The 230,686-nt window shown below is 36.6% G+C and carries 205 protein-coding genes and 7 pseudogenes (2 of these 212 cut by a window edge); 115 read left to right on the top strand and 97 right to left on the bottom strand.

The window, feature by feature from the left end:
- On the top strand, positions 1-1,452 hold the 3' portion of the coding sequence (locus A8L44_RS07175; protein WP_066103639.1) for an FAD-dependent oxidoreductase. The gene continues 216 nt to the left of window position 1, outside the view; the window shows 1,452 of its 1,668 coding nt (coding positions 217-1,668); its start codon lies beyond the left edge, outside the window; it ends in the stop codon at positions 1,450-1,452.
- Positions 1,453-1,467: 15 nt separating this feature from the next.
- Here the strand turns inward: A8L44_RS07175 and A8L44_RS07180 are convergent, their stop codons facing one another.
- Entirely contained in the window at positions 1,468-1,842 is a 375-nt protein-coding gene (locus A8L44_RS07180) for a hypothetical protein (RefSeq protein ID WP_066103642.1), read from the bottom strand.
- Between the two features lie 274 nt (positions 1,843-2,116).
- Between A8L44_RS07180 and A8L44_RS07185 the strand changes: the two are divergent.
- A pseudogene (locus A8L44_RS07185) lies at positions 2,117-2,993 on the top strand (GNAT family N-acetyltransferase).
- Between the two features lie 126 nt (positions 2,994-3,119).
- Here A8L44_RS07185 and A8L44_RS07190 read toward each other — a convergent pair.
- A complete protein-coding gene (locus A8L44_RS07190; protein WP_066103644.1) occupies positions 3,120-3,356 on the bottom strand; it encodes a hypothetical protein in 237 nt (78 codons plus the stop codon).
- 205 nt (positions 3,357-3,561) lie between these two features.
- Complete coding sequence (locus A8L44_RS07195; RefSeq protein WP_066103647.1) at positions 3,562-4,056, bottom strand: hypothetical protein; 495 nt, start codon at positions 4,054-4,056, stop codon at positions 3,562-3,564.
- 101 nt (positions 4,057-4,157) lie between these two features.
- Here A8L44_RS07195 and A8L44_RS07200 point away from each other — a divergent pair, with 101 nt between their 5' ends.
- The 4 genes from A8L44_RS07200 to A8L44_RS07215 all read left to right on the top strand — a co-directional run bounded on the left by A8L44_RS07200 (position 4,158) and on the right by A8L44_RS07215 (position 9,777).
- Positions 4,158-5,195 carry a threonine synthase gene (locus A8L44_RS07200; RefSeq protein ID WP_066103649.1) on the top strand — a complete coding sequence of 346 codons (1,038 nt, stop codon included), beginning with the start codon at positions 4,158-4,160 and terminating at the stop codon, positions 5,193-5,195.
- 23 nt (positions 5,196-5,218) lie between these two features.
- Positions 5,219-7,093, top strand: coding sequence for a squalene--hopene cyclase (gene shc / locus A8L44_RS07205; protein ID WP_066103651.1), 1,875 nt, complete (start codon positions 5,219-5,221; stop codon positions 7,091-7,093).
- Positions 7,094-7,186: 93 nt separating this feature from the next.
- Positions 7,187-8,002: a pyrroline-5-carboxylate reductase gene (proC, locus tag A8L44_RS07210; protein WP_066103653.1), complete on the top strand. Its 816-nt coding sequence runs from the start codon at positions 7,187-7,189 to the stop codon at positions 8,000-8,002.
- Positions 8,003-8,226: 224 nt separating this feature from the next.
- Positions 8,227-9,777 (top strand): hypothetical protein, encoded by a 1,551-nt coding sequence (locus tag A8L44_RS07215; RefSeq protein ID WP_066103655.1) that lies wholly within the window; start codon positions 8,227-8,229, stop codon positions 9,775-9,777.
- Positions 9,778-9,813: 36 nt separating this feature from the next.
- On the opposite strand, the gene A8L44_RS07220 is transcribed toward A8L44_RS07215, so the two are convergent.
- Together A8L44_RS07220 and A8L44_RS07225 are read right to left on the bottom strand one after the other, a co-directional pair.
- Positions 9,814-10,506 carry an LrgB family protein gene (locus tag A8L44_RS07220; RefSeq protein ID WP_066103657.1) on the bottom strand — a complete coding sequence of 231 codons (693 nt, stop codon included), beginning with the start codon at positions 10,504-10,506 and terminating at the stop codon, positions 9,814-9,816.
- Complete coding sequence (locus tag A8L44_RS07225; protein ID WP_066103659.1) at positions 10,491-10,880, bottom strand: CidA/LrgA family protein; 390 nt, start codon at positions 10,878-10,880, stop codon at positions 10,491-10,493. The genes A8L44_RS07220 and A8L44_RS07225 overlap by 16 nt, the downstream gene beginning before the upstream one ends.
- A gap of 798 nt (positions 10,881-11,678) precedes the next feature.
- Here A8L44_RS07225 and A8L44_RS07230 point away from each other — a divergent pair.
- From A8L44_RS07230 to A8L44_RS07280, 11 genes are all read left to right on the top strand, one after another.
- The gene (locus tag A8L44_RS07230; protein WP_066103662.1) at positions 11,679-13,088 is read left to right on the top strand and encodes an MFS transporter; all 1,410 of its coding nucleotides are present in this window, start codon (positions 11,679-11,681) and stop codon (positions 13,086-13,088) included.
- Between the two features lie 284 nt (positions 13,089-13,372).
- On the top strand, positions 13,373-14,233 hold the full coding sequence (locus A8L44_RS07235) for an SDR family oxidoreductase (RefSeq protein WP_066103664.1): 861 nt from the start codon (positions 13,373-13,375) through the stop codon (positions 14,231-14,233).
- Positions 14,234-14,321: 88 nt separating this feature from the next.
- Positions 14,322-14,966 carry a bifunctional 2-keto-4-hydroxyglutarate aldolase/2-keto-3-deoxy-6-phosphogluconate aldolase gene (locus tag A8L44_RS07240; RefSeq protein WP_066103666.1) on the top strand — a complete coding sequence of 215 codons (645 nt, stop codon included), beginning with the start codon at positions 14,322-14,324 and terminating at the stop codon, positions 14,964-14,966.
- A 33-nt stretch (positions 14,967-14,999) separates the two neighbouring features.
- Positions 15,000-16,418, top strand: a complete 1,419-nt coding sequence (gene uxaC / locus A8L44_RS07245) for a glucuronate isomerase (protein ID WP_066103668.1) — start codon at positions 15,000-15,002, stop codon at positions 16,416-16,418.
- A 20-nt stretch (positions 16,419-16,438) separates the two neighbouring features.
- Positions 16,439-17,485 carry a mannonate dehydratase gene (gene uxuA, locus A8L44_RS07250; RefSeq protein ID WP_066103670.1) on the top strand — a complete coding sequence of 349 codons (1,047 nt, stop codon included), beginning with the start codon at positions 16,439-16,441 and terminating at the stop codon, positions 17,483-17,485.
- A gap of 76 nt (positions 17,486-17,561) precedes the next feature.
- Entirely contained in the window at positions 17,562-18,404 is an 843-nt protein-coding gene (locus tag A8L44_RS07255; protein WP_066103672.1) for an HAD family hydrolase, read from the top strand.
- Between the two features lie 18 nt (positions 18,405-18,422).
- The gene (locus A8L44_RS07260) at positions 18,423-20,171 is read left to right on the top strand and encodes a glycoside hydrolase family 3 protein (protein ID WP_225983567.1); all 1,749 of its coding nucleotides are present in this window, start codon (positions 18,423-18,425) and stop codon (positions 20,169-20,171) included.
- 350 nt (positions 20,172-20,521) lie between these two features.
- On the top strand, positions 20,522-20,902 hold the full coding sequence (locus tag A8L44_RS07265) for a helix-turn-helix transcriptional regulator (RefSeq protein WP_066103674.1): 381 nt from the start codon (positions 20,522-20,524) through the stop codon (positions 20,900-20,902).
- A gap of 376 nt (positions 20,903-21,278) precedes the next feature.
- Positions 21,279-21,734, top strand: coding sequence for a HutP family protein (locus A8L44_RS07270; protein WP_066103676.1), 456 nt, complete (start codon positions 21,279-21,281; stop codon positions 21,732-21,734).
- A gap of 537 nt (positions 21,735-22,271) precedes the next feature.
- A complete protein-coding gene (locus A8L44_RS07275; RefSeq protein ID WP_066103678.1) occupies positions 22,272-23,249 on the top strand; it encodes an NAD(P)H-dependent flavin oxidoreductase in 978 nt (325 codons plus the stop codon).
- A 55-nt stretch (positions 23,250-23,304) separates the two neighbouring features.
- A complete protein-coding gene (locus A8L44_RS07280) occupies positions 23,305-24,459 on the top strand; it encodes a thiolase family protein (RefSeq protein ID WP_066103680.1) in 1,155 nt (384 codons plus the stop codon).
- 74 nt (positions 24,460-24,533) lie between these two features.
- On the opposite strand, the gene A8L44_RS07285 is transcribed toward A8L44_RS07280, so the two are convergent.
- The 3 genes from A8L44_RS07285 to A8L44_RS07295 all read right to left on the bottom strand — a co-directional run bounded on the left by A8L44_RS07285 (position 24,534) and on the right by A8L44_RS07295 (position 27,683).
- A complete protein-coding gene (locus tag A8L44_RS07285) occupies positions 24,534-25,583 on the bottom strand; it encodes an aldo/keto reductase (protein WP_066103682.1) in 1,050 nt (349 codons plus the stop codon).
- A 215-nt stretch (positions 25,584-25,798) separates the two neighbouring features.
- Positions 25,799-26,704 carry a sulfurtransferase gene (locus A8L44_RS07290; RefSeq protein WP_066103684.1) on the bottom strand — a complete coding sequence of 302 codons (906 nt, stop codon included), beginning with the start codon at positions 26,702-26,704 and terminating at the stop codon, positions 25,799-25,801.
- Positions 26,705-27,260: 556 nt separating this feature from the next.
- Complete coding sequence (locus tag A8L44_RS07295; protein WP_066103686.1) at positions 27,261-27,683, bottom strand: hypothetical protein; 423 nt, start codon at positions 27,681-27,683, stop codon at positions 27,261-27,263.
- Between the two features lie 384 nt (positions 27,684-28,067).
- Between A8L44_RS07295 and A8L44_RS07300 the strand changes: the two genes are divergently transcribed.
- The 4 genes and pseudogenes from A8L44_RS07300 to A8L44_RS18460 all read left to right on the top strand — a co-directional run.
- A complete protein-coding gene (locus tag A8L44_RS07300; protein ID WP_066103687.1) occupies positions 28,068-28,514 on the top strand; it encodes a DUF6376 family protein in 447 nt (148 codons plus the stop codon).
- 207 nt (positions 28,515-28,721) lie between these two features.
- Entirely contained in the window at positions 28,722-29,141 is a 420-nt protein-coding gene (locus tag A8L44_RS18895; protein ID WP_066103690.1) for a hypothetical protein, read from the top strand.
- A 311-nt stretch (positions 29,142-29,452) separates the two neighbouring features.
- Positions 29,453-29,941 carry a prolyl-tRNA synthetase associated domain-containing protein gene (locus tag A8L44_RS07310; RefSeq protein ID WP_066103692.1) on the top strand — a complete coding sequence of 163 codons (489 nt, stop codon included), beginning with the start codon at positions 29,453-29,455 and terminating at the stop codon, positions 29,939-29,941.
- A gap of 407 nt (positions 29,942-30,348) precedes the next feature.
- Positions 30,349-30,446, top strand: a pseudogene (locus tag A8L44_RS18460) (Arm DNA-binding domain-containing protein); the annotation flags it as partial.
- A 234-nt stretch (positions 30,447-30,680) separates the two neighbouring features.
- On the opposite strand, the gene A8L44_RS07315 reads toward A8L44_RS18460, so the two are convergent.
- Positions 30,681-30,929 carry a spore coat protein gene (locus tag A8L44_RS07315; protein WP_066103694.1) on the bottom strand — a complete coding sequence of 83 codons (249 nt, stop codon included), beginning with the start codon at positions 30,927-30,929 and terminating at the stop codon, positions 30,681-30,683.
- A 14-nt stretch (positions 30,930-30,943) separates the two neighbouring features.
- Positions 30,944-31,126 carry a hypothetical protein gene (locus A8L44_RS07320; RefSeq protein WP_066103696.1) on the bottom strand — a complete coding sequence of 61 codons (183 nt, stop codon included), beginning with the start codon at positions 31,124-31,126 and terminating at the stop codon, positions 30,944-30,946.
- A 255-nt stretch (positions 31,127-31,381) separates the two neighbouring features.
- On the opposite strand from A8L44_RS07320, the gene htpG reads away from it, so the two are divergent.
- From htpG to A8L44_RS07405, 18 genes are all read left to right on the top strand, one after another.
- Positions 31,382-33,262: a molecular chaperone HtpG gene (gene htpG, locus A8L44_RS07325; RefSeq protein WP_066103698.1), complete on the top strand. Its 1,881-nt coding sequence runs from the start codon at positions 31,382-31,384 to the stop codon at positions 33,260-33,262.
- A gap of 525 nt (positions 33,263-33,787) precedes the next feature.
- Entirely contained in the window at positions 33,788-35,143 is a 1,356-nt protein-coding gene (locus A8L44_RS18685; protein WP_139063811.1) for a hypothetical protein, read from the top strand.
- Entirely contained in the window at positions 35,080-36,486 is a 1,407-nt protein-coding gene (locus A8L44_RS18690) for a glycoside hydrolase family 38 C-terminal domain-containing protein (protein WP_139063812.1), read from the top strand. Before A8L44_RS18685 ends, A8L44_RS18690 begins: the two co-directional genes overlap by 64 nt.
- An 11-nt stretch (positions 36,487-36,497) precedes the next feature.
- On the top strand, positions 36,498-37,814 hold the full coding sequence (locus tag A8L44_RS07335) for a glycoside hydrolase family 125 protein (protein ID WP_066103700.1): 1,317 nt from the start codon (positions 36,498-36,500) through the stop codon (positions 37,812-37,814).
- A gap of 39 nt (positions 37,815-37,853) precedes the next feature.
- Entirely contained in the window at positions 37,854-38,483 is a 630-nt protein-coding gene (locus A8L44_RS07340) for a YesL family protein (protein WP_066103702.1), read from the top strand.
- 26 nt (positions 38,484-38,509) lie between these two features.
- Positions 38,510-40,390 carry a family 20 glycosylhydrolase gene (locus tag A8L44_RS07345; RefSeq protein WP_066103704.1) on the top strand — a complete coding sequence of 627 codons (1,881 nt, stop codon included), beginning with the start codon at positions 38,510-38,512 and terminating at the stop codon, positions 40,388-40,390.
- Between the two features lie 17 nt (positions 40,391-40,407).
- Positions 40,408-43,515: an alpha-mannosidase gene (locus A8L44_RS07350; protein ID WP_066103706.1), complete on the top strand. Its 3,108-nt coding sequence runs from the start codon at positions 40,408-40,410 to the stop codon at positions 43,513-43,515.
- Between the two features lie 452 nt (positions 43,516-43,967).
- Positions 43,968-44,897, top strand: coding sequence for an ABC transporter permease (locus tag A8L44_RS07355; RefSeq protein WP_066103708.1), 930 nt, complete (start codon positions 43,968-43,970; stop codon positions 44,895-44,897).
- 96 nt (positions 44,898-44,993) lie between these two features.
- Positions 44,994-45,926 carry a carbohydrate ABC transporter permease gene (locus A8L44_RS07360; RefSeq protein WP_066104310.1) on the top strand — a complete coding sequence of 311 codons (933 nt, stop codon included), beginning with the start codon at positions 44,994-44,996 and terminating at the stop codon, positions 45,924-45,926.
- Positions 45,927-45,946: 20 nt separating this feature from the next.
- Positions 45,947-47,398, top strand: a complete 1,452-nt coding sequence (locus tag A8L44_RS07365; RefSeq protein WP_066103711.1) for an ABC transporter substrate-binding protein — start codon at positions 45,947-45,949, stop codon at positions 47,396-47,398.
- Between the two features lie 134 nt (positions 47,399-47,532).
- The gene (locus tag A8L44_RS07370; protein ID WP_066103714.1) at positions 47,533-49,323 is read left to right on the top strand and encodes a sensor histidine kinase; all 1,791 of its coding nucleotides are present in this window, start codon (positions 47,533-47,535) and stop codon (positions 49,321-49,323) included.
- Positions 49,316-50,818, top strand: coding sequence for a response regulator transcription factor (locus A8L44_RS07375; RefSeq protein WP_066103716.1), 1,503 nt, complete (start codon positions 49,316-49,318; stop codon positions 50,816-50,818). The genes A8L44_RS07370 and A8L44_RS07375 overlap by 8 nt, the downstream gene beginning before the upstream one ends.
- 505 nt (positions 50,819-51,323) lie before the next feature.
- Positions 51,324-54,443, top strand: coding sequence for an alpha-mannosidase (locus A8L44_RS07380; RefSeq protein ID WP_066103717.1), 3,120 nt, complete (start codon positions 51,324-51,326; stop codon positions 54,441-54,443).
- A 106-nt stretch (positions 54,444-54,549) separates the two neighbouring features.
- A complete protein-coding gene (locus tag A8L44_RS07385) occupies positions 54,550-56,829 on the top strand; it encodes a glycoside hydrolase family 3 N-terminal domain-containing protein (protein WP_066104311.1) in 2,280 nt (759 codons plus the stop codon).
- A 382-nt stretch (positions 56,830-57,211) separates the two neighbouring features.
- Positions 57,212-58,285, top strand: coding sequence for a Wadjet anti-phage system protein JetD domain-containing protein (locus A8L44_RS07390; RefSeq protein ID WP_066103719.1), 1,074 nt, complete (start codon positions 57,212-57,214; stop codon positions 58,283-58,285).
- Entirely contained in the window at positions 58,276-59,787 is a 1,512-nt protein-coding gene (locus A8L44_RS07395; RefSeq protein WP_254654697.1) for a hypothetical protein, read from the top strand. Before A8L44_RS07390 ends, A8L44_RS07395 begins: the two co-directional genes overlap by 10 nt.
- The gene (locus A8L44_RS07400) at positions 59,788-60,534 is read left to right on the top strand and encodes a DUF6063 family protein (RefSeq protein ID WP_066103721.1); all 747 of its coding nucleotides are present in this window, start codon (positions 59,788-59,790) and stop codon (positions 60,532-60,534) included. It begins immediately after the preceding gene.
- Positions 60,512-64,972, top strand: coding sequence for a hypothetical protein (locus tag A8L44_RS07405; protein ID WP_066103723.1), 4,461 nt, complete (start codon positions 60,512-60,514; stop codon positions 64,970-64,972). Before A8L44_RS07400 ends, A8L44_RS07405 begins: the two co-directional genes overlap by 23 nt.
- A gap of 57 nt (positions 64,973-65,029) precedes the next feature.
- Here the strand turns inward: A8L44_RS07405 and A8L44_RS07410 are convergent, their stop codons facing one another.
- Positions 65,030-65,329, bottom strand: coding sequence for a TIGR04104 family putative zinc finger protein (locus tag A8L44_RS07410; RefSeq protein WP_066103725.1), 300 nt, complete (start codon positions 65,327-65,329; stop codon positions 65,030-65,032).
- Between the two features lie 275 nt (positions 65,330-65,604).
- Here A8L44_RS07410 and A8L44_RS07415 point away from each other — a divergent pair, with 275 nt between their 5' ends.
- From A8L44_RS07415 to A8L44_RS07475, 13 genes are all read left to right on the top strand, one after another.
- The gene (locus tag A8L44_RS07415) at positions 65,605-65,982 is read left to right on the top strand and encodes a PH domain-containing protein (protein WP_066103727.1); all 378 of its coding nucleotides are present in this window, start codon (positions 65,605-65,607) and stop codon (positions 65,980-65,982) included.
- A gap of 483 nt (positions 65,983-66,465) precedes the next feature.
- Entirely contained in the window at positions 66,466-67,377 is a 912-nt protein-coding gene (locus tag A8L44_RS07420) for a dihydrodipicolinate synthase family protein (RefSeq protein WP_066103729.1), read from the top strand.
- A 4-nt stretch (positions 67,378-67,381) separates the two neighbouring features.
- Positions 67,382-68,026, top strand: a complete 645-nt coding sequence (locus A8L44_RS07425) for a GDSL-type esterase/lipase family protein (protein WP_066103730.1) — start codon at positions 67,382-67,384, stop codon at positions 68,024-68,026.
- Between the two features lie 24 nt (positions 68,027-68,050).
- On the top strand, positions 68,051-69,445 hold the full coding sequence (locus tag A8L44_RS07430) for an ABC transporter substrate-binding protein (protein ID WP_077248018.1): 1,395 nt from the start codon (positions 68,051-68,053) through the stop codon (positions 69,443-69,445).
- Positions 69,446-69,521: 76 nt separating this feature from the next.
- The gene (locus A8L44_RS07435; RefSeq protein ID WP_139063813.1) at positions 69,522-70,397 is read left to right on the top strand and encodes a carbohydrate ABC transporter permease; all 876 of its coding nucleotides are present in this window, start codon (positions 69,522-69,524) and stop codon (positions 70,395-70,397) included.
- A gap of 11 nt (positions 70,398-70,408) precedes the next feature.
- On the top strand, positions 70,409-71,254 hold the full coding sequence (locus A8L44_RS07440) for a carbohydrate ABC transporter permease (protein WP_066103734.1): 846 nt from the start codon (positions 70,409-70,411) through the stop codon (positions 71,252-71,254).
- Between the two features lie 27 nt (positions 71,255-71,281).
- A complete protein-coding gene (locus tag A8L44_RS07445; protein WP_066103735.1) occupies positions 71,282-71,971 on the top strand; it encodes an N-acetylmannosamine-6-phosphate 2-epimerase in 690 nt (229 codons plus the stop codon).
- Between the two features lie 91 nt (positions 71,972-72,062).
- Positions 72,063-72,944 carry an ROK family protein gene (locus A8L44_RS07450; protein ID WP_066104319.1) on the top strand — a complete coding sequence of 294 codons (882 nt, stop codon included), beginning with the start codon at positions 72,063-72,065 and terminating at the stop codon, positions 72,942-72,944.
- Positions 72,945-72,963: 19 nt separating this feature from the next.
- A complete protein-coding gene (locus tag A8L44_RS07455; protein WP_066103736.1) occupies positions 72,964-73,818 on the top strand; it encodes a MurR/RpiR family transcriptional regulator in 855 nt (284 codons plus the stop codon).
- A gap of 114 nt (positions 73,819-73,932) precedes the next feature.
- Positions 73,933-74,655 carry a glucosamine-6-phosphate deaminase gene (gene nagB, locus A8L44_RS07460; RefSeq protein ID WP_066103737.1) on the top strand — a complete coding sequence of 241 codons (723 nt, stop codon included), beginning with the start codon at positions 73,933-73,935 and terminating at the stop codon, positions 74,653-74,655.
- A gap of 547 nt (positions 74,656-75,202) precedes the next feature.
- Complete coding sequence (locus A8L44_RS07465; protein WP_066103742.1) at positions 75,203-76,348, top strand: cyclically-permuted mutarotase family protein; 1,146 nt, start codon at positions 75,203-75,205, stop codon at positions 76,346-76,348.
- Between the two features lie 346 nt (positions 76,349-76,694).
- Positions 76,695-76,979, top strand: a complete 285-nt coding sequence (locus tag A8L44_RS07470) for a hypothetical protein (RefSeq protein WP_066103743.1) — start codon at positions 76,695-76,697, stop codon at positions 76,977-76,979.
- A 184-nt stretch (positions 76,980-77,163) separates the two neighbouring features.
- Positions 77,164-77,991, top strand: a complete 828-nt coding sequence (locus A8L44_RS07475) for a hypothetical protein (protein WP_066103745.1) — start codon at positions 77,164-77,166, stop codon at positions 77,989-77,991.
- A 306-nt stretch (positions 77,992-78,297) separates the two neighbouring features.
- Here the strand turns inward: A8L44_RS07475 and A8L44_RS07480 are convergent, their stop codons facing one another.
- The 4 genes from A8L44_RS07480 to A8L44_RS07495 are packed head-to-tail and all read right to left on the bottom strand — an operon-like array spanning position 78,298 to position 83,198.
- A complete protein-coding gene (locus tag A8L44_RS07480; protein ID WP_066103746.1) occupies positions 78,298-79,302 on the bottom strand; it encodes an SDR family oxidoreductase in 1,005 nt (334 codons plus the stop codon).
- Entirely contained in the window at positions 79,299-80,234 is a 936-nt protein-coding gene (locus A8L44_RS07485; protein ID WP_066103747.1) for a bile acid:sodium symporter family protein, read from the bottom strand. Before A8L44_RS07485 ends, A8L44_RS07480 begins: the two co-directional genes overlap by 4 nt.
- Position 80,235: 1 nt before the next feature.
- Positions 80,236-81,984 carry a thiamine pyrophosphate-binding protein gene (locus A8L44_RS07490; RefSeq protein ID WP_066103749.1) on the bottom strand — a complete coding sequence of 583 codons (1,749 nt, stop codon included), beginning with the start codon at positions 81,982-81,984 and terminating at the stop codon, positions 80,236-80,238.
- A gap of 11 nt (positions 81,985-81,995) precedes the next feature.
- Positions 81,996-83,198 (bottom strand): iron-containing alcohol dehydrogenase, encoded by a 1,203-nt coding sequence (locus A8L44_RS07495; protein ID WP_441294133.1) that lies wholly within the window; start codon positions 83,196-83,198, stop codon positions 81,996-81,998.
- Positions 83,199-83,783: 585 nt separating this feature from the next.
- Between A8L44_RS07495 and A8L44_RS07500 the strand changes: the two genes are divergently transcribed.
- A complete protein-coding gene (locus A8L44_RS07500) occupies positions 83,784-84,656 on the top strand; it encodes a glycoside hydrolase family 73 protein (protein WP_066103753.1) in 873 nt (290 codons plus the stop codon).
- Between the two features lie 178 nt (positions 84,657-84,834).
- Positions 84,835-85,623, top strand: coding sequence for a class I SAM-dependent methyltransferase (locus tag A8L44_RS07505; RefSeq protein WP_066103754.1), 789 nt, complete (start codon positions 84,835-84,837; stop codon positions 85,621-85,623).
- Positions 85,624-85,778: 155 nt separating this feature from the next.
- On the opposite strand, the gene A8L44_RS07510 is transcribed toward A8L44_RS07505, so the two are convergent.
- The 3 genes from A8L44_RS07510 to ilvD all read right to left on the bottom strand — a co-directional run bounded on the left by A8L44_RS07510 (position 85,779) and on the right by ilvD (position 89,989).
- Entirely contained in the window at positions 85,779-86,993 is a 1,215-nt protein-coding gene (locus A8L44_RS07510; protein ID WP_066103756.1) for an MFS transporter, read from the bottom strand.
- Positions 86,990-88,033 (bottom strand): ArsR/SmtB family transcription factor, encoded by a 1,044-nt coding sequence (locus A8L44_RS07515; RefSeq protein ID WP_066103758.1) that lies wholly within the window; start codon positions 88,031-88,033, stop codon positions 86,990-86,992. The genes A8L44_RS07510 and A8L44_RS07515 overlap by 4 nt, the downstream gene beginning before the upstream one ends.
- Positions 88,034-88,309: 276 nt before the next feature.
- A complete protein-coding gene (gene ilvD / locus A8L44_RS07520) occupies positions 88,310-89,989 on the bottom strand; it encodes a dihydroxy-acid dehydratase (protein ID WP_175354255.1) in 1,680 nt (559 codons plus the stop codon).
- 210 nt (positions 89,990-90,199) lie between these two features.
- Between ilvD and A8L44_RS07525 the strand changes: the two genes are divergently transcribed.
- Positions 90,200-91,390, top strand: coding sequence for a mechanosensitive ion channel family protein (locus A8L44_RS07525; protein WP_254654698.1), 1,191 nt, complete (start codon positions 90,200-90,202; stop codon positions 91,388-91,390).
- A 106-nt stretch (positions 91,391-91,496) separates the two neighbouring features.
- Here A8L44_RS07525 and A8L44_RS07530 read toward each other — a convergent pair whose 3' ends face one another.
- Positions 91,497-92,630: a DUF2515 family protein gene (locus tag A8L44_RS07530; RefSeq protein WP_066103759.1), complete on the bottom strand. Its 1,134-nt coding sequence runs from the start codon at positions 92,628-92,630 to the stop codon at positions 91,497-91,499.
- Between the two features lie 250 nt (positions 92,631-92,880).
- On the opposite strand from A8L44_RS07530, the gene A8L44_RS07535 reads away from it, so the two are divergent.
- The 15 genes and pseudogenes from A8L44_RS07535 to A8L44_RS07600 all read left to right on the top strand — a co-directional run bounded on the left by A8L44_RS07535 (position 92,881) and on the right by A8L44_RS07600 (position 107,903).
- Entirely contained in the window at positions 92,881-94,215 is a 1,335-nt protein-coding gene (locus A8L44_RS07535) for a hypothetical protein (protein ID WP_066103760.1), read from the top strand.
- Between the two features lie 599 nt (positions 94,216-94,814).
- Positions 94,815-95,399, top strand: a complete 585-nt coding sequence (locus tag A8L44_RS07540; protein WP_066103763.1) for a TerD family protein — start codon at positions 94,815-94,817, stop codon at positions 95,397-95,399.
- A gap of 33 nt (positions 95,400-95,432) precedes the next feature.
- Complete coding sequence (locus tag A8L44_RS07545; protein WP_066103765.1) at positions 95,433-96,014, top strand: TerD family protein; 582 nt, start codon at positions 95,433-95,435, stop codon at positions 96,012-96,014.
- Between the two features lie 54 nt (positions 96,015-96,068).
- On the top strand, positions 96,069-96,647 hold the full coding sequence (locus A8L44_RS07550; RefSeq protein WP_066103766.1) for a TerD family protein: 579 nt from the start codon (positions 96,069-96,071) through the stop codon (positions 96,645-96,647).
- Between the two features lie 128 nt (positions 96,648-96,775).
- Complete coding sequence (locus A8L44_RS07555; protein ID WP_373925477.1) at positions 96,776-97,507, top strand: TerC family protein; 732 nt, start codon at positions 96,776-96,778, stop codon at positions 97,505-97,507.
- Positions 97,508-97,585: 78 nt separating this feature from the next.
- Entirely contained in the window at positions 97,586-98,794 is a 1,209-nt protein-coding gene (locus tag A8L44_RS07560; protein ID WP_066103770.1) for an HpcH/HpaI aldolase/citrate lyase family protein, read from the top strand.
- 1 nt (position 98,795) lies between these two features.
- Entirely contained in the window at positions 98,796-100,184 is a 1,389-nt protein-coding gene (locus A8L44_RS07565) for a phosphoribosyltransferase family protein (RefSeq protein ID WP_066103772.1), read from the top strand.
- A gap of 112 nt (positions 100,185-100,296) precedes the next feature.
- On the top strand, positions 100,297-101,406 hold the full coding sequence (locus tag A8L44_RS07570; RefSeq protein ID WP_066103774.1) for a cysteine protease StiP family protein: 1,110 nt from the start codon (positions 100,297-100,299) through the stop codon (positions 101,404-101,406).
- A 16-nt stretch (positions 101,407-101,422) separates the two neighbouring features.
- A complete protein-coding gene (locus A8L44_RS07575) occupies positions 101,423-102,211 on the top strand; it encodes an HAD family hydrolase (RefSeq protein ID WP_302621339.1) in 789 nt (262 codons plus the stop codon).
- Positions 102,212-102,523: 312 nt separating this feature from the next.
- Entirely contained in the window at positions 102,524-104,149 is a 1,626-nt protein-coding gene (locus A8L44_RS07580; RefSeq protein WP_066103779.1) for a YceG family protein, read from the top strand.
- A gap of 54 nt (positions 104,150-104,203) precedes the next feature.
- Positions 104,204-105,286, top strand: coding sequence for a toxic anion resistance protein (locus tag A8L44_RS07585; protein WP_066103781.1), 1,083 nt, complete (start codon positions 104,204-104,206; stop codon positions 105,284-105,286).
- A gap of 197 nt (positions 105,287-105,483) precedes the next feature.
- Positions 105,484-106,113, top strand: a pseudogene (locus A8L44_RS07590) (TerD family protein); the annotation flags it as partial.
- 50 nt (positions 106,114-106,163) lie between these two features.
- Positions 106,164-106,830: pseudogene (locus A8L44_RS07595) on the top strand (vWA domain-containing protein).
- Positions 106,831-107,199: 369 nt separating this feature from the next.
- Complete coding sequence (locus A8L44_RS18900) at positions 107,200-107,358, top strand: hypothetical protein (protein WP_175354256.1); 159 nt, start codon at positions 107,200-107,202, stop codon at positions 107,356-107,358.
- A gap of 95 nt (positions 107,359-107,453) precedes the next feature.
- On the top strand, positions 107,454-107,903 hold the full coding sequence (locus A8L44_RS07600) for an OsmC family protein (protein ID WP_066103785.1): 450 nt from the start codon (positions 107,454-107,456) through the stop codon (positions 107,901-107,903).
- Positions 107,904-107,991: 88 nt separating this feature from the next.
- On the opposite strand, the gene mbcS is transcribed toward A8L44_RS07600, so the two are convergent.
- Positions 107,992-109,572: an acyl-CoA synthetase MbcS gene (gene mbcS / locus A8L44_RS07605; RefSeq protein ID WP_066103787.1), complete on the bottom strand. Its 1,581-nt coding sequence runs from the start codon at positions 109,570-109,572 to the stop codon at positions 107,992-107,994.
- A 451-nt stretch (positions 109,573-110,023) separates the two neighbouring features.
- On the opposite strand from mbcS, the gene A8L44_RS07610 reads away from it, so the two are divergent.
- The 13 genes from A8L44_RS07610 to A8L44_RS07670 all read left to right on the top strand — a co-directional run bounded on the left by A8L44_RS07610 (position 110,024) and on the right by A8L44_RS07670 (position 124,212).
- Entirely contained in the window at positions 110,024-111,532 is a 1,509-nt protein-coding gene (locus tag A8L44_RS07610; protein ID WP_066103789.1) for a class I adenylate-forming enzyme family protein, read from the top strand.
- A 366-nt stretch (positions 111,533-111,898) separates the two neighbouring features.
- The gene (locus tag A8L44_RS07615) at positions 111,899-113,971 is read left to right on the top strand and encodes a helix-turn-helix domain-containing protein (RefSeq protein WP_066103791.1); all 2,073 of its coding nucleotides are present in this window, start codon (positions 111,899-111,901) and stop codon (positions 113,969-113,971) included.
- Between the two features lie 274 nt (positions 113,972-114,245).
- Positions 114,246-115,436 (top strand): acyl-CoA dehydrogenase family protein, encoded by a 1,191-nt coding sequence (locus tag A8L44_RS07620; RefSeq protein WP_066103793.1) that lies wholly within the window; start codon positions 114,246-114,248, stop codon positions 115,434-115,436.
- Positions 115,437-115,457: 21 nt separating this feature from the next.
- Positions 115,458-116,594 (top strand): acyl-CoA dehydrogenase family protein, encoded by a 1,137-nt coding sequence (locus A8L44_RS07625; RefSeq protein WP_066103795.1) that lies wholly within the window; start codon positions 115,458-115,460, stop codon positions 116,592-116,594.
- Between the two features lie 48 nt (positions 116,595-116,642).
- On the top strand, positions 116,643-118,112 hold the full coding sequence (locus A8L44_RS07630) for an aldehyde dehydrogenase family protein (protein ID WP_066103797.1): 1,470 nt from the start codon (positions 116,643-116,645) through the stop codon (positions 118,110-118,112).
- A gap of 71 nt (positions 118,113-118,183) precedes the next feature.
- Entirely contained in the window at positions 118,184-119,929 is a 1,746-nt protein-coding gene (locus tag A8L44_RS07635) for a class I adenylate-forming enzyme family protein (protein WP_066103798.1), read from the top strand.
- A 286-nt stretch (positions 119,930-120,215) separates the two neighbouring features.
- On the top strand, positions 120,216-120,656 hold the full coding sequence (locus tag A8L44_RS07640) for a MaoC family dehydratase N-terminal domain-containing protein (RefSeq protein ID WP_066103800.1): 441 nt from the start codon (positions 120,216-120,218) through the stop codon (positions 120,654-120,656).
- 20 nt (positions 120,657-120,676) lie between these two features.
- Positions 120,677-121,096: a MaoC/PaaZ C-terminal domain-containing protein gene (locus A8L44_RS07645; RefSeq protein WP_066103802.1), complete on the top strand. Its 420-nt coding sequence runs from the start codon at positions 120,677-120,679 to the stop codon at positions 121,094-121,096.
- Positions 121,097-121,122: 26 nt separating this feature from the next.
- A complete protein-coding gene (locus A8L44_RS07650) occupies positions 121,123-122,283 on the top strand; it encodes a thiolase C-terminal domain-containing protein (protein WP_066103804.1) in 1,161 nt (386 codons plus the stop codon).
- Positions 122,284-122,295: 12 nt separating this feature from the next.
- On the top strand, positions 122,296-122,712 hold the full coding sequence (locus A8L44_RS07655; protein ID WP_066103806.1) for a Zn-ribbon domain-containing OB-fold protein: 417 nt from the start codon (positions 122,296-122,298) through the stop codon (positions 122,710-122,712).
- 318 nt (positions 122,713-123,030) lie between these two features.
- Entirely contained in the window at positions 123,031-123,477 is a 447-nt protein-coding gene (locus A8L44_RS07660) for a YaiI/YqxD family protein (protein ID WP_066103808.1), read from the top strand.
- A 35-nt stretch (positions 123,478-123,512) separates the two neighbouring features.
- Positions 123,513-123,704 carry a hypothetical protein gene (locus tag A8L44_RS07665; protein WP_066103809.1) on the top strand — a complete coding sequence of 64 codons (192 nt, stop codon included), beginning with the start codon at positions 123,513-123,515 and terminating at the stop codon, positions 123,702-123,704.
- A 67-nt stretch (positions 123,705-123,771) separates the two neighbouring features.
- Positions 123,772-124,212, top strand: a complete 441-nt coding sequence (locus tag A8L44_RS07670) for a hypothetical protein (RefSeq protein ID WP_066103811.1) — start codon at positions 123,772-123,774, stop codon at positions 124,210-124,212.
- Positions 124,213-125,202: 990 nt separating this feature from the next.
- On the opposite strand, the gene A8L44_RS07675 is transcribed toward A8L44_RS07670, so the two are convergent.
- Positions 125,203-125,733, bottom strand: coding sequence for a hypothetical protein (locus A8L44_RS07675; RefSeq protein ID WP_066103813.1), 531 nt, complete (start codon positions 125,731-125,733; stop codon positions 125,203-125,205).
- A gap of 351 nt (positions 125,734-126,084) precedes the next feature.
- On the bottom strand, positions 126,085-126,249 hold the full coding sequence (locus tag A8L44_RS18905; RefSeq protein ID WP_175354257.1) for a hypothetical protein: 165 nt from the start codon (positions 126,247-126,249) through the stop codon (positions 126,085-126,087).
- 250 nt (positions 126,250-126,499) lie between these two features.
- On the opposite strand from A8L44_RS18905, the gene A8L44_RS07680 reads away from it, so the two are divergent.
- The 3 genes from A8L44_RS07680 (at position 126,500) to A8L44_RS07690 (ending at position 127,793) form a co-directional block, all read left to right on the top strand.
- Positions 126,500-126,886: a hypothetical protein gene (locus A8L44_RS07680; RefSeq protein ID WP_066103814.1), complete on the top strand. Its 387-nt coding sequence runs from the start codon at positions 126,500-126,502 to the stop codon at positions 126,884-126,886.
- A 116-nt stretch (positions 126,887-127,002) separates the two neighbouring features.
- Positions 127,003-127,251 carry a hypothetical protein gene (locus A8L44_RS07685; protein WP_066103816.1) on the top strand — a complete coding sequence of 83 codons (249 nt, stop codon included), beginning with the start codon at positions 127,003-127,005 and terminating at the stop codon, positions 127,249-127,251.
- A 359-nt stretch (positions 127,252-127,610) separates the two neighbouring features.
- A complete protein-coding gene (locus tag A8L44_RS07690) occupies positions 127,611-127,793 on the top strand; it encodes a hypothetical protein (RefSeq protein ID WP_066103818.1) in 183 nt (60 codons plus the stop codon).
- Between the two features lie 223 nt (positions 127,794-128,016).
- Here A8L44_RS07690 and A8L44_RS07695 read toward each other — a convergent pair whose 3' ends face one another.
- The 5 genes from A8L44_RS07695 to A8L44_RS07715 form a co-directional block, all read right to left on the bottom strand.
- Positions 128,017-129,825 (bottom strand): nuclease domain-containing protein, encoded by a 1,809-nt coding sequence (locus A8L44_RS07695; RefSeq protein ID WP_066103820.1) that lies wholly within the window; start codon positions 129,823-129,825, stop codon positions 128,017-128,019.
- Entirely contained in the window at positions 129,809-131,767 is a 1,959-nt protein-coding gene (locus A8L44_RS18465) for an McrB family protein (RefSeq protein ID WP_077248020.1), read from the bottom strand. Before A8L44_RS18465 ends, A8L44_RS07695 begins: the two co-directional genes overlap by 17 nt.
- Positions 131,745-132,710 carry a hypothetical protein gene (locus A8L44_RS07705; RefSeq protein ID WP_139063815.1) on the bottom strand — a complete coding sequence of 322 codons (966 nt, stop codon included), beginning with the start codon at positions 132,708-132,710 and terminating at the stop codon, positions 131,745-131,747. Before A8L44_RS07705 ends, A8L44_RS18465 begins: the two co-directional genes overlap by 23 nt.
- Before the next feature lie 587 nt (positions 132,711-133,297).
- The gene (locus A8L44_RS19335; RefSeq protein ID WP_257469042.1) at positions 133,298-133,426 is read right to left on the bottom strand and encodes a hypothetical protein; all 129 of its coding nucleotides are present in this window, start codon (positions 133,424-133,426) and stop codon (positions 133,298-133,300) included.
- A 223-nt stretch (positions 133,427-133,649) separates the two neighbouring features.
- Entirely contained in the window at positions 133,650-133,952 is a 303-nt protein-coding gene (locus A8L44_RS07715) for a MerR family transcriptional regulator (protein ID WP_066103826.1), read from the bottom strand.
- Between the two features lie 226 nt (positions 133,953-134,178).
- On the opposite strand from A8L44_RS07715, the gene A8L44_RS07720 reads away from it, so the two are divergent.
- The 4 genes from A8L44_RS07720 (at position 134,179) to A8L44_RS07735 (ending at position 137,701) form a co-directional block, all read left to right on the top strand.
- Positions 134,179-134,508, top strand: coding sequence for a MerR family transcriptional regulator (locus A8L44_RS07720; RefSeq protein ID WP_066103828.1), 330 nt, complete (start codon positions 134,179-134,181; stop codon positions 134,506-134,508).
- Positions 134,509-134,654: 146 nt separating this feature from the next.
- Complete coding sequence (locus A8L44_RS07725; RefSeq protein WP_066103830.1) at positions 134,655-135,929, top strand: ammonium transporter; 1,275 nt, start codon at positions 134,655-134,657, stop codon at positions 135,927-135,929.
- 58 nt (positions 135,930-135,987) lie between these two features.
- Entirely contained in the window at positions 135,988-136,980 is a 993-nt protein-coding gene (locus tag A8L44_RS07730; protein WP_066103833.1) for a DUF294 nucleotidyltransferase-like domain-containing protein, read from the top strand.
- Positions 136,967-137,701, top strand: a complete 735-nt coding sequence (locus A8L44_RS07735) for an exonuclease domain-containing protein (RefSeq protein WP_066103835.1) — start codon at positions 136,967-136,969, stop codon at positions 137,699-137,701. Before A8L44_RS07730 ends, A8L44_RS07735 begins: the two co-directional genes overlap by 14 nt.
- A gap of 113 nt (positions 137,702-137,814) precedes the next feature.
- On the opposite strand, the gene A8L44_RS07740 is transcribed toward A8L44_RS07735, so the two are convergent.
- From A8L44_RS07740 to A8L44_RS07750, 3 genes are all read right to left on the bottom strand, one after another.
- The gene (locus A8L44_RS07740; RefSeq protein ID WP_066103838.1) at positions 137,815-138,039 is read right to left on the bottom strand and encodes an NINE protein; all 225 of its coding nucleotides are present in this window, start codon (positions 138,037-138,039) and stop codon (positions 137,815-137,817) included.
- Positions 138,040-138,305: 266 nt separating this feature from the next.
- The gene (locus A8L44_RS07745; protein WP_066103840.1) at positions 138,306-138,497 is read right to left on the bottom strand and encodes a YkvA family protein; all 192 of its coding nucleotides are present in this window, start codon (positions 138,495-138,497) and stop codon (positions 138,306-138,308) included.
- A gap of 21 nt (positions 138,498-138,518) precedes the next feature.
- Positions 138,519-139,175, bottom strand: coding sequence for a hypothetical protein (locus A8L44_RS07750; protein WP_066103842.1), 657 nt, complete (start codon positions 139,173-139,175; stop codon positions 138,519-138,521).
- Positions 139,176-139,329: 154 nt separating this feature from the next.
- On the opposite strand from A8L44_RS07750, the gene A8L44_RS07755 reads away from it, so the two are divergent.
- Both A8L44_RS07755 and A8L44_RS07760 read left to right on the top strand, forming a co-directional pair.
- On the top strand, positions 139,330-139,812 hold the full coding sequence (locus tag A8L44_RS07755) for a glutathione peroxidase (RefSeq protein ID WP_066103844.1): 483 nt from the start codon (positions 139,330-139,332) through the stop codon (positions 139,810-139,812).
- Between the two features lie 6 nt (positions 139,813-139,818).
- The gene (locus A8L44_RS07760) at positions 139,819-140,250 is read left to right on the top strand and encodes a MarR family winged helix-turn-helix transcriptional regulator (RefSeq protein WP_066103845.1); all 432 of its coding nucleotides are present in this window, start codon (positions 139,819-139,821) and stop codon (positions 140,248-140,250) included.
- 46 nt (positions 140,251-140,296) lie between these two features.
- Here the strand turns inward: A8L44_RS07760 and A8L44_RS07765 are convergent, their stop codons facing one another.
- Positions 140,297-141,256 (bottom strand): YsnF/AvaK domain-containing protein, encoded by a 960-nt coding sequence (locus A8L44_RS07765; protein WP_066103848.1) that lies wholly within the window; start codon positions 141,254-141,256, stop codon positions 140,297-140,299.
- Between the two features lie 303 nt (positions 141,257-141,559).
- On the opposite strand from A8L44_RS07765, the gene A8L44_RS07770 reads away from it, so the two are divergent.
- The gene (locus A8L44_RS07770) at positions 141,560-141,763 is read left to right on the top strand and encodes a hypothetical protein (RefSeq protein WP_066103850.1); all 204 of its coding nucleotides are present in this window, start codon (positions 141,560-141,562) and stop codon (positions 141,761-141,763) included.
- 69 nt (positions 141,764-141,832) lie between these two features.
- On the opposite strand, the gene A8L44_RS07775 is transcribed toward A8L44_RS07770, so the two are convergent.
- The 11 genes and pseudogenes from A8L44_RS07775 to A8L44_RS07825 form a co-directional block, all read right to left on the bottom strand.
- Positions 141,833-142,807 (bottom strand): Gfo/Idh/MocA family protein, encoded by a 975-nt coding sequence (locus tag A8L44_RS07775; RefSeq protein ID WP_066103852.1) that lies wholly within the window; start codon positions 142,805-142,807, stop codon positions 141,833-141,835.
- A gap of 176 nt (positions 142,808-142,983) precedes the next feature.
- On the bottom strand, positions 142,984-145,050 hold the full coding sequence (locus tag A8L44_RS07780) for a thioredoxin domain-containing protein (protein WP_066103853.1): 2,067 nt from the start codon (positions 145,048-145,050) through the stop codon (positions 142,984-142,986).
- A 268-nt stretch (positions 145,051-145,318) separates the two neighbouring features.
- Complete coding sequence (locus A8L44_RS07785) at positions 145,319-146,578, bottom strand: exo-beta-N-acetylmuramidase NamZ family protein (RefSeq protein ID WP_066103855.1); 1,260 nt, start codon at positions 146,576-146,578, stop codon at positions 145,319-145,321.
- Between the two features lie 22 nt (positions 146,579-146,600).
- Positions 146,601-148,685, bottom strand: a complete 2,085-nt coding sequence (locus tag A8L44_RS07790; protein ID WP_254654704.1) for a glycoside hydrolase family 3 protein — start codon at positions 148,683-148,685, stop codon at positions 146,601-146,603.
- A 14-nt stretch (positions 148,686-148,699) separates the two neighbouring features.
- Positions 148,700-150,352 carry a serine hydrolase domain-containing protein gene (locus A8L44_RS07795; protein ID WP_066103857.1) on the bottom strand — a complete coding sequence of 551 codons (1,653 nt, stop codon included), beginning with the start codon at positions 150,350-150,352 and terminating at the stop codon, positions 148,700-148,702.
- A 448-nt stretch (positions 150,353-150,800) separates the two neighbouring features.
- The gene (locus tag A8L44_RS07800; protein ID WP_066103859.1) at positions 150,801-151,562 is read right to left on the bottom strand and encodes a sporulation protein; all 762 of its coding nucleotides are present in this window, start codon (positions 151,560-151,562) and stop codon (positions 150,801-150,803) included.
- Positions 151,563-151,738: 176 nt separating this feature from the next.
- The gene (locus A8L44_RS07805; RefSeq protein ID WP_066103861.1) at positions 151,739-153,133 is read right to left on the bottom strand and encodes a sensor histidine kinase; all 1,395 of its coding nucleotides are present in this window, start codon (positions 153,131-153,133) and stop codon (positions 151,739-151,741) included.
- Positions 153,134-153,544: 411 nt separating this feature from the next.
- Positions 153,545-153,787, bottom strand: a complete 243-nt coding sequence (locus tag A8L44_RS07810) for a hypothetical protein (protein ID WP_066103863.1) — start codon at positions 153,785-153,787, stop codon at positions 153,545-153,547.
- A 203-nt stretch (positions 153,788-153,990) separates the two neighbouring features.
- The gene (locus tag A8L44_RS07815; protein WP_066103865.1) at positions 153,991-154,722 is read right to left on the bottom strand and encodes an ABC transporter permease; all 732 of its coding nucleotides are present in this window, start codon (positions 154,720-154,722) and stop codon (positions 153,991-153,993) included.
- Positions 154,719-155,454: pseudogene (locus tag A8L44_RS07820) on the bottom strand (ABC transporter ATP-binding protein). The gene A8L44_RS07815 and the pseudogene A8L44_RS07820 overlap by 4 nt, the downstream one beginning before the upstream one ends.
- The gene (locus A8L44_RS07825; protein WP_066103866.1) at positions 155,454-155,885 is read right to left on the bottom strand and encodes a helix-turn-helix domain-containing protein; all 432 of its coding nucleotides are present in this window, start codon (positions 155,883-155,885) and stop codon (positions 155,454-155,456) included. The pseudogene A8L44_RS07820 and the gene A8L44_RS07825 overlap by 1 nt, the downstream one beginning before the upstream one ends.
- A gap of 229 nt (positions 155,886-156,114) precedes the next feature.
- Here A8L44_RS07825 and A8L44_RS07830 point away from each other — a divergent pair, with 229 nt between their 5' ends.
- Complete coding sequence (locus tag A8L44_RS07830; RefSeq protein WP_066103868.1) at positions 156,115-156,600, top strand: hypothetical protein; 486 nt, start codon at positions 156,115-156,117, stop codon at positions 156,598-156,600.
- 428 nt (positions 156,601-157,028) lie between these two features.
- Positions 157,029-157,778: pseudogene (locus tag A8L44_RS07835) on the top strand (SDR family NAD(P)-dependent oxidoreductase).
- 130 nt (positions 157,779-157,908) lie between these two features.
- Here the strand turns inward: A8L44_RS07835 and A8L44_RS07840 are convergent.
- Entirely contained in the window at positions 157,909-158,670 is a 762-nt protein-coding gene (locus tag A8L44_RS07840; RefSeq protein ID WP_066103869.1) for an ion channel, read from the bottom strand.
- Between the two features lie 499 nt (positions 158,671-159,169).
- On the opposite strand from A8L44_RS07840, the gene A8L44_RS07845 reads away from it, so the two are divergent.
- The gene (locus A8L44_RS07845) at positions 159,170-159,994 is read left to right on the top strand and encodes an STAS domain-containing protein (RefSeq protein ID WP_066103872.1); all 825 of its coding nucleotides are present in this window, start codon (positions 159,170-159,172) and stop codon (positions 159,992-159,994) included.
- An 80-nt stretch (positions 159,995-160,074) separates the two neighbouring features.
- Here the strand turns inward: A8L44_RS07845 and yutH are convergent, their stop codons facing one another.
- Entirely contained in the window at positions 160,075-161,103 is a 1,029-nt protein-coding gene (yutH, locus tag A8L44_RS07850) for a spore coat putative kinase YutH (protein WP_175354258.1), read from the bottom strand.
- A 109-nt stretch (positions 161,104-161,212) separates the two neighbouring features.
- On the opposite strand from yutH, the gene A8L44_RS07855 reads away from it, so the two are divergent.
- A complete protein-coding gene (locus tag A8L44_RS07855) occupies positions 161,213-161,710 on the top strand; it encodes a phosphatidylglycerophosphatase A family protein (RefSeq protein WP_066103874.1) in 498 nt (165 codons plus the stop codon).
- A gap of 200 nt (positions 161,711-161,910) precedes the next feature.
- Here the strand turns inward: A8L44_RS07855 and A8L44_RS18910 are convergent, their stop codons facing one another.
- Positions 161,911-162,072, bottom strand: a complete 162-nt coding sequence (locus A8L44_RS18910) for a hypothetical protein (protein ID WP_175354259.1) — start codon at positions 162,070-162,072, stop codon at positions 161,911-161,913.
- Positions 162,073-162,422: 350 nt separating this feature from the next.
- On the opposite strand from A8L44_RS18910, the gene A8L44_RS07860 reads away from it, so the two are divergent.
- Positions 162,423-164,189 (top strand): glycoside hydrolase family 3 protein, encoded by a 1,767-nt coding sequence (locus tag A8L44_RS07860; RefSeq protein WP_066103876.1) that lies wholly within the window; start codon positions 162,423-162,425, stop codon positions 164,187-164,189.
- Positions 164,190-164,227: 38 nt separating this feature from the next.
- Here A8L44_RS07860 and A8L44_RS07865 read toward each other — a convergent pair whose 3' ends face one another.
- From A8L44_RS07865 to A8L44_RS07920, 13 genes are all read right to left on the bottom strand, one after another.
- Entirely contained in the window at positions 164,228-165,892 is a 1,665-nt protein-coding gene (locus A8L44_RS07865) for an FAD-binding dehydrogenase (RefSeq protein ID WP_066103878.1), read from the bottom strand.
- Between the two features lie 179 nt (positions 165,893-166,071).
- Complete coding sequence (locus A8L44_RS07870; protein ID WP_066103880.1) at positions 166,072-166,479, bottom strand: hypothetical protein; 408 nt, start codon at positions 166,477-166,479, stop codon at positions 166,072-166,074.
- A 612-nt stretch (positions 166,480-167,091) separates the two neighbouring features.
- Complete coding sequence (locus A8L44_RS07875; RefSeq protein ID WP_066103882.1) at positions 167,092-167,706, bottom strand: PH domain-containing protein; 615 nt, start codon at positions 167,704-167,706, stop codon at positions 167,092-167,094.
- 109 nt (positions 167,707-167,815) lie between these two features.
- Positions 167,816-167,950, bottom strand: a complete 135-nt coding sequence (locus A8L44_RS19180) for a DUF6254 family protein (RefSeq protein ID WP_219847586.1) — start codon at positions 167,948-167,950, stop codon at positions 167,816-167,818.
- 70 nt (positions 167,951-168,020) lie between these two features.
- Positions 168,021-168,167, bottom strand: a complete 147-nt coding sequence (locus A8L44_RS18915) for a hypothetical protein (protein WP_175354260.1) — start codon at positions 168,165-168,167, stop codon at positions 168,021-168,023.
- A gap of 237 nt (positions 168,168-168,404) precedes the next feature.
- Positions 168,405-169,844: a sodium/pantothenate symporter gene (gene panF / locus A8L44_RS07880; RefSeq protein ID WP_066103886.1), complete on the bottom strand. Its 1,440-nt coding sequence runs from the start codon at positions 169,842-169,844 to the stop codon at positions 168,405-168,407.
- Positions 169,841-170,113: a YhdT family protein gene (locus A8L44_RS07885; protein WP_066103888.1), complete on the bottom strand. Its 273-nt coding sequence runs from the start codon at positions 170,111-170,113 to the stop codon at positions 169,841-169,843. Before A8L44_RS07885 ends, panF begins: the two co-directional genes overlap by 4 nt.
- Positions 170,114-170,323: 210 nt before the next feature.
- A complete protein-coding gene (locus A8L44_RS07895; RefSeq protein WP_066103891.1) occupies positions 170,324-170,575 on the bottom strand; it encodes a GlsB/YeaQ/YmgE family stress response membrane protein in 252 nt (83 codons plus the stop codon).
- 181 nt (positions 170,576-170,756) lie between these two features.
- The gene (locus A8L44_RS07900) at positions 170,757-171,758 is read right to left on the bottom strand and encodes a MupG family TIM beta-alpha barrel fold protein (RefSeq protein WP_066103892.1); all 1,002 of its coding nucleotides are present in this window, start codon (positions 171,756-171,758) and stop codon (positions 170,757-170,759) included.
- On the bottom strand, positions 171,755-173,119 hold the full coding sequence (locus A8L44_RS07905) for a PTS transporter subunit EIIC (protein WP_066103894.1): 1,365 nt from the start codon (positions 173,117-173,119) through the stop codon (positions 171,755-171,757). Before A8L44_RS07905 ends, A8L44_RS07900 begins: the two co-directional genes overlap by 4 nt.
- Positions 173,120-173,141: 22 nt before the next feature.
- The gene (locus A8L44_RS07910; protein ID WP_066103896.1) at positions 173,142-174,002 is read right to left on the bottom strand and encodes a MurR/RpiR family transcriptional regulator; all 861 of its coding nucleotides are present in this window, start codon (positions 174,000-174,002) and stop codon (positions 173,142-173,144) included.
- A gap of 25 nt (positions 174,003-174,027) precedes the next feature.
- On the bottom strand, positions 174,028-174,939 hold the full coding sequence (gene murQ / locus A8L44_RS07915) for an N-acetylmuramic acid 6-phosphate etherase (RefSeq protein ID WP_066103898.1): 912 nt from the start codon (positions 174,937-174,939) through the stop codon (positions 174,028-174,030).
- 188 nt (positions 174,940-175,127) lie between these two features.
- The gene (locus A8L44_RS07920; RefSeq protein WP_066103900.1) at positions 175,128-175,988 is read right to left on the bottom strand and encodes a Cof-type HAD-IIB family hydrolase; all 861 of its coding nucleotides are present in this window, start codon (positions 175,986-175,988) and stop codon (positions 175,128-175,130) included.
- Between the two features lie 577 nt (positions 175,989-176,565).
- On the opposite strand from A8L44_RS07920, the gene A8L44_RS07925 reads away from it, so the two are divergent.
- Entirely contained in the window at positions 176,566-177,558 is a 993-nt protein-coding gene (locus tag A8L44_RS07925) for an aldo/keto reductase (protein ID WP_066103902.1), read from the top strand.
- 158 nt (positions 177,559-177,716) lie between these two features.
- On the opposite strand, the gene A8L44_RS07930 is transcribed toward A8L44_RS07925, so the two are convergent.
- The 7 genes and pseudogenes from A8L44_RS07930 to A8L44_RS07960 form a co-directional block, all read right to left on the bottom strand.
- Positions 177,717-178,625, bottom strand: coding sequence for a sugar ABC transporter permease (locus A8L44_RS07930; RefSeq protein WP_066103904.1), 909 nt, complete (start codon positions 178,623-178,625; stop codon positions 177,717-177,719).
- Complete coding sequence (locus A8L44_RS07935; RefSeq protein WP_368072423.1) at positions 178,622-179,743, bottom strand: carbohydrate ABC transporter permease; 1,122 nt, start codon at positions 179,741-179,743, stop codon at positions 178,622-178,624. Before A8L44_RS07935 ends, A8L44_RS07930 begins: the two co-directional genes overlap by 4 nt.
- 265 nt (positions 179,744-180,008) lie before the next feature.
- The gene (locus A8L44_RS07940; RefSeq protein WP_077248024.1) at positions 180,009-181,322 is read right to left on the bottom strand and encodes a sugar ABC transporter substrate-binding protein; all 1,314 of its coding nucleotides are present in this window, start codon (positions 181,320-181,322) and stop codon (positions 180,009-180,011) included.
- 229 nt (positions 181,323-181,551) lie between these two features.
- Positions 181,552-182,043, bottom strand: a pseudogene (locus tag A8L44_RS19550) (alpha-amylase family glycosyl hydrolase).
- A gap of 39 nt (positions 182,044-182,082) precedes the next feature.
- A complete protein-coding gene (locus tag A8L44_RS07950; RefSeq protein WP_139063816.1) occupies positions 182,083-182,361 on the bottom strand; it encodes a hypothetical protein in 279 nt (92 codons plus the stop codon).
- Positions 182,362-182,664: 303 nt separating this feature from the next.
- Complete coding sequence (locus A8L44_RS07955; protein WP_066103913.1) at positions 182,665-183,165, bottom strand: hypothetical protein; 501 nt, start codon at positions 183,163-183,165, stop codon at positions 182,665-182,667.
- A gap of 131 nt (positions 183,166-183,296) precedes the next feature.
- On the bottom strand, positions 183,297-183,848 hold the full coding sequence (locus A8L44_RS07960) for a site-specific integrase (RefSeq protein WP_066104338.1): 552 nt from the start codon (positions 183,846-183,848) through the stop codon (positions 183,297-183,299).
- Between the two features lie 406 nt (positions 183,849-184,254).
- Between A8L44_RS07960 and A8L44_RS07965 the strand changes: the two genes are divergently transcribed.
- Together A8L44_RS07965 and A8L44_RS07970 are read left to right on the top strand one after the other, a co-directional pair.
- The gene (locus tag A8L44_RS07965; RefSeq protein ID WP_066103914.1) at positions 184,255-184,602 is read left to right on the top strand and encodes a PadR family transcriptional regulator; all 348 of its coding nucleotides are present in this window, start codon (positions 184,255-184,257) and stop codon (positions 184,600-184,602) included.
- Positions 184,589-185,611 carry an HAAS signaling domain-containing protein gene (locus A8L44_RS07970; protein WP_066103916.1) on the top strand — a complete coding sequence of 341 codons (1,023 nt, stop codon included), beginning with the start codon at positions 184,589-184,591 and terminating at the stop codon, positions 185,609-185,611. The genes A8L44_RS07965 and A8L44_RS07970 overlap by 14 nt, the downstream gene beginning before the upstream one ends.
- Positions 185,612-185,659: 48 nt before the next feature.
- Here the strand turns inward: A8L44_RS07970 and A8L44_RS07975 are convergent, their stop codons facing one another.
- The 4 genes from A8L44_RS07975 to A8L44_RS07990 all read right to left on the bottom strand — a co-directional run bounded on the left by A8L44_RS07975 (position 185,660) and on the right by A8L44_RS07990 (position 188,328).
- Positions 185,660-186,157: a metallophosphoesterase family protein gene (locus A8L44_RS07975; RefSeq protein WP_066103917.1), complete on the bottom strand. Its 498-nt coding sequence runs from the start codon at positions 186,155-186,157 to the stop codon at positions 185,660-185,662.
- Positions 186,154-186,714 carry a YcxB family protein gene (locus tag A8L44_RS07980; protein WP_066103920.1) on the bottom strand — a complete coding sequence of 187 codons (561 nt, stop codon included), beginning with the start codon at positions 186,712-186,714 and terminating at the stop codon, positions 186,154-186,156. Before A8L44_RS07980 ends, A8L44_RS07975 begins: the two co-directional genes overlap by 4 nt.
- 81 nt (positions 186,715-186,795) lie before the next feature.
- Complete coding sequence (locus A8L44_RS07985) at positions 186,796-187,245, bottom strand: staygreen family protein (protein ID WP_066103923.1); 450 nt, start codon at positions 187,243-187,245, stop codon at positions 186,796-186,798.
- A 165-nt stretch (positions 187,246-187,410) separates the two neighbouring features.
- Positions 187,411-188,328: a nucleoside hydrolase gene (locus A8L44_RS07990; protein ID WP_066103924.1), complete on the bottom strand. Its 918-nt coding sequence runs from the start codon at positions 188,326-188,328 to the stop codon at positions 187,411-187,413.
- A gap of 453 nt (positions 188,329-188,781) precedes the next feature.
- Between A8L44_RS07990 and A8L44_RS07995 the strand changes: the two genes are divergently transcribed.
- Positions 188,782-189,201: a hypothetical protein gene (locus A8L44_RS07995; protein WP_066103926.1), complete on the top strand. Its 420-nt coding sequence runs from the start codon at positions 188,782-188,784 to the stop codon at positions 189,199-189,201.
- Positions 189,202-189,419: 218 nt separating this feature from the next.
- On the opposite strand, the gene A8L44_RS08000 is transcribed toward A8L44_RS07995, so the two are convergent.
- The 4 genes from A8L44_RS08000 to A8L44_RS08015 all read right to left on the bottom strand — a co-directional run bounded on the left by A8L44_RS08000 (position 189,420) and on the right by A8L44_RS08015 (position 195,467).
- Positions 189,420-190,175 carry a hypothetical protein gene (locus A8L44_RS08000; protein ID WP_066103928.1) on the bottom strand — a complete coding sequence of 252 codons (756 nt, stop codon included), beginning with the start codon at positions 190,173-190,175 and terminating at the stop codon, positions 189,420-189,422.
- A gap of 147 nt (positions 190,176-190,322) precedes the next feature.
- Entirely contained in the window at positions 190,323-192,758 is a 2,436-nt protein-coding gene (gene parC, locus A8L44_RS08005; RefSeq protein WP_066103930.1) for a DNA topoisomerase IV subunit A, read from the bottom strand.
- On the bottom strand, positions 192,752-194,719 hold the full coding sequence (gene parE, locus A8L44_RS08010; RefSeq protein WP_373925479.1) for a DNA topoisomerase IV subunit B: 1,968 nt from the start codon (positions 194,717-194,719) through the stop codon (positions 192,752-192,754). Before parE ends, parC begins: the two co-directional genes overlap by 7 nt.
- A gap of 337 nt (positions 194,720-195,056) precedes the next feature.
- Positions 195,057-195,467, bottom strand: a complete 411-nt coding sequence (locus A8L44_RS08015) for a CoA-binding protein (protein WP_066103933.1) — start codon at positions 195,465-195,467, stop codon at positions 195,057-195,059.
- A 171-nt stretch (positions 195,468-195,638) separates the two neighbouring features.
- Between A8L44_RS08015 and plsY the strand changes: the two genes are divergently transcribed.
- The 3 genes from plsY to A8L44_RS08030 all read left to right on the top strand — a co-directional run bounded on the left by plsY (position 195,639) and on the right by A8L44_RS08030 (position 198,320).
- Complete coding sequence (plsY, locus tag A8L44_RS08020) at positions 195,639-196,247, top strand: glycerol-3-phosphate 1-O-acyltransferase PlsY (protein ID WP_066103936.1); 609 nt, start codon at positions 195,639-195,641, stop codon at positions 196,245-196,247.
- Between the two features lie 308 nt (positions 196,248-196,555).
- Entirely contained in the window at positions 196,556-197,695 is a 1,140-nt protein-coding gene (locus A8L44_RS08025; protein WP_066103938.1) for a CapA family protein, read from the top strand.
- A gap of 334 nt (positions 197,696-198,029) precedes the next feature.
- Positions 198,030-198,320: a HesB/YadR/YfhF family protein gene (locus A8L44_RS08030; protein WP_066103940.1), complete on the top strand. Its 291-nt coding sequence runs from the start codon at positions 198,030-198,032 to the stop codon at positions 198,318-198,320.
- Positions 198,321-198,366: 46 nt separating this feature from the next.
- On the opposite strand, the gene A8L44_RS08035 is transcribed toward A8L44_RS08030, so the two are convergent.
- The 7 genes from A8L44_RS08035 to A8L44_RS08060 form a co-directional block, all read right to left on the bottom strand.
- Positions 198,367-198,786, bottom strand: a complete 420-nt coding sequence (locus A8L44_RS08035; protein WP_066103942.1) for an acyl-CoA thioesterase — start codon at positions 198,784-198,786, stop codon at positions 198,367-198,369.
- A 35-nt stretch (positions 198,787-198,821) separates the two neighbouring features.
- Positions 198,822-201,128 (bottom strand): AAA family ATPase, encoded by a 2,307-nt coding sequence (locus A8L44_RS08040; protein WP_066103944.1) that lies wholly within the window; start codon positions 201,126-201,128, stop codon positions 198,822-198,824.
- Positions 201,129-201,475: 347 nt separating this feature from the next.
- Positions 201,476-201,619: an acid-soluble spore protein N gene (locus tag A8L44_RS08045; protein WP_066103946.1), complete on the bottom strand. Its 144-nt coding sequence runs from the start codon at positions 201,617-201,619 to the stop codon at positions 201,476-201,478.
- A gap of 68 nt (positions 201,620-201,687) precedes the next feature.
- Positions 201,688-201,819, bottom strand: coding sequence for an FbpB family small basic protein (locus A8L44_RS18470; RefSeq protein WP_077248025.1), 132 nt, complete (start codon positions 201,817-201,819; stop codon positions 201,688-201,690).
- A 126-nt stretch (positions 201,820-201,945) separates the two neighbouring features.
- Positions 201,946-202,440: a TlpA family protein disulfide reductase gene (locus A8L44_RS08050; protein WP_066103947.1), complete on the bottom strand. Its 495-nt coding sequence runs from the start codon at positions 202,438-202,440 to the stop codon at positions 201,946-201,948.
- A 159-nt stretch (positions 202,441-202,599) separates the two neighbouring features.
- Positions 202,600-205,329, bottom strand: coding sequence for an aconitate hydratase AcnA (gene acnA, locus A8L44_RS08055; protein ID WP_066103949.1), 2,730 nt, complete (start codon positions 205,327-205,329; stop codon positions 202,600-202,602).
- A gap of 229 nt (positions 205,330-205,558) precedes the next feature.
- Positions 205,559-205,834, bottom strand: a complete 276-nt coding sequence (locus A8L44_RS08060) for a hypothetical protein (RefSeq protein WP_066103951.1) — start codon at positions 205,832-205,834, stop codon at positions 205,559-205,561.
- 146 nt (positions 205,835-205,980) lie between these two features.
- Here A8L44_RS08060 and A8L44_RS08065 point away from each other — a divergent pair, with 146 nt between their 5' ends.
- Both A8L44_RS08065 and A8L44_RS08070 read left to right on the top strand, forming a co-directional pair.
- Entirely contained in the window at positions 205,981-206,121 is a 141-nt protein-coding gene (locus tag A8L44_RS08065) for a small acid-soluble spore protein P (RefSeq protein ID WP_077248027.1), read from the top strand.
- 420 nt (positions 206,122-206,541) lie between these two features.
- Positions 206,542-207,153 carry a hypothetical protein gene (locus A8L44_RS08070; RefSeq protein ID WP_066103954.1) on the top strand — a complete coding sequence of 204 codons (612 nt, stop codon included), beginning with the start codon at positions 206,542-206,544 and terminating at the stop codon, positions 207,151-207,153.
- Between the two features lie 76 nt (positions 207,154-207,229).
- Here the strand turns inward: A8L44_RS08070 and A8L44_RS08075 are convergent, their stop codons facing one another.
- A complete protein-coding gene (locus tag A8L44_RS08075; protein ID WP_066103956.1) occupies positions 207,230-207,730 on the bottom strand; it encodes an NUDIX domain-containing protein in 501 nt (166 codons plus the stop codon).
- A gap of 241 nt (positions 207,731-207,971) precedes the next feature.
- Between A8L44_RS08075 and A8L44_RS08080 the strand changes: the two genes are divergently transcribed.
- The gene (locus tag A8L44_RS08080) at positions 207,972-208,541 is read left to right on the top strand and encodes an HD domain-containing protein (protein ID WP_066103958.1); all 570 of its coding nucleotides are present in this window, start codon (positions 207,972-207,974) and stop codon (positions 208,539-208,541) included.
- Between the two features lie 100 nt (positions 208,542-208,641).
- Here A8L44_RS08080 and A8L44_RS08085 read toward each other — a convergent pair whose 3' ends face one another.
- Positions 208,642-209,073 carry a DUF2621 domain-containing protein gene (locus A8L44_RS08085; RefSeq protein ID WP_066103960.1) on the bottom strand — a complete coding sequence of 144 codons (432 nt, stop codon included), beginning with the start codon at positions 209,071-209,073 and terminating at the stop codon, positions 208,642-208,644.
- 468 nt (positions 209,074-209,541) lie between these two features.
- Between A8L44_RS08085 and A8L44_RS19340 the strand changes: the two genes are divergently transcribed.
- From A8L44_RS19340 to A8L44_RS08095, 3 genes are all read left to right on the top strand, one after another.
- Positions 209,542-209,670 (top strand): hypothetical protein, encoded by a 129-nt coding sequence (locus A8L44_RS19340; RefSeq protein WP_257469051.1) that lies wholly within the window; start codon positions 209,542-209,544, stop codon positions 209,668-209,670.
- 302 nt (positions 209,671-209,972) lie between these two features.
- The gene (locus tag A8L44_RS08090) at positions 209,973-210,815 is read left to right on the top strand and encodes a manganese catalase family protein (protein WP_066103961.1); all 843 of its coding nucleotides are present in this window, start codon (positions 209,973-209,975) and stop codon (positions 210,813-210,815) included.
- Positions 210,816-211,287: 472 nt separating this feature from the next.
- Entirely contained in the window at positions 211,288-213,900 is a 2,613-nt protein-coding gene (locus tag A8L44_RS08095) for a calcium-translocating P-type ATPase, PMCA-type (protein WP_192796843.1), read from the top strand.
- A gap of 349 nt (positions 213,901-214,249) precedes the next feature.
- Here the strand turns inward: A8L44_RS08095 and rsgA are convergent, their stop codons facing one another.
- The 7 genes from rsgA to A8L44_RS08130 form a co-directional block, all read right to left on the bottom strand.
- Positions 214,250-215,332: a ribosome small subunit-dependent GTPase A gene (gene rsgA / locus A8L44_RS08100; RefSeq protein WP_066103963.1), complete on the bottom strand. Its 1,083-nt coding sequence runs from the start codon at positions 215,330-215,332 to the stop codon at positions 214,250-214,252.
- A gap of 272 nt (positions 215,333-215,604) precedes the next feature.
- Positions 215,605-215,841 carry a DUF3953 domain-containing protein gene (locus A8L44_RS08105; RefSeq protein ID WP_066103964.1) on the bottom strand — a complete coding sequence of 79 codons (237 nt, stop codon included), beginning with the start codon at positions 215,839-215,841 and terminating at the stop codon, positions 215,605-215,607.
- Positions 215,842-216,009: 168 nt separating this feature from the next.
- Positions 216,010-216,546, bottom strand: a complete 537-nt coding sequence (locus tag A8L44_RS08110) for an ATP-binding protein (protein ID WP_066103966.1) — start codon at positions 216,544-216,546, stop codon at positions 216,010-216,012.
- Between the two features lie 100 nt (positions 216,547-216,646).
- The gene (locus tag A8L44_RS08115; protein WP_066103969.1) at positions 216,647-217,174 is read right to left on the bottom strand and encodes a hypothetical protein; all 528 of its coding nucleotides are present in this window, start codon (positions 217,172-217,174) and stop codon (positions 216,647-216,649) included.
- A gap of 360 nt (positions 217,175-217,534) precedes the next feature.
- Positions 217,535-218,032: a CcdC family protein gene (locus A8L44_RS08120; RefSeq protein WP_066103974.1), complete on the bottom strand. Its 498-nt coding sequence runs from the start codon at positions 218,030-218,032 to the stop codon at positions 217,535-217,537.
- Positions 218,033-218,086: 54 nt separating this feature from the next.
- The gene (locus A8L44_RS08125) at positions 218,087-218,446 is read right to left on the bottom strand and encodes a response regulator (RefSeq protein ID WP_066103977.1); all 360 of its coding nucleotides are present in this window, start codon (positions 218,444-218,446) and stop codon (positions 218,087-218,089) included.
- Between the two features lie 61 nt (positions 218,447-218,507).
- On the bottom strand, positions 218,508-219,215 hold the full coding sequence (locus tag A8L44_RS08130) for a cytochrome c biogenesis CcdA family protein (RefSeq protein ID WP_066103982.1): 708 nt from the start codon (positions 219,213-219,215) through the stop codon (positions 218,508-218,510).
- Between the two features lie 232 nt (positions 219,216-219,447).
- On the opposite strand from A8L44_RS08130, the gene A8L44_RS18475 reads away from it, so the two are divergent.
- Positions 219,448-219,624 carry an aspartyl-phosphate phosphatase Spo0E family protein gene (locus A8L44_RS18475; protein WP_077248028.1) on the top strand — a complete coding sequence of 59 codons (177 nt, stop codon included), beginning with the start codon at positions 219,448-219,450 and terminating at the stop codon, positions 219,622-219,624.
- 175 nt (positions 219,625-219,799) lie between these two features.
- Here the strand turns inward: A8L44_RS18475 and A8L44_RS08135 are convergent, their stop codons facing one another.
- Together A8L44_RS08135 and A8L44_RS08140 are read right to left on the bottom strand one after the other, a co-directional pair.
- The gene (locus A8L44_RS08135) at positions 219,800-221,593 is read right to left on the bottom strand and encodes an ABC transporter ATP-binding protein (RefSeq protein ID WP_066103984.1); all 1,794 of its coding nucleotides are present in this window, start codon (positions 221,591-221,593) and stop codon (positions 219,800-219,802) included.
- 3 nt (positions 221,594-221,596) lie between these two features.
- Complete coding sequence (locus tag A8L44_RS08140) at positions 221,597-223,342, bottom strand: ABC transporter ATP-binding protein (RefSeq protein ID WP_066103987.1); 1,746 nt, start codon at positions 223,340-223,342, stop codon at positions 221,597-221,599.
- A gap of 222 nt (positions 223,343-223,564) precedes the next feature.
- On the opposite strand from A8L44_RS08140, the gene A8L44_RS08145 reads away from it, so the two are divergent.
- The 3 genes from A8L44_RS08145 to A8L44_RS08150 all read left to right on the top strand — a co-directional run bounded on the left by A8L44_RS08145 (position 223,565) and on the right by A8L44_RS08150 (position 225,374).
- The gene (locus A8L44_RS08145; protein WP_066103990.1) at positions 223,565-224,410 is read left to right on the top strand and encodes an SPFH domain-containing protein; all 846 of its coding nucleotides are present in this window, start codon (positions 223,565-223,567) and stop codon (positions 224,408-224,410) included.
- A gap of 9 nt (positions 224,411-224,419) precedes the next feature.
- Positions 224,420-224,590 carry a ribbon-helix-helix domain-containing protein gene (locus A8L44_RS18695; protein WP_139063817.1) on the top strand — a complete coding sequence of 57 codons (171 nt, stop codon included), beginning with the start codon at positions 224,420-224,422 and terminating at the stop codon, positions 224,588-224,590.
- Positions 224,591-224,822: 232 nt separating this feature from the next.
- A complete protein-coding gene (locus tag A8L44_RS08150; protein WP_254654700.1) occupies positions 224,823-225,374 on the top strand; it encodes a hypothetical protein in 552 nt (183 codons plus the stop codon).
- A gap of 361 nt (positions 225,375-225,735) precedes the next feature.
- Here A8L44_RS08150 and A8L44_RS08155 read toward each other — a convergent pair whose 3' ends face one another.
- The 6 genes from A8L44_RS08155 to tkt form a co-directional block, all read right to left on the bottom strand.
- Positions 225,736-225,951 carry a YneF family protein gene (locus A8L44_RS08155; protein WP_066103996.1) on the bottom strand — a complete coding sequence of 72 codons (216 nt, stop codon included), beginning with the start codon at positions 225,949-225,951 and terminating at the stop codon, positions 225,736-225,738.
- A gap of 167 nt (positions 225,952-226,118) precedes the next feature.
- On the bottom strand, positions 226,119-226,562 hold the full coding sequence (gene sirA / locus A8L44_RS08160) for a sporulation inhibitor of replication protein SirA (RefSeq protein WP_066103999.1): 444 nt from the start codon (positions 226,560-226,562) through the stop codon (positions 226,119-226,121).
- A 656-nt stretch (positions 226,563-227,218) separates the two neighbouring features.
- Positions 227,219-228,703, bottom strand: a complete 1,485-nt coding sequence (locus A8L44_RS08165; RefSeq protein WP_066104003.1) for a DUF4153 domain-containing protein — start codon at positions 228,701-228,703, stop codon at positions 227,219-227,221.
- Positions 228,704-228,784: 81 nt separating this feature from the next.
- Positions 228,785-229,426: a hypothetical protein gene (locus A8L44_RS08170; protein ID WP_066104006.1), complete on the bottom strand. Its 642-nt coding sequence runs from the start codon at positions 229,424-229,426 to the stop codon at positions 228,785-228,787.
- Complete coding sequence (locus A8L44_RS08175) at positions 229,423-229,755, bottom strand: PadR family transcriptional regulator (protein ID WP_066104010.1); 333 nt, start codon at positions 229,753-229,755, stop codon at positions 229,423-229,425. The genes A8L44_RS08170 and A8L44_RS08175 overlap by 4 nt, the downstream gene beginning before the upstream one ends.
- 120 nt (positions 229,756-229,875) lie before the next feature.
- Positions 229,876-230,686: the final stretch of a transketolase gene (tkt, locus tag A8L44_RS08180; RefSeq protein ID WP_066104013.1), read on the bottom strand. 1,196 nt of this gene lie beyond the right edge of the window; the window shows 811 of its 2,007 coding nt (coding positions 1,197-2,007); its start codon lies beyond the right edge, outside the window — the gene reads right to left on this strand; the stop codon is at positions 229,876-229,878.

Here is a 230,686-nt window from a genome sequence, read left to right on the forward strand (position 1 = left end):
GATTTTGGTGTTAAATTTACCAAAACAGATGTTACGGATGTTGACCTATCCGGAGAAGTTAAAATAATCAAAACGATCAATGGCGAGTATCAGGCAAGATCTGTAATCATTGCAGCAGGTGCAGGTCCTCGTAAACTTGGATTCCCTGGAGAAGCAGAATTCACGGGCCGTGGTGTTGCCTACTGTTCAACATGCGATGGTGAATTCTTCGAAGGATTAGAAGTGTTTGTCATTGGAGCAGGATTTGCCGCAGCTGAAGAAGCGATGTATTTAACCCGTTTTGCCAGCAAGGTTACCATTATTGCTCGTGAACCTGAGTTTACTTGTGCTCCTTCTATCGCAGATAAGGTTTTTGCCAACGAACATATAGAAGTTAAATTTAATACGGAATTGCTTGAGGTTTCAGGGGTGGAGATGGTTCAGCATGCCCGATTTATTAATAATGTAACGAAGGAAGAATGGGAATACACAGCGAAAGAAGAAGATGGCGCATTCGGTGTATTTGTTTTCGTGGGATATCAGCCTAAGACAGAGATCTTTAAAGGTCATGTAGAAATGGATGAACGTGGTTACATTATTACAGATGAAGAAATGAGAACAAATATTAAAGGTGTATATGCTGTTGGAGATCTTCGTCCAAAATCTTTACGTCAAGTTATTACAGCTGTTGCCGATGGGGCGATTGCCGGAACAGACGTACAGAAATATGTTGCTGAAGAAAAAGAGCGTCTTGGCATTGTAGATGAGCCAAAAGAAGAAAAACCGGCAGAGAAAAAAGAATCTGCACCAAAAGAAACAGCTAAAAGTGGTAAGAGCAGCTTACTAAGCGATGCCATCAAAGGACAACTAAAAGGTATTTTTGCCAAAATGGAGAATGATGTAACATTAGTAAGTATTGTGGATGAAAGTATGCCTAAATCTGTAGAATTACGTGATTTCTTGATCGATGTTGCTGAACTTGGCGATAAACTTCATCTGGAAGTTTATCCAAAAGGCGAAAATACTGAAATGGAAACGAAAATCAATGCTGATAAATTCCCGGTTGTTTCGTTGCTTGATCATAAAGGGAATTACAGTGGCGTGAAGTTCCATGGTGTACCGGGAGGACATGAGCTTAATTCCTTTATCTTGGCCATTTATAACCTGGCAGGTCCTGGACAAGCGTTAGATTCCTCAATCAAGCAGTCTATTCAGGCAATCGATAAAAAAGCAAATATTAAGATTATGGTATCTTTATCATGCCACTACTGCCCTGATGTTGTTGTCGGTGCTCAAAGAATTGCAATTGAAAACCCAAATGTCGAAGCAGAAATGATTGATATCAGCAACTTCCAAGATATTAAAAAGAAATATAAAGTAATGAGTGTTCCAGCCATGATTATTAATGATGAACAAGTAGTCTTTGGAGCTAAAAAAATTAATGAAATTGTAGAAGTGTTACAGCAAGCTTAAACAATTAACCCAGCCTTACATCAAGGCTGGGTTTTTGTTTTTCCAGGTTTTTATGATCAAGGTAACAGATGCAATGACTGAAATTGAAAAGATGATTATGCCGGTAATCTCATACAAATGCATGAATAAAAGGAAGGCAACTATTTGAGTGACAGCAATGATTATTCCATAAATTGCGTTCTGTTTTTGATTCTTTTTTATGGCAATGAAGAGCTGGAGTGTAATGAAATTACTCACAACCATAATGGTAATTGCCAACGTATAATCCATTGTGGTAATGTTTGACCCTTTTTCAAACGCGAAAATCGAATAAATCGAAATGGGAAGGGCACAAAGATTTATGCCTAATAAAATTAATACCCATAATATACGATACAAATTTTTTTGCATATATTAGACTCCTTCTTATATTCTATTTTACATTTTGTGCAATATAGAAATGATTATACCCGACTATAAATACTTCAGTTTATATTATTTGAATTCTTAAATAAATAACTAAATAAATGACGCGCAACTTGTAAATCATGGTAAAATCTCCTTGGTGCTTACAAAATTCGAGAACTTTTATCAGTTTATCCATACGAATTTTGGAAAAGGAGATTACAACTTGATAACAATTGAAAAAGCAATCTTATGTGACGCTGAAAAATTAACAGAACTAATGAAGAAAACGTTTGATGAAGAAGCAAAAAGATGGCTTATAGATCAAGAAATAGTGGATTACAATATCCAGCCCCCTGGCTATACTTCAGTTGAAATGACAAAATATATGATCGAAGAATTAGCCTATTACAAAATCATCTTTCACGAGGCTATAGTTGGTGGAGTAATCGTTACGATTACCGGTAAGTCATATGGAAGAATAGATCGTATATACGTTGATCCAGATTTTCAGAATCTCAAAATCGGTTCCAGAGTAATGGAATTAATAGAGGAGAAATTTCCAAGCGTAAGACAATGGGACCTTGAGACATCCAGCAGACAGCTTAATAATCACCATTTTTACGAGAAATTTGAATAAAAGGATCTTTAAGTCGGAAGATGAGTATTGCTACATAAAAAGGAAAGAGAGTTCGACAAAATCTGAAAAATTGGTAGAAAATCATGATATTTCAAATAAGCAATATGAAAATTGCGATATGGCAAATACAGAATGTTACCAAGTTAGCTTAGAAGAGAGTTCTTTTAGTAATAGTAACTTGAGAAGTACTCATTTCAGTAACTGTAATCTTAGTCAGTCAAAATTCCGAAACATAAATTTAAAACACTCCTATTTTGCAGATTTAAACCTATCCTTTTCTAAAATGAGATTAGTTACCCTTGCAGGAATCGAATTTATGGACACAAATCTTGGAGATGACAAAAATCCGATATCCTTTGAAAGATGTGACCTCCAGGAATCAAAGATTAGGAATTGTGACCTAAGTAATCTGGAAATCACGGAAAGTAAGATAACAGGAATGAAAATCAATGGTATTTCAGTGGAAAAATTGTTCGAAGTGTATAACCGAGAGTTGAAAAAGGAAAGTTTCGAATAGGTATATGATCAATTGTTTGAACAAGAATCACATGATCATATAAGGGGAAATTATTTAAATCAAGTAAGGTTAAAACTTAAATAATCACAAAGAAAAAAGAACGAAGATGGTGCGACTATTCACCATTCATCCGTTCTTTTTTGCGTTCTCTTCAAGTTTACTGATTCTTTGTTCGAGTTCTTCTATCCCTAATAGTTTGGATTGTCCATCCAGAAAAATATTGCATATTGACGTTAATAGGAAGCCACCGCCCAAACCAACAAGACACCCTACACCTGGAGACCCAATGGATAGTCCAATTCCAAGGCCAGTTAACAGACTGCCTGGAATAAGGTATTCAGTTAGTGAATGCTGTTTAGCCAACAAATCTCCTCCAATCTTTTTCGAAAGTTTATGTATTCTGGTTAATATTATAACAACTTTAATTTGCAGAATATATACATATTCTTGAAATTAACCTTATTTAACCATTTAGTATCTATAAACTTATTATTCAGCAGGAAACAGTTTTAAAAAAACGCCATGAGGATAGTGGTGAGGTTTCTCGAATAAGTAAAAAGGAGGTGGTTTACATGCTAATACAGCTAAGGTCATAAATTGTCAGATCATAAAATGGACCTTTACTGTCTTCTGATGAGATAACAATACCTTTGTAGCCGTTAGAGGTGAGCATTTCGCGAAGCAAGCTGCCTATTTTAAATTCGGTATCTCTAATAAATAATTTAATGTTTGTTCTGTTATTAACTCCAGATAAATTACGAATTTTATCGAATTGTTTATGGTATATATATGCACTTATCGTTTCGTAAGGTTGTACGAATTCATTGGTAAATGAATCATATAATTTAGCATAGTCCTCATCTTCAATAAATAAGAAGTGTTCCGTATTGACGCGAAACTCTATGATGTTTGGTCCAAACTTTTTAGCCCAATGTTTACGTGTCGTGGCATAAATAGCATCACCATGCTTTTTTCCATGACTGAAAGAGGTCCGTAGTGTAAGGCCTTTATCGAGAATTTTTTCATAATTGGTAGTAGAGGTGCCATGAAATACATCAATCATCTAATCGCCTCCATATTTTTATTAATACCATCATCATAAATGAAAAACGCAAACTTTTCCATCTTAATATGTTGATTAACTGATTAACGAGAGGAGCAGGAATGAGTGAAATTCAATTTATTTGTGTAGATTGCCAGGAGCTATTCATGGAGGAAACGGATAAAAATTGTTGTACATGCGGCGGTCTGTTAATAATCAAAACAAGTAAAAGCATTTTTAAGGATAATTGGATTGTTGGTGAGAACCAGACGATGTGGAAGTACTATCTAGTAGTATCAGTACAAGCAAACAAACGTGCATGGGAGAAGGTATCACTAGGTGAGGGGAATACCGTGCTCGATAAATTGGACTCGGACAATCAGCACATCTACTTAAAATTAGAAAACACTTTACCAAGCCGATCTTATATAGATAGATGCTCAGCATTATTAGTGACTAAGTTACTAGAGAAAAAGATACAAAACATCCTTATAACGGAAGCCACTTGTATGAGTCTTTCTGTTGCTAAATATGCAAAACATGCTCAAATTGCCTGTGAGTTAGCTTTACCTGAAAATACAGCCTGTCAGCTGGTGGATGCACACAGAAATGAAGGAGTCAGAGTAAGCGATTTTGTTTCTGATCAAGAATCTGCTGCAAATAATTTTATTTTACCCGACTTTCACCCCTATATGATTGAGGGAGCAAAAACATATGCATATGAGATATGGGAGCAGTTGGGACACCGTCATCCTGATATCGTTACGTTCTCGGTTGAAACCAGTATGTTAGCAGTAGGTACTTATTATGGATTTAAGGATCTTTTAGAACATCATTTAATAGGAAAACTCCCCAGATTTATCATTGTCGACATTCAATCAACTTCTCTGCCTGTAAAAAGTAAAGCGGTATCTATCCCTCAACCCCTATATAAAGAATTGATAAAAATGATTAAAGAGACAGATGGACACTTACAGACCATTACGAAAACTGAAATCATTCAAGCCAGTAAAGCGCTTTTTATGAGAGGTTATCAGATAGATGAACAAAGTGCAGCAGCCTACGCAGGATGCATGAGATATTATCGAGACTTTTCAATCAAAAATGAATCGATTGTGATACCCCTTAGTAATTTTAGCGAGATAGGAAAATCCAAATAGTTTTTTGGGGTGATAAGATAGTTATGACAAAATCTAACGTTGAGAAGTATATAGCCTCCAAGCTAGAAAGGCTGGAAAAAACACAAAATCAATCAGGTTCATGGACATTCAACTTTGAAGGATCTTCATTAACGGATTGTTTTATGATCTTACTTATACGGACCTTAGGAATAGATGAAGAAGAATTAATGCATCAACTAGTGAAACGGCTGCTGCGCACTCAAAATGATAATGGGTCTTGGAGTATCTATCCGGATGAGAAGGATGGTAATTTATCTGCCACCGTTCAATCTTATACAGCCCTGCTTGTGTCAGGCAAATTTACTCGGATGGATGAGGAGATGAAGCGAGCTGAACAATTTATAATTAAGCATGGTGGAGTATCAAAATCTCACTTTATGACTAAAATGATGCTCGCAGTCAATGGAATGTATAATTATCCAAGCTTTTTTAAATTTCCGATGAGTTATTTTATGCTCCCGCCCCATGTACCTTTTAACATGTATCAATGCAGTAACTATGCTAGAGTGCATTTAACTCCTATGACCATCTGCATTAATAAACGATTTATGTATGAACACAAGGGGATAGATAAGAGTTTCCTTGATGGACAAGAAGGTGGATGGTTTAGAGAGGAACGTTTTTTTCAGACAGAACAATTGATTAATCAACTAAAGATCCTCAATTTTTCTCCATCCTCTTGGCAAAAAGCAGGCTATCAATCTGCAGAAAAGCTAATGATTGACCGGATTGAGAAGAATGGGACACTGTATAGTTATAGTTCGGCTACCTGTTATATGATTTATGCTTTACTTGCCTTAGGGTATAAACGAAACTCAGCGATTATTCTTAAGGCGGTGGAAGGAATGAAGAGCTATTTAACGGATACACCTTATGGCCTTCATTTGCAAAATTCACCCTCCCTGGTGTGGGATACAGCTTTATTAAGCTATTCCTTACAAGAAGCGGGGGTTAAGGCAACCCATCCTGTTATCGATCGAGCAAATGCGTATTTGCTGAAAAAACAACAAAGCACGAGAGGGGATTGGACAGTACATGCTCCAGATGTGATTCCTGGGGGATGGGGATTTTCTGACAGCAATCATTATATACCGGATAATGATGATACAAGTGCGGTTTTACGAGCATTAACAAAGCAAAGTAAATTGAACCAACAAGCAAATCTTGCTTGGAAAAAAGGTTTCTCGTATTTGAAGGGCATGCAAAATAAGGATGGAGGATGGGGAGCCTTTGAAAAAGATGCCTATAATTCTTTATTTGCTTATCTACCAATCGAAAATGCAAAGGATGCCATCATTGACGATTCTACCGCAGACCTGACAGGTCGTGTTTTAGAATTCATGGGTAATTATGCTGGATTAACACATGACCATTCCTTTATTAAAAGAGCAGCTGCCTGGCTTCTGAAAGAACAATTATCAGATGGTAGCTGGTATGGAAAATGGGGTGTTTGTTATATTTATGGAACGTGGGCAGCGGTGACTGGACTATGTGCAATCGGAATCAAGCCTGAGCACCCTTCTATCCAAAAAGCAATCAGATGGCTGGAGTCTATCCAGCTGAAAGATGGAGGATGGGGAGAATCCTGTATGAGTGCAGATAAAGAACGTTATATCCCATTGTCCTACAGTACTCCATCCCAGACAGCCTGGGCATTGGATGCTCTCTTAGCAGTTAAGCGGGCAACTTCACCAACCATTCAGAAAGGGGTTAACTTTTTAATAAATGAAGAGTTATACCATCCTAATGCAAACAGGTATCCAACAGGTCTCGGTTTACGGGGTGGTTTTTATATCATTTATGAAAGCTATAATTATATTTTTCCTCTGTTAGCACTGGGTCATTATGAAAAGAAACTGATTACTGACCATACATAGCTACATGGGAATGAGCGCGCTAATCCTAATTTTCTATTTTTTACTTGTTTTATGTTAGAATAGTGGCAAATGAGGAAGAATAGGTGTTGAAACATGAATAAAAGAATAGGTTTTATTGGCTGTGGAAATATGGGAAAAGCGATGGTTGGTTCTTTGATTAACAGTAATCAAAAACTCGCTGATCAATTGTTGGTATCTGTGCGCTCAGAAGAATCAAAAGTTGCTATTTCGGAAAAGTGGCCGATTCATACAACTCTGGATAATAAAGAAGTTGTCCTAAATTCAGATATAATCTTTTTAGCAGTTAATCCAAACCAATATGAAGAAGTTATTAAAGAAATAAGAGAATATGTTACTGATAAGAAGATTCTTATTTCGATTGCTGCCGGAGTTAAAATAAAGCAAATGGATGACTGGATTGGAGCAGAATCAAAATTTATATTGTCTATGCCTAATACTCCTGTCCTGGTGAATGCAGGGATGACGGCTATTTGTCCAAATGACCATGTCACAGGAGAAGAGTTAGAGGAAATCTGCCAGTTATTTAGTGTGTTTGGAGAATATGAAATTCTTAAAGAAGATGATTTCGAAGCGTTTATTGCTTTATGCGGTTCTTCTCCAGCCTATATTTTCGTATTAATTGAAGCAATGGCAGATGCAGCTGTGAAATTAGGGATAGATCGAAAAAAAGCCTATCGAATGGCTGAACAAACCATTATGGGATCGGCAAAACTCGCTTTGGAAACAGGGATTCATCCAGCAGAACTGAAGGATCAAGTTTGCTCCCCAGGTGGTGCAACAATTGCTGCCATCACAGAACTGGAGGCACAAGGATTCAGAAATTCTGTCATTAAAGCGATGGAGGTTTGTGCTGAACAATCAAAGAAAATGAATGATGAAGTTTACTAGAAACGAAAATAATGCAGCATCCATTTTACCTTTTAGGGATATGGATGCTGTTTTTTATGCAGTGATTATTCATGGTGTAGTTAAACCATTCTTTGTCCCGCTTTTTATGAATTACACTCCTATCAATCCGTATTAAATTGAAAAAGATTTACACTCACATGTATATTAACAACTATTTCCATGTTAAAATATTTCTATCCGTTAAGGCCGGGAGAGTGAGTACTATGGATGGAACTTTATTATCTAACAGTATCTATTCGTTGAAAGGAACCGATTTACGAATCATTTATAGTTTATTAACGAATTTAAATCTAAAAGAACTAATCCCATTTAATTTTAACAAAATCATTTCTAGGAAACATAATACTGATTATGTAAACTGCCTTCTTGAAAAAACCGATGAATATTTTCATCTCTCAGATGAGGCATTGCAGGTCAGTTTGTTTCAGGAAATGAATAAAACACTTGAACTAGAAGGTGTTTATTATAGTGAAGCTTTCCATGTGGATAATCAATGTGAAGAAATTGTTGAAAAAGTATATCAAATATATATAAATCAGGAAAAATCATTCCTTCAAAACACGGAACAAATTGAGTTTACAAGGATCCATCACATTATTCACTATCAGCTCAGACAGCTATTTTATGAGGTGGAATATCGCTTTCAAAATCTTTCAGTTGAGGATCAGCAGGATTTTTTAAACACTATATATGAATTTATAATTCAGCTCTCAGAGGATGAAAAATGGATCCTTCTTCAACAATTGCCTGCAAATTATTTGTCAATTGAGGTTTTTAAAGAAATAGAATTATCCACTTTACTTATTCAGGTATCAAATATCAGTCTTCCTTCATTTTTTGATATGTTTACAAAGCTTTTAATGAACTACAATGAAAAGCTTCCAATGAATATCCCATTAATCAATCAAGAAAATATTTCCCCTACGACAAAATTATTAACTTCTCCATATTTTATTACACCCTATGTCCTTGGAGGCAGAGTCCTTCAAATAAACTATCAGCATCATGCCATAAAAAAAAGGCTAATGCCTTTTATCCTAATGCAGATAACTTTAGCGTATTTATGCGATGAAAATTCTGTGTCCAGTCCAGTTTTATTCCTGAATGAATGGAAAAGAAGGGTAGAGGAATACCGTCAATTGGAGTATCATTCTGATTTATTAGAAATGAAACATATCGAAATGAGTTCATCTGTCCATAAATCCCGGCAGCGGATAAACGAATTTGCAAATCAAAAAAAACATATTCAGGAACGATTGAATATCGAAATGTACAAGCTTAAATCAACACTCCTTTTTATGGATATAAATGAGTTGAAGATAAATCAAAGTTTTGAAAAACATCGTACTGAGTACATTCACATCCAAAAAAAATTAAACCAATTAGCTGCATCCAAAAGCAATGAAATATTGGAAACCAGTTTAATCAAACAATTTACTAATAAATTGCTGAATATGTCAGTGACACTTGATCAGCTTGGTAAAGAGAAAAAAGTGGATGAGCTTCTTGAGAGCTTAGTCCGAGATATTTTAGATTCGGATAGTGACTTTAAACGGGCTGATCGAATTGGGATTAAACAAATACAGAAGGAATTAACGGATATTGATTTCATGATTGAAACGGAGAATAAGATTAAAAGTAAATATGAAAAGGAGCTTATCAAACTGAATCAACAATTACAGGAATGCAGCGATAAGGTGAAACAAATTGAGAACGAAAATTACGGGATTAAAGAGGTAGCGCAAAGTATATGAAAAGTCCGTTTCAGCAAAAACGGACTTTTTTTACCCCTAGTTAATAAAGAGGTTCATGATAATTGGTCCTATAATGGAACCAAAAACAGCGCTTAATGTCATGGAGATAGAACTCATGGAAAAGGTTAATTCACCGAATTCAAATGCCTTTGAGGTACCAATTGCATGGGATGCGCTGCCCAAAGCAATCCCTTTACTAACGGGATTTGTTATGTGGAATAGATTTAAAATAAGCGGCCCTAAAATAGCTCCGGTTAGACCTGCTATCATGACAAAAATAGCTGTTAATGCTGGAACCCCGCCTAATTCCTCGGAGATCTGTACAGCAACCGGTGTAGTTAATGATTTTGGCAGTATGGAAACGGCAGTCTCTTCGGCTACACCAGCCAGCTTACTAAATAGAAGTCCGCTAACCATTCCTGCCAATACGCCAAGAAAGACACCTCCTAAAATGACGAATATATGATCTTTCAACATTCTCCATTGTTTATAAAGCGGAAAAGCAAGTGCAACTACTGCAGGACCAAGTAATTGATTAATCCACTCTCCGCCAATCATGTATGTATCATAAGAAATATTAAAAACTGAAAGGATGCAAACAATTAAAATGGTTGTTGTTAAGATCGGCAAAAGAAATGGATTGGAAAATCGGATATAGAGTTTATTCAATAAAAGAAATATGATGACAGTTATAATAATAATCGAAATGGCAATCAGTAATTTCCCCATTTATTTTGATCCTTTCGTTTGTTCACTGAATTTTCGAGAATCTGACTGGTTCCTCCGGATATCAGCAGGGTAAAGATTGTACTAATAAATACGACAAACATAATGATGAAACCTTTAGAGGAGAATAGCTCGGGATACTTTATAACACCGATACAGATTGGAACAAATAACAAAGGCAAGAAAGCAATTAAAAAACCAGCTCCACGATTAATATATTCAACTGGAATTACTTTGAATTTTAAGCAAACTAACAGTAATAATAACCCGATGATACTTGCAGGGATGGGAATGCTAAACAGCTCTTGTATGAATACGCCGATATAATAAAAAAGAAAAAGAACAACGATTTGCGAGCATATGACTAAATGTTTCATGAACGTATTGGCTACTATAGAGTGAAAGTAACCTTCACCTCCAAATTTAAATGATAATTTGATATTACGCTTCCCGTCTGACAAGTCAAATAATTTGCACTTTATGGAAATTACACTGGTACTTCAGCTAGTACTCCTTAATAGCTTTTTGAATCCTGTTAGATGAGGACAAATCAGAGGCTTTGTTGCTCGCTTTTCCAAAAACATTCTATATTGATTTCTCATTAGATTAAGCGGTGATAAGAGGATGATTATATGCATATGAGGAGAGAAGTAATAAGACCCTTTATAAGCTAGAAAAACGTAAGTCATTATCTGTTCAGCTTTGTACCGTTTAAAGTTTTGATTATGAAAACGGAAACAGAAAAATTAGTGAGGATTCTTGTTTGGTTTATTTTACCTCATAAAAAATTAAAAAAAGGTCTTTTAATCTTATCATGCGCATGCTAGTATACTAGTGTAAATGAACGAAACATAGTTTGAACCAAGAAGAAGTTTCAAACATTTATTTTACTCTTGTTTGTGAAATAATGAGCAATAGTAATTATAATTTATTTTTACACGAAATATTAATGATCAGTTTTAGAACAATTTTACCTCCTGCATTTTATTTTACTTTTCTTTGTGAAATAATGAGCAAAATGAAATGTAAATAAAATTTGGGAGTAAGTATATACTACCAGTTAAGAAGCCTTTACTGTTTACAAAAGATTGATGGAAGTATGGAGTGTAAGTGTTTGAACCTGCTTGGCGGTATTTTCGTCATTTATAACTATTATAGTATTTGGAGGTAATTAAATGAGTGCAGAAGCTTTGAAAAAACAAGGCTCACCAAAAGAAAACCCTACTCCTAATGTTCGTCCTTTCGGCATGAGGGACAAAATTGGATATCTATTAGGTGACTTTGGAAACGATTTCTTTTTCTTATTGGTAAGTGCTTACTTAATGGTATTCTATACCGATATTTTTGGCATCAATGCAGCGACAGTTGGTGCGCTCTTCATGGCTGCTCGTTTATGGGACGCAGTAGCAGACGTAACTTGGGGACGTTTTATTGACACTAGAAAACCAACTAAAAATGGTAAATTTAGACCATGGGTACTAAGAATGTCATTCCCATTAGTTTTCTCAGGGGTTTTAATGTTCGTTACGATTCCTGGTATGGGTGATGGTTTCTACTTGGCATGGGCGTTCGTAACATATATCGTTTGGGGTACTTTGTACAGTACAGTTAATATTCCTTACGGGTCTATGGCATCTGTTATGACAGATAATCCAGTTGAACGTACTTCTTTATCTACTTACAGAACAGCTGGTATGATGCTTGCGAGCTTGATCATCAATGCAGTCGGACCAATGATTGTCTTTGTTGATAACAAAATCGATGCAAATCGTATGTTCATGGCTGCTTGTATTTTTGGTGTGTTGGCAATTTCTTGTTACATCGGTTGCTACAAATTAACAACTGAACGTATCGTTCCTGAAACAAATGATGCAGAAAAAATGGATCTTCGTAAAACGCTTAAAGCGATCGGTCAAAACAAACCACTTATTTGGATTTTAACTGCATCTTTATTATTCATGACAAACAGCATGCTTATGGGAGCAGTAAACGTATACCTATTTAAAGATTATTTCACTAGCACTGCAGCGTTAAGTCTTGTTGGTGTTATGACTACAGTTACAGCATTTATAGCAATGCCGTTGGTTAAACCATTAGTTGCTCGTTTCGGTAAAAAAGAAATTGCTTCTATTGGTATGGGATTTGCGGCTATCATTTACTTCGTACTATTCATGCTGAAAGATATTGATGCAATGACATTTGTATGGATTGCAGCACTTGGTATGTTTGGTACAGCATTCTTAAACGTTGTTATTTGGGCGTTTGTAACGGATGTTATTGATTATCATGAGTTCTTAACTGGTTTACGTGAAGATGCAACGATTTATTCAGTTTACTCCTTCGCTCGTAAAGTAGGTCAAGCCGTTGCTGGTGGTCTTGGCGGTTTCTTGATCGCTGCAGTTGGTTACAATGCAGCACTTGAAACACAAACAGAAGGTACGTTAAATGGAATTCATGCACTTGGTACATTAGCACCAGCGTTGTTCTATGCAGTTATTTTCTTAATCCTAATGTTCTTGTACCCATTAAACAAGAAACGTACAGAGCAACTTGCAATTGATATTGCTGAAAGACGTAAAAAATAATTAGTAAAGAGATAGCTCTTAAATGGGCTATCTTTTTTTGTTATTGGGGAATTTGTAAAAAGAAGAAAAGGATGTAAAAGGAAGAGTATTTAATGAATTACGTACATACTTTGAATCTGGTAGAGCATGATAAGTAATGGGCATTTAATGTATGAGTTATGTTCAAATTTAGAAAAATAAATTATTGATATAACTCGTCAAGTATGCTAGTATACAAGCATGCAATAACACGTATACATAGTGTTTATGAAAATTTCAATGCAAATATATGGAGGTATGACGAAATGACTACTTTACCTTTTAAAGTTGATTTAACAGATAAAGTTGCGGTTGTTACAGGCGGCGCTGGAATCCTTTGCGGAGCATTTGTTGATGCTTTGGCTGCATGTGGAGCGAAAGTTGCCATTCTTGACCGCGCTTTAGAAAATGCTGAAAAGAAAGCTGAAGAAGTTCGCCAAAAAGGCGGAATTGCGATTGGTGTTGAAGCAAACGTATTAGATAAAGAAAGCCTAAAAGCTGCACACGCAGTTGTAAAAGAAAAATTAGGACTTTGCGATATCTTAATCAACGGTGCTGGTGGTAACCATCCACTTGGAACTACTACTAAAGAATATTTATTCCCAGAAGATTTGAATGGTCAATTGAAAGATACAATCACTTTCTTCGATTTAGATCCAGAAGGAGTTCAATTCGTATTCAACTTGAATTTCTTAGGTACTTTATTACCTTCTCAAGAATTTGCAAGTGATATGGTAAATCGTAAAGGTGCAACAATCATCAATGTATCTTCTATGAATGCATACACACCATTAACAAAAATTCCTGCTTACAGCGGTGCGAAAGCTGCAGTAAGTAACTTTACACAATGGTTAGCGGTTCACATGTCTAAAGTTGGAATCCGTGTTAATGCAATTGCTCCAGGATTCTTCGTTACAGCACAAAATGAAAAATTGTTGAAAAACGAAGATGGCTCTTACACTGAGCGTTCTGAGAAAATCCTTCGCAATACGCCGATGGATCGTTTTGGTGAAGCGGAAGAGCTTGTTGGAACAATGTTATACCTTGCAAGCCATGAAGCATCCAGCTTTGTTAATGGCGTAATCATCCCAGTTGATGGTGCGTTCTCTGCATATTCTGGTGTTTAATTAGGGCTAAAAAATTGAAAACAAATAGCGATTAATCTATCGCTATTTGTTTTGTTGATATCGACTCGAAAACTGGAGTGTGAATGTTATGTTACCAAAATTTGAAGTATTAAATGAAATGCGCAAAGGCTATGTTGTAGCAGTTGTTCGCGGTAAGACAAAAGAAGAAGCTGTTGAAATTGCTAAACAAGCATATGCAGGCGGTATTCGTTCTTTAGAAATTACATTTACAACACCTGATGCAGGTGACGTTATTGCTGAACTTGCAAGCATGAATGATGACAACATGATCATTGGTGCTGGAACAGTATTAGATGAAGCTACAGCTCGTCTTGCTATTATGAAGGGTGCACGCTATATCGTGAGTCCACACTTTGATAAAAACATTTCATTAATGTGTAATCGTTATTGTGTTCCTTACTTACCAGGTTGCGGATCCGTAACTGAAGTAATGGAGGCTGTTACATACGGTTCTGATGTTATCAAAATGTTCCCTGGAAGCCTTCTTGGCAAATCCTTCATTAAGGATGTACACGGACCACTTCCACATGTTCAAATGATGCCTTCAGGCGGTGTTAGCAAGGATAACTTGGCTGACTGGATCGAAGTTGGTGCATTTGCAGTAGGTATCGGAAGTGCCTTAACGAAGAATGTGAAAGATGGAGATTACAGCTCTGTCCAAGCAGTTGCAAGAGAGTTTATGGACCATTTAGCAACACTTCAAAATAAATAATCAAGACCTGCTACATAAAGGAGGGTAAAGCGGATGAGTTCATTTATACATGAAAACTTTATATTGCAAAATGAAACAGCTGTGAAGTTGTATCATGAATACGCTAAGAATATGCCTATTTATGATTACCACTGCCATTTATCCCCAAAGGATATTGCAGAGAATCGTAAATTTAAAAATATAACTGAACTATGGCTCGAAGGTGACCATTATAAATGGAGAGCAATGAGAGCACATGGGATTCCTGAAAAGTATGTTACTGGTGATGCCGATCCGAAGGAGAAGTTTGAGGCTTGGGCTAAAACTGTTCCATATACAGTTGGAAACGCTTTGTATCACTGGACTCATATTGAGTTAAAAAACTACTTCGGTATTGAAGAATTATTAAACGAACAAACATGGGAAAGCATTTGGAACCGTTGTAATGAATTGTTGCAGCAAGATGATTTTTCTGTTCGCGAACTCATCAAACGCTCAAATGTAAAAGTAATTGGCACGACAGATGATCCGACGGATGATCTTATGTATCATGCGCAAATCGCTGAATTGCCTGATTTCCCAGTGAAGGTTCTTCCTTCATTCCGACCTGACAAAGGATTGGAAATCAATAAAGCTACATTCGTTCCATTCGTGGAGACTCTTGAAAAGGTTGCTGACAAATCATTAGCAACTTATGCGGATTATATTGCGGCTCTATTGGATCGAGTTCAATATTTCCACGAAAAAGGCTGCAGAATTTCTGACCATGGCCTATCAGAGGTTCCATTTGCTGAATTCGATGAAAGCGAATTAGATGGAATTTATCAATCTGGCCGTAGCGGTAAAGCTGTAAGCCTAGAGGATGAAAATAAATTCAAGACAGCCATCATGATTGCTCTTGCAAAGGCCTACACAGAAAGAGGCTGGGCAATGCAGCTTCACTTTGGTGCAATCCGCAATAACAACACAAAAATGTTCAAAAGATTAGGACCTGATGCAGGCTTTGACTCCATCAGTGATCAAGGCGAAGTAGCCGCACCATTAAATGCGCTGCTAGACGCGTTAGAAATCAGGGATTCCCTGCCTAGAACAATTGTGTATAATTTGAATCCTGTTTATAACGAACTGATTGGTACAACGATTCAAAACTTCCAAACAAACGAAGAAGGAATCGCGGGTAAAATCCAATTTGGTTCTGGTTGGTGGTTCAATGACACTAAACCAGGCATGATTCGCCAAATGACAGCTTTAGCTGATCAAGGATTATTAAGTCACTTTGTAGGGATGCTGACAGATTCACGTAGCTTTATCTCTTATAGCAGACATGAATACTTCCGCCGCATTCTATGTAACTTAATAGGTACTTGGGTAGAATCTGGCGAAATTCCAAATGATCCGGCATTGCTGCAAAACTTAATTGAAAACATCTGCTTTAATAACGCTAAGAACTATTTTAATATAGATCTTCAATAATTTTTAGGAGGAAACTTACTATGGAAATGTCATTCCGTTGGTATGGAAAAACTGATAGTATTCCTTTGGAATACATCCGTCAAATTCCAGGTATGAAAGGAATTGTAACAGCTATTTATGATATCCCGGTTGGTGAAGCTTGGCCGATGGATAAAATCGAAGAATTGAAAAAGACTGTAGAAGATGCTGGTATGCACATCTCTGTTATCGAGAGCGTACCGGTTCATGAAGATATCAAAATTGGTTTGCCAACTCGTGACAAATATATCGAGAACTACAAAACGACTTTACGTAACCTTGGTAAAGCTGGTATCCCAGTTGTGTGCTACAACTTCATGCCAATCTTTGACTGGACACGTACAGATTTAGAATACCGTCTTCCAGATGGTTCTACAGCTCTTATCTTCGAAGAAGAAGTAGCTAAGAAAATGGATCCACTAACAGGTGAACTTTCTTTACCAGGTTGGGATTCCAGCTATAAAAAAGAAGACCTGCAACAATTATTTGATCACTACAAAAATGTTGATCATGAAAAACTTTGGGAAAACCTTGAGTATTTCATTAAAGAAATTATTCCAGTTGCAGAAGAAGCTGGCGTAAAAATGGCAATCCACCCAGATGATCCGCCATTTGATATCTTTGGATTACCACGTATCATCACAAACAAAGAAAACCTAGAAAGATTCGTTAACCTATATGACAGCCCATATAACGGTTTAACAATGTGCAGCGGTTCACTTGGTTCTCACCCAAATAACGATTTCCCAGAAATGCTTCGTTACTTTGGTAAGAAAGACCGCGTAAACTTTGTACATGCCCGCAACGTTAAATTAACAGGCGGAATGTCATTCGAAGAAAGTGCTCACCCATCTGAGTATGGTTCTGTTGATATGTATGAAGTGATTAAAGCAATGAAAGACTTCAACTATGAAGGACCAATCCGTCCTGACCACGGTCGTATGATCTGGGGCGAAACTGGTAAGCCTGGTTACGGTTTATATGATCGTGCATTAGGTGCTACTTACCTAATTGGATTATGGGAAGCAGTAAATAAAAATAATCGCTAATGATTAAAATAAGTCGATGCGAATCTTCCAAGTAAGAATTCGTATCGGCTTATTCATATAGAAGGAGAGTATAGAAATGAAGGACAACATCAAAGAATTTGTTAAAACAAAAGACTTTTTAGTATGCGTTGATTCCGATGGTTGCGCAATGGATACGATGGGTGTAAAACACGAAGAAGCATTTGGACCGCGTGCAGTAGATGTATGGGAGCTTCATCACATTAAAGATCGTTTCCTAAAAGTATGGAATGATATCAACCTTTACACAAGAACAAGAGGAATCAACCGCTTTAAAGGGGTTGTCGCTACTTTCGAAGCTTTAGAAAAAGAAGGCATTGAAATGCCTGATATCACTTCTTTCAAAAAATGGGCTGAAACAACGAATGAACTTTCCAATCCATCACTTGAAAGAGCGATTGCTGAAACAAATGATGAGCAATTAAAGAAAGCTTTAGAGTGGAGCCATGCGGTTAATCGTACGATTGAGGAAGAACTGGCTGGAAATGATAAACCTGTTGAAGGTGCTAAAGAAGGCTTAGCAGCTGCTAATAATGTAGCAGATGTAGCGATTGTATCATCAGCAAATGGTGCAGCTGTACTTGATGAATGGACAAGACATGAACTAAACGTACATGTTGATGTCATGCTTGGACAAGAAGCTGGTACTAAAGCTTACTGCATAGAGCAATTAAAAAAATTCGGTTATGAAAACACTCGTGTATTGATGATCGGTGATGCTCCTGGAGATTTATCTGCTGCTGAGGTAAATGACGTTCTTTATTACCCAATTCTTGTTGGTAAAGAGAAATTCTCTTGGGATCGTTTTCAAAACGAAGCTTTGGCTAAATTCTTAGACGGCAGCTTTGCAGGAGAATACCAAGAACAATTGATTAAGGAATTCAACGATAACTTAAAATAAGGTTTGGAGGAAGTCCAGATGATTCAAAAAATTGCTAAAAACATCCCAATGCCAAAGGTTGATCTAAAAGCAAAGCCATATAATCTATCTGATGAAGATATTAAATGGGTTAAAGATACAATCGCTGGAATGACTACAGAAGAGAAGATCGGTCAGTTATTTATTAACCTATTCTTCTTTGGTGATGATAAATTCAGCGGTAATACATTCACAAACAAAGAACTGCTTGAAAAATACCATATCGGCGGGGCTCGTTATATGGGGGCTACATCCGATAAAGTACAAGCACTTATCAACGAACTTCAAAAGGATTCCAAAATTCCATTACTAGTAGCAGCGAACTGTGATGCAGGCGGTAATGGTGCGGTAAACGATGGTACATATGTGGCCTCAGCTGCTATGTGTGAAGCTTCTGGTGATGAACAATTATCCTTTGATGCCGGTTATGTAAGTGGTCGTGAAGCGCATGCGGTTGGTGTTAACTGGAACTTCGACCCATGTGTGGATATCCTAAAAAACTGGAGAAATACAATCGTAAATACTCGTGCTTACGGTACAACTGCTGAACCGGTTATCAAGCACACAAATTCATACATTAAAGGGTTAACAGAAAGTAATGTTGGTGTTTGCATTAAGCACTGGCCTGGTGATGGAACAGAAGAACGCGACCAGCATTTAGTCATGGGCGTAAATGAATTATCTGTAGACGAATGGGAAAAATCCTTCGGTGAAGTATACCGTAATCATATTGAGAACGGTGTACACTCTATTATGGCCGGTCATATTGCTTTGCCAGAATATCAAAAAGCATTAGTACCTGAATTAGAAGACCGTGATATCTTGCCAGCTACGTTAGCGCCAGAATTAATTAATGGTCTCCTAAAAGGCAAATTAGGCTTCAACGGTCTAGTCTTGACTGATGCATCTCATATGCTTGGTATGACAGCAGCGATGAGACGTGAAGAATATGTACCGCAATCCATTGCAGCAGGCTGTGATATGTTCTTGTTCTTCAACGATATTGATGAAGACTACAACTTCATGTTAAATGGTTACAAAAATGGAATCATTACAGAAGAACGACTTCAAGATGCATTAGAAAGAATCCTGGGCTTTAAAGCGACACTAGGCTTGCACAAAGCGCAAAAAGACGGTTCCATCTTCCGCAATGAAGAAGACTTAAAAGTAATTGGCTGTGAAGATCATATCGAGCGTGCTAAACAAGCTGCAGATAAAGGAATTACGCTTGTTAAAAATACATTGGATCAATTGCCAATTCGCCCAGAAACACATAAACGTATTCGTCTGTATTTCTTAGAAGGAGAAAAAGGCGGCATTTATGAAGGCGATGACAAAACTCTTAACTATATTGTGAAAGAGCTTGAAAGCAGAGGCTTTGAAGTAACCGTTAACGAAGGTGACACTCGTGTTAAAGGCCCAACATTAAAATATCGTGAAGAAGTAGATGCAGCTCTTGTATTTGCCAATGTCATCGGTTATGGTGCAGAAAACAACTACCGTATCAGATGGAAAACGGCTATGGCAAACGAGATCCCTTGGTATGTACATGAAGTTCCAACCGTATTCGTATCATTGAACTTCACAACACACTTAACTGATGTGCCAATGGTAAAATGCTATATTAATGCATACAAAGATACTGAAATCACAATTAAAGCGGTTATTGACAAGATCATGGGTGAATCAGAATTCCATGGTACACCAAATGAAAACGTTTGGTGTAATAAGTGGGATACAAGACTGTAATATACGGTCATTGATATATTGAAATTATATTCAGTCCACGAAAAACATGCGGATCTACATGCTTTAAGCATGCGGGTCCGCTTTTTTAATGGTTCATTCTAACTTTAAGATAATAAACTTCAATGAATTAACACTAAAAGTATAATAACTCCGGTAACATTTAAAATTACTTTTTATGAGAGAAAATAACATATGTTTTTATTAATAAGAACTAAACAAACTATGTTCCAAATCTTCATAGTTTTTTTCTAAAAACCCAGCCACCAAGAAAAAATCACAAAACCCACCAAGAAAGAAAAAATTTGATAATATAAGATTAAAAGTGATGTCTAATGTAAGAGGTGAGGGGAATGAACAGAGGATTCTTATTAAAACAAAAAGCATTTTTAAAGCTTTATCTACTGGAGATTGCTTCTCATCCAAGGGACTATGGTTCCATGGTGTTAAATGATTTAAGAGAAAAATTTAAACCATTTGGCTATTCGCCAACCCATACGGAAATTTATAAAACCTATAAAGAATTGTATAAAGCCGGATTCGTAAAAAAAAGAACCGAAATACTCGGCGATCCGCAAGAAAATGTTCAAGAAGTTTTTATTTATTATTTAACGGATAAAGGGAAAGAAGAATTAGAAATTTACCGAAAGTTAATGAAAAAAGAGCTGGAACGTTCAATCGGCATACTGCAGGTTGCTTTAGAGGATCATTTTGGTCCAGTTAAGAAAATATAAGGGTCAGGATTCTAAATAAATAGCAAAATAAAATTAGGTTTCAACAGGCAGACTGATTTGCATAGCAAGTCGGTCTGTTTTGCATGTATAGAATGAATTACACCTTAAGTTTACGTATTTATGATTTAAAGGGATGCAAATGAAAATTTGAAAAAAGATCCCTCCTATTAAAAAAACATAAATAAATCGATTCGAATTAAAATACATATATAGTAATGGGATAAAGATGTTCAATTTAGTTAGCTCCCAAGAATTCGTTTGTTTATAAGTATAAAAAGCACTAATAAACGAAATATTAAGTTGTGATTATTAAAATGGTTTAAGGACAATTTATTCTCACTTGGCAATTGCTTTATTTACTGAGGGGGTGCTAAAGATGATCATACAGGATCACGATTTCACGATGGGCAAGTTAACTTCTTTATTGGTACTCTTACATAACAATGAAGCGGGAGAAATGATAAAGAAGCAGTTAAACATGGAAAATTGCCGGTATACTGTGGGAAGTATAGGATCTATCGACTTGAATAAAGTCATCTCTGTCATTGAAGCAAGTGCAAAAACAAAGGGAATTATAAATTCGGAATCCTACAATGAACGAAATACGTTATATCATACCATTTTAGAGGCAGTACAAGGAGTCGGCAGAGGGACCATTCAAGTAGGTGACTTACTTAAAAAAGTTGATTTAACCTATGGCATAGTAAGAGGTAAAAATAAAAAAATAAGCACGGGCAATGAATGGATTGGTGTTTGCATTTATGGACGGTCTGATTCAGAGGAAAAAGGGATTGAACAGGAAACATTAGGCCTTGGTTTTAATCATTTATAGTCAGCGCTATCTGTCACCCTATTCAGAAGACTTCACCAGGAATAATTTTTCCTAGTGAAGTCTTCTTTTTATATTTTTTATGAATAACATGTTTGATCAAGGCAGGACCATGTGTATGGATGGTTAAAAAAACAGAAACACAATCATTTTATCGGTAATTTAAAGGGAATATCTAACTGTTGTTGAAAAAGTATTATATGCAGTGATTTTAAGTAGCTAATGAATAAAGATTCTAATTGAAAAAATTACACATTAAGTTAAATGGATGGAGGGGATTTTTACTTATCTAATTTGAAATAGAGTGTATCTTGTTTAGGGAATTGAATCTGGGCTTTTTATGTAATTGATCATAAATTAAGGTGTACTTTCACCATCCTATACACCATCCAAACTAGACCGCCAATATAAAGATTTTAGTAAAACTCTACATAATCTTTTCTCAAAAATCAAATAGACAACAGGATTCTATTTATTCCAAAACAGAAATTTGTAGTTGTAAAATCAAAAAATGATAAAAAAATTGGAGGTGGAGAACAAATGAGAAAAGAAAGTGTCAAAGAATTAGCGGAGCAATCCGTTTTGCCGATTATTGTTTCACCAATGTTTATTATTTCTACTCCTGAAATGGTACTTGCAAGCTGTAATGCCGGGGTTATTGGTACTTTTCCAACTTTAAATGCACGAACTGAGGAACAATTGGAGGCATGGTTTCAAGAAATAAAGGATGGACATGTAAGATTACAGAAAGAACATAGAAACAAAAAAATAGCACCCTGGGGAGTAAACTTAATTGTTCATTCTACTAATCATCGTTATGAAAGTGATTTAGCGTTAATAAAGAAATACCAACCACCTATCGTAATTACGTCACTTGGAAAACCGGTAAATGAAGTTAAAATCGTCCATGAATATGGCGGGCTGGTTTTTTCTGATGTTATAAGCATTAAGCATGCAAAAAAAGCAGCTGAGGCCGGAGTAGATGGATTAATTCTTGTTTGCAATGGCGCGGGTGGTCATGGAGGAACGTTGAATCCGTTTGCCTTTATAGCTGAAGTTAAACAATTTTGGAATGGAATTATTATTTTGGCAGGTTGTATATCAAACGGACAAGAAATTCTTGCAGCAAAAGTGCTTGGTGCTGATTTTGTTTATATGGGAACTCGGTTTATCGCTTCTTTGGAAGCGGTTACTAAAGAAGGGTATAAAGAAATGTTAATTGAATCGAATGCCAGCGATATTATTTATACGAATACCTTTAGTGGTGTGAATGCAAATTACCTCACACCAAGTATCAAAAAAGCTGGTTTGGATCCAGCTAACCTACCGGGGAAAAGCGAAATGAATGTGGTTCGTCAACAAAATGAAGCAAAAGCCTGGAAGGATATTTGGTCTGCAGGCCAAGGAGTAGGGTCGATTAAAGATATTCAACCAATAGAGTCTATTATTAAAACTTTGCAGCAGGAATATGAGAAAGCATTAGACATATTACCTTCAACAGCAGCTACTAAGTTATGAATCTAAAAAAAAAGTTATTTGATTTTCAAGGTGAATTTTAAAGGAGGAACCTCTAATGAGAGAAGCGGTTATTGTGGAAGCAGTCAGGACTCCAGTCGGGAAAAGAAAGGGAGTATTTAGTTCAGTTCGTCCGGATGATTTACTTGCAGGAGTTTTACGTAAACTTACCGAGAAAGCTGGTATTTCAAGTGGTCTGGTTGAAGATGTTATTATTGGTTGTGTTTCTCAGGTTGAAGAACAAGCCATAAACATTGCAAGATCAGCTGTACTGATGGCCGATTTCCCAATCCATGTACCTGCCACAACGATTGATCGTCAATGCGGCTCAAGTCAACAGGCGGTTCATTTTGCTGCACAGGCTATTTTAAGCGGTGATATGGATATTGTAATTGCAGGTGGAGTTGAAAGTATGACTCGAGTGCCAATGGGGTCAAATAGGTTACATGCAAAACCAAGTGAAGAACTGTCTTCGCGTTATGAATTAATTAACCAGGGGTTATCTGCAGAGAGAATTGCTGAAAAATGGGGATTTAGCCGAAATCAGCTAGATGAATTTTCAATTAGAAGTCATCAAAAGGCTATCCGGGCACAGGAGGAAGGACGTTTTGAACGAGAAATCATGCCAATAGAAGTAGTTAATGATGACGGGACTAAAACTATAGTCACTCAGGATGAGGGACCGCGTCGTGAATCCTCAATGGAGAAACTGGCCAAACTACCAACCGTCTTCAAAGAAAACGGAGTCATTCATGCGGGTAACGCGAGTCAAATGAGTGATGGTGCTGCAGCGCTTCTTATTATGTCAAAAGAGAAAGCGACCCAATTGGGATTAAAGCCGCGCTTTAAAATTATCTCCAGAACAGTAATAGGCTCTGACCCAACCTTAATGCTTACAGGTCCGATTGAGGCTACTAAAATGGTATTAAAAAAGAGCGGTTTAACCATTAATGATATGGATTTATATGAGGTAAATGAAGCATTCGCACCTGTTCCTTTATGCTGGATGGAGGAGTTTGGAGCTGACCCAGAAAAATTAAATGTTAATGGAGGAGCTATTGCACTTGGTCATCCATTAGGAGCTAGTGGCGCTCGCGTCATGATTACATTAATGCATGAATTAGAACGGATAGAGGGTAGGTATGGTTTACAGGCCATTTGTGAGGGAGCAGGAATGGCGAATGCTACTATTATTGAAAGAATAATAGAATAAAACATTGATTATTTGGAACAAAAGAAGGCATAAATCAGATTTATGCCTTCTACTCAATTCACTAATTTTTATTTTTAATGTTTTATCTGTATTAATCTAAGATTGTTAACCACATGGTTCGGATGTTTCATTCCCACCATTACTGAGCTAATGTTTTGCTCTCCCAAAATGGAGAGTAAATAATCGTCTGGAGTACATTCTCTATCAATTAATTTACCTAAGTTAAATGGAGCGCTGGTCACTGTAGTTAACCCAAATTCCTTCGCGGCATCTAAAACAGTATGAAATTTTTGATTTACTTGTTGATTTCGTCTTGTTTTGGCATAGTGAGTGATTTTGTTATAGGGGAATTGTAGAAATTTGAAATGATGATTTACTCCAACAACTTTTACTAAAGTTTGCATAACTTTCTCCAATGATACATACCCTTTCTCTTTAGGATTACATAATAATCCAACCCAGGATGCAAACCCGTAATAACGAATATTTCCCCTGGATACTTGTTCCTCATAAAATAAAAAAAGTGATTCAAGCTGATGATAAAAAGCTTCTTCTCCTAAAACCACCATTGAGAGTTCGGGATTATGTATATAATGGATGTCAATGGTATTTATTCTGAGATGCTTCTTACTTTGTTCGATTGCGAACTGATAATAGGAAGGAGCCAAAACGTGTCGCTGATTTCCTACGATATGTAAATCGGCTTCTTCAACTATTGCTGCATCTAGGAGTATTTTCTGTAAATAATCTTTAGGTACAAGCCCTGCATCATTATCTCCTGGGATAATTCCGGCTTTTGTAGAAATCACTATTTCCTCGCGATTTATTGTTCCATTATCAATTAAACGAGATAAAACTAAGCCGATGTCACGTTCTGATCTCATTCCTCGATAGTTAATTGCTGTATCTACAAAATTGATACCATTTTTCAATCCATATTCAATCGAAGTTCGATAAAGTCTAGAGTCTGTTTCATCCATACTGCCTAAATGTGTGCCAATGGCGATTGGAGAGACTGAAAAACAAGAAAGTTCTCTTTTTATAACTCCATGCCTATCTAAATATGCAGAAGTAGCTTTTGAAGTTGCAGAACCATTATTCATTAGAATCTCATCTTTATTCAACTTCCCAACCCCATCCTCAGAATATCTTTCTGCGTACTTATTTCTTTATCTTTGAGTAAGAATCCTTCCTAACATTTCAATTTAACCGATAATCCAGCTGAATTCTTATATAATTCAGCCGATTCACTCAATAATTCACCGATACTCCCCAACCTTGTAATAAATAATAGAAGACCCCCAAACCGAATGATTTGAGGATCTTCTCTAATTATCAATTAATCTATCATTTTACTTCCAGTGACTAATGGTAGGTCAGGCTTGGAGGCCCATTCATTCATGGAGCCATCATACACCGCGACATTTTGCACACCTAATTTTTCTAGTATTAAAGCATTCCAGGTAGCAGCGATTCCGCCACCGCAATAGGTGATTACTTTTTTATTGGAATCAAATACACCGATATCCGCAAAGTTATCCTTCAATTCTTCATCAGAAAGAACATTTTTTGTTGTTGAATCAGTATGGCATCCGAAGAATACATTGGCACTGCCGGGTATATGGCCTTTTCTCAGATAACTGTTAGTTTCACCGCGAAAATCCTCTGGAGAGAGACTGTTGATTAGAATAACCGAATCATCATCTATAGATTTTAAAACCTCATCCATTGTAACTAATAAATGATCTCTTCTATAGCTTGTAAACGAAGCTTTTGGATAGGATGTCTGATCAGTAGTAACAGGACGACCTTCTTCAATCCATTTTGGCAAACCTCCATCCAAAATAGCAATATTGTCTAAGCCCTCATATTTAAGCTGCCATCTTAAACGAGATGCCCAATATGGAGCAAAAAATGGAGCCCCAACAACCGCTCCTCGGTCATAGATTACAGTGTAAGTATCCTGATCGCCGATTCCTAATTCTGAAACCTTTTCTATGAAATAATCTCTATCAGGAACAGTGAATGGTAAATCAGAAGCGGAATCAGATAGTTCATTTATTAAATCTGCATACACCGCCCCAGGTATATGTTCATGTTCATATGATTCCTTACCTGATGAGAGTGTGATACTGCCATTTTCTAAGGGTTTCATAAGAGTAGTTACGTCTATTAATCTTAATTTAGGGTCATCAAGTCGGCTTGATAACCATTCTGTAGAAACAATAATAGGAATTGTTTGCATGTATATTTCCTCCTATATAAGTTATTCTGTTAAATATATAATAATTTCTATGTAAATACTATGAATTAGCTTTTTATCTAACATCAGTGACAATTTAATTTAGATCCCAATAACTATCAGGAAAGTCTATAATTATTTGACACTGTTTATGAAAAATTGATATTTGATGCCTTTCTAAAACATTGATACGTAACATACTTATCTCAACGGGAGATTGTCTCATAAGCTGTCAAACAGGGAGTCTTTCCTTCATTTATCTTTCGTAAAAGTATCATTAAAGAAATACATATAAAATGCATTACGTTACAAATACTAGTCCGATAAATAGAATTCTGTACCTGAAAGTTTTTAGGTTTGATTAAGTAGTTTGATAATAAGCGATTCTAGGGTTCATTCGTTGTTTGGATAATCTTATATTGAGATGGTATGTATACTTCGAGAGAAAATATCCATCCACCGCAAGTGATTTACTTATAGTATCGGTGGACAGATAGTTGACTTTTTACCGTCATATTAAGAGATTCGTGGTATTTACATATGTCTAGATAATTAATAATTAGCAACTATAAGCTAATATACTAGATGTAGGGAAAGAGGCAAAAGTAAAAGTAGGAAAAATGATTCCTGTAGTATTACCAAACGGACTTGCTGATAGGACCCACATTAATACATAACGACCATTATTTAAAAGCATAATTGTCCAGCGTCTATCACAGCCCACCCCAAAAGTTGTTCCAGTTCCTGAACCAACCCATGTACCTGATGTTAGAACCTCTTGGCCTTTTGACGGGTTTTGTAGAAGATATTGATACATATTAATCGTATTCTGTGAAGGTGGGGGTGTGCCCCCAGTTGGTGAACCACCTGTGCCGGGCATTCCAGTATTGGTATTCGGCCATCCTGTTGATGTTCCAGGCCATCCTGGAATAGGAAACGGAAGATTGGGAAGCCCGGGGATTTGTCGATCATAATATTCCATTAATATACACTCCTAATTCAATTTTTTATAGGCTAACGACAGTATATTATTTGGTTTGATTAAGGGTGTGGGCAATAATTCTTTAACATTAAATATACAATCATGGAATAGATTGTTTTGTTATAGTTGAATGTTTGCTTTTGATTGGATCGAGAATAAATGGAGTAATCGGTTAGTGTGTTAAACTAGAAGATATCAGTAGGTTTGTTATTATTCTTAAAAGAGCTTTTGTTAAAGATAAATGTTGTTTTTACATTGAGTAGAGTGATTCTTCCATAAATTAATAAATTGGATGACTGATAATGGTATGAAATATACTTGGCGAGTATGAGTCGATTAGGATATATATTTTGTTTATACTGAGGAATGGATGGAGGAAAAAGAATGAAAAAATTATTATCAATGCTTATTTTACCAATGACTATTTTTCTGACGAGTTGTTCGACAATAGAGGAAGTGTCAAATTCTTTAAATTATGTTACGGAGGCTACGGATTACATCGATGAAGTAAATCAATTTGCAAATGAATTACCAACTGTAGCAGAAGCAGCAATAAACGATTTAAATTCAAAAATTCAATTAGAAGAGTTATTAACAGAAATGCAAAATGAATTAGAAGAATTCAATATACTTGAAGCACCGGCTATGTTAGAGGATATCCATAATCAAGTGGTAGAGCATAATATGGAACTAGCAAGTGGTATTGAGTTGTATTTAGAAAATATAGAGGCAGGCACATTAAGTTCAGAATTACTTTCGGAAATTGGTTTATTGGAGGAAATCGCTGTTTATAATGATCTGTTAAGCCAAATTAAGAAATTAAGCGAATAAAATAATATTCTACTGAGGCGCTACAGGATTTAAAATCCTGTAGCCAGTTTTTTATTGTACTACTATCAGTCCGTTGATCCAGGAAGGATTTATGTTTTTTTGTTAAACCTCTTATGGAGATAAAGGGGCACGTTAATGAAAAAGGGTATAGATGATGGATTATCGAATATTTATATTAAATACTAATCTTTCTTAGGGGTGCTATGTTTGAGCAAACAAGATAAAATAGGGGAAATATCGATTATTTTAAAGAGGAAAATAGTAACGGCCGTTGTTAGTAGTTTAATATTTTCCCTTATCTTTTCAATACCAGCGGGTTTTGAAGGGGATTTATTTTATAATTTATATTATATGAATTTTATGATTGTTATTACCTACGGGGTTATGACATCCATATTTAGTGACTGGTTTAGCAGGAAGCTTTCAAAAAAAGGGGTAATTCGTGAAATTGCTTCCTTTTTATTTCATGTTGTTTTCGGATCAATGTTACAAGTTTTTGGTCTTATTTCTGCCATCTCATTCTTTATTGTTGACCGTTTATTAATAAGGGTGAAGATCGGGTGGATGTCAGTTTTTATTGCATTATTAATTGTAGTACTAGCTTTTCTATTTCTGATTAATCGGTAGCTAAAATAAGCGAAGCAAACTTAATGGTTATAGATTCTAATTATTTACTAGTAGCGTAGCTTTGATAAAATTAAAGGAACTGCGATCTGTACTGAAACCCCAGTTAGAGTCCAATCTAACTTCTTGGGTTCACATCAGATCGCAGTTTCTTTTGTTATGGTCTATTGGTTAGCTTAGTGATCATTATTTAAAATGATTAATAAGATTTTTCAAGATTGATTTATCGAAGGCAAATACTTCGGGATTTTTATGATAAAATATTTTAATATAATAACAATATTCAGAACTGTAATGATGGAGGCCTATTCTTTATGGAACAATATCAAATTGTATATAATACCTTAACTAAAATGAATATTCCATTTGAAGTAGTTGAACACCCTCCTGCTTGGACAACAGCTGAAGCAGACAAATATATTGATGGGAAAGAAGGGGTGCGCACTAAAACGCTCTTTCTTACCAACAAAAAAAAGAATGCGTTTTATTTAGTTATAATGGATGGAGCAAAGCGTCTTGATATGGATCATCTTGCTACTATTCTCAATGAAAAACGGATAAGCTTTGGTTCTTCCGAACGGTTAATGGAAAAAATGGGGTTATCTCCTGGTTTTGTTTCTATTTTTGGATTGCTAAACAATGATGAACACGACATAAAAGTCTATTTAGATAAAGAGATGCTCTCAGAAAGATTAATAACGTTCCACCCTAATGACAACACTAAAACTCTATTTATGTCTACAGAAGATATGTATAAATTTATAACTACAATCGGGTATGAGTACACGATAGTTGAACTTTAATAAAACCAACCAAATTTAGTGAATGATTAAACTTAAATAATCGAGTGTGTTTTAAATGCAAAAGCACTAAATAAAAAATTAACATAAATTTGGACTAGTAGGTTGAAGTCAAAAATGTAATCATGCGGTTTAGACGGTAGAGATAGTGAAGTTGGATCAATTAGAAGATATCGATTTAGTTTGAAATTGGACAGTACAGTCCATACGCCGATACAATAATATTTAGGCGGAGGAATATATGGAAGCGGTTAGGAAGGGAATGGACAACCCTCAATCCTGCATATGAAGCTATAGAGAAAGATAACTTTCACAGTACAAACTATGCTTCTATTTCATAAATCCATACTAATATCAACCCTACCTCCATCAACAAAAATGGAGGTTTTTTTATTGACAGTTAATAAGTTGGTAAAGTATGGTCGTTTGGATAGATGCCGGTGCTGACACACTTACTGGCAAGAGGAAACAGATTTATCGAAGTGGTTTTAAAACAAAACGTGAAGCGCTTAATTAAAAAGGCGAAGGTTCCATGCCACTTCATAATCTTAGGCATATTCATGCAAAGATTCTTATTAGGAGGCGAATCGGTTTATGGAATATTAATTTTACTAAAAATAGAAAAAAGGCTCAAACCCTTGATACCATTAGGTTTAAGCCTTCTTGTAAAGTGTGATCCCGACTGGGTTCGAACCAGCGACCCCCACCCTATCAAGAAGAGGGTTAAATAAAGACCTGTCTGTTATCCCTGCGATAATTCATTCTTGACGGTCATGATTTCATCTTCGGTTGCAGGCTGTGCTGGTTTATAATAGCCTCTTTGCTTAGCCAGTAAATAGACTTGATATTGTCTTTGTTCATCTTGATTTCTCATATCTTGAACCTTTTGTCTTAATTCCTGATTTTCTGTCTGTGCAATAATAGACGCATAACCTGTAAGACTACTGTTTAACCCTGATAAATAATCATTAATCATTTCTTTTTCCTGCATGACAAATCCTCCTTTTATAAAAATTTCATTAGGTCTTCTTTATGATTTCTTGCGTCTTGAGCATCTTTTTGTAGCTGTTGTATGATTTCTGGGTCTGTACATTGCTGTGCATAATAATCAAGCTTAGTGGCTAGGGTGCCATGCGAGCCGATCATATGACGCAGGTTCTGAAGTTCTAATTCATTTAAGTTTGGCATATTATCACTCCTCAATAAAAATACACTCCTACTATCTGCTAAAACCACATAAAATATGCATTTCTAAAAGGTTGTTGATCTTATCAGTGAATCACTTCACTTTACTTTTACACGAACAAGTTATCCTACATATATTGACACCATATTAAAATTGTGAATAATTAAAAATAGATAGCAATTAGCACTCGTTATCAATGAGTGCTAATTGCCGAATGATTTTTCTTTACAGAACACGATGGAGGGGAAAAGACGAAAATGGAAAAACAGCAATTTAAAGCAGAATCCAAACGATTATTGGAAATGATGATTAACTCAATTTATTCTCAGCGCGAGGTGTTTTTGCGTGAACTTATTTCAAATGCCAGTGATGCGATTGATAAACTTTACTACAAGGCATTAACAGATGAGTCCTTAACATTTAATAAAGAAAGTTATTACATAAAAGTAAGTGCAGACAAAGAAAATAGAACCTTATCCATCTTGGATACTGGTATTGGGATGACCAAAGAAGAACTTGAAAATAACCTTGGTACGATAGCTAGAAGTGGATCTTTAGCTTTTAAAAGTGAAAATGAATCAAAAGATGGCCATGATATTATCGGACAATTCGGCGTTGGTTTTTATGCAGCGTTTATGGTAGCTGATAAAGTGACAGTAATCAGTAAAGCGCTTGATTCTGATACCGCGTATAAATGGGAATCAGAAGGTACGGAAGGATATACGATTGTTCCATGCGAAAAGGAAACAATCGGTACTGAAATCATTCTTACGATTAAAGAAAATTCAGAGGAAGAAGATTTCGATCAATATTTAGATGAATATAAATTAAAATCCATTATCAAGAAATATTCCGATTTCATTCGCTATCCAATCAAAATGGATACCGTAGAGAAGCACCTAATTGAGGGCAGCGAAGATGAATATGAAAATATTATTGAGGAACAAACCATCAATAGTATGGTTCCGATTTGGAAAAAGAATAAAAGTGAATTAACGGATGAAGATTATGAAAGCTTCTATCATGAAAAGCATTACGGCTTTGATAAGCCGCTTAAACACTTGCATATCAATGTAGACGGAACAATCCGTTATAATGCAATTCTTTACATCCCTGAGAATATTCCTTTCGATTATTACTCCAAGGAGTTTGAAAAAGGGCTGGAGCTGTATTCAAACGGTGTTCTGATCATGGAGAAATGTGCTGATTTACTTCCTGACCATTTCAGCTTTGTGAAAGGGATGGTCGATTCAGAGGATCTATCACTGAATATTTCAAGGGAAATGCTGCAGCATGACCGACAATTAAAGCTTATTGCAAAAAATATTTCGAAAAAAATTAAGAGTGAGCTTCAATCATTATTAAAAAATAACCGTGAGAAATACGATTCATTCTACAAATCCTTCGGCCGTCAAATTAAATTTGGCGTGTATAGTGATTTTGGAGCAAATAAAGAAGCTTTACAGGATCTGCTAATGTTCTACTCTTCCAAAGAGAAGAAATTGGTGACTCTTGATGAGTATGTGTCGAGAATGCCAGAGGATCAAAAATACATTTATTATGCAACCGGTGATTCCTATGAAAGAATAGAAAAGCTTCCTCAAACAGAGCTTGTTCTAGATGAAGGGTATGAAATCCTGTACTTCACTGAAGATATTGATGAGTTCGCCGTTAAAATGATCATGAACTATAAAGAGAAAGAATTTAAATCTGTCTCCAGCGGAGATCTTGGTATTGATCGCAATTCTTCAGACAAGCAAACAGATGAACAAGAAGAAGAAAATACTGAGATATTCAATTATATGAAGGAATTACTTACAAACAAAGTGAAGGATGTCCGGGCTTCCAAACGTTTAAAAACACACCCTGTTTGTTTATCCGCTGATGGAGAAATCACGATTGAAATGGAAAAAATCTTGAATGCTATGCCTGATAATCAAAATGTGAAGGCAGATAAAGTATTGGAAATCAACACAAATCATGAAGTCTTCCAATCTTTAAAAGCAGCTTATGAACAGGATAAATCCAAGCTGGATTTATATACTGAGCTATTGTATAACCAGGCCTTATTAATAGAAGGACTGCCAATCAATGACCCAGTTGAGTTTACAAATAATATTTGTAAAGTAATGGTTTAATCATAACCTTAAAGCATCAGTCTACCCTAGGAGATGGGTAGACTGATGCTTTTATATATATAGCATCTTTTCCAGCTCTATTATATATAGGATATTAGAATAAATTTTTGTTCGTATAAGCACATTGTAGATGTGATGATACAGAAGGACAAGTAGAGGAAGGAGCGTATACAGCAGTTAAGATAACCATCGTATAAATATTCTCTGTACCATTCATTATAGAAGATTAGGCCTTTGCATTTTGGGTGATTTCCATCATTTTCATAATTGTAATTTTCTTTATACAGGAAGGTATGAATAATGCATTTTAATAATCCAAAGAAATTGTATCTAAAAGATAAAGTTAAACTACATAACAAATTCACTGGACTAATTTAATATCTACTGTAATAACTTTATGACTTTCCTCTATTCTATTGCTAGAAGAACTTGGTTTTTTTATTGTAGATATTGAAGGAATCTATTTACAAAAAAATGACAGCGCTTTCTTGTTGAGTGTAAATCACCAAAGGAGGAAAAGTCTTTATGAATAAGACTGCCCATATAATTTCTCATTCTCACTGGGACAGAGAGTGGTATTTACCTTTTGAAAAACATCGTTTTTACTTTATCAAACTCATGAATAGTATCATTGAGCAATTTAAGAAGGATGGTAATACATTTAAATCGTTTCATCTTGACGGCCAGACAATCCTTTTAGAGGACTATTTTGCAGTCCACCCTGAAAATTTTGAAATCGTAAAACAATTGATTGAAGATAAAAAACTTTATATTGGTCCTTGGTACGTGTTGCAGGATGCTTTCTTAACCAGTTCTGAAGCTAATATCAGGAACTTACAGATTGGTTTGTATGATACGGAAGTCTATGGCCATGCTTCAAAAATTGGCTATTTTCCGGATACATTTGGGATTTATGGACAGGCACCTCAAATTCTGAAACAGGCGGGCATTGATACAGCAGCATTTGGGCGTGGTGTTAAGCCTACTGGCTTTAATAATACAGTATCGGATACACCAAACTTTGAATCCCCTTATTCCGAGATTGTTTGGAAATCGCCAGACGGTTCTAGTGTTTTAGGTATTCTTTTTGCGAATTGGTATTCGAATGGGAATGAAATTCCAGTTGATGAGGAAGAAGCAAAGGTATTTTGGGATAAAAAAATCCAGGATGCAGAGAAATATGCCTCGACAAATCAATTATTATTCATGAACGGCTGCGACCATCAGCCATTGCAAAAAACAATACCGCAAGCAATTGAAACAGCCGGTGCACTATATCCAGATTATACATTTAAACACTCCAGCTTTGCTGAATATATACAAGCATTAAAAGTCTCACTTCCCAATAACCTGCAAATCATTGAAGGTGAGCTTCGTAACCAGCGAACAGATGGCTGGTCTACCCTTGTCAACACGGCATCAAGACGTATTTATTTAAAGCAATGGAATACGAGGTGTCAAATATTGCTGGAAAAAGTCGTGGAACCACTTGCAGCTATTAACCTTTTGGCCGGAGGGGATTACCCGAGAGAATATATCCGTTTTATGTGGAAAACACTGATGAAGAATCACCCACATGATAGCATTTGTGGCTGCAGTGTAGATGAAGTCCATCGTGAAATGGTCACACGTTTTGAAACAGTTTCGCAGATGGGAGATGTATTTGTTAAGGAACTTGCTGCTGAGATTGCTGAAAGAATTGATACATCTGAAACACCGGATGGCGGGATCCCACTCCTTGTAATTAATACAACCGGTTGGGAGAAAAATGAAGTAGTCATAAAAGAAATCGATCTGGATAAAATATTTTTTCTCAAATGGATTTTAAAGAAATACCAAATTATCTTAAGGAAAGAGAATTACCTTATTATAAACTCGTAGATAATCAAGGAAAGGCAATAGATTATTACCTTGAAAAACCTGTTATTGAATTTGGATATGATTTACCAGACGATCAATTTCGACAGCCGTTTTTTGCTAAACGGGCTAAGCTATCATTCTTCGCTGCAGGAATTCCTTCATTTGGCTATAAAACGTTCTACCTTTTACCAGAAAAGGTTCCAGCACATCTAGCTGAAACAAGAGAAACTGAGAATGATAGATTTGAAATGGAAAATGAGTATGTTCATTTACATTTTCATGGAGATGGAAGCTTTGATTTAATGAATAAACTAACGGAAGAAGTATTTCATCATCTTGGTATATATGAAGACACTGGTGATATTGGAAACGAATATATGTTTAAGGAAACAGAGGGGCATGCCTCCATCAATACAAAGGGGATAGCAGCCGAATTTTCATGGTTGGAACAAAGTAAACTCAAAACTGTACTCCAGTATACTCATACGTTATCAATTCCAGCATGTGCGGATGAGCGATTAGCCTTAGAAAGGAACCAATTAGTTTGGCATAAAGAACGGGAGGCAGGTAGATCTGATGAAATGACAACAATTACTTTACGAACTGTTGTCACACTGGCAAAAGGAATGAAAGGTCCGGTTTTTACGCTGACCATTGATAATCAAGCAACAGACCATCGTCTCCGTGTGCTTTTCCCAACTGGTTTAAAGACAGAAACTCACAAAGCAGATAGTATATTTGAAATTGTTACTCGTCCCAATAAACCAGAAAAAGAATGGGATAATCCTAGCTTTTGTCACCATCAGCAGCGATTTAGCAGTATAGCAGATGAGCAAATGGGCTTAACCGTGGCAACCCATGGTCTTCAAGAATATGAAATCCTGCCAGAAGACGGTACGATCGCAATTACTGTTCTCCGTTCGGTAGCTGAGCTCGGAGACTGGGGATATTTTTCGACACCTGAAGCACAATGCTTAGGAATCCAGACAGCAGAGTGGCAAGTACTGTCACATGAAAAAGATGTGATTAAATCACAAGCTTTTGTTGATGCTTACCAATTTAAAGTACCTCTTGTTATTGTTCAACCAACTATACATAAAGGTACAAGGCCACCAATACATCAATTTGTACAATCTGAAGACAAGGGACTAGCATGGTCCTCTATGAAAGTAGCGGAAGATCGTGATGATATCATGATTCGCTGGTTTAATCCTGGTGAAAAGAATGCGATACTAAAAGCATCTATCAAAGATTATCAATCGTACAAGAGTAATATCTTGGAAGATTCAACAACTTTGACAGAAAATCAATATGAAGCAGGAAATGCAGAAATCATTACACTTGGATTTAAAAGAAAAGGATAGGGTGTGAATTGATGATAACTATTCCTAAATCAATGCAGAGACTTATCAAACATGTAAATGACTTTTTTCCGGAAGACGCAAAATTACAAAGAATGTTTGAGCAATGTTTTGTTAATACGTTTACAACGACTTTAAAAAAACAGGAAGATGGCAAAACCTTCGTAATTACCGGTGATATTCCGGCAATGTGGCTCCGCGATTCAGCTGCACAAGTAAGGCCCTATTTACTGGCAGCAGAAGAAGATGAAGAATTAGCGGATTTAATCGAAGGAGTAATTCGCCAACAGTTTTCTTTTATACTTCATGATCCGTATGCTAATGCTTTTAATGAAAGTGCCAACGGCAAAGGTTATCAAACCGACATAACAACGATGACCCCACATATTTGGGAACGAAAATATGAAATTGATTCTTTGTGCTATCCAATCCAACTGGCTTACCTATTTTGGAAGTCTACAGGACGTACTGCGTTTTTACAAGAATCGTTCCAGGATGTTATGAAAACAATTCTTCATGTATGGAGAACGGAGCAGGATCATGAAAATCATTCACCATACCGGTTTGAACGTGCAGAAGTTCGTCAGTCCGACACATTAATACGTCATGGAAAAGGAGGACATGTTGTACCGACCGGAATGACATGGAGTGCCTTCCGTCCAAGTGATGACGCTTGTACATACGGGTATTTAGTGCCCTCTAATATGTTTGCAGTGGTAGTACTTGAATATGCAGCTGAAATCAGCAATCAAGTATTGAACCTACCAATATTAAGCAAAGAATGTCTGAATCTTCGCAATGAAATAAAACAAGGAATCGAAACTTTTGCCAAGTTCTCTCACCCAATTAACGGTGACATGTATGTATATGAAACGGATGGTGAGGGCAGGGTCAATTTAATGGATGATGCGAATGTTCCAAGCCTGCTGGCTGCTCCTTATTTAGGATACATGCCATATGAAGATCAAGTATATGCGAATACACGCCAATTTATATTAAGTAGGGATAATCCATATTATTATGAAGGGAAATTTGCAAATGGAATCGGAAGTCCACATACACCTGATCATTATATCTGGCATATTGCACTTGCAATTCAAGGAATGACGACAACGGTTGAAGGCGAAAAACAAATGATACTAGACTATTTTAAAACAACTGATGGCGGAACGGCGTATATGCATGAGGGCTTTAACGCCGATTGCCCAGAAGAATTTACAAGAGATTGGTTTGCTTGGGCTAACACAATGTTTAGTGAATTTGTATTAAGTTTAACGGGGAAAGCGGTAAAAGGAAGCCCGCTTTATCACCAATTGATTAAAAATCAATAAGTATCTTGAAGGAGAATTTTCATTTGAGGGGATGAAGCAATGAAAAAAGTGCCATGGATCATTGGTGTTTGTGAGTGGATTTGGAGAGTGATTTTAGTCAATTGGTGTTGGTTTGCGTTTACTATCCTTGGATTAGGCATATTCGGATTTTTCCCTGCGTCGGTGGCTTTATTTACGATATTAAGAAAATGGATTAGAAACGAAACGGATGTACCTGTTTTAAAAACATTTAAGCAGATTTATTTTCAAGAATGGAGAAGAAGTAATGTAAATGGCTTGATTTTCTATGGCATCGGACTTTTCCTGTTTATTGATATTCGAATAGTTGACCAAGTGATGACAGGCTTTTTGGCTAGTTTTCTTTCTATCTTCTTATACATTCTTGTATGCGTGTTATTTTTAGCGATTGGGTACTTTTTTGCAATCTATGCTCATTATGAACTACCAAATAGGGATTACATTAAACAGTCATTTCTGTTTGTAGCGACCAGCTTGCCTTCTACTATACTCATTTTGATTGGCCTTATCCTGATTGGCTATATGATTAATGAGTATCCAGGTCTTATTCTATTTGTGTCTGCAGTTGCGCCTGCCTTTTGGATGATGAGAATCTGTCTTAGCCGATTTACAGCTTTAGATAGTCAAGTAAGTAGCAATAAAGGTTACTAAAAACAATCTTTAAGGAGGAGTTTATTTTGAAATTGCATATTAAGGGAGATGTAAATTCAGTACAAAATGGTATAGAGATTCTGTCTAAGCATCTAAATATAGAGCTTTCCACGGAAGGGCATCCCATTCAGGTGAAAAATGAAAGTGGACAGCTTAGGGTTGCTAATCAAAACGGTAGCGGGGAAATTAGCTATGATCAGCCGGTACATTTTTTTCGTGCTTTAGGTTTGTGGATTGAGAATTATCAGAAAAACCATGAATTTGATATATCAGAAGACCCGAATTTTGAAATGAGTGGTGTAATGCTTGATGCCTCAAGGAATGCCGTCCCAACAGTTACTGAATTGGAAAAGCTGCTGCAAAAAATGGCAATTATGGGACTTAACACATTGATGCTTTACACAGAGGACACTTATGAAGTTAAGGAGCATCCTTATTTTGGTTATATGCGAGGACGATACACAATTGAAGAGCTAAAAGCATGTGATAATTATGCCAATAAACTTGGAATTGAAATGATTCCATGTATCCAAACATTAGGGCATTTACGGGAAGCGCTGAAGTGGAACTATGCTTCTGAATTTAGAGATACCGATGATATCCTATTGGTGGATGAGCCGAAGACCTATGAATTTTTGGAGAACTGTATTAAAGCCGTTTCTGAAGCTTTCCATACGAAACGTATTCATATTGGAATGGATGAAACTTTCCAGTTAGGACTTGGAAGGTATTTGGAAAACCACGGTTATGTGAATCATATTGAAATTATGAACCGCCACATACAAAAGGTTGTAGCAATTACCGAAAAGTATGGCTATAAACCAATGATATGGAGTGATATGTATTTCCCTCTATTCTCCAAGGATAGTAAATACCATGATGAAAAAGGTCATATTAGCGAAGAAATTTTAGGTGGAATTCCGGATGTAGACCTTGTCTATTGGAATTATTATCGTAAAGAGCAGGAGGTATATGAAGAATATATCCAACATCATAAAGATCTAGGTCGCCTACCAATTTTCGCTGGCGGTGCATGGACATGGAATGGAATTGCACCGAATTACGGAAAAGCAATTGCTACTACTGAAGCAGCTATGGCCGCATGTAAAAAAGAAGGAGTTAAGGAAGTCTTTGTTACACTCTGGGGTGATAATGGAGCAGAGACACCTTTCTCAACGGCTTATCCGATCCTTCAATTATTTGCTGAACATACCTATCACCAAGTAGTAACGAATGAACAAGTCGGCGACCGCTTTGCATTTTGCTGTCAAGGACACTTTGAAGATTTTATGATTTTGAAACACTTGGATGAAACGCCAGGAGTCATGGAGAATAATATGAACACATCCATGACTTCGAAGATATTATTGTATCAAGATATTTTAATCGGTCTCTATGATGAGAATGTTCGAGGTTTAGGGCTTGGCGAACATTATAATAAGCTAGTTTATGAGATTGAAAAGGCTAAACTTCATAATCCTGATTGGGAGCATTTATTCGACTTTTATGGGCAGCTGGCTAGAGTGTTGAGTGTGAAGGCGGAAATAGGCCTTCAGTTAAAGGAGCTTTATGACAAAAAGGATGTTGAACAGATCCGTTCATTCTTACCTAAACTCGATTGGATTCAAACTAACGTGGACCTGCTCCGTCAAAAACATCGTGATATTTGGTTTACAGCCTATAAACCATTCGGTTGGGAAGTTATTGATATCCGCTATGGGGGGGTTATTACAAGAATTGACACCATAAAATATCGTCTCAATGAGTGGCTTGATGGAAGAATTGATCAAATTAATGAATTAGATGAAAAACGACTGCTTCACGATGGACCTTGGGAGATTGTAGATGGATTAGTAGGTGGGAATATATATCATCGAATTGTCACTGCTGGTAATTTTTCAATCTAAAACATAGGAGTGAAAACATGTTTTTAACCGAAAGAAAGTTTGAAGCACGTATTCAAGAACTAGGGGAGTATCGTTACCGTGACTGCTATGATATTCCTCAATTTAACACCTGCAGTGACAATGGTAGGATTGGTGCCTTTCCACCATTGGAATACGATGAACATCATCAAATGAGGTTAGGCAACTATTGGAAGGGACGAGATCGTTACATGTGGATACATGCTAATGTCGATAGCCACCTCCCATATAATAATAAACAAATTGTCGGACTATTTTCTTTTGGGAAAACAGGAGGAGGAAATAACTCTGGTTTTGAGTCCTTATTATTTATTAATGGAAAGCCCGTACAAGGAGTAGATTCCAATCATGAAGAAGTTCTTTTCGACCAAGAGACGTCGCAAGGATCCATACGATTAGATTTTCGATTATGGTCCGGCTTTGAAGGCGGAGGCCCTCCTGTTGAAAATGAATTTAAACTCCAAACCGCGAAGATTGGCTGGCTGGATACTCGTATTGATGATTTATACTATACCCTTTTAGCTTCTTATGAGGTATTAAAAGAAAGCATGGAAGCAGATTCTCATTATTCGTTTTTAAAGAAAATGATTCAGGACGCTTTATTCCGAATTAATTGGACTGATCCAGGAAGCATTGAATTCTATGAATCATGTTATGAAGCGGAGACCGATATAAAAGAAACGCTTAGATCAGTTGATAAAAATTCAGATATTACGATACATGCAGTCGGCCATACACATATCGACGTTGCCTGGCTTTGGCGGTTAAGAAATACGAGGGAGAAAGCAGCCCGATCCTTTTCAACGGTACTAAATCTAATGAATCGGTTTCCAGAATATCACTTCTTGCAAACACAACCGCAGCTCTATGATTATATTAAAGCTGACTATCCTGAAATATACGAGCAAATAAAAGAGAGAATTGCAGAAGGTCATTGGGAAGCAGGAGGAGCGATGTGGCTGGAAGCCGACTGTAATATCCCTAGTGGTGAGTCGCTTGTCCGTCAAATTCTTTATGGGAAGAATTTTTTTAAGGAAGAGTTCGGCATCGATTGTGACTATCTCTGGTTACCGGATGTGTTTGGCTATAGCTGGGCGTTGCCGCAGATATTAAAAAAATCTGGGATCAAAACGATGATGACCACTAAGATTAGTTGGAATCAGTATAACCGTATGCCGCATGATACATTTTTTTGGAAGGGGATTGATGGGTCAGAGATATTAACTCATTTTATCACTACACCTGAACCTTGGAACGAGCCGGACTCGTGGTTCTATACATATAACGGCTACATTACAGCGAAAACAGTAAAAGGGATTTGGGAAGCTTATCGCGATAAGGATTTATCCAAGGATCTTCTACTATCATACGGGTACGGTGACGGTGGGGGTGGCGTTAATCGCCATATGCTTGAAATGCGCCGCAGATTCGATCAGCTGCCGGGAATGCCGAATGTGAAAACATCCGGGGCAGGAGAATTTTTTGAAAAACTGCACGAAAATGTAGAAAAGTCCGATGGTTATATTCATAAATGGGACGGCGAACTATACCTTGAATATCACCGTGGAACTTATACTAGCCAGGCATTTATGAAAAAGATGAATCGCCGACTGGAGCTCTTATACCGAAGGGCAGAATTCCTATCCTCTTGGCTATCTGAAAAGGGAGAATGGCTAGGAATTGACCGTCTTAAGGATGGTTGGAAGATTATACTAAGAAATCAATTTCATGATATAATCCCTGGTTCCTCGATACATGAAGTATATGAAGATGCGAGGGAAGAATACGCTGAAGCACTACAGATTGTTCAACAAGTGGAAGCAAACATTATTAGTAAGAACGTTGAAGAGAAAGGACATTCTGCGATTTTATTTAATTCTACTCATTGTAAGGATAAAAGGAATGTATTCGTGTCTCAATTCGCACAATTTAACGCTGGGGTTTGGATAGATAGAGAAGGACATGAGTTAAACCATCAAAAGAGTGAGAATGGGTGGTTAATTGAAGTGAAAAACCTACCTTCTTTTGGTGTAGCTGTCTTAAATTTTGAGCCAGATGAAATAATTCCAGCAGCTTCTAATTTTATTTATCATAATAGAAAATTAGAAACGGCATTCTACCAAGTTGAATGGAATGAGTATGGTCAGATGATCAAAATTTACGATAAAGAAACAAATCGTAATATTTTAGCAGATGGTCAAAATGGAAATGTGTTGCAAATCTTTGAAGATAAGCCTCTTGCACACGATGCTTGGGATATTGATCTATTCTATCAAGAAAAAATGGAAGAAATTCGTGATATTAGTACATTTAAAGTGGAGGAAAATGGTGAGCTTTTCTTTAGCCTTCTTGTTACTTGGAAGTATCATCATTCGTCCATTACTCAACGAATCAGATTTTATCATAATGATCGACGGATTGATTTTATAACTGATGTTGATTGGCATGAAAAAAGGAAGTTGCTCAAAGCATCGTTCTCTGTTGATATTCGGTCTACAGAAGCTACTTATGATATTCAATATGGTAATGTAAAGCGTCCTACGCATTGGAATACCAGTTGGGATATGGCAAGGTTTGAAACTGTCGGTCATCAGTGGGCCGACCTATCAGAACCAGATTTTGGAGTCAGTTTGCTAAATGATTCAAAATACGGGTATGACATCAAGGAGAACGTGATGCGTTTAACTTTATTAAAATCGGCAATTCATCCAGATCCTCAAGCTGATCAGGGGCAACATTCCTTTACTTATTCTCTTTATCCGCATATAGGAGATTGGAGAATAGCGAAAACAGTGGAAAAAGCTTGGGATTTAAATGCACCGGTTTTATCTACAGAAGGAAAATGGACGAGAGAGGAATCTTTCTTAGAAACTGATTCGGACCATATTTGGATAGATGCTATTAAGCCTGCTCACGATGGAAAAGGGATTATCGTTCGGATTCATGAATATGAGGGGCGCAGGGGTACGGTATCATTGAATTTCCACACAGATAACTCATCATGGATTGAGACGAATTTAATGGAAGAACCTATCGGTACAGAATCATCTGCACCGATTAAGATGGAAATTTGGCCTTATGAAATAAAAACAATCAGAATAACATAATCAGAAAAATGAACGGTTTGATCATTCTTTCCGTTCATTTTTGTATTTATAAAGCCAATTCGCTTTTACTATTTGGCTTAAGCAACTACATCAATAACTTCAAGTTTTAGGTAAACTTACATTGTTTAAAAATTTATTAAATTACGTAAAAGTTGTTTAGTAAAAAAAAAAAAGTAAAATAGCATGAAAATTACTATCTTAAAATTATGCCTCGTTAACCTAGTTGTAGGTTAAGCCTTAAAAATTACTGGAAGATATTGTTTTATGTCTTTTAGTGATTTATCTTTTAATCGATTTTGTTATTCTTTGTGGTTATATAAAAAGTACTAAAAATATTTTGTTTCTAAGTTTTTTCCAGTTAATCCTAAATTAGTCAACTATAAATTAAGCTCTATTCCCTATAAAATATAGTTATGAAAGTGCTTACATAGTTTGAAGGGAGGTAAAAACACTTGAAAAGATTTGCACGTGATCTATATAAAAATCGAGTCTGGCTTCTAATGGTCCTGCCTGGAACCATTTGGTTATTGGTATTCTCCTATTTACCTATGTTTGGACAAGTATTAGCTTTTAAGAAATTTCGAATCCATCCAGACGGTTTTTTTGCAAGCGTTATCAATAGTGAATGGGTAGGTTGGGATAACTTTAAATATTTGTTCAGTACAAATGATGCATGGATTATAACAAGAAATACTCTCTTATATAATATTATCTTTATTGTTGTTGGGCTTATTGCTGCTGTGGGAATAGCCATTTTGCTTAATGAGCTAGTGAATAAAAAGCAATCAAAAATTTATCAAACTTCTATCCTTTTCCCACATTTTATTTCCTGGGTTATTGGCAGCTATTTTGTTTTTACTTTCTTAAGTACTGATCATGGCCTAATGAATCATGTACTCAGTTGGTTCAATATTGATCCCATTTCATGGTATAGCGAGTCAAAATATTGGCCATTTATTCTAGTATTTATGAGCTTGTGGAAAGGTATAGGTTACGGCAGTATCGTATATTTAGCATCTATAGTTGGAATTGACCGAACATATTACGAGGCAGCAATGATTGATGGTGCTTCAAAATGGAAGCAAATAAAACATGTTACTTTACCAATGCTTAAGCCATTAATGATTATTTTAACCATTATGAATATCGGAAAGATCTTTAACTCGGACTTCGGATTGTTCTATCAGGTACCAAGAGATTCCGGAGCATTGTATTCGGTTACAAATGTTATTGATACATTCGTATACCGAGGTCTTATGAATCTTGGGGATATCGGTATGAGTACAGCAGCCGGTCTTTATCAGTCCGTTGTAGGTTTTACCCTTGTCATGATTACGAATTACATAGTCAGAAAAATTGATGAGGAAAGTGCATTGTTTTAAAGTTTTTTTCTTCGGAAAGGAGGGAGAGTCGCTCAAGCGGCTAACTTTATGGCTAAACTAGAGCAAGATCCAGCACCGGTTGTCGTTTCACAATCGATGGGAGAGCTAAGAGGGGATAAGAAAAGGAAAAAGTATCGAGACCCCCAGCAAATCTCCCCTGTCGTAAACATAATTATCAGTGTGTTTCTGGCAATATTAGCATTCATGTGTGTATTTCCATTTATCTATGTCATCATAATTTCTTTTACAAGCGAAGAAAGTATTGTAAGAAATGGATTTCAGCTATTTCCAAAAGAGTGGAGTACTGATGCATATCTTTATTTATGGAGTATGAAGGAACGATTATTCCGTTCTTATGGCGTTACCATTCTTGTTACTATCCTCGGGACCATTATAAGTGTGTTAATGATTACCTTTTATGCTTACGCTATTTCAAGACCGCAATTTAAATATCGGAAATTCTTTACTTTCCTAGCCTTTTTCACAATGCTTTTCAGCGGCGGTCTAGTACCGACTTATATAATTGTTACTCAATTTTTAGGATTGAAAAATACAATTTGGGCATTAATTTTACCGCTTGCATTGAATGCTTTCTATATCATCATAATGAGGACATTTTTCCTGAAATCAGTTTCCGAATCAATATTAGAATCAGCGCGAATTGATGGAGCTAGTGAATGGAGGATTTTTTTCCAAATCATCTTTCCACTGTCATTACCGGGTATTGCCACAATTGCATTGTTTAGCACATTAGGTTATTGGAATGACTGGTTTACGGCTTTGTTGTATATAGATAATCCGAATTTAGTGCCGTTACAAGCATTACTAATGAAAATAGAAGCAAACCTTGAATTTATGAGGCAAAATTTAGATGTTGGCTCAATACAACAAAGTTTATTTGATACGATTCCACAAGAGTCAGCTAAAATGGCAATGGTTGTTATCGCCACGTTACCAATAGCAGTTTCATACCCGTTCTTCCAAAAGTACTTCATCAGCGGACTAACTATTGGCGGCGTTAAAGAATAATATAGAAAGAGGAGAGAGGTATGAAGAAAAAATTTGTGATTCTATTAGCACTAGTTCTATCGATTGGAACAATCCTATCTGCATGCACCAGCAAAGAAAGCTCAAATGAGGAAAACGGCGGAAAAGATGGAGACCCATACGAAATTAAATGGTACACCATCGGAACACCTCAAAAGGATACGGATAAAGTATTCGATGAGGTAAATAAGTACCTAAAGGAGAAAATAAATGCCACTGTGAAAATGACTCAAATTGATTGGGGTGATTGGGCTCAAAAATCGCAAGTTATGATCAATTCAGGTGAACAATTTGACATCATTTTTACAAACGGAACCGATTATGTTCAAAATTCCCAAAAGGGTGCATTTATGGCTCTTGATGATATGTTGAATAATGAAGGAAAAGAGATGAAAGAGGTTATTGATCCTCAGTTTTTAGAAGGTATCAAGATTGATGGTAAAATTTACGGTATTCCTGCTAATAAAGAGGTAGCAAGACAAACGGTTTATACGTTTAATAAACGACTTGTAGACCAATACAACTTCGATATTTCTAAAGTGGGTTCTTTAGAAGATTTAGAGCCAATGCTGAAAACTATTAAGGAAAAAGAATCTGGTGTTACACCAATGGCTACATTTAAAGCATTTTTACGCTATGACTATGTCTTTAATGGTGAAATGCCCTTTGCATTCCCATTTGAAGGGGAAACAGATCAAGTGATTAATCCATTTGATACAGATGAAGCTATGAATATGTTTAAAACGATGCATAAATATTATAAAGCTGGCTATCTAAAAGAAGATGCTGCTACAAGTAAAGACACATGGCCAATGGATGTGGAAAATTGGTTTGTACGTATGGGTGGATCACAGCCATATGCTGATTTACTTTGGTCCCGTTCAGCTAAATACGAGGTTGTGTCTGCACCTGCTGAACCGCCAACCATTGTAAATGACTCTGTTTCTGGTTCAATTCAGGCCATTTCGGCTACATCTAAAAATCCTAAAAAAGCAATGGAATTCCTAAATTTGCTTAATACAGATTCCTATCTTCGTAACCTCGTAGATAAAGGAATTGAGGGCACCCACTATAAGAAAAACGAAGATGGAACAATAGAAGATCTTCCTGCACGTATCGACAGCTATAATATGCCATCCTATTCTTTAGGAAACCATTTCATCCTAGACCTATACAAAGAAGATCCTAAGGATAAATGGGAGAAATTCGAAGAATTTAATGCTTCTGCCGTTAAATCACCAACCCTTGGTTTCAATTTTAATAGTGATCCAGTTCGCTCAGAGCTTGCTTCGATAACGAATATTTCGAAGGAGTTTTATCCGGCGCTTGGAACAGGTTCAGTGGATCCGGAAGAATATCTGCCTAAATTCAATAAAAAATTGAAAGAGGCTGGAATCGATAAAGTATTAAAAGAAATTCAAAAGCAATATGATGAATGGAAAAGCAAACAATAATAAACATAAAAATCAAGCTGGTGCATTCCAGCTTGATTTTATTTACCATACTCCTTTTTAACCTAATAACCTAAATATTGCTATTCGATGTTATAATTAACATATATACAATTTGTATACTAAAGGATTCTAATATGAAATTTAAAGAACGCTTTACGCAAAATGTATTTAATAGACTGTTTTTGATATCCTCTATCACTATTGTTGTAACCGTTATCATTTTATTTGTTACGGTTTCAAATTATTATTCCGATATTATTATTCAAAAGGAAGTTAATATTAATACACGGACATTAGAAAGAGTAGAAGATTATTTTTCATCCAAGGATGCAGATATTAATAGAGCTATAAGAGATCTTTATATAAATGGAGAAATGATCAATGATATAACTTTCGCTCTCAACAATGGTTATGGAAAATACTTGGAGTACCATTTAGATAGATTTTCGAAAAGTAAATCTTTTACTCCTAATAATATTGATATCTATTTTAATGGTTATTTTAGTCAGGATAGTGATTTAAATGCCATTAGTTTACGTTCATATGAGAATCAATCTATTGAATATTTATTAATCAATAATAATGTCCGCTGGAATAAAAGCGTAATTGACCTTGGTACAAATGCAGATCCTTCTCTTTCTCAGGGAATACCTAACTTAAACAGGGATGGTTTGCTAAAAGAACGAAAGTTAAGAAACACAATAACAAAAAGAATCATACTGAATAACCCAGTAACACTGAAAAAAATTGGTGAAATATCATTTTACTACTCAACAGAATGGTTAGACAAAATGTTAAGAAAGCAAGAAGGAGCACCAGTATCTTTCTTTCTTATTGATAGAAATGGAGAAATTGCTTATTCGGTTAATAAAGGTATCCCGATTGATATGATTAGGGAAGTGAAACGAGAAACAAATGAGACGAAAATAGAGTGGAAGCAAGAAAATTATCACATAAACACGATTGCTAATATGGGGGAATTTACTTACATAAGTGTTATTCCCGATAAAGGATGGCAAAAGCTGACGATCATTAGAGGGACTATGTGGGTTGTTATTTGCTTTCTTATTTTAGCTGCTATTTTAATAACTTTTTCTTTTACCAGGAATTATTCCCGTCGAATTCAAAACATCGTAAAGATAGTTCGTAAGGTAGAAAATGGTGATTTGAATGCACGAATTCCGATATCAAAGCAAGAAGATGAATTATCGAAGATATCTATCAATATCAATTCGATGTTAACAGAGCTAAATAAGTATATTGAACAATCCTACCTGTTGAATATGAAGCAGCAGCAAGCCGAATTAAAAGCCCTTCAGGCACAAATAGATCCGCATTTTCTATTTAACACACTTGAGGCCATCCGAATGGTTGCAGTTGTGGAGGGTTCTAAAACATCCAGTAAAATGATTTTTCATTTATCTAAGCTTTTTCGTTATACTTTGGAATCTAAAGATACCGTACCGCTTTACACTGAAATCAGATATGTTAATCAATACTTGAAATTGATGCAATTTAAATATCCAGATAAATTAACTGTGGATATAAATATTCCAAATGAAGTGGAACAAACCATGGTACAAAAATTAATATTACAGCCAATAATTGAAAATTATTTTGCTCATGGTTTCAAAAAAAATCAATTTAATAATGAATTATTAATCCTTGCGCACCAAGTAGGTGAAAAAATAGATATCATCGTGAAAGATAATGGCAAAGGAATGTCTGAAGATAAATTAGACATCATTGTTCAACATATTAATCATGAAGAAGGTGATGGTGTGAAATCAATCGGATTAAGAAATATTCATCAACGTCTAAAGCTTAAATATGGAGACCAGTTTGGAATTTCCTTGACCAGCATCAAAGACCAAGGTACAACGGTTAAGTTGTCTATTCCTGTGCAGGAGACCAAACATGTATAAGATACTATTAGCAGATGATGAACCGATTATCACAAAAGGACTAAAGGCCATTATAGATTGGGAGGATTATGGATTTGAAATTACCTATACTGCCGAAAGCGGGGAGGATGCTCTTGCTTATTTAATTCATCATCCAATTGACATTCTTATCACAGACATTTTAATGGGCGAAATGTCTGGCTTGGATTTAGTTGAGGAAGTGAATAAAATAAAGCCTGAGATTAAGAGTATTGTTTTAACAGGTTATCAAGAGTTTGAGTATATTAAACAAGGATTATTGTTAGGCATTGAGAATTATTTGCTAAAACCAGTAGATGAAGAAGAATTATTAACAACTATCCAAAATACAGGCCGAAAGTTAAATTCGATCGTAAACACCAGGCAGCATGATGAGACAACTCTGTTGGATAATACGTTATGGAACTATTTAACTGGTGAAATAGATCAGCACGATTTTCATGAAAGGTTGTTATTATACAGTATTGAGTTTAATGAAAAGCTTTATAATGTTTCTATATTAAATATTGAGAATTACCAAGATGGAGAGATACTAAACAAAGTTCGTAGCTTTATTGAGGAAAATTATTCAGCACTTTGTCTCTTTAGCCCTTTCCAGGAAATCGTAATCATCTATGGAGGTTATGATGAAGAGGATATATTGAGACAAAATCAAAATCTAGTCGAACATTTACATAAAGAACAGTTAGGGGCCGGACTATTTTATTTATCTATGGGAAAGGTAGTCAATACGCTTGATGGATTTGAGGACAGTTTTGCGAATGCAAGGGAAAATAGTTTGCTGCAGTTAAATTTCGAACCCAATGTTCTTATTTCCAATAAAAATGCAATGGATCGGCAGGAAGAAATAAAGAGACAAAAAGAAATTAAAGAAAATATCGTGAAAAAACTAATGAATGGGGAAGACGTATTCTTATTGGAGATTGATCATTTCTTTGAAAATTTGACACAGCAGTCAAATTTAATCTCTCCTCAAGTAGTGAAAAAATATACATTTGATTTAATCTGCTATATCCACTATTCCATACAGCACGATGATTTTTCTCAATATACTGCAGCTGTTGAAAGGATTGTCTATAGTACTGAAATCAGTCATATGACAACCATCCTAAAAGAGTACTGTCATGATTTACTCCAAGCCATTCATCAACATACTCATAGTCGAAGTCCGATTGTGCAAAATGTGCTTCAGTATATTCATTCACATTATCATGAAGGTCTGTCATTAAAAACACTTGGACAGCAGTTTCATATAAACGCCATTTATTTAGGCCAATTATTCCAAAAAGAAGTTGGCTTGGTGTTTTCTGAATACCTGAATCGATATCGCTTAGAAAAAGCCAAGGAATTATTAAAAACAACTCATTATCGCGCTGGAGAAATCGGCAAAAAAGTAGGATATTCTGATACAACCTACTTTTACAAACAATTTAAGAAAAATATAGGGACAACACCTAGTGAATGGAGAAAGATTTGAATAATCTGGAGGATGGGAATTGAAGATAAATAGTCTAGGCTACTTACATATCTCATAATTTTACAGTAAAAACGTATCAATTTGATACGTTTTTTTATAGCATCTTCTATTTGAGTATTCTTTATTTTATCCAATGAATCTATATTTTCCCCAATAGGAAGGGTCATTAATTATTGCTAAAATTATAAAAGCGCTTACATATTTATACCTGTACATCCTATTTAGAAAGATGAAGATTAAGATAATTGTTTGGATAAATGTCCATGAACTCTCATAGCCTGATTTATCGACAGGATAAATTTAGATGCACGATAAGGAGAATTTATTTAGAAAAGTTTCTGATAAGAGATAAAGCATACAATTAGGAGAACACATAGGTTTTTTAGAATGACTGATTTATGTAATTTGAGTTGTTGCTGCCTGATGGAAAAGTATGATACTGACCTATCATCTGCCATACTAATTGTCTATTAATTTGTTCAATAGGTACCTGGAGGGATATGTAATGGAAAGAATAAAACGATTCATTCGTTATCTAGCAGATCACCAACTTCTAGAGGCTATACCAATTTCCGATTGGAGTACGAAACGTGCGATATATGAGGAACCTATTAAGTATGTATTAGAATCTGAAAGTCCCACTTTAGTTAATAATGGTGATTGGTTAATCAATTCAGGTACAACTATGTTTCTTGAAAAAGATGTATACATACCAGAAAAATGGAGAAATCAGCAATTTGGATTAAATTTTCTAGTTGGGGCAAAGGGACGACCAACTCATCATGAGGGTCTGGTTTCGATCGATGGTTTGCCCTATCAAGGGATTGATCGAAACAGATATTATGTGCCATTTAATGATAAGGCAAGGGGAAAAGAAAAAATTAATATCAAAATAGAATTATTTAATCCCGTTCCTCAGGCAGTAGATGAATTAAATCATCAAAATGAACCCGCGGAATATGACCCGCCTTCTCTTTACCTGATAAATGGGTGCTTGGAGTTGCCAAATCCAGCAATAAAGAGTCTGCTAACAACTGTTACATGTTACTTTGAGACTGCAAAACTGCTCCCAGAAGATGATTTAATAAGAGGAAAAATCTTCGAAGCTCTAAATGAAGTTCAGTATCAAGTTCATTTTGAAAAACCTGAATCTTTACGTGATAGTTTACGGATAAAAGAAATAGAAGAAAAACTAATTAAACATCTGGCAGATTTACCTGGTAGCATACCGGGACAGATGTTAATGGTCGGTCAATCCCATATTGATTTAGCCTGGTTATGGCCGATGAAGGAAGCTGTCCGAAAGTGCAGTCGTACTTTTTCGACGATGAGTACTTTACTAGATGAAAATCCGAACTTTACCTATGCTCAAAGTCAACCTCAAGCATACGCATTTGTAAAAGAGTATTATCCTGACATCTATCAGAGAGTTAAAAAGCATATTTCTGATGGCCGCTGGGAAATTGTCGGTGGTATGTGGGTAGAGCCTGATTTAAATATACCTTCTGGCGAATCATTGGTGCGTCAACTCTTATATGGAATGAAGTTCTATCAAGATGAATTCGGTCAGCAGCCAAGAATCGAGTGGCTTCCAGATACATTTGGTTATTGTGCCTCTCTACCTCAATTGTTAAAGAAAGCAGGATTAGAGTACTTTATGACAACCAAAATGAACTGGAATGATACTAATCCATTCCCATATGATTTATTTCATTGGGAGGGCATTGATGGAACAAGAATTCTTTCCTATTTAAATCATGGTCTGAATGAATATACCCATCCAAAAGAAATTGATAATCACTGGAGGAGCTATAAACAAAAGCAAGTTTATCCAAAACAAATGCTTCTCTATGGTCACGGGGATGGAGGTGGGGGTGTTACACAAGAAATGATTGATTATATAAACCGCTCTACCTCCCTTCCCGGACTTCCAGCAGTGGTGAATAGTACAGCACACGAATTCTTTGATGGTATTCAACAAGAAGATCCCAATTTGCCAACATGGGTTGGAGATATGTATTTAGAGCTTCACCGAGGGACATACACTACACATGCCCGGAATAAGAAATGGAATCGTAAGGCTGAGGTTCTTTTTCGAGAAGCAGAATTTTGGAGTACTATGGCAGCTTACTTTGCAAACGTTGGTACTGCTCCGTCATTGGAAAAAGAGTGGAAATTACTTCTTCTTAACCAATTTCACGATATTATTCCGGGTTCATCGATTCCTGAAGTTTATGAAAAGTCAGCAACTGATTACGAGGAAATTTTTACTGCCGGTGAGCATGTTAAAAATAATGTTCTTGTACTATTAGAAAAGCAAATAAATACGCTGGGTGAAGGAACCCCATTCCTTCTATTTAACAGTTTGTCATGGGCGAGGTCAGAAACGGTAAGAATTATCGGGGGATCTGAACTGGCAGGTAAGAAAGCGCTTAAAAATGATGGTGACGTTTTGCCGTCAGACATCCGCCAACTGAAAAATGGCCAACTGGAATTATCTATTTATGTATCTGACATTCCTCAACTTGGCTACAAGACTATCTGGTTAATGGATTATGATAATCCTAGTATAAAAGATAATGAGAAAGTAGGTAGCCGATGGGAAACTGAATATTATGTAGTGGAATGGAATGAAAAAGGGGAAATGCTCCGCTTGTATGACAAAAAGGCACAGCGTGAGGTTTTAGCACCTGATGCACTAGCCAATCAATTTCAGTTGTTTCATGACCGGCCAATCGTGTGGGATGCCTGGGATATTGACCCAAAATTTAATGACCAGCCTGCTGATTCAATAGTTTTGCTAGATAAAGATATTCAAAAAGGCAAGACACAGGATTCCATTCGTTTTAAATGGCAGTTGTCAAATTCCATTATTGAACAAGAGATGATTCTTTACCATCATAGTAGTCGAATTGATTTTCATACAAAATTGAACTGGCAGGAGCATCACAAATTATTAAAAGTAGCCTTTCCTGTTGATATCCTTTGTCAGAAAGCCACATTTGAAATTCCATTTGGATCAGTGGAGAGAGCAAATCATACGAATACAAGTTGGGAGAGGGCACAATTTGAAGTGTGCGGACATCGTTTTGCGGATCTTTCTGAAGCGGGTTATGGTGTCAGCCTGCTCAATGACTGCAAGTATGGATATGACGTAAAACATAATACCCTTCGTCTATCTTTACTTCGAGCTTCTAAATGGCCAGATCCAACAGCTGACTTAGGTAATCACGAATTTATCTACTCGCTGCTTCCGCATGAAGGGGATTGGAGAGAAGCGGAAGTAGTTAAGAGAGGTTATGAATTGAATCACCCTATCGTTTGTGTAAACGCCTCCTCTCATAATGGGAATCTTCCAAACTCACATTCTTTTATCGATATGAAGAGCAAACATGCTATTCTCGATACATTGAAACCCTCTGATGATGGTAAGGGGATCATTTTAAGAATGTACGAATCAAGCGGCGGCAGGGAAGAAGTACAAGTAACATTTGGAAAGTCGGTTTTTTCTGCTGATGAAACGAACCTATTGGAGGAAAAACAAGACGCTGTTCAGGTTCAAAAAAATAAATTATCCTCCTATCTTAAGCCGTTTGAAGTAAAAACGATTTTAGTCTCATTCTAATCACTTAGATGTTCATCTCGAATCGCCTGCGAAATATCTTAAGCAGTATAGCATATATAAATCAAAGCAATGAGGGTAGAGGAGGTGGTATAAGGTGGATAATGCGATGGATTCAGCAAACGAAACAGATAGGATATCAATATGGATAGAATCATTACTTTCAAAAATGACCCTGAAGGAAAAGGTAGGTCAGGTAAACCAAAAGATGTATGGTTGGGAAGCCTACCGAAAAACAGAATCAGGGTACGAATTAACAGAAAAGTTTATAGACCACGTGCGATTTGGGGATGGAATCGGAGTTATTTACGGTCTGTTTCGATCCGATCCATGGTCAGGCATTCATTATGAAAATGGAATTCCCAAAAGTGAAAGTGCTGAAGTTGCGAATATGATACAGCAATATATTAAAGAAAACACACGACTAGGTATTCCGGTTCTGCTGGCAGAGGAGTGCTCACATGGTCATCAAGGGCTCGACAGTATGATTACTCCTGTTAATTTAGGTGTAGGAGCGACATGGAATCCGGATCTACACGAAGATTTAATGGCGGCTGTAGCGGAGGAAGTTCGGGCAAAAGGGGCTCATATGGCGCTTGTATCAACACTCGATATTTTGCGGGATCCCAGATGGGGACGTTCAGAAGAATGCTTCAGTGAAGATCCGTACTTAGCTTCAAGGTTAACAGAAGCAGTGGTTAAAGGGATGCAGGGAGATAATGGTGAAACTATTCAAGCTGGAAAACTTGTGGCGGTATTAAAACACTTTGCAGCTCAGGGCAATGGAACAGGTGGCCATAATGCTGCACCTGCGTCTATAGGTGAACGAGAATTAAGGGAGATCCATCTGCCTCCAATGATTGCGGCTATACACTCCGGGGCACTTGCTTGTATGGCCGCATATAATGAAATTGATGGGATTCCATGCCATGCAAATGGCTATCTACTCAATGAAATCCTACGAGAGGAATTTGGCTTTAACGGTGCTGTTATGGCAGATGGCTGCGCTCTAGACAATTTGGTCAACTTGACACAAAGCAGAGAAAAGGCGGCTGCGCTGGCTCTTGAAAGCGGAATAGATATAAGCCTTTGGGATAATGTATATACCACCTTAGAAAAGGTTATTGAAGATGGTCTTGTTAGTGAAGAACAACTTAATAAAGCCGTTAGAAGAGTTCTGACACTGAAATTTAAAATGGGATTATTCGAAAATCCTTATGTTGAAACCAAGTGGGCTGGAATTACTGCACAAAAAGAGGAAATCAATTTAGAATCAGCAAGGCAGTCGATTGTTTTATTAAAAAATGAGGGAATTCTCCCGCTAAAGAACAACTTAAAAAAAATAGCGGTAATTGGGCCCAATGCCAATTCAATCTACAATCAATTGGGTGATTACACTCCGTTCCAACAAGAAGATAATGTTATTACAGTTCTTAAGGGAATCGAAAAGCTTGCAGGGGAGACAGAAGTTGTATATGAAAAAGGATGTGGCATTCGTTCACGGTCTGCGGAAGGAATCGAAAAAGCCGTCAGTCTTGCTGAAAGCTCGGATGTAGCTATTGTGGTTCTAGGTGGGTCGAGCGCAAGGGACTTTAAGGCACAGTTCGATTTAAATGGCGCAGTCGTTAATATAACAGGAGAAGAGGAAATGGATTGCGGCGAAAATGTAGACGTAGCTAGTTTAGAGTTAGGCGGTCATCAATTGCAATTATTGCAGCGAATCATGAAGACAGGTACGCCAACCATTACGATTTTGATACAGGGCCGCCCACATGCGATCCCTTGGATTGCTGCAAACGCCCCAGCGATTTTAAGCGCATGGTACCCAGGGCAAATGGGTGGACAGGCAGTTGCAGAAATATTGTTTGGACACGTTAATCCAAGCGGTAGATTGCCTGTTTCCATCCCGAGATCTTCTATGCAAATTCCTGTATTTTATAATCACAAGTATGGGAATTACAAAAAAGACTATTTTGATATGGCAGGCAGCAGTCTATTCCTATTTGGATTTGGGCTATCTTATACGACCTTTACTTATGAAAATCTACAATGCTCGGAACAGGCTATTTCAGTAGATAAACTTTCAGCTGGACAAACATTTAATCTTTCATTAGATGTTACCAATAGTGGGAGCAATGATGGATATGATGTTATTCAGCTATATTTAAAGGGAAAAGAATCCAGCATTACAAGAAGAGTACGGGAATTAAAAGGATTTAAAAAGGTATGGATAAAAGCTGGAGAAACAAAAGAAGTAAATTTTGTTATTGGAATAGAGGAATTACAAATTTACGGAAACCTAAGGCAGTATACCCTAGAGCCGGGAAATTTTGATTTAGTAGTTGGCAATCCTGTTGAATCCATAAAAGTATCGCTTAAAATCGGCTGATGATTTTTTAATTATTTTTGGCAGTTTATTTAGAGATTAAGAGGAAGCCTTTTCTATTAAAACATTTTAAAGAGGTTAGCGCCTATTTAGGTAATGTGTTTATTAGTTCTTCTTTTGAATGAAAAAATACCTATTTTATTACAAGTAGATAGAAATGATTGTAAACAAAACAGGAGGTGTGCAGCCTCCTGTTTTGTTTTTTGAAATGTAGTATAAATGACAAAAAATACTTTATTACTATCATGTTAGCAATCTTTTTTTCCTATTTATAAGCCGAAAAGCAGAAAATCTTGTGTATAATAATACGTATCGACAAAATTCTCCAAGAGAAAATAGGTTATTTTTTGATATAATCCTATAAGTAAGTTGAAGCAAGAAGAAGGTGGCAGTTATTAATAAGGTTGAAGTGAGAGTTAGACAGTTTATAGAAGATATACAGCATCCTCAGCAAAAGAAAAAATTAAATGTAAATGTCTTGGAGAGCCAATTAAGAATACATATAGAAGACTATTTTGATATGGATGGGTATACGTTATTTCATGATGTTATCGAAAGACTCGTTGAAGAGAACATTCTTATACCGATACTAAATAAACAAACAAATGGCCGGCATCCAGCCTTGCCATTATTTTATTGGGTTAATATCAAAAAAGAAATCACTAAATGGAATCGTCTTGAGATGCTCAAGCTGAATGATCGATTTGATTTTTCTTATTATGAAAACCATCCGGAATGGCAAACGGAAGATGAATGGTTCAGGGTGAGAAACCTTTATACGTTTTTAAAATCAAGTCAGGATAGACAAATTGTTTCGCTGGAAGAGCGGAGCCTTGAACTTTTCGGGCATGAAAAATTTCTGACTGACTCTGATCTATTCCCTGAGGGAAAGGGGTTTCTACAAAGAATTGGCGTTTCGATGGAAGAATTGAAATGTATGAAATTTGGAGAACCGTTTGTTTTTTGGTTGAAGCCAGGTGTTCAGATAGCCGACATTAAACGTGTATTAATAGTTGAGAATCTATCATTCTTCCATACTTGCGTTCAATTGCTGGAAGAAGAAATATTAGATTACGAACCGGAACTGATTATTTATGGTGAAGGTAAAAAGATTGAAAGGAGCTTCTCCTTCTTCTTTAAACTATTCCCGAAGGATTCCTCCTATTTATTTTATTATGTAGGTGACTTAGATGCAGAGGGCTACAGCATTTGTATGAGATTGATAGATAAATATCAAGAATGCACCATTCAGCCTGCTTTAAAAATCTACCGCAAAATGCTTGACTGCATGGTTCAGGCAAATTCGGAGACAGGACAGGTACGTAATGAAATACACAGGGAACGATTCTTTTCCTGGTTCACGGAAGAGGAGCAAAACAGCTTGAATGAATTATGGGCTGCCAAAACCCGAATTCCGCAGGAGGTTTTAACGATTGAAACGTGGAGGAGATGGATGTGAACGAATCGTGGGAAGGCTTTTCTCAAAGGATGAAACGATTGAATCCTTTGTTCGAATTGGGAAAAGGAATGGAAATCGGTGAACTCAAGCCTTATATACAGACTATATTAATGCAAGTTCTACTGACCATGTTTTATCGTGAATTAAATGATGATGATGGCCGTAGAAAAACCGACATTTTACATATGGTTGAGGACAGCATTAAACAAATGAAGCTGACGGCTGATGAAAAGCAAATAGAAAGAATTACGAATGGTCTCTTATTTCAGGGGAAGGAAGAATACAGCAAGCCATTTGAATCCTTATATTTTGATGAAACGAGACAGGTATGGGATACTCAAACCTTTCGTTATGTGATGATGGATGAACTGTATACAAACCTGGAGATGGGTGGATCCATCGTTTATAAATTAACCGATGTTGCACAAGAAATGATTTTTATGAGTCGTGAAATGGCGGAAGAATTCTCAATTACGATTGAACAGCTATACAGTATGCAGCTGATTAAAAATGGGAACTTCAAAAAAGCGACACGCAATTTAGATCACCTCATTTCGAGAGTGAATCGTTTAATGACAAAGGAATATTCCTTTCAAAAAGAGATGATGAACAACCCGAAAATTCTTCTCCTGGAGCAAGAACACCAAAGAGAGGAAAACAGGTGGGAGATTGAAGAACAATTTGAGGAGGAGAAAAATCATTTTCGTACGATCTCGTCTATGATTGAAAAAGCGAAACGTACGGAAGAAAATGGATTGGTTCAAAAGGAATTAATTCTTCTCCATGAAAAAATTGAACATACCAGACAGCTACATGACCGGTTTGCAAAGCTGGTTATTCAAAATATTTCATATGAGATGAAATTAAAAGCAGAAAATCCTTCACTATTTTGGGAAAACAGCCTTGTTTCATTCCGGGAGCATATTTATGAAAACTGGTTAATGAAAGAGGGGATTAAGGATTTCAATTTGATTGATCAAATTATTGGACCGCTGTTTTCACCCAAAAATGAATTTATTCTCCCATTGGACTGGATTTGGATGGAACAGGAATCGGCGCATACTCTCCAAATAGAAGATACGAATCAAGATGAGGATGAAGAAGAAGAATTAATCAAGCGAGTAACAGATTGGTCCTCTGTTATTAAAGCATGGAAATATGTATTTGAGTATTTACAGCAATATGGAGAATTTTCATTAGCGGATTTAGCAGATATGCCTATGGAAGTACAGGATCAATGGTTTGAAGAAAGCGAAACGATTGATTTATGGATGTTGTTTGATAAGAAACCTCTCCAAATCATGTCTCCGACAAGGAAATTGGAAACATTGACGGATGAACGTGAAATCCTCCTTCATCGATTAATGAATGAATATCCACAATTTTTATCATTGGAAGGGCGTCATATTTATACGGAGTTTGATCATCGATCAGATCCGATTTATTGGTATAGGACCAAAATGACACCATTTAAAATTTGTGTCCGGGAGGAACTCGAATAAATGAATAATGAGATTATAAAAAAAGCTTCGCATGTGTACTTTACTTTACTAAAAGAAAAAGTAATTGATGAAACGAGCGAACACTTTCAAACCTACTATGAGCCGGAAGTCAGACAAACTGTCCTATTACTGGCAGATGAATCCGGAACCTATATTATAGAATCGCCTAAGCGTATCCATTTAGTAGTACAGCCGGCAGGGTCGGTCTTTGCAACTAATTTTACCCATATGAAGGAAAAGCATAAACAAATAGAAAATAAGAAGTATTTTAATTTAATGAGTGTCATCCTAATGGCTTTTTTGGCTATGGTGGATAAGAATCAGGCAGCCAGAATTCGGACAAAGCGTGAAGGGATAACCTATTATGCATTGGAACGCCAGGTTAATGAGCTGATTACGAACTGGAATCGAATGTTAAAGGAGGACCCTTCCTTTGGCGAGGAACAAGCCATTGATATGCCGGATATCGTGACTACTTGGGTTCATATGGTCATAGAAACGGATGATTTCGGTACAAAGAAAGGGAACAGGCGCACACGTATCGGATTGATTATGAGTGCTATGAGACTGCTCGAAACTGAAGGGCTGATTGTCATTTTGGACAAAGATGATATACCAAAAGCTGTGCCGAAAATGGAGTTATTTGAACGGATTGAATTCCTATACCATGATTATGACCGTTATGAACAAATGAAGGAACTTATGAGAACGGAGGAACAGGAGCATGCCGAAAATCCATCGCATTAGAATCGTCGGACTGAAATATGACGGGATGCAAAAGCAATATAAGGACACAACCTTTGATTTTCACAATGAACAAACATCAACAAACGGATTAATCGCGATGATGAATGGTGGCGGCAAAGGGGTATTCCTGCAATCCATCTTTCAGGTACTCAAACCGGGTACAGCATGGGGCAAACAAAATAATCGTTTTTACCAGCAATTTTTCTTTAATAAAAAGGAACAATTTGCACCGTATACTTTCCACATATTAATCGAGTGGGAACTGGATGGTTCCGACGGGCGGCATTTAGTGACCGGTGGTATGTTCTCTGCTGAGCAAAAGAAACTGTTGGATGAGGATCTCAATGAAGAAACAGGTTCAGATGAGCGTGAAGCCAAGATTGTTCCGAATATCACTTTTTATGCCAGAGAATTTGATCGTAAAGAGGATGTAGCATTAGAGCATATTCCTCTATACGAGAACGGACAGGTTGCTGATCCGGAAGAATTAAAGGATTATTTTAAATGGAATGGATTCGATGTATATCGAGACATAAAAAAACACTACCGCATTCTTGATACATATGGCATTAATCGGAAAGATTGGGACATTATGAAAGAGATTAATAGGGATGAAGGCGGAGTTGGTAAATATTTCGAAGGGGCAGAGGATGATCATTCCCTTTTTCAAAAGAGAATTATCCCGACAGTCAGCCAGGTATTAAATAAAGCTGAAGCGCAAAAAAATGACCTAATCGAAATCTTTAAAAGCCAGGCCAGTATCGCAAAGGATTTGCCGGTTTTACTTAAAAGAGAACAAGCCCACAAGGAATTTTTAGAGGATATTGTTCCTTTTGAAGATCATGTCAGAATCGGTGTAGAGCATGAAGAAATAGTACAAGCAAGTACGAAGGAAGGTCAGCAGCTCCTCGGTGCCTTGGAGCATGTCATTAAGCAAGAAAAAGAAGAGTTGATCACACTAGAAACAGAGATTGAACAATTAACAAAGCAACTGTCTGTCCTACGCTTTGAAAAAGATAATTTGGAGTATGCCAAGGCCCATCAGGATGTACGTAAATGGGAAGAGCAGCTTCAGAAAAACAAAGAGAAACATGAACAGCTGAAGGAAGTTGTCGCTGAAAAACAAGCAATAAGGGACGAATTCACTTTCTCCTTGTTATTAAAGGAATGGAGTGAATTTGAAAATACGATTCTTAATCTGACTGACCAAATGAGTAAACTTGAACAAAACAGTGGATTAGAACAAGTGAATCAACGAATGGAAGAAATTAAAGCAGAGGTTACAGAGGAATGGGAAAAGGCGAATCTAGATATTGCCCAATCTAATAACCAGTACCATGCTTACAAAAAGTATCTGACTAAACGGATTAAAGAATCAAGTAGTCATGATAAACAAAAGACGATTGAAATTGCTAAATTAAGCGCAGAAATTCTTTCCATTCAGGATGAGCTTCAATCTTTTGAAACGAAATCAAAGGAAATGTCCACCCAATTTGGTGACCGTGTCACATATGATTTATCTGGATTAATCAGTCATTTTAAACAAAACCTAATCCAGCTTCAGGAAGAGTTAAAACAACTGCAGGATAAGGATCAACAAACACAGGAGTTTCAAAATGAACTGTCAGGTTCCTTAGGAACATTACGTGAATCACTGAAACATCTGAACACCAAACGAGATAATTGGAAAGAGGCTTACCAAAAGCAGGATTTAAAAGAATCCTCTATTTTAGAACGGATGAAACTTGTTTTGGATGATGTCTCACCATCCTTGACCCATGCTCTATTATCCAAATACGCTGCCGGAATTGAAGGTCAATTAACGCAGAACCAGGAAGAGAGTGAACAGGTTAAAAAAGAACTGTGGGAGAGTCAGCTAGACCATTATTTGAACGACGAGAATTTTTGGATTGCTAATCAGGATCTGAAAGAGTTTAAAGAGTGGATTGATGAAAAAACAGGAATAGATGTGTTCTATGGGACACAGTACCTGCAATCATTGGATGAAGATGAACGTCTTCATCATCTGGAGTCCTATCCTCTTTTACCGTTTGGGTTAGTCGTCAGCCGGACTCAATGGGAAAAGATTAATCATCATCTTTTACAGGGAAGGCTATTTAAAAGCCCGGTACCTGTTTATTTGAGAGAAGAGATGAATGGTAATCCGGTATCTTCTTTTGTTGTTTTGCACGGTGAAGAACATGGACTAATCACAAACCGTAATGAATTTATGAAATGGAAGGTATCGATTTCCAAGAAGATTGAAGAGAAGAAAGATGTTTTAGACGAGCTTGGAAAATCAGAACGTTCTCTTCGCCGTTTATATAATGAATTAAACAGAATGACAGATACAGATCTTTGTGTGGATATTGCCAAATTCATTGAACAGGAAGAAAAGGAAATATCTAAGGTTGATACGGAATTAAAACGAACTGTTCAAATCCTCGATAAAGAAAAAGAATTACATGCTCAATTACGTGAACAAATCAATCAAAAGCTGGTCAGAATCGAGGAATGCGGTAAACATGTAGATGCATTGGAAGCATTTATTCTGGAAAAAGAAAAATATGACGAACATAAACAATTACTTGATGCTAAAGAAACGCATAAAGCTACTCTTATTGCACAGCAGGCTGAGATTGCCAAGGACTTAGATGAGCTGAATGATAGGAGTGCACAATGGAATCAAACCTATTTGGAATGGAAATTGGCTGTCGACCAGAGTATTAAGGAAATCGCGCAATTTGTTAATTCAGCTTCATTTCCACCTGCAGAAAAAATGGAGGGTAACGATGAAGTACCAAGCTTATCACTGCATATATTAGATAAGATCATGGGGCAATTGAATGAATTAAAACTCTTGCAGCGCTCCAAGGAAGAACAGGCACAGGAATTACTTACATTAAAAGCACAGAAAGAAGCTGAAATGTCTCAGAAGTCTAAATTGGAGAAGAAGCTATCAAAGCAACATGAAGACTGGAGAGAAAGGCCTGTACCTGATGAACCTATCAGTATATTAGAGGGTTTGCAGCAAACTGCTCAAAAAGAAGCAAAAGAAGCAGATAAAGAGGAGCGTAAGCAGGATAAGGAAGTAACCGTTGCGGAAACCTCTCTTAACCTGGCAAATGAACAAGCGAAAAAAGCACAGAAAAAGCTAAGCAAGCATGAGCAAGAGCCGGAAAAATGGGAAGATCAGGATCTGGATGTTAAAGAGGTCGAAATTAAAGACCGGACTAAATTAACCAAAAAACAATTGGATCAGACTGAGAAGAAGCTGAAAGAGACAAACGAAAGTATTAATGGATATGAGGGAGACCAATTAACATTATCCGTAATCCTTAAGGAAAATCCAGTGCCTTATACAGATGAAGTCGTGGAGAGAATTAAAAATCAGGGGAAATCATGTATATTAGCCTGGTGTGAAGCCCACCAAAACTTCATTGAAGAAAAACAGGTTAAACATGCCAAGCTTGAACAATCGCTTCGTAAGCTAAAGCTGACCATTGAGGATAAAGATTGGGAGCTCCGTTTTAAAAATGAAGTTTTGACCTCATTAGATCATATGGATACGCGCCATTACGCGCATATTGAAACCATTATTTCGAATATGAAACGATTTTCAAGAAGCGGTTTGGAGCAATTGGACCGTGATAAAGAACGAGCTGAAAAGGCGCAGGATTTCTGGGCAAGCCGTGCGAGTATGAAGGTTATGAGTATGTCCGATGCTATACGTTCCATGATTGCGAAAATGAAAATCAAAAATGAGCGTGGAACATTCCCGCTGGTTCAATTAAAGGAAGATCTATTGCCTAAAAATGCGGAAGAAGTGGAACCACTTTTAAAGCAGCATTTCGTTATGGCAATTGATAAAATCACGAAGCAATTCGAGACAATTGATGATCACAATAAGGCTCTAGAGGTTGAAATCAGACAATTAATCAGTGATGAACAAATACTGTTTGTATCTCTTCGCAATCGTTTCCCTGAGCTGCTTGTTTATAATATGCGTACAGATAACGCATTCATGTATGGACGGCCTCAGAAGGAACATTACTCAACCTGGAAAACTATTAACCAAGGTTCTAAGACGAAGTCAGACGGAAGCGGCGGCCAAAAATTATCTGCCCGGATGGTTATGATGATGATGCTCCTATCCGTTAAGAGTGAAGCAGATAACAGCTGGGTATCATTAGTATGTGATAATCCATTTGGCCAGGCGGCATCAGCACACGTTCTTGATCCAATTTTTGCAGTGGCAGAAAAACTGAAATTCCAGTTAATCGTTGTTACACCGCCTGAATTAGTGAAAACAGAGATCAGCCAACGCTTTGACTCTTATTACAAACTTGATTTTGTCCGTGAAAATGGTAAAGAGATTGTGACAGATACAGTGGTACCTGCCTATCGAATTTATCAGGAAGAGGAAGTTTTACAATAGAATTGAAAGTTAAATAGAAGACAAGGAGACTGCCGAAATTCTAAGCAGTCTCCTTTTTTACCATAACGGCTCTTCTTTATCAGTCAATTGTAAAAAAAGAGGCAATGATAATAAAACGACAAGCATTAACACTAATTCGATGATTATGACAAAAGTTAACGATAAATTAAACAGTACCGTAATAGGAATTGTTATCAGCGGAAATAATACAACAATAGATGTGATTTTTCGTGAATACGTGCTTTGGAACTGGTTAGCTCCACAATCATTACATTTCATATTTTTGCGGAATGACGCTAATTTTTTAAACGAATCATTCCATGACCATTTGCTGCCGCAGTTTTGACAAGTTGGCACTGAAATTCCTCCTTTATTAAAGATCCTTAATTCTCTAATTGACATTTGAAAATGGAGTATTGGGATGTAAATAAAAATGGAACTACATCTACCAAGCATCCCTATTAGGAAATTCATATCCTCACAATAAATGCAGAACCTCGATCTGTTCTGTCGAACACTTGTACAAATATAATTATATAAGAACTATGAGGATTTCGACTTAAATCCATTTTATATAAAATCATTTGTAAGGTATACTTTAAGTAATCAGAATGATAAAGGAGGATACATAGATGGGAATTTTAGATGGGTTAATGGGCAATTCTTCGACTGTAAGTAAGGATGAAGTATCTAAATCTCTAAAAGAAGTATTGTTTCCAGGTGAAGAAGTTCAACAAGCGTACAAGTTAATCAGGGATATGATTGTATTTACTGGAAACAGACTTATTCTTGTAGACGTACAGGGAATGACAGGAAAAAAAGTCGAGTATCACTCCATTCCTTACAAAAGTGTTACTCACTTCAGTACGGAAACAGCAGGAACATTCGATTTAGATGCTGAGCTTAAAATTTGGTTATCTGGAGCAGATGTGCCAATAACTAAGACATTTAAAAAAGGCAATAGCATTGAAGATGTTCAAAAATTGCTTGCGTATTATGTTTGTGGGTAAATTGAACAAATGGATAGAGGGAAGGGGAGTGTATTACAACGCTCCTCTTTTTTTATTTTATCCGTATATCATGGATTAATGATGATTTCATTTGCCAAATTTCCGGGAGATCAGTGGAGTACAGGCTGGTCTCTTATTTATTCTCTGATTTCATGATTCAACAATCCATTTAGTTCCAATGATTATTCGCTGTTAAAGATTTAAATGACTTTATTTTTTGTTCCAAAGATATAATTCTTGATGATAAAAAAATAAAACTAGAATCTCAAATTTTGATACAGAAAAAAATTTCAGATAGATTCGTAATTATAAAGAAAATTTTCTCCAAAAAAATAGCAAATAAAGAAAAATATTTACATATATTTATAACGATGTTATATTTATCCTTGTAAACGTTACCAAAATAAAAGTAAAGGCGAATAGAATTACTTGGAAAATATAAAAACAAGTTTTATTTAAAGTCTATATAGGTGGTGGTCAGAATTGAAATTAGAAAAGTATAAAGGAATATTTCCAGCTTTCTATGCTTGTTATGATGATTTAGGAGAAATATCTGAGAGCAGAACAAAAGATCTATGTAATTATCTATACAATAAAGGCGTTAAAGGGCTTTACGTTGGTGGAAGTTCAGGAGAATGCATCTACCAGAACCTTGAAGAAAGAAAAGCGACATTAAAATATGTTTCAGACAATGTAAAAGGAAAACTCACTTTAATCGCACATGTCGGTGCACCATCGACTAGGGAAAGTGTGATTTTAGCAAAATATGCTGAGGAATTAGGTTATGATGCCTTATCATCCATTCCCCCAATTTACTTTAATTTTTCTGAAAGTTCAGTATACAAATATTGGACAGAGATTATCGATTCAACTGATCTGCCATTTATTATTTACAACATCCCTCAAACAACCGGATATAATCTTTCAATAAATCTATTTAAGAAATTATTGGAGAATAAGAAGGTTATAGGGGTTAAAAATTCTTCAATGCCAGTTATGGATATTGAAAGATTCAAGACAGCAGCTGGTGAAGATTTTATTGTTTTTAATGGACCTGATGAACAATATGTTTCTGGGAGATTAATTGGTGCAGATAGTGGAATAGGCGGAACGTATGGAGCTATGCCTGAACTTTTTTTATTGGCAGAAGAATTTGTATCAACAGGGAATTTTACTAATGCAAGAAAAATTCAAAGTGATATAAATGACATTATTATCGCGTTGTGCTCCTTAAATGGCTCTATGTATTCGACTATTAAAGAAGTCTTAAAATTAAGAGGAGTTAACATAGGAAATGTAAGAGGCCCGTTAGAGCCAGTAACAGGTGAGGATTTAAATAAAATCGAAGATATTAAAGTGTTAATCGACAAAGCGATATTAAAGTATAGAGGATAATCATATGAAAAGAAGAGTCGTATGCTTTGGGGACTCTAATACTTGGGGATTTAATGCTAAAACTTCGGAAAGGTATCCGGAAGATATTAGATGGACTAGCCTATTAGCAGAACTACTAGGTGGTGAGTTTCAAGTAATTGAAGAAGGATTATCAGGTAGAACGAGTGTCTTAGACGATCCATTGTTTGAAGGATTGAATGGGTATACCTATATCCATCCTTGCTTGATGAGTCATATGCCTCTAGAGCTTGTCATTATTATGCTTGGAACAAATGATACGAAGGAAAGGTTTCATTTAACTTCTTATAATATCGCACAAGGGATTGTAAGACTTTCTCTTAAGGCAAAAAATACTCCCGCAGGTTTAGACGGAACATGTCCAAAAGTACTAGTCATTGTACCTCCGCCTATTGATAAAAGGTATATAAATACTGAAGTCAATAAATCAATGGGAAGAGAATGTGACATGAAATCAGAAGATCTATCAAAGCATTTAATAGAATTATTAGAGCTTCAAGGTACAGAATTTCTAGATACAAAGGGATTAGTGGAAATGAATAAGGTTGATTTTATGCATCTTGATGAGGTAGGTCACAAGCAACTATCACAGCTTGTCTTTCGTAAGATCAAAAGCATTTTACTATTTTAATAAGATGATAAGGAGGGTTCGTTTATGTTAAGAAAGCGTTTTTTGAAAGCCGGAATGGCAATCATGCTCGTAGGTTCAGTACTTGCGGGGTGTATGGGAAAAGAAACTAGTAAATCTAATGGTGGTTCTGGTTCAAATGGTGAGGTAGAAATAACAGTTTGGTTGACTCCACAGTGGAAGGGTGTTTTAGACGCATCTGAAGAGGGAGCCGACTATGATAGCTTTTTCAAACATGCAGGAGAAAAGTTTGCTGCTGAGTACAAGGAACACAAGGTCAAAGTAAATGTAGAGGTCATTGCCGGGGACCAACGCGATGAGCTTTTAAACGTAAATCTTAATGGTGGGACTCCTCCAGATGTTTTCTTCGAGAGTGTCTTCGCTATGGGTGACTATGCTCATAGAGGTGCTTTAGTACCTTTAAATGATATCGTTGACGATGAATCTAAAAAAGATATAGCCGAAAGCCATTGGGAGAGTGTGACTTTTGGTGAAGATGTATACTTCTATCCATTTTCACATAACCCAGGTACTTTAGCTTATAATGCTGATATGTTTAAAGCTGCAGGGCTTGAAGAATACATTGGTGGAGAGCATGAAATCAAGACTTGGAATCTGGCTGACTATGAGAAAATTCTTAAAAATCTAAAGGGGAATTTACCTAAAGATAAATATTCAAATGCGTTTCCAATGGGATTATTTGCTCTGAATAACCAGGCAGATACTTGGAATCTTGCGTATTTAAGAATGTTTGGCAATGAATTCTTTGATAAAGATGGTAATTTAATCATTGATGATGCAAAGGGTGCTAAAGCTGCAAATTGGTTAAAGAAAATCTACGATGATGGTTTTACAAATCCTGGTGTAGAATCTGTTTCTTCAAACGATGTTAATGCGATGTTCCAGAATCAACAGCTTGCGATTAGCTTTACTAACTCAATACTATTCAACAATGCAAAGGCTGATATGGAAAGTGGTAAAGCTCCTAAATTTGATATGAGACTGGCTAATATTCCGTCTGAAAGTGGAGATCCTTTAACTTTCACTTATGTGACAGGTGCAGCTGTTTTTGACACGAAAGACGAAACTAGAATTAAAGTTAGTAAGGATTTCGTGAAATTTGTCTCTACTGATTCTGAACTTGTGAAGGCTTCTAAGAATGGAGTGCCTGTTAGAACATCTGTTACTGAGGAGTTTAAGGCAGAAAAGCCTTACTTTGATGCCTATTCTGCTAACGATCAATACATGTTTAATTTCACTGGAAATGTACCAGGTTACAGCCAGTTAAGACAAGTTCTTTATCCAGAATTACAGGCTTTATATACTGGTGAAAAAACCGCAAAAGAAGTTGTAAAGAGCTACCAATCAAGCGGAAATAAAATAATTGAAGATTCAAAAGCAAATTCAGTTATTAATAATTAGCTCTAGAATATACGACTTAACAACATTTAAGCCCCTTCTTTTTGGGGCTTAAATTGTAGAAAGGTAAATGATATTAATGAAAATCAAAAAAGATCTCTTTAAGGAAAATATTACAGGCTACTTGTTTATCGCACCTCAAATGTTACTTTTTTTGGTATTTTTAGTTTATCCGATCATTGAAGGAATAAGATTAAGTCTATTTAAAATAACCTATCAGGATGAAGTATTTATTGGGCTTGAAAACTATAAAAGATTATTCAGTGATTCTGTATTCATTCAATCTACTATTAACACGGTTATTTTTGTCCTATTCATTGTGGCATTAACTGTTATTTTTGCAATGTTTGTTTCCGCTGCTATTTTCGATAAAAATGCTAAATATGTGTCTTTCATTAGAGGTGCATACTATATTCCTGTAATGGTTTCCATGGTCGTCATGAGCATGATTTGGAGTTTCTTATTAAACCCTGCCAATGGTTTGATCCCTTTTGTGGCAAGAAAAATGGAATTGTCAACAGTTAATTTCTTAGGTGATACGGACTGGGTACTACCAGTGATTATTTTCGTAACATTTGCCACGAATGTTGGGCAAGCAATCATTCTATATATTGCTTCTATGATTGGAGTTCCAAAGGAACTTTTTGAAGCTGCTGAAGTAGATGGGGCAAGTAGAATGAAAATTATCTTTAAAATTATCATTCCAATGGTTAAACCAACAACTATATACATTATTATTATGAATATTATTGCTGTCCTAAAGATATTTGTTGTAATTCAGCTATTAACTGGTGGAGGACCAAACAATGCATCTACAACTCTTATGTACTACTTATATAATAATGCATTCAAGTATAATCAGCTTGGTCTGGCTTCTGCTGTAGGTGTAATTATGTTCTTAATTACATTAGCTCTATCGATTCCACAGCTAAGAGCTATGTTTAAGAAGAATTAGAGGTGAGAGAAATGTTAAAGAATAAAAATAAGAACAAGAAAAAGAAAGAAAAAATTGATATTGTAACAAACATAATTGTACTATTTTTTGCTATTCTAAGTCTTTTCCCTCTTTACTGGCTTGTGACTAGCTCTTTTAAGAACAGTGCCGATGTTGTTAAAATGCCGCCAGATTGGTTTCCAGAGTCCTTTACGTTGAGCAACTATGTGGATGTTTTCAATAATCAACCTGCTTTAACATGGACGTATAATAGTCTCTTTGTAGCTTTGGTTTCTACGATGGCCTTAATCATTGTCAGTGCGCTTGCAGCCTATGCATTTTCAAAGCTTAAATTTAAAGGGAAGAATATTATTTTCATTATTTTCATTTCAAGTCTTATGATTCCTAAAGAAGTCATGATCGTCCCTTTGTTTAGAATTATTCAAGACTTTAATATGGTTAATACCTTAAGTGGTATGATTTTGCCTAACGTTGCAACAGCTTTTGGAGTATTTTTACTAAAGGGATTCTTTGATACAATCCCAGATTCTTTAAGAGAAGCTGCCAAAATCGATGGAGCCAGTGAATTTAAAATCTTTTATAAAATCATGCTGCCATTAGTTAAACCAGGTATTGGTGCATTATTTATTCTTAACTTTGTTCAAGTTTGGAATGACTATTTATGGCAGCTCGTAGTCGGTCAAGATGAAGGTTCGAAAACGTTAATGGTAGGTATCGCAACTTTGATGCAAGACTTAAATCCAAACTTTGCATATAAGATGGCTGGTGCTACTGTAGCAGCAATTCCTATGCTACTTATATTTATTTTCTTCCAGAAGTATTTTACAAAAGGAATTACAATTGGAGCAGATAAGTAATATTTTTATACTTGGAGATGTTTGCAAATGAATAAAAAACAGAAGATATTTGATCTTATTAATAAACAACTGATTGTTTCATGCCAGGCACTTCCAGAAGAACCCCTTCATAGCTCTTTTATTATGAGTAAAATGGCTTATGCTGCTATGGTTGGTGGAGCAAAGGGAATCAGAGCGAATAGTGTTGAAGATATTAGAAAAATAAAAGAAACGGTTCAATTACCTATCATTGGAATTATTAAAAAAGTTTATGAAGGTTCTGATGTATTTATCACTCCGACTTCTAAAGAAATTGAACTTCTTTATCAGGAGGGGGTAGATATTATTGCATTGGATGCAACGAAAAGAATTAGACCTGATGGCAAGACGATAAGTGAAGTATTTCCTAAAATCAGAGAGACATATAAAGAACAAATTTTCATGGCGGACTGCTCTACCTATGAAGAGGCAAAAGAGGCTTATGAATTAGGGTTTGATTGCTTAGGTACAACGTTGAGTGGCTATACGGAATATACAAAAGGTAATCATTTACCTGATTTAGAATTGATTGAACGATTAGTTCGGGATTTTCGTATTCCTGTCATTGCTGAAGGTGGAATTTGGACTCCGGAGGACCTGAAGCGTGTTTTTGATTTAGGAGTTCATACAGCAGTAGTTGGTACAGCTATTACGAGGCCGATGGAAATTACCAAGAAATTTCTTGAAGCGATTAAATAGTTTGTCCAATTAAGAGATAACTTTTTGGATTGTCAGTCCATTTTTCAGGGGATGTATGATGCACAAAAGATAGGTTTAAAGGATGATGGAAGTGAAAATATTAGCAGCCGATATTGGTGGAACATCTATAAAAGTTGGCATCTCAGATAAAGATGGGAAAATAGAAGAATTTAAAGAATATGATACCGAAAGTAAAAAAGGCGGAAAATATCTAGTAGAAAAAATAATTAAAATAATAAGTGAATTCAAAGGCTTTGACGCGATAGGCATAAGCACTGCAGGTCAGGTTGATAGTACAGAGGGTTCCATCATTTATGCCAATGAAAATATCCCGAACTATACAGGTACTAAATTGAAGGATATTCTTGAGGATCAATTTAGGGTTCCTGTTAAAGTTGAAAATGATGTAAATGCAGCTGCTTTAGGGGAAAAGTTCTTTGGAGCTGCAAAGGAATTTAGTGATTTTCTTTGTTTAACATATGGTACAGGCATTGGTGGAGCCATTGTAATCGATTCTAAAATTTATAAGGGACATAATGGATTGGCAGGAGAATTTGGTCACATTATTACCCATCCTTTCGGAAATAGCTGTAACTGTGGCAAAGCAGGCTGCTATGAAATATATGCTTCTACAACGGCTTTAATAAAAAGAACACAGGAAATAAATTCTGACTTTATAAATGGTAGAGTCATTTTTGAAAGAATTAACCTAGGGGATAAAAGTTTAGATATGCTCCTTCAGGACTGGGTTTCGGAGGTGGCTTTGGGGCTTACTTCCCTCATCCACATTTTTAATCCGCCAGCTATTATAATAGGAGGTGGAGTGATGGAGCAAGACAATCTCGTAAATAAGATATCAGATAAGGTCAAAGAGTTAACGATGGAGAGCTTTTCAGATGTTAAAATTATGAAAGCCTCTCTTGGAAATAAAGCCGGAGTTCTTGGTGCAGTATCACTTCATTTAAAAGGCTAACACTAAAAGGAGTGCCGCAATGACAAATCAAGATATATTTTCTCTCATTCACTCGAGATACAATTCATTTACTAACACGGAAAGAAAAGTTGCTGATTATATTCTTGAAAATATGAAAGATGTCATTTACATGTCGATAACTGATTTGGCTGATGAATGTAACGTAGGTGAATCAAGTGTTTTTCGATTTTGTAAAACGATGGATCTTAAAGGATATCAAGAGTTTAAAATTGTTTTAGCTCATAGCATATCCCTTGATAATGAAACCCCACAGCTTTCCAGCGTGATTACAATGCAAGATACAGTTGAGGAACTGGCGTCAAAGGTATTATCTTCAAACGTACATGCACTTACAGAAACCTATAACTTACTTTCGGAAAGTGATATTTCTCATGCTGTTGATTGTATGATAACCGCCCAAAGAATTCACTTTTTTGGAGTAGGTTCTTCCTTAATGACAGCAATGGAAGCAAAGAATAAGTTTATGAGAATTACCAATAAAACAGAGTGTTCTATAGATTCACATCTCCAAGTTATGTCTGCAGCTTTGATGACAGAGAAAGACGTAGCCATTCTTATATCTTATTCAGGTTCAACGAAAGATACGATTGAAGTAGCAAAAGTAGCAAAAGAAAGAGGAGCAAAGATTATTTCGATAACGAGATTTGCAAAATCTCCTTTGACTAGTTTCTCTGATCTTACCTTGCTTTGCGGTGCAAATGAAGGTCCGCTTCAGGGGGGCAGTTTATCTGCAAAGATATCACAACTTTACCTCTTAGATATGCTCTATTTTGAATATTTTAAAAGGACTAACAAGGAAGCGGTTCACAATAAAGAATTAACTGCAAACGCTGTTATTGAAAAGATGCTATGACGTACTTTAATTTACCATCTGTTAAATGAATAAATGCAGATTTTGTTATTTGAAATCATGATTATGATGTGGGGATTAAGAGGAGAACTATCTTATCGTAAAGTAGGTGCTTATATGGAAATAATTAAAGTGAAAAACTATCATGAATTAAGTAAAATAGCTGCTGAAACTATCATAAAAAAAGTAAATCAATCTAGCAAATTCACACTGGGATTAGCAACCGGAAGTACACCAGAGGGATTATATCGTTATTTAGTAGAAGATCGGTCCTTGCATCATACAAATTACCAGCATGTTAAAGCCTTTAATTTGGATGAATACGTTGGAATGAATCCAGAAAACGAACAAAGTTATTATTACTATATGAATCATCACTTATTTAACCATATAAATATCTTACCCGATAATATTCATCTTCCCCTAGGTAATAAGGAAAACTTAGAGTATGAATGTGAACATTATGAATTGTTAATTGAACAGAATGGAGGGATAGATATACAGGTTTTAGGAATTGGCCAAAACGGTCATATTGGTTTTAACGAGCCTGGTACATCCTTCAAATCTAGCACTCATGTCGTGGAGCTAGATGATTCTACACGAAAAGCTAATTCTCGATTCTTCCATACCATTGATGAAGTACCTACACATGCCATAACGATGGGGATTTCCACGATATTAAAGAGTAAGGAGATTCTCCTTTTAGTTTCTGGTAAATGTAAAGCTCGAGCTCTTCAAAGGTTACTGGATGGTGAAATCAGTGAGGAATTTCCAGCCTCAATCTTAAAAAACCATTCTAATATTACAGTGATTGCTGACCTGGATGCTCAGGGAGCTTAGAGAAATAAGACTTAATTATATAGAGTTTTTATACATACACCCGTTAACATTGACTTATTTTCTAAAAAAACAGTTCATAACATAGTTATTGAATTAGCTGTTTTCTCTGTTAACGGGATAATCGTTATTGAACCAACACGGAACTCTCCCAAGTTTCACCTCAGAGCATATACCTCTCATAAGATACTTTTCACCTCATTAAGAATCATCCCTATTTGTAACCAAAAGCATAAACTGATGAACTTAGATTTATTGTTAATCTTACAATTATAATAGTTGTTTTTTTAGTTAAATGAAGAAGCAATCACACTAAAAGAAAATCATTGGGGTAGATAATTTAGGTAACTACTTACTTTTAGGTTTGTTCATACAACTTTTTCTACTATAGAAATCAGATTTTAACCGAAATAATTGAAATAATCAGATTAGATATGAATCTTCAAATATAGATCGATTAGTTAAGGGGTTTTTGAAATTGGTTCTCGATATGAAAGGTCAGAATGGGTGTTAAGTTTCTAAATTATATACAAAATAAGGAGGAGAAATCTTGAAAAAATTTTGGATAGCAGCTATTACATTGATGTTGGTTTTTGTTGGAGTTATCGGTATGAAAGTAAGCGCTTTTGAAAAAGAGAAATCTGTAGGGAGAATAACTTGGGAACATGGAGGGGAGTTAGAGGCACAAAAGGGTTTTGAAAAAAATATTGGTACAGCGGGAGTATTGTCAGGATCTTATAAAAATTATGTGATTGTTGGAGGGGGAGCTAATTTCCCTTATGAATCCGTTTTAAATGGAGGAATAAAGAAACATTATTCAGATATATATGTATTAAAGAAAGACAAAAATAAATTAACTATGGTAGAACATACTAATCTTGATCATGAGATAGGATATGGATCTTCAATTACTACAGAAAAAGGTGTCTATTATATTGGAGGAAGTCCTGAAAAGGAATACGCAGATGATATTAGTTTGCTAACTATTGATTCAAATAAAAAATTGAAGGTGAAAAAGATAGGAGATCTTCCATTTACAATAAGTGATGGTATAGCAGTTGAAAAAGATGGGAAATTCTATATTGGACTTGGTAAGCAAAATGCAAAAGATAGTAATAAACTGTATGAATATGATATAAAAACTAAAAAGATAAGAGAATTAGCATCAATGCCAGGCGAAAGTGTTAGAAATCAAAGTGTAGCTCAACTATTAAATGGAAATCTATACGTATTTAGTGGTGGAGGGACAACCGCTTATACAGATGGATATAAATATAATATAGAAAAAAATAAATGGTCTAAAGTTTCTTCAGTAAAAGTGAATGGGAAAGAGATATCTTTACTGGGAGCAAATTCAGTAAAATTAAATACGGATGAAATGATGGTTATAGGAGGATTTAATAAAGAAGTATATGATCATGCAGTAAAAAATTTAAATACCTTAAAGGGAGAAGAATTACTAGCTTTTAGAACTCAATACTTTAATACTGACCCTCATGAGTTTAATTGGAATAAAGATATTTTGATATACAATGCAAAAAAGGATTCTTGGAGGTCTATAGGAAAGATTCCATTTGATGCACCCTGTGGTCAAGGCTTAGTATTGATGGATAAAAATATATATTCTATTAATGGAGAAATAAAACCTGGGGTAAGAACGAATGCAATTTATTCAGGAACGATACACAATAACTAAAAATAATTTTTTGGAAATATGTAGAAAGCTAAGTTTTTAAACTTAGCTTTCTTTGCGTTACCATGTATCTTACATAGAAATTTTATAAAACTTGAGAATCTATTTTGATCTATTTTTATTCAAAATGGATTTTTTCAATATCCTAAAATGTGTTTTGGTGAAATTTGATTCTTAAGTATTACGGATAATTTTTGGAAAAATAAAGGACATATTAAATTTATAACGAATATTATAATATGTGTCTAAAATGTGAACGATATGAATACGTTTTACCAAACTGAACTAATATTTTTGCCTAATTCTAATTATTAAAGCGCTTTCATTATTATGAGAGGGAGGAATTATAATGAATGATCAGCAAATAATAAAATGTGGTAAATGTCAAGGGAATCAAGTGAAAAAACTAATTACTGTCTCTGATATGATGTTTTTGGCTATTTTGATTTCATGCTGCATTCCAATGCCAGGTTGGTATTTAATCCCGATATTTATGTTCATAGGCTTTCTGGATGTTAAAAAAGGCGGTTTCCGCTATAGCTGCACTGGATGCAAATCTAAGTTCAGAGTAACGAAGGAAATCAATGCTGCATTTACTGAGTTTTTTAGGGCTCAGAAGACACTAATTAAATAAGAAACAAATGAACGGGGACCAGTTAAATAGAAACTGGTCTCTTTTATTTATCTAACGAATACAGGAGTACTTGCGACTTAAGTTGTAGATCATATCATCCTTTGTCAGGACGTAAAAATTCTTGGTAATTAATATACTTAACACATAAACAACTGAACCAATATAAAGGGATGGTGATATAAAAATGAGTACACTTTACATTTGTACAACTTGCGGGACACAAACGGACTGCTTAAATGACCCACCGGTGAAATGTTTAATTTGCAGTGAGGAAAGACAGTATATTAATCCTAATGGGCAGCAGTGGACAACAATGGAAGAGATGGTATCTTCAAAACAATTTAAAAATGAAATAAAGTATGAAGAAAAAGATTTGTACAGTATGAAAACAGAACCAGATGTTGGTATCGGTCAGACAGCATACATCGTTCAAAGCGATAATTTTACATTGTTATGGGACTGTATTACTTATATTGACCAATTAACCGTCGATAAAATTAAAAAAATAGGTGGCTTACATGCAATTGCATTGTCACATCCTCATTATTATTCCAGTCAGATAGAATGGGCTGAAGCCTTTGATATCCCAATCTATATACACGAAGACGACCAGGAGTGGGTATTAAGAAAAAGTGAAAAAATTGTATTTTGGTCAGGAGAATCTTTAAAGTTGTCTGAAGGATTAATCCTTCACAGATTAGGTGGCCATTTTAAAGGTGGCGCTGTCCTTGAATGGAATAAAGGAAATCATCATAAAGGAATTTTGTTGACAGGAGATATTATTCAGGTGGTGACTGATCGTAAATGGGTTAGTTTTATGTATAGTTATCCCAATCTGATTCCCTTGCCTGCTAAAAAAGTAATTGACATAGCCGATAAAGTAGCCAAAATGAACTTTGACCGGATTTACAACGCTTTTCATCGTATCATTCAGAAGGATGCCAAACAAGCCGTTCAAAAATCTGCTGAGCGATATATACAAGCGTTAAATGGGACTTTATTTGAAACTTAAGTAGGACACGAAGAGAAATTTTTTTTTAGGAAAATGTTATTAAATAAAAAAACGCCTTTTAGTTATAGAACCCAAAAGGCTTGTAACAAACGTATGGCCACCCTTATTTAAGAACTGATACACGTCTTGTTCCCTATATTCATTTTAGTCGAGATAATTCCAAGTAATTTCAATTGGCGAACCTGGCTTTAAGTTTAGTACTTAGCACTAAGATGTAATCATCTTGACTTATCTTAGAACTTTTAGCATCTGCTCCCATTTGTAAATTATCAATTAAGGTTACCGTATTATAATGAAATAAATACGTTAATTGAAGGATTTTTCATCAATTCGGTACTGATGACTTTGACTTTTCATTTTAGCATTGTGCTTCAGGTAGTATTCAAATACTTCTCTTGTTGTATAAGTTGGAGTATATCCAAAAATGTTTTTCAGTTTAGTGTTATCAAGAACAGGTCGATAGCGAAGGAAGTTAACCTGTTCCTCTCCATATTGAGTTAGGGATAATCGTTTTAAGATATAAAGAGCCCATTTTACGACTAATGCAGGGATCCGTATGACTGGCTTGTATAATATATAGGCAAGTTCATCGATTGTTAGCTTACCATCACCAGCAACATTAAAGATTCCTGTCACATCACCTGTAACGGCCCGTTCGAGACAGCAAGCGACATCATGATCCCAAATAAAGACGAATGGGCTATCAGATCGAAAGATGCCAATTAAGGCTTTCTTTTCAAACAGAGCGGTAATCTGATTGTTCACTGTCTCGCCAAGGATGGTACCTATTCGGAAGATGATCTGTTCTAGTTCTGGGTGAGTTTGACGATAGTCTGCTAATAGCTGTTCAACCAATCGTTTATGATAGGAATAAGCAAACTCCTTGTTCCCGCGTATAGGCGTATCTTCTGTAATCCATTCCGGGTTGTCTAAATGATAACCATAAGCAGCTCCGCTTGAGGAGACAATAAACCGCTTCACACCATTGTTTACGCAAGCCTTTAGAATATTTTCCGTACCAAATACATCAACAGAATATTCCAGCTCGCGGTTGCTCTTTTTCCCAGGGGTGACGATAGAGGCTAGATGTACGACGGTATCTATACAATATTTCTCCATTATCTTATGTACATCCTCTGAGCGGATATCGAGCTGTACATAATCTATGGTAGTATCGGAATAAAATATAGGCTTTTCTTGAATATCAGTAGCGATAATGTGAATAGGTTTCCCATTTTTTTCTGCCATAGATAGTCGTTGGACAAGAAGGCTTCCTAAATAACCTGCCGCGCCTGTTATGAGTACATTCATATTTTCACGCTCCTGGTTGTGTCTTTGGTAGTGTCCTTATGAGGTGGGCGCTTTGACCAATAAATGGCAAGGGTAAGTCCAGAAACAATATGCCAGATTGCCCACCAGGCAGCAACAATGGCCATACCACCTAATCCGTCAAAGAAATTGAATATCAAAACTAGACCCAGACCAGAGTTTTGAATACCTACCTCGATAGAAATCGCTCGACGATCGGCGATAGGGAGTTTTAACAGTGAGGAGGTGGTGTAGCCAATCGTAATGGCAAGTAGATTATGGATAAATACAATGAGAGCAACCATTCCAATAAATTCAATAAAATAAGTAAAGTTTGCTGACAGGGAAACGATGACAAATCCTAAGAAGAAGACTATAGATGCATTTTTAGCCCATTTGTTGATCAGTTGCGCTTTTTCTGGATATTTATGGTTTACATACATACCGATGGCGAGCGGTAACCCAAGCATTAAAAAGATCGTAATCAACAAGTCTTGCGGGTTGATGGTAAAAGACTTGAGCAGGCTATTTGTCGGTTCGTAAAGAGATCCCCAAAGCAAGGTGTTAAAGGGAGTCATAAAAATAGCTAGCACGGTTGAAATAGCCGACATGCTGATGGATAATGGGGTATTACCTTTAGCTAAGTAGGTCAAGAAGTTAGATAAATTGCCTCCCGGACAAGCTGCAACTAGAAACAACCCAAGAGCGATACTAGGCCTTGGCTCTATGATAAGAACGAGTATATATGTAAAGGCCGGAAGCAGGATAAATTGACAAGACAGTCCAATGAGTGTGGGTTTTGGCTTTTTAATACTTTCTTTAAAATCTGCCAATTTTAAGTCCAAAGCGACCCCAAACATGATAAACCCGATTAAGATATTCATAATTGTCAGTGAAGTTGCGTTGAAATTTAATTGGATATCATCGATATTCATGCTATTTACCCCTTGGTTCAGCATGCATTTCTTTAAAATATTTTAAGCCTGGTGCCCACATATGCTTGACTGGATCTACATCAGCATGAATAACCGAACAAATCCCGCTTCGGATTGAACGCTCAAGGGCCTCGCGGAATTCAGTTGGATTATTGGCATATTCCCCATGTGCACCCATGCTTTCAGCTAACTGTTGAAAATTGATATTGCCCAGGTCTGTATTAATGCTTTCTTCAGGGCTGAGGGTTTTCTTGATTAAGGTCTTAATTGGCTTCATGGCTATATGCTGATTAATTTTTACCATTCCCCATTGACGGTCGCAAAGAACGATATAGATAATATGCAAGCCATTCCGCACCGCTGTTTCAATCTCTTGTGGATGAAAGCCCATTGCTCCATCTCCAATGATGCAGCAGACAGGTACATCTGGCTTAGCAGCAGCTGCGCCGAGCGCCTGACCGACACCTGCCCCGAGCATCCCGAATTTAAATGTCGAAATGACTGTTCCCGGTTCTCTAACCTTATAATAGAAATTTGTCCAAATGGCTGTATTTCCGCCATCAATAACAAGTGGTGATTCTTTTGGAAATACCTCACTGCATATAGCAGGAATATGAGCTGAGTTCATCGGAGTGGCATGATCATTTAGATGTTCGTTAAGCTTATCCCTGTGCTTTTGCTTATCTTCAAGGTATTTGGATAGCAATGCTTCGCGCTGAAGGTAGTTCAATTGATCCTTGAAGGGAAGAAGTCGTTGATATAATTTTTCTAAAAAGATTTTTACATCTGAGAGTATGCTGACCTCAGTTGGCTTATTTGCACCGAGAATAGAAGGATCTAAATCGACTTGAATTACCTTTTGGTTATTGTTCCAGTAAGGTGCTTTTCCCCACCAATCTGTTTCTCCTATCCTTGAGCCTAGCACTAAAAGCACATCTGCTTCATTGCGAACCTTGTTATTAGCTTCAATATGAACCATTGGTAGCATAAGGCGGTTATTCTCTGAAATAGCGCCGCGTCCTGCCCAACTTGTTGTAATCATCGATTGTAATAATTCCGCAACCTTCTCAAGCTCATTGAAGGCGCGTGCATGAATGACTCCACTGCCAGCATGAATAACAGGAAATTTAGCTGATATAAGCAGTTCAACCGTTTCATCTAATTGTTGTTTATTTGGTTCAGGTGGCTGGGTTACACGATATTGGCTAGCCCTCCAAAATGAAAGGTCACATTTCACTTTCGTATTGAGAATATTTTCCGGTATATCAAGATGAACGACTCCTGGGCGTCCTTCGAAACATTTTCTTAAGGCGGTGCGGAGCATTTCTGGAATCCTATCGAATGAAGGAACTGCTTCGCTCCATTTCGCAATCTGGCCAATCACTGCTGTCTGATCAAAGCATTGATAGGTACCTCCACGGTCTGGGTACATGATGCCGGTCCGCCTGGCACTGGTAATCACAAGCACCCGGTTACCTTCTGCCTGCTCGACAACTAGTCCAGGAAGGATATTGGCTACTCCCGGCCCATTGCTGGCCATGCAAACTCCAAGCTTACCAGTTAATCTGGCATAGGCTCCAGCCATGTGGGCTGCGCTAGTCTCATGACGTGGAGAAATCAATTCAATACCATGGTTCTGTAAGTTTGAATAAAATCCAAAATAAGTTCCATCAATGATGCCAAATAATTTTTCAACATTCTCAAGGCTTAACATTTTTGCAATGACTTCGCCGCCACTCATTTCAGCCATAATATTCCTCCTTAATCATTACGATTATATTGATGAATCAAATCAGGGTTTAATACTTGAAATAATTGATGGAAAATCTTTTCAATATCCTCTTGGGTTGGAATCCTGCGGTTTGTGTCAATACCATTGCCGCAAAGAGTGAGCGCCGTTAATTCCTTTATCTGTGAGGAACACATTTGTTCCGTTGGGATGTATGGTCTGCCTGTCTCCCAAATTTGAAACTGCTCATTATATTGATAGATCAGTTTAAGTATTTTTCTTGCCAGGGCGGATTTGCTTTCATTGGGATTGTGTCCAATAGCAACGGCCAGTTCTGCATAACGGTCTTCTGCATCTTCAATTCCGAAGTCAATTACAAATGGATGTAGGAGTGCAACACTTAAACCATGGGGGATTTTATATTTTGTCCCTAAGGCTCTGCCTGTGGCGTGTGCTAAATTAGTTGATGAATTAGAGAATGCTATTCCAGCATAAAAACTGCCGATAAGTATATCATCATAGGCTTGTTGGTTATTTGTTTTTATGTAAACGTTTGGAAGGGCGTTGGTGATTTTCTTGAAGGCTTGAAGAGCATAGTAGTCTGTTAATTCGGTTGCTTTTGTTGAAACATAAGCTTCCATTGCATGTGTAAGTGCGTCTAATCCTGTATATGCGGAGATGGCCGGAGGTAATTTCTTGGTCCAATAGGAATCTAAAATGACCGCATCCGGTACAAAACTTGGATGAGAGGGATTGCGTTTAATGCCAGTTTCATCGTCAGTAATGACCATAACTTTTGTTGCTTCTGATCCTGAACCAGCTGTGGTTGGTATGACAATCAAGGGAAGACGTTCAATGATGGATTCTTGCTGGATGGTAAGTAAAGTATGCTCTGAATTAATGGCAAAGATGGAAACGGCCTTAGCGAGATCAATCACACTGCCACCACCGATTGCCACAACACCATCACAGCTTTCTGAGAGAGCTATATGGGTGGTTTTTCTCACCTGACTGAAGGTTGGTTCACCTTTGTCGCAAATATAGAGCTGAATCGATATCCCTTCTTTTTCAAGCATTGAGAAGAGATGCGTTTTCGCATCTTTGTAAAGCTTTACTGAAATCATGATAAAAGCTTTCTTGATTTGCAGCTTTCGAATTGTCTCCATAAGCTGTATACCACTAAACCCGCCTGTCAAGATTATGGCAGGTTTTAAAATAGATTCGATAAAGATCACTCCTTTAGCTTAATGTATACGCTTACATTAATGCGTTAAGATAGGTTTCTATTATTATATCTAAGGAAGATTATAAAGACTTGAAAGTTCAAAAGCAATATTAATTCAGAAAATTTAAATTATTTGATTTTGATAACAAGATAATATTTTAGGATGAAATAAACTATGTCATAGTAAATATCATTGATATTCCTTTAATTCAATAGAGAAAAAAATTGTTAATTGTTACTGGGACAATTACTGCAGTAAGTTTAAAACAGAAAACTTGCTTCATATCATAATCGAAGGAGTAAGTTATATCATTAGCATTTCGCTAACAATAGCTTTGTTTAAAATTTTCCTTGGTGGAAAAATGAATCTTTCTTTGGTTCTTTTCCTATTTTACCAATCACTTTTGTTCCTTATTTATATCAATATACAAACTACCAAACATTACATATTATTGAAGTAATTTTCATTTAATGTTTTTCTCAATTTGATACAATATAATTTGATAACGTACTAGATAACGTTTATAGTGGTTATCTACTGCTAATCCTGACTTTCTTCCGGTTAAATGTCGAATTGTCAAAAGGAGAAAATCAAATGAAACCTTTAAAGTTAGTATTCTTCGCAATGATTGCGATTATGATATTTGTTCTTTGGAAAATGTTCCCGACTGAGCAGAAGACTTTTATTACGAATGATCGAATGAAAGAAATCCAGTCAATAGTGGATAATGCAAGTAAAGGTAAAGTCCAGGCCAACTGGCAAAACGTCGCAGCTATTGCAGCTATTGAATATAATATAGACACTGTAGAACCTTATAATATCGAACAAACTACTAATCTGTTTATCGAAAAAGAAGGAAACGAATATAAGCTTAAAAATATTGAAAAAGTAATGGATACTTTAAATTATACAGATGAACAGAAATCTCAGGTGAAATCCTATATAACCTACTTAGATTCATTTAAAAAAGGTAATAAAAGCAATCAATATGAATTTATTGCTGAAATAGAAAGTGCCGCTGTAGATAATTATAAGGAATATGGTATTTTGCCTTCCATCACAATTGCTCAGGCGATCCTGGAATCTGAATGGGGGAAATCAGGGCTATCTCAGAAGTATAATAACCTATTTGGCATTAAAGGCCATAACTGGGATGGTGCTGTTGCGAGCATGGACACAAAGGAATTTCATAATCAAAAAACAAAAAGTGATTTCAGAGCCTATAATTCGATTGATGAGTCAATCGATGATCATGGTGCATTTCTTAAAGAAAATCAACGCTATGAAAAGCATGGCCTTTTTGAGGCTAACACCTATATGGAACAGGCTCAAGCATTGGAAGATGCCGGCTACAGTACGGCTGAGAATGAAAAAGGCGAAAAGATATACAGTAAAATGTTAACTGATATTATTCAGCAATATCAATTACAGCTAATTGATAGCAATGTCACGTCAGATAAATTATAAAAACAAGCGTATGTGTCTACTTTTGCACATACGCTTGTTTTTTATTCTTAATAGGTGATTTTGGATTAACTGCATAGAATTAAATTTCCAACTTTTTTAAATGAGGTTTGCTAAAATAAATGGTAACTGTAAAAGTGACTTAAGTAATTATTTAATGTAAAGATTGGTTGGTGATCATTTGAATACGTATGGAGACGAATTGTTTAAGGGATCTGCTATGTATTATTCAAAATACAGGCCTATGTATCCTTCTGAACTAATTAGATTTCTAGTAGAGAAATTCTCTTTAAATGGAGAGCAGAATCTCCTAGATCTTGGATGTGGAACAGGACACCTCACAATCAGATTTTCTGATTGGTGTAAAAAAATCGTTGGGATTGATACTGAACCAGAAATGATTGAAGAAGCGAAACGTCTACATCAAGAGATTAGAATAGGGCAAATTCAATGGTTTAATGGAACACTAAATCAATATGTACATAATGAACAATATAGCCTCGTGACTATCGCTAAAGCCTTTCATTGGATGGACAGACCAACGATTTTAGAGGAACTTTTTCCAATCATTACGGATGGCGGAGGAGTAGCTATTATAGACAACTATAATCCAAATCAACCACTTACAACATGGCAGGTAAGAATGAATGAAATTATAGAGAAATGGTATGGAACTGATCGAAAAGCTGGAAAGACTACCTATACCCATCCGATTAAAAGTCATGAGGAAGTACTAACTAACTCAAAATTCAATTTAGAGATTCACCAATCACCTACATACGACATCATTTGGAACATTGAATCAATCCTTGGAAACCTATATTCCACCTCTTTCGGTTCAAAACGATTTCTTGAAAATAATGTGGAAAAATTTGAACAGGAGCTTAGAGAAGCCTTGCTAGATGTTTGTCAGTCCGGAGAATATAAAGAAACAGTATCATTGTCTGTAAAGTTAGGCTTAAAGAATTGATAAATAAGGAAGTTATTTCTTTGATGTCCAGCCATAAAGGAGGAGGTAATAGAGTTCATAAAAAGGGTTGGTGTTTATGGTTTTATGTCTCAATCATTCAATGAATAAACCGAGAATTAAATCTAAAATCCTCGGTTTATTTATCATTAAATCCTTTACTTTACTTGTATAAAGGATGTGCTCCCAGTGTTCTTGAGCGTTATTAAAAAGTAAAATAAACCGGGAACCAAAATGATCGTTCCGATTATTAGAAATACCGGCCTTACCCCTAAATCCCAAAATGGAGAGGAGGCAAACAGAATTCCTAATGGCATAGTGAGCCGGAGGAAAAATAATCGAACGGAGCTCAATTGTGCTAAACGTTCTTTTGCTACACCTTTTTGGAACATGGCGGCACTTTGTGCATTAAACAGAGGGAATAATATACCTCCACTTAATTCACACAGCCATGCATAAGGAATAGAATGTGTGAAAAATAATAATATGAAAGATAAGCCTCCCCCCATTAAACCGATGTACATAAACAATGGTGACTTAGGAAGACTCGTTAATATCCATGTGCCAATAACATAACCAACAGGAAAGGCTGCAGAAAAGATCGCATACTCCCAATATTCTCCGTCCAAACTTCCTCTAATAAAAGGCACACTTAGAACCATTGTGACTCCCACGGCAAATTGAACGGTAGAAGAGAGGAGGGTCAATCGGAAAAGACCTGGATATTGAAAAAATATTTTGTACCCTTCCTTCATCTCTTTCCACCAAAATCGCTTTGTCCATGGAGATACGGCCTGTTTGGGATTATCTGGCAGTCGTTTAAGAGATAGAAAGCTTATTAAGAACATGATTGCAGAAAAGACATAGATGAAGTGAATGGGGATGAATAATAAAAATAAGGAGGCAGCTCCCGGTGCGAGAAAGCTCATAAGACGAAGTGTGCCGTCCAATAATGCATTGGCATTTACCAGTTCCTTTTCTTCACAAAGCTCCGGCAGAAGGGAGAAAGAGAGACTTGCGTAAATAGGCTGCATTAAACCCAGTAAGCATTGCAATATGAATAAACCAATAATAGCGCCATTCTCTGAGACCAGAATAAAACCCAATAAAGGAAGTAAATAAGCGAATGAGCGAATCAGTTGTATATTACGCAAAAGTCTTTCTTTAACCATGTAATTTAAAAATGGAGAGCTAATACATTGTAAAATTAACGAAGGGATAAAATAAATCAACCAAAGTATACCCATCCATTCTTTCGAACCAGTCAATTCATACAGTAGTAATCCATTTACAATTCCACCAGCTGCTCCGCCTAATTCAGAAACAATTTCTCCAATCCAAAGAGCTTTAAACGATTTTGAATAATTTTTCATAAAGGATTACCCAAATAATGAAATAGCTTAGTTGAAAAATCTTTAAGCTGAGCAGCATTGATTGAATAGATTCCTTTATCCGCACGAATAAATTTGGCCGATTTTAAAATGGAAAGCTGATGATGCAGAGTTGTCTTTGAAATTAAAAATTGGACGCTTAATTCCTGCAGGGACCTTGGACCTTTAATCAATTGATGAAGCAGCTTTAAGCGGAGCTCATCCCCAAGCGCTTTATGGCCAGCAATTAATTCCTGTGAAGGTACATTTGATTGCCTAAAATAGTCTTCTTTAACTGGATAGAAGATCAGTTTGGTATCTACTGTTCGAATTTCCAGTATCCATGGCCGATAAGAAACATGAGGGACCATCTTTACAGACCATACGGAAGGTTCCGGTATATAATTCGCTCGGCCGCTTATTTGCTCAATGATCTCGGTGGGATTCTTTTCTTCCAATGATTGATGCTGTTTTTCTTCAAATTCCAGTGCTTTTAACCATTTATTCCATTCCTCGAAGCTTCTTACCCATTGATACCATCCATTTATAATGGTTTGATAGAGGACACATATTTCTTTGAATTGATATTTACCAAGATTAAGAACGTAGTCTCCCAAATAATCATGCTCTGAAAAATGTTTACTATACTCAGTAAACAAATGCTTTTCCTTATAATTAATCGCTGTATTTTTACGTGCTTCTTCACAGACTCGATTTTTATATGGAAGAACGGTTTCGTAAAAAGTATTTGGCGAAATATCAGCCAAAGCATCACGAAACTCCTGAATAGAAGATGAAGAAAATTTTGCTTGCAGCATTATCAGTCCATACCAAAGGTTTGTATCTTCGATTTCTTTTAAATCCTTAGAAAGAGATATTGGCAACTTGTTTTCCCAAGAGGACCATATTGCTTCCTGCTCAAAAGTATGCCGCATCTTTTCATGAGTATAGCCAGCAATACCAAGGATAACTTCCCAAACTGGTGAAGATTCTACTTGCATAGATAGCGATTCTATCGATTCAAACGAATAAAGATCCTGCATTTAATCCCCTCCATTTTTTGGATTATATTCAGATTCTAAATTAGTTGAATTATATATTCAATATATTTGGAAAATAAAATTATTTTCCTCTTAATTAATCGATTTAAATATGTGTTATTTCGAGTTGCCGCTAGTAGGAAAATAGACTTCCTTGATGACCAATTCGGTTATATGATTACCACTAGTGAACTTGCATGAACCAATACAGTTTCAGCATTCACCGGAATAAACAACATGTAAAAAGGGATGTAAACAGTTGTTTACATCCCTTAGTCATTAGATTTTCATAACTCCACCTGTACTGGCGGAAGTGACGAGTTTCGAATATCGTGCCAGATAGCCTGTCTTTACCTTTGGCTCAAAACCTTTCCAATTCGCTCTGCGGAGTTCAAATTCCTCGTCTGAAATTTCCAGTTGAATGGTTCGTTTATTCATATCAAGTTCAATGATATCGTCATTTTCAACAAAGGCAATGGGACCGCCTTCAGCAGCTTCAGGTGATATGTGGCCAATGCTGATTCCTCTTGAGGCACCAGAAAAACGTCCGTCTGTAATTAAGCCTACTTTTGCGCCCAATCCTCTTCCGACAATTTGCGAGGTAGGAGCGAGCATTTCCGGCATACCAGGACCGCCTTTTGGGCCTTCATAACGAATGACGACTACATCTCCTTCTTTTACTTTGCCGGTAATAATACCTGATAAAGCATTCTCCTGAGAATCGAAACAAATAGCAGGGCCTCTGTGATAGCCGCCAACTTCGGGATCGACCGCTCCAACTTTAATAATTGAACCATTTGGTGCAAGATTGCCAAACAGTACAGCCAAGCCGCCACGTTCAGAATGTGGATTGCTTAAAGGACGAATTACATCATAATCTAAAATCTCACAGCCCAGCACGTTTTCTCTCAATGTTTGGCCAGAGACAGTTATACATTCTCCGTTTAAAGCACCCGGCTTTTTCAGCAATTCATTAATAATAGCACTGACACCACCGGCATTATGTACATCCTCAATATGATAATCAGATGCCGGCGCTATTTTTGCCAAGTGGGGGACTCGGCTGGCAATCTCATTAATACGCTCCATCGGGTATTCGAATCCAGCTTCATGAGCCAATGCGAGAGTATGAAGGACTGTATTCGTTGAACCACCCATGGCCATGTCAAGAGCAAATGCATTATCAATCGTATCGATGGTCACGATATCACGCGGTTTAATGTCTGTTTTAATGAGCTGCATCAGCTGTTTGGCTGATTGTCTGACAAAATCCTTTCTTTCCTCTGCAACGGCAAGGATTGTCCCGTTACCAGGTAAAGCTAAACCTAAGCCTTCCGCTAAGCAATTCATTGAGTTCGCGGTGAACATTCCGGAACATGAACCGCATGTTGGACAGGCGACCTGTTCAAGCTCCTGCAGTCGCTCTTCATCAATTTGTCCGGATTGATAGGCACCGACACCTTCAAAAACGGAAGTGAGGGAGAGGGAGTTGCCATCTTTATCTTTACCAGCTTTCATTGGTCCGCCACTGACGAAAATAGTTGGGATATTGACACGAAGAGCAGCCATCATCATACCAGGTGTGATTTTGTCACAGTTTGGAATACAAACCATTCCATCAAACCAATGCGCTGATACGACTGTTTCAATAGAATCCGCAATAATTTCACGACTCGGCAAAGAATAACGCATGCCGATATGGCCCATAGCAATCCCATCATCGACACCAATAGTATTGAATTCAAACGGAACCCCACCCGCTTCACGGATTGCTTCCTTTACAATCTTTCCGAATTCCTGCAGATGTACATGACCAGGAACGATGTCAATATAGGAATTGCAAACCGCGATGAATGGTTTTCCAAAATCCTCTTCACTTACACCAGCCGCTCTCAGTAAGCTTCTATGTGGAGCGCGATCTATTCCTTTTTTTATCATATTACTACGCATTTCAGTCATGACAATCATCTCCAATTAGGTAAATTTATCTGTATATTTAGAATTATTCAACATTTTAACATTAAATGAAGTAATATCCTATCATAATTGGAAAAGAATTATATTTTTTATATAAATATCGTAAATTGCTGATGTAACTTTCATACTTGTTGAAACTCTCTTCGTTTGAAGACACATTATTTTCATTTTATTGAAAATCAGGGTAAAATAATGCGTATTACTTACATGACGTTTCATAATATGGATAAAAATTCTGACTTGGTAGTAGAACTTCAATCAAGACAGAAAGGATTTGATCGTTTGTTAGATTACAAGTTAATGGTCACTTTATATGAAGGAGACTATGAGAAATGGGTTAACACTGGGATTGCATTAGGGATTGTTTTGCTATTCATCCTTTTTAGGAAGCTAGTTACGAAGTATGTCTTTCAGTTGATATTAAAATTGAGAGAGGATAAGCCAAATGATTTATTTATTCAAGTTTTTAAAAGCTTTGAAAAACCGATCAGTTGGCTGTTTATTATCATTGGTCTGTACATAGGGGTAAAGTACTTTCCATTCATCAATCAACATAATCCTTTTTTCTTAAAATTATTGCGTTCGATGATTATCTTTTTGATTACCTGGGGATTATTTAATTTGTCCTCACCTTCACAAGGTATTTTATTAAATATTAATGAGAAAATGAATCAAAAAATCGATTTGATCCTCATTCCCTTTATATCCAGAGCCATGAGAGTGATTATCGTAGCCATCAGCATTAGTATTATCGGTCAAGAATTTGATTATGACGTAAATGGATTGGTAGCCGGTCTTGGTTTGGGTGGTTTAGCTTTTGCCTTAGCAGCTAAAGACGCTGTTGGTAATTTAATTGGCGGAATTGTAATCGTCACAGAAAAACCTTTTTCTATCGGTGATTGGATTTTAACATCTAATGTTGAAGGAACTGTGGAGGATATAAACTTTAGAAGTACAAAGGTTCGTACATTCAGCCAGGCGTTAGTGACTGTACCTAATGCTACGCTGGCCAGCGATGCAATCACGAACTGGAGTCGAATGGGAAAACGAAAAATCGATTTTCATTTGGACGTCGCCTACCAAAGGGAGACAGATCAACTTGATAATCTAATAGAGGAAATTAAACATTTGCTGCGCTCACATCAAGGTGTTCATCAGGACACCATTGTCGTAGCCTTCGATCAATTTAAAGATCATTATATAAAAATACTAGTTTATTTCTTTACCAATACTACTGCCTGGGAAGAACATGTCCAAATTAAACATCAAATCAATTTAAGTATCATGCAGCTGTTAGAAAAAGAGGGAATATCTTTGGCAGTGCCTATGCAAAAAGTTTCTGTTGATCCTGAGTTTTCATTAATAAAAGAAAGATCAAATTAAATCATTTTAATATACCACTGTGAATTAAGTGATTCATAGTGGTATATTTCTTTTATAAAGAGTATTCACTATAACAGTGCTAGAAAACCTTAGATATTAACCATATTTAAAAAAGAGGGAATACATTCTTTGCCACACAAGCCATCTCCAATTTCTCCAGTGTTTTACAATAATCAACTTCTACATTTTCAATAGTTTGATTCATACTCAGAACCATTTCCTTTACAATCGTTGAATCCTTATACCATTCTGTATATTGAGGTGGCGAGTGCGATACATCTTTCCATACATATGAGAGTGAAGGGCTATAAAAGTGAGGAGATCCAGATAGCAGCCTGCATTCTCTTAAACGAACTTTATACTTTTTTCCTGGAAATTCTTCATTTATATCATTAAAAAGATGCGGCCAATAATCCTTTCTTGAGCCTGTATGCGGCGTATTTAATGCCCATTGTTCAATTTTCTTCAAACTTCTATCATTAAATAAACACGTATACAAATCCTTTCCAATTTGAATCCGGCTATCGAGCTGTTCAAAGTGATGGATCGTTTTACCCGCAAAACTGATCTTCGTATTATTTTTCAAATAAGGAAATAAAATTTGATTCATTGATAAATGATCTTGTAGAGAAAATTCAGGTTTTACAAGGACCTGATTATGGATATTGGGTTCTTTTATGAGTGTTTCTTCTAAATGGTTTTGTTCATTTATGATAAGTGCCACCGTTAGAAGAGCTGAATCTTTATATTGCCAAAAGTAAGTCCAAACAGTTTGCATATACGCTGAAACAAATAAATGAGGCAATAAGTAGGCGAGATTCCGACCGTATTTAAGTGATTCTTCATACATGAGTAATTGAGGATAGGCATCATTAAAAATCAACCAATTGCCCCGTTCTAAAAACAAAAAGAATGTTTCAGCTTCCTTTTTCTCCAGCAATCTTGATAAACAAGTACCCTTTAAGTCAGTCATATTCCATCCGGCATTTCTGGAAACCATATGGGCAAGAAATGACCAATGGATCTCTGGATGGTTTTGATAAAAAGAAAGATAGGCTTTAGTCCTGGTAATATTATTCTGATTGGCTAAGCTTGTTTTTTCACGTATCATTCTTAAAATCATTTCATCTTCATGCGTCATTTTGTATATTACTTTCTTTTTTTGATCAAGCATCTTTTTCATTTCAGTTAATGTTCCGGATAGTTCTGTTTTTTTCTTTTTAAACCAGGGAAAGGACATAAATATATCTCCTTCTAATAAAAAATAATTAAAGGTGCTCTATTTTATTCTTTGAAAATTCGGTTTATACACATGCATAAAGCGTTAAGATAGACGATTGCCGCTTGGGAGGAGTAATCTAATAAGCAGCATGAATAGCTTTTACTTTGTCAATAATTTGTTCAGTTTCCGTATGAAAGTGAACATATTAGATATTTCAGTCTGTAGTTTTGTGAAAAAATGTTTGATTGAAAAGAAGTGAGGTTACGACATGAAACAACCAAAGACATCAGAGGAATATACATTAGGAAAAATATTGCTATTCTTTATCCCATTGGCTCTGTCAGCTAGTTTGACTTCGGTATCTCACGTTATTATTAACGGGACACTTAGTCGGGCTGAAGCAGCGGAGGTCATTATATCCAACTATGCAATTGCTTTTTCACTGTTTAGTATTATGGAAAGACCGGCTTTAGTATTCAGACAAACAAGCTCAGCCTTAGCAAAAGGGAAGTCGACCTTCCAGGCTATTTGCTCTTTTTTCATAAAAATCATCGTTTCTTTAATGCTTATTTGTATGTTAGTCGCGTTTTCACCGCTTGGAGAATGGATATTCACTTATTTATTTAATGCTGAACCTGAGAATATGTCAGCTTTAATGAACACCTTTAAGGTTTTAGCTGTTGTGATTTTACTATCAGGCATCCGTACGTTATATCAGGGAATTATGATTAATCATCTTGAAACAAAATGGGTGACCTATGGTGTGATTATTCGCTTGATTGGTATGATTGCAATTGCATTTTATTTCATCCATTATGCGGATTTACTGTCAAGTATAGCCGGAGCCATCATTTTCTTAACCGGTATGTTAATCGAATGTGTAATCAGTATCTGGAGAGGCCATCGTTTAATAAAGACAGAGAACCTGGATGAAGATGATGAACAGCCATTGACCCAAAGAGAGATTGGAAAGTTTTATACGCCATTGGTCTTTTACTTATCTTTTCAAACGCTTGTAACACCTATCATTTATGCTTGTTTAAGCTTCATTGACAATGTAAATCTCGGGATCGCTTCTTTTGCTCTTGCCTTCAGTGTAACGAATTTGATCATCAGCTTTTTTATGTACACCCATCAGGTCGTTCTTCAATTTTATGATACAAACAAAAAAGCGGTCTTTCAGTGTATTGTGATTTTTAGTATAGTTCCTACAACATTATTGCTTATATTATGCTATACACCTGCAGGCTTCTGGTTTATGGATACGATCTTTGGCACAACCGGTACATTGGCTAAAGAGACATTGCAGGTGCTGCAATTCTTTATTATAAAAACCTTTGTTTTTCCTTGGGTGGATTACTTAGGGGGCATTTTAATGCTAAACAAGAAAACAGGAGCGATGTTAAAGCCACAGCTTTATAATCTGATTACGGTTGTAATTATTTTAGTGACATTTGTTGTCCTGTTCCCTTCATTAAATGGAAGAGCGGGTGCTATAGCTGCTTCTCTTGGGGAATTGGTTGGCTTAGTATTCGTTTTTATGGTGGTGCAAAAATATAATAAGGACATAGATAAGCAAGCTACTCAAATGGAATCCATGTAAGTAAAAGGGAGGTTATTCAGATGAATAATCTCTTTTTTTTTGCAGCTAAAAGACTCATAGCATGAGAAAGAGTGAGGAGAGTAAATATTCTTTGTATCCACCCTATCTGTTATACATATTTCCCCTAAATCATTAGTACTTTTATTACTTTTCTTCCTGTTCTAATTTCTCTAATGCCTATTTTTCAGTTAATGGGTAATTCCTGTCTAGTTAGACCCCTCAATGACGACATATTGCTACCGGTATGACGATATTAAGTACTTACTAAATTAGTAATCTTTATTTCCTGTAAATGAAGAGTCTAAAGTGATGAAAAGCATCCAGGGAAAAGAAGAATAAAAGGTTATAACTGGAAGAGACAATAATGCGAAATGTCTAAAAATTCGACAAATATAAAGTATCTCGTGGGAATTAATATAAAAAGTTGTAAATGTAAGGCATTTTTAGTTATTATAGTAAATATATAGCGCTTTACTAGTTAGTAATTTCATAAACTAGTAAATATTAACTAACGAAATTTATTGAATTATGTAAATATTCGTTATTTCACCCATGGCTACTATACAGAAAATCCAAAACGAAAGAAGGAGAGAACGTTAATGGCTATAAGCTTACAAAAAGGACAACGAATTGACCTGACAAAAGGTAATGCAAATCTAAATACGATTATGGTTGGTTTAGGTTGGGATCCAGTAAAGAAAAAAGGCGGCTTTTTTAGCAGAAGTGCAGATGTAGACTGTGATGCATCAGTTATTATGCTGACTGCAGATAAATTGCAGAGTAATAAAGATCTTGTTTATTTTGGGAATAAAAAAAGTGCTTGTAGTTCTGTTATTCATTCAGGAGACAACTTAACTGGGGATGGCGATGGTGATGATGAATCCATTAAAATCAACTTGAAATCTGTTCCAAATACATACAACAAATTAGTTTTTGTCGTAAACATTTATAACTGTGTTCAAAGAAAACAAGACTTTGGCATGATTGAGAATGCTTATATACGTGTTGTGAATCACGATACAGGCGAAGAATTAGTTCGATTTAATTTGTCGGATAATTATGCTGGCTTAACAACATTGATTACAGGTGAAATTTATCGTCACAATTCAGAATGGAAATTTGCTGCTATTGGTGATGGAACGAAAGATAGCAGTCTATCGGAGATATGCAGCAAATACCAATAATAAATATTAATTAAAATACTGGAGGGAAATAAAATGGCAATTTCATTATCAAAAGGACAAAAAGTAGATCTTACAAAAACAAATCCTGGTTTAACAAAAGTAATAGTAGGTTTAGGATGGGACGTAAACAAATATGATGGCGGACATGATTTTGACCTTGATGCATCCGTATTTCTTTTAAATGAAAGCGGAAAAGTATCCGGCGGAGAAGATTTTGTTTTCTATAATAATACAACAGGTGGTGCTGGTTCCGTAACTCACTCTGGTGATAACTTAACTGGAGAAGGTGACGGCGATGATGAACAGGTTAAAATCTCAATCCAAAGTATTCCACAAAGTATACAAAAAGTTGCTTTTGCTGTAACCATCCATGATGCTGATTCCAGAAGTCAAAACTTTGGTATGGTTTCAAACGCTTTCATTCGAATTGTGAACGAAGAAACGAATGAAGAACTGATCAGATATGATTTGGGAGAAGATTTTAGCATTGAAACTGCCGTTGTTGTAGGCGAATTATACCGCCATCAAGGAGAATGGAAATTTAGTGCGATTGGTTCCGGTTACCAAGGCGGTTTAGCTGCTCTTTGCAATGACTATGGATTACAAATAGGATAATACTATTCGTTTATTAAATAGTAATATACGAATTTGAGAGGTGTGATTTTGCACATGGCTATTCAACTCAGTAAAGGTCAACGTATTGACCTGACTAAAAACGATCCAACATTGCAAAAAATTGTTATCGGTTTAGGATGGGATGTAAAAAACTTTGATGGAGGTCAAGATTTTGACTTGGATGCCTCTGCGTTCATCTTAAATGCCCACGGAAAATGCCGTAACGATTTCGATTTCATTTTTTATAATAATCTTCAAAGTACGGATGGTTCCGTTACCCATACCGGAGATAACAGAACGGGAGAAGGGGAAGGCGATGATGAACAAATCAAAATCGATCTTTCTAAAATCCCCGATGATGTGAACAAAATTGCTATTACAGTAACGATTCATGATGCGGAAGTTCGCCGTCAAAATTTTGGACAAGTTACCAACGCTTTTGTACGTCTAGTAAATGAAGATACGGGCGTTGAGGTTTTACGTTATGACCTTGGAGAAGATTTCAGTATTGAAACAGCTGTCGTATTTTGTGAGGTTTATAGACATAACCTTGATTGGAAATTCAATGCGGTTGGTTCCGGTTATCAAGGCGGGTTACATTCATTGGTTAAAGCATATGGCTTAAGCGTTTAAGCATAAATGATTAGTTAGGGGGAATTATTTCTTTCCCCTATTATTTTTAAGATATACAACGGAGGGTTAACACTTTGGAAATTTTAGAACAAATCTTAAGTACGTATGCTTTATTTTTTGACTTGGACATGTGGGCGGAAGTATTAACTGATCCTGTAGCATGGGGACTAATTGGGTCCTTAGTAATCATAGAAGGATTATTGTCCGCTGATAATGCCCTTGTTCTGGCTGTTTTAGTAAAGCATCTTCCTGAAAAACAACGAAAAAGAGCACTTATGTATGGGATGTTCGGTGCCTACTTCTTCCGTTTCTTATTTATTGGAATAGGCGTATACCTCGTTAAATTTTGGTTCATTAAAGTTTTAGGTGCTGCGTACTTAGCATGGATCGTAATCCAGCATTTTCGGTCAAAAGCCGGAGATGGCGAAGACGGCGTAAAACAATTTAATAAAAATTCATGGCTTACACGTACAATCGGAATATTCTGGAGCACGGTTGTTTCAGTAGAATTAATGGATATTGCGTTCTCAGTGGATTCTATATTAGCTGCATTTGCAATATCTGATCAAGTATGGGTACTTTTGGTTGGCGGTATGTTAGGAATCCTAATGATGCGTACAGTTGCCGGTGTATTTTTAACATTAATTGAACGCGTACCTGAACTCGAAACTACTGCATTTATACTTATTGGGATTATCTCAGCAAAAATGTTTGCAAGTGTTTTTGGCTTCCATGTATCTCATTATGTATTTTTTGCGATTATCATTGTCGCTTTTCTCGCAACTTTTATCATTCATTATATCAATAAAGGTAAAAATATTGATAAAAACACGGAAATGGCTGCATCTAAAGATAAATAAAAAGATCTGGCTTGAATTAAAGACGGCTACTGTGTTCGTAAACAGTAGTCTTTATTTTTATATGAAAGGAGCATAAGAATGCAACATTTCAGCTATGAATCATCCATAAAAATGAAAGAGATTTTTTATATGGAACCGGAGCCTTTTACGAAATATACAGATAAAGAGGTACTTGCTTATGCCCTTGGTGCCACTCTTTATATGCCTGCTATAAAAGCGAATATCGCAAAGGATATCATTAACAAAAAGTATCAAGAGCTTACTTCATTAGTGATTGATTTGGAAGACTCAGTTGCTGATTGTATAGTTGTGGATGCTGAAAACAAATTGCTGGAACATCTATCTATACTATCTGAGCATCTTGAGGAAAACAAAATAAGCATGGATGAACTGCCGCTTATTTTTATAAGAGTAAGGGACCCAATCCAAATGAGACGAATAACTAAGCTCATTAACGATTATTTGTACATACTGACAGGGTTTGTTTTTCCAAAATTCAATTATGAAAATGGGAAAGAATTTTTAGCAATCCTGGATGAAATCAATAAAAATAATAGCTTACTATATGGTATGCCTATATTGGAGTCAGCTGAAATTATTTATAAAGAAACCCGAATGGATGCTCTATTAAAAATAAAAGAATTATTGGACTCATATAAGAGCTATATATTAAACATCCGGATAGGAGCTACTGATTTTTCCGGTTTATTTGGTATACGAAGAAAAGTAGACACAACTATTTATGATGTGTCGGTGATAAGAGATTGTATCACGGATATTATCAATCTCTTTACCAGACAGGGTGATGAATATGTAGTTTCCGGGCCAGTTTGGGAGTTCTTCTCAAAAGATAACCGTATCTTAAAACCAACACTGCGTGTAAGTCCTTTTCAAAGAAGATATGGCAGCTCTGGTCTAGTAAAACAGACTGAATTAATCAATGAATATTTAGATGGTTTAATTAACGAAGTCCTCCTGGATAAATTGAATGGAATTAACGGAAAAACCATTATACACCCTACTCATATTAAAGTAGTGCATTCTTTATACACCATTACACATGAAGAATATATAGATGCTATAAGCATCATAGCGAACCGCGAAGGGAATGCAGGGGTTTTAAAAAGCTTGTATGAAAATAAAATGAATGAAATGAAACCTCATTATTATTGGGCGAAAAAAGTCTTACTCCGAGCCAAGGTATTCGGTGTATATAATGTTGATCAAGATTTTACTAGTTTACTCTTAAATCAAGGACATGATGAACAAATTCTAGAGGTGAAATGAAATGACAGCAACGAGAGTGAATATAAGAGAAGTAACGCACCAAATACTGGATGATTTAACAGTTAGGATCGAAGTCTATGATAATCCATATGATTTCGAAACACATCATTTATTTAAAATGGCGACTCGCATTAATAAGAAACGTAATTTTTTATTCGTAAGTACGGTTTTAGGCAAACATCTGGCTGTTAATCCTAAAATACCTCTACTGGTTGGTCATTTATTATCCCTGCGATATTTAGAAGTCGTCTACGGCAAGAAAGATATGCGTGCAGAGGCAATCGCTGAGGCTATAAAAACTGGTGGAAACATTGAGGAATCCTTGCTTTTAGTTGAAGAAGATCCGATCAAACTGCCAAAGCCACTAACCATTATTGGTTTTGCTGAGACGGCTACAGCATTGGGCCATGCGGTATTTAGTTCCTTTGATAAACATGCAAAATACATACACACAACAAGAGAAAAAATAGCTGAAATCCCTTCAATCATTAATTTTGAAGAAGAACATTCCCATGCCAGCAGCCATTATGTCTATTCAAGCGATCCTGCTTTTTTTGATAACGACCAAGAAATTGTATTAGTGGATGATGAAATAACAACGGGTAAAACAGCAATCAATATTATCCGAAAAATCCATTCTGTTTATCCATCAAAAAAGGTATTTACATTGATATCGATTTTGGATTGGCGCACAGCTGAGCATCGTTCACAATATCAGCAATTAGAAAGAGAATTAGGGGTTACCATACATCCAGTGTCTTTAATGGATGGAACAATCTCGATTAATGGTCAACCTGATTTAAAGCTAGAGGATCAACTTGCTGCTCCTAATCAAACTTCTGAGCAACACGTTTCATATATACCTATCCATCATTATTTTAAAGACCATCACTTTAATCAATTTACTTCTATCAATACTGATGAGTCTCTAAATGCTTCCCCTTATTCACAGGCTACAGGGAGATTTGGTCTGGATATAGAAGAAGAAAGAAGTTTTTCTCCTATTTTTGAAGAGATAGGCGGTATTTTGAAACAGCATCGCAAAGGTAAGAGGACCTTGGCTATAGGTACCGGGGAATTTATGTATATACCTATGATGATTGCTTCGTCCATGGGGAGTGAGGTTTACTTTCAATCTACTACTCGAAGTCCAATATACTCTTTAGAAAAGAGTGATTACCTAATTCATAATAAATTTGCATTTGATAGTCCTGAAAATAAAGGGATCGTAAATTACTTATATAATATTGAAATCAATCGCTATGACGAGATATTTATATTTATTGAAAGAAACTCATCTCATGAATCAGTAAATTCCATACTATCCGCATTAAAACAAACCGGAATTAATTTCATTACTGTCATCACTCTAACGGAAATGAATCAGTAAGGAATTCATATCAACCATTTTCTTTCTAATTGGCTAGAACTGTTAGATATCATATATAGTTTAATACTTTTATAGTTATATACTGCTCCACTATACAACCAGGAGGGATTTTATGCTTAAACGAAAACTAATACCGGATCAAATGGGAAGCTACAACGAAGATGATGCCATATTTTTATTAAGAGATATTAGTGATTACGTTTTTGAAACCAAAACGGAAGAAAGAGAAAGTTTGATCCAATCTGGTATACACTATTCGGAAATGCTCCCTGTCGAATATCATCCTCCAAAAGAATATATAAATTTATTTCATGATACATTAAAAAAATATTCAGAGCGTCTAGCTGTGGCTATTGGAACAGTGGCCGAACAGATTATTGAACGTAAAGGAATGGATAACTTAGTTTTAGTCAGCTTAGCAAGAGCTGGAACACCAATTGGAGTGTTGATTAAACGTTATTACGCCTATAAATATCAAATCAATGTTCCTCACTATTCTATATCTATCATTCGCGGCAGAGGCATTGATGAGGCAGCTATTGATTATATTTTTGAGCAGCATTCTCATGCGAACATTCAGGTAATAGACGGCTGGACAGGAAAAGGAGCTATTACGTTTGAATTAGCTGAAGCATGCGAGAAATATAATTCAACTCACTCGAATTATATTGATCCTTCATTGGCCGTGTTAGCCGATCCAGGGCATTGTGTAGATATATATGGAACAAGAGATGACTTTTTAATCCCATCCGCTTGTTTAAACTCTACGGTATCAGGATTAGTAAGTCGTACTGTATTAAACTATGAATTCATGAGCAAGGATGACTTGCATGGTGCAAAGTTTTATAAAGAATTAGCGGATGCAGATTTATCGAATTTTTATGTGGATACGATTAGCGAGGATTTTGGGAAAGTAGAAGAGCAAGTGAAACAATCCTTGGAACAATTACGTCAAGAAGATAAAACACCTACGTGGCTCGGGATGGATTCTATTGAAAGAATTCAAAACATCTACAATATTAGCAATACACATTTTATCAAACCAGGTGTTGGAGAAACAACACGTGTTTTATTGCGAAGAATACCCTGGAAAATCCTAATCAATCCTAATCATTCAAATGATTTATCACATATTTTGTTTTTGGCTAAAGAGCGAAATGTACCGGTTGAGGAATTCAGGGATATGTCCTATACATGCTGCGGAATTATAAAAGAGGTATAAGGAAGGGATTACTATTATTTTATTTACATCCGATTTAGACAGAACTTTAATTTATTCAAAAAATATGATGGACAAGTACCCCATCGATAATCAAATAACACCAGTCGAATTTAAAGATGATCAGGTTATTACCTATATGTCTCAAACTTCTATTGACCTTTTACAACAATTTAATCAACAACATCTATTTGTACCAGTAACGACAAGAGCACTATATCAATATGAGAGAATTGAAGTATTTCAACAGAAAATAAAACCTAAATATGCGATTGTGAGCAATGGCGGAACGATTTTAGTAGATGGAAAGTCTGACTCAGAGTGGGACGATTTTATTAAAAACCATCTCTCTGTTACTTCACTTCCACATCATGACATGCTAAATACGTTCGCAAAGATCCGTCATGATTCCTGGGTTGAGCGTGAGTTTTATATCGATTCCTTGTTCTATATGTACCATGTAAATAAAGATACCTTACCACATCAAGAACTGCTGTCCTTTGAAGATGAATTAAACAAAATCGGATGGAGAACATTTTTGCACGGAAGAAAACTCTATATACTGCCAAGTAATTTAAATAAAGTTTTTGCAGTGGAGCATTTAAAAAAGCGGCTGGACTATGATATTCACACTGCTGCCGGGGATTCCCTTATGGATTATGATATGATCGCGATTGCCGATAAAGGATATAGTCTAAAGCATGGAGAGCTTTACGATGTCAAACCGAACGATCCAAAAATAAACTGGTTAAAAGGTAAAGGAGCAGCTTCCACAGAGGATTTAATTAAAAATCTTCTGAGCCTGTAAGAAAGCTGTAACTCGGTGGGAGTAAGAGTATAAAGTACTATCCCACTGGGTTACTGCTCATTCTTTCAATTGTTTTAGCAATTTTATTTCTAACTGAATAGCGATTCCTAAAAAACATCTATGTAATTGACCGAAAATATCATAGATTTTTTAGTTTATAGAAAAACTGACTAATTACGGGCGTATAATATTCTCCCAAAGTTATATTTTTTGTAAAAAAAGAGCAGATTTCCCAAATCTCTTAGCGCAACTGTAAAAAAATAGATATATAATATTAATGTACGAATCATCTTAGAGAAAGGAGTTTAAATATTGAATTACATAAAAATAGAACCTTTATTAAACAAATCTACAGCAGAATGGTTAGAGTTATTTCTTTCTTCTATTCGTACAAGACCATCCTATCATTTAGATGAATCAACTTTTCGTTTTCAAAGAATCAGTCTCCGAGTATTAGGTATTCCGCTCGACGAAGATGAATACTATAACTCCTTATACGACATGCACCAAAAACCTTTTATACATGTGTTAAGTGAAGAATTGGATAAAACAATCGATAATCAGGTCTTCCAAACTATACAGGATGTTTTAAACTTACATCGGACAGAAAATAAAGGATTATCAATTAAACGATTGATAGCCATTTTTTATGGTAAAAACTTAATACCTAAGCATACGGATTCTACCATTAACAGGCATGTACAAATATCAATCATTAAAGTGGTTGAACATTTTAAAGATAAACAGAAGAGCGGGTTGCTCTCACCTGAATTCCGCAGATTTATCATCGATATGATTAAGTGGCTTAAAAATCATTGGGAAAAATGGTCTAAAGACCTCCAAATAGGTTCAGATTTTCCGAAAGTCGTTTGGTATGGAGATCTATCCTTAAGTCAGCAATATTTTTTATTACTGCTCATGGAATTTGGTTGTGATGTTTTAATTTTGCATCCTGCCGGCACAGACTTTTTTAGCGATCTTGATCGAGAAAATGAATTTTCACTACCCTATGTGTATACGAATAAAGGGAAGCTAGAACCATTCCCTACGAAAGAAAGAGAGCGGCAAACAACTGTAGCGTATCGAGCCAACAAACAGCTTGAAATCATGTTAAATGATCATGAGTCTGGTATTTATAAACCTTGGCAATTTAGAAATTTCAAGCCTTCATCTACAACATTAAGAATGACCTATGATGATGTATTTATATATGCAAAAGAAAAAGCAATGATTAGGCCTCAATTTAAAATTGATAAGGATCGAGTAATCATTCCTGTCATATTCACAAAAATCAATGGAGTTTCACGAGATCGAGCGGATTATTGGTCTAAAATGAAGGGTCTCAAGGATTCTTCACTCTCGAAAAACATTCGCGAATTTCCTTTCACGACAAAGACAAAAGCCAATTATCATTTTCACTTTCAGCATTCCTTAGATAAAGATGGCGCACTGTCACCCGAAAAAATGCTCGCAGGAAATTGGTGGAGATATGGAAATTTGCCGATTGAGCTGCAAAGGGCCATCGCCTGGACGATTAAAGAGTACTGTGAACATCCTAAATTACTAAAGCTGAATCATGAAACAGAATATGATTTGCAATTGTTTTTATTTAAACAAGCGAGTTTGATTCCTGAAGATTTTCTGAAACAATTACAACAATTCGATTATTCTCAAGATGTGCCCAGAATCGTTCTATACAATATGGGAACTAACAGTACATTTACCCGTGAGGATGCAGCACTGCTGCTGTTTTTAAATGAATTTGGCGTAGATATTGTGTTATACCATCCAGCAGGACAAACCGATATAGAAAATTTTGTAGACCCATCTCATTACGATACCCATTGGCTAGAAGATATTGTTTTTGAACAAGAAATTCCAGACTTTCAGCAAGAAGAAAAATCATTCATTAAAAAGATTATTAAAAGAATATTTTGACTGATATCTATAAGGCTGAATCAACAAATATTCCAATGATTGGGGAAATTACTAATGGTAAATGAATTACAGATAAAACAAAATACAGATCTGACAGAACAGTCTGCTAATGAAGTTAGAATGCAGCTGCGCAATGAAGCACAGGTTCTTCAAATTGTAGAAAATATGGATCTTCGAAATCAAAATGAATTATTATCACTTGGGAGAGCACCCGCAGAACGACTTTCTCAGTTTTCAGACAGAATATTAAACACCATGGCACTTTCAAAAATTGATGAATCCGGTGAATTATTAATTCAATTAGAGAAATTAATGAAACGATTTGATAAAAACGAAATCATGAAAGAACCTAATTTCATCGCAAAACTATTTAAAAAAGCGAAGGCGACCACGGAAGCTCTCTTTAAAAAATATCAAACATTAGGTGGAGAGCTTGATAAAATTCATAGAGAATTTGCGATGATTGAGGATGAATTAAAGCGGACAAATCAAAACCTCGAAGGCTTATATGAAGAAGATATTGAATATTATTTCGAATTAGAAAAATATGTAGTAGCTGCTGAAATGAAATTAGAGGAAGTAAATCAGACGTTAATCCCCGAGTGCGAACAACGAGTTAATTCAGGCAATCAAATGGCTCGGATGGAGCTGGAAAATCTTCGTACAGTCAAAGAATTATTAGAAAGAAAAATTGATGATTTAGAAAAAGCCCGTATGGTAGCTGTTATTGCCGCTCCACAAATTAAAACAATGCAACGCGGTAATAATGATTTAGTTGCAAAAATAAATAGCGCCTTTGTGACAACCATTCCGATTTTTAAAATGGGCATTATTAATACGGTCAGTGCAAAACGTCAAAAAGTACATTCAGATTCATTGAATGCATTTGAAGATCGCACGAATCAAATGTTAAAGGATGTCACTAGCGATATTATGAATCAAAGCATTGAGATTGCTCAGCGTTCCGGTAGCTCTAGTATTAAAATGGATACCATTGAAAATATGTGGGATACGATTGTTAAAGGAATAGATGAATATAAAAAGGTTAAAGAAGAACAGTCCATGCAACGGATTGAAGATAAAAAACGTTTGGAAACGATTAGAGAGGATGCGAAACGTGTCCTATCCCAATCCTAACCGATTAACCCTATCTATAGTGAAGATAGGGTTTTTTTTATTCTATATCACCAATTGGCAGGTAATTCGAGTGAATATTAGCTTTTTTATCGATTCATTTGAAATATCGACTTAATATGATTCTTTTTCTATCTAAAATTTGTAAATTAAAAAATAATTAATTTATGTAAATAAAATACAAATAAGGAAGGTGTAATATAATGGTTAACTTAAATAAAATTGAATTAAAGAAAAAAGGACAAAATATCAATCTAACAAAAAGTACGAATCAATCACTCGGAGAACTGCTCGTAAACCTAAATTGGAATCAAAAAAGTGCTCCTAAATCCGGTGGATTCATGTCTGCTTTATTCGGTAAGTCTAATAATGTCGACCTTGATCTTGGTTGTTTATTTGAAATGAAAAATGGAGAAAAAGGCTGTGTCCAAGCTCTTGGCAATGCTTTTGGCAATTATAACGCAAGACCTTTTATAAAATTGGATGCTGATGACCGTACGGGAAGTGCCATAGGCGGAGAAAATCTTCGGATTAACGGAGATAAAGTCACCGAAATCAAGCGAATTTTAGTATATGCATTTATATATCAAGGAGTAGCTAATTGGTCTCAGGCAGACGGTGTCGTAACTCTTAAGTATCCTGGAGGTTCCGATGTAGAAGTAAAACTAGATGAACATCTGAACGGGAAAAATATGTGTGCAATAGCAATGATAGAAAATGTTAACAACGAAACATTCAAGGTGGAAAGACTAGTAGAGTACTTTAAGGGTCATCAGGATATGGATCGTGCTTTTAATTGGGGTATGAACTGGGTAAGTGGTTCAAAATAAAAGATTGTACCACAGATAGCAATTTAAAAAATAACAAGGGAGAGTTACGGATGCAGCCGATCTTATTAAAAAAGAATATTGCTAAAGTTGTTTTGAGAAGAAGAAATTACAAGGCGTTGTAGCCAGAGTAGGAGTTGTGTTAGACATATCAGGTTCTATGCGAGCTTTATACCGTGACGGGGTTGTCCAGGAACAGTAGAGAGAATCCTGGCTGTAGCAAGCCAATTTAATGATAACGGTTCATTGGATGTATGGGTCTATGACAATGAATTTTCCAGGCTGCCTGTTGTTACAGAAAAGGATTTTGTCAATTATGTCAATGATAAGATAGTAAATAATCAGTCCATACATAAGTTTGGAAGAAATGACGAACCACAAGTTATGAAAGATGTTATACATAAATATATGAAAGAAGAACCAGCAGATGAGCCAGTCTTTTTAGTATTTATTAATGATGGCGGATGTAAATCAGGTATTAAAAAGATTATTGCAAATTCTTCAAAAATGCCGATTTTCTGGCAGTTTGTAGGTATAGGTGATTCTAATTTTGATGTGTTAAGAAAGCTGGATACAATGGAAGGCCGACTTGTGGTTAATGCAAATTTCTTTCATCTATATAATTTGGAAGATGTGTCCGATGAAGAATTGTTCGATCAATTATTAAACGAATTTCCACAATGGTTAGAGGAAGCAAAGCAAAAGGGAATCTTGAGATAATTCACTCAAAAGCTTAATATCTCCTTAACAAGGATGAATCTCGATAATAATTTTTGAATGATACCACACATAAATACAAACGTTAAATGTTTATGAAATGGTTTCATTCGTATTTAGAGAAGCTAAGTGCGGTTGCTCCACCGACCGGACACCAACGAGTTGGCGAAAAACACGAACATTGGCTATTTTCTTTATAAAAGTTCGAAAAATTAGAGATTATGACTGTAATTTTTACAAAATGCTATTTTTAATAAAAAGAACATATGTTCGCACCTTGTTTTGCAGTCTATTCGATCCTATGAATAGAATCGTATATTTCGTGGTATTAACCTATATAGTCAGATATAAATGATATAGGGGTGATCTATATTGACAAAACAGACAAGTGACGATTGCAGATTAGGCAATTTTGAAAAAGAATATGAGCTCACACCCGGGACCATTCGAAATCGTAATGGCAGGGATACACGCAGTGATAAGAAAATCGGGACGATACGAAAAGAATCGGATCACCACAAAAAGAAATAAAAGAAAATCACAATCTACAAACATATCGTTTTAACGGATCAGTAACGTGAGAGAGCTATTCATTTTCATATACTACGTGTAAAAGGAGCTTGATGATGGCAAAAACGACACTGAAATCAAAAGCAACTTTAATTAATAATGTACAGGTCGAGGTCGAAGCAAGGGGACATAAGGTGACAATTGATGAACCGGAAAGAGCAGGAGGAACAGATCTTGGCATGAACCCATTAGAACTCCTTCTTTCATCACTCGGTGCTTGTCAAACCATTATGGCTCAAAGTTATGCGGATAAAATGGGAATTCAATACGATCGTTTAGTGATCGAGCTTGAAGGTGATTTAGATACGGGCGGTTACAAGGGAAAACCAGGTGCAAAAGTTGGTTTAGAGGAAATTCGTTATTTCGTCCATATGGAGTCTAATGCGCCTCAAGAAAAAATCGAGGAATTTATCCGTTATATAGAAGCACATTGCCCAGCACTTGATACCTTAATCAATCCAACAAAAGTTGTATCAAAAGGCGTTAAGGTCACACAAACAAAATAAAATTTTACACCGTCGCGGTATTAGTGACGGTTTTTATTTATATAGAGACAAAAAACCCAACTTACTTAGAAGTCGGGTCGTTTGATATTTAGTCTTTACTTAGTTCCATTTCTCTTAATTGTACATGACGAATCTTTCCTGAAGTCGTTTTTGGTAGTGCCTCGGTAAATTCAATGCTCCTCGGATATTTATATGGAGCGGTTAACGTTTTTACAAAACTCTGAAGATCTGCAATCAGTTCTTTTTCTGAATGGTGTTTATAAGAGTCTGTTAGGACGATAAAGGCTTTAACAATATTTCCTCTAATCGCATCAGGACTTCCTACGACTGCACATTCCTTCACGGCAGGATGCTTAATTAAAGCATCTTCCACCTCGAACGGCCCGATTGTATATCCAGAGCTAATAATAATATCGTCGCTTCTACCCTCAAACCAAAAGAAACCTTCTTCATCTTTTAAAGCTCGGTCACCTGTAATAAAGTATTCACCTTTTCTTTGCGAAAGTGTACGTTCCGGATCTTTATAATATTCTTTAAACAGAGCAGGTGTACTAAGATGAACACCTATATTACCAACTTCACCTGCTTGGCACAGCTGCCCATTTTCATCGACAATTTCTACTATATTTCCCGGTGTAGCTTTACCCATGGAACCAGGCTTATTTGGGATATCCTTTAATTGGCCGATTAATAATGTACTCTCGGTTTGTCCATAACCATTGCGAATCGTTACATTAAACTGATTGTAAAAAGCATTTATTACCTCTGTATTTAGTGCTTCACCAGCGGAAATTGCGCTATGGAGATAAGGTAATTTGTACTTATGTAGATTTTCACTTTTTACAATTAACCGATATTCAGTAGGTGTACAGCAGAAAACATTAATTCGATATTTATCTAGCAAAGCTAAAAAGGTATCAGCATTGAATTTTCCATTATACACGAAGCCCGTTGCTCCTGTTCCAAGTACGGATAGGAAGGGACTCCACACCCATTTTTGCCACCCAGGAGCGGCTGTTGCCCACACTAGGTCATTTTCATTGATAGACATCCAATTCTTTGCAGCTGTTTTTAAATGAGCAAAGCCCCAGGCGTGAGTATGTACAACTGCCTTTGGATTGCCTGTTGTGCCGGAAGTATAGGATAACAAAGCAATATCATCCCTGGTGGTGTTGGCAGCTTTAAATTGAGAGGAAGCTGTTTTCACTTTTTCCTCTAGTGAAATCCATTGATCTTTAGCATCGCCGACACTGAATTTAATCAGCTTATCAGAGTCAGGCACCGCATCAATTTCAGCTGTGAATTTTTCATAACAGACTACCGCTCGGGCTTCAGCATGCTGAATTCTAAAAGCCAAATCTTTTGCACGGAGCATTTCTGAGCATGGAATAAGTACGATACCGGATTTTAATGCTGCCATATAGATGGCATAAGCCTCGATTATACGGGGAACAATCACCAGTATTTTATCACCCATTTGTAATCCCGCTTCAGCAAATACATTTCCTATTTTATTAGCTTCATCGACTAATTGTTTATATGTAATTGATCTTGTCAGACCATCCTGATTCTCCCACTTTAGAGCCAATTTCTCTGGATCATTGGTATAACGCTCAATTTCAGTTGTTAAATTATAGACATGAGGAGCTATTAATTCTTCTCTTTTCATAAAAAAATCCTCCTAAAATACGAATCAAGTATATGATACCTGTTGTCATATGCAACTTTTAGTATCAGGTATTAAAAACAATTTTAGCTATTTTTTACTGACAAGTAAAGGAAAGAGAATAGGAATAATTTTTGTAACGGCTTACAAGGTTGACATAGCAGAAGAATAAAATTGAACAAAGTTTAATAGGTGAGTACATCAATGCAGCATCTTTATTTTATTTCTTATAGATTGTTTGAAAAATATTAGACTATCCATCCGGAAGAATGGAAAGTATTACGGTGGAATAATAGGTTTAACTTAGTAAGATGATTCGTGAAAACCATATAGAATTCTATATACGTAAAAAAGGGAAACCTATCAACTTTTAATTAAACGACTATAAATCGACAAAATAATGATTCCAAGCCCGTTATACTTATACTAGTTAATAAGCAAAGGGGATGTTAGAGTGTTTATTTTTGAGCAATTACGTGAACATGCACAAACAAAACCCAGCAGCGTGATTACTTCATTTAAGGGGAAAGAAACAATCTACTCAGATTTTTATCAAAAAGCACAAAACCTAGCAGGATTCTTTCAGCAAAAAGGATATCAAAAAGAAGATATCATAGCTCTTTACTTATTTAATTCGGATACCTTTTTAATTGCTTATTACGCTTGTCAATTAGGTGGATTTTCAGTATTGCCGATCAACACAAAACTTGCAGCTCCAGAAGTGGAGTATATTATGCGGCATTCAGAAGCTAAGGCCCTTATCTATGATGCTCGTTTAAATCCAATACTAGAGAAAATAAGTTCTACTGTGGAACAGTTTAAGGATATTCTTGAAACTGGTGAAAAAAACACTATAGAGTCAGTTTTAGAGGATCATTCTATCCCTTTCCGGCAAGAGCACATAGACAAAGAAGATACTGCAGTTATTTTCTATACATCTGGAACTACAGGTAAACCAAAGGGTGTATGTTTATCAGCAGAAAATGTACGAGCTATTGCTGAAATCTGGGCACAGTCACTAGAAACAACTTCTGAGGATCGTACACTAATCGTTACACCTTTATTTCACTGTGCAGCCAGTCATTGCTTTTCTATCCCAACAATCGTAAACGGCGGTACAGTCATCATTGAAGAAGCTTTTATACTCGGACAAACTTTGAAAGCCATGGAGATGGAAAAAGTCACGATATTTTTTGGAGTTCCCGCCATTTATAGTACGTTATTAAATGCACCTAATATGACAGAGACTGATTTATCACATCTACGGTTATTTACATACGGAGCGGCCCCTATGCCATATGAACTTGTAAAAAGATTAAAGACCTATTACCCAAATGTAAAGGTTCAGAATCTATATGGGCAAACAGAAAACTCTCCAGGGGCAACAACCCTAAAAGATCATTATGCACTAGAAAAAATCGGTTCAGTTGGAGAGCCTTTGCCCTATACAAAGGTTCGCGTCGTGAGTGAAGATGGAGAGGACGTTCCTCCTTTTGCTGTAGGAGAAATCATTGTTAAAGGTCCACAAGTAATGAAAGGGTATTTAAAAAATGAAGAAGCAACTCGCATGACACTCAGAGACGGATGGTTGTATAGCGGAGACTTGGGTCGGTTAGATGAGAACGGATTATTATATATTGTTGATCGAAAAAAAGATATGCTCATTCGTGGAGGGGAAAATGTCTATCCAGTTGAAATTGAAGAGGTTTTGTATCAATTGGATGAAATATTAGAAGCTGCTGTAGTGGGTATTCCTCATCCTGTTTATGGAGAAGTTCCTAAGGCATTTATTGTGCTAAAAGAGGGACGACATCTATCAGCGGAGCATATTCAAACCTACTGTCAACAAAATCTCGCGAAATATAAAGCTCCCGAGACAATTATCTTTGTAGAAGAATTACCACGAAATGCGAGCGGGAAAGTACTCAAACATACTTTGCGAGATAATGCTGTGAAGGCATAGGAAGACGCCTATTTAAATTAGGTGATTAATGGTTGCTCAGCAATTCAAAAAAATCTCTCAGTCAAAGTACTGTGAGATTTTTTGCTGTTATTCGAGTAAAAGAACCTGTAAAGCTGACTGAATAGTAATTAAATATACATAGTATACTTATCACCTTTTTCATAATTAACGTTACTTGCCATTATCATATGAGAAATAGCTTTATCGATAAGTATTTGTAGAATTTTGCTGAATTTTCAGATATAAATAAGATTGATTAATCATTTTAGGAAATTTAATATTATAATGTAGACAGACAATATATTCATACCTATGACAGAATACGTGAATATCTTTTAAAAATAATTTATATCCAGAGGAGGAAATATGAGTAACCAAAATGTTTTGCAGGCATTTTTGAAGGAAAAAGGTGTTCATTGCCCGTATCAAATTTGGTTATCAAGTCCTGAAACTTCAGATTCTATTTTAATTGAGGGCGGGGAACATTTAGGTGTTTTCGAGCCAGTGCATATAGACTTAATGGATTTTATATCTACTCAGGAAGTTAAGGAACGTAAAACATATCTTTATTTCAAATATCCTAATCAATACATAGTATCCGTCTGCTTATCTGAATCAACTAAGTTTGACGATAAAGAAATGGATTTAATGTATTATTTTCTTTATCCGATATACAGTGAGTATGCTTTACATGCAAACCGATATAAGATCGATAAAATCATAGAGAGTATCTGTCAGACTACTTCTTTGTTAGATATTGAAGAAATATTTTCTGCAATATTAAAAAATACGATGGAAGTTATTCCAACCGCTGACTTAGGTACTTTGTGGTTATATGACCGGCAATTAGATCGTATAGTTTGTAAGACTTCAGTTGGCCATGTTATGGACGGACTTTGGAAAATGAAATATAGAATAGGAGAAGGATCTATTGGACAAATGTTCATGAATGGAACTCCGGAGCTCGTGAAGGATACTTCTAAGCTTTTATTAAAGATGGCTACTGTTTCTCCAGAAAATAATCAATATTGGGATTCTACCTATGACTTTCCCCGTCATGTCAAATCGTTAATTTCAGCTCCAATAGCTGTTGATGGCGAAATTGAGTGTGCTATGATCCTTGGCCAGGTTAAATCAAGTAAGAGTCTAACAGAACAAGATTTACACTTGATGCAAGGCTTTTCTTCTCAAATTGGTGTAGCACTTAAAAATGCAAAGTTATTCACCGATATCAAAAATCAAAATCAACTTCTGCTCAAAAGAGACGATATCCATTCCACACTAACAAATCTATCCCTGCAGAATAAGGGGGCAAAAAAGGTAATTCGTGAGCTAAACAGAATAATAGGGAAAAAATTAATATTTGTAGACCTAATCGAAAATAGCTGCATACCTGAAAGAAAAAAACTGCCCTATTCTTATACGTACCAAAAACTTTATCGTACGATTACAAACATGGAAGATGGTTTGCCATACAAAATTATTACATCTGAGCAAGAGTCCCATTGTCTATATCCAATCCGTACAGAAAATTTAATTCTTGGCTGTCTTATTATCGAGATAAAGGAACCCTTAAGTCAGCTAGACCATATCGCATTAGAACAGGGATATTCTGTCCTTGCACTTGAACTGGTTAAGAAAAAGAATTTAGTCGAGTTTTATTACAAAAATCGTCGAGAGTTATATTATGAATTGCTGCAGAGCAAAGATTCCACTACTTTATTATCTAAGGCAACTGAATTAGGAATTAAGGAGCAGGAGGAGTTTTTTTCAGTAATCCTTCAGTATATAGGAAATCAGGACGAGGAAGTGCTAGACACCTATATACACCGTTTAGTGGCTCAGTTAAAAAAAGAATTATCCTTTTATATTCAAACCATTTTCGGTGACCATAATAAAGCAATCGTTCTCTTCTGCCTTCCCGATTCCAAATCATACCCTTATATTCTGCAGATTTTAGAACAAACCATTGTGATGTGGAATGAGGAGGAAAAGGGCAGATTACTCTGCGGAGGAATCAGTTCAACATATAGCGATTTATCCCTGATTGGTAAATCTCATAATGAGGCGGAGATGGCTCTCTCATATCTTGTTTCAAAGGAAGTTCCTGATATAATAGAGTACTCGAAAATTGGACTGAACAGGTTGTTTATCAATCAAGACAAAGAAGAAATTAACCGTTTTCTGCAGGAGGTATTTGAACCCTTACAGACACCTCATCATGCAGCCAGCAAATTCGAAGAAACATTGATTACTTACTTTGAATTGAATCGATCTGCATCACAAACGGCTACTAAATTGTTTATCCATATCAATACACTTTACCAAAGATTAAAGAAGATTGAAGATTGTCTCAGTATATCATTTGAAGACGCAGAGGACATTTTACGCCTTCAACTAGCCTGTTATCTTAAGAAATCACTGAACCAAGCTTCTTAGCCTCAAATTACGACATATTTTCCACCATTATTATTGATGTTTAAAATAAAAACCTCATATATTCATTTACGAGAAGGCAATGCCTTCTCTTTGTTTATATAACTTTCTTCCACATTACCTCCTTCTCCAGCAAAAACTAGTATATAATCTTCAATTCATTACAAAGAAATTATGTAAAAACCTACATTGTATTCAAAAATCTGTATTACTAAAATACAAATTATAGTTGTTATGTTTGTGAGGAGCTTGATGATTGCCGAAGGAGGATAATGAAATGGATTTTTCTTTTACAAAAAAAGAGGAAGAATACCGTCGAACATTAAGGATATGGTTAGAGGAAAATCTACCTGAGGGTTGGATCGAAGGTAAACGAGATTTGCCAGAAAACGAAGAAGAACAAGCTCAATTTTTGAGGGACTGGCAGAAGAAAATGAATGATGGCGGATGGGTTGCCATCGCTTGGCCAGAAAAATATGGCGGTCAAAGTGCCTCGGTTATTGAAGAGATCATCTATCATCAGGAAATGGTTAGAGCAGGAGCTCCACATCTTATTAATTATATTGGAATCCATATGGTTGGGCCGACATTAATGGATATTGGAACGGAAGAGCAAAGAGAGAAATTTATCCCCAAAATACTTAATGCTGAAGAAGTATGGTGTCAGGGTTATTCTGAACCAAATGCCGGGTCTGATTTATCTGCATTGAAAACGAGTGCTGTAAAACAGGGCGACAAATGGATTATCAATGGACAAAAAGTTTGGACGAGTTATGGGCATTTGGCAGACCGTTGTTTTCTACTTGCGAGAACCTCCAATTTAGAAAAGAAGCATAAAGGAATCACGGTATTTCTAGTAGATATGAAACAACCAGGTGTTGAAGTACGTCCCATTATTCAAATGAATGGAAAGCATGATTTTAATGAGGTCTATTTCAATGACGCTGTTGCCTATGATGAAGAAATTGTTGGCGAAATTGATGAAGGCTGGAAGGTAATGATTAATTTAATGCTCCATGAACGAACTGGAATTGGCGCACAAATATTCACTCTGGAGAAGCAATTTTCTGATTTAGTGTTGCTAACGAATGAACTGAAGGAAAATGGCCAGCCGCTCATAAAAGATCCGTTTACACGACAAAAAATGGTTGAGCTCTATACTCGTTGTCGAGGTGTACTTTTAACATATTATCGCAATATTACTACCTCTATGAAAAGAGGCTATCCTGGTGCAGAAAGCTCGATGGATAAATTAATGAGCAGCGAATTAACAAAGGATTTGTTTGAGTTTGCTGTATCCATTCAGGGGCATCAAGGTGTTTTATGGAAAGAAGATGCACTGGCCAATCCTTTTTGGCAATTAGAATACTTGTCTTCCTTTGGAGTTACGATTGGCGGAGGTACAAGCGAAGTACAGAGAAATACGATTGGTGAAAGATTATTGGGATTGCCTAAGGATTTACGTTAATGAAACGGAGGTGCAATAAAAATGGATTTTTCTTTAAATGAAGAACAGGAAATGTTTCGGGGATCGGTCCGAAAATATTTAGATGGCGCAGGGCAAACAAAGATTGCTCGGGAGATGGCGAAAAATAATACGAAGCTACTCACCAAGACATGGAAGGGTCTAGCACAATTGGGCTGTATGGGAATCACCGTGAAAGAAGAATATGGAGGCGCTGAATTAACTACAGTCGATCAAGTTCCAGTACTCGAAGAATTAGGACGTGCATTATTACCAGGATTATATTTAGAAACCGTCGCATTTGCAGCACCGATGATTGAAAAGTTTGGTACAACCGAACAAAAAGAAAAATACTTACCAGGAATTGCAGACGGTTCAAGAACCATTTCACTTGCATGGTTAGAGCCAGGAAAGTGTTTTAACCTGAATAATATTCAAATGACAGCAAAATTTGACGGAGATTCAATGATTCTTAACGGGTCTAAGACATTAGTTCCTGAAGGCAATCTGGCAGATACATATCTAGTGCTAGTTCGTTCTGAATCAGAAACGGATGGAAAAGGTATTTCTTTTGTCCTTGTAGATAGAAATGATGATGGTGTAGATTATCGGGTTCTTCAAGCGATGGATGAAACTCGTCATCTGACAGAAGTCAACTTCAAAAATGTAATCGTTTCCAACTCTCGGATTCTAGGCGAATTACATAGAGGCGAGGACGCCATTGAGGAAGGACTTTTATATCTGAACGCCGCCCTTACTTCAATTATGGTTGGAGGCATGGATAAAATCGTAGAAATGTGTGCCGAATATGCAAAAATCCGCGTTCAATTTGGCCAGCCAATCGGACGTTTTCAAGCGATCAAGCATCGAATTGCAGATATGAAACTGGATTTGGAGACGGCAAGATCGTTAAGTTACTATGCTGTTTGGGCTCTGGATGAAAAAGCAGAAGATGCAGCAGTGGCAGTTAATAGTGCCCGGGCATTTATTACAGAAGCGTATCTTCGTTTAGCTGGACATGGGATTCAGATTCATGGAGGCATAGGAGTAACAGAGGAAATTGACTGTCATCTGTATTTAAAAAGAGCTCAATATTATCAAACATATCTAGGGAATTCGAGATTATATAGAGAAAAGGCAGCTACAGCTCTTAATTGGTAGATTTTCAGCCTAAACCATCTTTATAAAAACAGGAAGGGATGAGTAAGTATGCCTGTAATCAATGAACTAAAAGAATATAAAAATATTATTAACGGTAACGCTGTTGCATCTTCAACCGGTGAATTTATTGAAAGTATGAATCCCTCTACAGGTATTGCTTGGGCTAGGATACCGAAAAGCACGACAGAAGACGTAGAATATACGATCCAAGCTGCCCGCAATGCATTTCCCGATTGGGCTGCCCTTCCACCATTACAACGTGCTGAATTATTAAGGCAAATTGGCGATCGACTGACTGATCATGCTGAAGAATTAGCAACTCTGGAAACAAAGGACAATGGATGGGTCATAAGCAACACAAGCTATACGCTTATCACTTCATTAAAACAAATTTGGTATGATGCAGCCGGGCTTTGTAATTATGCAAGCAGAGGCGATACCATCCCAAAGGGGCCTACAACGTTTGGTTATACGTATCGTGAACCTCTAGGAGTGGTTGTAGGGATAACACCATGGAATGCCCCTCTATTTACATTCACAATAAAAGCCGCCTATGCTTTGGCAGCAGGCAATACAGTTATCATTAAACCCTCTGAACATGCGTCTGTTTCTTCCTTACGCTACGGAGAAATTTTGGCATCCATCTTACCTCCAGGTGTCATAAATGTCTTATCTGGATATGGAACCGAAATCGGTGATGCTTTAGTAAGCAATAAGGAAATAAATAAAGTCAGTCTTACTGGCTCTAAAGCTACTGCAAGCGCAATTACCAGGGCAACTGCGAATAATCCAAAGCCATTCATCTTTGAATTGGGCGGTAAATCTCCAAATATTATTTTTGAGGATGCAAACCTGGATAAAGTAATGGAAAGATTATTGCCTTATTCCATTTTTACCGGCAATGCAGGACAAATATGTGTGGCTGGATCCAGGATATTAATTCAGAAGTCCATCTTTGAAGAAGTAATAAAAGGATTCAAGCAGGCAATGGAATCCGTGAAGCTTGGAAATACATTAAATATGCAGACAACGATGGGCCCAATCGGTAATCTATCACAATATAAGAAAGTGATTTCCTATATAGAGCTTGGAGAAAAAGAAGGAGATATTATTGCAGGTGGGAAATCTGGTGGTAATGTCTTATTACATGGAAATCATGAGTTAGAAAACGGATATTGGGTAGAGCCAACATTAATAAAGGTGGATAACCACCGTCATCGTGTATGCCAGGAAGAAATCTTTGGGCCCGTAGCAGTGGTCATACCATTTGAAACCGAAGAAGAAGCTATAGCCATTGCTAATGATACGGATTTTGGTTTGGCAGCAGGAATCTGGACGACTGATCTTGCCCGTGCAAAACGATTAATAAGCAAGATAGATGCAGGAAATGTATGGGTGAATACGTATTCTCAGGTTGGCATTGATTTACCCTTTGGAGGATTTAAAGACAGTGGTTTTGGAACAGATTCGTTTATAGAATACACCAGGGAAAAAGCATGTGTAATAGAAATTGGATAAAATATATCCCGCTAAGAAGACATCTATTAAGTTATGCTTACCTATTCTAATACCAATTGGAGTTGATAAAAATGTTTAATTGGTCAGATGAACGAATTTTTGATCCAGATATGCCAAGGACTATTGACTATCCCAATTTGCCGGTAGGAGCGATTTTAAAAGGAAGTGCCAGCCGTTTTGGGAACCGAACCGCTTTTATTTATCGTGATACGCATATTAGCTATGAACAGGTTTACCGTGATTCCCTTCGGTTTGCTTATTCATTGAAGAAGCTTGGCGTAGAAAAAGGTACAGTCATTTCAGTTCATTTACCAACGTGCCCTCAATATATTGTTGTTTATTATGGAATTGTTTTATCCGGTGCTATATATTCACCAATTAATCCTTATTTTCCAAAAGATGATGTCTGCTTTCAGCTTCAGGATTCGGATACTGAAATTATTATTACTCATGAATCAACAGTGGATGATATACAAAGTCTGCAAGCAAACTTAAATTTAAAGAAGGTAATTGTGACCGGAGACCAGGAAATGTTTTCATATAGTAATCCAGTAGATGTAAAGGATTACGGAGCGGATTGGTATAGCTTAGCGGATTTGATTACTTCAGGTGTAGATGAGGAATTTGATCCAGGTATTGATCCAAAAAATGATCTTGTCCATATTGCGTATACGGGTGGAACAACAGGTAGACCTAAAGGTGTTATGATTACACATTCTAATTTGATTAGCAGTTTTCTGCAGACGACAGCCTGGACGGCTGGATTATTGCCAAGAATTACAGACAATAATGGACTTGAAGTAGTAAGAGTCGAGAAAGATATCGACAAATACCTAGCTAAATACCCGTGTTTGACAGAGGAAGCCATTTCACTCAGTCCTTCACCTTTGTTTCATATATCCGGTGTTTATTCTTGTATGGCATATCCAATGTTAGTAGGGTACACTGTCGTTCTCATTGATCGTTTTAAACCGATTACATTTCTTGAATATATCGAAAAATATCAAGTGACACATGTGAGCGGTTCTCCATCCATGTGGAATGGCTTATTCGGTCATCCAGACATACATAATTATGATTTTTCATCTGTAAAGAATGCCGGATCCGGTTCCGCCCCATTAGTACAAGAGGAAATGAAACTATTAGCAAAAACATTTCCAAATGCCAAGATTGGAGAAGGCTATGGACAAACAGAAGCTACTGCAACGATCACCAATACCGTTATGTTCTGGTCTGGATTGCAAAAAATTGGAACAGTTGGACATCCACTGTTTGATACGGAAGTGAAAATCATCCTTGCAGATGGCAGCAGCGAAGATCCATTACCTGTTGGATCTACAGGTGAAATTTGTGCAAAAGGCCCACAAATTATGAAAGGGTACTATAATAAGCCTGCTGAAACAGAGGAAGCGCTTAGAAATGGCTGGCTCCATACAGGAGATATCGGAATGCTGGACGAAGATGGATTCATCACCATCGTTGACCGTAAAAAAGATATGTTGATTTATAAAGGTTATAACGTCTATCCAAGCAGACTTGAGGATGCATTATTCAAGCACCCTGCAGTAAGCAACGCCACCGTAATCGGCAAACCTTCAGCAGGTGTGGGAGAAATTCCAAAGGCATTTGTTATTCTCAAACCAGGAGCAACAGCAACAGTTGAAGAACTCATCGATTTTGTTAATCAGGAAGTCGTTCACTATGCAAAAATACGAGAATTGGAGATTGTTGAAGAATTTCCTGTATCACCAGCAGGTAAAATTCTTAAACGAATCTTGCGTGACAAGGAATTAAAGACAATAAATAGCCCAATATAAAATAAATCATTTTATTATTTCAGGAGATTTTTAAGACTACTTTATAGATTGAATCATTCTATAGAGTAGTTATTCATTTGTTAGATAAATATAAACTTTTATCATTCAACTACAGTACAATGTGGTTTGACCATGTAACGCTATCTACTATTGTAGTGTAGAACATTACAAGACTTTGTGGATATTTATGTTGAAACCCACATTGATGCTACATGTATATTATCTTAAAATTTGCATAAACAACCGTCATTTTTACAAATAAAGCCTATTAATGGGAGGCAAAGCTATGGAGCTTGATAAAAGTATAATTGGTTTAGAAGGAAGCACTTTTTCAGTTGAGGTAGAAAAGCGACATATTCGTCAATTTGCGGATGCTATAGGAGATTCTAATCCTTTATATACTGACGAAGAATACGCTAAAAACACATTTTATGAGGGCATTATTGCTCCTCCAACCTTTTTAATTGCCTTAGGCAGTGAAGGAAATCATCTTCCTCTAAAACTAGACGAAAAGCGGATGCTTCACGGAGAGCAGGAGTTTATCTATTATCGTTCAATTCGGCTTGGAGATCGACTCATTTGTAAAAGTAAGGTAGCGGATTTATACGAAAAAGACGGAAATAGCGGTAAGATGCAATTTCTTGTTCTTGATACAGAATTCAAGGACGAAAGCGGAGAAATGGTAGCAATTAACCGTATGAATATCATTTATCGAGCTGCTTTATGAAAAGATAGGGGGTCAATTGGATGGAGATACAATATCAAGATTTAAGAGCGGGACAAGCGCTTCCTGTCTTAAAAAAACCGCCCATTACAAAGGTTCAATTAGTCAAATATGCAGGTGCATCCGGCGATTTCAACCCGCTACATACTGACGATGAGTTTGCGCAAAAGATTGGCATGAATGGTGTGATTGCTCACGGAATGCTAATTATGGGCTTTTTAGGCCAATACATTATGGAGCTTGCAGGCACCACAGCTGAAATTAAACAGTTTAAGATGCGATTTGGGGCGATGACAATTCCAGGTGACTTAATAACATGTTCCTCAACTGTAGAAAAAATCTATGAGGAAGATGGCCTGAGAATGGCAGATTTGAATTTAATAGCTGAAAAGGAATCCGGATCAGTTGTTGGTTCTGGTAAAGCCACTTTAAAATTTCGTTAACTTGTACAGGAAAAGGAGGCATTAATGTGGGGGATATAAGCAATCGCTATGCCATTGTAGGAATTGGAGAGAGTGAACGGTCAAGAAAATCAGGAACCACACCACTCCATATGGCTTTAGTAGCTGCACGGAATGCATTGCAGGATGCTGGGCTTGAAGCTAAAGAAATTGATGGAGTTATGAGCTATAGTACTGGTGATTCCTGCTCTTCACACCAGCTGGCAACTTATTTGGGGATACGCCCCAGTTATGTTAATGACGTCATGGGTGGCGGAAGCTCGACTGAAATGTTAATTGCAGATGCAGTTGGATTAATAGAAGCAGGCTTAGTAAAAACCGTATTAATTTGGAGATCTATGAATGGTTCTTCCGGAAAAAAGGTCGGACGAGGATATGATCCTGACATGATCCAGGAAGCAATTGATGGAGGAAGCTTCATTATTCCGTATGGTTCCGCAAGTCCATCTCAGTGGTTTGGAATGTTTGCTACAAGGCATATGTATGAAACAGGGATTACACGTGAACATCTGGGCCATGTTTGTGTAGATTTTTATGAACATGCCCAACGAAACCCTAAAGCATTCCTAAACGGACATCCATTAACAATGGAGGAATATATGGAAACGCCATACATTAGCTATCCATTTACTAAACACGATTGCTGTGTTGAATTGGATGAAGCGAATGCGATCATTGTTACGTCAGCTGAAAGGGCTAAAGATTGTAAGTCCAAACCAGTTTATATTATGGGAATTTCAGCAAGAGAATGTCATCCACATGCCCACTATTGGTCCGATTTGACTCAGGTAGCATCAGATTATGTCGCTCCACAATTATATAAATCAGCTGGTGTACAGCCATCAGATATTCAAGTAGCCTCCATATATGACTGCTTTAGCTGGGTTGTGCTTCGTCAGCTCGAAGCCTTTGGGTTTGCTCCACGTGGAGAAGTGGGGGATTTCGTTGCTGCAGGAAACTTGAGGATAGGAGGAAGCCTTCCTACCAATACAGCAGGGGGAATGCTTTCAGAAGGCTATACTCATGGAATGAATAATGTACTTGAGATCGTTAGGCAAATTCGTCACGAGTACAAAGGAACTGATCGTCAAGTTGAGAATTGTGAAATCGGAATCTGTACAGGTTGGGCGGGTCCAGATATAGCCGGTGCTATGATTCTTAGAAATTAGGAGGGATATAAAATGGCCTATCAAAAACCCATTCCACTAAAAAACCAGGATAACAAGCCTTACTGGGATTCGGCAGATAAACATGAACTTTCCATCCAGAAATGTGATTCCTGTCATAAATATCAACATCCTCCTGGTCCAGCCTGCTCAAAATGCGGCAGTCCTAAACTGAGTTGGGACTCATTCGGTAACGAAGTCTACGGAACTATTTATTCCTATATCATTTCCTATCGACCATTTCTGCCTGGTTTCCAGGACGATCTGCCGACTGTTATTGCTCAGGTCGAACTAGAAGGACTGCCTGAAATTAAAATAACAGGTAATGTTTTAAACTGTAATCCTGACGAAGTAAAGATTGGCATGGACGTCCAAATGTTTTGGCAGGATATCAACGAGGAACGAGCTCTTCCTCAGTGGAAATTGAGGTAAATAATAAATTGTTAGACTGAAACCATGATTCTTTGGCAGCAAAGAGTTATGGTTTTTGTGTTTCTTACTATAATAAAATTATTGTTTAAATCTGGGATATATTAGTAGCTAAACAGTGACATTCTAATCAAGTATTTAGTTCTAAGGTATCTTTTGTTGGCAATTTGAACACAATTCTATAAAGTATAATATAAGGATATAAAAAAACAGCAAAAGGAAGAACTCTTTGTTATTTTTAAACAAAAGTCATCAGTCCCTTTTATAGTTGAAAAAGATTAAGTTAAATAGTAAGTCGAACTTCTAAATGGGAGGGGAAAGATGAAAATTTATGTGGATGCAGATGCTTGTCCAGTGAAAGATATTATTATTTCTGAAGCAAGCGATTTTGAAATACAGGTTATCCTTGTTACAAGCTTTTCTCATTTTTCTAATGCAGAACAGCCATCAGGAGTGAAAACCATTTATGTTGATTCTGGAGCAGATGCTGCAGATTTTCGAATTGTGAAGTTAGTGGAAAAAGGAGATATTATCGTTACGCAAGATTATGGTCTTGCATCACTAGGTTTAGCAAAAGGAATTATCGTCCTCCACCATAAAGGTTTTAGATATACAAATGAAAATATTGACCAATTATTACAAACACGTTATTTAAGTGCAATGGCTAGAAAAGGTGGACAGCGAACAAAAGGACCAAAGCCTTTTACAGCTGAAGACCGGGAGCAATTTAGGAATCTTTTTAAACAGGTTATTTCTGTTAAAAATTAGGCTAAACTCAGAGATTTAAAAAGGAGATAAATATTTTGAAGTATTCAAAATCGCAAATGCAACAACTAATTAAGGGAAATAAAGAACTGCATACACGCTTTAAAGAGTTAAAGGCTGAGCATGGTCTTGAAAAAAACAATGCCATCAAGGCCTTGTACCATTCAGAAGTTGCGGATGGAGGAAAGTATCAGGCAGCTTACCAAGCACTTGATCAGCTCAAAAAGTAGATCCTTATATCTTATTTACACTTAAAAAATGCTGAAGATATAAGTGGATTAAGTTAGTAACCAAAATATGAAAGTAGGTTGCTGGGTAATACAAGGTATAGAACTATCGTGTCCTGGGGTTTTTGCTAATAAACATAATCACCGTTGGGAGGATGTAATTATTCGTGTCAAAATCCCATTACTAAAAGAAGCTCGTAATCTACAGCAAAGCTTTGGGAAATTAGTTGTTGACTGTTATTCCGAAGATAATGCATATGAGTTAGACGACATTATAATACGCCCTAAGCAAATATCAAATCCAGAAGACTTAGAAATTCAATCACACATGGCAACGTTCTCAAATATTCGTAAGGAAATTATTCAAAGTATACGAATGGCTAAACATTCAATTAATTGGACACCTACAGCTAATCAGAATAAAGAACATTTGACCGTATCAGTAGATAGACAATTAGCTGAACAGTATACGGAGAATTTCAAAGAAATATTTCGTACATCTAATACCTAAAAAGCTTAAATGCTTAACAGGTATACTGGCAAAAATGGAAATTAATCATGGAAAATCCGGTTTTCCAGGGAGAATATTTAACAAGCTATACATCAGGAAATTCATTAAATGAATTATTCTCAGTTAATAAAAAAAGAGATTTACACATTTTTTATTCCTAGCTGAAACAGATCCTACTTTGGATCTTGTTTATCTTATAAATCGTTTTCTCCACACGGACAATAAGAAGAAAGGGTGATTTGTATATGTCATTAAGGAATATATCTATATGTCATTAGTCACATACCTAGGGGAAACCTCTAATCATTGTGTATTTTTTCTAGTTTACATAATATATATTATAGGAAGTTGTGAAAACTAATTAAACAAGCGTCTCATTAATCAAGATTACTTTAGCAATTGAGACAAAACAGAAAAATTTTCAACTATGGATTTCGGTTATTTATTTAATTTAATTATATAGTTTTATTTTTTCATTAAGTTAATCTGTATAATCCCTGGTTGTTTTTATTAATTTGATCTTGAACAGATTCTCTATAGAATTTTATTTTTACTTTTGTAAATGAATTATGAAGCTTATAAATGTTTAACTTGTACGTAGATTTAGGGTTAAATTAATTGATTGGTTTTTATAGTCTTGCTACCAAATTTACTTCTGGCTTTCTACTTTAGTTTACATAATGTTATTATGGCAACTTTACTTCTCATTTATTTATTAACTCTATAAATTAGTAGCAATCGATAAAAATAATTTTGTTAAGACTTATTCCAGGTACGGATTCGTCGCTTCATTAAATTGTATCGTTTATAACAATGCTGATAAAAAAAGATTCATGTTTTTATGGAATCTGCAGTGTCAATCCCCATTCATCTTCTCTATTTCACAATAAAAAAACTGCCCATAAAGTATGATTCACAACTTTAAAAGACAGATTAATCTAGTGTTATAAAACTATATTTTCTTAAATTATAAATACAAATAACATGTGGTCAATTCATCATAGATTTATATAAACCATCTAAACGGATTAACATCACTTCAATTTTATGTTCATCATTTAAATTGGCTTGCCCAGTCACGATTTGATCTTTTGAACTTTCAGAACCTTCTTTTTGGAGCTGTATTTCTACTGAGAAATCATACACGCTATCTTTTTCATCTACCTTTTCGTAGTCAATGTTTTTAATTTGCAATTGGTAATCATTTTTTATTGGTTCTATCATGACTGTTGAACCGTAGCGATTAACGAATTCCGTATATGATGTTTCATTTGCAAAATAATCTTTAAATAGCTTTTCTTCATATTGCCGTAAAGCTGCAAGTTTCTCTTCGCTTTCTTGATCCACTATTTGTTTTAATTCATCACTTGGACCTGTAAGACTATTCTGTAATACAGCTTCAACGGTCTGAATATTTTCATCTTGTGTTTTCGCTTCCTTTTCTTCGGTACAACCCACTAACATTAATAGAAGTAAAGTAAATAAAACAGTTGCAAATTCATCACTCAGTCGTTTTTTCACATAAACCTCCCCCTTTTGGCAAACTTCCTATATCTGATTATATCTTTAAATGTATTTATTTACCATTTTAATATGGGTGTTTCCTGTTTTCTGCCAGGTTTGATCAAGCATCAAATCAGTGTAAGAGGAACTGCTTTATGCAGAAAGGTATCGGCACGTGTTTTAACAACACCGCAAAAATCTATGGGGTGTTGTTAAGTTGTATGCGTATTTTTGATGTTGATGTGTAAATTCAATAAAACATTAATGATAGATGAAGTTTCCCTAATTAATCCGTTATTTATTTTTTTCTACCCGTTCACCGAACCCGGTGATCTCTTTCTATGTCTCTTAACAATAAAAGACGGCCATTCACAAATGCTCTGTATTAATCCGATTCTTTTCATAAGGCTGTTCTGGTGGTACTTCATATTCTAATTCAATATCAAATGAGGAATCCTGTAACGTGGGGTCTATTGAATTCACTTCTTCCTTTTCTTTTCCTACTATTTCTGCTTTACTATTTTTCTTATTCATATATGTACCTCCTATATATTATGTACATATAGGTTTACCAGGTAACCCTTTATGTATGCTTGTTTATAGCATGTCCTTTAATCTCCCGCTTCTCTTTACATAATCACTTATAATTAAATAAGTTAAAAATTTGCAGTATTCGGATCTATCTTCGATGTAGCTTTTTATTTTAGTTCTCTCTTATTCAAAGGACATATTCTCTTCTCTACCAAAATAACCTATAGTAAACAGGTTAATTTGGAGGGATCATATGAATAATACTCTTATCACTGCTGATATGATTACGAGATTTAATGAGCTCAACAAGAAGAAAAAAGAGATTGAAATGGAAATGGAAAAACTGAAAGAGGTTTTTCATACGTATTTTGATCATCATGTAGGTGCAAATAATAAAGGTGAATTAATCGACAATGGTATAAAGCTTCAAAGGCAGATACGCAAATATGAAAAATACAGTACTGTACCAACTGTATATAAATTAGAAGAACTAAATATGAATGAATTAATTAAAACAGTGAAAATCCCAGATGAAGAAAAGATGAATGCTGCTATTAAGCTTGGCTTCCTTAAGGAAAAGGATTTTGAAAGCTGCAAGCTAATCACTTACTCCAAGGCTATTTCAGTGAAAGAAGTATAACGGTCAGATATTAAGAAAAATGTGCGTTAGAAAGGTTAACAAGATTAAAGACAGATCTATATGAATCCTCTACACTTATAATAAACTATGTTAATAAGGTGGAAGGATGATACAGTATGAGAATAGAGAATGAAAGGCAACTGGCTGAAATGATTATCCAACTGGATTTATTGCGTGATCAGCTCTATGAAGAGTTACAGAATAATTTTGGATCAAGAGGCCAGGAGTTTCTACGTACTGTGCAAAATAGCCCATTACAGCATGATATATCCATGCATTATACAGTTGAGGATAGACGCGGTATCTCCCTTGCTTTATTGGAGATTATGTTCATTACTGCGAAACAAAAAAAGCAGATAGGATAAAACATAATTATTACTAAGACAATCCGTTATAGATCATAGATGTATTCATATGATAAGGGCATAGAAAATCCGCTATGCCCTTTTTGTTTATGATAAAATTTGCTGTTGCAGCCGCTCCAATTCTTCCTCGATTTTAACTAGTTCAATTCGTTCAAATAAAGGTTTTACATGTGATAAATGTTTAAGCTATGAGTAAATTTCGCAGTATTTTAGTTATATCACAATAGAAGCTAGGTTTGTCTTTCTTACTTTAATTAATCTACAAACGATTTATTAAGTATCGTTTTTTGATTAATCATCAGGAAGTTCCAGAAGAGGCAGTATACTGATGAAAATTAAAGGAATGAAGTGGAATTTCTATGAGGGGAACCGTACACACATTAATTCAATACAAGAGAGAACAATTAAACGGGGTCAAAGAAATTGTTAAAGTAACAATCACCATTTGTTCATTAAAAACAACAATACATAAAGTCCTGGAAGAAACAGAGCACGCTTTTGTTTGTGAGGGTGTGCGTTTCCCGATATCCAAAACAATGTAGGGGTCATTAAGTCATCAACGATTTAAAATTTACCCAAAGATGTATCAAGAATAGAAAAACTCTATCACGAGGTTGAATTGGGGCAGCACCAAGGGGAATTGGAGAAGTTGCAAAGACATATGGAAGAACACCGAGCAGCTTTACAAAAATGCGTTAATTTATAAAAGTAAAAGAATAAAACCACACCATCTGAGATGTGGTTTTTTAATAGTATACTTCGTGATTATATTCCCTTTCCTCTCTCCAATTCGCGTCCTGTAGCTTCTTCAATAATGTCCAAAAATTCATTTTCGATATCCTTGAATTCTACTCCTGGTGAAAGAGAACATCTGATGATTGTGGTTGCGTCATCAGATTCAAAAAAATTAGATTTGTTCTCTTTCTGTGGAAATATGCCAAACACTCTCTTAATGGCTGGATTCGCATACTTCGTTTTACGGGTGGTGTTGTAGTAAAACGACCTCACATTTGAATAATTGACGAGTTGAGAATACACCTTATAGCCTTGGTTATTATCGCGATTACGAGTGTAAACGCCTAGAGTGCCCAGTTTGTCATAAGATCTATATTTGAAATCCGCTAAGACGCTCCCTTTAAACACTCCTTGGTCATAAATATCCATCCTAAAGTCCGGTCTGTTGCTCTTTTCCACAGTGATTAGTGGGTTATCGAATGTATCGGCTTTTTCGGGTGGTTTAGAAATAAACGAATCGTACCAAACATTCAATACGAGGCCCTCAGAATTTCTGAGAGTTATTTTCGTGTTTGGGTCTAAGAATGGATAAATCGAATCGTCATTATGATCAAATATCCAACCCGAGATTTCATTGAAATTTAAATATTTGTTGTTCTTAAGCATTAATAACAGTTTAATAAATCCCCAAATTTCATATAACTTTGATGTTTCTTTCCAATAGTAAATGTAGTGTTTGAAAGGGTTGATCGTAAACGTACTCCCTTTGTTTAATTGCAAATACAAAGAATATATGGTTCGATAATAGGGAAATCGCGTTAATTTCTCTTGATTATTCATATGTGCATCGACATTTTCAAACCAATTTTCCTCCAAAGCCAAAATAACATTGGCTTTTAGCTTCTTAAATTGTTCCAATCGTTCCTTTTCAATCACTAATTTTTTATCGATTATATCTGTTGGAGATTTATATCTTTTTTGCAACGCCAAGTCATTTTTTAAAGACACAATTTTCTTCTTCACATATTTTTCTACCAAGAAAATGCTGTCTAAAAATTCTTCTAACATCTTCTTTAAATTGCTGTTTATCGAAAGATTGTAGTCAATTATATAATCGTAGCTAGGAACCTTGTGGGTGGAAGTGTGTCTGCTCTGCTTTAATTGGGTCGTTTTCAGGTCGCTCCGCGTTGGCTGTCCTAACGATTTATACATATATTTTTTGGTTATTTTAAATCTAGGCTCTCGTAATATTAAATTGATGTTGTTAATCAAAGCCACTGAGTTTGAAATTAAGAAGTCGTATTTGCGGGTTATAGATTCATTGGTTGAATCATTTTCAAACCCAGCAAAATTTCTTCTAACTGCTGTTTCCTTAGCGAGGTCCACTAAGGTTCCTTCGATTTCTCCCCTCATTAAATTTAGTTGTTCTACGTGGATCCTTGAAGGGGTCACTTTCAAGAAAGCATAATACTCTTCATCGTGAACAGTGACTACCATTCTGTACACACCAGGTAAAAGACAGCTGAAATTAAGGTTATCCGTATTGAAATCAGATTCAAAATTTAAGTAGAGACCTCTGATTTCTTGCGAAGGATGAAAAAACACGGTTTCAGAATCTCTAAATGACTTTTCGGGCAACATATCCATTATTTCAATCCATAACTTAGCGTCCGGTTGGTTGCATTCAAATTTAACCCTTAAATCGCACAGTTCGGTGCAGGAGTAACTATACTCTTCAAGATTTTTTAAAGCTTCTTCTAAATCAGTTGAAAAACTAACAACCAAGTCTCCTACAGTGTTCTTATTCGAAAAAAAGAGCAAGTTAAATGGTATGCCCATACTCATCTAGCTCCTTAGCTAAATTGACTAGTTTTCTTTTTGCTGAATCAAAATCAGAAATACTTCGGTTGTTGTTTAACAATTTATAAAGATGCCCTTCTTCGTATTTTTCGTTATGAATTTTACCAATCAGCGCTCCGAGTTGCTTTTGGGAACCCCTTAATTTCGGCAAAATCCTTTGTGTTAGTTGTAAATCGAATGCTTTGCTTCTAGGAAATTGCGGAGAGTTAGGAATATTCGCTATATACTCTTCAATTTGGTTAACAATCCTATATCCTACGCCAATTTGGTCTGTTGCTTCCTGCATTAGGCGGTTGATTTCCCACAAGATATCAATCTCTTCTGCAGTCAATACACTGTATTTATGGTTTTTCTGCATACTTTTTAGCTTAATGAAGGTTCTTAAAGGTTCCTCAGTCTCAACTTCCCCTTTAGGTGACTCTTTCTTTTCGTTAAGGGCAGTTGCAAGTTTTTCCCGTACATCTTTGTATGGGCATAGTCCAAGTGAAATCGTATTGGCTCTATCAAGCACCTTATCTGAAAATTGGAATGAAGATTCGTCGATGTTAACCGTACCCGCAAACAAAAGATTTTCACTAAGTTTAATTTCAGACGGATATACGTTTTGGTTATAAACACGCCCGTTTAAGTTACTGCTATATAAATTAATGTGTCTATCATCAGGCTCTCTCTCTAATACGGATAGGAACTGGGAAAAATAATGCTCCACCTTTGCTAAGTTCATTTCATCTAAACAAACGATGTAACATTCATCAGGGTTGTTGTTTGCCTCGATGATGAAATCAACTAACCCTGACTCCCCAGGTCTATATATGCCTTGAGAGCTGTCTAGGTATCCTAATAAATCCGTATCGTCCTGCCAAAATGGTCTTACAGGAACGAATAGCAACTTACTTTTATTGACGTTTGAATAATCGCTGCCCTTGCTGGCAAATTTATTAAGAGCTTCGTGATAGCACTGTACGATACGTGATTTCCCTGTTCCGCTCAACCCAGCTAAGATCACAAGGCTTTTGTTCTTCATAGCCGTATGGAAGTTATACAAATCTAAAGGTGTATAAAGTAGGTTTTTTGACAATGCAACCTCTTCGAACACTTTCAAAAATTCTAGTTCATTAATATCCTCGATTTTTGATTTGGCTTTTTGAGGACTTACTTTGCGTCCTTTTGATATCAAGGATTCTCTAATCTCATTATCCTTTTCGCCTGTAACAAACATTACTTTGCCTTTAGATAAGTAATACTCTCCTAGTTCCTTTAAACTGATTTCTCTATAATATGTATTCTCTTTATTCGTAATAAATTTAAATTGATATTCCTCCGAATACTCAATCCCTTCAATAGGACCGAACGCATATAACCTATCAAGTTTTGGATCCGAAAATGGTTCCTTAGCAAGGCTAGATTTGTACTCACCTATCAAAACAAACGAAGGGTAGTCCTCGGATTCTTTAGATAGTGAAAAGTACGATTGGACGTATTCGTTGTTCGTTAACTTTTGGATAACATCTACTGTTTTTTTACCTGAATTAGTTCGAATAAAAGGGATTGGAAAATACGTATGATCGTTGTTTGATTCCCTTCTAACAACCTCTAAGTCGTATGCGTTATAAAAGGTTTGGTCATTTTCTTTATACTTAGCCTTAATTTTGAACATTAGATAATGTACATTTAAAAAATCGGTCAATTCCTTATATCTTTCTTCAGGTGTTAAGTCCTTATCGTCGGTAAATCCTAAGTTTTCTAACTCCCCTGAAAAGCTGGTTACTCGCTTAGTTATATCATCTGTTATATTTTCTGGTGGATTAGAAATCACTTTGATTGGAAAGCGTATGATTGAATTCTCTTTCGTTAATAAGAGATGGTCCGTGTCCTGTAGTTTGCCAAGGAATTTTGTTTCAAACCATTTGGTTTCGTTCATAATAACCCTCCATTCTTCCAATGTACTGGTCAAAATTCTCTAGAGAGTCAATAAACAGTGCATTGCCTATTTCTCCAAAGTATTTAAAGATTTTTGAAGCAATTAATTTCGCTTCTTCTTTTTTGTTTAGGGTAAAAGAAAGCACGACTAACTTATGATAATTTTTATAGTCCTCTATCTCATCGATGCCTCCACTCGCATATTCATAATTCAAAAAATCTAAAGTCGTTACTTTAGAATCTATACATTTTCTATAAGAGTCATCTCCGTAAAACAAGAGCTTCAGTTTGCCTATTTCTTCGTTTTCTATCTCGAACTGCCTCAATTCCTCTCTTAATTTCGTAAGTACATTCTCTAATCTTTGGTTTTCTTTTTTGGCTAATTTTAAATCTTTTTTTAAACCTTTGTTTTCGTGTTCTTGTGTTAAAACAGCTTTTCTTCTCTTCATCGCTATATCTTGTAATCTTTTATTCTCTTCTTCTAGTTTGGTGATAATGGATCGAAGATTTTTGACTAGTGATTCTTCTTCGTTAGTCTTCTCTTCTGTTTTTTTGAATGCTATGTTGTCATTTTGTGAATCCCCTAGATACTTTTCTAATAAGCTAACCTTATCCCCGAAAATCAACGCGAAAGCAACTTCTCCGATACTAGTATTCTCGATCTTTTCTGTTAGCATTTTTTCATCAATGGTAGATGTTAAAGCCCAAGAATAATCTCTATTTTTTTCTTTTGTATATGTCTCAGCGGCTTTTTTTAATAAAGTTATCAATTTTTCTTCAGATACTTCAGTAAGTATCCTTTTCATTGTCTTTGTCTTGGTAGGGCTTGATGGGCCGTTAATACGAAAGCCCTTAACGCGCAATTTGTTAATTCTGAATATGTCTTCTAGTTGTTTGCTATCAAGCTTATCTATTATCTTTAAAAAAAGCTCATACATCGCCATCCTCCTAACTCTGCCGCTTACTTAAATTATACTAGAAAAGTTATTTTTAATAAATTCGATATTAACAAACTATTCAAATAACTTATTATGCGGAGGTTTCAAATTCAGAGAAAGTGGTTTCATAAATATATAGAGTAGTTGCAAAGACATATAGAAGAACACCGAGCTGCCTTGCAAAAGTGTTATAGTTTATCAGGAGTGTAAAAACAAAAAAACCATCATCTTAGTGATGAAGGTTTTTAAAATGAGACTTAACTTGGATATTGAGCAATAGTCAACTTAATTACTGTCTTGTTTCAGTTGTGGCTGTTGATGATGATTTCACCGTTATCTATTTGAATGAAAAAGTCATTAAGATTTTCAATAATGAACTTTTCTTCTTAAGTTATTGGTTTTTCAGGCAACTTTGGTTCAGATGTAGGAAAATCATCTGTTACATCTTGCCACTCTACCTGAACATATGCTTCGTTCATTACAGGGATGCTTGCTCCGGTAACTCGACCTTCGTTGATACATATAGAGTTTTCATTATCTACCCTTCTATGAAGTTCTCCTGAATCATCACAAGCAATTTTCACACCATATACTTATTCATAAGCAGCAATTAACGAGATCCGCGCTATCAATGCGTCCCTTGCGTCTTTGTACCATTTGCCGTTTATAATCATACTGTTGCCAATTGGGTCGCCTAAAGAAATTTGATATACTCGCTTCATTTCTCTCTTCTGTTAATTCATATTCTAATATTAACAGAGTGTCCAAAGTTCAGCGGTTATATACTTCGTATAGCTGAATATATTCTTATGTTTGCGATTAACAAAACACGCATAAAAAGGTTTGTTCTAAGAGTAGTCTCTCACTTCATATACAAATACCTAGTAGTCTTTGATTTAAAAATGATGACAAATACTCCCGAATTTTGTTTATATGGAATACCATTTATTTATCTGAGTTCCTAAAACGAAAATGAGCATTTAATTGACCCTTAATCATTTCATCCCGAATTTTTCTGCGTTGCATATCGTTTCTAATTTCTGCTGTTTGTACACCTTCTTCCATTTTTTCTGCAATCTTCATTAAGGTCTCTACATCTTGAAATGAGTATTTGCGAATTCCTTTAATTGATCTTTCGGGAAAAATCAATCCGCGTTCCTCGTAATAACGAATTTTCCGTTGGGAGATCCCTGTTAGTTCGCTGACAATGCCTATAGATATAACCTTCTTATCCTTATATGATGACATAGCTCCCTCCCCCCCTAAATAAGGCTATATGAATTGCTATATAGTTGATTATTACTTGTTTACAGTTAATCTCAAGGTGTTTGGGAGATGTTCTGACATATATTTTTTACAACTGCATAGATTATCAAGAATTTTTTGATGTTGATTTTTGAATTTTCAGTATTTTTAATTCTATCTATGTGAGATAATATCAAGGTACATTTTACTATATTTAGGGGGATTGCAGGTGAGCCAGGAGACTTCATATAAAGATAAAAAAGTCATAACAATCGGTGTTGTCAAAGAATTAACTGGGTTATCGGAAAGGCAAATCCGTTATTACGAAGAACGTAAACTCATTTTTCCTGCTAGAAACAATGGCGGAAGTCGGAAATATTCTTTTACAGATATAGAATTATTAATGGATATAGCTGAAAAAATTGAAGACGGCATACAGACCTATGAGATCAGGCAAGAAATGCTTAGAGAAAAGAAAAAAGAAGATGCAGCTAAAACGCACAAAAAAATGATTCAAGGGCAATTAAATGCTCAATTTGGTGTTCAAAAATACAACTAGACCGGTTTATCTCCTTCTGCACATACACTTCCACTCCTTTCCATAAAAACCACGTTAGGTTTCCTTACATGGTTGTAGAATTCCAATCCCTGATGATGCGACAATACAGACAGTAAAGGAAAACTTACTTAGGAAGGTGTGGAATTATGGATACGATTTTTTTAATGAATAGCCTTTGGGTGATGGTGGGAGCAGTGTTAGTCATCTTGATGATTGGTGGCTTTATCCTGCTAGAGACTGGATCCACTCGAATGAAAAATGCTGGACATATCGCAGGTAAAACGATTCTTACATTCGGAATTTCTTCTATTGTCTTTTGGGCAATAGGCTTTGGATTCATATTTGGGGATGGAGCTGGTTTAAGTAAATTCATTGGTTTATCTGACTTCTTTTACTCTGGGTATGATCTCGATGGTGTTGGTTTATCTGGAGCCGTATTCTTTTTATTCCAAACAGCCTTTGCCGGAATATCGATAACTATTGCTTTTGGGGGATTTGCAGAACGAGCGAAAATGGGTGTATATGTACTCTTCGCCGTTTTATTCTCTGCCCTTGTTTACCCTCCTATCGCTCACTGGATTTGGGGCGGTGGCTGGTTAGCTGATCATGGTAAACAAGATTTTGCCGGTTCCACTGTTGTTCACTTAACTGGTGCCATGGCAGCTTTGGCAGCTACGATCCATTTGAAACCGCGTATCGGTAAATTTAATAAAGATGGCTCAGCTAATAACTTATATGGACATAACCAAGTATACACAGCATTAAGTGTTTTATTGCTTTGGGTTGGATGGTTCGGTTTCAATGCCGGCAGTACGGTAGCAGTGGATGCAGGATTCTTTGGATTTGTTGCAGTTAATACGAATCTTGCCGCGGCTGCTGGAACGATAGCTGCCATGATTATTTCTTGGATTGTCATGGGGAAAGCAGATGTGTCCATGATGTTAAATGGAGCATTAGCCGGTCTGGTTGCCATTACGGCATCCTGTGCATTCGTTGAAGCTTGGGCATCCGTAGTTATTGGATTTGTTGCTGGAATTCTAGTATTTTATAGCATCCGTTTCTTTGAAGCTCGAAAAATTGATGATCCAATCTATGCTCTTTCCGTTCATGGAGCTGCTGGGATATGGGGCACCTTATCCACTGGCTTTTTTGCTACAAAAGAGCTGGCCACTGTCGGAAAAGCTGGTTTATTTTACGGCGGCGGCTTTAGCCAATTAGGTGTTCAAGCTTTGGGTGTCGTTGTATGCGGAGCATTTGCTTTTCTGGTATCCTATATTCTTTTATTAGGTATGAAAAAAGTGATGCGCGGCCTTCGTGTTACGGAGGAAGAAGAAATAATGGGATTGGATATGAGTGAACATGGCGCATATGGTTACCCTGAATTACTTAAAAATGAAACAACTGATAAATCTATCATGTAAATGGTATCCCCTGAACTGTGCTTAGTTCAGGGGATCATTTCCATTAAGGAGCGTCTGAATGGAAACCGAAAATCAGGACTATTCAAAAATATGGGCTTATCGAAAACAGCAATTTAATTCAATAACCTTAAGCCCTGATGAACTGAATTTGCTTCATGACGAGATTATAAGGCAGACCATCACGATAGCTTTTAATAAGACAACCCAAATATTTGGGTCTCCTCCCTCCCCTTTTTGCTTTTTTGTTATGGGAAGTTCCGGTCGAAAAGAACAAGGTATCTGGAGCGATCAGGACCATGGGATCATTTTTGAACACAATCATCCAGAAGTGCGAAATTATTTCTTATCGCTGGGGAAAGAAATATCCGAGGGGTTAATGCAAGTTGGATATAGCCTTTGTGAAGGTAAAGTGATGGCAAGTAATCCTTTCTGGTGCAGATCATACAATCAGTGGATGCAACAATTAAATGATTGGATAGATGATGCTTCATGGGAATCTATCCGTTATTTGCTTACTTTTATGGATAGTCGAGCATTTCTGGGCGAGGAAAGGTTTATACGGCAATTAAAACAGTATTCTTATCAACTAATTGATGAAAAACATTTATTAACCCGTATCCTGGATAATACAATGCATATAAAAAAAACGATTGGTGTATTCGGACAGTTACTTTTAGAAACTCACGGCCCATATTCTGGCTGTTTAAATATAAAGGAATCTGCTATATACCCATATGTGAATGCCGGAAGAATTCTCGCAATCAATGAAAAATTAAATGCAACCACCACTATCGATAGGCTTAAAGGTGTACCGGATTCTGTTCTACCAAAACAAAATCGAGAAAAATATGCTAATCAGTTTGCCAAACTACAAACATATCGGCTGGTCTATGGAATTCATACAGACTATGAATCCGGACATTACTTGGCTGTGAATAAGCTATCGAAAGTAGAAAAGAAAAATGTTAAGGACATAATCAAGGATGGGATTCAACTGACTGAATATGTGAAAATGCTTGCGGCAAAGGGTGATCAGAATGGGAATGAATGATTTTATCGAATTTTTCAGAGGAATGAGCGGTAAGATCAGTTCGAACGTACTCGCCGGTGTACAGGGGCAAGCAACTCCGCAAAATATCTCTTTTATGCGACAGCTAGAAAAGGAAGCGCGTAAAAAGGACGATCTAAATTGTCCTCTTGATCAGCTTGATGTGGTTGTGTTTGACATCGAAACAACAGGATTTTTCCCTGACAAAGGTGATCAGATGATCTCTATAGGTGCTGTGAAAATGCATGGATGTGAGATATTAACTGAAGAAAGCTTCTATTCACTGATTAAGACGGACATCCCTTTATCTCCTGAAATTACTTCTCTAACGAATATTACAGGTAAAGAACTTCAAGCCGCTCCGGAGAGTTCAGATGTCCTGATGAATTTCTTTAAATTTGTCTCGACTAAAAGTCTGGTTGCCCATCATTCTCAGCATGAGCAAAGCTTTATGCACAAGTTCACTTGGGACGTGACTCGAACAAAATTCCAGCATAGAATCCTTGATACTTCTTTCTTAACACAACTATTTAATCCCGTCAGCAGCTCAAATGCCTTAGAAGACTTATGTGCTGGATGCGGGATAGAAATCAAAAATAGACATCACGCATTGGGAGATGCCTTCATGACGGCCCGCTTATGGGGCTATTATCTATCAAAAGCCCAGGAAGCAGGTTTTAAAAACCTTAGTGAAATATATAATCACATAGCCAGATATAGGTAAGGGCCATATATCTTTTAATAATCCATTTAGACTATTAAGTAAAATAAATTGAGTGTAATAAAACTACAAAGAGGGGGTTCTTAACCCCCTCTAGCATTAAATACTACATAAATTTAAACCCCATATTTACCGCGGTCGTAGTAATACTGTCTATCAATCATACCTTTCAATCTAAACAGATCAATCCATAGAATGATAGAAAATGTACACATAACCGCTAACCAATACCAAAAGATATAATGGATACGTTCATGTATATACATTCTATGAGCTCCAATGCTTCCGAGAAGAAACCATAGTAGTAACGCGATTCCAAATGATTTTCTTTGTGCTCTCAAAATAAGTCCTTCTTTCTCTATATTATGTATAATATCAAGTATTCATAGCCTTCGCCCATCATTATGAAAGAAGCAAACAGCTATGTCTACCTGCTAAATTTAACAATTATACATAATACTAGAAGGAGTAACCACTTTTACAGTACGCATCTGAAAACAACCAGTTCTCAATGCTAATTAGCTTATCAGTAAGTTTTCATAAACCTCATCTGATTCGTACGAACACTGAATTGCGGGACTTTCCTTATCAGATATTCTCAACTTAGTTACTGATTAATAGCTTTTTTTGATTTTTTAAGATCTTCATAGATTGTCTTAAAAACATAGCCCGCTACGGCTAAATCATCCACTTGGCCGAAACCGATAATAAAGTCAGGTATCACGTCTGTAGGTAATACTAAATATAATCCGGCAGCAGCGATAGCAAATTTTGATTTCTTCGATAATTTTTTCAGCATAGGATTACCTCCATTTTTATTTTAGCTTTTATTTAAACCTAGTCCACGGACGATCGGTTTTACCAGCGTATCCAACGGATTAATAATCTCAAGACCTGTTTGTTTAGCACCATCATACATAGATAGTTGACCAACTGATAGGATATCTTGAGATTTTTGACGATATAACGTAATATATTCCGCTATTTTTTCGTTATATTGTTCAGTCATCCCCTTCATCATTAAATCGAATGTACCTTCTATAACATGAACATTAATAGGTAATGTCTTTCCCTTTATAGCAGCATATTGATGAAGTCGGTCCATCGTTCCCTTTACAGTTCCTGGATTCGAAAAGAATATAGTCTGTGGTTCAGTAACCCCGCAGATTGCTTCGAAAAAAGGCTCGTCTATTTTAAATATTGGTAGTTTGGATGTTACATGTTCTTCCTGTAACAGAGCAATATAATTTGTACATGTCAGAAGAATCCCATCTACCTGACAGCTCTCCATCCAGTTTATTTGTTCTGCAATTTTCATACCAGCTTGTTCTTTTTGAAAAGATAAATCATGAGTTAAACGACTCATTAAACCTGGATCCACAAAGTGTACAAGGTCTACCTCATAGGGTGAGAATGCCCCGTCAATATAATGAATATTTGAATGATGTGCATGCATACACGCCAATCGTTTTCCCAAAATAATTCACCTCTATTAAGTTTATAATAGTTTACCAGCTATACTTTTCACTGTCTATTTCCTTCTATTACCTTATACGTGTAGCTTTAAAATTCGTTTCACCCTACCATATATTGTATAATTATATCGTACACGATATAAAAGGAGGAATACGATGAAAAGTGTTTACGATTTTGAAGTAAAAAAGACAAACGGCAAATTGCAGTCTTTGAAAGAATATGAAGGCAAGCCTCTCCTTATCGTTAATACAGCCAGTAAATGTGGGCTGGCGCCTCAATTTAAAGGACTTCAGGAGTTATACGAAAAATTTAACAGCCAAGGCTTTGAGGTATTAGGATTCCCATGCGACCAATTTAATAGTCAGGAATATGATGATATTAATGAAACCACCGAGTTTTGCCAAATAAACTATGGAGTTACATTCCCAATTTTTGCGAAGATTGATGTAAATGGTGATCATGCTGACCCGCTTTTTCAGTATTTAACGACTGAACAGAAAGGTCTCCTTAGCAAAAAAATTAAATGGAACTTCACTAAATTTTTAATTGATAAAAAAGGTCAGGTTATCGAGCGTTATGCTCCAACCACCGCTCCCGAAAAAATTACGAAAGATATCATGGAAGAATTGGAAAAGTGATAGGTTATGGAGAAGGAAGTTACATTAAATAAACAGTTATGCTTCGCTTTACACGAAACTACCAATGAATTTACGAGGCTATATTCTAATGTTTTAAAGCCATTTGGCTTAACATATCCTCAATACTTAGTATTATTGAGCTTATGGGAGCAAGATCAAGTTCCAATGAAAGAGCTTGGACAAAAGCTGAATATGGGAACTGGGACGTTAAATCCCATTATTTCAAGGATGCAGCATAGCGGATGGCTGATAAAAGAACGGTCTAAGACGGACGAACGCATGATGCTGATCTCTCTGCAAGAAAAAGCATATAAGCAAAAAAATAATATCATTGATTCCATTAAGTCGAAAATTGAGGAATGTGGATTAGAAATCGAGGAGTATCAAGCATTGATGGAATACGTAAATAAACTCAATGCAAAGTTAAAAAGTCTTTAAGCTAAAAAAAAGCTGTCTCAATGAGACAGCTTTTTTTATATTACTCTTAAAGATTATCAGTATCAATCTTATTTTTTTGATATGGCTTTGCAGTTAAACGGTCTGTATCTTCGTCTGTTAACGAAGAATCCTGTACAGAGGTACCCTCCATACGAGTAGTTGTATTATGATCATTTACAAATGGATTACCATCCTTGTCAACCTGAACATCTTCTTTTTTAACGGTATCTTGAACGGTTTTGGTATCTGTAACTTTTTCTTTACCGATCACAATCTCATCAGTTACAACTGGCTTTTTGGTCACTTCTATTTTTTCCTCTGTTACAGGGATACGAATTTCTTCATTGTCAGTGATAGCACCCAATTGATCTGTCGTATCACGATCTGTTACTTTACGTCGCTCAATATAAACTTCTTCATGGTCCACTGGTACTTCAACTTCTTTTTGTGTTTCCGTTACTTTTTTATTAACAATTACTTCTCCAGTTTTCACTTCATTTTTATCAACGTTTAATCGTTCTTCGCGAAGTTTAATTCTTCTTTCTTCGTCAGTTAGTGTATCATCATTTGCCAAACGATCAGTTGTATTAAGAGCGGCAGAAGCATTTGCTCCTGAATTCACATCTTCAGTACGATCCATGCCAATTGTATCTCCAAGCTGTGCATCTTGATCAACAAGAACTAAAACTTTTCCGTTGTTCACTTCTTCTGCATAGCGTGCACTTTCTTCAGAAGTAAAACCATAGTCCGTTCTCATTTTCTCTTCAACTGGATTATTAGTATCCAATGTAAAGAATTTTGCTACTTTATCCATAAAGGAATCTTCATCATTTGATACTGTTTTAACATCTTTATCTATCGTGTAATTTCCCATCAAATCTAATTTATCTGCATTATCTGCGACTACAGTAATATCAGAACTATCATACCCTTTTGCTTTCAAACTATTAATAGCCTGTACGACTTCTGCACTTTGTGTGTAAACTCCATAAACTGTTTTATTCATGTTATATTCCTCCTAGCAATTTTTGTTCGGATAATATTTGCTTCACAGTTAAAATATACCCACACTGGAAATCAATAAACAATAAAGTGAGAATCAACACCCTGATTATGTCAAGTGTTTTTTTTGCATATATGGTAGGTTCTCGTTTTTATTTTATTGAAATTTTTTTATTATCTTTGTCTTTTTAGGGGAATCTGGCAAATAAACACCCGTTCTCAATCCTTAATTCTCATAAAGTAAACTGGATATTTATGTTAAAATAAACAAAGAAGAGTGTGAAGAATATTTCGGAGGTGAATGAATGTGGAGACTTTAGCAGTCTTAATCATTGGTATTTTTATTATGTTTATTGGTTTTTTAGTATTAAGGAATAAAGCCCTCTTCTTAGTGAATCTTGTTTTGTGGAACGGTGTTTCAGGTGACGAAGAATTGTTATCTCGTATTTTTGGGACAATTTTATTAGTGGTTGGCTTAATCGTGACCCTTCTACCCATTTTCTTGTCTTAAATTACTCATTTTCATACACCTCGTAACCAATAAATCTTCTAAAAAAAGAGAGCCTAATTGGCTCTCCTCTCATCCTTTTAAAACATTATTAGCAAATATTTGATCAACGATATCCATGACTTCAATAGAATCATGCCAAGTCATTTGTGGACTCTCAAGCACACCTTCTTGAAGGCATCGGCCTACTTCACGGATTTGATATTCAAATCCAGTTAATTCGAAAGGTTCTTCAATCGTCCATTCTTTATTTGGGGTGGTGATTGTTGCGGACTGGGCATTTGAAAAATACGGTATATAAATACTGCCGTCTGTGCCTAATAGACTTGCATCTTTTCGTGTATTTGCCCTTATCGTACAGTAAATTTGAGCAAACGATCCATTGTCATAGCTTAATTGTATAGTCCCATTTTCATCTACATCTGTTACTCCATATTGTAATGAGCTTTGAATCGATTTTGGTTTATTTCCAAGTAAATAAGCGCAATATGAGATAGGATAAATCCCGATATCTAATAATGCTCCTCCGCCAAGTTCTCGGTTAAATATGCGCCCCTTCGGATCAAATTCCCCTTTAAAACCGAGTTCCGCTCTCATGAAAGTAGGCTCTCCAATGACACCTTCCTTGACGAGGTTTCTTATTTCTTTATTAATTGGCATAAAGCGTGATTTCATCGCTTCCATAAAGAAGACCTTATTCTCTTTAGCAGCATGGATGACTTCTTGAACTTCTTCTTTATTCATTGTAACAGGCTTTTCACAAAGCACGGCTTTTCCATGGTTTAAACAACGAATCGCATTTTCTTTATGAAATGGGTGTGGAACAGCGATATAAATAGCATCAATTTGTTCATCCTGTATTAGCTCATCATATGTACCATAACAAAATTTTTCTTCAACCTCGTATTTTCGGCCAAATTCGAGCGCGTGATCCTTCGTCCTGGAGGCGACTGCTTTTAAAGTAACGCCATCCATTGCTTTCACCGTTTTCGCAAAACGTTCTGCTATGTTACCAAGTCCAATAATACCCCACTGAATTGTTTTCATAGAATCCCTCAATTTCATTTATTTAATTTATAGAATATTTACATTCATTATAATATAAATGAATCATAGATGAGATAATTAGTAGTGGAAAGACCCAAAATAAAATAGCACACCAATCATGATGTACTATTTTATCCTATATTTTATATAGCCAACGCAGCTGTTATTTATTAAATTTATGACTCTTTGTCGCCATTTATAAGCTCGATTGCTTCATTTTCACTGGTCAGTGGTCTGTAGCAAACAAAATTTTCACATACATAATAGGTTTCCTGATCATTGACCTTGGAATAACCTGCCGCAAAATCAGCAACACCAGTAAATAAAGAGGAATCCTCGTTTGCCAGATAAGTTAAGTTTGGATGAAACTCCTTGTGCAAATGTGTGATAACGTTATTCTCTGAATCCGTACTTCCCAATACAACGACTTCCTTCATTTTCATTTGGGTTGTCATATAAGCCATTAACATATAAGTATGACCCATTGGATAGTGAATCACATCATCGCCAAATGCGTCAAAAACGTTCTGTACCTTATCCTCCAATGAAAACTCACCAGTTAAACGAGCCAGCCTTAGCATTTGTAAGGTTGCGACACTATTCCCGGATGGCAATGCTCCATCATATACATCTTTTGGACGGATCAGCAATTCCTCATTATCCTCTCCATAAAAATAGAATCCACCATTTTCCCCATCCCAAAATAATTCGATCATTTGATGCGTAAGTGTTTTTGCTTTTTTGAGATAGGATAAATCAAATGTCGTTTCATAGAGTTCAATGTAAGCCCAAAGAAGATACGCATAGTCATCAATAAATCCTTCCTGCTTAACCTCACCATCTCTGTATCGGACCATGACTCTTCCATCCACGATTAAATTCTGTTCAATAAATTGGATAGCACTTTTTGCTGCAACCAGTGCTTCCTGATGATTGTAAACTCTACCAGCTTTGGCTAGAGCGGCAATCATTAATCCGTTCCAGGCAGTCAATATTTTGTCATCCTTATGCGGATGAACCCGCTCCTCGCGAACATTAAATAAGACTTTCCTTGCTTCCTCCAATTGTTTACGAACTTCTGCTGCGTCTAAATCATTATGAGCAGCAAATGAGTCAATTGGTTCACGAATTAGATTCGGAATATTTTCACCTTCAAAGTTTCCTTCAGGGGTTATATCATAAACAGCACAATATAATTCTGCTACGTCTTCATCGAGGTGATCAAAGATTTCAAAATAGTCCCATATATAGAATTTCCCTTCCACACCCTCTGAATCTGCATCCTCCGCTGAGTAAAATCCGCCATCAGGATGTCGCATGTCCCGTAAAACATATTCAATGATTTGTTCAGATATCACTTGATGGCTATTTTCTCCGGTAACCTGATAGGCTTCTGTATACGCCATTAACAGCATGGCATTATCATATAGCATCTTTTCAAAATGTGGGACTAAGTATAATTCATCAGTGGAATAGCGAGAAAACCCGTATCCGATATGATCATAGATTCCACCTCTTGATAGCCCTTCTAATGTCTTTAGCACCATATTCAATGCTTCCTGATCCTTCGTCATATGGAAGTAACGCAGCAGGAACATTAAATTATGTGGTGTAGGAAATTTCGGAGCCGAGCCAAACCCGCCGTACTGTTCATCAAATACCCGCTTAAATTGTTGAACGGCTGCATTGATCGCAGTCATCGTTAATTTCTCACTCGATGTCTCCTGTTTCGGTGGCATAATTGCATCTTTAATCCGCTCACCTGTCATTTCGATTTTATGTGGCTCGTTAATATACGTATCGTGTAGCTGAGTAATCACATCTATTATTCCAGGACGACCATAACGGCTATGCTTAGGAAAATAGGTTCCTGCATAAAAGGGGACCTGATCAGGAGTTAAAAACACATTGAGCGGCCAACCGCCTTGTCCCGTCATCACCTGGCACACGGACATATAAATCGAATCCAAATCAGGACGTTCTTCCCGATCTACCTTTATGGAAACAAACCGCTCATTTATAACCGACGCCACTTCTTCATCTTCAAAGCTTTCCCTCTCCATCACATGACACCAATGACAGGTAGAGTACCCAATACTCACAAACACAGGCTTATTCTCCTGTTTCGCTTTTTCAAATGCCTCCGGTCCCCATGGATACCAATCAACAGGATTATAAGCATGCTGTAAAAGGTACGGTGATTTCTCATTTATTAGTCTATTGGGATTAGATTTTGCACCCATTTAAAATTACTCCTTTACAAATCAGGATTTTTTCATTTAGAAACTTTTATCTTTCACCTTCACACGTTATGGATATAAATATATCCTCTTTATACAATACACATCATTTATTAGTATAAACTTAATTGGATTATTTATTGATTTTTATTGTTTCATAAATGAAAGAGGTATCCTTTTTGGATACCTCTTGTTTTCTTCTATAGTCTTTAATCTTCTTTTATAAAGAAGCTCAAAAGCTCCTACATCTCAGCCTTCAAGCTTCCCTCCTTTATCTATACAGCAAATATTTAGATCTTAGTTTCATGAAGTCTTTCAAATCCTTTTCCCATTTCTGCTTGATTTGTTTTACGGATTTACCTGCTTCGATATCATCGCGAATCCAGCCGTTGCCGATAAGCAAGTCGAAATAGGAAATTCCTTTGCTGTCCTCTGTACGGAATTCGAAATCATCCGGATACATGTCATGAATGGTCTTAACGATATGAAGACCTGCCTCAAGAGGCACGAAATCATTATAGTCTGTTATATGAACCTGAACACCATGGGATAGGATTCCACTATGCTTCGAGAATGTCGGCGTGAACGAAGCTGCTCGGAATTGAACACCTTTTAAGTTTAGCTTGTTTAGCTCCTTTGCTAGCTCTGTTCCATTTATGAATGGGGCTCCGAGCAATTCAAAAGGTTTCGTTGTTCCGCGCCCTTCGGATAAATTCGTGCCTTCAATTAATCCTGTACCCGGGTATACATAAGCTGTGTCGAGTGTCGGCATGTTTGGGGATGGAAGGACCCATTCTAGTCCTGTATCTTCATAATTCATATGACGCTTCCAATTTTTCATTTTTACAACGGTTAAATCCGCCCCAATGCCAAATTCCTTGTTAAATAGTTTCGCGAGTTCTCCAACAGTCATCCCATGTCTGAGTGGGATTTCGTATTGCCCGATAAACGAAGCATATTCGGGTGCTTCAAGAATCGGTCCTTCCACCTTCAGTCCTCCTAGGGGATTCGGGCGATCAAGTACGATGAATGGGATTCCTTGTTCCTTTGCTGCTTCCATCGCTAATGCCATTGTGTAAATATACGTATAGAAGCGTGCGCCTACATCCTGAATATCAAATACAAGTACATCAATATCTTTTAACATTTCCGGTGTTGGTTTACGGGTTTTGCCGTAAAGGCTGTATACAGGAAGACCAGTAGTTTCATCAATGTAGAAATCAACATAGCTGCCGGCCTGCGCGTCTCCTCTAACTCCATGTTCCGGGCCATATAAAGCGGTGAGATTGATGTCCTCATCCTCATAGAAACGGTCAACGATGCTGTTAAGCTCTTGATCTACACCGGTCGGATTTGTGATGAGACCTACCCTTTCACCTTCCAGCAATTCTTTTTTATCACTTATAATAACGTCGACGCCTAGTTCTAAATCCTTCTTTTTATGCTTGTCCTTTTGACCTGCTTGGGCGAAAGAAATCGTTGATAAAATCAGAATCAGTGTGAATAGGACAGCGAAACCTCTCTTCTGCATATAAAGCCTCCTTAGTTATCAATTAGTAGGATAAACCATGGCCAAATGGATATAAAGTTTCCCCTTGCCCGTTCGGGATCGTGACAGGGAGTTTACCAGATGGATTTATTTCACCGAAAATGGCTGCTGCGGTTGCTTTAAAGCTTGCGGTACGAAACCCATATTGAGTGATATAAGCATCAACCTGGGGATAGGACATAATGTCATATGGATTACGAATCGCAACAGCTATAGAAGGTGCATCATAGTTGTCGATAATATCATTAATTCTCTGCATTTGAGGATGGGCAGGTAACCTCATTGCTACACTTGAAGTATGGCTACCAATAATAATATAATCCGCCTGACGAAGCTGCTCCTTCTGTGCATCGGTCAGTTGATAGCTAGAAGGAAGGGTAATTTCCTCAGTGTTGGCATGCTTTTCTTTAATAGCGTAATATAATTCTTGGTTGTAGGTCATACCGATAACGACAATCTTTCCGGATTCCTGCAAGTCATTTAAAGGCAGGAGCTGATTTTTATTTTTGACGAGGGTAATAGATTTCTCTGCAGCTGTTTTCTCAATCGCCTTATGCTCTGGTGAACCAACGGTCTCAAGCGCTTTTTCGATTCTTTCGTCAAGTGGCTCCGGTGATTCCTCCTTAAAGATGCCCCTTTTGATTTTCAGTGACAGTATCCGTTTTACGGATGCATCAATTCGCTTTTCTTTAATATCGCGATTTCTTACTGCATCAAGGAGCCCATTACGAACATCCTCTAGTCCAACGGGCATAAGTACAATGTCCGTACCTGCCTTAACAGACATGATGGCCGCATCGACAGTTCCATAATGCTCGGTGATAGCACCCATGTTCATGGCGTCTGTAACGATCAATCCATCATAGTCCATTTCCTCCCTAACCAATTCTGTCAGAAAGCGGTGGGAGAGAGTTGCTGGTATAGAGACTTCCTCACCGGTCTTTTTGGAAATCACTTTCGTGTCATCTACCTTCGGAAAGGTAATATGCGCGGTCATGATGGCATCAACACCAGCATTCATCGCTTGCTGAAACGGGTATAGTTCCACTTCCTTTAATCTCTCCATCTCATATGGAACTTCTGGAAGTCCAACATGGGAATCAACTGCCGTATCGCCATGACCTGGAAAATGCTTGGCCGTTGCAATCGTGCCTGTTTCCTGCATGCCATCAATATAAGCAGTTCCTAGTTCAGCGGTTAGTTTTGGGTCTTCACTGAAGGAACGGACACCAATGACAGGATTGTTACTATTATTGTTGACATCAAGCGATGGGGCAAAGTTTGTATTAATGCCAAGCGAACCGAGCTCCTTGCCAATGGCACGCGCAACATCTTTCGTGATTGTCACAGACCGTGTAGCTCCTAAGGCCATATTGCCGGGCATATCAGTTCCAGATTGCAGCCTGGTTACAATTCCACCCTCTTGATCAATTGAGATGAGCATCCCATATTTCTCGGAGGCAAGCTGATACGCATCCACGAGATGGGCGGTTTGCTCAGTCGTTACGACATTTTCGCGGAATAGAATAACTCCACCTAAGTCATAATCCTTAATTTGCTGTTCTATCTCCGGCAGCATTTCTGTCACATTCTTACCATCCCAGTTCCGGTAATCAGGCATGAGCATTTGTCCGATTTTCTCTTCTATCTTCATCTTGCTAACGGCATAATCAGCAAGCCGATATCGTTTATCCTTGATGGAGCGGAATGTTGCATTTCCCTTTTTATCCACCACCAAAAAGGCTGTGTCTATCTTTTTTCCCGATGTTGCAAGAATGACTGCCACTCCTGATTTCCCTGTAATCGTCAAGGTTCCATTAGAACTGATTTTCGCGATACGTTTATTTGCAACCGACCATTTTACCTTATTTGTCTTTGTAAAATGACCATCATGGTAGACGTTCACTGCCTTCATTTTGACACTGTTGCCGCTAATCGTTTTATCAACCTCATGCAGATTTTGATAGATTACAATATCTCGCACACCATCATTTGGATTAGCTGGTTTCTTAGTTTGGCTGCTGAATCCGGCCGTCAGGAATACACTCATCACAAGTATAATCAAGAACCATTTCCTATTTTTCAATATTAGCACCTCCCCATTTAATCTGTTCTACGTTCAAATCCATTGCTCTCGAATCTCAGTCGTTCCTTCTTTCCATTTGTTTTTATGCTTGCGTCTTGAACATACCAGCCGCGCCCGTTCACGCTTTCATCCGTTTTATAGGAAAAACGAATAAATTTCGTGCCGGCAGGAATGAGGACATTCTCCTTCTCCCATCCATTGCTTTTTCCTGTGAAGCTTTGAATACTTGTAAATGCTTTTCCGTCAGTCGACGTTTCCAAATATCCATAATCACTCTCCTCTTCAATCCGGAACCAGGTATCGAAACTCAAATAAGCATCTCTTTTTAGATTCACTTGAGCTGAAAGTATGTTATCTAATTGATCTCCATAGCCCGCGAACCAAGCCATTTGTCCCTTTTTCACATTTATAGGTATGCTGTCTCCCACATCTCTAGCGAATGTTCGTCTGATTGGATTAATGGACGGTGTATTTCGGGATGGATGTACCCGGTTTGTAAGTACAATAGCAACAGTCTGATTAGATGGACTCATCACAAGAGCTGTACCGGTGTAGCCCGTATGGCCGGCGGTGAATGTGTCAGAAAGTGAATCCATGTACCAGCCCTGATTAAGCTCAAAGCCTAATCCATGGTCATTTCCTGGAAACGCAGTGTTATAGTTCTTCATAATTAAGTCAATCGTTTTCTTCTTTAGAATGCGTATCTTACCGTATTTACCATCATTTAAATATGCATGGGCGAGAATCCCTAAATCCTTGGCTGTGGAGAAGACGCCTGCATGACCAGCCACACCTTCAAGCGACCACGCATTTTCATCATGAACCTCGCCCCAGACAAGCCCTCTCCCTATCTTTGGCTGATATTCGGTTGCAGCTATCCGTTTCTTTAATTTTGCCGGAGGATTATACATCGTATCCTTCATACCAAGCGGCTCTGTGATGGCTTTCTTAACAAACTCGTCCTGCCGGAGACCACTCCATTTCTCGACTAGCGCCCCAAGCGTTATCATGTTCAAATCACTGTATAAATAGGTGGTCCCAGGCTCGTTAATCAAACCATGTTGCAGTACGGACTGGATGCGGCTTTCTCGAGTGCCCTCTTGCATATAAAGAGGCATCCCAGCTGCAAAACCTGAAGTATGGGTTAAAAGTTGTCTGATTGTTATGTCTTCTTTGCCGTTTGCAGCGAATTGTGACAGATGCAACGCAACAGGGTCATCGAGTTGGAAAATTCCTTGCTCATAAAGCATCATGACCGCAGTAGTTGTAAAAAGCTTACTTATAGAAGCAATATCAAATATTGTATCCGCTTTCATTTTAAGAGGTGTTTCAATTTCCGTGAAGCCATCATCCTGATAGAGAGCCGCAAACCCATATGCAGCTTTTTGAACAATATGACCGCTTCGTGCCACAAAGGTGACCGCCCCTGGAATTAAGCCGCTTTCGATGTATTGGCCGATTGTCACATCTATGTCATCAAGTGCAGACTGCTTCATACCTGCCATTCTGGCATTTGAAGGTAGGAGTATCGGTAGCATTCGACCTGGTTCGTCCCAATATGAGGCATTGTCGGAATGTCCCTTAGCACTTGTCATCATTAGACCATCGGATGTGTTAAATGCAGACACAGTAATCATCGTGCTGAATGCAATTGAGGTGATTTTTTTCATATCGTTCCTCCTCTTTTTTTATCACAAAGCGAGTGAACAAAACGAAAGAAAGGTTGATGAAGGCTACGGAGATGGATCTTTGGGGATGTATCTAGATAGATTCCTCTCACTCGAGAATACATCCATCTTTCTTATTTTTCTATCCGGCATAAGTACTTACTTCCATTATTAACCTTAGGTCTATCTTAATGTAACAACAATTATTTCATGAAAAAATGACAAGTTTCTGCATATTCACCTCATTCTTATTGCTTAGTTTACCTATATGGATATATTCATAACTAAGAGATCATTAGTTTCATTTACTTATATCTAATTTCTCAGCTAACTATTTTTATAAAAAAATAGATTTCTATATAAAAAAAGAAACTGCCAGTGAGCAGTTTCTTTCATCACAATGTAAAAAACATGTAAAATTTTATTGAATCTGACTGGTCGAAACCATAGATCAGCAATATTTTCTAATTAAATCTCCCAATGTACGGTCTAGCGTGCCAATGTCCGACTTATCAAAAGTGAATTTAACAAACGATTCATCCATATTTAATGATTCAGCTAAGAAGCTTGAGAAACCTCTTGCTCTTCGGTCTATTTGAAGCAAAACTCTTGCTTCGTTTTCTGTCAGCTGGAATACAGCTTCTAGTTCATCTAGCTTTCTCGCAAATTCACCGGATGTAGCTTTGAATTCAAATTCCTGAACAAACGGTAAGCCGTTTCTAAAATACGAAGGAGTTTTTTCACAATCTACCTGACGTAAGCGGAATCCTAATCTTCCTGCAGCATCAATGAATTCTCTTACAAGCTGATGTGGCTTTATTTCCAAAAAGTCTTTATCTTGAGGGTCGATTGCCATTTTAATATCCAAGCCGGTTTGAATCCAAACACGGGTACTTCCCATTGTAACTGGTGATTCATAAGGAACATTCAACTGAAAGGGCACCACTTTTTCTTCATTTGGAGCGATTGTGAAGCGCTCAGTCAATAAGATTTTGTCCAAGGCAACAGAACGTCTTACCTTTTTATCATCAACTTCCACCACATAGTCAGTCATTAATGTTAAATAGATGTTATCAATATCCTGCTCGTTTTTTCCTCCCTTGATAAAAACCTCACCTTCGATTGACTCACCGACAATATAACTTTTTTTCGCAAGCCTCGTATCAACTTTGGCAGCACCAATACCTATGGATGACAGCAGTTTATCAAACATGATAATCCCTCATTTCCTTTTTATAAGTCTATTTTACTATACTTCAAGCGGAAAATAACACTCTGTAATTAATATATCGAATAAAACTCCTGAGTTTTACAGCAATCTAATTATAAATAGACTTACTGATCATCCCATTTAAAAATAAAAGATTTAGAAACAAAAAAAGCGACCTCCTACGAAGAGATCGCTTCATCCTCAAGTCTTTCTTGTTCTACAATTTTATAATACTGAAAAGCAATCGCAAATCCTGTGGTATTTGTTGAACTTTGCACATGTACGTTGGCATTATAGATGTCTGCAATACTATTAATCAGCCAAAGTCCAATACCTGCTCCACTCGTTTGCGCTTTAGCCGAATTTGTACGATAATACTTTCCAAAAATCTTTCCAAGATTATTATAATCTATACTCGAACCAGAATTTATGACTTCAATAACGATCTTTTTGGTCTGATTATACTCACGGATACCAATAAAGATGGAGGAGTCTTCTTTTGAATATTTTATGGCATTATCAAGCAAGTTTCTGATCATCAATTCGATTGAACCTTGGTCAATCCATATATGAATATTGGGGTTAATACTATACTTGAAATGAAATTCTCGATTAGGGTATTTTTTCTTATATTCCTCAAAAATAGGTTTGATTTTCTCGATTGGATTCAGCCAACTATCTGGAGGGGAACCCCCTAAATAATACATATCATAAATGATTTTTATGCTAGATAATAAGGAAGTGATATTTTCCGTTTCATTTATAACGGATTGAAGTTTCTGTTTCATTTCCTCATCTGCTTCAGGTAGCATATCCTCTATCAATTCAAGTTCATTCTTAATATTATGGGCTGGATTTTTAATTTCATGAACCATTTCATCAAGGAAGGATTTGGTCTCTTTAATCCCATCCTGCAGTTCCAACATCGTCGTATTGACTGCGTCAATCGTCTTTTCTATTTCTGGTATAACAGGCTTTTTGTATACGAAACTCTCTAAATGAAATCGTGACATTTTCATAAAATGTTCTCTCATTTTTATTAGAGGGGTATAGTAAAGATTTCTCATAATTTTATAGTTAATGAAAATTAAAAGCACTGATAGACTGATGAATAGCAAGCATTGAATAGTCACTATTTTGAACTCCTGCAAGAGAGCTTTACTAACATTACGGTAAGTAACGATCTCACCCTTAAAAGCATCTGTATTAACCTCATGGCCGATGTTGATTAAAATAGAATTACTTTCATTAAGTAATTTCAGATCCAAATTTTGTTTAATAAACACATTATAGACATCCCCTAAATCGACATGCATTAACAGTTTGTTTAACAATAATAATAAAAGACCATCGAAGCCTTCAACGTTATCGGCAAGTACTGTTGTGTCCTTATAATATAATGCCTTTGACTGAGTATCTTGATTATAAACATAGATATACTCGTTATCTTTTGGAATAGTTTGCAAAAAGTCAGTTAATTCTTCGGTATCAAGCTGATCTTCATATAGAGCATGTTCTAGCCAAATATGAGTTGGGAATAATTCAGATGCCTCTTTCCTAAAGAGAGTCGACATCCTGTTATAACCAAATAAAATAGTGGTAATAAACACCAGCGATATGATTGAAAAGTATGCAACTTGCTTAAACACTCGCTGATTATTTATCAAATTCTTTTTAAAACTAATCATTTTATATCTTAAGTGTTCCTTTCGCCTATTCAATTAAATTAACAGAGGATTTCATTATATCAAAATAATAATGCCTTTTTATATGTATTTAATTCCAGTCCTTTCGTTATGTATAAGCACCATCATTCATTAGAAAATTAGTTGAAAATGTGATTATGAAAGCAAAAATAAAACGCCGCTCCGATTGGAAAGACGTAAAAAAAAAGGATATCTACCTATAGAATCATTTTATAAATAGATAGAGCGGTCTGCTATTAAAAATTATTAATTTGATACACTATCAATAAGGAGGGTCCTTTAGTTTATACCTACAACTAATATTAATATGAAAAAGCCAACCCAGATAAGGGCATTTAGGAGGATACCAAAAATCATGCTTACCATTTTTTTAGATAAAATAGCAAAGACGATTCCTGCTATAGATAAGATGGTAGCCATTAACAAGAACAATCTAGGATATGCCATATTATCCGTTATAAAATAGGATAAGACTATACAGATGCCTACTGTTAATAAAGATAATCTGCCGTATGTGTTCATAGATATCCTCCTTTCCAATTTAATTCTATTGATATATGGTAAAATCCTTCATTAATAATGCGAAAAAGCTGCTTTAAATTCTAGAAGAATAATGATCCTCTTATCTGATGGATTGGTAAATTCTGACTTCACTAAAATAAGCATGGCTTAATGACCATGCACCAATTTCAGATGATTAATCATCTATAATTTTAAGTTAATAATTAGACTTCCTGAGTTCTCTTTTTAAAAACAAATATTGAAATAAATAGAATAATAACAGCATACCCAAGTACCCACCATAGATGCGGAAACATATTTCTATAAACTCCGCTTAATGCAGCTTTTCCAGCTTCAACAGCATGAACAAACGGCAGTAGATAAGCGATATCCTTAAATAATCCACCTACTAGCTCTAAATTAAACCATATGCCCGATAGCCATGCTGATACATTTGTAAGGAGCGCACCACATATTCCTACCGCTGCTTTTTCACTAAATAGAGCTCCGCTAATTAACCCAATTCCAATAAAGATTGATTCCATGGGAACCAATATCAGAATAACCATAAAAATCGTTGCTGTAAAATCTAGTCCCATACATAATGCAGCTATAAAGCAAACGGATATTTGTATAACGGACATAACTAACAATGGCAGTGAATAACCCAAAATAAAGTCTCGAGATGTCATCGGAGTTGTAAATAATCTAGTCAAAAAAGAGCTTGCACGATCTTTCGATAATACTTGTGCTGCAAACAATGCCATAAAGGAAAGGCCGAATACAGCAATGCCTGGTGCTAATGAAGATATATTAAATAAATCCACAGGGATACTGCTATTAATCGCTGATAAAAGTGCAAGTAAAATGAGCGGAAAAGCAAGACCAAGGAATAATGAAATAGGATCTCTGACAATTTCCTTCATCACTCGATTGGCAAAAATGATTGCTTTCATCGTTTATCCTCCTTCGTAACAATTTCTACGAAGGCATCCTCGAATCTATCGGTCTTTGTCATGCCTGTGAGTTCTTCGACTGTTCCGATTGCTTTTACTTGGCCATCTTTCATGACACAGATTCGGTCACATAATGCTTCAGCTTCCTCTAAATAATGTGTTGTTAACACAATGGTTGTTCTATCTTTTAATTTTTCAATTATAGACCATAATTCTCGGCGTCCTAATATGTCTAAACCTAATGTCGGTTCATCTAAAAATAAAATGTCTGGATCAGAAATAAGTGCAAGCGCAATACTAAGCTTACGTTGCCAGCCACCGGATAAGGTTTTACTTTTTTTGCTTTTCATATGGTTCTAAAGAGAAATGATTCATCATATTAGCTGTTTTTTCATATACTTCAGATTTAGAATAACCATGAATAGCCGCCATTAATTCTAAATTTTCTCGAACTGTTAAATTTGGAGAAATGGCAGTTTCTTGTGGCGATACCGCTATGATCTTCTTCACTAGCTCTTGATTTTTTACAATATCATGTCCAAATATAGACGCATGGCCGCTTGTAGGCTTTGTTAAGCAGCATAACATTTTAATCAACGTTGTTTTTCCTGCCCCATTCACACCTAATAAACCAAACAATTCTCCCTGCTTAATTGAAAATGATACTTGATTAACTACAATTTTATCATCATACTTTTTAGTTAATTGATCAATAGAGATTGCATAACTCATCATTCATCCTCCTTATGAAGCGGAGACTTTACCAGATTTAAAAATTCATTCATCATATTCTCGGGTACAATAGCAAGCCCTCTCTCTTCATCACCCAAGATAATAAGAGAGTCCCCAGGTTTTATATAAAATACATCACGCGCCTTTTTGGGTATAACAATTTGACCACGCTCACCTATTTTGGCTACACCAAAAAAGTACTTACCCTTTGGTGGTACAATCAAATTCGTATCTTCTCCATCAAAATTTACCAAATCATCCAGCGTCACTTTATACAATTTGGCTAATGCTTGCCAATGTCCAAGGTCAGGAGTTGATTCGCCCTTTTCCCACTTTGCGATTACCTGTCTTGAAACATTGATTTCATAAGCTACCTCTTCCTGTGTCAATTTATGATGCAGGCGCAGGTTTTTTAGATTCATATTTATCATACTTTTCCTACCTCCATATTTATTATGAATTATTTCTATAATGCCCTCCACCAACAATCCGTAACAGCTATGTTAGAATTCGTAGCATTTCTGATTTAACATTGCTTTTACCAAATAAAACAATCACCGTTGTTTTCATTAAAATATCCCTTTAAAAGGACATTTGTATTCCTTGTCGTATATATGTCTTTATATCGCAATAAAATATTTTATGGTGGTGGGGATAATCATGAAAAAAATTCAAAGTGTAATAGTAGGAATCTGCCTTTTACTTATTGGCTGCAACGATAATGAAGCATCTGCTGGTTTATCCTATGATCCGTCAAAAATTCAAAAACAACTAAAAGAGGAACAAAAGATTGATTCAAAATTACCAACTGCATTTCCTGTTGAAATCAAAGATTATGAGATAAGTCCACAGACTCATACCGAATCTTCTGTTCATGATGTGCAGTTTACAGGGACAAATGAAGAAAAATTCATTCTTATGATCCATACAAAAGAAGTAACATATGATGGTAAACCACAAGGGTATGAGGAGTTAAAGATTAATAATCAGGAGGTGTTTTATATAGAGGATGATTTAGCATCATCAGTTCATTGGAAAGATGGCGATTATCATTATATTTTTGAGTATCAAGTTGCTGAATCCGGCAAAGATGCCGCGAAGCTAACAAAAGAAGAAATGGTGGAAGTAGCTGAATCTTTTAAATAAAGCAGTTCAAATACGAAACCTATCCTCATTTTACATTTCAAAAACTAGCATTGATTTTTCAATGCTAGTTTTTATTGCATTCATTGAATAGATAGGCATCCTCTTAAAAAATTCTCACTATAAAAAAGCAGCTCATTGGTCGTTCTGGATTTAACTTATTGACGTTTCTTTTTGAACCTTTACATATCTATTTTAAATATATAAGCTTTCCTGTGTTATTGGACATTAATCAAACGATAATTCGTTGAATACATATAATCATTGTTAAAATCCATAGGTACTTTTGTATCAATGCCTGTTCCCTCCTAATATTTCTTATAAAACCTTTAGATCAATTCCTGATATTCTATCAATATATGTAGTTTACACATTTTTACTGTTTATCTTCAACAAGAAGAGGTTAATACATAAATCGGAAGGTTTTTCACATGAATAAAGTTTCGATTATTACAGGTGCAGGCAGCGGATTAGGACAAGCAGCTGCACTTCGTCTAGCAAAAGATGGGGTTAACATTGTAGCGGTTGATATTAACAAAAAAGGCGGAAATGAAACAATCAAACTCGTGAAAGAAATAGGGACAGATTGTATATTCATTAAAGCTGATGTTTCTAAAGCAGAAGATGTGAAGAATTATGTGGCTTAAACGGTTGAACGCTTTGGGACAATTGATTACTTTTTTAATAATGCCGGGATTTCAGGAAGCGGTTCATTTTTCTTGGATTCTAAGGTCGAAGAAATCAATCAAATTGTTGGCATTAACCTAATGGGAGCTTTATAGGGCGTTTATTATGTTGCTGAGGTTATGCTGAAAAACGGTGGAGTTTCAATCGTGAATACAGCTTCAAGTGCGGGTGTGATTGGTCAAGATTCCGTTGTCGCCTATTCTGCCACAAAACATGGAATTGTAGGTTTAACAAAAAGCTTGGTTGCAGAATATGCGAAAGATGGATTGCGTGTAAATGCGATTGCTCCGGGACCTACTGAAACACCAATGGTAAAAGCTTTCTATGAAGCTAATCCAGCTATGAAAGAAAATGCTACAAAAGGAATTCCGCAAAAACGATTGGGAACACCTGAAGAAGTAGCAGAACTGGTTACATTCTTATTAACTTCTGAAGCACAATATATTAACGGAGAAGTTATTCGTATAGATGGTGGATTTACAAATACAAAATAAGCTTGGTGAATGATAAAAGAAGCTCAGAATCATACTCTGAGCTTCTTTGTTATTGGAGTTAGACTTACGGACATCTAGCTCTAGTTTCTGGAGTATGAATCCCTGCATTATGCCTTGCCTGTTATCTCACTTACATGGCATCTACTACCATCTTGGCAATCGTTCCATTGGATAATATAAATTTATCAATATTTATATGTGAGAAATTTTCAACATGCTCTTCTCTTTCAATTTCGACAACTGTATGGACATGAGAGGCGATTCTTTCAACCGCACATGCAATCATTAATGACTTTCCGTCAGTTAAGGTTTGATTCTGAATCCGATCATCAGAGAAAATCAAGATAGATTTTGCATTTTGGATATTGGCTTTCTTTAATACCTCAACATTCGAGGCCTCTCCTCTTATATAATGGATATTTCCATTTACATAAGATAGCTTTTCAAGCATATCTATAACCACTATTTCCGCCTTTTTATTCTTGTCTAAAATTTCCTTAACTGCGTTTTGCGCCTTATGTGACCAATCTATGATAACAATATGATTCTTTCCTTCATACATAAGCTCTCCACCCTCTTTACGTCTTCTGTAAACCGTAAAACTTTCCATAACTTTTCCGATAAAAGTGGCGAATAAACCAATACCAACCACATACAAAAATAGGATTGTAAATATTCTTCCTTCTATAGTAGTCGGTGACATGTCTCCATATCCAACCGTCAACATGGTCGTCATTGTGAACCATAACGAGTCCATATAGGTAGTAAACGTATCTGGTTCAATCAACCTGAGCATAATTGTACAGAATACGATTAAAAATATGGTTGATGTGGTCAATAATAACCAAGACATATGTGTTAGTTTAAAATATAAATTACGTAAGATAATCATTCAAACACCTCTTCTTACTCTGAACAGGATTTTTTTCGGTTAATGCATGCATAGTCCATTTTCTCTATTATTATAAGATTGAACCATCTATTTAATATATACTCAATTCCATTTTGTTACTTTTAACATTCAATATAATGCTGTCCAAAGTTAAGTTATTTAGCGTGTCCCTCTTTCCTCTCGTATGCTTCTGCAATTCCAATTAAAATATTTGCCTACATATTTCAATTATTTACCACCCATATACCGGGTTACCCTATCTCTAACTACGCAAATCTTAAGATAATTTGGTTAAATGTGAAGCATTTTGTAAATAGGTATTTCTTTACAGTTTATTCTCCAACTGTTATGTTAGAGAAAATAATATACATTCTTTGTATAAGGGTTATTAGCTTATTGGATATGCGCTTAAATATTTTCAAAATTAATCCTTCTAAAGGGTTTTTTTCTTTGCAAAAAAACAATGGGTCATAAATCGCAGTAATTAGGAGCTGTTGATATGCATAGCATTGATAGTAGCATACATGTGTTTTTAGAAGGTGTTTCAACTCACATAATCTCTTCAGAAGATACTCTTGCAGATTTACGATTTAAAGACGCTACGAATACATATTCTGAGGAAATCAATAGTATGGTTAAAACTTGGCGAAAAACCCTTATAGAGATATATGGATTTTCAATTGCCCAAGAGCAAAACGAAACCTTTGCAGTTTTAAAAGAATGGGGAAAGGAAACCGTTGATTTACTCATAAACTTAAATTTATCACTTGCTGATGCAATAGAAGAAGTTAGATTTTATCGTGATAAAATTGGCGGTATCATCAAGGACCAAGCTAAAAAATATTCAGTAAGTCTGGACGTTTTCTATGAAATCATTTCTAAATTCGATTCAGTTGTTGATAAAGCGATACACTGGCTTAGTATTTCTTATTCTTCACAATACTCCAATAGAATCGTATTAGCGGAGAGGACTGCTTTTGAACTGTCTATTCCTGTTGTTAGGATTACATCCAATATCGGGATTATTCCAATCATTGGAGTATTAGACACTCAACGTGCAAGCCACTTGATGGAAAAAGCATTACAGGCTGGAAGTGAATATGATCTAAGTTATATTATTATTGATCTATCAGGAGTTCCGATTACGGACACAATGGTGGCTCATCAGATATTTAAAGTTATTGATGCATTGCGACTCATCGGTATCGAGACGCGCTTATCCGGTATCCGAATAGAAATTGCACAAACAATGGTAAACCTCGGAATTAAATTTACAGCTAAAAGCTACTCTAGCTTACATTTGGCTGTTAAAGATATCCTATGATAAATTTCTCTCCCGGACATACAGTCGGGAGTATTTTTATTTAAAACAAAAAAGACACTCAAAGAATGTCTTAAAATAGACTAAATAGTTCTCCCGTTCATGATCCATTCAGGAACAACCATTTTGATATTCCCCTTTAGTATACCAGCCAGTTCATATATTTCACTTAGCATTCTTTCATACATAGTAGAGTGCTTCACGAAATTTTCTAATCTTTCCTCCAAACGAGTCTTTTCTCCTTCTGATTTTGTTACATAATACTGCTCAATAATTTCAAAATAATGAACCGGTAAGAGCAACCTTGAGAATAACATCCGTGCAGAAAATGTTGATAAAGGGGTGATTGATTGATATTGGCGCAAAAATGACTCGACACCCTGATGGTATGTATTTGGCTGTTTAAAATAATAAGCGCGTATCCACTCCGCAATATCCCTCGCACTATGGTCAAAAACCCATTCACTAAATAATTTGCCATTTGAGCCGGGTCCCCAGGTTTCTGAAGTAAAGCGATCATAACAAACGGTCCCAGCATCAACCATCTCCGGGTTTTCATCTATTTCAGTATCAACTAAATATTGGATTGCGTTTTCCGAAAGGCCTGCGTAATAAGGATAGCTGTCAATAAACAGTTTTTCAAAATCGTTTTGTGGCTTTGCTGCCAATTTATCTCTCCAAACTCGTTCAAGCTGATCGACCCGCTGCTCCCACATTTCCTTCCATTTTCCGATTCTGCTGCAAAAAACGATTCGTTGCGGAATAGACCTGCCACGATAATGAAATATTGCCAGCTCTCTGCCCACTTCATATGATTGAGGAATTTCCATTTCATTTATACAAACCACATAATCGTTACTTTCCAGTTTTGTTAATAGCTTTTGTTCATTGTTTAACAGGGGAAGCCATACTCCCTTCTCCCCTTTGTTATGCATATGGTACGCCAAACTGCTTCGTTCCTGGAGCTCTTGCTCTTCCATGTTTATGGCAAAGCTCATGAATACTCTGCCTCCACCGTTATATATGTTTATTGCCCCACTGCTTATTTCTTGATCAACTGTAATTCCATATTGTTCGTGTAATAATTGTTTGTTCATCACAATATTGTTCATCACCTCTAATTCCTTGCTTACTATGATAAGTATATGGGCAAGATAACTGTTATATGTGGTTAACATCAAGATTTATTCTTACTATATGCATGGGAGTTGGTGTCTTCGTATGAAAGGGAAACCTGTAGATATGACTGAACAAACAGCAAGAAAATGGTTGCATGATCGAGGGGTGACAGTTACAGATATTGGTGAATTAGTTTTATACCTTCAGCATCATTATCATGAAAATCTGCTATTGGATGAGTGTATTAAAAATGTGGAGCGCGTACTCTCAAAACGCGAAGTCCAAAATGCCATTTTAACTGGCATACAACTAGATATGCTTTCCGAAAAAGGGATGCTTGAAGAACCTTTACAATCCATAATCCGGACTGATGAAGGATTATATGGGGTTGATGAGATTTTAGCATTTAGCATCGTGAATGTATATGGTTCTATTGGTTTTACCAATTATGGATATATTGATAAAAAGAAACCAGGCATACTGGCAAAATTGAATGATAAATCCTCCGGTGAATGCCATACCTTCCTGGATGATATTGTTGGGGCGATTGCTGCTGCCGCTTCCAGCCGTTTAGCTCACCGAGTAGAGAATGTAGAATAAATATAAAATCCTGAATTTATACTTTGAGTTTTTCTTTTATAAGGTAATTAAACCGAGTCGGTTAATTTCCTAACAGTCTAACAAGTAAGAACGAAAGAGCATACCTGCCCTTTCGTTCTACTGTTTAGATATTTATATGAATTATGTGTAATACACATCTTTGTGAATTCATTTAATCGCTTAGGTAATCATAAGTGAACTTACTCAAATTCCACATTGTCAAACTCCATTTCAGCTGCAAGCTCTATTGTATAATAAACAAAGGCAAGAGCAATCAGTGCTGCCAATATGAGCTGCTGATCAATAAGGGTAATTGCAAAAATGATATCGAGTAAGATTAGTATTGAAAATCTTAGAATCATCGTCTATCCCCCCTTTTTCTTCTATTATCATTATTCCCGTTATCAAACACTGTACCTATAGGTATCTTGACAATTGTATGGCTTTTCTAAATATTAATCTTTATTATTTAAATCCTGAATAAGTTTGTGAAATATTGAACTTTCTATAGAAATCCTTAAACTAGTATGCTAGAATACTAGTGGTTGAGTTAAATTACTTTTTTGTAGTTTAAATGTATGGCTAATTTATTTGAAGGTTGATGCCTTCGTCTTTAATTATGAAAGCCTAAACATAAATAAAGGAAAAAACGTACATACTACATGATGATAGAAATTTTTCTCAAATATTTAGTAAGGGAGTATTACATAGGATGACTAAAGTGGATTTAAAAGCAAAACCATACCATTTATCTGATGAAGATATTAAATGGGTAACAGACACAATTAATTCTATGACAATCGAAGAAAAGATTGGCCAATTATTCGTTAATATGGGAGCTAGCCGTACTGAAGAATATTTAACAGGTATGCTAAACAACTACCATATCGGTGCTGTACGTTACAATCCTGGTAAAGCTGAAGAAGTTTACGATCAAAATAAAATTCTTCAAGAAAACAGCAAAATTCCATTGCTAATTGCTGCAAACACAGAAGCAGGCGGTAATGGAGCTTGTACAGACGGTACTGAAGTTGGTCTTGAAGTTAAAATCGGTGCAACAAAAGATGCGAAATGGGCATATGAAATGGGCCGAGTTTCTGGTGTAGAAGCGTCTGCAATCGGATGTAACTGGAGCTTTGCGCCAATCGTAGATATTCACATGAACTGGCGTAACCCAATCATCTCTAGCCGTACTTTTGGTTCTGACCCTGATCAAGTTTTAGAAATGAGCTTGGCTTACATGAAAGGTATCCAGGAAAGCGGAATTGCACCTGCTGCTAAACACTTCCCTGGTGACGGCGTAGATGAGCGTGACCAGCATTTATCCTTCGCGCCTAACAGCCTATCTTGTGATGAGTGGGATGAAACTTTCGGAAAAGTTTACAAAGGCTTAATCGATGCTGGCCTACCTTCTATCATGGCTGGTCACATCCATATGCCTGCTTATTCCAAGCACTTCAACCCTAGCCTTACAGATGAAGATTTGCTGCCAGCAACTCTTTCTAAAGAGCTAATCACAGATTTATTACGTGGTAAATTAGAATTCAATGGCGTTGTTGTTACAGATGCGAGCCACATGGTTGCGATGACTTCTGCAATGAAACGCAGCGAAATGCTTCCTACTGCTATTGCTGCTGGTTGTGACTTATTCTTATTCTTCAACGATCCAGATGAAGATTTCGGCTACATGATGGACGGATACAAAAACGGTATTATTACAGAAGAGCGTTTAGAAGCAGCTCTTACTCGTATCCTTGGTCTTAAAGCATCTTTAGGTCTTCACAAAAAAGCAAAAACGGAAATCATGATGCCGAAAGAAGAAGCGCTTAAACAAATCGGTCTTCCTGAAAACGTTAAGCTATTTAAAGAAGTTACTGATCGTGCAATCACATTGGTAAAAGACAAACAAGATATTTGGCCTGTTACTCCTGAAAAATACAAACGAGTATTACTAGTTAATGTTAAAACTGCTGAAGGTGCATTCAGTAAATTAATTAGCGGTAACAAACCTAAGCCAATTGATCTTCTGAAAGCAGAGCTTGAAGCGCAAGGCTTTGAAGTGGAAATTCACGAATCTCCAATGGATAAAATCGCGGACCTGCCACCAGAAGAACAAATGAAGAGCATCATGAACGCATATGCAGCAAAACGCCCTATTAAAGAATTAACAGATAAATATGATTTAATCATTAATATCGCTAATATCAAAATGGGTGAAGTTGTTCAACGTATGACATGGAATGCGTTAAAAGGAACACCTGATATTCCGTTCTATGTACACGAAGTACCAACAATCTTTGTTTCTGTAAACTACCCATTCCACTTAGCGGATGTTCCACAAGTGAAAACATACATCAACACGTATGACGGTAATAAAGAAACAATTGAAGTACTAGTAGAAAAAATGATGGGTAAATCACCATTCAAGGGTGACAGCCCAGTTGATGCATACTGCGGATTAAAAGACACATACATTTAATCTGTCAAAAGCAAAAAAAGGATTAAACCTTCCTCGGTTTAATCCTTTTTCTCTTTTAAATAGGAAGCGATTGCCCTGCCTGCTACCCTGCCTGTAAATAAACAGCCTCCAAGAAATGTCCCCTCTAGCGAACGATATCCGTGAACTCCTCCCCCTCCAAATCCAGAAACCTCACCAGCTGCATAAAAGCCAGGTATTGCCTCACCCTTAGAATTGAGGACTCGTGCTGATAAATCTGTTTGTAGCCCGCCTAGAGTTTTGCGACTTACAATGTTTAAACGAACAGCAATCAATGGTCCATTTTGAGGATCAAGTATTTTATGCGGTTTGGCGACTCGGATTAATTTGTCACCTATGTAATTTCTCGCTCCCCTTAATGCCGTAATTTGCAAATCCTTTGTGAATGTATGATCCATTTCACGATCTCTCGCTTTTATTTGTCTTTCAATTTCTTCGTAATTTAATAGATTATCTTTTGTTAATTCATTCATTCCTTTAACCAGTTCCACTAAGTTATCTGCAATGACAAAATCCTCGCCATGATCCATAAATGCCTGTACCGGACCAGGAGGACCAGGGAGTACTCTGCTTAAGACCTTGCGGATACTTTTATTCGTTAAATCCGGATTTTGCTCAGAACCGGATAGCGCAAATTCTTTCTCAATCATTTTTTGTGTCAAAATAAACCATGAGTAATCAAATCCTGTTTTTTGGATAGCCTCCAGGGTGCCAAGTGTATCATACCCAGGAAAGTTGGGGGCCGGGAAGCGCTGGCCTGTTGCATTCAGCCAAATAGAGGACGGACCTGGCAAAATTCTAATTCCATGGTTTTCCCATACCGAGTTCCAGTTTTTGATTCCCTCTGTGTAATGCCACATACGATCTCGATTTACAATACGCCCACCTGCCTCTTCTGATATCCCCAGCATTCTGCCATCCACATGTGCCGGGACCCCTGAAATCATGTTCTTTGGAGGCGGCCCCAGTCTTTCTGGCCAATTTGTGCGAATTAAATCATGGTTGGCTCCGATACCCCCGCTCGAAACAAGAACTGCTTTACCAGAAAACTCAAAATGAGTAATAACGTCCCTGTTACTTTTCTCACCTCTTAAAGCCGAACTGGCTGCCAATATGGAACCCTTCACCCCCTGAATTATCCCATTACTGCTCATCAGTTCATCTACACGGTGACGAGGACGATAATCAACTAATCCATTTTTAATATGCTCTCTTACCCTTTTTTCAAAAGGCGATACAATACCTGGACCTGTTCCCCAAACAATATGAAATCTTGGTACTGAGTTACCATGTCCTTCAGCCAAATAACCTCCTCTTTCAGCCCAACCAACTACAGGAAAAAAACGAACTCCTTGTTTATGAAGCCAAGCACGTTTTTCTCCAGCAGCAAAGTCAATATACGCTTCTGCCCATTTTTTTCCCCAATAATCCTCCTCATCTCGATCAAACCCTGCAGTACCCATCCAATCCTGCCAAGCCAATTCCTTAGAATCTTTAATACCCATACGACGTTGTTCAGGGGAATCCACTAAAAATAAACCACCGAATGACCACCAAGCTTGTCCGCCTAATGAAGCTTCAGGTTCTTGATCTAGCAATAATACCTTTTTCCCTGCATCTGCAATTTCTGCTGTAGCCACCAAACCGGCCAAACCAGCCCCAATAACGATCGCATCGAACTCCAATGCATTTCCCCCTTTTTGATAAACGTTTATACTCTTATATTAATCTATAGTTCCATAATTTAGGTATGTATACTGATATAAAAAGAAAAATTTACTTTGCTTAAAATTATGAGCCTAAATCAACAGTTTTATATTCCTCCCTTTTTATAAATAAAAAACCAGCCTAGTACCAGACTGGTTCAATAATCATCTTCCTCATCATCCTCTTCCTCATAATCGGAGAAATAATCCACGAATTCATATTTTACTTCATCATCTGTTCGTTCCACTTCTGTAGCTTGATATTCCCCCATGTTCTCTTCCACTATTGCTATATACATCACTCTGCGTCCAGCCTCATATTCATCATTGACTTCCATGAATCCGCTCACGACATAATAATCTTCATCCTTGTTGTACTCAACTTTGCTATGCCCAATAAATTCAAAAGTTTCATCCTTTGATGAAGCATCTTCCACTTTATTCTTGGCAACCCTAGCTATTTTGTTTTCCGCGTCTGAGTAATATTTATAACCTGCAAAGGCCGCTATCCCTAATATCAATACTGCAGCTGCTATGATAACCATCACTTTATATTTCTTAGCCATCCTCTTCCTCCCCCTTTATGTGTTATAGTAGTATTCTTCCACACCGTCGTTTCTCCTGATAGTTGCCGACATAGTACCAATTTACTTCATTCTTATAAAATTAGTATTCATCCCCCTGCCGTTCATACGATTATATGGCTCTCAACAAGATTTTATTTCGCTTATTATTGAATTGTCCCAAGAGTTTCAGATTTTATGAAAAATAAGAGGACAACCACCTCTATTTCCAATAGACCCGATTATGTATTCTATGGTGTATTTATGAGGAAATTAGTTAATTTGGAATTGGAATTTTCCTCTGGGTTGCAGAAGAAATTAAAATACGTCAGTGTATACTTCCGCAAATCGAAGCGAAAGTCGATAAGTTCGATAAGTAAGTGGACTAAACTATTTATGAGGCGAAAATGGGAAGACAGCAGATGCGAGTGCATTGGCTCAAGGATTCATCATCCCTAGTATGTTAACTTACATTTATTTATGAGCCTACTATTGGAGTAAGTTATTGAGGGTATCAGAAGAATTAGTAAAAGAGGAAGGAGCTCTAAAATAAATAGACTTTAGAACTCCCTTTTTAGTTATTTATTCATAAATTGGCACTCTATCCAGGCAAAATTAATTATTAATGTATTTTTCAAAAACTGCACCAAAATCTTTCATATGATATTCATTATAGGAGGATTTTAACCATTCAAATGTAAATTCAGTTATCCCTTTATATGTGCCTGTTAATGATGCTTCCTCAGATCTTGAGTGTTGGAGTGTTTGAACCGCTCGATCGAGTCCTTCTTTGGCATAATTCATTTGAATGGAGTTTTCATACGTGATTTCCTCAATTCGCAGTAATGCTTTATACAAATCCTTTAATTGTTCAATTTGATTTTTCTTGACGTCAATATCAAAATGAACATTTCCTACATCAAACTTTATTTCTGTATCCAAATCTAATCGCCCTGCAGTTTCAAGCATGACATTTGAAATCTTATACTGAGAATATGGGTATCGTTTTAATAAACGTTTAGATGAGACAGCATTTTCGCCATCTACATGAATTAATGCTAGATTTGTAAAGCAATATTCGTCTGCCTTCGTTTTGATAATGAAATAAATCTTCTCATTATCCTCGTGCATAACATAGTCGTCTGCATCCGTTTTGTCATAATCTTCCGGCGGAATAATAACACCTACGTCAGACAAACCCAATGCATCAGAAGCCATTTTCTTTAACATGTATATCACCCCATTGTAGTTTATACTTTTACTATATCAGAAAAGTGACTAGTATAAAATTCATTTAATGCTCAAGAAAACACATGGATGGTCCATGTGTTTTATGTCATTATTCATCATATTTTTTTGTTATTTTTGCTATTTCTTCACCAAGCTTCTTATAACTTTTTACTTCGTCATGAGGATGCTGTGAATTTTTTCTTTGCTTCCAGTGTCTTTCTTCTTCTTTTTTTGAATGTGACATATATATACCTCCAAATTAAAATAGGACTCATTGCAAAAGATTGAAGCATATCGCCCTATTTTCCTTTATTTTATATTTTCTTTGCCTTTTTAGATTTATTCTTATAAGCTTGATTTGCGCTGGCGCTTCCTAATTCCTTTGAGAATTCAGCATCCGTTTTACTAGAATCAAACCCCTGTTTACTTTTTTGAGCTGCATCATGCTTTCTTTTCGGCATACGATCCCTCCTTCTCTCATTTAGTATTAGAAAGTAAAGAGTAAATATGCACTGTCAGCTATGAATTATTGTTTTATCTTCTTTCAAGGACGACTACCCCTTTTTCTTTTCCAATGTTATTTGAATTAGCTGATCGTGGATAAAAGAAAAAGCAAAGAATGCTGATAAAGCTATGCATTCTTTGCTTGATTGATCTAAATATTGAGACCGCCCTTGACTGTGCGATTATCTTACTTGTTATTGAATAGATAACTGTTGTTTTGCATTCGTCAGTTTACTCATTAAAACATAGGTAAAAAACGATAAAACAATCGGCAGTACGACCGTATGCATCCCGAAAGGATTTGGATAAAAACGATCTATAATCATAAAGCTGCCCATCCCTACAATCATAGATGAAACCGCACCGTATTTATTCCCTCCTGGCCAATATAATCCCATAATAACTGGCCATATAAACACTGATTCTAAGCCTCCAAATGCAAACAAGTTTAACCATACAATTAAATCCGGTGGACTCAACGCAAATAATACAACAGCGATTCCAATTGCTGCTGTAATCCAAAAGCTGATTCTTTTAATCTGCTTCTCGGTAGCATCCTTTTTTATGTAATTGATATATACATCCTTTACTATAGTTGCGCTTACTAATATTAAAAGAGAATCAACTGTGGACATGATAGCAGCCATGGGAGCGGCTAAGACAATACCCGCAATAAATGGTGGCAAGACCTCCATAGTTAATGCAGGCATGACCATATCACCTATTTCTATCCCAGGTATCAAAGGACGCGCTAAAACTCCAATTAAATGCATTCCGAGCATCACAGCACCTACTACAATTGTTCCGGTGATAATCGCTGTGTGCATCCCCTTTGAATTTTTATAGGACATCGCTCGCATGCTGATTTGCGGTAAACCCACGACGCCTACACCAACTAAAATCCAAAAGGATGAGACATACAAAGGCGTTAAATCTCGTTCTGCACCAAAAGGAGTAATTAAGTTGGGGTTTTCAGCCATTAAGTCTGACATAATATTCGAAAATCCTCCGCCAGCAATAATGGTGGCGATTAAAAGGATGACGGTCCCAGCTAACATGACTACTCCCTGGACGGTATCTGTTAAAGCGACTGCTCTAAATCCGCCAATAATTACATAAATTAAAACTGAAACGGCGAATATGAAAAGTGCTGACTTATACGGAAGCCCTGTTAAGGATTCAATCAATCGCGCTCCACCAACCCATTGGGCCGTCATCGATGCAAATAGGAATATAATGATACTAATGGCCGATACAATGACAACCGTATTACTTTTATATCTGCCTTTTAGAAAATCAATGATTGTGATTGCGTTATACTTACGAGCCATAATCGCAAATTTTTTCCCTAAAACCATTAATACAAAATACCCGGTTGCCAGTTGAGCCATAGATAGTAAAACCCATCCGAGCCCACGTGTATAGGCAACACCCGGCCCGCCGATAAAGCTTGAAGCACTGCCGTATGTTGCCATCATAGTCATTGCAAGCACAAAACCGCCTAATTGTCTCCCGCCAAGAAAATATTCCTGCAGAAAGGAATCAGAGGATTTTAATTTTCCATTTGCCCAGAATCCTATATAAAAAATAATACCTAAAAAGATCAATAAAGGAACAATGACCTCCCACTTCATGATTGCTCCTCCTCTTCGTCATTCACATCAAAAGATACTTCCTCAAATAAAAATTTGACTGTAAGAGTAACAAGGACCACCATAACAAGAAAGCCGACTACACAGCTTAGAAAAAACCAAGCTGGCAATCCTAAAATATATGTATATTCCTTCGGATTACCGGACCCTAGTCCATACGCAAATCCAAACCACCAGATAAAATTTATGATGACAAGTACGACACCTATGATTGCTTCCCTATGGGCTACTTTAAAACGTCTATCTTTCATATCTTCCTCCTTGCAATAGCACCATTAGTTTGCCCGCCATTATTTTTTGTATAATACGTAAACAAACAACATTACCATTAAACCAAGCTATACTCTTAAAATGAAGGTGCAAAATTTGGCAAAATAACTTATAATAGATAGCTTTATAAAATAACTGTATAACGTAAAGAAGCCTCAAAATCTGATTTTGAGGAGATAGATTATATAATTTCACCATTTACTTGTCTTTATTAAAATAAAACTCACAATAAGGGTAAGGACAAGAGCACCTGTGAATGCTGGAAATAGATAAAACCCTCCAGTTTCAGGACCCATTTCACCGAGAATTCCTGTACCAATCCACGCACCAATTATGCCAGCCAGGAAATTCCCTATCATCCCGTTGTGAACGTTTTCATGAATAAGTAACCCCGCAATCCAACCAATAAAGCCACCAACAAACAGGATGCCAATAAAGGACATTTTTTAGCTCCCTCCTTCATGGACAGTATATGCTGGTAAGGTCTAAATGGCTTTATTTAGCAGGAAAGAGGGCTACTTTTTCTATACGATATAAATACGTCGAAGGGAAAAGCATTTATCATGAGCCATGTCTTCCTACAAAAAAACTCCAACCCATTGCTGGGTGGAGTTTACAATATTCCTATACTAGTTCAATAACCATACCCGGCTTCACATGATTCAAAATCAGCAAATCGCTTTCTGCCACCCTTCCAACGACATTGACCCGTTCATCAGCAGGCAAATCTGTCAGCGTAATCTGCATTTCACCGCGATAGCGTCCATAAAGGTCATTATCTATGGTTATGCTCCCTTTCGGACGGGGATTATTTTGCAGAGGCGGTACAGATTCCGCAACCCTTGTGTCCATGAAACGAAGAACGTCCCTGGAAGCATCCGGGCGCAAATGGTATTCACCATAATTTTCGAATCCTTGCTCTGTCTGGGTGCTAATCTTTCCGTTTTCAAAGTCGTCCATCCTTTTGAGTAAGTCTTCTCCAGGCTCCGGATCACCAACAAATACTTCCGTTCCATCTTTATATAGTTCAAGCGCGGCAACAAAAGGGGATATATATCGATGCTTCTCCAGAGTCGGCAGGCCTTCAAATAAAGGGCCGCGTTTCTCGCCTCCTCCCGGTACAAAAGCAAAGATCGGAATGTCATATCGCTTGTACAATGCATTTTGCTCCCGGAAAAACGATTCACTTAGTCCTGTTTCCCTCCGCGGGTAAAAGTTATGCCAACCGATTATCTGTTCAGTTTTGAGTCCGTTATTCAGCAGCAGCTGTATATCACGTTCGAACAGTATACTTGAATTAACCGCAATTTTAAATTCCCTTGCCAGACTAGCAATAAAACCATGGTCAAAGAAATCGTCCAGTCTTAGCCCGGTGACACCCAATTCCTTCAATTGATACAAACTGTCGATTCCCAAATGGCCCGGGGTTTTTAATGAAACATCCGCATATACATCGATTCCCTGTCCTTTAGCCAGATGTAGCAGCTTTTTGGCACGTACTGCAAGCTCACCTGCTTCCTCCGGGATATGAAGCGAGGTAAATCCCCGCTTCACCCCCATTTGGCCTGCTTGGATAATACGTTCCTCAGCCAGAGGATCATTCAAATAAAAGGAAATTCCGATCAATCAAATTCACCAGCCATTTCATCTTTAAACCCAAACAGGTATGTAAAGATGAAGCCAGCAACATAAGCAATTAATACCCCGACTAAGTAAAGCAGTACCTCACCGTTATTCACAAGGAATGCAAGCGGCAAACCGGATACCCCAATTGCTGTCGTTGCGATATTGAAATGTGCTTGGAAGGCTGCACCAACGCCTGCCCCCAAACATGCGGTCAAGAACGGACGGCCGAGCGGCAATGTAACTCCGAAGATCAATGGCTCGCCGATTCCAAGAATACCAGCAGGAAGTCCCCCGCCAATCGCTCTTTTCAAGCGTGTTTTCTTTGTTTTCATATAGATAGCGAACGCAGCGCCAACCTGACCTGCGCCACCCATTGCAAGAATAGGTAATAATGGGTCGTCACCGATTGTATTGAGTAATTCCAAATGGATAGGTGTGAGACCTTGATGCAGGCCTGTCACGACCAACGGCAAGAATGTCGCTCCAAGAACAAATCCTGCAATGGCTCCTCCAAAATCAAGCACTGCGGTCAATCCATCTGTAATCACATCAGAGACAAATCCCCCGACAGGCATAAATACCAGATACGTCATAATACCTGTAAGCAAAAGGGCAATAGTCGGTGTCACGATAATATCAAGCGACGCTGGAACAAACTTACGGACATTCTTCTCAATAAAAGCCATAAATATCGCAGCAAACATGACCCCGATTAAACCACCGCGTCCAGGCAGTAATTCTTCCCCGAACAAGACAATCTGGGCAGCAGCAGGGTTAATAATCAATATAGCGGCTAACCCGCCAAGTGCAGGGGACCCACCGAACTCTTTCGCTGTATTGATCCCTACAAAGATTCCTAAATAGGTGAATAAACCTCCACCGATAACTGTTAAAATAATTGCAAGTTGTGATTCAGCCGATAACCATCCTGCTTGAATGACAGCCTTAGAAATACCATTGACCAAACCGGAAGCAACTAACGCAGGAATCAAAGGAATAAATATACTGGCAATTTTCCTCAAAAAGAGCTTAAACGGCGTGCTGTTTTTCTTTTTAAGTTCACCTTTCAGGCTGGAAGCCCGCTCATTAAGATTGATGTCTCCTGATTCCTTGACCAGCTTCTCGAATTCGTCCGTGACCTTATTGACATGTCCAGGACCCAGAATGATTTGCAGCGTTTCTTCTTCAACAAAGCCGAGAACTCCATCGATTTTTTTTATGGCTTCTTTGTTAACGAGTGATTCATCATAAGGTGTGACTCTAAGACGTGTCATACAGTTCGTAAAGGCTTTAATATTCTTCGCCCCGCCCAACTGCTCCAAGATTTTTTTAGCCAGAGTTTTGTAATCTTGACCAGCCATTTTCTTTCCCCCCAAAAACTGATTATTTGTATGTTTTGCCTTTCATAAATCTTATAGCCTCTCTCGTCTTATCGATGGCTCTGACCGTTTCTTCATATTGCTCTGTCGCCATGCTCAAAAACAAAATATCAATCATGAACAGCTGAGCTAACCTTGAAGAAGTGGCCGCACTCCGGAACGGAGCTTCCTTCGAATAGGATGTATATAAATTAATATCGGCTAATGCTGCAACCGATGAGGGCCCATATTTAGTCAAACTGATTGTTTGGATACCTTGTTCCTTTGCGAGTCTTGTAACTTCGATGACCTCGATTGTTTCACCAGAAAACGAAATGGTGAATACCACGTCATCCGGCTCGGCGTTAGCAATCAATGTTGCTACAAGATGCGCATCCGAAAATGCTGTTGCGCTTTTATTGATCCGAAGCAGTTTTTGCTGCGCATCCACGGCGATGATTGATGATGCCCCGATTCCAAAGAAATGGACATTTTTCGCTTTCAACAGCACATCGACCGCTTTTTTTAGTTCTTCGTAGTTGATTACTTCAGAGGAATCACGCAAACTTTGTATACTATTATTCAAAGTCTTTTGGACGATCATCTCGGCGGTTTCATCCCGTTCAATGTCTCTGTATCCCGGTTCCTCCGGTCTGCCGAGATCACCTGCAATACGGACCTTCAAATCCTGGAAGCCATTCAGCCCCAGTGACTTGCATAGCCTGATGACCGCTGCCCCGCTTGAACTCGTCTTTTCTGCCAATTCATTGACTTTACAATTGACAACCTCATACGGATATTCCAGTATATATTCAGCAATTTTCCGTTCAGATGCAGGCAACTGTTCTACCCTGTTTACTACCATTTTCAATACTCCGGAAACCACTTATCATCACCTACTTGTGTTTAAATCAATCTGAGAGCTCGGCTTCAATGGCTTTTCGGACATACCCTCCAGATTGCTCCAGAATCAGAGCCGCTTCTTCTTTCTTAATATCCTTTTTAAGCATGACTAAGGCGACCTTTACTTGATGATCAGCATCCTCTAATGTTTGTCTCGCTGTTTCATAGCTTACTCCTGTGATTTTGCTAATAATGCCGATAGCTCTTTCTTTGAGCTTCTCGTTGCTGACATGGACATCAATCATTAAGTTTTCATACGCTTTGCCGAGCAAAACCATTGAAGAGGTTGAAATCATGTTTAGAATCATTTTGTGAGCGGTTGCAGATTTCAGTCTAGTAGATCCCGTAAGCACTTCCGGACCTACGACCACCTCGATGGCATGATCTGCTTCTTCACTGATTCTAGCCTGTTTATTACACGACAGTGCCACTGTTTTGGCTCCTACCGACCGTGCGTAACGAAGTGCACCAATAACATATGGTGTCCGGCCGCTTGCAGCAATACCGATAACCGTATCATTCTCAGTAAGGGTGATGTCTTTTAAATCCTTCTCGCCATCCTCCGGCCTATCCTCCGCTCCTTCAACCGCCTTTATGAATGCGCTTTCTCCGCCGGCGATAATACCCAGTACCATCTCTGGCTTGGTACTGAATGTTGGCGGGCATTCAACAGCATCGAGTACACCAAGCCTTCCGCTAGTCCCGGCTCCCATATAGATAAGGCGCCCTCCATTTTGGAAAGATGAAACAGCAAAGTGAACGGCTATTTCAACATCTGGTAAAACCTCTTGAACTGCAGCGGCTACTTTTTGGTCTTCCTCATTCATAATTCGCAGAATTTCCATCGGACTGGAAGTGTCTATCTGCATACTTCGATCATTGCGTGATTCCGTGGTTAATAGATTAAGATTTTCTTTCATTAGTAAGACCTCCAGGTAGCTCCTTTTGCGATTACCATTTACTAGTAACTCAACACTTCCAATATACTCCAACTGAAATTGATATTCAATAATTTTATTGAATATTTAAAATTTTATTTCATTCTAATCCAAAAAAAGAAGCATATTCTCATATGCAGAACTACATAGGATATGCTAAAAAAACCTTTTTACATTATATATTTTTTGATTGCATGCGCTACTCCCATTCGGTCATTAGGCTCGGTCACAGCATCAGCTGCTTCCTTAACTTCCTCCGGCGCATTTCCCATAGCTATGCCAAGTCCCGCTGAAAGCAGCATTTGTCTATCGTTAAAGTTGTCACCGATCGCAGCCACCTCAGACATATCCAAGCCAAGCCTTTTTGCCAAATATTCCAAAGCAGAAGCCTTAGTAGTCTTTGGTGGAGTAATTTCAAGGCTTGTGAAACCGAAGCTGCTGCTCACTTCAAAATGATTTTCCATGTTGAATAGCCGATCCATAAATCCTTCATAGTCTCCTTGTTCCTTCCGAAAAGCAGCCAGCTTTTGAATGGCAGGTTCGTTTTCTTTCACATATTCATCGAAAGAATGAAACAGCCTGATTTCGCACTGAGCCCGGAATCGTTCACATCCTCCCATTTCTGCACCGGTTCCTTGTAAAGGCAGGATATTATTCTCAATCCATTTTTCATTCCACTTATTTTTCTCTGGAACTAGTAAACAGTCACCCTCATACAAATGCCCATATACCCCATAGCTTTGGCACGCATCTATAAAGGCCAACAGACTTTCTTTTTTAAAGGTAGATTGCTGAATAATCTTCCCGTCCCGCCCTTGTATAACAGCTCCGTTGTAGGCAATGATTGGATCGGATAAACGGATAGCCTCCGCAATCCACCTAGTCGCCAAAGGCGTTCTTCCGCTGCAGATGATTACCTTTCCTCCCCTTGATTTAAAATCATGCAGGGCCTCTATCGTTTCTTTGTCAATATCCATCTCCGCATTCAACAAAGTTCCATCTAAATCAACAGCCAATAATTTATACTCCATCTAGTATCCCTCCCAGGTCCCTATATACATGCACATTATCATATTTTACCGGCAACCACACAAAAGATTCACATTTCCAATCCCTCATAATAGGAGAATAACACCTGTGTACCTATTTATTATTCGTTAAACTAGATAGCAATGTATATCGTACCTCTTAGATAGCGGGATTACCGATTATAAATCTGGCTAATTACAGAGGATAATTTTCACCTTGTTGCAAAGGAACTGGCTTGGCAAAAATACAAACCGAAAATCAAGCATGCTGAAAAGCTAAATGAAGAACTGTGAACAAGAAAAGACAATGTTAATCTATCTTACAAAGGAGTATTTTAGGAGATTTTCTAACACCTCTAAAACAGAGAGATTCTCTTATAGAGAAGATAGAAGAAATACCATCTACACATCAAATAGTTTATCCCGATCATTCTTCCATTTGGGATAGACTCCCCTTCCTCCATATAAATTTAGAATGTTTAAATTATTACTCTTAAAAAACAAAATACTACGCTTGACTTCAAGTCTACTTGAAGGCTACGCTGAGTAAAGTAAGAGTATTTAATATAGGAGGGAAAACATGTATCAGGCATCAAGACAACGTTATAAATCTATGACATATTTCCACTGTGGTGACAGTGGACTTCAATTACCAGCTATTTCATTAGGATTCTGGCACAATTTCGGCGATATAGCTTCATATGAAAATATGAAACAACTCTGTTTTACCGCTTTTGATAATGGAATTACTCACTTTGATTTAGCAAATAACTATGGACCAGAACCTGGGAGTGCTGAAAAAAATCTAGGACTTATTATGAAAGAAAACTTTGCAGCATATCGTGATGAACTTATCATCAGTACTAAAGCAGGATATGATATGTGGGATGGTCCATATGGAAACTGGGGAAGCCGAAAATATCTTATTGCAAGCCTCGATCAAAGCTTAAAGAGAATGGGATTAGAATATGTTGATATTTTTTACCATCATCGAATGGATCCCCACACACCATTGGAAGAAACGATGAATGCGCTAGCCCAAATCGTTAGAAGTGGCAAGGCATTATATGTAGGTCTCTCAAACTACGATGGAAAAACGTTAGAAAAGGCGACTGAAATTTTACAAGAATTACATTGCCCATTTATTATAAATCAGAATAGGTATTCAATTTTTGATCGAACAATTGAACAAAATGATTTGAAAGATACATCTAAAAAGTTAAAAAAAGGTATTATTGCGTTTAGTCCTTTGGAACAGGGAATGTTAACCAATCGATATTTACATGGAATTCCGGACGACAGTAGAATAAAGACGGATGGACGATTTTTAAATGCTTCTGCCTTATCCGAAGACCGATTAACTCAAATTAAAAAACTCAATGAGATAGCTGAGGAGCGAGGGCAGACACTTGCAGAGATGGCGATAAGCTGGATTTTGCGAGATGGAATTGTGACCAGTGTTCTCATAGGAGCTTCCAAACCTAGCCAGATTCTTGATAACATTGGAGCTTTAAAAAATATCACATTCACAGAAGAAGAGTTACAGCAGATTGATAACATTTCTTTAGCATAACTGAACAAACCAGTTTAGTTTCTGAATTCAATTCGGAATAAACTTATTGAATAATCAATGGCCAACCAATATTACGGCATCATGTTCTTTCGTGATTCTACTAAATGCCGAACAATTTTTGCTCTCTAAATACCTGCCATCGTAAGGGGGCTTGGGGCTTATTTATTCGCCCCAGCCTTCAACCCTTCTACCATGTATTTTTGGAACGCCATAAAGAGAATCGTGATAGGCAGTGCAACAAGCACTGCTCCAGCCGCGAATGTCGTAAATTCGGTGTTTCCTCGTCCCGTCACCATCTCAAACAACCCAATCGCTAAGGTTTTATTTTCATTGGATCGTAAAACCAGTCGAGCAAAGATAAAGTCCATCCACGGACCGATGAAGTTCGAAACCGCTACGAAGACGAGAATTGGAACGCTCAATGGCATCATCACTTTAAAGAAAATAGTGAAATGACCTGCTCCGTCAATTTTCGCAGCTTCCTCCAAACTGCGAGGCATGGAATCGAAGTATCCTTTCACAAGCCAGGCGTTAAACGGAATGGATCCGCCTGCATAAACCAATATGAGTCCCCAGTGATTGTCCAATAATCCCATTTGTAAAAGCAGGATATAGATAGCAATCATCCCCATAAATCCAGGAAACATTTGCAGAATCAACATAGCCATCAATCCTTCTTTCCGGCCTGGAAAGCGGAATCGACTAAACGCATAGGCAGCTGTGACCACTAAAAAGGTCGAAATGACCATGTTCCATAGTGCTATTTTTAAGGTGTTTTTATACCATGTCACATACTCGGTTTTCTGAATCAAATAGACAAAATGATCTAAGGATAAACGGATTCCTTTTACGGACTGGGCAATTTGAGCGAAATCAAAACTCCGAACCCCTTCCCAAAAGAGACCCCATTCCATCCCAGGAAGAAGCTGTGCACTGAATAGGGAATCCCCAGGATTCAAACTTCCCATGAGAATCCATACAACTGGATAAAGCACGAAGATGGCCACCACGAGAAGCAGAAAATGTTTCCACACGAATGAAATTCGTTCACGTGTTTTTTGTTTCATGACATCATGTCCTCCTCGTTGAATGCTTTCGTTCGTCTGAAGTTCCAAACCGAAATGATGGCAATAACAATGAAGATCAGGATGCTCACAACGCTTGCCATATTAAATTGGCTTTGGTCGAGGGTCAGTTTGTAAATCCAGCTGATTAAAATATCTGTGGAGCCTGCATAACTGTAATCCACATTCACAGGTCCTCCATTCGTCATGAGATAAATCAGGTTAAAGTTATTAAAATTCCCAGCAAACTGCATGATAAGTAAGGGGGCGGTAGAGAACATGACAATCGGCATGGTGATTTTCCAGAACTGTTGCTTCCCGTTTGCCCCATCCACCTGCGCCGCCTCATATAATTCACGATCTATGCTCGTCATGACGCCGCTCATCAAGACCATCCAGAACGGAAATCCAAACCAGACATTCACCATGATAAGCGCGAATTTCGCCCACATCGGGTCGCTAAGCCACGGGATACTGGATAGTCCGATGACTTCTAAATATTGGTTAATAGGTCCAAATTCCCCGTTGAATAGGTTCCTCATGATCAAAATGCTGACAAACGAAGGAATCGCCCATGGCAAGATATAAATGCTTCTCCAAAATTTCCGGAATTTGATTCCCTTTGAATTCAAGAGAACCGCAAATAAGATTCCGACAAAGAACGTGGTAATCGTGGCTGAAATTGCCCAAAGAATCGTCCATCCGAAGACGCCGATGAACGTTCGGTTCCAGGTTTTCAAGTTAAATAAGTCCACAAAGGTTTGAAATCCCACCCAGTCCACTAGAGAAGCAGGCGGCAAGTGGTTCGGTCCTGAATAGTTTGTGAAAGCGATTGCAATTCCAAAAATCAAAGGCAAGATGGTTAAAAAGGCCGTGAATACAATGGATGGTGTGAGCAAAAAGTAAGGAAATCCTTTATCTATTAAGACACGGAGGGTTTCTTTGAATGAGTTTGGTTTTCCCCCTTGATCTCGCCATTGTCCGACTTTCCAAGCATCCTTCACATTCAAATAATACATCCATACAAAGAACAAGCCACAAATTAAAAAGATGATACCTTCGATTAACAAGAAGATGCTGTGATCCCCTTGCTGAATTTCAAATCCCACACGGGTCTGCACCGTTTCCCCTAATGTGGCTAACCCCCACATACCATTTCGAAACGGTAATGTCCAAAACACTACAAGGTATAGCTCCATACAGATAAATAAGATCCCTTTGATGTACTGTCGATTGTACAATTGCCCAAGTCCCATAAACAGCAAAGAAAAGATCAAGCTTTTCTTGGCATGTGTTTTCATTTGTTTTTAACCTCCTTTTCACTTCTTAGAAAAAAGAACCAATATCTCACTACCTGGATATCGGCTCTTTTGATAGATGAACTCTTTATTTTTTATTCTGAGTGGCCACTGCATCTTCAATTTGTTCTTTGGCTGCGTCAAACGTTTTTTTCGAGTCGGTTCCATCATTCCAGATGGATGTGTAAGCCGTTTCCATTGGTCCCCATACAGCTTGCATTTCAGGGATATTTGGCATCGGCACAGCATTTTTCGCCTGTTCCAAGAAAGCCATGGACACTTCATCTTTTTTGATGGTTTCGTTTTCAAGGAGCGAAGTCGCTGGTGGCAATTGGCCTGTCATTTCGTATCTTTTTAAGAGCATTTCTTCACTGGAAGCCATTTGAGCTAAAAGAGTTGCTGCTTTGGGATATTTGGAATAACTGTTTACATAGTACGCTTTGATGCCTGAATAGGATTTTGGCGTTTCGCCGTTATCCAATGTTGGAAGTGGAGCGATTCCAAAGTTCACACCAGCATCTTGATGGTTTTTAACATCCCATGGACCTGAAATTCGGTAGGCTAATTTACTTTCATTGAAGAAAGAGGAAATCACATCACCTGTAATGTCTTCTTTTTTCATCGGTAACAATTCTTTGTTGATTTTTTTCATAAATTCCGCCGATTTGATGGCTCCTTCATTGTTGACACCAAGATCCGTTGGATCGGTGTCTTCTTTTCCAAATACATAACCGCCATAACCAGATAGGAAAGCATGTGTGTAATAAAAGTTACCTGGTTCCATCATAAAACCATATTTCTGATTTTTTCCTTTGCTCGTTGCTTGGAATTCTTTAGCTGTTTTGAACAAGTCATCCCATGTTTTTGGTGCCTCTTTTACGATGTCTTTATTGTAGTACAAGGCATATGTTTCAATGGAGATGGGATAGCCGAACATTTTCTTTTTTCCATCTTTATCCACAAAACTTGTCCCGTTTACCGCTGCTTCCAAGAACATGTCTTGATAGTCATCGGCATAATAGTTGTCATATACCAAACCTGCTTTCACCAATTTTCCTAAATGATCATGGGCGGAGTTGAAAACATCGGCACCTAAGCCAGCTGGCCCATCTGTTTCCAATTTTCCTGCTGCGTCTGTGTGTCCCACTTCTTGTACTTCAACAGGCACATTGTATTTTTTCGTGAATTGCTCTGCGACATAGGTCGCCCACGCGCCCTCGTCCGCTCCGTTGTCCCAAATAATCAGGGTTGCTCCATCTTCAGGTTTGAGTGTTTCTTTTGTGGTTTCCTTGGGTTTTGTTTCAGTGGTTGCTTTTTTCGTCTCATCTTCCGAACATCCCGCCAATATTCCTGCCAATAGGGTGGCGGATGCCAATATACCAACTATTCTTTTCTTGATCATGTGAAACCTCCTATGTGGGAATTTTTGTACCATGTATAAAATTAATGAAACAGAAGCTGTAAGTGCTTTTGCGATACACACTTTTTTTTACTTTCGTTTCTGATAGACCATTTCCTCATACGAACAAAAGTTAATCCAGCGGCACCTTTAGAAAACGCTTTCAAAAATAACCATTAACGGGTACATTCAGTTCTTCCTGTATCACAATGGTACATTCTTGGAGAGCCAATTAGACCAGACTCGCCGCCTGCTCGTCCCCGAAGGTTCGGCATAGGTATAAATTCACAGTTGTGGTACGTGGTGGATATGTCATAGTTCTAAACACAAATAAGAGGTTGTTTTTTCGGAGTTGAATCATCTGTTTGTAGTACGTGAAAATACTTTGCGTATCCTTTTTCTGATTGAACACATTAGCATGAGAGTAGTTGGGATTGATGTCAAACTAAGCAGATTTATTCGTTGTAATTCCCGCTTGATGAGTATCATCCCATTGTACTAATGTTCGAGAATTGTCTCTTCCATTTTTCCAATGATCTGCATGATCTCCTCGTATAAATCGCCCTTGCCATATTTCAATATTGTGTAAATTTTTCATGCCCACACCGTTGTACTGCTCAATGGTCGCGAAGTGGATATTTGTCATGCTGATTTCCTGCCCGTCATAAATAAACGTGGTTCCAAAAACAAGGTGCTGAGTGCTTGGGCACTTTCTCTGCGCCATGACTCGTCATTTACCCAGGTGCTGAAGCTTCTCGGCTGGTCATGATTTTCCGAAAGCAAAGCATTCGACCCGGGATCCTACAGTCCCTTTTACCATTTGCAGAGTCTGCTTCAAAGGCATATTCAGTCCTCCCCCCATCCCCTCGATTCCATAACCCCAGGCGTTCGAGCAGAAAAATGATATTGAAATATCCTCTTTTTCTCCTACCCATTTGTCTACTTCCGCCAAACACCCCCATTGTCTTCCCCCAACCGTCATGATGGCAAAGCGGGCAAACGTCTCTTCCCGTAATACCCAAGAAACCCCGCTCCCATTCATTATATGAAGGAAACATGGATATCAGAAAACTATTTTTTTAACAATTTTTCATTTTACCATATCGTATATCCATAGTTTAAGAATGTTGAGAATTCACAACGTTTTTTGACGAAATTTTCATCGCTTGAGTATCAGGAACTTTATTTATGCAGTTAGAAGTCAGTAAACAAAAGGATAGACAAGCAATTATCTATGCCTGTCTATCCTTATTATCTTTAAAATGTCTACTGTATAAGTTAAGCGTTTAATCAAAAATTTATTTTCTTCTCTGTCTATTACAATATCTACATTAAATCACGAGACTTACTTACCGAGAGTCTTAGTCACCCCAAATACATCCTTCGTATCATTATACTGATTAATCGCAATATCTAGATCATGAAAATAACGATGTATTAATCGAATCTGTTCTTTGTCTGCTTTATTTTTGGTCGCCTTGGCAATTGCGTGGATTTGTTTAAAATCTTCCGATACCTTTTTATTTTCTATTCCCTGGCTAATGATCTCATTCGTATCTTTTTCAAGTATGGCTGATAAACTCTTGGCTTCTGACATATCTAATTCTTCAATACTGCCATAGCCTGTTAAATCATTGTATTTAGCGTGATATTCAGCAATTAACACACTTTCTTGATTCGATATATTTTTTGGAGGGTTTTTCTTTAATTGATCCATTGCTTCTTTAGATGGATCATTCAAATGATAATAGACAGTAAGACCAATCACTCCAGCTGCTAATATACCTACTATTAATATTAAAAGAGATAGCCACTTTGATTTTTTCTTATCTTGTTTTTTAGTCATTCGTTCTCCCGCCTATCAAAAGTATTTGTCATCCTATTATTGGGATTTTATGCCTTTTAATTATGACAGGTTTGGCTTAACTGTACAAATAAACCAACCATTCTAGAGGTGGTTGGTTCGTAAATAATTGGTTAAAAGTAGAAATCCATTAAAGTTTCATCCATTAAATCCTGTGTCAATCCTATGTAAATCATCGTATCTTTTTGGTTGGAATGGTTTAAAATTTGCTGCAGCAATGCAATGTCTTTGAATTTTTGGTAGTGTAAATAACCAAATGTCTTACGTAGAGTATGTGTCCCTACATCCTGAATATCTGCCATTTCGGCTGCTTTATTTAACACACGGTAAGCCTGAACCCTCGTAATTGGTCCATTTCCTTTACGGCTTGGAAATAAATAATCGTCCTTTGAAAGTTTTTCTTTCTTGACGTATTTTTTAATTTCTTTTCGCAAGTGCGGATTAATCAGAAACCTTTTCGTTTTTTCCGTCTTCTGTTCAATAATGACAATATGCGTTCCATCCAATACATCCTTTACCCGTAGCTGCAATAAATCCCCTATCCTCAGCCCAATATTGATCCCAATTGTAAACATTATATAATCCCGATAACTGCAATAGCGTAATAATGCTTTTTTCATGGCCTCTATTTGATCAAGCCGGCGAATAGGCTGTACATTTTTAATTCGTTTTGTTGCTGTAACCACTTTTGCCAGTCCCCCTTCTTCCCATCTCTTATTGTACGTGAAGAGGCCATTCAAACACAAGATTTTTTCAATTCCACACCTTCTGTAAACCTTGATTTAATCAGTTTTCGAATGTATCAATTCAAGTCCTTTGTTACATTCGGAATTTTTTAATTATTAATGGTAAAATCCATCATAATTCTACACATTTCCCAAAAAGGCTATAAATCGCCTACATTCGACAAAAAACGTTTAGAATACAAACACCTTAGGAATTAAAAAAGAGGACCTTAAAACCCAATTATGAAGGTCGTTTTTTGACTCTTCTTGTAACAATTTTTGGATATTATTTGCTTAACAATACTGTATGCCATACACTATTATAGAATTAGGAGGTGAAGGTGTTTTGGATGAACTCATACAATCTCTCATTATCGAATTGCGAAGAGGTACACTTACTCTGGCAGTTTTAAGTCAATTACAAAAACCCGAATATGGATACTCACTCGTTCAATCCCTTGAAGAAAAAAATGTTACTATTGATCCCAGCACACTTTATCCTTTATTGAGAAGATTAGAAAAGCAAGGTTTACTGGTTAGCGATTGGAAGTTAAATGGAAATCGACAGAGAAAATACTACCAATTAAGCCAGAATGGCAAACAGATTTATGAAAAATTAAAGGAAGCATGGTCTGAAACGTCTAATCAGATGGTACAATTGTTAAGAGAGGATGAATGTGATGAGTTTAATTGATATATATATTTATGAAGTTACAAAGTGGCTACCAGAAGAGTCAAAAGAGGAGATTGCGTTGGAACTCAAAGGGAATATTGAGGATATGCTGCCACATAACTATACTGAAAATGATGTAAAGAACGTTTTGAATAGCTTGGGTGACCCCAGAATTCTTGCTGCCGATTATAGCGGAAATAACCGATATATTATAGGGCCGATTTTTTATGATAGTTATATTCGGGTCTTACTAATAGCTTTTGGTTTGATGGCGGGCTTGGTTTTATTGGGTCATATAGTCAGCGGGATTACGGATTATACCAGTTATTCCTCCGTTGTATCATTTCTAATTGACATGTTTACAGATTCTATCATAGGAATCCTCCAGGCAGCATTTCAGGTATTTACCTGGGTCACCATTACATTTATATTTATAGATAAAATTGCAAATAAAACAAATAGCATCCCCCTTGTAAAGCCAAAATGGAACACTGACCAATTGCAGAGGCGGACTGTTCAAAAGCATAAGTATCAAATATCCAAAGGGGAAGCAATCTTTGGACTCATTTGGACAATTATATGGATCCTAATTCTATTATTTTCTGAATATCTATTAGGCTGGTATGAGACCGTTAATGGCGAGCTTGTTTTGCAAGCCTCCTTGTTTAACCAAGAAGTTCTGAAAACGTATATCCCCCTTTTAATTGCCTTGGCAGTGTTAGAAATAAGTTTAGCGGGATTGAAATACATGATGGGTAAATGGACCTACCATATCGCTATATTTTATACAGTCCAAAGCGCATTTGTTATAGCAATCCTTTATAAAATGCTGTATGACACTACTTTATACAATAGCGATTTTATCGAACGCTTCAATTTATTATTTGAAAAATCTACAAATGGAACATTACCATCAGGTATTATAGCCATCACATTAGCAGTTGTTATTTTAATATCTGTGTATGATTGCAGCTTTGCATTTTATAAAGCCTATAAGACTACTAAAAATCAGCAAAAAAAGAAAAAGTAAACAAGAGGGATGCAGGCTTGATAAAGCTGCATCCTTCTTGTTTTACACTTATCTCTTATTTTTATAAAACACATGCTCAACCGATAAACTCTTTTCAATCCGAATAATCCCAAATGAGTATTCAGTTTGGCGTCTTTTATCTGTCGGAGAACCCGGGTTAAATAGAATTGTCCCATTTATGTCTTTATTAACAGGGATATGAGAATGTCCAAAAATAATTAGATCCAGTTCCTCTCCGCTAAATGCTTCAATTGCTCTTCCCTCTGTAGTTCCTTTCTTACCGTGCCCATGTACCAAACCAATTCGATATCCATCTAATGTGAGAATTTTTTGATATCCAAGTTGGTCAATCAGATCCTTTCCATCGACATTGCCACAAACACCATCAACGGGTGCATAGGATTGCAGTTCATCGTATACATTCTTCGTTTGCCAATCACCAGCATGTAAAATAAGATCAGCTGTTTTCAATTCTTCCTTTAAACGCGGTGGAAGTCCTTTTGCCATTCTGGGCATATGGGTATCTGATATCACAATGATTTTCATCGACGATTCACCTCGATATTTTGCTTTGTTGATTCCTTTATATGTCTCTTCAATTCATTCAGAAAAAAGGTACAGTCTTCTAATGTACCGAACACCCTTACCGGAATAATAACAGCATGAATGGCATTCGTATAAATATAAATATAATTTTTCAGCATTTCAATTTGTTTAATATCTTTCCATTCATAGAGTACCTCATACCCACCATCAATCATCTCTGTTAATCCGCTTTTTCCGATGGATAAGCGGTATGTACCAAATAGATTAGGCTCCCTGCTATTTTTATGAAATTTTCTAAACTTCCTTCTGATTATTCTCTCTAAATAGAATGAATAAAAAAGTACCGGTAAGAGTGCAATGAATAAGCTGATCAAATAGTAAATGGGTGTAATAGGTCGAAAATATAGCCATTGCAGGATTAGTGAAATACATAAAGTAATCAAAAATAATCTTAGTTGTCTATTTCTCATTCTCCGATTGCTTATTTCAGATTGTTTGTTCATGTGGAGATAAAAATTGGTTACATCAGTCAGTTTAAGATCATATGTTAGTTGCATTGTACTTCCTCACATTTTCTATTTCATTTCAACTTTATTGTAACAGGTAATTACAACAAACAAAAAAGACAGCCGACATTATCATTGATAATGTCGGACCGTCCCATAATACTCAATCTTATTGTATTCCGGATAAATAGAAGAAAACTGAACATAAATGGGGCTATCGAGCAACCATGGATAGTAAGCAAACAGCGTTTGATCACCATGTATAATTGCATGTAAGGCTACAGGCATCATCTTTACAAAATGATCATAACGTGATTGGGCCTTTTGTTCATCAAATTCACCTTTACTAATATGAATGTAAACTGTTAGGACAAATTGTCCGTTTAACATACGCCAATCAGCTACAACTTCATCCCGCATCTCCCAGTTGATGTTCAGTGCATCAATCTCACAGCCAATGCTTAAAAACAACTGTCCGGTTAAGTCAGAATGTGTCAATGTATATTTTCTACCCTCTAAAGGTCCTGAAGGGGTTATCGGCGGAATATAGGTCACACTCAATTGTTCTGTCTGGAAGGACATATCTGAAACACTCCTTTAAATAAGAAGATTTTTTACCATTCTATGACATCAGCCTAAAAATGGTGCAAATGAAATAAATCGCTATTTTTCTCCTTACTCGTAAACTAGTGTTAAAACCAAATATTTACCTTCACAGTCATATAGTGCTTTACCCACTTATAAACATCAAATAATTCTATTTAAAAAATGTTCTACAAAACGTTTTTCGTCCACTTCTACACATACATGAACAAGCGGCCTTTCGCTTCCACTGGGACAGGTTTCCCCTACCCTTTCTCCTTCGAGCTCCACCGAGATGGGTTCTGTCTTCAGTGTGACGAAGCTCTTGTCAATTGCTACTCCAACAGCAAGAGGATCGTGCAGGGCACAGCCTTTGATGCCACGATTGGCCTTCTTATAAAAGTCCATATAAAACTCTGTCATGTCTGCTAAAAAGGAACCGAGTTCATCTTCCTTCTTCCGCCAGTTTGCTAGTTCCTCCTTCTTAAGCAGGGTTTGCATGGTTACATCAAGTCCTACGAGGAAAAGCGGTAGGTTAGAGCGGAAAACAAGTTCAGCCGCTTCAGGATCACAATGGATATTTGCTTCTGCATACGGTGTTACATTTCCTTTACAGAAAACCGCTCCTCCCATGATAATTATCTCATCAAACATAGTAGTTATCTCAGGCGCTTTTTGAATGGCAAGCGCAAGATTTGTCAGCGGTCCTACACAGATATAAGTGATTTTACTAGGGTTGTTTTTCACCTGCTCAATCAGATAATCAACTGCATGGACCTCTGGTATTTCACTCGGCTTCTCCCCATTAAGTACATTTCCAAGACCATCCTCACCGTGGACATGCCGAGCATATACTTTTCGCGGGCCACGCCTAAGAGATTCATGTGCACCAGCATATACCGGGATATCAGAGCGCCCCAATTTTTCTAGAACGATTTGTGAGTTCCTTACTGCTTCTTCAACAGGAATATTACCGAAACACGCAGTGATACCTATTATATCTAGTTCCGGCGAATGAATGGCATAAGCTATAGCCAATGCGTCATCTATTCCTGTATCTACGTCTAAGATAACCGATTTCATTATGTTCTCTCCTCTGCTCCTGAAGTATACTTTTTACCAGTATGATGAACTAATGCCATGAGTTTGGCCGTCCGATCTTTATTAAACGAAAAAACTCATTTTATAAAACTATCACGCGAAATTAAATGAAAAATGTTTTATCAATCTATTTTTATCGTAGAGTTGAATATGTATCATTAATAAATAGTTAATCTTTCAGTTAATAAATCCCCTCATTCTAATCATATACTCTGATATCATTGACTATTTTTATTTAGATTTACATCTATATACTATTTTAATTACTTTTTATCTAGATTGTAATACATTATATAAAATAATAGCTAGGTAATGATTTTGTCTCGCTATAACGATTATCCCATTACAAATATATCCAATAGTGATATTCTATTAATAGAATGATTTTTTAATATAGGACTATTTTAAAAATAATTGATTGAGGTGGTACTACTGATGGAAGCTCTTTATTATTTTGTTTTAGCTGCTGTTATCGCAACATTTGGAATTAGCTGGGCTGTACGAACAGCAATCAGGGAATTGGTCAATGGCCCAGAAAGAAAAGAAAACATTCAAACTAAGATGTTTATCAAAGTAGCTGTTGTAGAGGCAATTCCCATTATTTTAATCATTTTTGGCTTTATTAACCTATCCTCTTCAAATTCTGACGTTATTTTTCCCCTTATTATAGTAGGTGCAGTTACCATTCTAAATATAATCTCCATCTATGGTACATCCTCTGAAATAACGAATGATTTGAATACCCCAGTGGACTTAAAATCAGCAATAAAGACTCTCACCATGATGGGTGTCACTTTAGTATTAGCCATACCTACCATAGCTGTTGTAGCTTGTTTTACTGTCATGAATTCATAAAATGCTAGCTGGAGATGTTATATCCTAAAACTGGTTGTCAGCGGTATAAAAAGGCAATTTAATTTATATCAGCAATTTCCGCAATAAAAAGAGCCTCCTTAGTCGAGTAGGATACGTAATCCTACCGACTAGGAGACTTTTTTCATTTAAACATAAATCCTGTTAAACACGCTCACTCATTAAATTCAAAAGGAAATCGTAGATCGTGGGATAAGGTTTTAATTTGGCACCACTTGAACATCCTTTAGCACCCATTGTTCTTCTTTATATACCCAGCTTGATCGAACCTCAGCGATTCGATCAACCACGGATGCGCCGGAAATTTGCTGAATGCCTATCAATTCCTTATGACCATCTTTATCAATGTCTTTTACCTTTAAGGATTTGTATTCACTTACTAATGTTTCAGATGGTTCACTTAATTTCCCTTTTCGATAAACCCCGAGTTTATCATACTTCTTTTTATGATCTTTTAAATCAATTAAGTAGGATTTATTCATTTCTGGTACCATTACAGTGGCTTGATAATTATTTTTGAATGCTCCGTTGATATTTAATGTTTCGGGGAGCTCAATCAGTTCAATTTTATTATTATAGATGCAAAAGGCATAATAATCATTAACTCCTCCGCTACCCCCTGTTGGAATCTCCATCAGAACTTCCAATGTACTGTCGTCATTAAGATCGAGAAACTTAACGGCAGGCTTAAACCCTCCTTGAATCGTTTCCTTTTTAGTTCCCTTTTTTGTTTTTACTACCAACTTGAATTCCTTGTAATACTTTGTCTCCTGATCAAAAGGATTACCATATAAATATACTTGATCCTTCTTCCCGTCTCCTGTCACATCCACTTTATAAGAACCAAGTTCAACTTCCTGGCTTTTTGCATCTTTTTTTGTAGCATCTATGGATACTGGCAGAAGCAAACACCCAACTATCGAAAAAATTATAAAATGATTAATCCATTTCATCATATACTCATCAACTCCCAGGTATAGGATTATTCATTATAGATTGCCTGGAATTTAACTTAATTATGCATATAACTGATGAAAATCAAAGAAAAAAAGCCGTAAACAGATGATACTGTTTACAGCTTTTTGGATAGAAATACATTGAAGCTATGAATTTGATACTTCGGGAGTCTTAACCCATGTTTCAACGATTGGTCCATTTTCGCCTTCATCCATAAAGAACGAACCATTTGAATAGCGATCACTAGGTCGTAATTGGAAGGATGCAACTTCTTCTATCATGCCTTTTTCCGACAAAATCACAATAGTATCAACATCGTTTACAAATTCTATTCCTGCTACTCGATGTGGGTTTTTCTTCAACTCTCTCAACATAACAACTCCTCGTTTTGCACGGGAAGTCATTTCAAACTCGCTTCGTTTCATTTTCTTAATAGCGCCCCTCTGTGTGATCAACGCTATCATAGATGAATCAGTTTCAGCAAAAACTTTCCCTGCAACTATATAATCATCGTCCTTGAGATTTATACCTTTAACACCGGCAGCACGTGCTCCCACAGTTGGAATTTCACTTTCAGGGAACATCAATCCATACCCAATAGAAGTAGCCAGGAAGATGTTTTGATTTCCATCTGTTTGATGGATATCCACAACCTGATCATCTCCTTTAAGATTAATAGCTGTTAATGGTTTTGAGTATCTCGTTGCCTTATATAGTGCAAGTTCAGACTTCTTAACTAATCCATTTTTCGTAACAAATAATAAAAACGATCCTTTTTCAAAATCAGAAACTGGAATAGCCTTTAATAGATTCTGATTCTTATCAAGCGGTACGATATTACTGATATGCTGACCAGTATCCTTCCATCTGATATCAGGAAGTAAGTGAACCGGACAGTAAATATAACTACCTTTATCTGTAAATAACAACAAGGTATCGGTTGTATTCATATCCAGCTTATGAAGGAGCCTATCTCCTTCCTTCATTCCATAATCCTGGCCGCCTGAAGCAGTATAAGATCGTAAGCTTGTCCGTTTTATATACCCTTCTTTTGTGACCGTAACAATAACATCTTCGCTTGGAATCAGAACTTCAAGATTAATCTTAATGTCTTGAATTTCAGCTTCTATTAGAGATCTACGTGAATCTGAAAAATCCTTTTTAACTTCTTTTAGTTCTTTTTTAATAACTGACATTAACTTCTTGTCACTGCCAAGGATAGTTGTCAGCTCTTCAATTTTTTTACGTAGTGCTTCAGCTTCGTTTTCCAATGCCGTAATATCCGTATTCGTTAATCGGTAGAGCTGAAGGGAAACAATCGCTTCTGCTTGTGCCTCTGTAAATGTATATTCCTTTATTAGGTTTTCTTTTGCATCTTTTTTATCGAGAGACGCACGGATTGTTGCGATTACTTTATCAAGAATGGAAATCATTTTGATAAGTCCCTCAACAATATGCTGACGATCACGAGCTTTTGCCAAATCAAATTCAGAGCGCCTTGTTATCACTTCACGGCGATGATCAATATAGGCATCCAGCATTGCTTTTATGCCCATAAGCTGCGGACGTTTCTTATGAATGGCAACCATATTGAAATTATATGTAATTTGCAAATCTGTATTTTTAAATAAATATTGAAGAATAACATTAGAGTCTACTTCTTTTTTTAACTCAATGACAATCCGTAAACCTGTACGGTCGGTCTCATCTCTTACTTCAGAGATACCCTCAAGTTTACGATCAAGGCGCAATTCATCAATTTTTTTAACAAGATTAGCTTTGTTTACATCAAAGGGAAGCTCAGTTATCGTAATTTGCTGTCTGCCACCGCGTAAAGACTCAATCGCCGTTTTACTTCGAATGACAATTTTGCCTTTACCTGTTTCGTACGCCTTTTTAATTCCATCTGCCCCCTGAATGATCCCACCTGTAGGGAAATCAGGTCCTTTTACAGCAGTCATTAGCTCATCAACTGTACAATCCGGATTATCGATTCTCATGATGGTAGCATCAACAATCTCTCCAAGATTATGTGGCGGAATCTCAGTGGCGTAACCAGCTGAGATTCCAGTTGAACCATTTACAAGCAAATTTGGAAATTTAGCCGGCAGCACAATCGGCTCTTCAGCTGTATCATCAAAGTTTGGTACAAAATCGACTGTTTTCTTCTCGATATCTCGTAAAAGCTGGCCTGCAATAGAGGATAAACGTGCCTCCGTATAACGCATGGCTGCCGGAGGATCCCCATCAATACTTCCGTTATTCCCATGCATCTGAATTAATTCACGGCGAAGCTTCCAGTCCTGGCTCATTCTGACCATGGCTTCATAAACAGATGAGTCACCGTGAGGATGGAAGTTACCGATAACCAGACCGACTGTCTTGGCTGACTTTCTATATGGTTTGTCATTGGTATTACCATCCGAATGCATGGCATAAAGGATTCTTCGTTGAACCGGCTTTAATCCATCTCGTGCGTCCGGTAATGCCCTGTCTTGAATAATATATTTACTGTATCGGCCGAAGCGGTCGCCAATCACATCCTCAAGAGGGAGATCGCGGTATTTCTCTGCTGTCATAATACTTCCTCCTCACCAGCAACCGTTAAGTTCTCATTTTCTAAAATATTTCCATCTTCTTCTAAACCAAAAGCAACATTGGCTTCAATCCACTTACGCCTTGGTTCTACTTTATCACCCATTAATGTGGTAATCCGTCTCTCTGCTCGTGCCGCATCATCAATGCATACACGGATCAAGGTACGTTGTTCTGGATCCATAGTCGTCTCCCATAGCTGGTCTGCGTTCATCTCTCCAAGACCTTTGTATCGCTGAAGCATGTATCCTTTTCCAACCTTTTTAATGGTACCTTCTAATTCATCATCATCCCAAGCATATTCTATAACTTCTCTTTTACCGCTTCCTTTACTAACTTTATATAAAGGAGGTAAGGCGATGAATACTTTACCATGTTCAATTAATGGTTTCATATAACGATAAAAGAAGGTAAGCAATAATACTTGGATATGGGCGCCATCCGTATCAGCATCGGTCATAATGACGACTTTATCATAATTGATATCCTCGATGGAGAAATCGGATCCTACTCCACCACCGACAGCATGAATAATTGTGTTTATTTCTTCATTTTTAAAAATATCTTCAAGCTTAGCTTTTTCTGTATTAATAACTTTACCGCGTAAAGGCAAAACAGCCTGGAACCTTCGATCACGCCCTTGTTTGGCAGACCCTCCGGCAGAATCTCCTTCGACGAGGTATAGTTCATTCTTCAATGGATTGCGGGACTGCGCCGGTGTAAGTTTTCCTGAAAGCAACGCTTCCGATTTCTTGCGTTTTTTACCGCTGCGTGCATCTTCTCTTGCTTTTCGGGCTGCTTCTCTGGCCTGAGCCGCTTTAATCGACTTACGGACCAAGGATGTCGCAATATCGGCATTTTCCATTAAATAATAAGATAATTTTTCAGATATAACAGAATCTACCGCAGAACGGGCATCACTGGTACCAAGTTTACTTTTTGTCTGTCCTTCAAATTGTAATAATTCTTCTGGAATTCTTACAGAAATGATAGCAGCCAATCCTTCGCGGATATCTGAACCATCCAGGTTTTTGTCCTTTTCTTTCAGCAAACCGGATTTACGTGCATACTCATTAAAGGCACGTGTAACAGCAGTTTTCATTCCTACTTCATGAGTTCCGCCATCTTTTGTTCTGACATTATTGACGAATGATAAAATATTTTCCGAATATCCATCATTAAATTGAAAAGCAAAATCAACCTCAATATCAGAATGAGTCCCCTCAAAGCTTACAACAGGATGCAATGTATCTTTTTCTTCATTTAGGTAAGAAACAAATGCCTCAATCCCATTCTCATAATAATAAACATCTTTTTCATCCGTACGTAAGTCATGTAATTCAATTTTTAAACCTTTTAATAAAAAGGCAGATTCGCGTAAGCGTTCACTTAAGGTTTCACGATTGTAAACAATGGTAGAGAAAATACTCTCATCCGGTTTAAAATGAATGGTTGTTCCAGTTTGGTTGGTTTTACCAATTTTCTCTAAAGTCGTTACAGGTTTTCCGCCATTTTCAAAACGCTGTTCATAAATAAAACCATCACGCTTAATGGTAACAACAAGCCATTCTGATAAAGCATTTACGACCGATGCACCAACCCCATGTAAACCACCGCTCGTCTTATAGCCACCCTGACCAAATTTTCCTCCTGCATGAAGGATGGTTAGAATAACCTCCGGAGTCGGTTTACCCATTTTATGCATTCCAGTAGGCATCCCTCTACCTTTATCCATTACACTGATGCTATTATCTTTATGAATTTTTACAATAATTTCGTCCCCATGTCCGGCCAATACTTCGTCCACGGAGTTATCAACGATTTCATAAACGAGATGATGCAGGCCTCGTGTGTCTGTGCTTCCGATATACATTCCCGGTCGTTTACGGACAGCTTCTAATCCTTCAAGTACCTGGATGGCATCTTCGTTATAGTCAATAGGTTTTATATTTTTTGCCACTTATGTACCCCTCTCTTTACGTTACAACTTCTATTATATACATATTCTTAAACAAGAACAAATGTTCTTGATAGTATAAACAGCACACTAAAGCTCTATTGCTCTATTTTTACAGATTATTTTTCGTTTCGCAAATAAAGTTTAGATAAAGGTTATGTATACGAGACATCCCGGCTTCCAGTCCCTGTAAAAAACAAATAAAATAAGTCCCTGTATCTTAATTATGGTATCATCTTCGGTGTTTTTACAACTATTAGTTTTTATTACCTACAACATTATAAAACCACCAATGAGCTATTTACGAGCAATTGGTGGCCATTTTTTATTATTTAGTTAATGCATGCTCCACTTTTATGCAACGGTCCATAATGACGGTGTAATCCTTGTCCTTTAGCATTTGGAAGGCCTCTTCATCAATAACTCCCAGCTGTGTCCAAAATATATCGGCATCGATTTCCAAAAATTCCTTAGCCAGATCCATCACATATTCAGATCGGCGAAAAACATTGACAATATCTACATGCCCTTCAATATCCTTCAATGTCGCAACCGCCTTTACACCCAAAACACTATCCACTGAAGGATTGACCGGGATAATTTCATATCCATTATCCTGCATGGCCTTAGATACCATGTAAGATGTCCGTTCCGGATTATCAGAAAGACCAACGACAGCTATTCGTTTCGCTTTTTTTAAGAGGAGACCAATTTCATCTCTGCTTGGATTTTCTATCATGAATATAGCCCCTTTCAATAATAAAATTTATCCTTATGTATACCCATAGGCTATTATAGAATAAACGGTCAGCTCAGAATAGGGAAGTTAATAAAAATAATTTTTTTATTTTCTTTTTGCAGGTACATGTTAAAATATATTAACCAGTAGTGTAAGAAAGGAACTGTTTATATGTTATATTTTTTGTTTATATTGGCCTATTTGCTAGGTTCAATACCTTCAGGCTTAATTATAGGAAAAGTTTTTTATAACACTGATATACGTGAGCATGGCAGCGGAAACTTAGGAGGAACCAATACATTCCGGACACTTGGGAAAAAAGCCGGAATTATCGTTACAACTATAGATATCTTAAAAGGTACTTTGGCCACCTTATTGCCATACATATTTAATATACAAGCTGATCAATGGCCAAGTTGGATTGCTATTCCGTTGATATGCGGCTTATTGGCAGTTATCGGCCATATGTACCCTATATTTGCCGGATTCAGAGGCGGTAAAGCTGTAGCTACATCCGGAGGTATTTTGCTCGGATACGATCCACTTTTATTTGTGATTCTAGTTGCATGCTTTTTTGTATTCTTATACCTAACTAAAATCGTGTCCTTATCTTCTATGTTGATTGCAGTTGTGGCACTTATTTATGCCATGTTTAGCGGAGATCCTTCCATGTTAATCCTAATTATCTTCCTGGCAGGATTTATCTTCTATCGCCATCGCGCTAATATCAAACGTATTATTAATAAAACAGAACCTAAGGTTAATTTGTTTAAACGATGATATAAGACTGTTTTTGGAATCACGATTAGTGGTCCAAAAACAGTCTTTTTTATTTTTGCTAAACAGAATACAAAAGCAATATTCTCCTCCGAAAACCTCATCTCATATTCAAACAACAAAGCTCGACCTCTATCGACTGATTACCTAATAGGATTAAACGATCGGATAATTTAGTATAAAATTATCAGTCATATGAAACCAGAAAAATACCTTATTTTGCATTTTAATCTAAAAAGTGTCAATATACATGTAGGAATATATTAAAAATATGTACTCATATTTAGAAAAATTTACTAAGCAGGTGAAGAATGAAGAAAAAAATAGCCCTCCTATCATTTTTAATCATTACCGCAGCTATAGGTATACTTATATATCTAAACACTCAGGAGATTTTCAATAATTATGAAGAAAAAAACGTAGCTTTAACCCATAATAGGGAAGTTTTCTTATCTGAACGTAACTACCATTCTACTGCTGAAATTGGAGCCATCGGAGATATACTTTTGCATGATAAGGTATATGAAGATGCAGATACTGGTTCTGGTTATGATTTCTCAGATATGTTCGCACCTGTAAAAGACATGCTAAGCAACCCAGATTTTACGATTGCCAACCAGGAATCTATTGCAGCCGGAAGTGACTTGGGGTTATCGGGGTATCCGACATTTAATTCACCTTATGAAATATCGGACACCTTAAAAGACGTTGGAATAGACCTCGTAACCTTAGCAAATAACCATTCCCTCGATAAAGGTGAAAAAGGTATTCTGCGTGCAATCGAGTATTACAATAAAATTGATATGCCTTACGTAGGAATTCATAAGAATGAAGAGGATGCCAAACAAGACCGCATCATGAACGTAAATGGTATTAACATCGGCTTTCTCTCTTACACATATGGAACGAATGGGATTCCTATTCCGGATGGAAAAGATTATTTAGTCAATTACTTAGATGGTAAAAAAGTCTCACAAGATATCAAGGATTTACGTGATAAAGTGGATCTTATACTCATTAATGCTCATTGGGGACTGGAATATCAAAGAAACCCATCTGATGAACAAAGAAAAATGGCAAAATTAATGTCTAATGCAGGTGCAGATATTATTATTGGGCATCATCCGCATGTCCTCCAACCAATTGAATGGATAGAATCCAATCAGAAAAAAACATTAGTTGTCTATTCATTAGGAAACTTCATCTCCGCCCAAAAAAATAACTATAAAGATATTGGCGGTATGGTTACCATTAGCGTTCGTAAAGAATGGTCAGCTAAGGGAACTGAGACCGAAGTAACTAACGTAAACTTCTCTCCAACCTATGTAACTAATCAAAACGACCGTGACTACAGAATAAATACGTTTGGAAGTGAAGATGTATTTGGACAGGAAAAGATCGATAAAGAAAAATTGACTGATTTTATGCTTAGCCATCCATCCATAAAATAAGAATTTAAACTAACGAGCTGTTCCAAATTTGCTTAATTTGCATTGGGACAGTTTTTCTTTTTCAAGTTTAGGAGAGAAAAAGATTAAAAGAGATGGATAAGGGCTATAGAGTATTATAATAATAATCTAACAGCAACTGAGTCTTTATCAGAGATGAATTTTCCACCGAATAAAAAGTGGGAATTGAAACAGTTTAAACCACTCTAGTGATACATCCTTTTGTTTACTGAGTGTTACCAATCGTTATCTTATTAAAATTATGTCATAATGGTAGTATTCAGTAGTTAGATAGCTCACCTTTATCTGCCAATAAACATATCAGGAGGATTCAAACATGGAAATTACAATCGATGAGCAATCAGCTGCATGGTATAAAGCAGAATTGGAACTTGAAAAAGGCGACTGCCTTCGGTTCTTTCCCCGTTATGGAGGCTATAGCCCTATACAATCAGGCTTTTCTTTGGGAATCAGCAAAGAGGAAGGAAAACAAGCCACTGTTACCTTATTAAAGGATGGAATCACCTATTTTATTAATGAGGATGATATATGGTATTTTGACGGAAATAACCTCAATATAACCTTTGACGAACAGAAGGCTGAGCCCACGTTTTCCTATAGCAAATAAGAACAGAAATCCCCTGTGTACCACTGACACAGGGGATTCTCTTTATCTATTTTCGTTTGATTTCTTCGTATTTTGCATTCCATTCCGGAAATGCTTTTTTAAACTGAATCGGTCTGAAATTATCTTTTTTTACTACAATATGCGTAGTTGTTCCAGTTGCGCAAATTTGATCATGCTGATTCCGGATTTCATATCCATACAGTGTTTTTATTCCATTATTTTCTTCTACCCAAGTATGTACATAGGCCTGATCACCATATCGTAATGGTGTTTTATAGGTTACATGAATATCGTAAACAGGTGCATAATAGCCTGCTTCCTCCATATCCGTATATTTATAGCCCAAATCCTCAATAAGGGCTGTTCTGCCCAGCTCAAACCATTTAAGATAGTTTGCATGATACATAACACCCATCATATCAGTATCTGCGTAAAATAATTGGATTTCTTTTTTTGAAACAAACATTCCTTCTACACTCCTATTCTACAATAGTCCTTTTTCTATTCTAACACATCTTGAAAATCAGCCTTTGTCAGAGTAGAGTAATCAACCGCAGCCAGATCCTCTCCCGTCTGCTCGATTAATCGAACCGCCTGTACCTGTATCGCATTGTCAACCAAATTAATAGCAAATCGTCCGTTCCCATCAATCTCAATTAGGTTCAACTTTTCAACCAAGTAATCTTTTGCCGCCTGGTCCAGTATATACTGATATTTACGAGCATAATTTTCAATGATTTGCATCAATTCCTCTGTGCTATAATCCGGAAAATGCATGAACTTTTTGAACCTGGATGAAAATCCTGGATTACTGGACAGCAACGCCTTCATCTCATCAGGATATCCTGCCAAGATGATGACAAGGTTTTCATTATGTTTGGTCATCTCATCCACTAAAGTATTCACAACTTCTTTTCCATAATCTGAATTGGAAGAGCTTAGTAAGGAGTAAGCTTCGTCAATAAATAATACACCTCCCAATGCATCCTGAACCTTCTTTTTCGTTTTAATGGCTGTCTGCCCGACATAGCCAGCTACAAAATCAGCACGGCTAGCTACAACTAGATGACCTCTCTTCAACAGTCCACAATCTCGCAGTATTTCCGAGTACAGCTTTGCAACTGTTGTTTTACCAGTTCCAGGATTCCCGGTAAAAACCGCATGAAGCTGGACAGGTACCGTTTTTACTCCAGCCTGTCTCCTGGATTGCTGTATCTTTACAAATGCTGAAAGTTTATGAATTTCCTCTTTAATCATATCCAAACCAACAAGATTCTTTAGTTCTGCCTGGGGATTTCCAGTGGATACAGGAAACTGAGAAGAAAAGTCCTCTTCTTGCAGAAGAAGATAATTTAAAAAGCTTTCATTGGCTTGCTGTTCACCTATAGAACCTTTATGGAAGATTGCATCCATAACAATTGATTTAACTGTTCTGGCATTACCGAAAGTTTGATCAACCATCTCATATTCAATTCGTTTTTTTAAAGAAGGAATCGCATCAGGAGCGATAAAATAATGATTTTTTTCTGCCGTTTGAATCGCAATTTCAATCATTTCATCCAATGAATAGTCTGGTAACTCCATATAATTAAAATTCGGGAAACGACTGCGCAAACCAGGATTGCTATCCAGAAACTGTCTCATTTCCTCAGGATATCCTGCTAAAATAACAGCGAACCTTCCAGAATACTCTGCACTATCCATAAGAGATATAAGCGTATCTATCACTGTCTGCCCGTAATCTGTTCCTTGTTGGCCCTCTCTTTTTAAGCTGTATGCCTCGTCAATAAAAAGGACGCCTCCTACTGCCTCTTCCACAGCTTTACGAACGTTTTCTTCTGTTTGTCCAACATAAGCTCCAACCAATTTAGAACGATCAACCTCTACAATTTTTTCTTTTGGCAATATCCCTAATTCATAATAGATTTTCCCTAATAATCTGGCCAAGGTAGTCTTACCGGTTCCAGGATTACCCGTTAAAATCATGTTTAGGCTAATATCACCTGTATTACTGAATCCTAATTCTTCACGGTGTTTTTGATACTTCAAAAATTGATAAAGCTGGTTAACCCGTTTTTTTATTTCAATCAGCCCAACCATTTCGTTCAACTCTGCTAAGGCACTTACTTGATCCTTTGCATCAACAATTTCATGCTGTGATATAAACTCGTTAAATTGATGAATATGGCTATTCAGAAGATTTAATGAATATTTTAACTCCTGATAAACAATTGCGGTATGGAAATTCCCGCTTAATGTTTCTTCATACTCTTTTGCCGTAGAGATTACCTTTTGCATACCGTCAAATATATCATTTAAGTATTTTTTTGCAGTATGGATTAAATCTGTTTCTGCCAGTTGATTGATTTGTTTTAATGCTTCAGTTGTACGGTTCATGTAATTGCTTGTTTCATTCATAATCTGCCCGACCGTGTTACGTTTTGCAGTTCTATTATCCGTTTCTCGTAAAGTTGGAGTAGAAAAGCCAGTATATAAGTCATTAAAACGATTGAGCTGCTTAGTTTCCAGCAATCGTTGTATTTCAGAGCGATTATTCAATAATCGGTTTGCTTCATCTAATAATAGATAATATAAATCATCTTGTTCCTCTTGCTTACTTCTTTCCAGGGCTAATAAATATAACAGCTTTCCTTCTAAATCTGCTGATATTCCCCACTCACCCTGGTTTTTACATATAAATTGAAGCACACTAAGTAATTCTGTTTTTATGGGGAGTGAACCTTCTTTAGTCAACGTTCTCTCCCACTCATCAATCATATTTTTATAATTGGTTATTGATAATTCCATTTACTGCTTCATCCTTTTTTCAGTCGATGTCTCCATCCTATCATACAACACGTTCCAGATTAATCATTTTAGCTTAATGTATGATTCACCAGTCAACTATTGAAATTAAACATTCTCTTATTCAGAAGTTCTGTCTTTTAGTCGTAATGGCCGCTTCATTTGTCCCTCTTTTTACGGATTATTTTTCTTGGCTACTTGGGTTTGGTTTTAAAATTCACCATGAAGATTTGGAACATAGTTTTTTTAATTCATTAATGAACGCGAAGTAAATTTCCTGGATTCTAACCAACTAAAAAATCTGCCTGTCTCCATTAGGATTCAGGCAGATTTGAGATTAAATTATTCAGCTATTCACCTTTTGTTTGAATCACGTCTGGATGCTTTCCGGATGTATCTTGCATCTGTTTGCCTTTATTTCCACCGGCAGCTCTAGGTTGAGTTCCAATGTGATTTGGTACAAATGACTTGGAATTTTTCTTCGGATTTCCCATTTTATCTTCACCCCTTCTTTCTTATCATGCTTACTTACGCATGACTTATAAGGTGTAGATATTGGATATTACTCCGCTCGTTCCATCATTCTTTTATCGATTCGATCTTCTAGAACTTCCATTGCATGTTTATCCATTATAATTTGTTTTTTATTTTCCAGTATTAAATCTGCTAAAGACATCCGCTTACGCTTTTTCATCGTCAACCACCATCCATACTTTATTTTATAATATCATTGCCTACTTTTTCTGTATTTATAACATTTTTAGAAAATAACGATAACTAATTAGTCTTTAAAATATGAAAAAACAGCCTTCAAGGCTGCTTACATGTTTGCGATATGCTCTTCCATTTGTTTATATTCCATTAACCCTACAACCTTTTTATCAATAACTCCCTCTTCATTAATGAAGAATGAAGTTGGAATGGACACAACCTTATATTTTTTGTTCACTTCACCATCTACATCCAATACAGTCCGAAACGTAAGTTTTAAATCACTCATAAATCCTTTTATATCCTGATCAGAATCTATATTTACGGCTAAAACAACTACATCAGGATGAGATTGTTTAATTTTTTCCATATCAGGCATCTCTTTTTTACACGGATTGCACCAGGTTGCCCAAAAGTTTAACAACACCTTTTTCCCCTTATAATCAGATAGTGTAATTTCCTTTCCATCTGGATCTTTTAATGTAAAGTCGACTGCTTCTTTGCCCTCATCAGCCTTGACAGGTGTATCAGGCTGATTCAACACTTGATAAAATGCTACTCCAATCAGTATCAGCAATAAAAGTGACCCGATGATTTTTTTCACACTAAACTCCCCCAGCCACAAATAGTATATTCCCCACCTGAAATTGTATCAGTATTTCCAATTTTACGAAAGCGTGAAAATCTCATCCTGATAACTTCATATTTACAATTAGTTATTCTAAACAAAAATAAAAAACTGACCGAAGTCAGTTTTTTATCGTTACTTAGTAGATGATGCTTCTTGTAATTTTCCTCGTAAAACCATTGGTAAGATACCGCCATGACGATAATAATCGATTTCCACATCAGAATCAAAACGAACTAAAACATCAAATTTCTTCTCTGTTCCGTCCTCTCCAACTGCAGTTACCTCGATGATGTCACGTGGTTTAACATTTTCATTAACTGGAACAAAGATTCTCTCTTTTCCAGTTAAACCAAGTGTTTTAGCGCTTTCGCCTTCTTTGAATTGAAGCGGAAGTACACCCATTAATACAAGGTTGGAACGGTGAATTCTTTCAAAGCTTTCCGCAATGACCGTTTTAATTCCAAGTAGGTTGGTACCTTTGGCAGCCCAGTCACGGGAGCTTCCCATTCCGTAATCTTTCCCAGCCAATACGATCAAGCCAGTATCATCTTTTTTATATTCCATACATGCATCATAGATAGACATCACTTCACCAGTTGGCCAATACGTTGTATATCCACCTTCAGTGCCTGGAGCAATCTGATTACGGATTCGGATATTAGCGAAAGTACCGCGCATCATAACTTCATGGTTTCCACGACGAGAACCGTATGAGTTAAAGTCACGGATAGCAACTCCTTTTTCACGCAAGTATTTACCTGCTGGTGTATCTTTGCCGATAGATCCAGCCGGAGATATATGGTCTGTTGTAACTGAATCTCCAAATAATCCGACAACGCGCAGTCCGTCAAGCGGTTTTACTTCTGTTGGGTTAGGATCCATATTTACAAAATAAGGTGGGTTTTGAATATAAGTTGAATCAAAATCCCAATTATATAAAGGTTCGTTGCTGGTTTGGATTTCATTCCATCTTGCATTGTCATCGAATACATGCTCATACTCTTTAAGGAAGAGATTAGATGTTACGGTATCCTGTACAAGTTTATTAACCTCTTCACTGGATGGCCAGATATCTTTGAAATAAATATCTTTTCCATCTTTACCTTTTCCAATTGGATCATTCTCAAGATCGATATCCACTGTACCTGCTAAGGCATATGCGACAACCAATGGCGGTGATGCCAAATAGTTTGCTTTTACTAACGGATGAATACGTCCTTCAAAGTTACGGTTACCGGATAAGACAGAAGTAACAAGTAAATCTGATTCAGAAACAGCTGCTTCAATCTCTTCCATTAATGGACCGGAGTTCCCGATACATGTAGCACAGCCATACCCAACAACATTGAAACCAAGTTTATCAAGGTATGTTCCCAGACCAGAATCACGCAAATAGCCTGTAACGACTTTTGATCCCGGAGCTAATGATGTTTTTACGTGATGTGGAACCTGTAATCCTAATTCCACAGCCTTCTTAGCAACTAGTCCAGCACCCAGCATAACATATGGGTTAGAAGTATTCGTACAGCTTGTAATGGCAGCAATGGCAATATCACCTGTTTTCATCGGCGCCTGACGGCCATCATTCAGCTGAACAGTGATTTTTTTATTAATTTCATCTTGACTAAGACCGAATCCTGCATTTCCAACCGGAGCTGTTAAAGCTTGATTGAAGGCAGATTTCATATTAGATAAAGGAATCAAATCCTGCGGACGTTTTGGACCGGATAGATTAGCCTCAATTTCTGAAAGGTCAATCTCAATAATTTTTGTATATCTTGGTTCATCACTGTTTTTATAGTAGAACAAACCGTTTTCTTTACAATATTGCTCAACAATTGCGATATGCTCTTCTGTACGTCCAGTCAAACGCATATAAGTAAGAGATTCTTCGTCAATTGGGAAGAAACCGCAAGTAGCGCCATATTCCGGTGCCATATTTGCGATGGTCGCACGATCTGAAAGTGAAAGAGCGCTCATCCCAGGGCCGAAAAATTCTACAAATTTATTAACCACACCACTTTTACGCAGTATTTCAGTAACTTTTAACGCCAAATCTGTAGCCATTGTTCCGTTTGGCAAGGAATTAATAAACCGTACACCGATAACTTCAGGTACTGGGAAATAAGAAGGTTGGCCAAGCATTCCAGCTTCCGCTTCAATTCCGCCTACACCCCATCCTAATACACCCAGACCATTTATCATGGTAGTATGTGAATCAGTTCCCACTAAAGAATCTGGGAAAGTCATATAATCGCCATCCGGCATTTCTACTGAATGTACAACATTAGCCAAATACTCAAGGTTCACTTGGTGAACAATCCCTGTATCTGGTGGAACCGCACGGTAATTATCAAATGCTTTTTGTGCCCAGCTTAGGAATTGGTAACGTTCCGCATTTCTTTCAAATTCTAAATCCATATTAATCTGCAACGCATCTGCAGTTCCATATTTATCAACCTGAACTGAATGGTCGATAACAAGATCAACCGGGATTTCAGGGTTAATTTTACCCGGATCTCCTCCGATATCAGCCATGGCTTTACGTAATGAAGCCAAATCGACTACAGTCGGTACACCTGTGAAATCCTGCAATATTACACGGGAAGGTTTAAAAGGTACATCAATATCGATTGACATTTCCTCTGTTCCCCATTTAGCAAGGTTTTCCACATGTTCCTTTTTAATAGCTCTCCCATCCTGTTGACGCAAAACGCTCTCCAGTAAAACTTTAATGGAATAAGGCAATTTGGAAACTTCTCCAACTCCTGCTTCTTCCAATACATTCAAATTGTAGTAATGATAGCGTTTACCGTCGATTTCAAAAAATCTCCGTGAATCGAACACATCATTTTTCCCCAATCAAATTACCCCCTCTAGGTAAAAGATATTACAGAATATAGTAATAAATTGTAGAAAAGTAAAACACTTTTCATTCAATCCTAATATTCTAACAATTTAATATTAATATAACCTTTCCATAAAGTAAAATATAAGTAATTTATTACCTGTCATAAGTTCTGCTTATTGGTAATTATTTTCCTGATAAAATAAAAGCCGGCCAGCAAAGTAATATTAGCTGGCCGGTACCTTATCGATATTTTTCAAATTTGTCTAAATCTGAAACCATTTTGTCTAATGTATTTCTATAATCATCCAGTTGGTCCTTTTGATGTTCACTTGCCACTTCATAAGCATTTTCAACCTGCTGATACGCCTCATTAATTTCTTCCCACAAATGTCCCACTTCATGGCCAAATTGAGGATCATGCTGCATAGATTCAAGATTTTCATGTGCATCCACCGCTCTTCTGACGCCATTTTGAGCGGATTGAAAGGCTTGAACTTTATTTTTGTGATAAGGCACGTACACCCCTCCTTAACAATATATCTTTTATGATGTACGGAAGTTTATTGCCTTATTCATGATGTGAATCAGCTTCTAAATACCCGTTATTATATACCTGTATAATCATTTAATAGGCTCTCATACTATAGGTAGGAGGGATGAATATGTCGAATAAAAACGCTAATCACCAAAAAGGCCCTAAAGATAAAAATCATTCTGGCCAACCGGCACCCTTAAGCGGTTCTCATAAAGTGAAAAACAGGCAGCATACACGTCAAAAAAATCATTCTCATCACGATATGTAACAGCATTATCTTTTCTTAAAAGACTGCGGGAGGAATTTTTTTCTCTCGCATTTTAATTCCGCTCATAGATAGTATTCAGGAAAAGATCCTCAGACTTTCAACAGAAACATTGATTATAAGGTTTTGTATTATCTTTAATGGCCTTTCCTACTGGCAGACCTAATACAACTACTAATATCCTCTATATTTTTAAATTTTCGCCTTTTAACTAAAAATATTATTATTAACTTTCCCTTTTCTCTCCCTGATTGTTTAAAATTCTTTTTCTGAAGGTTACACAGCTTACCGTTTTTGTGCGTGCTCACGATACGTTTGATTTTTCTAAGGAATTAACCTGCCTCCCGCATGTTCATGTGTAATCAATCCCTTTTGTGGTACGTATATCTATATAGAATTTTATTGAGGAGGTATTATACGACAATGGATTATGTATGGTACGCAAGTTATGGATCCAATTTATTAGAGAGCCGCTTTCGTTGTTATATAAGCGGAGGGACACCAGAGGGTTCTACAAAAAATGAACGTGGGTGTACGAATCCTGCTTATCCAGAAAAAATTGCTCCGATTTCTCTTCCTTATGAGATGTACTTCGCTGAATACTCAGGTCGTTGGGATGGCGGTGTCGCTTTTATCAATACTGATAGAGATACGAATACAAGGACATACGGTAAGAAATACCTAATTACTAGCGAACAGTTTAAACAAATTGTACAGCAGGAGAATGACAATTATAAAATGGAGATAGATCTTGAATTAGCCAAAAATGTTCATACCTATTCCTTTAACGATTCTTGGTATGGTAATATTCTCTACTTGGGTGAGACGGATGGATATCCGATTTTCACCTTTACAGATAATCGAACTATTGCTGAAAAGAACATCACTCCACCTTCTCTTCCCTATTTAAAGAATATTTATTATGGACTAGCTGATCTGTATGAAGATGATAAAAATCTAATTCAATATTTATATTCCAAAAAAGGTGTTTCTGATGCCTATTCTTTAGCTGACTTAGAAAACTATTTTAACTAAACTAAAAAAGCACTCCAATTGCAATTAAATCTCTAACAATTGGAGTGCAGCTTTTAGAGTAGTGACTGACATTATTTTAAATCAGTTCGTCAGCTTTTAATAAAAATTCCAGATCTCTTTGCTGAATAAATTGTCCTGCATAATTAGAAGGCATGTCTTGTTTTAATATTTCAATCGCTATTTTGATTGGCACCCATCTTAATACAAATCCGTCGTTAATCTCATCGTCGGTATACATCGGGTCTTTAAGTTCACCAATAGTTTTAGCAATATATCCATAAGATATCTGAAGCAGCTCTTCATTATTACGGTATTCAATAGTAAGTCCCAGTTCCTTAATATCTTCTATTAAGGTTCCTACTTCTTCTTCTACCTCTCTTTTTAATGCATCATAAATAGTTTCATTGCTTTTAATGCCTCCACCAGGCAATTTATGATAGTTTCCATTTGCAACGAATAAAAGAGCAATCTCATCACGGTCGTTAATGACTACAGCTCTGGATGCCTTTCTAATACGATATGCATGATCCGTATACTGTTCTGACGCATCATCATAAATTTCCTTGATAAGTTCCATGGTTTATGACCCCTTTTAAATCTTTCTAATAATCCACAGTATGATTATATATAATTTTAGCTTTCTGTGTAATATATTATTATACATATTCATAAATAAAACGCATAAGACCTGCCTCAAAGCTAAATATGATATAATACCCATAATCATATGTATATTTTATATATTCTAGCTGCACAGAATTATTTATTTATAATAAGATAGTGAAATTTCAGTATATATAGATAAGGTGGCTGAATGAATGACATTAAAGGAAAAAGCAGTACAATTTGCAACGGAGGCACATGCCGGACAAGTACGTAAGCTGTCAAATGAACCCTATATTATACACCCTTTGCAGGTGGCTAAAACTCTTGAAGAGGCTGGTTTTTGTGAAGAATTGGTGATTGCAGCATTCCTGCACGATACTGTGGAGGACACAGATACAACGATTGAACAGATTGAAAAGGAGTTTGGACCTAAAATCGCGCATTATGTTTCTGCTCATACAGAGGACAAAACAAAAACCTGGGAAGAACGTAAGCAGCATACACTTGAGCTTGTTAAAGAAGCGCCTCTTGAAGTAAAGGCTCTTATTGTTGCTGATAAATGGGATAACCTAAAATCCATGACTGCCGGACATGAATTATTGGGGAGTGAAATTTGGAACTGCTTTAAAAGAGGACTGGATTCTCAGGAATGGTATATCAGAGGGGTTGCAATGAATAGCTTTTATGGTTTGGACGACAAAGAGATTCCGGAGTTTTTCCATCAATACGTTAAAGACGTAAATAGCTTTTTTGATTCTATAAAAGATAGTAACAACAAATAATTTGTCAAACACAGCCATAATAACCCGGGGACCTATTAAGGTCCTATTTTCAATCAAACGCTATTTCCGTAAAAGAAAACCTCTTCATAAAAAGAAGAGGTCAAATAGAGAAGTATTTTTCAAATGGACTGACGTCTATTTTTTCAATTTCTAATTTTTTTCGAAGAAATTTGTGATCACGTTTTGGTGTTGCTAGAATATACCCTTTAATAATAAGATCCATCGTTATCTTATTAGCCTTTTCTTTAAGTGCAAGTTCACCGATTCTCCCTGCGATTTTATGCCTTGCTACATCTCGAAATAATTCAGGAACCGGGCTTACTAATTCTTCTAGAAAATCTTTTTCTTCCTGATTCCATAGATGCCTTGTCTGATTAACAAATTCAACTTCCCAGTCCATATCTGATTTTCCATCTTCTTTGGGCAGTTTTTTTAAGAACTTTCGAAACATAAAAAATCCACCGATGGCCATAAAACCAATCATAAAGACAACCCAAAACAGGATGAACCATAAAAACCATCCTTCTAACATAAATCATTCACCCCAGTTAAGTAATACACAATCCCCTAATTTAACAATCATTTTCCATGTATTATTATAACAAAGAGTTGGAAACCTTCAACTAAATTGACTAATAATTACTAAATTGTTTGTACAAAATTCGTATAAGGGAACCTCCATTCCTAACATGGATTTTGGAGAAAAATAAAAAGAATTGCAGGAAAAGGGTGTATTACGTAAATATATCAAAGATTTTGGGCTTTTCTCTATTGTTTTCCCTTGTTAATTGAGATTGTTTTTAATTGTCAGAATTATCAATCTCTGATATAACTAAAGATAACAATCTGACTGTATTAAAGAAGTAATGAATATACTGTATAGTTTCCTCATATCATTCAATCTAGATATTTCTTTAATCTAATCAGGGATTGTGGTTATTTTTGTTAAGGGTCAGATTGGTTTGTTGCATTTCCACTACTTTAAGGAGGTCTTTACTTAATGGGAAAAAAAGTACACAGACGCAGGGAAGTCAGACGATTACTTCGAGAAGAATTAAAGAAGATGGAATCAATAACCAAGCAACAGCCTAATGAACAATTAACGCCAATCGGTGCAATGAAAAATTAATCTGGCGCTATCGCCTATCGAACTAAAGCACCCAGAATACATGTATTCTGGGTGCTCTTTTCTTATTATGACATTTTTTATGTATAGACCATAAATTTTCGACAACCAAGAAAAAAATATGTAAAAATACACTTGAAAATAAAATTTATTTCTTATTCTCTATGTCAATATTACCATAGCATTTCACACCTCTATTACCTGATTTTACAAAATTTCTATGTTTCTTCCTAAAAACGCTGGGTATGTAATAGATTGTACGAGCAATCGCTCAAAAAAATACTATTATATACGGAGGTATAGATATGTTTTTTCATAAAAAAGAACTTCAATTTGAAGCTAAACCAACTAGACCAGATCCATTGATGGCAAAGAAAATTCAAGAACTGATTGGTGGACAATATGGTGAAATGTCCGTTATGATGCAATATTTGTTCCAAGGCTGGAGCGTACGCGGCAACGAAAAATATAAAGACCTTTTACTTGATATCGGTACTGAAGAAATTGGTCACGTTGAAATGTTAGCAACTATGGTCGCACGTCTTCTTGAGGATGCACCGCTAAAAGATCAGGAAAAAGCTATGGCTGACCCGGCAATCGGTGCAGTATTAAGCGGAATGAACCCACAACACGCGATTGTATCCGGATTAAACCCTCGTCCTCAGGATAGCCTTGGTAATCCATGGATGGGCAGTTACGTAACTGCAAGCGGAAACTTATTAGCTGACTTCCGCGCCAACCTAAATGCTGAATCACAAGGTCGCCTGCAAGCTGTTCGTATTTATGAAATGACTGATGATCCAGGAATTAAAGATATGCTTTCCGTTCTTATTGCACGTGATTCTTATCACCAAAATCTATGGGCAAAAGCAATCGCTGAATTAGAAGAACAAGAAGGATTACTTGTTCCAAGCACATTCCCACGTGAAAAAGAACGCTTAGATATCGCATACTCTTTATATAATTTCTCTGAAGGCGAAGAAAGCAGTACTGGAACGTGGGCAAGCGGTGAAGCTCCGGATGGACAAGGTGAATTCCGCTATGAAGCTGTCGTTCCACCTGCAGAAGGCGCAAAACCAATGTTAAAACCAGCTCCACTTGAAACACATAACACATTGCCAATGGACACAGATAAATCAATCTTATAAACGCTAATGTATATTTTTGATTAGCATACAAAAGGACTTCAGAATAAGTGTTATTCTGAAGTCCTTTTTTCATAGATATTTCCCATTGATTCCCCTGCTCTTCTTGTCCTTATTTTACTATTGCATCCCCTATTGGTGAATATCGTATTCTGTACTGTAAAGTAATCTAAATTCCGGGGAACATTAGCCACTCATTCCATGTTCTATAAAAAACATCCCCCCTCCCCCATTAATCGATAATATTTACCTATCGTATCTAAGTAATAAAACAATGCTTATTCATTAACTATCTCACTTCTATCGGCAAGTCCAATTCGAGTGAATAGTTGTATTTCATTAATTCTTTATGATATCAAAAGAAGATATTGAGTAAGTCTACCTTTCTTTATTAATTTATTATCTTAAAAGAATCCTTCGCTCTCTTTTGGATATGCTAAAGGCATATTTAGTGAAAAAGAATGGAGGTTTCTTCATGAATAATCCACATATGAAAAAACTCGATGATATCGAAAAGGAATATCGGACAAATAGTAAGCTTGGCTTAAGCGACGCACAAGTAGCGGAACACCAAGCGAAATACGGACTTAATCAATTAAAAGGAAAGAAACAGAAGTCGCTCGTCCAACGTTTTTTTGAACAATTTAAGGATATCATGGTCTTGATTCTAATCATCGCGGCTGCGGTTTCCTTTTTCGTCGCCCTTAAAGGCCATGATACAAAGGAATATATTGAACCAGTTGTTATTTTAAGTATTGTTATATTGAATGCTGTACTTGGAGTTGTTCAGGAGAATAAGGCGGAAAGATCACTCGAGGCACTACAGAACCTTTCCTCTCCACGGGCAAAAGTCATCCGTAATGGAAAATTAACCGAGATTGAAGCAAGCCAGATTGTGCCTGGTGATCTAATCGAATTTGAAGCTGGTGATTTCATTCCGGCTGATGGAAGATTAGTTGATGCAGCTTCCTTGAAAATTGAGGAGTCAGCTTTAACTGGAGAGTCCGTTCCAGTTGAAAAGGATCAGAATGCAACAGTTAATGAGGATGCACCCCTTGGAGATCGAGTGAATATGGTTTTTTCAGGCAGCAGTGTTTCCTATGGTCGCGGAAAAGCAATTATAACTGGAACCGGAATGGATACACAAATGGGCAAGATTGCCGAATTGCTTGAATCAGCTGACCAAGGTCAGACACCTCTGCAACAAAAACTAGGCAAGCTAGGAAAGTACCTCGGCTTGCTGGCGCTTGCCATCAGTATTGTAATCTTTGCTATCGGATTCTTCTCTGGAATGCCGATACTCGAGATATTTATGACTGCAGTATCCTTAGCAGTCGCTGCTATTCCAGAAGGTTTGCCAGCAATTGTCACAGTCGTTTTAGCACTCGGCGTCCAGCGAATGGTCAAAAGAAATGCTATAATCCGCAGGCTTCCAGCAGTTGAAACTTTAGGAAGTGCCTCTGTTATTTGCTCTGATAAAACAGGTACACTTACACAGAATAAAATGACAGTCATCAAAGCCTGGGTTAAAGGTGAACCAGAAGATATAACTGACCATGTTTCCGGTCCAATTAAATCCTTGCTTCGCCTTGGTTCACTTGCATCAAATGGGACCGTTGAAATCGTAGATGGAGAAGAAAAGCACATCGGCGATCCAACAGAGACTGCTATCCTTTCAGCAGCGCTTAAGAATCAAATGACAAAAGAAAGCCTCCATGAAGCAGCACCCCGTGTTGGTGAGATTCCTTTTGATTCTGACAGAAAGCTAATGACAACCATCCATGTAATAGAAGGAAAACCTTATGCATTAACAAAAGGTGCTTTTGATGTATTGATGAACCGTTGTAAAACTGGTGATTTTGAAGCTGCCAAGAGAATTAACAACCAAATGACGGATGAAGCTATGCGTGTTATCGCTGTTGCTTTTAAGGAACTTGACAGTGTTCCTGATCACCCTAATAGCGATGAGATTGAGCATGATTTGCACTTTGTCGGCTTGCTTGGAATGATTGATCCTCCACGTGCAGAAGCTAAGGATGCCGTACAGGTTTGTAAAAGAGCTGGTATACGCCCGGTTATGATCACAGGTGACCATATTGGAACAGCAAATGCCATTGCCAAAGAACTCGGTATATTAAATGCCGGACAAAAGTCTCTTAGTGGTGCAGAACTTGAAAAAATGAGCGATCAAGCATTAAATGACTCAATCGATGAGTACTCTGTTTATGCACGTGTGTCACCGGAAGATAAAATACGGATTGTCCGCGCCTGGCAGCAAAAAGGTGCAATCGTATCAATGACAGGTGACGGGGTTAATGATGCTCCTGCCTTGAAGGCAGCTGATATCGGTTGCGCGATGGGTATAACGGGGACGGATGTCGCGAAAGGAGCATCAGATATGATCTTGACGGATGATAATTTTGCGACAATTGTCGATGCAGTAAAAGAAGGTCGCGGTACCTATGATAATATCCGCAAAGCCATTCAATTCCTGCTTGGCACTAATATGGGTGAGATATTTATTGTTTTCATTGCCATGATTATTTGGCAACAAACACCGCTCCTTGCCATCCATCTTTTGTGGCTGAACTTAGTGACAGACGGACTTCCTGCACTCGCTCTTGGAATGGAACCTGTTGAAGAAGATATTATGAAGAGGAGACCGAAGCCAAAAGCAGAAGGAATTTTTGCAGGTGGGCTCCTTTACCGGATTGTCCTTCAGGGGTTGATGTTTGCTGTACTTTCCTTAATCGGCTTTTATCTGGCAGGAGTCAATCTGAACTCATTAGGCGCTGCCCAAACAATGGCTTTTCTAGTTTTATCACTTTCGCAGCTCTTTCATGTTCTAAATGTAAGAACAACCAAATCTATTTTCCAATCCGATATTCGTGAAAATAAATATATGATTCTTGCCCTGCTTGCTTCACTTTTACTTATAGTTGCGATTGTATTTATACCACCGCTTGCTTATATTTTCGAGGTAACTCCTCTTCCTTCTGAATACTATCTGATCGCGCTTGGACTTGGATTTGTTCCAATCATTGTAATTGAGATTGAAAAACTGATCAGAAGAACTAAGACAACCTAATTTCCAGCAGTTAAAAAGCACCCGATTGGGTGCTTTTTATTCGGCTAATCCATTCGGTTTTTCTGATTCTTTTCCCCTTGGTGTTACTAGAATAGCCTCTAGCTATTTTTACTTGGCTGTTTTCGTAAGTATTGTTGCTATTGATTAACGCTTGTTTTTATGAAAATAGCCACCTCCAAAAAGGAAGTGGTTGTACTTGTTATTGGACTAACTCTCCTGTTTGTTTAAGTACATTCCTTCACAAATATTATAAATAAAATCTCATTTAACTATACTATCTACCAAAAAATAAGGTAACAGCTCAACATCGAGCTGTTACCTATTTTTCACTTCAAAGAGCTATAAAACTTCATCTTCTTTTCTTTCTATTTTGTTCTTTAAATTTCTTGAAATTTTTCATGCCGCCTATGCTACTAAACATTTCATTTGCCTTTTCTTTTTCAATCATTTTAGAATTCAAACCTTGATACTTAGTCTCTTTTTTTAGTTTCCAGTAGCTTTCTAGCCTTTCAATTGACAAAAATCCATCTTTCATTGCTTTTTGTACTGCACAGTTTGGCTCATGTTGGTGTGTACAATCATTAAATTTACAATCATTAGCAAGGTCTTCAATATCAGAAAAAGACTTGGTTAAATCTGCACTTATAATTCCAAGCTCTCTCATACCAGGAGTGTCTATAACAACACCTAAATTTTGCAACATAATTAATTCACGGCTTGTAGTAGTATGTTTGCCTTTATCATCATTCCTTATTTCATTTGTATCTAATAAGTTTTGGCCGATAAGGCAATTAATTAAGGTTGATTTCCCAACTCCAGATGAACCTATAAACGCTACTGACTTCCCATTTGAAAGATACTTTTTTAAAGATTGGCATCCTTCATCAGAAGTATTTGTTGTAACAATCACATCTATACCAATTGCAATAGAATATATTTCATCAAGTCTTGATGCTATATCATCACATAAATCTGACTTTGTAAGTACAACAACTGGGTTTGCACCACTGTCCCAAGCGATAGAAAGATAACGCTCTAGTCTACGCAGATTATAATCATTGTTCAGTGACATACAAATAAAAACCGTATCAATATTTGTAGCGACAATCTGAATATCTTTTTTGGTTCCTACCATTTTACGTCCAAATACGCTTTTTCGTGAAAGTATATGATGAATAATTCCGTTCCCCTTTGAATTATTTGTTCTGTCGATCATAACAAAATCTCCAACAGCAGGATATTCAGAAATTCCTGTTACATTATAGCGATACTTACCGGATATCTCAGCAACAACCTCACCACTTTCTGTAATCACCTTATATAAATTTTTAGATTGTGATGAAACTCGCCCAATAAAAAGGTCTTTATATATTGTAGACTCCTGTATGAATTCTTCAGTAAGTCCTAAATTTTTCATATCAATATTATTCAATTTCATTTCCTCCTAAAGTTTAGATAATAACTTTTGGGAGGTTTTATGCATTAGTTTATTTTGTGCATACCTCCCTATTTGTTACAATCTCCACATTTAGCTTGCTATACATAAACACAGCAGCTCCTTTCATTACTTATAAGTTTTATATTAGTACAATCCAACTCTAATGTTCAACACAAATTAAACAATGTTCTTCCACTAAACTGCCCCGTTAGCAGCATAAGAAAAGGCCGTCAATTTGACAGCCTTTTCTTATGCTAATATCCCTGTTAACTCAATAAGAATCCCTGAATTGAAACATAAAAAACAAAACCAGAAACACCAATAGACATATAACCCCAAAATGCTTTTTTATCTTTTTGAAGCTCAATTAGTCCCGTAGTCAATATTAAAAAACTTAGTACCATCATTAAATAAGGCATATACTCAAAGTTCTTAGTTATTAGACCAAAAAACGCTAATACAAGAACACCTATCGATAAAATAATTCTTAATGTTTTTAGCATATTTCTCTCCCCTTACAACAAGTCATATCCCCAAGTTTTTGTCTAATCATATCACATTTACATTATTATTCTATTCAATTCCTTCTTGAGCTAACCTGTCCCTTTACTTCCATAAGGAGTTCAACAGAAAAGGACATTAATCCTTCTTGGATCAACGCCCCTGTTAGTTCAATTAGTATTTAGATAATCTAAGACAATATCAACTCTTTCATTGACTGAATAATCCCCTTCAATTTTTAATACTGGACAAGATAAGTCTGCCATCCAATGCTCGTGCAATTTTTTACTTCTAACTTTCATTCCCGCACTATCATAAAGAGAAGCCCACTCTAAAAAAGTTTTCGATTGTTCATATTTGCTTCCGCCAGTTAATATTTGACTTCCATAACGCTCATATTCCCTCTGCTTTAACCTTTCAAGCCTTATATCTTGCGGAACCCATAAGAATATAACAAGGTCAAAATAACTTTTAAAGTTATCACCCCAACCACACACTGCACCAGAAAGAATCCAGTTTTCATTAAGTAATAAATCTTTTTCAAGCATTTCTCTTCTTTTAGGTACTTCTCTTTGTTTAGTAAATTTAGTTGTCCAAAAGTAGTCATCAGTATCAAGATGTGTATGAGGTAAGACCTTTGATAATGAAGAACCTAGCGTTGAAGTACCAGAACCAGAGGCTCCCAATATGTGTATTTTTTCTTTCATTTTCCCCATCCTTAATCATAGGCTTCTTCAACTCTTCTGCCCCTTTAGTTCAATAAGCTATAATAGCCAAAAATATTTATCCCTGCTTAAAGACTATGTATTATTTTGACGCTGTTAGCAAAGTGCTAATTGATAAATTTAATTCTTCTTTAAAGTTTTCCTCATATAGTTTCAATGAGGAATAGCTAACTGATTGCATCAATATTCCTTTCAACCCAGTCTTCATTATAAATACTACCATTCGGGCTATTTTCAAGTCTGGTGTCTTTTCTTTAAATCCTGGTACTCTATGTGCTGAATACATATTTCGCCAATCCTTCAAACTCTTCCAGTACAAATTATAATCTTTCTCACTTAACTCTATGTTAGACAAAGTAATTGGCTTTAAATCACCATCTAATCCAAGCTTCTTCCAGTGTATTTCATTTTCGTCAGTACCAAAAATCATACACCAGAGATTAATTGACTGAAAGTAATGTGCATCTATTGTATACTTCCAAAATTCCTGAGAACCAAATCTACATAGGTTATCAAATTTCTCATTTAAATATCTAAAACTAGAATAATGGCATAAAAAGCTTTTTAGTATTTCAAGCTGTTCATCCAAAACCGACTCATTAAAATTCATGTTACCCTACCTGAAATTTATTTACTGGTTTTATCCCTAATTCGTTGATCGTCTTTTAGTCGTTGGTATGTTCTAATATCAATTATTCGCCATATTTTGTTCAAGTCCTTCTTCCGCTAACCTGCCCCGTTTGTTGAACAAGCCATCTAAATTCAACTGTACCACAAATTGGATATTTATATCCTTTTATTCAAGAGCAACAATCTATGCGAAAACAGCCTTTTGTTTTTATGATCTTCCTCAAAAATATCTTCAATTTAAAATACGGTTGTATTTTGTGAAACAAATTCAACACGATTAACATGATTCGGGTTAAAACAGCCAAAATTAAAAAAACGACCAAAGGTCGTTTTTTATCATTTATACGGAAGTAACCGGATTATTACCTGCCTGTGTATCATTTAAGATGTTCTCAAACTTCTTATATTGCATATACATCGCTATTCTCCATGGCACAATCATTGAAAAAGCCAATAGCCAGAACATTCCTCCTGTTTCACCCAAATCAATTGATGAACTTAAAAATACCTTAAGGATCGTTCTTATTAAAATGAGTCCTATAAGAACGATTCCAAAAGCTTTCGACCGTTTCATGTATATTTGATTATCTTTAATTTCAAATTTGGATGTCTTTATTAAAAATATGGAAAAAAACATACCCAATATGATTGCCTCGAGTATTTCCATTCCAGTTAACCGAAAATACGGGAATACATACATAAGTGCACCGGTACTCATAAAAAACGGCGGCAATATAATCTTTTTGATAGAAGCCGGTTTTTGGGATGCCTTCATTCTTACTGCAAAAACAATAAGTCCCATTATCACTGCAAGTATTGTAGATACTGCAAACATCATATATCATCATTCCTTTTAGCATACATAAATTTCAAACGGTTAATACGACTTATATTATTCTAAGACGCACTTGATCGCATCTATTACCCTGATCTCTTCAAATGGTTTTATAATAAAGTCTTTTGCACCCGCTTCTATGGATTCTCTGACAATCTTTTGCTGCCCCATTGCCGAACACATAATAATTTTGGCATCCGGGTATTTACCCTTAATTACTTTGGTCGCCTCTAATCCACTCATTAATGGCATCGTTACATCCATAGTAACCAAATCAGGCTTATGCTTCTCATATAGATCAATTGCCTCTATACCTGATTCTGCTTCTCCAACAATGTGATGATTTCCTTTTTTAAGGATAGCTGCCAACGTCAACCGCATAAACTTTGCATCATCCACTATTAGAATATTAGCCATCTTTAGTTCCCCCTGTTACAAAATAAAAGTATATCTCTGTGCTGAATATGATTAAAACTAGTTAAAAACCACTCCATCCTCCGAATAAAGCGATAAAATAGGAGCTTATTTTGGTCATCCAATCAAAAAACAAAACGATTCCCATCAGAATCATTAACATTCCGCCTGCCTTCATAACTTTATCCGAGTTGCGTTTGATCCAGCTTAATTTCCCAATAAAAAAAGACATAATAAAAAACGGAATAGCAAATCCTAAAATATAAGCTAACATGTAGAACATACCAGATTCCGGGTTGGTTCCGGTCATCCCAATGACAACCATTAAAATAGGTCCAGTACATGGAGTCCATCCTGCTGCAAAGGCAATTCCTATTAAAATTGATCCGATATAACCACCCGGACGATTTTTAAATTCAAAACGGTGTTCTTTCATAAGAAACTTCGGCTGAAAGAAGCCAATTATAATTAAGCCAAAAAAGACTATAAGAATAGCACCTAATTGCCGGATAATATCTCCATAGTTTTCAAAGAAGGTTCCAATATAAGATGCACTGAATCCCAGTGCTATAAAAATAATGGAAAATCCAATTAAGAAAAAGAAAGTATGTAATAGGCTCCTTTTATGCATCATCGCGTTATCATTTTTTAATTCTCCAACCGACATTCCTGTTATATATGAAAGAAAGGCCGGATAAAGCGGAAGACAGCATGGAGATATAAAGCTGAGGAAACCTGCTCCGAATGCCAAAAATATATTAATATCACCCAAATGAAATTACCCCCACTGTTTCTAATTCATTCCATCTTACATTGTACCAAATTACTCCATATAAAGTAACTGTCTGAGCAGATGATAAAGAGTATAGTTTTAATTTTCAATATATTTTACATTTTTAGTAAAATTTATGTATAATAGTTTTACCGCAATTCTTTTCTGTAAGAATATGTTATAACCTTGTAAATTTAAACATAATCCACTAAACGAGGAAGGATCTGCAACCATGGATAATCAAGAGTTGTTAGACAAAATAGAAATCAAGCGTGCAGAACTAGTTACTGTCGTCTCTCAGAATGGATTATCATCTCAAACAACCATTCAATATAGCCAGGAACTCGATCATCTGTTAAACAACTATCAACCTGAAAAAACATACAATAGATCAAAAATATCATGTTAAGCTAAAGTAAGAAAAACCTAAACACATAAGGATAGAATAGAGTTAGAAGAACTCATTCTTTTTCCATTAAAACACTGTTCAAACAGTTTCAGGAATCACCCAAAAGTATATTTCAGAAAAACAATAAATCGCATCCGATGAATCAGATGCGATTTATTTAGTTAGAGTCTTTATTTCAGCTTACATCTTTGTTGAAACTAGAACGGATACCATTTTGAAGTAAATACATTTTATAATAAAGCCCTTGCTTAGCCAGCAGTTCCTGATGTGTTCCCTGTTCAACAATTTGGCCTTGATGCAAAACAAGTATAAGGTTAGCATCTTGAATTGTGGAAAGACGGTGGGCAATTGCAATTGTCGTTCTGCCCTTTCTCATTTTTGCCAGGCTTTTTTGAATAGCCTCTTCAGTTTCTGTATCAATATTGGCTGTCGCTTCATCAAGAATAAGAATTTTAGGATCTCTCACGATTGTTCGCGCGAAGCCAATCAACTGCCTTTGACCGCTCGAAAATGTTGCTCCCCGCTCCACTACTAAATGATTATATTTATCAGGTAGCTTTTCAATGAAGGATTGTGCCTGAACAAAATTAGCTGCCTCTTCTATTTCATTGTCCGTTATTGTTTGATCATGCAAACTGATATTATCTCTAACAGACCCATAGAATAAGAAAGCATCCTGTAATACAAGCCCCATCTTCCCCCGCAGTTCTTCATTTGAATAACTTTTGATGGATTTCCCATCAATTAATATATCTCCTCTATTAAATTCATAGAAACGCATGATCAAATTTATGATAGAACTTTTTCCACTACCCGTATGTCCAACAAGTGCAACTGTTTCGCCCTCATTGACTTTAAAGGAGATGTTTTTTAGTACATCTCTCTTTCCATCATAAGAAAAACTAACATTTTTAAATTCAACGACACCCCGCTCGATTTTATACGTTTGAATGCTCTCTGCCCCGGGAGCTAACTCTTTTTCATCCAAAACAGCAAATACTCTTGATCCAGCCACAATTGCCTGCTGATATAAGGATAATCTTTGCATCACTTGGTTAACGGGTTCAAAAAACCGATCAATATAGTTTACAAACGCATACAAAACACCTATTTCAACTACTGAATTCATCGAGTTGATCCCAAAGTAACTGAGCACAAGAACAATCGCAAATATATATACTAGATCTATCGCTGGCCTTAGCAATAACCCATCTATCTTAATATTCCTCATTCCTGCTTCATAATGTTTTTGATTAATCTCCTCAAACTCATCCTTTAAGCGTTTCTGCTGGCGAAACACCTGAATTATAGACATCCCCTGGAGAGATTCATTTAAATTGGCGTTCAACTGGCTTAGCCTTTCCCTGAGTTCTTGATAAAAAACACTGCTGAATTTACGATAAAATCTCATAAGCAAATATAAAATGGGCAGGATGAATAAACAAAACACAGCAAGCCTAACATTTAAAATAAACATCGCAATAATCGTCCCTATCACGAAAAACCCACTGGATATAAAAGCTGCAATCACAGTCACAAACATATCCTTAATTGCTTCTGTATCATTAGTAATCCTGGATACAATCGCTCCTGCAGGTGTTTTATCAAAATATCTCAATCCAAGGCTCTGTACTTTACTAAAAATATCAACCCTAAGCTGCTGAATAATTTTTAAAGCGACAAGCTGGAACGAAAACTCTTGAAAATAAGTAATAAACATTTTAGCAAACAGGAGTATCAAATACCCGATTGCCAAAATAGCTATTGGCTTATACTGCATATTCATTGGCGTTAAATAATCATCAATGAATATCTTCACTAAAATAGGTCCTGTGATGTCAGCCACTGTCGCAAGAAATAATAAGAAAAATGCTCCTATTAATCTCTTTTTATATGGTTTCGCATAGGACAAGAGACGGAAGAGAATTGCTCGCTGTTCTTTTCCTGTTATTGATTTAAGTTCATCCATCTCTTATCCCCCCTGCTCCACTAATTCTTCTAATTGTTGCTGTTGGTACATTTCTTTATACCAGCCTTCCAAGTCCATTAACTCCCTATGCGTACCTTTTTGAACGATTTTACCGTCCTTCAGAACAATGATTAGATTGGCATGCTGGATAGCACTTAACCGATGGGATGTGATAATCGTTGTTTTGTGTACTCTGTTTTCCTTTAAATTCTGAAGGATTGTTGCCTCTGTTTTGGCATCGACTGCCGATAGTGAGTCATCCAGAATTAAGATTTCAGGATCAAGCATCAATGCCCTTGCTATACTGATTCTTTGCTTTTGACCACCAGAAAGCGAGACTCCACGTTCACCTACAACCGTATTATATCCTTCCGTAAAGCCTTCAATATCAGAATGAATATATGAAAGATTTGCTGCTTCTTTAATTTCACCTTTGGTAGCATTCGGTTTAGCAAAAGCGATATTCTCACCAACCGTTGCTGAAAACAAAAAAGGATCCTGTGGTACATACCCAATTGCTTCTCGTAATGATTTCAACGTATAATTTTGGATTTCATGTCCGCCAATGCTTATACACCCTTCTGTTGTCTCAAATTCCCTAATCAGTAATTTTAATAAAGTCGTTTTACCTGCACCAGTTTTCCCAACTATTCCGAGAGTTTCACCTTTTTTTATCGTAAATGAGAGATCCTCCAGTACAGGTTCCTTTTCATCAGGATAAGTAAAGGATGAAATCTCAAATTCTATATCACCACTGGCTTGTTCGTTAAGAGCGCCAGTTTTATTAAAAATATCGGTTTTTTCAGCTAGGAGTTCAGTAATTCGATCATAAGATGCGTTCCCACGTTGCACGATATTAAATAAGAACCCAAAAGCGAGCATCGGCCAAATCAATAATCCTAGATAGGTTGAAAAAGATACAAGTTCACCAATCGTCAAACTGCCCTCCATCACATATTTCGCGCCAACAGCGATTGAAATAAAATAAGAAAGTCCCGCCATTACACTGATAGTTGGATCAAACAAGGCATCTATACGCGCCACCGATATGTTTTTATCCACTACATCATTAGAGGAAGACCGAAAGGATTCAATATCCTCTCTTTCCTGGCCAAAGGTCTTGATCACTTTAATCCCATTTATGCTTTCCTGGGTCTTGTCATTCAATTCAGAAAAGGCAGCCTGAGCAGCCCTAAATCTTTTATGTAATAGCTTCCCATAATAGCTTGTTGAGATGGCAATAACGGGCATAGGAAGCAATGCAAACAACGTTAAACGCCAATCAATAAAGGCCATGGCCAGAACAACAAACCCACCGGTCGTTAGCGAATCAACCAAGGATAGGACACCGCTTCCTGCGGTTTGCTGGATTGCATTTAAGTCATTGGTCGCATGTGCCATCAAATCTCCGGTGCGCTTACGCTGGTAAAAGGATGACGGCATATTCGTGAAATGGTCAAATAATCGATAACGAAGTTCTCTTGCTAACTTCACGGCTGAACCAAAGATCTTGATTCGCCAAAAATATCTTAATATGTACATACCAACGCCCGAAGCAATTAAAATAACAGTCAATTTCGAAAGACCTGCACCTGTCAGAGAATCATTATTAATCTGATCAACTACAATTCCTATAATTCTAGGTGGAATCAGCTGCAAAATAGCTACGAATAATAACATAATGATGCCAATTATGTATGCTTTTTTTTCTTTCTTAAAAAACCATTTTAGCTTTACAAAGATCTTCACAAATGCCCTCCTTTTCTCTTTTATAAGGCCTCCTTATTTTAGCAAATCAAATAAACCAAAGGAAGATTATTTTAAACTTTCCGAATAATTATACAGGTGTATTTTAGGATTGCTTTACAAACTTAATTAGAATATTTGGTATATTTTGTTATAAAAAGCTAACTATCTAACTAAATAAGTGATATAATTGTGATATCACTTTGATATATAGGAGGCATTAAGATGGTTGAAAAGAAGGCAGTTAAAATGAATGGTTATTTAGGCGTCCTTGCAGGGTTGGTCATTATCAGCATTAGTGCTTATATGTTGATAAATGGATCAACTGTACTTCCAATCGTATTATTAATAGCTGTTGCCGTATTATTGTCTGGCATCACCATTGTCCAACCAAACGAAGCAAAAGTATTAACATTTTTCGGAACATATGTAGGAGTCATACGCGAGCAAGGTCTATGGTTGGCAATACCTTTTACCATCAAATCCAGCGTTTCACTGCGCGTCATCAATTTCAATAGCGATACCCTAAAGGTAAATGATTTAGAAGGTAATCCGATTGAAATAGCTGCCGTGGTGGTATACCGTGTCAATGATAGTGCGAAGGCAACTTTTGATGTGAAGGATTACAAAGAGTTTGTACAAATCCAAAGTGAAACGGGAATTCGTCATATCGCAAGCCAATACGCCTATGATCACTTTGACAAAGAAACCGATCTGTCACTACGGAGAAATAGTGATGAAATTGCTGTTTTTTTAGCAGAGGATTTACAAAAACGTATAGAGGTAGCTGGTGTGGATGTGCTTGAGGCACGAATCATGCATCTAGCCTATTCTTCTGAGATTGCTTCCGCTATGTTACAAAGACAACAGGCCCAGGCTGTGCTGGCTGCCCGTAAGGTAATTGTTGATGGTGCCATTGGAATGGTGAAAAGTGCGATCGACCAATTGGCGGATGAAGATATTGTTGAACTTGATGAAGACAAGAAAGCACAAATGGTCAACAACTTAATGGTTGCAATTGTTTCAGAAAAGGGAACGCAGCCAATTATTAATACAGGAAGCATTCACTAGGTTTTTAAGATGGCCAAAAGAAAAGCATATCCGCTAAGAATTGATCCTAAACTTTATGATGCACTTGAAAAATGGGCAGATGATGAACTTCGCAGTGTAAATGCTCAAATAGAAATCCTCTTAAAAGAAGCCGTAAAAAAAGCAGGCCGATTGAAGGATGATCAAGAACAACAAGAATAAATTCGAGACTATTAGATAGCCAGAAGCATAGTTAGAACGTTTGTTTAAAATAATACAAACGTTCTATTTTTATTGTGGTGATTTAATAAACACTCTTATACCATTCCTATTGACGCTTTTTGAGCACACATAAAAACCACCAGTCTATGTTTGCTCAATGTCAAAATCCTCGTTTCTACTTTTAATTATTTTTAGAATTGTATTATAATTTAGATATAAGATTCATAAGGAGATGATTAACTTGAAAAAGTTCTTTAAGATTGGATGCTTAGGAATCATAGTTATTGCTGTATTACTTATTATTGTTGCTATTGTAGGTGGCGGAGAAGAAGAAAGTGTATCAACTGGTAATACTTCAGACACTAAAACAACTGAAACACAAAAAACAGATGATGGAACTAAAACCATTGATGCTTCTTCTCAACAAGTAACAGCACAAGGACTAAAAGTTGGACTAGGCGACATTAAAATTGAAGAAAATGAAATCCAAGTAGGTATCAATGTTCAAAATACAACAGATGGAGTTCTACAATTTTATCCCGACCAAGGATCAGCTGTAATTGGCGATATGCAATTGGATGCCAACATGTTCTTAACTGATGGTGATGTTAGTGGTGAGATCCAAGGTGGGGTTAAAAAAGAAGGAGTACTTGAATTTTTAGCACCTGATGGTAAAACCATTGATGTTAATTCCGTTAAAGAGATAAAGTTAATACTGGGTGACGTAACCACTGAGGATTTCATGAACAGTGAAGATGTTTCGTTTACTATTCCAGTGAAATAATATAAAAACCCCTTCTCGCAAAGAGGGGGTTTTCGTGTTTATAGACTAACATAAAAAGCTAATTTTATCTCTTAATGAACCATTTGATTGCCCTAAAGATTATAAAATAGTGAAGTAGCCATATAATCAATAAGCTTTTAACGCTATAGTCTGAAAACTCAGCACCAACAATAGAAAAAACCACTCCTCCGTATTTAATGGTTTAACATTCTCTACAGAAAAGTGGTTTTAAACTAAGCCAAGAAAACTTCACCAATATACTAAAAAATATCGATGAAGGTTACATCTTTTTATGTAAAAAAGACAGTAAACTTTAACCATGTATAATCAGATGACCTTAGAATCCCAGATGTAACAAGGCTTATTTCCCTTGTTGCTTGTTCATCGCATTCATCATTTGATTTACTTTCTTTTGGGATGGCTTCATACCCATTTGTGTCATCATCATTTTAATCATTTGTTCATTGATTGGTGGGTTTTTCTTTAAATAGTCCATCATGTATTTACGAGCGATAAAGAATCCTAAAGCCACACCAGCAATCAAAGCAATCACTGCCGTAAGAATATAATATCCCATAACCTAAACTACCTCCTCCGTGCTGTCACAAAGACATTGTACTAAACCAAAGTAATAATACCATAACTATTGTGATATTTCTATCAGATTTTGATACAAACAGACATAATAGAATAAATTCCACGGTATTTATAACAATCTCATAGTGAAATCTGTCTTATTCTACTTCATACATATAACCTCTGTTTAATAGGTCTGAGCCATGCGCAACGTTCCTTAGTTATATCCAAGGCTAAAAAATATGGATTCCACTGCCTGAGCCATTCAAAAAATATGGTCTCACATTCATACGTTCCAGTAGCATGCAGAATCAATGAATGATTGCGATATCCTAAGCTTGCTTCGCTTTGGCCGACATTTCGCTTTCTGATATAATATACCCCATTTTCCATATAACAATCTTTATTTTCCATTAGTTGATTTTCCATAAAAGAGGTAAAAAGCTGTGCATGAATCTTTTTAGTAACAAAGTTAATTTGCCTGCGGAGTATTTTTTTCTTATCCCCTTCAGATTGTTCATAATCCTGGAATAAGTTAAAAAACATATATTCTCGTCCATAATAATGACGTGCAAATTCATTCTCTATTAAATAAATAATATAAGTGCGCATACTCTTACCTCCAATTCTCTTTACATATAGTATAAAAAACTATTGTTGCATATTATGTAAAATGAACGTGCAGAGTTGTTCTAATTTTGTCGAGTAAATATTTTTTTGATTTTTCAAATTAATCTCTTATACCCATTATACATATGATTTACTCTTATCACCATTGATCATCTGTATAATTCTGTAATTTGACTGGCTACATATTCAGAACTGAAATGAAGTCCGTCTTTTATCCACCATATGATAATTCCCAATACTGATAAGCTAATATATCCGGTGATAGACTTTTTCTAATTTAGGGGCAAGTGATGCTTATTATTTCATGACATTATTGAGTGTCATCGCATTAATGATTACATTTTTTGTACCTTCTAAAAATTATATCCATTCCCCACTCGCTAGGATCAAGGGCAGCTGAGGAAAATAAAATTGATATATTTCATATTTTTAAATGGATTAGCCTACAGACATAAACACTTTAAATAAGCTTGTTTACAAAAAGCCTGGACCCATAAGTCCAGGCTTTTTACTTATTTATCCTTCAAAAATCAAATTAGCCAGTACTCCGTTTTCTGCTGGAATCCTCCAAAAACCGGTTGCCGTTATCTGATATCTACTTTATAGCAAGAATATGACCAGTACTGGATTAGCTGTTGTTAATCTCCATTTTCATGCTTAGTGAGGTTAAGACTTTCTAACCTATCATAAACTTCAACTCTGGAAAGATTATAGGACTGCCAAGTATAGTCAGTGTTCCTCATTTGCTCATATTGGACTGATAATAGATGTTTCAATTCACCAGAATTGGGGTCTGATTCATATAAGTCAATCAGTCCAGATAATCCTGTATAGGATAATTCGTTTAAATAATATAGATCAATTTTACCCGTTTCTTTATATCTACTTATATTTTTATCTACGATTAGTTGATCCAGTTGAACGATGTGCAATCCAGTGTAAAACAATAATCCGGTTAAAAAATAAAAATGTCTTAATGCAATTCGTTCAATCCAGATTTTTACTAATGTATAGGTAAAAATGACAACCAGATAAAGCATAATCGTATGTGCGAGTATTCTGAGAATCGTATATCCATAGGCCTCTTCATACATATAGAGGCGCATAAAAGCCGATGTTAGCATAACTCCGCTAAATACGATTAAAAGACTGAGAAGGACCTGTATAAGCCTTTTAGCAGCGTTCATTTGAACAGATACATACTTTAGGGTTCCAAGCAGTATGGACCAATTTATGAGGGTAACCAACAATAACTGGGCAAATCCTGTTCGCGCGCTTGAAGCATAGGTCATATCATTGAGAAGCGGGCTGCCAAAGAAATATTTAAACTGGACAATTGTAAATAATAAATAGACTCCATTAATCAGGACCAGAATCGTTGTCACAATGGTTGAATCGAACTGGACACTTCCTGCCTCTTTCATGTTAGAGGACAGTGTTTGCGGCTGTTTTAAATGTAATACATTTAGAAAACCATAAAACAAAAGAGCAAATAGGATAATAACTATCAATCTTCCAAAGAATTCACCTATTTGTACGGAAAATAACCAGTCAGGGATGTGCATAAATATCGCTTGAAAATGACTGTCTGCCGATACAAGCAATAGAATGATGATGATGAGTATCGGGAATGCAATAACAATTCCCAAACCGATGCTTTTAGCCATCCCCCCAGTTTCCCCTGCTCCCTCTTTTCTGAATTTTTTTAGGATGTAGGAGATGAATTGCTGATTGTATTTAATACTGTTTACCAGTTTTGTTTTCAGTTGTTTAATAAAGTTGACTCTGCTCCAATCAATTTTTTGTTGATTTGTAATAAGTGTTAGCTGAGCTGCTACAAGAATTGGTATAACCAACCCATTCGTTAGATAAAAAAGGACATTAAATTGATAGAAATAAGATAAACCAAGAATCCAAATACAAACCATCAGAAGGCTTCCAATTCGCATATGAGTAAATTTCGTTTTCCGAAACCTCCAAAAAAACAGTCCATAAAAAGCAAATAAGAACAACGGATAGGAAATCCCTACTTCTCCATGTAAAAAAGATAACTCAGCAAAACAGGCTAGCGCTATACATAACAGTAAAAATACTTTATCTTCTTTTTTAAACTGAATATCCATTTTAAGGATCCCCCTCTACCTAGTTTTTCTAGGTATATAGTGATAAATATACATAGTTATTCTATGTATATAGGCAAATAGTCAAAGCGAGGCTTTCTTCCCCCATAGATACCCAGCAAAACTGACTGGATATAAGATAAACGTACAAAATACACATGCAATAATAAATGGTTTATCCAGTAAGGGGTCAAACCATTGATCCGGTACGAGGTTAAAGATAACCAAATACATTAAGATAATGTTAGGGATCACCGTAATCAAAAACGTTTTCTTAATAAGCTTTTTGCCCTGATGTCCAAATTCCTTGCCAATTTCATAACCAAGCAAGACCCAAAAACCAATATAGATGGCCATTAAAAGTACAGGAATCGATGTTAGCAAAGACCATATTTCCTTGGTCCAATTCCAATCATATGTATGGTTGATAAATGTTAACAAAATTCCGCTTATAAAGAGGGACAAGTTAATTCCTGCAAATATCCACCTTGTTTTTCTTGGTGTAAGGGTTAGTTCCTGTTTCCAGGATACAGCAACTTCTTCCGGTGTACCCAGCCGCATCGATAGCTCTTTATAGATTAAGTCGGGTGACTCATCCTCATAAATGATGTCGCAAGCCATTTCGGAAATATGTAACTTATATTCTTTCATAATAGCCGCTTTATCAGGATGGGCACCCAGCAATCGATCAAGCTGACGTAAATAATCTTCTTCAGCCCGTCTCATGTTTCTGTTCTCCCCATTACCTTGTTCATGACCTGGACATATCGATTCCATTCGTTTGTTTTAATCTCTAGCATCTCTTCGCCAGCCATGGTAATACGGTAGTACTTACGAGCGGGTCCCTTCTCTTGTTCAACCCAGTAGCACTCTATATATTCCTGTTTTTCAAGCTTATGCAAAGCAGGATACAGCGTACCTTCCTTCATCTGAAATCCATGGTCACTGCGGTGATCCATTTCTTTCACCAATTCATACCCATACATATCTCTTTCTTGCAAAAGCTGCAGAACAAGAAGTGATGTACTTCCTTTTACAAGTTCACGATTAAACATTTCTTCACCTACCTAGAATTATTAGGTACATATCAAACATACATCATTTGGAATTGTTTGTAAATATATTCATAAAAAAATCACCAGAGAAAGACCCTGGCGATTTTTTAAAAATATATTTTATTTTTGTAGCATTTCTTTTACTAAAGAAACCACATTAGATGGAGTGAATCCGAATTTTTCCATTAACAATTCACCAGGGCCGGAAGCACCAAAGCGGTCAATTGCCAATATTTCACCTTCATCACCTGTATAACGGTCCCATCCGAAAGATGTACCTAATTCAATTGCTAAGCGTTTCTTAACAGTTGAAGGGATAACAGATTCTTTATATTCAGCAGATTGAGCTTCAAAGCGATCAAATGATGGCATGCTGACAACTGATACATCAATGCCGTCATTCGCTAATATAGCCTGTGCTTGAACAGCCAATCCTACTTCAGATCCAGATGCCAACAATATAGCATCGGCAGTATCCTTATTGGAAGGTGAAACTACATATCCACCTTTAGCAACGCCCTCTTCAGCTAATTCAGCTGATAACGGTAACGTAGTTAAGTTTTGGCGGGATAATACTAACGCAGTTGGTGCAGACTTGCTTGTTAATGCCGCTTTCCATGCAGCTGCCACTTCATTGCTGTCAGCCGGACGGATAAGTGAAACATTAGGCATTGCGCGCAATGCAGCCAAGTGCTCAATTGGTTCATGAGTTGGACCATCTTCTCCAACAGCAATACTGTCATGTGTAAATACATATGTGACAGGAAGATTCATTAACGCTGCTAAACGAATAGCTGGACGCAGGTAATCAGAGAATACAAAGAATGTTCCTCCATACACATGCACACCACCGTGAAGTGCCATACCGTTTAATGCAGCACCCATACCAAATTCACGTACTCCAAACCAAATGTTACGGCCATCATAGGAG

The organism is Bacillus sp. FJAT-27986 (assembly GCF_001685035.1).
Lineage (GTDB): Bacteria > Bacillota > Bacilli > Bacillales > Pradoshiaceae > Pradoshia.

Bases quoted from the DNA above. Each gene is read 5' to 3' on its own strand.
- proC (WP_066103653.1), top strand. From the start codon at position 7,187: ATGAATAAAAGAATAGGTTTTATTGGCTGTGGAAATATGGGAAAAGCG.
- A8L44_RS07230 (WP_066103662.1), top strand. From the start codon at position 11,679: ATGAGTGCAGAAGCTTTGAAAAAACAAGGCTCACCAAAAGAAAACCCT.
- yutH (WP_175354258.1), bottom strand. From the start codon at position 161,103: ATGAACAATATTGTGATGAACAAACAATTATTACACGAACAATATGGA.
- A8L44_RS07795 (WP_066103857.1), bottom strand. From the start codon at position 150,352: ATGAAAAAAATCACCTCAATTGCATTCAGCACGATGATTACTGTGTCT.
- A8L44_RS07845 (WP_066103872.1), top strand. From the start codon at position 159,170: ATGCATAGCATTGATAGTAGCATACATGTGTTTTTAGAAGGTGTTTCA.
- A8L44_RS07930 (WP_066103904.1), bottom strand. From the start codon at position 178,625: ATGAAACAAAAAACACGTGAACGAATTTCATTCGTGTGGAAACATTTT.
- A8L44_RS07885 (WP_066103888.1), bottom strand. From the start codon at position 170,113: ATGAAAGATAGACGTTTTAAAGTAGCCCATAGGGAAGCAATCATAGGT.
- A8L44_RS07385 (WP_066104311.1), top strand. From the start codon at position 54,550: ATGGATTCAGCAAACGAAACAGATAGGATATCAATATGGATAGAATCA.
- A8L44_RS18915 (WP_175354260.1), bottom strand. From the start codon at position 168,167: ATGCCGAAAAGAAAGCATGATGCAGCTCAAAAAAGTAAACAGGGGTTT.
- A8L44_RS07800 (WP_066103859.1), bottom strand. From the start codon at position 151,562: ATGTTTGATAAACTGCTGTCATCCATAGGTATTGGTGCTGCCAAAGTT.
- mbcS (WP_066103787.1), bottom strand. From the start codon at position 109,572: ATGAAAAGAGAAGAATTAATAGCTCCTCATGTCTATAATTTAACAACT.
- A8L44_RS07755 (WP_066103844.1), top strand. From the start codon at position 139,330: ATGAAAAGTGTTTACGATTTTGAAGTAAAAAAGACAAACGGCAAATTG.
- A8L44_RS07940 (WP_077248024.1), bottom strand. From the start codon at position 181,322: ATGATCAAGAAAAGAATAGTTGGTATATTGGCATCCGCCACCCTATTG.
- A8L44_RS18695 (WP_139063817.1), top strand. From the start codon at position 224,420: ATGGCCAAAAGAAAAGCATATCCGCTAAGAATTGATCCTAAACTTTAT.
- A8L44_RS07805 (WP_066103861.1), bottom strand. From the start codon at position 153,133: ATGTCGACTCTCTTTAGGAAAGAGGCATCTGAATTATTCCCAACTCAT.
- uxuA (WP_066103670.1), top strand. From the start codon at position 16,439: ATGGAAATGTCATTCCGTTGGTATGGAAAAACTGATAGTATTCCTTTG.
- A8L44_RS18910 (WP_175354259.1), bottom strand. From the start codon at position 162,072: ATGATTCTAAGATTTTCAATACTAATCTTACTCGATATCATTTTTGCA.
- A8L44_RS08090 (WP_066103961.1), top strand. From the start codon at position 209,973: ATGTTTTTTCATAAAAAAGAACTTCAATTTGAAGCTAAACCAACTAGA.
- ilvD (WP_175354255.1), bottom strand. From the start codon at position 89,989: ATGACTGAAATGCGTAGTAATATGATAAAAAAAGGAATAGATCGCGCT.
- A8L44_RS07515 (WP_066103758.1), bottom strand. From the start codon at position 88,033: ATGCAGGATCTTTATTCGTTTGAATCGATAGAATCGCTATCTATGCAA.
- A8L44_RS07455 (WP_066103736.1), top strand. From the start codon at position 72,964: ATGACAAATCAAGATATATTTTCTCTCATTCACTCGAGATACAATTCA.
- A8L44_RS07555 (WP_373925477.1), top strand. From the start codon at position 96,776: ATGTGGGCGGAAGTATTAACTGATCCTGTAGCATGGGGACTAATTGGG.
- A8L44_RS08145 (WP_066103990.1), top strand. From the start codon at position 223,565: ATGGTTGAAAAGAAGGCAGTTAAAATGAATGGTTATTTAGGCGTCCTT.
- A8L44_RS07560 (WP_066103770.1), top strand. From the start codon at position 97,586: ATGCAACATTTCAGCTATGAATCATCCATAAAAATGAAAGAGATTTTT.
- A8L44_RS18465 (WP_077248020.1), bottom strand. From the start codon at position 131,767: ATGAACGAAACCAAATGGTTTGAAACAAAATTCCTTGGCAAACTACAG.
- A8L44_RS07620 (WP_066103793.1), top strand. From the start codon at position 114,246: ATGGATTTTTCTTTTACAAAAAAAGAGGAAGAATACCGTCGAACATTA.
- A8L44_RS08025 (WP_066103938.1), top strand. From the start codon at position 196,556: ATGAAGAAAAAAATAGCCCTCCTATCATTTTTAATCATTACCGCAGCT.
- A8L44_RS07980 (WP_066103920.1), bottom strand. From the start codon at position 186,714: ATGCAACTAACATATGATCTTAAACTGACTGATGTAACCAATTTTTAT.
- A8L44_RS07480 (WP_066103746.1), bottom strand. From the start codon at position 79,302: ATGAATGTACTCATAACAGGCGCGGCAGGTTATTTAGGAAGCCTTCTT.
- A8L44_RS07370 (WP_066103714.1), top strand. From the start codon at position 47,533: ATGAAATTTAAAGAACGCTTTACGCAAAATGTATTTAATAGACTGTTT.
- A8L44_RS07585 (WP_066103781.1), top strand. From the start codon at position 104,204: ATGGTAAATGAATTACAGATAAAACAAAATACAGATCTGACAGAACAG.
- A8L44_RS07660 (WP_066103808.1), top strand. From the start codon at position 123,031: ATGAAAATTTATGTGGATGCAGATGCTTGTCCAGTGAAAGATATTATT.
- A8L44_RS07240 (WP_066103666.1), top strand. From the start codon at position 14,322: ATGTTACCAAAATTTGAAGTATTAAATGAAATGCGCAAAGGCTATGTT.
- A8L44_RS08165 (WP_066104003.1), bottom strand. From the start codon at position 228,703: ATGGATATTCAGTTTAAAAAAGAAGATAAAGTATTTTTACTGTTATGT.
- A8L44_RS07870 (WP_066103880.1), bottom strand. From the start codon at position 166,479: ATGGCTAAGAAATATAAAGTGATGGTTATCATAGCAGCTGCAGTATTG.
- A8L44_RS07855 (WP_066103874.1), top strand. From the start codon at position 161,213: ATGAAAGGGAAACCTGTAGATATGACTGAACAAACAGCAAGAAAATGG.
- A8L44_RS07975 (WP_066103917.1), bottom strand. From the start codon at position 186,157: ATGAAAATCATTGTGATATCAGATACCCATATGCCCAGAATGGCAAAA.
- A8L44_RS07565 (WP_066103772.1), top strand. From the start codon at position 98,796: ATGACAGCAACGAGAGTGAATATAAGAGAAGTAACGCACCAAATACTG.
- A8L44_RS07615 (WP_066103791.1), top strand. From the start codon at position 111,899: ATGAGTAACCAAAATGTTTTGCAGGCATTTTTGAAGGAAAAAGGTGTT.
- A8L44_RS07525 (WP_254654698.1), top strand. From the start codon at position 90,200: ATGCGTATTACTTACATGACGTTTCATAATATGGATAAAAATTCTGAC.
- A8L44_RS07180 (WP_066103642.1), bottom strand. From the start codon at position 1,842: ATGCAAAAAAATTTGTATCGTATATTATGGGTATTAATTTTATTAGGC.
- A8L44_RS07995 (WP_066103926.1), top strand. From the start codon at position 188,782: ATGGAAGCTCTTTATTATTTTGTTTTAGCTGCTGTTATCGCAACATTT.
- A8L44_RS07810 (WP_066103863.1), bottom strand. From the start codon at position 153,787: ATGAACACATACGGCAGATTATCTTTATTAACAGTAGGCATCTGTATA.
- A8L44_RS07215 (WP_066103655.1), top strand. From the start codon at position 8,227: ATGGATGGAACTTTATTATCTAACAGTATCTATTCGTTGAAAGGAACC.
- A8L44_RS07725 (WP_066103830.1), top strand. From the start codon at position 134,655: ATGGATACGATTTTTTTAATGAATAGCCTTTGGGTGATGGTGGGAGCA.
- A8L44_RS19340 (WP_257469051.1), top strand. From the start codon at position 209,542: ATGGGAAAAAAAGTACACAGACGCAGGGAAGTCAGACGATTACTTCGA.
- A8L44_RS07625 (WP_066103795.1), top strand. From the start codon at position 115,458: ATGGATTTTTCTTTAAATGAAGAACAGGAAATGTTTCGGGGATCGGTC.
- A8L44_RS07765 (WP_066103848.1), bottom strand. From the start codon at position 141,256: ATGAATAAAACAGTTTATGGAGTTTACACACAAAGTGCAGAAGTCGTA.
- A8L44_RS07920 (WP_066103900.1), bottom strand. From the start codon at position 175,988: ATGGAGTATAAATTATTGGCTGTTGATTTAGATGGAACTTTGTTGAAT.
- A8L44_RS08115 (WP_066103969.1), bottom strand. From the start codon at position 217,174: ATGAATTTTAATGAGTCGGTTTTGGATGAACAGCTTGAAATACTAAAA.
- plsY (WP_066103936.1), top strand. From the start codon at position 195,639: ATGTTATATTTTTTGTTTATATTGGCCTATTTGCTAGGTTCAATACCT.
- A8L44_RS07840 (WP_066103869.1), bottom strand. From the start codon at position 158,670: ATGATTATCTTACGTAATTTATATTTTAAACTAACACATATGTCTTGG.
- murQ (WP_066103898.1), bottom strand. From the start codon at position 174,939: ATGAAAGAAAATCTTAATCTATTAACCACGGAATCACGCAATGATCGA.
- A8L44_RS08040 (WP_066103944.1), bottom strand. From the start codon at position 201,128: ATGGAATTATCAATAACCAATTATAAAAATATGATTGATGAGTGGGAG.
- A8L44_RS07550 (WP_066103766.1), top strand. From the start codon at position 96,069: ATGGCTATTCAACTCAGTAAAGGTCAACGTATTGACCTGACTAAAAAC.
- A8L44_RS08175 (WP_066104010.1), bottom strand. From the start codon at position 229,755: ATGTTTAATCGTGAACTTGTAAAAGGAAGTACATCACTTCTTGTTCTG.
- A8L44_RS18470 (WP_077248025.1), bottom strand. From the start codon at position 201,819: ATGAAAAAGCGTAAGCGGATGTCTTTAGCAGATTTAATACTGGAAAAT.
- A8L44_RS07705 (WP_139063815.1), bottom strand. From the start codon at position 132,710: ATGGCGATGTATGAGCTTTTTTTAAAGATAATAGATAAGCTTGATAGC.
- A8L44_RS07670 (WP_066103811.1), top strand. From the start codon at position 123,772: ATGAAAGTAGGTTGCTGGGTAATACAAGGTATAGAACTATCGTGTCCT.
- A8L44_RS07260 (WP_225983567.1), top strand. From the start codon at position 18,423: ATGATTCAAAAAATTGCTAAAAACATCCCAATGCCAAAGGTTGATCTA.
- A8L44_RS07570 (WP_066103774.1), top strand. From the start codon at position 100,297: ATGCTTAAACGAAAACTAATACCGGATCAAATGGGAAGCTACAACGAA.
- A8L44_RS07235 (WP_066103664.1), top strand. From the start codon at position 13,373: ATGACTACTTTACCTTTTAAAGTTGATTTAACAGATAAAGTTGCGGTT.
- A8L44_RS07335 (WP_066103700.1), top strand. From the start codon at position 36,498: ATGATAACTATTCCTAAATCAATGCAGAGACTTATCAAACATGTAAAT.
- A8L44_RS07895 (WP_066103891.1), bottom strand. From the start codon at position 170,575: ATGTCCTTTATTGGCATCCTGTTTGTTGGTGGCTTTATTGGTTGGATT.
- A8L44_RS07445 (WP_066103735.1), top strand. From the start codon at position 71,282: ATGAATAAAAAACAGAAGATATTTGATCTTATTAATAAACAACTGATT.
- A8L44_RS07735 (WP_066103835.1), top strand. From the start codon at position 136,967: ATGGGAATGAATGATTTTATCGAATTTTTCAGAGGAATGAGCGGTAAG.
- A8L44_RS07545 (WP_066103765.1), top strand. From the start codon at position 95,433: ATGGCAATTTCATTATCAAAAGGACAAAAAGTAGATCTTACAAAAACA.
- nagB (WP_066103737.1), top strand. From the start codon at position 73,933: ATGGAAATAATTAAAGTGAAAAACTATCATGAATTAAGTAAAATAGCT.
- A8L44_RS07395 (WP_254654697.1), top strand. From the start codon at position 58,276: ATGGATGTGAACGAATCGTGGGAAGGCTTTTCTCAAAGGATGAAACGA.
- A8L44_RS07425 (WP_066103730.1), top strand. From the start codon at position 67,382: ATGAAAAGAAGAGTCGTATGCTTTGGGGACTCTAATACTTGGGGATTT.
- A8L44_RS07985 (WP_066103923.1), bottom strand. From the start codon at position 187,245: ATGTCCTTCCAGACAGAACAATTGAGTGTGACCTATATTCCGCCGATA.
- A8L44_RS07290 (WP_066103684.1), bottom strand. From the start codon at position 26,704: ATGCAAACAATTCCTATTATTGTTTCTACAGAATGGTTATCAAGCCGA.
- A8L44_RS08125 (WP_066103977.1), bottom strand. From the start codon at position 218,446: ATGGCTAATATTCTAATAGTGGATGATGCAAAGTTTATGCGGTTGACG.
- A8L44_RS07220 (WP_066103657.1), bottom strand. From the start codon at position 10,506: ATGGGGAAATTACTGATTGCCATTTCGATTATTATTATAACTGTCATC.
- A8L44_RS07715 (WP_066103826.1), bottom strand. From the start codon at position 133,952: ATGTCATCATATAAGGATAAGAAGGTTATATCTATAGGCATTGTCAGC.
- A8L44_RS08065 (WP_077248027.1), top strand. From the start codon at position 205,981: ATGTCGAATAAAAACGCTAATCACCAAAAAGGCCCTAAAGATAAAAAT.
- A8L44_RS07270 (WP_066103676.1), top strand. From the start codon at position 21,279: ATGATCATACAGGATCACGATTTCACGATGGGCAAGTTAACTTCTTTA.
- A8L44_RS07540 (WP_066103763.1), top strand. From the start codon at position 94,815: ATGGCTATAAGCTTACAAAAAGGACAACGAATTGACCTGACAAAAGGT.
- A8L44_RS07200 (WP_066103649.1), top strand. From the start codon at position 4,158: ATGAGTGAAATTCAATTTATTTGTGTAGATTGCCAGGAGCTATTCATG.
- shc (WP_066103651.1), top strand. From the start codon at position 5,219: ATGACAAAATCTAACGTTGAGAAGTATATAGCCTCCAAGCTAGAAAGG.
- panF (WP_066103886.1), bottom strand. From the start codon at position 169,844: ATGAAGTGGGAGGTCATTGTTCCTTTATTGATCTTTTTAGGTATTATT.
- A8L44_RS08080 (WP_066103958.1), top strand. From the start codon at position 207,972: ATGACATTAAAGGAAAAAGCAGTACAATTTGCAACGGAGGCACATGCC.
- A8L44_RS07490 (WP_066103749.1), bottom strand. From the start codon at position 81,984: ATGGCTGAAATGAGTGGCGGCGAAGTCATTGCAAAAATGTTAAGCCTT.
- A8L44_RS07630 (WP_066103797.1), top strand. From the start codon at position 116,643: ATGCCTGTAATCAATGAACTAAAAGAATATAAAAATATTATTAACGGT.
- A8L44_RS07730 (WP_066103833.1), top strand. From the start codon at position 135,988: ATGGAAACCGAAAATCAGGACTATTCAAAAATATGGGCTTATCGAAAA.
- A8L44_RS07530 (WP_066103759.1), bottom strand. From the start codon at position 92,630: ATGTCCTTTCCCTGGTTTAAAAAGAAAAAAACAGAACTATCCGGAACA.
- A8L44_RS08095 (WP_192796843.1), top strand. From the start codon at position 211,288: ATGAATAATCCACATATGAAAAAACTCGATGATATCGAAAAGGAATAT.
- A8L44_RS07875 (WP_066103882.1), bottom strand. From the start codon at position 167,706: ATGTTAAAGAAAATGGCTTCTGATGCATTGGGTTTGTCTGACGTAGGT.
- A8L44_RS07310 (WP_066103692.1), top strand. From the start codon at position 29,453: ATGGAACAATATCAAATTGTATATAATACCTTAACTAAAATGAATATT.
- A8L44_RS07780 (WP_066103853.1), bottom strand. From the start codon at position 145,050: ATGGGTGCAAAATCTAATCCCAATAGACTAATAAATGAGAAATCACCG.
- A8L44_RS08135 (WP_066103984.1), bottom strand. From the start codon at position 221,593: ATGGATGAACTTAAATCAATAACAGGAAAAGAACAGCGAGCAATTCTC.
- A8L44_RS08075 (WP_066103956.1), bottom strand. From the start codon at position 207,730: ATGGAACTTATCAAGGAAATTTATGATGATGCGTCAGAACAGTATACG.
- A8L44_RS07685 (WP_066103816.1), top strand. From the start codon at position 127,003: ATGAGAATAGAGAATGAAAGGCAACTGGCTGAAATGATTATCCAACTG.
- A8L44_RS07300 (WP_066103687.1), top strand. From the start codon at position 28,068: ATGAAAAAATTATTATCAATGCTTATTTTACCAATGACTATTTTTCTG.
- A8L44_RS07645 (WP_066103802.1), top strand. From the start codon at position 120,677: ATGGAGATACAATATCAAGATTTAAGAGCGGGACAAGCGCTTCCTGTC.
- A8L44_RS07970 (WP_066103916.1), top strand. From the start codon at position 184,589: ATGAGTTTAATTGATATATATATTTATGAAGTTACAAAGTGGCTACCA.
- A8L44_RS18475 (WP_077248028.1), top strand. From the start codon at position 219,448: ATGGATAATCAAGAGTTGTTAGACAAAATAGAAATCAAGCGTGCAGAA.
- A8L44_RS07775 (WP_066103852.1), bottom strand. From the start codon at position 142,807: ATGAAAACAATTCAGTGGGGTATTATTGGACTTGGTAACATAGCAGAA.
- A8L44_RS07695 (WP_066103820.1), bottom strand. From the start codon at position 129,825: ATGGGCATACCATTTAACTTGCTCTTTTTTTCGAATAAGAACACTGTA.
- A8L44_RS07470 (WP_066103743.1), top strand. From the start codon at position 76,695: ATGAATGATCAGCAAATAATAAAATGTGGTAAATGTCAAGGGAATCAA.
- A8L44_RS07785 (WP_066103855.1), bottom strand. From the start codon at position 146,578: ATGCAGAAGAGAGGTTTCGCTGTCCTATTCACACTGATTCTGATTTTA.
- A8L44_RS07440 (WP_066103734.1), top strand. From the start codon at position 70,409: ATGTTAAAGAATAAAAATAAGAACAAGAAAAAGAAAGAAAAAATTGAT.
- A8L44_RS07400 (WP_066103721.1), top strand. From the start codon at position 59,788: ATGAATAATGAGATTATAAAAAAAGCTTCGCATGTGTACTTTACTTTA.
- A8L44_RS07950 (WP_139063816.1), bottom strand. From the start codon at position 182,361: ATGAATGGGAGCGGGGTTTCTTGGGTATTACGGGAAGAGACGTTTGCC.
- A8L44_RS07825 (WP_066103866.1), bottom strand. From the start codon at position 155,885: ATGATAAATATGAATCTAAAAAACCTGCGCCTGCATCATAAATTGACA.
- A8L44_RS07925 (WP_066103902.1), top strand. From the start codon at position 176,566: ATGTATCAGGCATCAAGACAACGTTATAAATCTATGACATATTTCCAC.
- A8L44_RS07255 (WP_066103672.1), top strand. From the start codon at position 17,562: ATGAAGGACAACATCAAAGAATTTGTTAAAACAAAAGACTTTTTAGTA.
- A8L44_RS07830 (WP_066103868.1), top strand. From the start codon at position 156,115: ATGAAAAAAATTCAAAGTGTAATAGTAGGAATCTGCCTTTTACTTATT.
- A8L44_RS08070 (WP_066103954.1), top strand. From the start codon at position 206,542: ATGGATTATGTATGGTACGCAAGTTATGGATCCAATTTATTAGAGAGC.
- A8L44_RS07430 (WP_077248018.1), top strand. From the start codon at position 68,051: ATGTTAAGAAAGCGTTTTTTGAAAGCCGGAATGGCAATCATGCTCGTA.
- A8L44_RS07225 (WP_066103659.1), bottom strand. From the start codon at position 10,880: ATGAAACATTTAGTCATATGCTCGCAAATCGTTGTTCTTTTTCTTTTT.
- A8L44_RS07360 (WP_066104310.1), top strand. From the start codon at position 44,994: ATGGGAGAGCTAAGAGGGGATAAGAAAAGGAAAAAGTATCGAGACCCC.
- A8L44_RS19180 (WP_219847586.1), bottom strand. From the start codon at position 167,950: ATGTCACATTCAAAAAAAGAAGAAGAAAGACACTGGAAGCAAAGAAAA.
- A8L44_RS07320 (WP_066103696.1), bottom strand. From the start codon at position 31,126: ATGCCAAACTTAAATGAATTAGAACTTCAGAACCTGCGTCATATGATC.
- A8L44_RS07640 (WP_066103800.1), top strand. From the start codon at position 120,216: ATGGAGCTTGATAAAAGTATAATTGGTTTAGAAGGAAGCACTTTTTCA.
- A8L44_RS07280 (WP_066103680.1), top strand. From the start codon at position 23,305: ATGAGAGAAGCGGTTATTGTGGAAGCAGTCAGGACTCCAGTCGGGAAA.
- A8L44_RS08015 (WP_066103933.1), bottom strand. From the start codon at position 195,467: ATGATAGAAAATCCAAGCAGAGATGAAATTGGTCTCCTCTTAAAAAAA.
- A8L44_RS08155 (WP_066103996.1), bottom strand. From the start codon at position 225,951: ATGGGATATTATATTCTTACGGCAGTGATTGCTTTGATTGCTGGTGTG.
- A8L44_RS19335 (WP_257469042.1), bottom strand. From the start codon at position 133,426: ATGAAGCGAGTATATCAAATTTCTTTAGGCGACCCAATTGGCAACAGT.
- A8L44_RS07350 (WP_066103706.1), top strand. From the start codon at position 40,408: ATGTTTTTAACCGAAAGAAAGTTTGAAGCACGTATTCAAGAACTAGGG.
- A8L44_RS07415 (WP_066103727.1), top strand. From the start codon at position 65,605: ATGGGAATTTTAGATGGGTTAATGGGCAATTCTTCGACTGTAAGTAAG.
- A8L44_RS07315 (WP_066103694.1), bottom strand. From the start codon at position 30,929: ATGCAGGAAAAAGAAATGATTAATGATTATTTATCAGGGTTAAACAGT.
- A8L44_RS08120 (WP_066103974.1), bottom strand. From the start codon at position 218,032: ATGATGTTTGCAGTATCTACAATACTTGCAGTGATAATGGGACTTATT.
- A8L44_RS07745 (WP_066103840.1), bottom strand. From the start codon at position 138,497: ATGCTGAAAAAATTATCGAAGAAATCAAAATTTGCTATCGCTGCTGCC.
- A8L44_RS07860 (WP_066103876.1), top strand. From the start codon at position 162,423: ATGACTAAAGTGGATTTAAAAGCAAAACCATACCATTTATCTGATGAA.
- A8L44_RS07435 (WP_139063813.1), top strand. From the start codon at position 69,522: ATGAAAATCAAAAAAGATCTCTTTAAGGAAAATATTACAGGCTACTTG.
- A8L44_RS07405 (WP_066103723.1), top strand. From the start codon at position 60,512: ATGCCGAAAATCCATCGCATTAGAATCGTCGGACTGAAATATGACGGG.
- A8L44_RS07340 (WP_066103702.1), top strand. From the start codon at position 37,854: ATGAAAAAAGTGCCATGGATCATTGGTGTTTGTGAGTGGATTTGGAGA.
- A8L44_RS08110 (WP_066103966.1), bottom strand. From the start codon at position 216,546: ATGAAAGAAAAAATACACATATTGGGAGCCTCTGGTTCTGGTACTTCA.
- A8L44_RS07600 (WP_066103785.1), top strand. From the start codon at position 107,454: ATGGCAAAAACGACACTGAAATCAAAAGCAACTTTAATTAATAATGTA.
- A8L44_RS07265 (WP_066103674.1), top strand. From the start codon at position 20,522: ATGAACAGAGGATTCTTATTAAAACAAAAAGCATTTTTAAAGCTTTAT.
- A8L44_RS07760 (WP_066103845.1), top strand. From the start codon at position 139,819: ATGGAGAAGGAAGTTACATTAAATAAACAGTTATGCTTCGCTTTACAC.
- uxaC (WP_066103668.1), top strand. From the start codon at position 15,000: ATGAGTTCATTTATACATGAAAACTTTATATTGCAAAATGAAACAGCT.
- A8L44_RS08045 (WP_066103946.1), bottom strand. From the start codon at position 201,619: ATGGGAAATCCGAAGAAAAATTCCAAGTCATTTGTACCAAATCACATT.
- A8L44_RS07635 (WP_066103798.1), top strand. From the start codon at position 118,184: ATGTTTAATTGGTCAGATGAACGAATTTTTGATCCAGATATGCCAAGG.
- A8L44_RS07500 (WP_066103753.1), top strand. From the start codon at position 83,784: ATGAAACCTTTAAAGTTAGTATTCTTCGCAATGATTGCGATTATGATA.
- A8L44_RS07815 (WP_066103865.1), bottom strand. From the start codon at position 154,722: ATGAAAGCAATCATTTTTGCCAATCGAGTGATGAAGGAAATTGTCAGA.
- A8L44_RS07690 (WP_066103818.1), top strand. From the start codon at position 127,611: ATGAGGGGAACCGTACACACATTAATTCAATACAAGAGAGAACAATTA.
- A8L44_RS08035 (WP_066103942.1), bottom strand. From the start codon at position 198,786: ATGTTTGTTTCAAAAAAAGAAATCCAATTATTTTACGCAGATACTGAT.
- A8L44_RS07655 (WP_066103806.1), top strand. From the start codon at position 122,296: ATGGCCTATCAAAAACCCATTCCACTAAAAAACCAGGATAACAAGCCT.
- A8L44_RS07475 (WP_066103745.1), top strand. From the start codon at position 77,164: ATGAGTACACTTTACATTTGTACAACTTGCGGGACACAAACGGACTGC.
- A8L44_RS08105 (WP_066103964.1), bottom strand. From the start codon at position 215,841: ATGCTAAAAACATTAAGAATTATTTTATCGATAGGTGTTCTTGTATTA.
- A8L44_RS07680 (WP_066103814.1), top strand. From the start codon at position 126,500: ATGAATAATACTCTTATCACTGCTGATATGATTACGAGATTTAATGAG.
- htpG (WP_066103698.1), top strand. From the start codon at position 31,382: ATGGAAAAACAGCAATTTAAAGCAGAATCCAAACGATTATTGGAAATG.
- A8L44_RS08030 (WP_066103940.1), top strand. From the start codon at position 198,030: ATGGAAATTACAATCGATGAGCAATCAGCTGCATGGTATAAAGCAGAA.
- A8L44_RS08150 (WP_254654700.1), top strand. From the start codon at position 224,823: ATGATTAACTTGAAAAAGTTCTTTAAGATTGGATGCTTAGGAATCATA.
- A8L44_RS07905 (WP_066103894.1), bottom strand. From the start codon at position 173,119: ATGGCTGGTCAAGATTACAAAACTCTGGCTAAAAAAATCTTGGAGCAG.
- A8L44_RS18685 (WP_139063811.1), top strand. From the start codon at position 33,788: ATGAATAAGACTGCCCATATAATTTCTCATTCTCACTGGGACAGAGAG.
- sirA (WP_066103999.1), bottom strand. From the start codon at position 226,562: ATGCGCACTTATATTATTTATTTAATAGAGAATGAATTTGCACGTCAT.
- A8L44_RS07195 (WP_066103647.1), bottom strand. From the start codon at position 4,056: ATGATTGATGTATTTCATGGCACCTCTACTACCAATTATGAAAAAATT.
- A8L44_RS07375 (WP_066103716.1), top strand. From the start codon at position 49,316: ATGTATAAGATACTATTAGCAGATGATGAACCGATTATCACAAAAGGA.
- A8L44_RS07535 (WP_066103760.1), top strand. From the start codon at position 92,881: ATGAAACAACCAAAGACATCAGAGGAATATACATTAGGAAAAATATTG.
- A8L44_RS07275 (WP_066103678.1), top strand. From the start codon at position 22,272: ATGAGAAAAGAAAGTGTCAAAGAATTAGCGGAGCAATCCGTTTTGCCG.
- A8L44_RS18905 (WP_175354257.1), bottom strand. From the start codon at position 126,249: ATGAATAAGAAAAATAGTAAAGCAGAAATAGTAGGAAAAGAAAAGGAA.
- A8L44_RS07295 (WP_066103686.1), bottom strand. From the start codon at position 27,683: ATGGAATATTATGATCGACAAATCCCCGGGCTTCCCAATCTTCCGTTT.
- A8L44_RS07510 (WP_066103756.1), bottom strand. From the start codon at position 86,993: ATGAAAAATTATTCAAAATCGTTTAAAGCTCTTTGGATTGGAGAAATT.
- A8L44_RS08085 (WP_066103960.1), bottom strand. From the start codon at position 209,073: ATGTTAGAAGGATGGTTTTTATGGTTCATCCTGTTTTGGGTTGTCTTT.
- A8L44_RS18690 (WP_139063812.1), top strand. From the start codon at position 35,080: ATGGATTTTAAAGAAATACCAAATTATCTTAAGGAAAGAGAATTACCT.
- A8L44_RS07990 (WP_066103924.1), bottom strand. From the start codon at position 188,328: ATGAAATCGGTTATCTTAGACGTAGATACAGGAATAGATGACGCATTG.
- A8L44_RS08000 (WP_066103928.1), bottom strand. From the start codon at position 190,175: ATGATGAAATGGATTAATCATTTTATAATTTTTTCGATAGTTGGGTGT.
- A8L44_RS07955 (WP_066103913.1), bottom strand. From the start codon at position 183,165: ATGACTAAAAAACAAGATAAGAAAAAATCAAAGTGGCTATCTCTTTTA.
- A8L44_RS07485 (WP_066103747.1), bottom strand. From the start codon at position 80,234: ATGAATATCGATGATATCCAATTAAATTTCAACGCAACTTCACTGACA.
- A8L44_RS08170 (WP_066104006.1), bottom strand. From the start codon at position 229,426: ATGAGACGGGCTGAAGAAGATTATTTACGTCAGCTTGATCGATTGCTG.
- A8L44_RS07365 (WP_066103711.1), top strand. From the start codon at position 45,947: ATGAAGAAAAAATTTGTGATTCTATTAGCACTAGTTCTATCGATTGGA.
- A8L44_RS07380 (WP_066103717.1), top strand. From the start codon at position 51,324: ATGGAAAGAATAAAACGATTCATTCGTTATCTAGCAGATCACCAACTT.